The sequence below is a fragment of the Mesorhizobium sp. M7A.F.Ca.US.008.03.1.1 genome (assembly GCF_003997495.1).
In the GTDB taxonomy this organism is placed as follows: Bacteria; Pseudomonadota; Alphaproteobacteria; order Rhizobiales; family Rhizobiaceae; genus Mesorhizobium.
Genome location: NZ_RZRU01000012.1, coordinates 1 through 189,815, shown reverse-complemented (window position 1 = coordinate 189,815; position 189,815 = coordinate 1). Strand labels below are relative to the sequence as shown.

The 189,815-nt window shown below is 63.2% G+C and carries 178 protein-coding genes and 1 riboswitch; of the genes, 93 read left to right on the top strand and 85 right to left on the bottom strand.

Going from position 1 to position 189,815, the window contains the following annotated elements; all coding sequences use genetic code 11:
- The first annotated feature begins 331 nt into the window (after positions 1–331).
- Together cmk and rpsA are read left to right on the top strand one after the other, a co-directional pair.
- Positions 332–982 carry a (d)CMP kinase gene (cmk, locus tag EOA16_RS18625; RefSeq protein WP_127259582.1) on the top strand — a complete coding sequence of 217 codons (651 nt, stop codon included), beginning with the start codon at positions 332–334 and terminating at the stop codon, positions 980–982.
- Between the two features lie 206 nt (positions 983–1,188).
- Positions 1,189–2,886 (top strand): 30S ribosomal protein S1, encoded by a 1,698-nt coding sequence (gene rpsA, locus EOA16_RS18620; protein ID WP_127259581.1) that lies wholly within the window; start codon positions 1,189–1,191, stop codon positions 2,884–2,886.
- Between the two features lie 99 nt (positions 2,887–2,985).
- Here the strand turns inward: rpsA and EOA16_RS18615 are convergent, their stop codons facing one another.
- The 3 genes from EOA16_RS18615 to EOA16_RS18605 all read right to left on the bottom strand — a co-directional run bounded on the left by EOA16_RS18615 (position 2,986) and on the right by EOA16_RS18605 (position 6,314).
- Positions 2,986–3,693 (bottom strand): SDR family NAD(P)-dependent oxidoreductase, encoded by a 708-nt coding sequence (locus EOA16_RS18615; RefSeq protein ID WP_127259580.1) that lies wholly within the window; start codon positions 3,691–3,693, stop codon positions 2,986–2,988.
- A 186-nt stretch (positions 3,694–3,879) separates the two neighbouring features.
- Entirely contained in the window at positions 3,880–5,469 is a 1,590-nt protein-coding gene (locus EOA16_RS18610; RefSeq protein WP_127259579.1) for a 5-guanidino-2-oxopentanoate decarboxylase, read from the bottom strand.
- Positions 5,466–6,314 carry an arginine deiminase family protein gene (locus EOA16_RS18605; RefSeq protein ID WP_127259578.1) on the bottom strand — a complete coding sequence of 283 codons (849 nt, stop codon included), beginning with the start codon at positions 6,312–6,314 and terminating at the stop codon, positions 5,466–5,468. The genes EOA16_RS18610 and EOA16_RS18605 overlap by 4 nt, the downstream gene beginning before the upstream one ends.
- A 244-nt stretch (positions 6,315–6,558) precedes the next feature.
- On the opposite strand from EOA16_RS18605, the gene EOA16_RS18600 reads away from it, so the two are divergent.
- The 8 genes from EOA16_RS18600 to EOA16_RS18565 all read left to right on the top strand — a co-directional run bounded on the left by EOA16_RS18600 (position 6,559) and on the right by EOA16_RS18565 (position 13,244).
- A complete protein-coding gene (locus EOA16_RS18600) occupies positions 6,559–7,374 on the top strand; it encodes an ABC transporter ATP-binding protein (RefSeq protein ID WP_127259589.1) in 816 nt (271 codons plus the stop codon).
- Between the two features lie 54 nt (positions 7,375–7,428).
- Positions 7,429–8,229, top strand: a complete 801-nt coding sequence (locus EOA16_RS18595; protein ID WP_023811511.1) for a transporter substrate-binding domain-containing protein — start codon at positions 7,429–7,431, stop codon at positions 8,227–8,229.
- A 156-nt stretch (positions 8,230–8,385) separates the two neighbouring features.
- Entirely contained in the window at positions 8,386–9,099 is a 714-nt protein-coding gene (locus tag EOA16_RS18590) for an ABC transporter permease (protein ID WP_206517344.1), read from the top strand.
- Positions 9,099–9,908 (top strand): ABC transporter permease, encoded by an 810-nt coding sequence (locus EOA16_RS18585; protein WP_127259576.1) that lies wholly within the window; start codon positions 9,099–9,101, stop codon positions 9,906–9,908. The genes EOA16_RS18590 and EOA16_RS18585 overlap by 1 nt, the downstream gene beginning before the upstream one ends.
- A gap of 91 nt (positions 9,909–9,999) precedes the next feature.
- Positions 10,000–11,001 carry an Ldh family oxidoreductase gene (locus EOA16_RS18580; protein ID WP_164754314.1) on the top strand — a complete coding sequence of 334 codons (1,002 nt, stop codon included), beginning with the start codon at positions 10,000–10,002 and terminating at the stop codon, positions 10,999–11,001.
- Positions 11,002–11,242: 241 nt separating this feature from the next.
- The gene (locus tag EOA16_RS18575; protein ID WP_127259574.1) at positions 11,243–11,524 is read left to right on the top strand and encodes a hypothetical protein; all 282 of its coding nucleotides are present in this window, start codon (positions 11,243–11,245) and stop codon (positions 11,522–11,524) included.
- A gap of 196 nt (positions 11,525–11,720) precedes the next feature.
- Complete coding sequence (locus tag EOA16_RS18570; protein WP_127259573.1) at positions 11,721–12,173, top strand: DoxX family protein; 453 nt, start codon at positions 11,721–11,723, stop codon at positions 12,171–12,173.
- Positions 12,174–12,266: 93 nt separating this feature from the next.
- On the top strand, positions 12,267–13,244 hold the full coding sequence (locus tag EOA16_RS18565) for a complex I NDUFA9 subunit family protein (RefSeq protein ID WP_127259572.1): 978 nt from the start codon (positions 12,267–12,269) through the stop codon (positions 13,242–13,244).
- A gap of 21 nt (positions 13,245–13,265) precedes the next feature.
- Here EOA16_RS18565 and EOA16_RS18560 read toward each other — a convergent pair whose 3' ends face one another.
- Positions 13,266–14,639 carry a cytochrome P450 gene (locus EOA16_RS18560; RefSeq protein WP_127259571.1) on the bottom strand — a complete coding sequence of 458 codons (1,374 nt, stop codon included), beginning with the start codon at positions 14,637–14,639 and terminating at the stop codon, positions 13,266–13,268.
- 210 nt (positions 14,640–14,849) lie between these two features.
- On the opposite strand from EOA16_RS18560, the gene EOA16_RS18555 reads away from it, so the two are divergent.
- The 4 genes from EOA16_RS18555 to EOA16_RS18540 all read left to right on the top strand — a co-directional run bounded on the left by EOA16_RS18555 (position 14,850) and on the right by EOA16_RS18540 (position 21,907).
- Entirely contained in the window at positions 14,850–15,419 is a 570-nt protein-coding gene (locus EOA16_RS18555) for an NADPH-dependent FMN reductase (protein ID WP_127259570.1), read from the top strand.
- Between the two features lie 91 nt (positions 15,420–15,510).
- The gene (locus tag EOA16_RS18550; RefSeq protein ID WP_127259569.1) at positions 15,511–18,129 is read left to right on the top strand and encodes a caspase family protein; all 2,619 of its coding nucleotides are present in this window, start codon (positions 15,511–15,513) and stop codon (positions 18,127–18,129) included.
- Between the two features lie 161 nt (positions 18,130–18,290).
- A complete protein-coding gene (gene gyrB / locus EOA16_RS18545; RefSeq protein ID WP_127259568.1) occupies positions 18,291–20,762 on the top strand; it encodes a DNA topoisomerase (ATP-hydrolyzing) subunit B in 2,472 nt (823 codons plus the stop codon).
- 227 nt (positions 20,763–20,989) lie between these two features.
- Positions 20,990–21,907, top strand: a complete 918-nt coding sequence (locus tag EOA16_RS18540) for a hypothetical protein (protein WP_127259567.1) — start codon at positions 20,990–20,992, stop codon at positions 21,905–21,907.
- 101 nt (positions 21,908–22,008) lie between these two features.
- Here the strand turns inward: EOA16_RS18540 and EOA16_RS18535 are convergent, their stop codons facing one another.
- The 11 genes from EOA16_RS18535 to EOA16_RS18485 form a co-directional block, all read right to left on the bottom strand.
- Positions 22,009–23,484 (bottom strand): hypothetical protein, encoded by a 1,476-nt coding sequence (locus EOA16_RS18535; protein WP_127259566.1) that lies wholly within the window; start codon positions 23,482–23,484, stop codon positions 22,009–22,011.
- Between the two features lie 164 nt (positions 23,485–23,648).
- The gene (locus tag EOA16_RS18530) at positions 23,649–25,046 is read right to left on the bottom strand and encodes an NAD(P)(+) transhydrogenase (Re/Si-specific) subunit beta (protein ID WP_109665727.1); all 1,398 of its coding nucleotides are present in this window, start codon (positions 25,044–25,046) and stop codon (positions 23,649–23,651) included.
- 6 nt (positions 25,047–25,052) lie between these two features.
- On the bottom strand, positions 25,053–25,481 hold the full coding sequence (locus tag EOA16_RS18525; RefSeq protein WP_024501908.1) for an NAD(P) transhydrogenase subunit alpha: 429 nt from the start codon (positions 25,479–25,481) through the stop codon (positions 25,053–25,055).
- The gene (locus EOA16_RS18520) at positions 25,478–26,758 is read right to left on the bottom strand and encodes a Re/Si-specific NAD(P)(+) transhydrogenase subunit alpha (protein ID WP_127259565.1); all 1,281 of its coding nucleotides are present in this window, start codon (positions 26,756–26,758) and stop codon (positions 25,478–25,480) included. The genes EOA16_RS18525 and EOA16_RS18520 overlap by 4 nt, the downstream gene beginning before the upstream one ends.
- Before the next feature lie 84 nt (positions 26,759–26,842).
- The gene (locus EOA16_RS18515; RefSeq protein WP_013528204.1) at positions 26,843–27,067 is read right to left on the bottom strand and encodes an aa3-type cytochrome c oxidase subunit IV; all 225 of its coding nucleotides are present in this window, start codon (positions 27,065–27,067) and stop codon (positions 26,843–26,845) included.
- Between the two features lie 209 nt (positions 27,068–27,276).
- Entirely contained in the window at positions 27,277–27,426 is a 150-nt protein-coding gene (locus tag EOA16_RS18510; protein ID WP_013528205.1) for a DUF3096 domain-containing protein, read from the bottom strand.
- A gap of 114 nt (positions 27,427–27,540) precedes the next feature.
- Entirely contained in the window at positions 27,541–28,317 is a 777-nt protein-coding gene (locus tag EOA16_RS18505) for a hypothetical protein (protein ID WP_127259564.1), read from the bottom strand.
- Between the two features lie 406 nt (positions 28,318–28,723).
- Positions 28,724–31,039 carry an EAL domain-containing protein gene (locus EOA16_RS18500; protein WP_127259563.1) on the bottom strand — a complete coding sequence of 772 codons (2,316 nt, stop codon included), beginning with the start codon at positions 31,037–31,039 and terminating at the stop codon, positions 28,724–28,726.
- 134 nt (positions 31,040–31,173) lie between these two features.
- Positions 31,174–34,668 (bottom strand): indolepyruvate ferredoxin oxidoreductase family protein, encoded by a 3,495-nt coding sequence (locus EOA16_RS18495; protein WP_127259562.1) that lies wholly within the window; start codon positions 34,666–34,668, stop codon positions 31,174–31,176.
- A gap of 220 nt (positions 34,669–34,888) precedes the next feature.
- Positions 34,889–35,425 (bottom strand): hypothetical protein, encoded by a 537-nt coding sequence (locus tag EOA16_RS18490; protein WP_127259561.1) that lies wholly within the window; start codon positions 35,423–35,425, stop codon positions 34,889–34,891.
- Positions 35,418–36,026 carry a CGNR zinc finger domain-containing protein gene (locus tag EOA16_RS18485; protein ID WP_127259560.1) on the bottom strand — a complete coding sequence of 203 codons (609 nt, stop codon included), beginning with the start codon at positions 36,024–36,026 and terminating at the stop codon, positions 35,418–35,420. Before EOA16_RS18485 ends, EOA16_RS18490 begins: the two co-directional genes overlap by 8 nt.
- A gap of 147 nt (positions 36,027–36,173) precedes the next feature.
- Here EOA16_RS18485 and EOA16_RS18480 point away from each other — a divergent pair, with 147 nt between their 5' ends.
- From EOA16_RS18480 to EOA16_RS18465, 4 genes are all read left to right on the top strand, one after another.
- A complete protein-coding gene (locus tag EOA16_RS18480; protein WP_127259559.1) occupies positions 36,174–37,079 on the top strand; it encodes a branched-chain amino acid ABC transporter permease in 906 nt (301 codons plus the stop codon).
- Between the two features lie 189 nt (positions 37,080–37,268).
- Positions 37,269–37,853: a TRAP transporter small permease subunit gene (locus tag EOA16_RS18475; protein WP_127259558.1), complete on the top strand. Its 585-nt coding sequence runs from the start codon at positions 37,269–37,271 to the stop codon at positions 37,851–37,853.
- A complete protein-coding gene (locus EOA16_RS18470) occupies positions 37,853–39,634 on the top strand; it encodes a TRAP transporter large permease subunit (RefSeq protein WP_127259588.1) in 1,782 nt (593 codons plus the stop codon). The genes EOA16_RS18475 and EOA16_RS18470 overlap by 1 nt, the downstream gene beginning before the upstream one ends.
- Before the next feature lie 18 nt (positions 39,635–39,652).
- Positions 39,653–40,678, top strand: coding sequence for a zinc-dependent alcohol dehydrogenase family protein (locus tag EOA16_RS18465; protein WP_164754317.1), 1,026 nt, complete (start codon positions 39,653–39,655; stop codon positions 40,676–40,678).
- A gap of 85 nt (positions 40,679–40,763) precedes the next feature.
- Here the strand turns inward: EOA16_RS18465 and EOA16_RS18460 are convergent, their stop codons facing one another.
- Positions 40,764–41,873: a TRAP transporter substrate-binding protein gene (locus EOA16_RS18460; protein ID WP_127259556.1), complete on the bottom strand. Its 1,110-nt coding sequence runs from the start codon at positions 41,871–41,873 to the stop codon at positions 40,764–40,766.
- Positions 41,874–42,136: 263 nt separating this feature from the next.
- Between EOA16_RS18460 and EOA16_RS18455 the strand changes: the two genes are divergently transcribed.
- Positions 42,137–42,910, top strand: a complete 774-nt coding sequence (locus tag EOA16_RS18455; protein WP_127259555.1) for a gamma-glutamyl-gamma-aminobutyrate hydrolase family protein — start codon at positions 42,137–42,139, stop codon at positions 42,908–42,910.
- Here the strand turns inward: EOA16_RS18455 and EOA16_RS18450 are convergent, their stop codons facing one another.
- The 6 genes from EOA16_RS18450 to EOA16_RS18425 all read right to left on the bottom strand — a co-directional run bounded on the left by EOA16_RS18450 (position 42,911) and on the right by EOA16_RS18425 (position 47,845).
- Positions 42,911–43,315 carry a hypothetical protein gene (locus EOA16_RS18450; RefSeq protein WP_164754311.1) on the bottom strand — a complete coding sequence of 135 codons (405 nt, stop codon included), beginning with the start codon at positions 43,313–43,315 and terminating at the stop codon, positions 42,911–42,913.
- A 136-nt stretch (positions 43,316–43,451) separates the two neighbouring features.
- Positions 43,452–44,123: an outer membrane protein gene (locus EOA16_RS18445; RefSeq protein ID WP_127259553.1), complete on the bottom strand. Its 672-nt coding sequence runs from the start codon at positions 44,121–44,123 to the stop codon at positions 43,452–43,454.
- A 148-nt stretch (positions 44,124–44,271) separates the two neighbouring features.
- Complete coding sequence (locus EOA16_RS18440; protein ID WP_127259552.1) at positions 44,272–45,255, bottom strand: 2-hydroxyacid dehydrogenase; 984 nt, start codon at positions 45,253–45,255, stop codon at positions 44,272–44,274.
- A complete protein-coding gene (locus tag EOA16_RS18435; RefSeq protein ID WP_127259551.1) occupies positions 45,252–46,274 on the bottom strand; it encodes a LacI family DNA-binding transcriptional regulator in 1,023 nt (340 codons plus the stop codon). Before EOA16_RS18435 ends, EOA16_RS18440 begins: the two co-directional genes overlap by 4 nt.
- Before the next feature lie 77 nt (positions 46,275–46,351).
- Positions 46,352–47,236 (bottom strand): DMT family transporter, encoded by an 885-nt coding sequence (locus EOA16_RS18430; RefSeq protein WP_164754310.1) that lies wholly within the window; start codon positions 47,234–47,236, stop codon positions 46,352–46,354.
- A 201-nt stretch (positions 47,237–47,437) separates the two neighbouring features.
- The gene (locus tag EOA16_RS18425; protein ID WP_127259587.1) at positions 47,438–47,845 is read right to left on the bottom strand and encodes a DUF2000 family protein; all 408 of its coding nucleotides are present in this window, start codon (positions 47,843–47,845) and stop codon (positions 47,438–47,440) included.
- 52 nt (positions 47,846–47,897) lie between these two features.
- On the opposite strand from EOA16_RS18425, the gene EOA16_RS18420 reads away from it, so the two are divergent.
- Positions 47,898–48,770 (top strand): AraC family transcriptional regulator, encoded by an 873-nt coding sequence (locus tag EOA16_RS18420; protein WP_127259549.1) that lies wholly within the window; start codon positions 47,898–47,900, stop codon positions 48,768–48,770.
- 25 nt (positions 48,771–48,795) lie between these two features.
- Here EOA16_RS18420 and EOA16_RS18415 read toward each other — a convergent pair whose 3' ends face one another.
- Positions 48,796–49,266: a MarR family winged helix-turn-helix transcriptional regulator gene (locus EOA16_RS18415; RefSeq protein WP_013528223.1), complete on the bottom strand. Its 471-nt coding sequence runs from the start codon at positions 49,264–49,266 to the stop codon at positions 48,796–48,798.
- Positions 49,267–49,481: 215 nt separating this feature from the next.
- Positions 49,482–50,228, bottom strand: coding sequence for an intradiol ring-cleavage dioxygenase (locus EOA16_RS18410; protein ID WP_127259548.1), 747 nt, complete (start codon positions 50,226–50,228; stop codon positions 49,482–49,484).
- A gap of 198 nt (positions 50,229–50,426) precedes the next feature.
- Here EOA16_RS18410 and EOA16_RS18405 point away from each other — a divergent pair, with 198 nt between their 5' ends.
- Both EOA16_RS18405 and EOA16_RS18400 read left to right on the top strand, forming a co-directional pair.
- Positions 50,427–51,479 (top strand): GTP-binding protein, encoded by a 1,053-nt coding sequence (locus EOA16_RS18405; RefSeq protein WP_127259547.1) that lies wholly within the window; start codon positions 50,427–50,429, stop codon positions 51,477–51,479.
- 331 nt (positions 51,480–51,810) lie between these two features.
- On the top strand, positions 51,811–52,785 hold the full coding sequence (locus EOA16_RS18400) for a WD40 repeat domain-containing protein (RefSeq protein WP_127259546.1): 975 nt from the start codon (positions 51,811–51,813) through the stop codon (positions 52,783–52,785).
- 6 nt (positions 52,786–52,791) lie between these two features.
- Here the strand turns inward: EOA16_RS18400 and EOA16_RS18395 are convergent, their stop codons facing one another.
- Positions 52,792–53,244, bottom strand: a complete 453-nt coding sequence (locus EOA16_RS18395; protein WP_127259545.1) for a hypothetical protein — start codon at positions 53,242–53,244, stop codon at positions 52,792–52,794.
- 156 nt (positions 53,245–53,400) lie between these two features.
- On the opposite strand from EOA16_RS18395, the gene EOA16_RS18390 reads away from it, so the two are divergent.
- The 4 genes from EOA16_RS18390 (at position 53,401) to EOA16_RS18375 (ending at position 58,980) form a co-directional block, all read left to right on the top strand.
- Positions 53,401–54,780, top strand: a complete 1,380-nt coding sequence (locus EOA16_RS18390; protein ID WP_127259544.1) for an aspartate aminotransferase family protein — start codon at positions 53,401–53,403, stop codon at positions 54,778–54,780.
- A 32-nt stretch (positions 54,781–54,812) separates the two neighbouring features.
- Positions 54,813–56,198: a glutamine synthetase family protein gene (locus EOA16_RS18385; RefSeq protein WP_164754316.1), complete on the top strand. Its 1,386-nt coding sequence runs from the start codon at positions 54,813–54,815 to the stop codon at positions 56,196–56,198.
- Between the two features lie 86 nt (positions 56,199–56,284).
- Positions 56,285–57,520: a putative DNA modification/repair radical SAM protein gene (locus EOA16_RS18380; RefSeq protein ID WP_127259542.1), complete on the top strand. Its 1,236-nt coding sequence runs from the start codon at positions 56,285–56,287 to the stop codon at positions 57,518–57,520.
- 2 nt (positions 57,521–57,522) lie between these two features.
- Positions 57,523–58,980 (top strand): UdgX family uracil-DNA binding protein, encoded by a 1,458-nt coding sequence (locus tag EOA16_RS18375; protein WP_127259541.1) that lies wholly within the window; start codon positions 57,523–57,525, stop codon positions 58,978–58,980.
- Between the two features lie 63 nt (positions 58,981–59,043).
- On the opposite strand, the gene EOA16_RS18370 is transcribed toward EOA16_RS18375, so the two are convergent.
- The 4 genes from EOA16_RS18370 to EOA16_RS18355 all read right to left on the bottom strand — a co-directional run bounded on the left by EOA16_RS18370 (position 59,044) and on the right by EOA16_RS18355 (position 63,420).
- Positions 59,044–60,309 carry a glycerate kinase gene (locus EOA16_RS18370; protein WP_127259540.1) on the bottom strand — a complete coding sequence of 422 codons (1,266 nt, stop codon included), beginning with the start codon at positions 60,307–60,309 and terminating at the stop codon, positions 59,044–59,046.
- Positions 60,306–60,809, bottom strand: coding sequence for a heme-degrading domain-containing protein (locus EOA16_RS18365; RefSeq protein ID WP_127259539.1), 504 nt, complete (start codon positions 60,807–60,809; stop codon positions 60,306–60,308). The genes EOA16_RS18370 and EOA16_RS18365 overlap by 4 nt, the downstream gene beginning before the upstream one ends.
- A gap of 78 nt (positions 60,810–60,887) precedes the next feature.
- Positions 60,888–62,201 (bottom strand): guanine deaminase, encoded by a 1,314-nt coding sequence (guaD, locus tag EOA16_RS18360; protein WP_127259538.1) that lies wholly within the window; start codon positions 62,199–62,201, stop codon positions 60,888–60,890.
- A 1-nt stretch (position 62,202) separates the two neighbouring features.
- Positions 62,203–63,420, bottom strand: a complete 1,218-nt coding sequence (locus tag EOA16_RS18355) for a urate hydroxylase PuuD (RefSeq protein ID WP_127259537.1) — start codon at positions 63,418–63,420, stop codon at positions 62,203–62,205.
- Positions 63,421–63,582: 162 nt separating this feature from the next.
- On the opposite strand from EOA16_RS18355, the gene EOA16_RS18350 reads away from it, so the two are divergent.
- The 3 genes from EOA16_RS18350 (at position 63,583) to EOA16_RS18340 (ending at position 66,884) form a co-directional block, all read left to right on the top strand.
- Entirely contained in the window at positions 63,583–64,503 is a 921-nt protein-coding gene (locus tag EOA16_RS18350) for a LysR family transcriptional regulator (RefSeq protein ID WP_027039874.1), read from the top strand.
- A gap of 117 nt (positions 64,504–64,620) precedes the next feature.
- A complete protein-coding gene (locus EOA16_RS18345) occupies positions 64,621–65,634 on the top strand; it encodes an LLM class flavin-dependent oxidoreductase (RefSeq protein WP_127259536.1) in 1,014 nt (337 codons plus the stop codon).
- Positions 65,631–66,884: an LLM class flavin-dependent oxidoreductase gene (locus tag EOA16_RS18340; RefSeq protein WP_127259535.1), complete on the top strand. Its 1,254-nt coding sequence runs from the start codon at positions 65,631–65,633 to the stop codon at positions 66,882–66,884. The genes EOA16_RS18345 and EOA16_RS18340 overlap by 4 nt, the downstream gene beginning before the upstream one ends.
- A 12-nt stretch (positions 66,885–66,896) precedes the next feature.
- Here EOA16_RS18340 and xdhC read toward each other — a convergent pair whose 3' ends face one another.
- From xdhC to uraH, 4 genes are all read right to left on the bottom strand, one after another.
- Positions 66,897–67,778, bottom strand: a complete 882-nt coding sequence (xdhC, locus tag EOA16_RS18335) for a xanthine dehydrogenase accessory protein XdhC (RefSeq protein ID WP_127259534.1) — start codon at positions 67,776–67,778, stop codon at positions 66,897–66,899.
- 62 nt (positions 67,779–67,840) lie between these two features.
- On the bottom strand, positions 67,841–70,186 hold the full coding sequence (gene xdhB / locus EOA16_RS18330) for a xanthine dehydrogenase molybdopterin binding subunit (protein WP_127259586.1): 2,346 nt from the start codon (positions 70,184–70,186) through the stop codon (positions 67,841–67,843).
- Positions 70,186–71,667, bottom strand: coding sequence for a xanthine dehydrogenase small subunit (gene xdhA / locus EOA16_RS18325; protein ID WP_127259533.1), 1,482 nt, complete (start codon positions 71,665–71,667; stop codon positions 70,186–70,188). Before xdhA ends, xdhB begins: the two co-directional genes overlap by 1 nt.
- Positions 71,668–71,670: 3 nt before the next feature.
- Positions 71,671–72,045 (bottom strand): hydroxyisourate hydrolase, encoded by a 375-nt coding sequence (gene uraH, locus EOA16_RS18320; RefSeq protein ID WP_127259532.1) that lies wholly within the window; start codon positions 72,043–72,045, stop codon positions 71,671–71,673.
- 203 nt (positions 72,046–72,248) lie between these two features.
- On the opposite strand from uraH, the gene puuE reads away from it, so the two are divergent.
- The 16 genes from puuE to EOA16_RS18240 all read left to right on the top strand — a co-directional run bounded on the left by puuE (position 72,249) and on the right by EOA16_RS18240 (position 89,387).
- Positions 72,249–73,667 carry an allantoinase PuuE gene (gene puuE / locus EOA16_RS18315; RefSeq protein ID WP_127259531.1) on the top strand — a complete coding sequence of 473 codons (1,419 nt, stop codon included), beginning with the start codon at positions 72,249–72,251 and terminating at the stop codon, positions 73,665–73,667.
- 10 nt (positions 73,668–73,677) lie between these two features.
- Positions 73,678–74,541 carry a bifunctional allantoicase/(S)-ureidoglycine aminohydrolase gene (locus tag EOA16_RS18310; protein WP_127259530.1) on the top strand — a complete coding sequence of 288 codons (864 nt, stop codon included), beginning with the start codon at positions 73,678–73,680 and terminating at the stop codon, positions 74,539–74,541.
- Positions 74,538–75,029 carry an ureidoglycolate lyase gene (locus EOA16_RS18305; protein ID WP_127259529.1) on the top strand — a complete coding sequence of 164 codons (492 nt, stop codon included), beginning with the start codon at positions 74,538–74,540 and terminating at the stop codon, positions 75,027–75,029. Before EOA16_RS18310 ends, EOA16_RS18305 begins: the two co-directional genes overlap by 4 nt.
- 67 nt (positions 75,030–75,096) lie before the next feature.
- A complete protein-coding gene (locus EOA16_RS18300; RefSeq protein ID WP_127259528.1) occupies positions 75,097–75,690 on the top strand; it encodes a nucleoside deaminase in 594 nt (197 codons plus the stop codon).
- A 165-nt stretch (positions 75,691–75,855) separates the two neighbouring features.
- Complete coding sequence (locus EOA16_RS18295; protein ID WP_245455972.1) at positions 75,856–76,053, top strand: type II toxin-antitoxin system MqsR family toxin; 198 nt, start codon at positions 75,856–75,858, stop codon at positions 76,051–76,053.
- Between the two features lie 2 nt (positions 76,054–76,055).
- Entirely contained in the window at positions 76,056–76,469 is a 414-nt protein-coding gene (locus EOA16_RS18290; protein WP_127259527.1) for a type II toxin-antitoxin system MqsA family antitoxin, read from the top strand.
- 78 nt (positions 76,470–76,547) lie between these two features.
- Complete coding sequence (locus tag EOA16_RS18285) at positions 76,548–78,533, top strand: CocE/NonD family hydrolase (protein ID WP_127259526.1); 1,986 nt, start codon at positions 76,548–76,550, stop codon at positions 78,531–78,533.
- A gap of 154 nt (positions 78,534–78,687) precedes the next feature.
- Positions 78,688–80,274, top strand: coding sequence for an ABC transporter substrate-binding protein (locus EOA16_RS18280; protein ID WP_127259525.1), 1,587 nt, complete (start codon positions 78,688–78,690; stop codon positions 80,272–80,274).
- Positions 80,275–80,290: 16 nt separating this feature from the next.
- A complete protein-coding gene (locus EOA16_RS18275; protein ID WP_023813639.1) occupies positions 80,291–81,250 on the top strand; it encodes an ABC transporter permease in 960 nt (319 codons plus the stop codon).
- Positions 81,251–81,259: 9 nt separating this feature from the next.
- Positions 81,260–82,084, top strand: a complete 825-nt coding sequence (locus tag EOA16_RS18270) for an ABC transporter permease (protein WP_127259524.1) — start codon at positions 81,260–81,262, stop codon at positions 82,082–82,084.
- Positions 82,084–83,739 carry an ABC transporter ATP-binding protein gene (locus tag EOA16_RS18265; protein ID WP_127259523.1) on the top strand — a complete coding sequence of 552 codons (1,656 nt, stop codon included), beginning with the start codon at positions 82,084–82,086 and terminating at the stop codon, positions 83,737–83,739. Before EOA16_RS18270 ends, EOA16_RS18265 begins: the two co-directional genes overlap by 1 nt.
- Before the next feature lie 184 nt (positions 83,740–83,923).
- Positions 83,924–85,513 (top strand): ABC transporter substrate-binding protein, encoded by a 1,590-nt coding sequence (locus tag EOA16_RS18260; RefSeq protein ID WP_127259522.1) that lies wholly within the window; start codon positions 83,924–83,926, stop codon positions 85,511–85,513.
- A gap of 98 nt (positions 85,514–85,611) precedes the next feature.
- Positions 85,612–86,451, top strand: a complete 840-nt coding sequence (locus EOA16_RS18255; protein WP_127259521.1) for an alkaline phosphatase family protein — start codon at positions 85,612–85,614, stop codon at positions 86,449–86,451.
- A 275-nt stretch (positions 86,452–86,726) separates the two neighbouring features.
- Complete coding sequence (locus tag EOA16_RS18250; protein ID WP_127259520.1) at positions 86,727–87,293, top strand: sigma-70 family RNA polymerase sigma factor; 567 nt, start codon at positions 86,727–86,729, stop codon at positions 87,291–87,293.
- Complete coding sequence (locus EOA16_RS18245) at positions 87,290–87,958, top strand: anti-sigma factor (protein ID WP_127259519.1); 669 nt, start codon at positions 87,290–87,292, stop codon at positions 87,956–87,958. The genes EOA16_RS18250 and EOA16_RS18245 overlap by 4 nt, the downstream gene beginning before the upstream one ends.
- A complete protein-coding gene (locus EOA16_RS18240) occupies positions 87,948–89,387 on the top strand; it encodes a S8 family serine peptidase (protein WP_127259518.1) in 1,440 nt (479 codons plus the stop codon). The genes EOA16_RS18245 and EOA16_RS18240 overlap by 11 nt, the downstream gene beginning before the upstream one ends.
- A gap of 32 nt (positions 89,388–89,419) precedes the next feature.
- On the opposite strand, the gene EOA16_RS18235 is transcribed toward EOA16_RS18240, so the two are convergent.
- The gene (locus EOA16_RS18235; protein WP_127259517.1) at positions 89,420–90,442 is read right to left on the bottom strand and encodes a substrate-binding domain-containing protein; all 1,023 of its coding nucleotides are present in this window, start codon (positions 90,440–90,442) and stop codon (positions 89,420–89,422) included.
- A gap of 365 nt (positions 90,443–90,807) precedes the next feature.
- Here EOA16_RS18235 and EOA16_RS18230 point away from each other — a divergent pair, with 365 nt between their 5' ends.
- From EOA16_RS18230 to ugpC, 5 genes are all read left to right on the top strand, one after another.
- Positions 90,808–92,163: an ABC transporter substrate-binding protein gene (locus EOA16_RS18230; RefSeq protein ID WP_127259516.1), complete on the top strand. Its 1,356-nt coding sequence runs from the start codon at positions 90,808–90,810 to the stop codon at positions 92,161–92,163.
- A 228-nt stretch (positions 92,164–92,391) separates the two neighbouring features.
- Positions 92,392–93,405: a sugar ABC transporter permease gene (locus EOA16_RS18225; protein ID WP_127259515.1), complete on the top strand. Its 1,014-nt coding sequence runs from the start codon at positions 92,392–92,394 to the stop codon at positions 93,403–93,405.
- Position 93,406: 1 nt separating this feature from the next.
- Entirely contained in the window at positions 93,407–94,561 is a 1,155-nt protein-coding gene (locus EOA16_RS18220; RefSeq protein WP_127259514.1) for a carbohydrate ABC transporter permease, read from the top strand.
- A gap of 4 nt (positions 94,562–94,565) precedes the next feature.
- Positions 94,566–96,230: an alpha-glucosidase family protein gene (locus EOA16_RS18215; protein ID WP_127259513.1), complete on the top strand. Its 1,665-nt coding sequence runs from the start codon at positions 94,566–94,568 to the stop codon at positions 96,228–96,230.
- A gap of 24 nt (positions 96,231–96,254) precedes the next feature.
- Positions 96,255–97,367 carry a sn-glycerol-3-phosphate ABC transporter ATP-binding protein UgpC gene (gene ugpC / locus EOA16_RS18210; RefSeq protein ID WP_127259512.1) on the top strand — a complete coding sequence of 371 codons (1,113 nt, stop codon included), beginning with the start codon at positions 96,255–96,257 and terminating at the stop codon, positions 97,365–97,367.
- Between the two features lie 78 nt (positions 97,368–97,445).
- Here the strand turns inward: ugpC and EOA16_RS18205 are convergent, their stop codons facing one another.
- From EOA16_RS18205 to EOA16_RS18195, 3 genes are all read right to left on the bottom strand, one after another.
- Entirely contained in the window at positions 97,446–97,688 is a 243-nt protein-coding gene (locus EOA16_RS18205; protein WP_127259511.1) for a DUF680 domain-containing protein, read from the bottom strand.
- 69 nt (positions 97,689–97,757) lie between these two features.
- Positions 97,758–97,958 carry a DUF680 domain-containing protein gene (locus tag EOA16_RS18200; RefSeq protein ID WP_127259510.1) on the bottom strand — a complete coding sequence of 67 codons (201 nt, stop codon included), beginning with the start codon at positions 97,956–97,958 and terminating at the stop codon, positions 97,758–97,760.
- 71 nt (positions 97,959–98,029) lie between these two features.
- Positions 98,030–98,227 carry a DUF680 domain-containing protein gene (locus EOA16_RS18195; RefSeq protein ID WP_027039902.1) on the bottom strand — a complete coding sequence of 66 codons (198 nt, stop codon included), beginning with the start codon at positions 98,225–98,227 and terminating at the stop codon, positions 98,030–98,032.
- 513 nt (positions 98,228–98,740) lie between these two features.
- A riboswitch (cobalamin riboswitch) is annotated at positions 98,741–98,943 on the top strand.
- A 114-nt stretch (positions 98,944–99,057) separates the two neighbouring features.
- Between EOA16_RS18195 and EOA16_RS18190 the strand changes: the two genes are divergently transcribed.
- The 8 genes from EOA16_RS18190 to EOA16_RS18155 all read left to right on the top strand — a co-directional run bounded on the left by EOA16_RS18190 (position 99,058) and on the right by EOA16_RS18155 (position 106,837).
- The gene (locus EOA16_RS18190) at positions 99,058–100,305 is read left to right on the top strand and encodes an aromatic ring-hydroxylating dioxygenase subunit alpha (protein WP_127259509.1); all 1,248 of its coding nucleotides are present in this window, start codon (positions 99,058–99,060) and stop codon (positions 100,303–100,305) included.
- A 25-nt stretch (positions 100,306–100,330) separates the two neighbouring features.
- On the top strand, positions 100,331–101,431 hold the full coding sequence (locus EOA16_RS18185) for a hybrid-cluster NAD(P)-dependent oxidoreductase (protein ID WP_127259508.1): 1,101 nt from the start codon (positions 100,331–100,333) through the stop codon (positions 101,429–101,431).
- A 169-nt stretch (positions 101,432–101,600) separates the two neighbouring features.
- Positions 101,601–102,032: a PqqD family protein gene (locus EOA16_RS18180; RefSeq protein ID WP_023813656.1), complete on the top strand. Its 432-nt coding sequence runs from the start codon at positions 101,601–101,603 to the stop codon at positions 102,030–102,032.
- 49 nt (positions 102,033–102,081) lie between these two features.
- Complete coding sequence (locus EOA16_RS18175; protein WP_127259507.1) at positions 102,082–103,131, top strand: serine kinase; 1,050 nt, start codon at positions 102,082–102,084, stop codon at positions 103,129–103,131.
- Complete coding sequence (locus tag EOA16_RS18170; protein WP_164754307.1) at positions 103,128–103,880, top strand: glycosyltransferase family A protein; 753 nt, start codon at positions 103,128–103,130, stop codon at positions 103,878–103,880. Before EOA16_RS18175 ends, EOA16_RS18170 begins: the two co-directional genes overlap by 4 nt.
- Before the next feature lie 55 nt (positions 103,881–103,935).
- Entirely contained in the window at positions 103,936–104,688 is a 753-nt protein-coding gene (locus tag EOA16_RS18165; RefSeq protein WP_127259506.1) for a glycosyltransferase family A protein, read from the top strand.
- Positions 104,673–105,365, top strand: coding sequence for a glycosyltransferase family A protein (locus tag EOA16_RS18160; RefSeq protein WP_245455971.1), 693 nt, complete (start codon positions 104,673–104,675; stop codon positions 105,363–105,365). The genes EOA16_RS18165 and EOA16_RS18160 overlap by 16 nt, the downstream gene beginning before the upstream one ends.
- Positions 105,362–106,837, top strand: a complete 1,476-nt coding sequence (locus tag EOA16_RS18155; RefSeq protein ID WP_127259505.1) for a nucleotidyltransferase family protein — start codon at positions 105,362–105,364, stop codon at positions 106,835–106,837. Before EOA16_RS18160 ends, EOA16_RS18155 begins: the two co-directional genes overlap by 4 nt.
- A 36-nt stretch (positions 106,838–106,873) precedes the next feature.
- Here EOA16_RS18155 and EOA16_RS18150 read toward each other — a convergent pair whose 3' ends face one another.
- The 6 genes from EOA16_RS18150 to EOA16_RS18125 all read right to left on the bottom strand — a co-directional run bounded on the left by EOA16_RS18150 (position 106,874) and on the right by EOA16_RS18125 (position 112,940).
- A complete protein-coding gene (locus tag EOA16_RS18150) occupies positions 106,874–107,620 on the bottom strand; it encodes an FAD-binding oxidoreductase (protein WP_127259504.1) in 747 nt (248 codons plus the stop codon).
- Positions 107,617–108,228: a sulfite oxidase-like oxidoreductase gene (locus EOA16_RS18145; protein WP_127259503.1), complete on the bottom strand. Its 612-nt coding sequence runs from the start codon at positions 108,226–108,228 to the stop codon at positions 107,617–107,619. Before EOA16_RS18145 ends, EOA16_RS18150 begins: the two co-directional genes overlap by 4 nt.
- A gap of 151 nt (positions 108,229–108,379) precedes the next feature.
- A complete protein-coding gene (locus EOA16_RS18140; protein WP_127259502.1) occupies positions 108,380–109,900 on the bottom strand; it encodes a DegQ family serine endoprotease in 1,521 nt (506 codons plus the stop codon).
- A gap of 248 nt (positions 109,901–110,148) precedes the next feature.
- Complete coding sequence (locus EOA16_RS18135; RefSeq protein WP_127259501.1) at positions 110,149–110,868, bottom strand: MBL fold metallo-hydrolase; 720 nt, start codon at positions 110,866–110,868, stop codon at positions 110,149–110,151.
- 37 nt (positions 110,869–110,905) lie between these two features.
- A complete protein-coding gene (locus EOA16_RS18130; RefSeq protein WP_127259500.1) occupies positions 110,906–112,072 on the bottom strand; it encodes a diphosphate--fructose-6-phosphate 1-phosphotransferase in 1,167 nt (388 codons plus the stop codon).
- A 100-nt stretch (positions 112,073–112,172) separates the two neighbouring features.
- The gene (locus EOA16_RS18125; RefSeq protein WP_127259499.1) at positions 112,173–112,940 is read right to left on the bottom strand and encodes a L,D-transpeptidase; all 768 of its coding nucleotides are present in this window, start codon (positions 112,938–112,940) and stop codon (positions 112,173–112,175) included.
- Between the two features lie 238 nt (positions 112,941–113,178).
- Between EOA16_RS18125 and EOA16_RS33555 the strand changes: the two genes are divergently transcribed.
- Together EOA16_RS33555 and EOA16_RS18115 are read left to right on the top strand one after the other, a co-directional pair.
- The gene (locus EOA16_RS33555) at positions 113,179–113,301 is read left to right on the top strand and encodes a hypothetical protein (RefSeq protein WP_013528283.1); all 123 of its coding nucleotides are present in this window, start codon (positions 113,179–113,181) and stop codon (positions 113,299–113,301) included.
- 96 nt (positions 113,302–113,397) lie between these two features.
- A complete protein-coding gene (locus EOA16_RS18115) occupies positions 113,398–114,021 on the top strand; it encodes a LysE family translocator (protein WP_127259498.1) in 624 nt (207 codons plus the stop codon).
- Between the two features lie 262 nt (positions 114,022–114,283).
- Here the strand turns inward: EOA16_RS18115 and EOA16_RS18110 are convergent, their stop codons facing one another.
- From EOA16_RS18110 to EOA16_RS18095, 3 genes are all read right to left on the bottom strand, one after another.
- A complete protein-coding gene (locus tag EOA16_RS18110; protein ID WP_127259497.1) occupies positions 114,284–115,165 on the bottom strand; it encodes a DNA adenine methylase in 882 nt (293 codons plus the stop codon).
- 74 nt (positions 115,166–115,239) lie between these two features.
- Entirely contained in the window at positions 115,240–116,508 is a 1,269-nt protein-coding gene (locus tag EOA16_RS18105) for a hypothetical protein (protein WP_127259496.1), read from the bottom strand.
- Positions 116,509–116,840: 332 nt separating this feature from the next.
- On the bottom strand, positions 116,841–117,098 hold the full coding sequence (locus tag EOA16_RS18095; protein ID WP_127259495.1) for a hypothetical protein: 258 nt from the start codon (positions 117,096–117,098) through the stop codon (positions 116,841–116,843).
- Between the two features lie 243 nt (positions 117,099–117,341).
- On the opposite strand from EOA16_RS18095, the gene EOA16_RS18090 reads away from it, so the two are divergent.
- On the top strand, positions 117,342–118,664 hold the full coding sequence (locus tag EOA16_RS18090; RefSeq protein WP_127259494.1) for a tetratricopeptide repeat protein: 1,323 nt from the start codon (positions 117,342–117,344) through the stop codon (positions 118,662–118,664).
- An 82-nt stretch (positions 118,665–118,746) separates the two neighbouring features.
- On the top strand, positions 118,747–120,201 hold the full coding sequence (gene xylB, locus EOA16_RS18085; protein WP_127259493.1) for a xylulokinase: 1,455 nt from the start codon (positions 118,747–118,749) through the stop codon (positions 120,199–120,201).
- A 194-nt stretch (positions 120,202–120,395) separates the two neighbouring features.
- On the opposite strand, the gene EOA16_RS18075 is transcribed toward xylB, so the two are convergent.
- Positions 120,396–120,758 carry a nuclear transport factor 2 family protein gene (locus tag EOA16_RS18075; protein ID WP_127259492.1) on the bottom strand — a complete coding sequence of 121 codons (363 nt, stop codon included), beginning with the start codon at positions 120,756–120,758 and terminating at the stop codon, positions 120,396–120,398.
- Positions 120,759–120,866: 108 nt separating this feature from the next.
- Between EOA16_RS18075 and xylA the strand changes: the two genes are divergently transcribed.
- The 3 genes from xylA to EOA16_RS18060 all read left to right on the top strand — a co-directional run bounded on the left by xylA (position 120,867) and on the right by EOA16_RS18060 (position 123,303).
- Positions 120,867–122,192, top strand: coding sequence for a xylose isomerase (gene xylA, locus EOA16_RS18070; protein ID WP_127259491.1), 1,326 nt, complete (start codon positions 120,867–120,869; stop codon positions 122,190–122,192).
- A 253-nt stretch (positions 122,193–122,445) separates the two neighbouring features.
- The gene (locus EOA16_RS18065) at positions 122,446–122,922 is read left to right on the top strand and encodes a GNAT family N-acetyltransferase (RefSeq protein WP_127259490.1); all 477 of its coding nucleotides are present in this window, start codon (positions 122,446–122,448) and stop codon (positions 122,920–122,922) included.
- A 177-nt stretch (positions 122,923–123,099) separates the two neighbouring features.
- Positions 123,100–123,303 carry a hypothetical protein gene (locus EOA16_RS18060; RefSeq protein ID WP_127259489.1) on the top strand — a complete coding sequence of 68 codons (204 nt, stop codon included), beginning with the start codon at positions 123,100–123,102 and terminating at the stop codon, positions 123,301–123,303.
- Positions 123,304–123,317: 14 nt separating this feature from the next.
- Here EOA16_RS18060 and EOA16_RS18055 read toward each other — a convergent pair whose 3' ends face one another.
- Complete coding sequence (locus EOA16_RS18055) at positions 123,318–124,298, bottom strand: GlxA family transcriptional regulator (protein WP_127259488.1); 981 nt, start codon at positions 124,296–124,298, stop codon at positions 123,318–123,320.
- A gap of 133 nt (positions 124,299–124,431) precedes the next feature.
- Here EOA16_RS18055 and EOA16_RS18050 point away from each other — a divergent pair, with 133 nt between their 5' ends.
- From EOA16_RS18050 to EOA16_RS18010, 7 genes are all read left to right on the top strand, one after another.
- Positions 124,432–125,349, top strand: coding sequence for a 3-keto-5-aminohexanoate cleavage protein (locus EOA16_RS18050; protein ID WP_127259487.1), 918 nt, complete (start codon positions 124,432–124,434; stop codon positions 125,347–125,349).
- A 76-nt stretch (positions 125,350–125,425) separates the two neighbouring features.
- Entirely contained in the window at positions 125,426–126,055 is a 630-nt protein-coding gene (locus EOA16_RS18045) for an HD domain-containing protein (protein WP_127259486.1), read from the top strand.
- Complete coding sequence (locus EOA16_RS18040; protein ID WP_127259485.1) at positions 126,052–127,155, top strand: carnitine 3-dehydrogenase; 1,104 nt, start codon at positions 126,052–126,054, stop codon at positions 127,153–127,155. The genes EOA16_RS18045 and EOA16_RS18040 overlap by 4 nt, the downstream gene beginning before the upstream one ends.
- Before the next feature lie 4 nt (positions 127,156–127,159).
- The gene (locus EOA16_RS18035; RefSeq protein WP_127259484.1) at positions 127,160–128,323 is read left to right on the top strand and encodes an acyl-CoA dehydrogenase; all 1,164 of its coding nucleotides are present in this window, start codon (positions 127,160–127,162) and stop codon (positions 128,321–128,323) included.
- A gap of 186 nt (positions 128,324–128,509) precedes the next feature.
- Positions 128,510–130,588, top strand: a complete 2,079-nt coding sequence (locus tag EOA16_RS18025; protein WP_127259483.1) for an acetate--CoA ligase family protein — start codon at positions 128,510–128,512, stop codon at positions 130,586–130,588.
- Entirely contained in the window at positions 130,581–131,363 is a 783-nt protein-coding gene (locus EOA16_RS18020; RefSeq protein WP_127259482.1) for a carnitinyl-CoA dehydratase, read from the top strand. The genes EOA16_RS18025 and EOA16_RS18020 overlap by 8 nt, the downstream gene beginning before the upstream one ends.
- Before the next feature lie 214 nt (positions 131,364–131,577).
- Positions 131,578–132,516, top strand: coding sequence for an alpha/beta hydrolase (locus EOA16_RS18010; protein WP_127259481.1), 939 nt, complete (start codon positions 131,578–131,580; stop codon positions 132,514–132,516).
- Positions 132,517–132,551: 35 nt separating this feature from the next.
- Here EOA16_RS18010 and EOA16_RS18005 read toward each other — a convergent pair whose 3' ends face one another.
- From EOA16_RS18005 to EOA16_RS17985, 5 genes are all read right to left on the bottom strand, one after another.
- On the bottom strand, positions 132,552–134,210 hold the full coding sequence (locus EOA16_RS18005) for an FAD-binding dehydrogenase (protein ID WP_127259480.1): 1,659 nt from the start codon (positions 134,208–134,210) through the stop codon (positions 132,552–132,554).
- Between the two features lie 40 nt (positions 134,211–134,250).
- A complete protein-coding gene (locus EOA16_RS18000) occupies positions 134,251–135,237 on the bottom strand; it encodes a Gfo/Idh/MocA family oxidoreductase (protein ID WP_127259479.1) in 987 nt (328 codons plus the stop codon).
- 67 nt (positions 135,238–135,304) lie between these two features.
- The gene (locus EOA16_RS17995; RefSeq protein ID WP_127259478.1) at positions 135,305–135,880 is read right to left on the bottom strand and encodes a YceI family protein; all 576 of its coding nucleotides are present in this window, start codon (positions 135,878–135,880) and stop codon (positions 135,305–135,307) included.
- Between the two features lie 69 nt (positions 135,881–135,949).
- A complete protein-coding gene (locus EOA16_RS17990; RefSeq protein ID WP_127259477.1) occupies positions 135,950–136,522 on the bottom strand; it encodes a cytochrome b in 573 nt (190 codons plus the stop codon).
- 70 nt (positions 136,523–136,592) lie between these two features.
- Entirely contained in the window at positions 136,593–137,483 is an 891-nt protein-coding gene (locus EOA16_RS17985) for a LysR family transcriptional regulator (RefSeq protein ID WP_127259476.1), read from the bottom strand.
- Between the two features lie 96 nt (positions 137,484–137,579).
- Here EOA16_RS17985 and EOA16_RS17980 point away from each other — a divergent pair, with 96 nt between their 5' ends.
- Entirely contained in the window at positions 137,580–138,575 is a 996-nt protein-coding gene (locus EOA16_RS17980; protein ID WP_127259475.1) for an aldo/keto reductase, read from the top strand.
- A 258-nt stretch (positions 138,576–138,833) separates the two neighbouring features.
- Here EOA16_RS17980 and EOA16_RS17975 read toward each other — a convergent pair whose 3' ends face one another.
- From EOA16_RS17975 to infC, 8 genes are all read right to left on the bottom strand, one after another.
- Positions 138,834–139,436, bottom strand: coding sequence for a nucleotidyltransferase family protein (locus EOA16_RS17975; protein ID WP_127259474.1), 603 nt, complete (start codon positions 139,434–139,436; stop codon positions 138,834–138,836).
- A gap of 40 nt (positions 139,437–139,476) precedes the next feature.
- Positions 139,477–141,885: a phenylalanine--tRNA ligase subunit beta gene (gene pheT, locus EOA16_RS17970; RefSeq protein WP_127259473.1), complete on the bottom strand. Its 2,409-nt coding sequence runs from the start codon at positions 141,883–141,885 to the stop codon at positions 139,477–139,479.
- Positions 141,882–142,304, bottom strand: coding sequence for a GFA family protein (locus EOA16_RS17965; RefSeq protein WP_127259472.1), 423 nt, complete (start codon positions 142,302–142,304; stop codon positions 141,882–141,884). The genes pheT and EOA16_RS17965 overlap by 4 nt, the downstream gene beginning before the upstream one ends.
- Entirely contained in the window at positions 142,301–143,398 is a 1,098-nt protein-coding gene (gene pheS, locus EOA16_RS17960; protein ID WP_127259471.1) for a phenylalanine--tRNA ligase subunit alpha, read from the bottom strand. The genes EOA16_RS17965 and pheS overlap by 4 nt, the downstream gene beginning before the upstream one ends.
- Positions 143,399–143,540: 142 nt before the next feature.
- Positions 143,541–143,942 carry a 50S ribosomal protein L20 gene (gene rplT / locus EOA16_RS17955; protein ID WP_023672281.1) on the bottom strand — a complete coding sequence of 134 codons (402 nt, stop codon included), beginning with the start codon at positions 143,940–143,942 and terminating at the stop codon, positions 143,541–143,543.
- Positions 143,943–144,090: 148 nt separating this feature from the next.
- Positions 144,091–144,294 (bottom strand): 50S ribosomal protein L35, encoded by a 204-nt coding sequence (gene rpmI, locus EOA16_RS17950; RefSeq protein WP_006201248.1) that lies wholly within the window; start codon positions 144,292–144,294, stop codon positions 144,091–144,093.
- Positions 144,295–144,474: 180 nt separating this feature from the next.
- Positions 144,475–145,125 carry an isoprenylcysteine carboxylmethyltransferase family protein gene (locus EOA16_RS17945; RefSeq protein ID WP_127259470.1) on the bottom strand — a complete coding sequence of 217 codons (651 nt, stop codon included), beginning with the start codon at positions 145,123–145,125 and terminating at the stop codon, positions 144,475–144,477.
- Positions 145,126–145,288: 163 nt separating this feature from the next.
- Positions 145,289–145,825 carry a translation initiation factor IF-3 gene (gene infC, locus EOA16_RS17940; RefSeq protein ID WP_023810608.1) on the bottom strand — a complete coding sequence of 179 codons (537 nt, stop codon included), beginning with the start codon at positions 145,823–145,825 and terminating at the stop codon, positions 145,289–145,291.
- A 205-nt stretch (positions 145,826–146,030) separates the two neighbouring features.
- Between infC and EOA16_RS17935 the strand changes: the two genes are divergently transcribed.
- The 4 genes from EOA16_RS17935 to EOA16_RS17920 all read left to right on the top strand — a co-directional run bounded on the left by EOA16_RS17935 (position 146,031) and on the right by EOA16_RS17920 (position 149,401).
- Positions 146,031–146,801: an alpha/beta hydrolase gene (locus EOA16_RS17935; RefSeq protein WP_127259469.1), complete on the top strand. Its 771-nt coding sequence runs from the start codon at positions 146,031–146,033 to the stop codon at positions 146,799–146,801.
- Entirely contained in the window at positions 146,801–147,943 is a 1,143-nt protein-coding gene (locus tag EOA16_RS17930; RefSeq protein WP_127259468.1) for a benzoate/H(+) symporter BenE family transporter, read from the top strand. The genes EOA16_RS17935 and EOA16_RS17930 overlap by 1 nt, the downstream gene beginning before the upstream one ends.
- Before the next feature lie 117 nt (positions 147,944–148,060).
- On the top strand, positions 148,061–148,543 hold the full coding sequence (locus EOA16_RS17925) for a DUF2852 domain-containing protein (protein ID WP_023810611.1): 483 nt from the start codon (positions 148,061–148,063) through the stop codon (positions 148,541–148,543).
- Positions 148,544–148,642: 99 nt separating this feature from the next.
- Positions 148,643–149,401, top strand: coding sequence for a M48 family metallopeptidase (locus EOA16_RS17920; RefSeq protein WP_127259467.1), 759 nt, complete (start codon positions 148,643–148,645; stop codon positions 149,399–149,401).
- A 5-nt stretch (positions 149,402–149,406) separates the two neighbouring features.
- Here EOA16_RS17920 and EOA16_RS17915 read toward each other — a convergent pair whose 3' ends face one another.
- The gene (locus EOA16_RS17915) at positions 149,407–149,625 is read right to left on the bottom strand and encodes a hypothetical protein (RefSeq protein WP_127259466.1); all 219 of its coding nucleotides are present in this window, start codon (positions 149,623–149,625) and stop codon (positions 149,407–149,409) included.
- A 112-nt stretch (positions 149,626–149,737) separates the two neighbouring features.
- Here EOA16_RS17915 and EOA16_RS17910 point away from each other — a divergent pair, with 112 nt between their 5' ends.
- From EOA16_RS17910 to EOA16_RS17885, 6 genes are all read left to right on the top strand, one after another.
- The gene (locus EOA16_RS17910; protein WP_127259465.1) at positions 149,738–150,397 is read left to right on the top strand and encodes a phosphoribosylanthranilate isomerase; all 660 of its coding nucleotides are present in this window, start codon (positions 149,738–149,740) and stop codon (positions 150,395–150,397) included.
- Positions 150,398–150,430: 33 nt separating this feature from the next.
- A complete protein-coding gene (gene trpB, locus EOA16_RS17905) occupies positions 150,431–151,681 on the top strand; it encodes a tryptophan synthase subunit beta (protein ID WP_127259464.1) in 1,251 nt (416 codons plus the stop codon).
- Between the two features lie 2 nt (positions 151,682–151,683).
- On the top strand, positions 151,684–152,523 hold the full coding sequence (gene trpA / locus EOA16_RS17900) for a tryptophan synthase subunit alpha (RefSeq protein WP_127259463.1): 840 nt from the start codon (positions 151,684–151,686) through the stop codon (positions 152,521–152,523).
- Between the two features lie 47 nt (positions 152,524–152,570).
- Entirely contained in the window at positions 152,571–153,497 is a 927-nt protein-coding gene (gene accD / locus EOA16_RS17895) for an acetyl-CoA carboxylase, carboxyltransferase subunit beta (protein ID WP_127259462.1), read from the top strand.
- 124 nt (positions 153,498–153,621) lie between these two features.
- Positions 153,622–154,947 carry a folylpolyglutamate synthase/dihydrofolate synthase family protein gene (locus EOA16_RS17890; RefSeq protein WP_127259461.1) on the top strand — a complete coding sequence of 442 codons (1,326 nt, stop codon included), beginning with the start codon at positions 153,622–153,624 and terminating at the stop codon, positions 154,945–154,947.
- Between the two features lie 24 nt (positions 154,948–154,971).
- Entirely contained in the window at positions 154,972–155,391 is a 420-nt protein-coding gene (locus tag EOA16_RS17885; RefSeq protein ID WP_127259460.1) for a VOC family protein, read from the top strand.
- 23 nt (positions 155,392–155,414) lie between these two features.
- Here the strand turns inward: EOA16_RS17885 and EOA16_RS17880 are convergent, their stop codons facing one another.
- From EOA16_RS17880 to EOA16_RS17810, 13 genes are all read right to left on the bottom strand, one after another.
- The gene (locus EOA16_RS17880) at positions 155,415–155,696 is read right to left on the bottom strand and encodes a cupin domain-containing protein (RefSeq protein ID WP_013528325.1); all 282 of its coding nucleotides are present in this window, start codon (positions 155,694–155,696) and stop codon (positions 155,415–155,417) included.
- A 128-nt stretch (positions 155,697–155,824) separates the two neighbouring features.
- Positions 155,825–156,148, bottom strand: coding sequence for a thioredoxin (trxA, locus tag EOA16_RS17875; RefSeq protein WP_127259459.1), 324 nt, complete (start codon positions 156,146–156,148; stop codon positions 155,825–155,827).
- Between the two features lie 77 nt (positions 156,149–156,225).
- Entirely contained in the window at positions 156,226–159,744 is a 3,519-nt protein-coding gene (gene addA / locus EOA16_RS17870) for a double-strand break repair helicase AddA (RefSeq protein ID WP_127259458.1), read from the bottom strand.
- Positions 159,741–162,875, bottom strand: coding sequence for a double-strand break repair protein AddB (gene addB, locus EOA16_RS17865; protein ID WP_127259457.1), 3,135 nt, complete (start codon positions 162,873–162,875; stop codon positions 159,741–159,743). The genes addA and addB overlap by 4 nt, the downstream gene beginning before the upstream one ends.
- Positions 162,872–163,600, bottom strand: coding sequence for a nucleotidyltransferase family protein (locus tag EOA16_RS17860; protein WP_127259456.1), 729 nt, complete (start codon positions 163,598–163,600; stop codon positions 162,872–162,874). Before EOA16_RS17860 ends, addB begins: the two co-directional genes overlap by 4 nt.
- Positions 163,597–165,108, bottom strand: a complete 1,512-nt coding sequence (gene tsaE, locus EOA16_RS17855) for a tRNA (adenosine(37)-N6)-threonylcarbamoyltransferase complex ATPase subunit type 1 TsaE (protein ID WP_127259455.1) — start codon at positions 165,106–165,108, stop codon at positions 163,597–163,599. Before tsaE ends, EOA16_RS17860 begins: the two co-directional genes overlap by 4 nt.
- An 8-nt stretch (positions 165,109–165,116) precedes the next feature.
- Positions 165,117–167,672, bottom strand: coding sequence for a PAS domain-containing sensor histidine kinase (locus tag EOA16_RS17850; RefSeq protein ID WP_127259454.1), 2,556 nt, complete (start codon positions 167,670–167,672; stop codon positions 165,117–165,119).
- A gap of 199 nt (positions 167,673–167,871) precedes the next feature.
- Positions 167,872–169,272, bottom strand: a complete 1,401-nt coding sequence (ahcY, locus tag EOA16_RS17845; RefSeq protein ID WP_127259453.1) for an adenosylhomocysteinase — start codon at positions 169,270–169,272, stop codon at positions 167,872–167,874.
- Between the two features lie 181 nt (positions 169,273–169,453).
- Entirely contained in the window at positions 169,454–169,750 is a 297-nt protein-coding gene (locus EOA16_RS17840; RefSeq protein ID WP_023810630.1) for an HPr family phosphocarrier protein, read from the bottom strand.
- Positions 169,747–170,148, bottom strand: a complete 402-nt coding sequence (locus tag EOA16_RS17835) for a PTS sugar transporter subunit IIA (protein WP_010912939.1) — start codon at positions 170,146–170,148, stop codon at positions 169,747–169,749. The genes EOA16_RS17840 and EOA16_RS17835 overlap by 4 nt, the downstream gene beginning before the upstream one ends.
- A 164-nt stretch (positions 170,149–170,312) precedes the next feature.
- Positions 170,313–170,759, bottom strand: a complete 447-nt coding sequence (locus EOA16_RS17825) for an HPr kinase/phosphorylase (protein WP_164754306.1) — start codon at positions 170,757–170,759, stop codon at positions 170,313–170,315.
- A 32-nt stretch (positions 170,760–170,791) separates the two neighbouring features.
- The gene (locus EOA16_RS17820) at positions 170,792–172,576 is read right to left on the bottom strand and encodes a sensor histidine kinase (protein WP_013528336.1); all 1,785 of its coding nucleotides are present in this window, start codon (positions 172,574–172,576) and stop codon (positions 170,792–170,794) included.
- An 82-nt stretch (positions 172,577–172,658) separates the two neighbouring features.
- On the bottom strand, positions 172,659–173,360 hold the full coding sequence (locus EOA16_RS17810) for a response regulator transcription factor (protein ID WP_013528337.1): 702 nt from the start codon (positions 173,358–173,360) through the stop codon (positions 172,659–172,661).
- 343 nt (positions 173,361–173,703) lie between these two features.
- On the opposite strand from EOA16_RS17810, the gene EOA16_RS17805 reads away from it, so the two are divergent.
- The 4 genes from EOA16_RS17805 (at position 173,704) to EOA16_RS17790 (ending at position 177,148) form a co-directional block, all read left to right on the top strand.
- Entirely contained in the window at positions 173,704–175,329 is a 1,626-nt protein-coding gene (locus tag EOA16_RS17805; RefSeq protein ID WP_127259451.1) for a phosphoenolpyruvate carboxykinase, read from the top strand.
- A gap of 86 nt (positions 175,330–175,415) precedes the next feature.
- On the top strand, positions 175,416–175,853 hold the full coding sequence (gene arfB, locus EOA16_RS17800; protein ID WP_024501995.1) for an alternative ribosome rescue aminoacyl-tRNA hydrolase ArfB: 438 nt from the start codon (positions 175,416–175,418) through the stop codon (positions 175,851–175,853).
- Positions 175,854–175,942: 89 nt separating this feature from the next.
- A complete protein-coding gene (gene lysM / locus EOA16_RS17795) occupies positions 175,943–176,416 on the top strand; it encodes a peptidoglycan-binding protein LysM (protein WP_127259450.1) in 474 nt (157 codons plus the stop codon).
- 102 nt (positions 176,417–176,518) lie between these two features.
- On the top strand, positions 176,519–177,148 hold the full coding sequence (locus EOA16_RS17790) for an alpha-ketoglutarate-dependent dioxygenase AlkB (protein WP_127259449.1): 630 nt from the start codon (positions 176,519–176,521) through the stop codon (positions 177,146–177,148).
- Here EOA16_RS17790 and coaA read toward each other — a convergent pair.
- From coaA to hisB, 9 genes are all read right to left on the bottom strand, one after another.
- Positions 177,135–178,094 carry a type I pantothenate kinase gene (coaA, locus tag EOA16_RS17785; protein WP_127259448.1) on the bottom strand — a complete coding sequence of 320 codons (960 nt, stop codon included), beginning with the start codon at positions 178,092–178,094 and terminating at the stop codon, positions 177,135–177,137. The genes EOA16_RS17790 and coaA overlap by 14 nt on opposite strands.
- 23 nt (positions 178,095–178,117) lie before the next feature.
- Positions 178,118–178,441: a phosphoribosyl-ATP diphosphatase gene (locus EOA16_RS17780; protein ID WP_127259447.1), complete on the bottom strand. Its 324-nt coding sequence runs from the start codon at positions 178,439–178,441 to the stop codon at positions 178,118–178,120.
- 69 nt (positions 178,442–178,510) lie between these two features.
- Positions 178,511–179,305, bottom strand: coding sequence for an imidazole glycerol phosphate synthase subunit HisF (hisF, locus tag EOA16_RS17775; protein ID WP_164754315.1), 795 nt, complete (start codon positions 179,303–179,305; stop codon positions 178,511–178,513).
- Positions 179,302–180,138, bottom strand: coding sequence for an arginase family protein (locus tag EOA16_RS17770; protein WP_127259445.1), 837 nt, complete (start codon positions 180,136–180,138; stop codon positions 179,302–179,304). Before EOA16_RS17770 ends, hisF begins: the two co-directional genes overlap by 4 nt.
- Positions 180,135–180,884, bottom strand: a complete 750-nt coding sequence (gene hisA, locus EOA16_RS17765; protein ID WP_127259444.1) for a 1-(5-phosphoribosyl)-5-[(5-phosphoribosylamino)methylideneamino]imidazole-4-carboxamide isomerase — start codon at positions 180,882–180,884, stop codon at positions 180,135–180,137. The genes EOA16_RS17770 and hisA overlap by 4 nt, the downstream gene beginning before the upstream one ends.
- 4 nt (positions 180,885–180,888) lie before the next feature.
- A complete protein-coding gene (locus EOA16_RS17760; protein ID WP_013528347.1) occupies positions 180,889–181,179 on the bottom strand; it encodes a DUF1330 domain-containing protein in 291 nt (96 codons plus the stop codon).
- 5 nt (positions 181,180–181,184) lie between these two features.
- Entirely contained in the window at positions 181,185–181,835 is a 651-nt protein-coding gene (hisH, locus tag EOA16_RS17755; protein WP_127259443.1) for an imidazole glycerol phosphate synthase subunit HisH, read from the bottom strand.
- Between the two features lies 1 nt (position 181,836).
- Complete coding sequence (locus EOA16_RS17750) at positions 181,837–182,313, bottom strand: DUF2628 domain-containing protein (protein ID WP_127259442.1); 477 nt, start codon at positions 182,311–182,313, stop codon at positions 181,837–181,839.
- A 4-nt stretch (positions 182,314–182,317) separates the two neighbouring features.
- Positions 182,318–182,917, bottom strand: coding sequence for an imidazoleglycerol-phosphate dehydratase HisB (gene hisB / locus EOA16_RS17745; RefSeq protein ID WP_127259441.1), 600 nt, complete (start codon positions 182,915–182,917; stop codon positions 182,318–182,320).
- A gap of 242 nt (positions 182,918–183,159) precedes the next feature.
- On the opposite strand from hisB, the gene hslV reads away from it, so the two are divergent.
- The 6 genes from hslV to EOA16_RS17715 all read left to right on the top strand — a co-directional run bounded on the left by hslV (position 183,160) and on the right by EOA16_RS17715 (position 188,535).
- A complete protein-coding gene (gene hslV, locus EOA16_RS17740; RefSeq protein WP_127259440.1) occupies positions 183,160–183,711 on the top strand; it encodes an ATP-dependent protease subunit HslV in 552 nt (183 codons plus the stop codon).
- Complete coding sequence (locus EOA16_RS17735; protein ID WP_127259439.1) at positions 183,701–184,216, top strand: GNAT family N-acetyltransferase; 516 nt, start codon at positions 183,701–183,703, stop codon at positions 184,214–184,216. The genes hslV and EOA16_RS17735 overlap by 11 nt, the downstream gene beginning before the upstream one ends.
- Positions 184,213–185,373, top strand: a complete 1,161-nt coding sequence (locus tag EOA16_RS17730; protein ID WP_164754305.1) for a hypothetical protein — start codon at positions 184,213–184,215, stop codon at positions 185,371–185,373. The genes EOA16_RS17735 and EOA16_RS17730 overlap by 4 nt, the downstream gene beginning before the upstream one ends.
- A 106-nt stretch (positions 185,374–185,479) precedes the next feature.
- Positions 185,480–186,025, top strand: coding sequence for a DUF2585 domain-containing protein (locus tag EOA16_RS17725; RefSeq protein ID WP_245455973.1), 546 nt, complete (start codon positions 185,480–185,482; stop codon positions 186,023–186,025).
- A 4-nt stretch (positions 186,026–186,029) separates the two neighbouring features.
- Entirely contained in the window at positions 186,030–187,343 is a 1,314-nt protein-coding gene (gene hslU / locus EOA16_RS17720; protein ID WP_127259437.1) for an ATP-dependent protease ATPase subunit HslU, read from the top strand.
- A 232-nt stretch (positions 187,344–187,575) separates the two neighbouring features.
- Positions 187,576–188,535, top strand: coding sequence for a DUF1402 family protein (locus tag EOA16_RS17715; RefSeq protein ID WP_127259436.1), 960 nt, complete (start codon positions 187,576–187,578; stop codon positions 188,533–188,535).
- A gap of 120 nt (positions 188,536–188,655) precedes the next feature.
- Here the strand turns inward: EOA16_RS17715 and EOA16_RS17710 are convergent.
- On the bottom strand, positions 188,656–189,815 hold a 1,160-nt coding region (locus EOA16_RS17710; protein ID WP_127259435.1), incomplete at its 5' end, for an FAD-dependent oxidoreductase.

The following is a 189,815-nucleotide window of genomic DNA, read 5'->3' as shown; positions in this document are numbered from 1 at the left end:
AAGCCGGTGACCATTGATGATGCCGCGATGATCGCGACGAGTTTCCCGGAATTCATGGGCCTGATGAAGGGGCTTGGGGCGGAGATCGGGTGAGAGTCGTGGCAACCAATAGCCTTGGCACGCTGGCGGGACAGCGCCCCCCTCTGTCCTGCCGGACATCTCCCCCACGAGGGGGGAGATTGGCAGCTTTGGTGCTCCGCTCGATTCTGCAACGTGGACGATTGGCGAAGGTCGCAATGATGGCCGATCTCCCCCCTCGTGGGGGAGATGTCCGGCAGGACAGAGGGGGGCGCGAAGGATCGCCACGCCTGCTCTTTTCGTTGGCCTGTCAATGACTCACACCTTCACCATCGCCATCGACGGTCCGGCCGGCGCCGGCAAGGGCACGCTGGCGCGACGGCTGGCCGACCACTACCGGCTGAACCTGCTCGACACCGGCCTCACCTACCGCGCCGTGGCCTATGCGCTCATCCAGCACGCGCTGCCGCTCGACAATGTCTCGGCGGCCGAAACCGCTGCCCGACAGGTCGATCTGGCCAAGCTCGATCGGACGGTGCTGTCGGCGCATGCGGTCGGCGAGGCGGCCTCGAAGGTCGCCGTGTATCCGACCGTGCGACGCATCCTGGTCGAAAAGCAGCGTGACTTCGCCAAGACGCCGCCGGGTGCGGTGCTCGATGGGCGCGATATCGGCACCGTCGTCTGCCCCGATGCCGACATAAAACTCTATGTGACGGCGAGTGCCGAGGTGCGCGCGAGGCGCAGGCTCAACGAGATCGAAAGCATCGGCGGCAACGCCAACTTCGCCGAAATCCTCGCCGATATCCAACGCCGCGACGAGCGTGACATGGGCCGCGCGGACTCGCCGCTGAAGCCGGCCGCCGACGCGCACTTGCTTGATACCAGCGAAATGGCTATAGAAGCCGCGTTTCTTGCAGCCATGGCGATCATCGACGACGTCTTGGCCAAAAGAGACAAGGCCTGATCCGGGTTTTCCCTCGTGTTTCCGTTGTCGGAGGCGAAGAAAATACCCATATCGGGCACGAACCAGCCTGCCAGCATTCTTCATGCGCCGGAATTGCCGCTTAAAGAGCGGCCCAGGGCTTTTGTAGCCCGGAACGCCGGCAGGCTAACGCAACGCTAACCCACGGCGCCCGTCCCGCTTGAGATGCGGGGCATCCAGGAGAAAATATGTCAGCTGCAAATCCCACTCGCGATGATTTCGCGAGCCTGCTCGAAGAATCATTTACCGCCGGCCATTCCGGCGAAGGCCAGGTCGTCAAGGGCATCATCACCGCCATTGAAAAAGACATGGCCATCATCGACGTCGGCCTCAAGGTCGAAGGCCGCGTGCCGCTGAAGGAATTCGGCGTCAAGGGCAAGGACACCACCCTCAAGGTTGGTGACACCGTCGAAGTCTATGTCGAGCGCATCGAAAACGCACTTGGCGAAGCGATGCTTTCCCGTGAGAAGGCCCGCCGCGAAGAGAGCTGGGTTCGTCTCGAAGAGAAGTTCACCAAGGGTGAGCGCGTCGAAGGCGTCATCTTCAACCAGGTCAAGGGCGGCTTCACGGTCGACCTCGACGGCGCCGTGGCCTTCCTGCCGCGCAGCCAGGTCGATATCCGCCCGATCCGCGACGTCTCCCCGCTGATGCACAACCCGCAGCCCTTCGAGATCCTCAAGATGGATCGCCGCCGCGGCAACATCGTGGTGTCGCGCCGCACCGTGCTCGAAGAGAGCCGCGCCGAACAGCGTTCGGAAATCGTGCAGAACCTCGAAGAAGGCCAGGTTGTCGAAGGCGTCGTCAAGAACATCACCGATTACGGTGCGTTCGTCGACCTCGGCGGCATCGACGGCCTGCTGCATGTCACCGACATGGCATGGCGCCGCGTCAACCATCCGACCGAAATCCTCAACATCGGTCAGACGGTCAAGGTGCAGATCATCCGCATCAACCAGGAAACCCACCGCATCTCGCTCGGCATGAAGCAGCTCGAGAGCGATCCGTGGTCCGAGATCGGCACCAAGTTCCCGATCGGCAAGAAGATCAAGGGCACCGTCACCAACATCACCGACTACGGCGCGTTCGTCGAGCTGGAGCCGGGCATCGAGGGTCTCATCCACGTTTCGGAAATGTCGTGGACGAAGAAGAACGTGCATCCCGGCAAGATCCTGTCGACGACCCAGGAAGTCGACGTGGTGGTGCTCGAGGTCGATCCGGCCAAGCGCCGCATCTCGCTCGGCCTCAAGCAGACGCTTGAGAATCCGTGGCAGGCTTTCGCCTCGAGCCATCCGGTCGGCAGCCAGGTCGAGGGCGAGGTCAAGAACAAGACCGAGTTCGGCCTTTTCATCGGCCTCGAAGGCGACGTGGACGGCATGGTCCACCTTTCCGACCTCGACTGGACCCGTCCGGGCGAGCAGGTCATCGAAGAGTACAATCGCGGCGACATGGTCAAGGCGCAGGTTCTCGACGTCGACATCGACAAGGAGCGCATCTCGCTCGGCATCAAGCAGCTGGCCAAGGATACGGTCGGCGAAGCGGCGACTTCAGGCGAACTGCGCAAGAACGCGGTCGTCACCTGCGAAGTCACCGGCATCAAGGATGGCGGTCTGGAAGTGCGGCTGGTCGACAGCGGCATCGAGACCTTCATCAAGCGCAACGACCTCAGCCGTGACCGTGACGAGCAGCGCCCCGAGCGCTTCTCGGTCGGCCAGAAGCTCGATGCCCGCGTCATCGCCTTCGACAAGAAGACCCGCAAGCTGCAGGTCTCGATCAAGGCGCTGGAAATCGCCGAAGAGAAGGAAGCGGTCGCTCAGTACGGCTCGACCGACTCTGGCGCTTCGCTGGGCGATATCCTGGGTGCCGCGCTGAAGAAGCAGGGCAGCTAAGCCCTTCGCACCGCGAAGCCCTTCGCACAGGCTCGAAAACAAAACCCCGCCGGAGCGATCCGGCGGGGTTTTTCTTTGACCGAGCTAAAGGTTGGAAGGTTACGCCCTGCCGTAAAGCGGCACCAGCGTGCCGCTCATCGCCTGGTTGGCCGGCGAGGCAAAGTAGGCAATGGCTTCGGCGGCGGCTTCTAGGCTGACCCACTTGGTGACATCGGCATCCGGCATATCGGCGCGGTTTGCGGGCGTATCGAGCGTCGACGGCGCCACGGCATTGACCAGGATGCCCTTGTGCTTCAGCTCCTCGGCCATCGCCACCGTCATGGCTGCCACCGCCGCCTTACTGGCGGCGTAAGCGACCATGCCAGCGCCGCGCCGCGGATCGAGCCCGGCGCGCGCGGTGACGTTGACGATACGGCCCGCGGTATCCGACGACAGCATCGAGCGGATCGCGGCGCGGCAGCACAGGAAGGCGGTGCGCGCATTGGTGTCCATCATCTCGGCAAAGGACGCCGACTCGATCTTTTCAACAGGTGCCGAGGTGAAGCCGCCGGCCAGATGGATCGAGCCCCAGAGGCCCGGAACCTGGCTGTAGAACGCTTCGACCTTGGCGGGGTCCGAGAGATCGACGTTGTGCACCAGTTGGACACGGTCATGCGTGGTAAAGGGGAAATGCGTGGGGGCGGCAGCATGTGCGTTGGGCACATGGCAGATCGCGCCGTCGCTCAGCAGTTTGCCGACAACCGCACCGCCGAGCGCACCGGTCCCGCCGGTCACGACGATATGCTTGCCTTCAAGTGTTTCCGTCATCTTGGACGCTCCTGTCATTTTTTTATCGTTAGGTCGTTTCTGTGCCGCCGACGCGAAGCGTCGCGCCTTTTGCGCCATCACTCAATTGACATCTCGACATGGCAGTTGTCGCGTCTTTGCATGCGTCCGCCCACCGGTCAGCCGTGGGTCATGCCAGCCGGGACGGGAATCACGCGCCACTGATATTCAGTCAACCGTGATTTCGATGACGCGCGGCAGTCCGGTTGCCCGTGCGCGTTTCAGCGCGTCCGCCAGAGCGTCGATGTCGGCAAGCCGTTCGGCGCCGATGCCGTAGGCCTCGGCCAGCTTGCAGAAATCCGGCGGCGCCGGCGATACGCCAACGGGCTCGACGCCGACATCGAGCATCGAGGTTTCGATCTCGCGATAGCCTCTGTTATTCCAGACGACGAAGATGACCGGTGCCCGCGCGTCGAGTGCGGCGCCCAGTTCCGGCAGCGTGAACTGGAAGCCGCCGTCACCCGTGAGGCAGACGACCGGCGCATCGGGCACCGCAAGGGCGGCGCCGATCGCTGCCGGCGGGCCGTACCCAAGCGCGCCGAAGCCGGTAGCGGCATTGAACCAGCCGCCTGGCCGGTCATGGTCGTAGTAGAGGTTGGCGGCATAGATCGGCTGTGTCGAATCGCCGACGATGAGTGTCCCCGGCAAGGCGTCGCGGATCATCTCGACGGCGTGCACCTGCCCCTGCAGTGTCGGATTGAGTTCGGCAAAGGCTGCTATTCGTGTAGCAGCGGCGCGCGACGAACCGCCCTCGCTTGCCCGGACGTGGCCCGTTTCCAGAAGCAGCGCTTCGAGCGCCTCGGCGCAATCGGCCTGGATCGAAACCGTCGCCGGGCGGCGGGCAAGCTGGTCGGCGCCGATATCGATGCGGATCAGGTTGGCGGGCAAGACGAAGCCGCCATCGCTGTAGCCGTCATAGTCGGTCGGGCCGAATTCGGTACCGGCGGCAATCACCAGGTCGGCGTCGGCCATCAGCGCCCGCACCGCCTTCAGGCTGGGACTGGCCGGCACGCAAAGCGGATGACCATGCAGCAGGCCGCGCGCATTGGCGGTCTGGACGACCGGTGCTCCCAGACGTTCGGCCAGGCGCCGCAATGGCGCTTCGGCCCGTTTGGCGCCGCCGCCGACCAGGATCAGCGGGCGGCGCGCAGCGGCGATGAGTTTGGCAGCACTTGCAATTGCGACACCTTCCGGCGCGGGTGGCGTCACATTGCTCAGCATGGCAGCGATGCCCTCGGCCGGCTTTACCATGACGTCGGTCGGGATCTCGATATGCACCGGGCCGGGCCGCGCCGATGAAAACAGGGCGAAGGCCTGCGCCAGAGCTCCGGGCAATTCGCTGGCCTCGGTGACGCGCTGCGAAAACAGCGCCACCTTCTCCATCATGCCGCGCTGATCCGGCAGTTCATGCAGATGGCCCAGCCCCTTGCCCAGCGTCGACGTGGCGTTGACGCCTGATATGACCAGCATCGGCACCGAATCGGCGCGTGCCTGCCCCATGGCGGTGATGGTGTTGGTCAGCCCCGGTCCGGTGATGACGAAGGCGACGCCCGGCCTGCCGCTGGCGCGCGCGTAGCCATCGGCCATGAAGCCGGCGCCTTGTTCGTGGCGCGGCGTGACGTGGCGGATCTTCGAGCGCGCCAGCCCACGGTAGAGTTCGACCGTGTGCACGCCGGGAATGCCGAACACCGTGTCGACGCCATGGGCTTCGAGCAGCGAAATGAGCGCCTCGCCGACGGTGGATCCAATGACGGTCATTGGCGCAGCACCGGGCGCGTGAGGCAGGTCGGGCCGCCTTCGCAGGCGATACAGAGCGCATCCGCCTCGAAGGTGGAAACCACGCAGCCGGCCGCCTGCATGGCAGCCGCTGTCCTGGGAAAACCGGCAACGGCAATGACCTGGCGCGGCGCGGTCGGCAGCACGTTGAGGCTGAGCCCGTTGGAGGCGAAGAACTCGTCGGCATCGCCCTCGACCAGCTTGATGCCGCGCGCCCGCAGCATCTGGTAGAAGGCGGCCGGCAGCAGCGGCGCGTAGACCAGCGCCAGATCGTCGGCGAGCGGGCTGATCACCGACATCAGATGCAGGCAGGCTTCCTCGCCGTGCCAGAGCGGCAGGTCGAAACCGAAAACCGAAATGCCCTTGGGCGAGAGCAGGTTTGAAAGCTGCTGGATGCCGTCCTGGTTGGTGCGCACGCCACGGCCGACGGCCAGCGTGTTTGCATCGACCCAGACGCAGTCGCCGCCTTCCACCTGGCCCGGATCATCGATCCGGCCGAGAATGGGGATCCCCATGCGATTGTAAGCTGCCTCGTGCAGACCGGGCTCGGCCCGGCGCAGCGCCTTGCCCATCGAAAGGATAATCGCGCCATGATCGGTCATCAGCGACGGATCATGGGTGAAGACGGAATCGGCCAGCCCGTCATCAACGTCCGTCAACCATTCGATCTCGGCGCCGGAAGCCGCGACCATGCTGGTCAGCCGCTCATGCTGGGCCGCGGCCTTTTGTGGATCGAACCCCGGACCATAGTGCCATTCCTGTGCCCTGGCATGACGCATGGCGCTCGTGGCAGACCGCATCAGCACGCGTTTCAGGGGTCCGGCCATGGACTGCGACCCGTATGATTTGCCCACTAAATTCTCCCTGAACGTCGGTTGGCGCCACTAACCACTACAGCAAGCTGTGATCAATAGTCCAAAAACCATGGTTGACGGAGGCAAGCGGAACGGTCCATCCTGAGCATGGGAACTCTGTCCAGTGACGGGTAATGGGTAAAAGATACCAGCAGCGACGAGCTCGAACGCTCCGCGGAGCATCGAAGGAATGACGGCCACAAGCGCCGCATCAGGGATGACAGCGCAAAGCGCCGCACCCGCATTGAAGCATACGGCGCAGGACGGCGCCGCCGAAGCCATCCATGTCGAGAACCTGCACAAGAAGTTCGGTGAGCTGCATGTGCTGAAGGGCGTCTCTCTGTCGGCGCGCGACGGCGAGGTCATCGCCATCATCGGCGGCTCGGGCTCCGGCAAATCGACCCTGCTGCGCTGCATCAACTGCCTGGAAAACCCGACCAGCGGCATCATTCGCGTCAATGGCGAGGAGATCAAGCTCAAGGCCGACAGCCACGGTCACACCATTCCGGCCGACCGCAAGCAGATCGAGCGCATCCGCTCCAAGCTCGGCATGGTGTTCCAGAACTTCAACCTGTGGAGCCATATGACGCTGATCGAGAACGTCATCGAGGTTCCCGTGCATGTGCTTGGCGTCAAGCGCGATGTGGCGATCAGCGAGGCCGAGAAGCTGCTCGCCCGTGTCGGTCTGGCTGAAAAGCGCGACGTCTATCCGGCCTATCTGTCGGGCGGCCAGCAGCAGCGCGCCGCGATCGCGCGGGCGCTGGCCATCAATCCGCGCGTCATGCTGTTCGACGAGCCGACCTCGGCGCTCGATCCCGAGCTGGTCGGCGAGGTGCTGAAGGTGATCGGCGACCTGGCGCGCGAAGGCCGCACCATGGTGCTGGTCACCCACGAGATGAAGTTCGCCCGCGAGGTCGCGACGCATGTCGTCTATCTCTACAATGGATTGGTCGAGGAAGAAGGCCCGCCGGAGCAGATTTTCGGCACGCCCAAATCCGAAAGGCTGAAGCAGTTCATCCGCAACATCGGCTAGGACAGGCCGGGACGGAAGAAAACCGGGAACCAACAACAAACTGGGAGTCGTGACATGAAGACTGTTCTGAAGACATTCGCCGCAGCGCTGCTGCTGGGCGTCGCCGCGATGGGCGTGGCCAAGGCCGATCCGGTCAAGATCGGCGTCGCCGCCGAGCCTTATCCGCCCTTCACCTCGCCCGATGCTTCGGGCAAGTGGGTTGGCTGGGAGATCGACTTCATCGACGCCGTCTGCGCCGAGGAGAAGCTCGATTGCGTCATCACCCCGGTTGCCTGGGACGGTATCATCCCGGCACTGACGACCAAGAAGATCGACCTCATCGTCTCCTCGATGTCGATCACCGCCGAACGCGCGAAGACGATCGACTTCTCGGACAAGTACTATAACACGCCGACCGCGATCATCGGGCCGAAGGACCAGAAATTCGGCTCCGCTCCGGACGACCTCAAGGGCAAGATCGTCGGCGTGCAAGTGTCGACGGTGCACGCAGTCTACGCCAAGAAGCACTTTGGCAGCACAGCCTCCGAGATCAAGGAATACCAGACCCAGGACGAGGCCAACAACGATCTGGCCGCCGGCCGTCTCGACGCGGTGCAGGCCGATTCCATCGCGCTTGGCGAATTCCTCAAATCCGACCAAGGTAAAGCCTGCTGCGACCTGAAGGGCATGGTCGCTCCGGACGACGAGGTGCTCGGACCGGGCGTCGGGGCCGGTGTACGCAAGGAAGACACCGAACTGAAGGGCAAAATCAACGCCGGCATCAAGGCGATCCGCGCCAACGGCAAATATGACGAAATCTCGAAGAAGTATTTCGATTTCGACATTTACGGCGGCGGCGGCGCGCAGTCGAACTGACGATCCTCGCATGAGCTGTGGGGCATGGCGTCAGCGCCATGCCCCACCTGCTCGATCTTTCCCAGGCATGTTTGCCGTCGACGCAGCCGTCGGCGGTTAGCCAGCACTTCGGGGGCGACGCTGATCGACGCACTTCTTTCGGCCTCCGCGGCCGGCATCACCGAGCTTCTCTCGCCCTACCCGCCAGGCTGGGGCGGGGCGCTTCTGGTTGGGCTGCTGCATTCGATCGAGATCGCGCTGGGCGCCACGTGCCTCGGCCTTCTGATCGGCACCGGCGGGGCCTATGGCAAGCTTTATGGCGGGCCGGTGGTGCGCGATCTCCTGGCGGTCTACACCACCATCGTGCGCGCCGTGCCCGAACTGGTGCTGATCCTGCTGCTCTATTACGCCGGAACCGACCTGATCAATCAGGCGCTGACGGCCATGGGCTATCAGCGCGTCGACGTGAGCGGCCTTGCCGCCGGCATCGCCGTGCTCGGCTTCGTCCAGGGCGCCTATTCGACAGAGGTGATACGCGGCGCGATCCTGGCCATTCCGCAGGGCCAGATCGAAGCCGCCCGCGCCTATGGCATGTCTCCGGGCCTGATGTTGCGGCGCATCACCTTGCCGTCAATGCTGCCATTCGCCATACCGGGCCTCGCCAATCTCTGGCTGATCGCCACCAAGGACACCGCGCTACTGGCGGTCGTAGGCTTCTACGAGCTGGCGCTGGCAACGCGGCAGGCAGCGGGCGTCACCAAGGCCTATTTCACCTTCTTTTTCGCGGCGGGCGTGCTCTATCTGCTTTTGTCGCTGTTCTCCAACCTCATCATCGGCCGGGTCGAGACCTGGTCGCGGCGCGGCATGCCTTCGCTCAAGGAGGCGCGCTGATGGCCAACGAGGCGGCCATCATCAACGTCGTCGCGCGAACGTCGCTGTGGCTGCAGCCGCACCGCATCGTGCTGATCCTGATCGCACTGGGCCTTGTTCTGTCGGCGGCCTTTTTCATGCGCTGGGACTGGCTGCCGCAATACTATGAAATGGGCTTGATCGGCATCTGGCGCTCGCTGTGGATCTTGGCCGTCACCTGCGTGCTGGGCTTCCTGCTGGCCGTGCCGCTTGGCCTGGCGCAGGCCGCCGGCCCGTTCTGGTTCGCCGCGCCCGCCAAGGTGTTCTGCACGGTGATCCGGGGCACGCCGCTGCTGATCCAGCTCTGGCTGCTCTATTACGGCCTGGGCTCGCTGTTCCCGCAATATCCGTGGATCCGCGAATCCTGGATGTGGCCGTATCTCAGGCAAGCCTGGCCCTATGGCGTGCTGGCGCTGACCTTGTCGTTCGCCGGTTATGAGGGCGAGGTGATGCGCGGCGCCTTCGCCGGCGTGCCGAAGGGACAACTGGAGGCCGCCCGCGCCTTCGGCATGAGCCGCTGGAAGGCGTTCCGGCGCATCTGGCTGCCGCAAGCCATCTACCGGGCGCTGCCGACGCTGACCGGCGAGACCGTGCTGCAGTTGAAATCGACGCCGCTGGTGGCGACGATCAGCGTCATCGACATCTTCGCCGTCTCGTCCAAGGTGCGGCAGGACACCTACCTCACCTATGAACCCTTGCTGCTGCTGGCGCTGATCTACATGACGATCACCGGCATTCTGGTCTTCGCCCTCGGCAGGATCGAGGCGCGGATCCCCAACAAGATCGGCTAGCGAGGAGTGAGTAGCGAATAGAGAGTAGAAGCGGCTCGCCGCATCCTCTATTCACTACCCACTACCCCCTACTCACTTAAAGGCAGCCATGATGCAACTCAGTCTCGACCAGGCAAAAGGACTGTGCCGGATGGCGGCACTTGGCGCCGGCGCCAATGAGGAAGCGGCGCAATCGCTCACTGCTTCGATTATATCAGCCGAGGCCGAAGGGCTCTCCTCGGTCGGTCTGTCGCATTTCATCGACTATCTCGAGGCGCTGGAAGCCGGACGCATCGACGGTAATGCCGACCCGGTGATCACCCGGCCGGCGCTGGCGGTCTATCTCTCCGATGCACGCGGCGGGCTGGCGCATACCGGCTTCGACCGCACCATCGACGACCTCGCCAAGGCTGCAAAGCTGTTCGGTGTCGCCATCTTCTCGCAGAAGAACGCCTATACATGCGGCGCGCTCGGTTATTTCACCGGAAGGCTGGCAGCACTCGGGCTGGTGTCGTTCGCCGCCACCAACGGCCCGGCCGTGCTTGCCGGCTCGGGCTCGGTCAGGCCGGTCTACTGCACCAACCCGATGTCGTTTGCCGCGCCTGCCGCCGACGGGGCGCCGCTGGTCATCGACCAGTCGTCGAGCGCCACCGCTTTCGTCAACATCCGCAAAGCGGCCGAGGACGGCAAGACAATCCCGGAAGGCTGGGCGCTGGACGCCAGCGGCAATCCGACCACCGATCCGGCCGCCGCCATGAAAGGCGCCATGCTTGCCTTCGGCGGCCAGCGCGGCGCCAACATCGCGCTGATGGTCGAGGTGCTGGCGGCGGGCCTGTCGGGCGCCAACTGGTCGCTCGACGCGCCATGGTTCAGCGGCGGACCGGACAGCCCCGGCACCGGGCTGTTCGTGCTTGCCGTCGAGCCCAAGCTGCTCGACCCGGATTTCGAGCAACGAATGAGAGACCAGCTCGACCGGCTGCGGCGGCGCTTCGGCGTGCATGTGCCGGGCCGTGCCCGCGCAGAGGCCGCCGAGAAGGCGCAAGCGCGCGGCATCACCGCGTCCAAGGCGGTGGTGCAGCGCATTTCCGAATTCGCCGCACGCTATTCCTCCTGAATACCCGTTAAATATCAAATAGTTATCTGAAATTCGCCCGCTGCAGGCGCGGCGCGGTGCGATTTTTTTTGCGCGCCGCTGAACCTTTCCGCGCATCGCAGCGACACAGCTTTGTCCAGGGCAAGGCGAGCTTGCCCGATCCACACCGGGGGAAGCAGCAAACCGAAATCGAAAGCCTGCATCACGCGAAGGCCGGTCCTTCGCGCCTCGGAAAACTCAACCCAAATCAAAGGAAATTGTCATGACCAACACCAAGATCACCATGCTGACCGCCGTCCTCCTTCTCGGCTCGTTCATGGGTGCCACACAGGCAGCCAGTCTGAAGGCCGCGCCGGTCAAGCCGTCCAGCCCGGGTGTCATCACTGCCCCGAGCGGCGGCGCCACCGAAGATCACTACTGCAAGAACGGCCACGCAAAATTCGCCAATTGCAGCGCCGATTTCGTCGCCGCTTGCAAGAAGGTTGGTGGCACCATGTCGGATGTTCAGGGCTGGGGTGGGCGTACTTGCTTCACGCCCTCCTGATACCGTCTCAGGTCAGGCCGCTCCGTCGGCCCCTGACTTCGCATGGATGTGACCCGGAAAACCCCGCTTCGGCGGGGTTTTCTGCGTTTGATCGCACGATGGGTAAAACATTCTTATTCAGGTCAACTTTTGTTTATTTGACTTCGACCAACCCGATCGGCCGTTTGCGCTGATTGAGCAAAACAGAGGAGCTATAATGTCGGCAAGCACAGACAATCCCCGCAACGCCCTTGTCATCCCGGTCCTTGGCAGGTTTTACGCGGCTCTGCACGATGGTGCCGAAACCGCTCTTCGCATCGTCGCCGGTGGATTTCTCGCCATCCATGGTTCGCAGAAGATCACCAATCCTTTCGGCGCAGCCGAGATGGTCGAGGGTCTCGGCTTCTATCCGGGCGCGTTGTGGTCGTTGCTTCTGGCCTGCACTGAATTCTTCGGCGGCATCTTCATCGCCATCGGGTTTTTGACACGGCCTGCCGCCTTTGCCGGCCTGTTCGTGCTGCTGGTCACGGTCTGGTTCCACTGGGTCACGATGGGACAAGGTTATTCGGGCGCGGAAAAGTCGCTGCTGTGGGCGGCGATCCTGCTCTTCTTCGTCATTCGCGGCGGCAACCGCCATTCGGTCGACGCCCGTATCGGCAAAGCGTTCTGACAGGCTGATAGCGACGACGCGTCGCCCTTTGCCTTTGGCGCGAAACGGATTATGAAACGGCTTCAGCCAAGCTTGCGAGCGCCGGAGCCAGCCATGACCGAAATCCTGCAGACCCCAAAGCTCGTCGTCGTCTTTGGCGGGTCAGGCTTTGTCGGCCGCCATGTCGTGCGCGCGTTGGCCAAGCGCGGCTATCGCATTCGGGTCGCCTGCCGGCGGCCCGATCTCGCCGGCCATCTGCAGCCGCTCGGCAATGTCGGCCAGATCCAACCGGTGCAGGCCAATGTGCGCGTGCGCTGGTCGGTAGACCGCGCCGTTCAAGGCGCCGACCATGTCGTCAATCTGGTCGCCATCCTGCATGAGAGCGGGCGCCAAAAATTCTCCGCCGTGCACGAATTCGGCGCCCGCGCGGTGGCCGAAGCCGCGCGCTCGGTGGGCGCCGGCCTGACTCACATTTCTGCGCTTGGCGCCGATCTGGACTCCGAATCAGACTACGCGCGCACCAAGGCGCTTGGCGAAAAGGCCGTGCTGGAGACGATCAAGGACGCCGTGATCTTCCGGCCGTCGATCAATTTCGGACCCGAAGACGGCTTCTTCAACCGCTTCGCCAACATGGCGCGCTATTCGCCGGTGCTGCCGCTGATCGGCGGCGGCCAGACCAAATTCCAGCCGGTCTATGTCGGCGACGTCGCCGAAGCGGTGGCGCGCTCGGTCGACGGCAAGGTCGATGGCGGCCAGATCTATGAACTTGGTGGACCGAAGGTGCTCACCTTCAAGGAGTGCATGGAAGAGCTGCTCGAAGTGATCGAGCGCAAGCGCCTGCTGGTGCCGGTGCCGTGGTGGGTGGCCAACATCCAGGCATCGATCCTTGGCCTGTTGCCCAATCCGCTGCTGACCAAGGACCAGGTGATGCAGTTGCGCGAGCACAACGTCGTTTCGGACGCCGCCAACAAGACCAACAGGACGCTTGCGGGGCTCGGCATCCAGCCGCAATCGATCGCGACGATCCTACCCAGCTATCTCTGGCGCTACCGCGCCGCCGGCCAGTTCCAGCAACGCAAGCCGGTCGCGTAGTTTCCAGAGGGTCTTACCCCCTTAACGACGGCGCGGCGTGACCCGCATCGGCAAGCCGCCTTGCGGCTGCGTGGTGAGTTTCTGTACCGGCCAGGGTTTCGTTTCGGCGGTGGTGTCGAAGCGGAAGCGCGACAGCATGATCGCCAGCGCGATGATCGCCTCCTGCATGGCGAAGCTGGCGCCGATGCAGACGCGCGGGCCGGCGCCAAACGGCAGATACTGGAAGCGGTCGATCTTTTCGCGATTTCCCGGGTGGAAGCGCTCCGGCAGGAAGGCATCCGGCCGGTCCCACAGTTTCCTGTGGCGATGCACGACCCAGGGCATCACCAGCACCGCAGCGTGCTTGGGGATATGAAGATCCTTCCACATTTCCGGTTCGATCGGCTCGCGGTTGATCGACGGTGCCGGCGGATAGAGCCTGAGCGCTTCGTCGAAAGCCGCACGCGTGAACGGCATGGCATCGAGCCATTTCGTCGGATCGGGCTCGCGCGCCAGCACCTGGTCGATCTCCTGCTCGACCCGGTTGCGCTCCCACGGCGATTCCGCCAGGCAATAGAGCGTCCAACCCAGAGCCCGCGCGGTCGTCTCATGGCCGGCGCCGATAAAGGTGATGATGTTGTCCTCGACCTCGGCCCGCGTCAGTCCGTCGGGTCCCTCGGCCTTGAGCAGCAGCGTCAGGAAATCCTGCGGCACGGCATCTGGATTGCGCTTGATTTTCGCTTCGCGCATCTTGACCGTGTCGGTGACGATCTTGCGGAAATAGGCCATGGTCTTGCGGCCGCGGATGCGGGTCAGCCTCGGCAGCCAGTCGGGCGCGCGCAACAGATCGAGCGGATCGACGCGACCCATGGTCTCGAACAGGCGGTCGATCTCGTTGGCGAAACTGCCGGGCTCGCCTGATATCTCGCCGGAAAACAGCGTCTCGGCGAGGATGTCGTAGGTGAGCAGCGTCATGTCATGGGCGATGTCAGACGTGCCGCCGTCTTCGTAACGGGTGACGAAGTCCTGCGTGCGCCTCAGCATCGGCTGGGCGAAGCCGAAGATGTGGCGCGGCGTGAACACCGGCGCCATCGCCTTGCGCGACCGCTTCCAGACCTCGCCCTCGGCGGTCAGCAGGCCGTCGCGCAGGATCGGCCGCAGGATCTTCTGGCGCACCGTCGCCATCTTGTAGTTCCTGGCGTTGTCGACCAGCACGTGACGGATCAGACCGGGATCGTTGGCAACGATCAGATGTCCGCCAACGCCACTCGCCGAAATCCAGGGTTCGTTGTAGGTATGCTCACCCCACAATTCGAGCGGGTTGCGGTAGACGATGCGGATCATCTCCAGCGTCGAGGGCGGCGTCGTGCGCGGCTTCGGCGCCGGGGGAACGAAGGGGGCGGGCTGGATGTCCATGGGTTGCTCCGCTGATACCCCAATGTAGTGGCTGGTGATGCGGGCGTCTATGTGACCGAAAGGCAGGCGCATGTGTGCGGCCCGAGTGGTCACGGCAGACGACCCGTTCAGCCGATTGTGACCGCCTCCATGGCGCCGCCGCCTTGCCCGCGGCCGTGCTCTGCCATAGGTCACAGTCACCAACATATACCGCCAATAAAAGGGTCCGCCTTGAAGCACCAGTTGAACATCATCATCGGCAGCACGCGGCCAGGCCGCGCCGGACCGATTTTTGCCGAGTGGCTGGAGGGGTTCGCGCGTGAGCATGGAAAATTCGAGCCGGTGCTGACCGACATCGATACGTTCAAGCTTCCGGTGCTGGACGAACCGCATCATCCAAGGCTCGGCAACTATCAGAACGACCATACCAAAGCCTGGTCCAAGGCGATCGACGCCGCCGATGCCTTCGTCTTCGTGGCGCCGGAATACAATTATTTCGTGGCGCCGGCGATCGTCAACGCGATCGACTATCTCTCGCGCGAATGGAAGTACAAGCCAGCCGCCATTTTCAGCTACGGCGGCGTCTCCGGCGGCCTGCGCGCGGCGCAAGCGCTGAAGCCGCTGCTGACCTCGGTGGGCGTCATGCCGATCTCGGAAGGCGTCGCCCTGCCTATGTATCAGAAACTGCTCGACGAGAACGGCGCTTTCAACGCCAGCGAACAGGTGCAGGGCGGAGCCAAAACCATGCTCGAAGAGTTGTCGCGCTGGAGCGAGGCGTTGAAGCCGATGCGGGCTGCCTGAAAGCGCTGGTTTTCCGCAAAAAGCCCGGCTTGCTCATGCCATAATGAGGTGGAATGTTCGCGCAGATGGACAAGCCGGGGGGCGGTTCGACTTGCGTTTGCTTTTTGCCTTGCTGCTGATGCTCATGAGCACCGCCGCCGCGGTGGCTGAGCGGCGCGTGGCCTTGATCCTAGCCGACGACGACTACCGCCTGATCCGGCCGCTTGCCAATCCGGTCCATGACGGCGAGGCGATGGCAGCGGCGCTGAAGAAGCTCGGCTTCGAGGTCGTCCTCGAAACCAACCGCGCCTTGCGGCGCATGCGCCGCGCACTCGACGATTTTCGCCAGGATGCCAAAGGCGCCGATGTGGCCCTGGTCTATTTCTCCGGCCATGGTGTCGAAATCTCGGGCGACAACCGGCTGCTGCCGGTCGATGCCGACGCCTCCTCGCTCGATGCGCTGGAGAAGACCAGCTTGCCGCTGGAGGAGGTGCGCGATACCGTGGCCGCCACGGCCAAGGTCGGCCTGATCATGCTCGACGCCTGCCGCAGCGATCCGTTCTCGGGCCCGGTAGGCGACGGGCGCGGCGCGACCTCGCTGGTCAAGGATGTCGCGGAAAAAGTCCGGCCGGGTCTTGGGCGAATTGGCCGTGCGGAAAACATCCTGTTCGCCTTCTCGGCAGCACCCGGCGAGACGGCGGCCGACGGAACCGGCCAGAACTCGCCGTTCACGACAGCTCTGACCAAATATCTCGGCACCGACGGGCTTGAGATCCGCTCGGTGCTGACGCTGGTGCAGCAGGAGGTCTACGATTTGTCGCGGGGCAGGCAGCTGCCCTATGTCGAGAGCGGCCTGCCGAAGCTGTTCTTTGCGGCGGCCGCCAAGGAACAGTTGCCCGAGCGCGAACGTTTGCTGCTTGCCATGGCCGACGTGACGCCGGAAATGCGCGGTGAGGTCGAGCAGGTCGCCAGCGATGCCGACATGCCGCTGGCGCCGCTCTATGGCGCGCTGATCAGCTCGGACGCCAGCCACCTTTCGGCGGACAGCCTGAGTGCCAGGCTGCGAGAGGCGGCCGACGCCTTCGTCAAGGTGCGCGGCGAAATGAGGACGCTCGCCTCCGATGATCCGCAGGTGGCGGAGCTGCGCCGGCAGGCCGAGGAGCAGCTTTCGCTCGGTGCCTTCGATGGCGCCCGCGCCATCCTCGCAAAGGCCGCCGACATCGACAATGTTTCGCGCAACGCCTTGAAGGCCAACTTCGTCAACCGCACGCTGTCCGAGGCGGCGACGCGTTTCCTGTCCGGCGGTGCGGCGCGCGCCGACCTCGACTACGCCACGGCCATCAAGGATTATGAATCGGTCCTGGCCCTTTACGGTGAGGCCGGGCAGACCGGTCTGACCCTGGACCAGGCCGACCGCCAGATCCGCACGCTGGACGAACTCGGCAAGCTCTACACCCTTGTCGGCAACACCGATGCGGCAGGCCGCGCCTTTGCAGCGCTGGTATCCAATCTCGAGCTGCGTTCGGCCCGGGAAACCGACCCGAGCGTCAAGCGCGATTTTGCCGTCAGCCACATCAAGCTCGGCAACATCAAGCTGGCGCAAGGAGACCTGCCGGAAGCGCTGGAAAACTATCAGACCGCCAGAACCATGCTCAGGGATTTGACCGCTGCCGAACCCGATCGGCTGTCATGGCTCGGTGACTTCGCCATGGCCGACGACAAGATCGGCAATGTGCTTGTAACGCAAGGCGATCTGGCTGGGGCCTCGCAAATCTACCAGGAAGGCCTGTCGGTCAAGAAGCAGCTTGCCGACAACGAGCCCGAGCGCGCCGAACTGCAGCGCGACCTGACCATCAGCTATGACGAGATCGGTGCACTGGCGCGTACCGCTGGCCAGTTGGACAACGCCCAGCTGGCCTACGAGGAGAGCCTGAATATCCGATTGGCATTGGCCGAAAAGAAGCCGCAGGATGCCGAACGACAGCGCGATGTGTCGGTCAGCCATGATACGATCGGCGACCTCAAGCGCGAGCGCGGCGATGCGGCGGGCGCACTCGCGTCCTATAAAGCGGGCCATGCGATCGTCGAGCAGCTGGTGGGCCGCGACCCCGACAACAGCGAGCTGAAGCGCGACTTGTCTGTCGGCAACGCAAAAATCGGCAATGCGCTGAGCGACCAGGAGGACTGGCCGGCAGCCCTCGCCGCCTACGGGCAAGCGCTCTCGATAGCCCGCGTCCTGGCCGCCAGTGACCCCGCCAACACCGACTGGCAACGCGACCTTTCGGTCAGCCTGGAGAAGGTCGCCGGCATTCTGGCGATACAGGGCGACCGCGCCGGAGCGCTCAACGCCTATACAGACAGTTTCGCTATCGCCGACCGACTGGCCGAGCTCGATCCTGCCAATGCCGACTGGCAACGCGACCTGTCGATCACGCTGTCCGAGATCGGCATGCTCAAGGCCAGGCAGCGCGACGTCAAAGGCGCGCGGCAGGCTTTCCAGGACAGCCTCGACATCCGCCAGCGGCTTGCTGAGGCAGATCCGAACAACGCCACCTGGCAGCGCGACCTGGTGGTTGCCATGATCGACTACGCTCAGGTCGCCAAGAACCCAAGGACGGTGCTTTTGCAGGCGCTCGACATGACGCTGGAGCTCGACCGCAGCGGGCGGCTGGCGCCGCGATACAAGTTCATGATCAAGTTTCTCAAGGACCGTCTGGCCAAAGTGAAATAGGGCTTGGCGAGAGCCTGTCATGGACAGCCGGCTCATTCCCCGTGAAATGCCTGCAAACCTTGGAAAAACCGCCTTTTGCGCCTATATCTAGTCGATATCAGAGGCGCGATTCGGCGCGGATTTTTTGCGCTGTGCAAGCGGCATCCAGACAACAGGTTTTCATGAGCGATCAGATCGACAACAACAACGGCGCTGAAGCCGAATACGGCGCCGATTCCATCAAGGTTTTGAAGGGGTTGGATGCTGTCCGCAAACGCCCCGGAATGTATATCGGCGATACTGACGACGGCTCGGGCCTGCATCATATGGTCTATGAAGTGGTCGACAACGCCATCGACGAGGCGCTGGCCGGTCACGCCGACCTCGTCACCGTGACGCTCAACCCCGATGGTTCGGTCACTGTGATCGACAATGGCCGCGGAATTCCGACCGATATCCACACCGGAGAAGGCATTTCGGCGGCCGAAGTGATCATGACGCAGCTGCATGCCGGCGGCAAGTTCGACCAGAATTCCTACAAGGTCTCGGGCGGCCTGCATGGCGTCGGCGTCTCGGTGGTCAACGCGCTGTCGGCATGGCTAAAGCTGAAAATCCGCCGCAACGGCCAGATCTTCGAGATGAGTTTCACGCATGGCAATGCCGACGCACCGCTGAAGGCGACCGGCAGCTATGAGCAGGACAAGCAGCCGGGCACCTATGAGGGCCGCAGCGGCAGCCAGATCACCTTCTTCCCGTCGGCTGAGACCTTCACCATGGTCGAGTTCGACTTCGGCACGCTCGAACACCGGCTGCGCGAGCTTGCCTTCCTCAATTCCGGCGTGCGCATCATTTTGACCGATGCCCGTCACGCCGATGTCGTGCGCCATGAGCTGCACTATGATGGAGGCCTCGAAGAATTCGTCAAATATCTCGACCGGGTCAAGAAACCACTGATCGACAAGCCGATCGCCATCAAGGCCGAGCGCGACGGCATCACCGTCGAAGTGGCTATGTGGTGGAACGACAGCTACCACGAGAACGTGCTGGCTTTCACCAACAACATCCCGCAGCGCGATGGCGGCACGCATCTGGCCGGCTTTCGCGGCGCGCTGACGCGTCAGATCACCGGCTATGGCGAATCCTCTGGGCTGACCAAGAAGGAAAAGGTCTCGCTGATCGGCGACGATTGCCGCGAGGGCCTGACGGCGGTGCTGTCGGTCAAGGTTCCAGATCCGAAATTCTCCTCGCAGACCAAGGACAAGCTGGTCTCGTCGGAAGTCCGTCCTGTCGTCGAAGGCCTGGTCAACGAAGCGCTCGGCACCTGGCTTGAAGAACACCCGAGCGAAGGCAAGGTAGTCGTCGACAAGGTGATCCAGGCCGCGGCGGCGCGCGAAGCGGCGCGCAAGGCGCGCGATATCACCCGCAAGAGCTCGCTCGGCGTCACTTCCCTGCCCGGCAAACTGGCCGACTGCCAGGAACGCGACCCGGCGAAATCCGAAATCTTCATCGTCGAGGGTGATTCCGCCGGTGGCTCGGCCAAAGGTGGGCGTTCGCGCCAGAACCAGGCAATCCTGCCGTTGCGCGGCAAGATCCTCAATGTCGAGCGGGCGCGCTTTGACCGCATGCTCGGCTCCGACATGATCGGCACGTTGATCACGGCGCTCGGCACCTCAATCGGCAAGGATGAGTTCAACGCCGACAAGCTGCGCTACCACAAGATCATCCTGATGACCGACGCCGACGTCGACGGCGCCCACATCAGAACCTTGCTGCTGACCTTCTTCTTCCGGCAGATGCCGGAGCTGATCGAGCGCGGCCATCTCTACATCGCCCAGCCGCCGCTCTACAAGGTAACGCGCGGCAAGAGCTCGCAATACATCAAGGACGAGAGCGCGTTCGAGGAGTTCCTGATCGGCTCGGGGCTGGAGGAAGCATCGCTGACGCTCGGCTCGGGCGAGGTTCGCATCGGACAGGACCTGCGTGGAGCCATCGACGACGCCCTGGCGGTGCGCCAGCTGATCAACGGCCTGCACACGCGCTACAACAGAGGCGTCGTCGAGCAGGCGGCGATCGCCGGCGGGCTGAACCCGGACGTGTTCACCGATCTCGGCCGCGCCAACGCCATGGCGGAGCGGATTGCAAAGCGCCTCGACATCATCGCCGAGGACACCGAGCGCGGCTGGACCGGCCGCATGTCGACCTCGAACGAGGGTGTCGGCGGCTATGTGTTCGAGCGCACGGTGCGCAGCGTCAAGGAATACGCGCATCTCGACCTGGCGCTGATCAATTCGGCCGACGCACGCCAACTCGACCGCTACGCACAGCGCCTCAGCGAGGTCTACGGGTCGCCGCCGGTGCTGCGCCGCAAGGATGTCTCCGAAACCATCTCGGGGCCGCTGGCGATGCTCAATGCCGTCTTTGCAACCGGCCGCAAGGGCCTGACCATGCAGCGCTACAAGGGTCTCGGCGAGATGAACGCCGAACAGCTGTGGGAAACCACGCTCGATCCGAACGTGCGCTCGCTGCTGCAGGTCAAGGTCAATGACGCGACCGACGCGGACAGCCTGTTCTCGCGACTGATGGGCGACGAGGTCGAACCGAGGCGCGAGTTCATCCAGGACAACGCGCTGTCGGTCGCCAATCTGGATATCTGATCTGGACACTAATGTGAATTGGCGCGCTGCGGCGCCAATTGTTCCACCGGCGACAACAAAATCATTTTACAACGCGCCGGAACGGAAGTCCCTGCGGAACATTGTGACAACATCGATCACAATTCTGACAGGAGGCCTTCATGGGACGCGGCATTTTGCTCTGGTTGCTCGGCATACCGATCCCGATCATCATTCTGATCATGCTGTTCGTACGATAGGGGGCAGTTATGCAGTCCACCCTGTCGGCTGTCGACGTTTCCACTTCAACAGAATCCTCCTCCACCGCCGTCAGTTGGGGACCGATCATCGCCGGAGCCTTCGCGGCCTCGACGCTGACCTTCATCCTCATGCTGCTCGGTTCGGGGCTGGGACTGACCATGGTATCGCCATGGTCGGGATCCGGCGCATCTGTCACCACTTTCGCGGCGTCCACCGCGATCTGGCTTGTCATCGTGCAATGGCTCTCCTCGGGTGTCGGAGGCTATCTTGCCGGGCGCCTGCGTGCCAAATGGGTCGGCATCCACACCGATGAAGTCTATTTCCGGGACACCGCACACGGCTTTCTTGCCTGGGCGCTGGCCACCTTGCTCGTCGTCGGCGTGCTTGGCTCTGCCCTTTCCGCAGCGATCGGTTCAGGCGTGCAGGCGGTGTCCACCGTCGCGTCTGGCGCTGCCATGGGCGCATCGGCAGGGGCTTCGGCCAATGCCGGCAGCGCATCGGTGGACAATGCGACATCCTACCTGGTGGATTCACTGTTCCGCCCGGCTGACCCGGGCAAGCCTGCAGCCGCCAATCCGGACAGCGATGCGGCTGCGACCGGGCAGGCCTCGCGCATCCTGATCGCCGGTGCAGCGGCAGGCGAAGTTTCGGCCGACGACAAGACCTATCTGTCGCAACTCGTCGCCGCCCGCACCGGTCTTTCGGAAGCAGATGCCAAGGCGCGGGTGGATGCGATCATCGCCAGGGCGCAGGACGCCAAGGTCAAGGCGCAGGAGGCTGCCGACACCGCCAGGAAGGCTGGCGCTACCTTCGCGCTCCTTGGTGCGCTGTCACTGGTGATCGGCGCCTTCATCGCCAGTGCCGCCGCGGCCCTTGGAGGCAAGCAGCGCGACGATGAGGAAGCGGTTTTTATCACCAGCCGCTGAACTGCACTTGCGCCGACAAAGCCACTCCGGCCCGCCCGGAGTGGCTTTGCTTTGAAGTTGTCGCGCGGCGCTGCCTCGACCCCGTGCGCTGAAGTCCGTTCCTATTTTCGGGGAGGAATCGTCGGCGCTTCCGCTTGGCTCGGCTCCAGTTTGCGACCGAAGTCGACAGCGTTGCGCAGCACGGCGAGATGCGAGCGCGGCTGATCGCCGGCCTCGACACCGGTCGCCGTCAACGACCAGTACAGCGTGTGGGTGAAGACACGGCCGAGGGAACCGCGTAGCTCGACCTGGATGTTCTCCACGCCTGGGCCGAAATTCTCCGCCATCGGCCCGGAGATCGGATCGCCCGTCAGCCAACCATTGCCGCGGTCGAAGATATTGGTCCAGCGCGTCGCAGCAAACACCGCGCCATGATGCACCGCGCGCTGCGGCTTGCCCGAAGAACGGTTGCGCCCTTCCTGATAAAGCACGGTGCCACCGGCCGCCGCTCCCTCGGCGATCGGCGGACATGCCGAGAACAGGCGCTCGGCGATGCCGCGTCTGAATTCGGCGAGATTGTGCGTCACCAGAAATTCGCTGTGGGTCAGCGGGCTGCCAAGCGTGACGAAATCGCTGATCTTCCATGGCCTATGGTTGTCGTCCTTGGTGCGCAGTTGGCGATAGAGCGCCCACTGATCGCGCCGGAACCCGGCAAGATCGTCAAGCCTACCGGGCCATGCCGAGCCGTCGGCAACAAGCGTCGCCTTGTCGATGGCGTGGATCGCCTTCAGTTTCGCCTTGTCGCGGATGGCCTCCAGTTTTCGGGGCCTGAAATCGGCCCACAAGATCTGCAACAGGTCATAGGCGATCATCGACCCGAGGCTGTGCGAGACCAGCACGATGCGATCGTAGGTATCGTCCATCATCAGCCGCTTCAGCAGCTTCAGACCACGGCTGCGGATCAGAGCCCGCTTCTCGACGGTTGCAGCTTCAGCGCGCACATAGGCCGCGACATCGCCGAAATAGGGAAGGCCAAAACGGTCCACCGACCAGATGACGAGCGAGGCCAGGATGGTGACGAGCGCGCCGACGGTCCACGAAATTTGCTGCTGCCAAACCGACGTCGCAAGCGCGAGGGCTGCGGCCAGAACGATGATGACGGCAACCAGCGTGACCAGATAGAGCTTTCGGGCGTCGGGCGGTATGTCGGCGGGCTTGCGCCACAGCAGATTTGTCACCCAGGCGGCGAGCCGGCCCCGCGTCGTGCCCTGCGTGATGTCGGCCCAGTAAAGCTCGAAGAAATCGGTGCGGCGGCCATCGACATCGTAGGGCGTGGTGATGCGGCGAAGTTCGTACGAATTGGTCCGGCTGTCGGGCGTGATCCAGCTCTGGTTGATCTTCGCGCCGGCGGGGTCGGCCGGATCGGCGACACGGGCATAAAACGGCGCGCGGCTGGGGTCATGGCTCCAGACGGCCTGGACAAAGCGGCGCAACGTATCCATCGGCCGCTGTTCGCCCATGCCATGAACGATCACCACCGCCTGGCCAGGCTTGCGCGGCGCTTTTCCGGCGGGCGGCGATGCGATCGGGTCAGGCACCAACGTCTCCGTCGACGACAGTCCCGCCGTCGAGGCGGGAATTCGTCATCGTAGCGCCGAAATCGCCATCAAGCCAAGAAAGCACGGCCAAGAAAAAGCCCGGCGCGATGAACTGACCCCAAGAAGTTGGACGGTTCTTGGCGTGTCCCGGCGCTGACCCCGGATCAGTGATCCATGGCCTTGACGATCTCTTCGGTCATCTTCTTGGCGTCGCCAAGCAGCATCATGGTGCCGTCCTTGTAGAACAGCGTGTTGTCGATGCCGGCATAGCCGGAGCCGAGCGAGCGCTTGACGAACAGGCAGGTGCGGGCCTTGTCGACGTCGAGGATCGGCATGCCGTAGATCGGCGACGACTTGTCGTCGCGGGCCGAGGGATTGGTGACGTCGTTGGCGCCGATGACATAGGCGACGTCGGCCTGCGCGAACTCGGAGTTGATGTCCTCCAGTTCGAAGACTTCGTCATAAGGCACGTTGGCTTCGGCCAAGAGCACGTTCATGTGACCGGGCATGCGGCCGGCAACGGGATGGATGGCGTATTTGACGTCGACGCCGTTGGCCTTGAGCTTGTCTGCCATTTCGCGCAGCGCGTGCTGGGCCTGGGCGACGGCCATGCCGTAGCCCGGCACGATGATGACCTTCTGTGCGTTCATCATCAGGTAGGCGGCGTCGTCGGCCGAGCCCTGCTTGACCGTGCGTTCGATGCCATCGTCGGCCGCTGCCGCCGTCTCGCCGCCGAAGCCGCCGAGGATGACAGAGATGAACGATCGGTTCATGCCCTTGCACATGATGTAGGACAGGATCGCACCGGACGAGCCGACCAGCGCGCCGGTGATGATCAGCGCCAGATTGCCGAGCGTGAAGCCGAGGGCGGCCGCGGCCCAGCCCGAATAGGAATTGAGCATCGAGACGACGACCGGCATGTCGGCGCCGCCGATCGGGATGATCAGCAGGATACCGAGCACCAGCGAGGCGGCAACGATCAGCCAGAAGACCAGCTTGGACTCGGTGGTGACCAGCAGCACGATCAGCACGACGAGCGCGATGGCAAGTGCGGCGTTGATGAAGTGGCGGCCGCCGATCATGATCGGCTTGCCGGACATGCGGCCGTCAAGCTTCAAAAAGGCGATGACCGAGCCGGTGAAGGTGATGGCGCCGATGGCGACGCCAAGGCTCATTTCGATCAGGGCCTGGGCATGGATGTCGCCATCCGTGCCGATGCCAAAACTTTCCGGCGCATAGATGGCGGCAGCCGCCACCATGACGGCGGCAAGGCCGACCAGCGAGTGGAAGGCCGCAACCAGCTGCGGCATCGAGGTCATGGCGATGCGGCGCGCTGTGACGGCGCCGACACCACCACCAATGGCCAGGCCGAGCACGATCAGACCGAAGCGGCCGGCCGACGGGGTTGCCAGCGCCAGCGTGGTGGCAATGGCAATGCCCATGCCGATCATGCCGTAGAGATTGCCCTGGCGGCTGGTGGTCGGATGCGACAGGCCGCGCAGCGCCATGATGAACAGGACACCGGAGACGAGGTAGAGGAAGGACGCGAAGTTGGCGTTCATGGCGCTCTACTTGTCCTTCTTCTTGTACATGGCCAGCATGCGCTGGGTGACGAGGAAGCCGCCGAAAATGTTGACCGAGACCAGCATCAGCGCGACGAAGCCAAAGCCTGCGGCAATGCCGGAGGCGGCGATGCCGACGGCAAGCAGGGCGCCGACGACGATGACCGAGGAGATGGCGTTGGTGACAGCCATCAGCGGCGTGTGCAGTGCGGGGGTCACCGACCAGACGACGTAGTAGCCGACGAAGATCGCCAGGACGAAGATGGCGAAGCGGAAAACGAAGGGATCGATGGCGCCGCCGGAGAGCGCATGTGCGGCGTCACCGGCCGCGTCAGTGCCACCCGGCGCGGTCGCCAGATTGTGCACTGCCAGCCGAACGGCGGCGGACGCCTGATCTAGCTGGTCGAGGGCTTTCTGCAGGGTCTGGTCCATCACGCGATCCCTTTCGGCTTCGACGAGGGCGACTTGGGTGCGGCCGCCTTCTTGGGCGCGGCTTTCTTGGGCGAAGCGTCGGCGACCATGGTCTTGGCCGGGATCGCGGCCGGCTCGACATATTGGCCCTTTGGGGGCTGCTGGTCGGCTTTCACGAAAGCCGGATGAACCACCTTGCCGCCATCGGTCAGCATCGTTGCCTTGACCAGATCGTCGTCGCGATTGATGGCAAGCGTCTTCGTCGTCTTGTCGATCAGCGTCTCGAGAAAGGCGAACAGGTTCCTGGCATAAAGCAGCGAGGCCGACGCCGCGATGCGGCCTGGCACATTGAGATGGCCGACAATCTTGACGTTGTTGGCGGTGGTGACGACCTTTCCGGCTTCGGCGCCCTCGACATTACCGCCGCGCTCGACCGCCAGATCGACGAGAACCGAACCCGGCTTCATCGAAGCGACCATCGCCGCCGAGACCAGCTTCGGCGCCGGACGGCCTGGGATCAGCGCCGTGGTGATGACGATGTCCTGCTTGGCGATGTGCTCTGATGTGAGTGCCGCCTGCTTAGCCTGGTATTCCTTCGACATCTCCTTGGCGTAGCCGCCGGCCGTTTCCGCAGCCTTGAATTCCTCGTCCTCGACGGCAAGGAACTTTGCGCCGAGCGAGGCGACCTGCTCCTTGGCGGCAGGGCGCACGTCTGTTGCGGTGACGACCGCACCAAGGCGACGCGCGGTGGCGATCGCCTGCAGGCCGGCAACGCCGACGCCCATGATGAAGACCTTCGCCGCCGGCACCGTGCCGGCCGCCGTCATCATCATCGGCAAGGCACGATCATATTCCGAAGCCCCGTCGATCACCGCCTGATAGCCGGCCAAATTGGCCTGCGAGGACAAAACGTCCATCGACTGCGCCCGGGTGATGCGCGGCATGAATTCCATCGAGAAGGCGGTGACACCGGCCTTGGCCAGGGCCGCCACGGCGGCGTCATTGCCGTAGGGGTCCATGATGGCGATCACAGCCGCACCGGGCTTGTAGCTCTTCAGCTCGGCATCACTCGGCCGGCGCACCTTCAGCACCACATCGGCCTTGGCGACATCGGAAACCTTGCCGATGGCAGCGCCGGCGCTCGCATAGTCGGCATCGATGATGCGCGATTTCAGACCGGCACCGGCCTCGATGACGACGTCGAAGCCCAGCGCCGCCAGCCGTTTCACCGTATCGGGCGAAGCCGCGACGCGCGGCTCGTTGGCATCGAGCTCACGAGGGATGAAAACCGTCTGTCCCACCGCATGATCCTTTCGGCCGGAAGCTATTTCCCGCAAGACGCCGGCCGGCCTCGCGGCGGCGCCGTGGACAAGGTGTCGGAAAATCTATCGGAGGATAAAGGCGCCGACGGCCAGAATCAGCACGAACAGAATGGTCGCCGAGAAGAAGCCGCCCGCGAAGAAGCCGAAGGCCATCGCCAGGAGCAGGGCGCCGCAAAACAGCGAACCGTACTTGGCCAGCGCGAGGAAGCCCGCATAGGTGCGGTCATGCTCGGCATAGTCCATCTTCGCGCCCAGTTCGACAGGACCGGTCGGCGAGTGATCAGCCATAGGAATACCCCTTCGAAGACATCTTTCAGGCACATAGCGAAAAGCCGGGCCGAGAGCAATGGCGCTATTGCCGCACAACAACCGACAACTGCCTCAAAGAAAGGTTGAAGCCGGCTGCCGACGCGCGACGGAGTCCGATCGCTGGATTCTGGTGTTTGATGCGGAAAGATGCTCCGAAGGCGGACGTCTGCGTGGCTAAGCCGGCGCCCTCAGCCGGCTAGATGCGGAAATAGCCCGAGCAACCCGACGACGATCAGATAGAGCGCGACGATGTAGTTCAACAGCCTTGGCATGACCAGGATCAGCACGCCGGCGATCAGCGAGATGAGCGGGGTTAGCGCAAGTGTGGAAATGGTCATGGCAGGTTCCCTCAAAAGACTTCAGGTCGTGCCAGAGTGCGGCAGCGCCTTGGCATCATCCAGAACGCCGAAGCGGCCGAAAGGCTCCAGCCGCTTTGCAAAAATCGGGGTGCCTCAGGCGGCGTCGCGATAATATTTCGCTGTCGGCACGATGGACAAGGGCGTCAGTCGGTTGATGGCCGGATTGGCAAACATCAGTCGCTGTTCCATGGGCGTCGACCTAAAGAACGGGAACCGTTCGAGTGTCAGGCGCATATTTTCGCCGGCAGGGATTTCGAACAGCGCGATCCGGGTAAGAACGCCTGGAAATTCTTTAGCCTCGGTCCTCTGCACGGCATTGAAATAACGTGAATAAAAATTGGAATGCTCGACCTTGACCGGTGTAAGCACCGAGTTCTGGCCAAAATAGAGAGACGCCACCATGGCAAGCCTGAGTGTCAGGAACGGCAACACTCCGGGCGCCGGCGCGCCGTCGGGATCGGTTGCAAACCGGGTTCCGTCGATAAAGGTCTCTCCGCGGGCAAGTCGCTCGATCAGTATTTCCGGGTAGGCATCGACGGAGGGCGAATGCGGGTGCTCGCTGGAAATGTAATGGAAGCGGATCGTACTGACCAATTCGCCATAGCAATAGACACCGAACCGGTAGGAATTGGGTAGATTGTCCCAGCGATCCTCGAACATCCCGCTGGCGATCGGACCGCACATGCCTGAGCGCAAATAGGATTTATAGCGAAGTCGGTAAATCGCCTCCAAATCCTCGCCTCCGGTAATGAGACGATAATCGACATGCTCCAGCAATTGCATGATCGATCGGTTCAGCACAGAATCTCCGGCTGCGCTGACCGCACCAGAGGCAGCCCTTGCAGCCCTTGCAGCCCTTGCAGCATCCATTATCTGTCCTCGAAATTCCGCCTACGGATAGGCTATTCGAGTCAAAATGAGACACAAGCAGAAATTTAGATGTTGTTGATTTACCTTCTGTTAACCTTAACAGCTGAGCGCCAATTTGAGTTTGCCTTGGTGGGCAATGCGCCCGGAGAAGGGTGTGGATCACGGCCTCCGAGACATCGCACCTCCGTCGACAAAGGCCAACTTGGGTTGAGGATCATTTTGGCGCCCGCGCCAGCGTTCAATCCGTTCGAAAGCGAACTCTGGAAAAGATCGTTTTTAGCAGCATTGCGCAAAAGCAAAAACGCGGCGGGACAGATGTCCTGATTGAATTCGCATGAATTGGAGATCAAGGGCAGTCTTTGAATCGCAGCACGCCAGTAATCAAGCGAACTTCGAAATCACAGCTCTAAATGGCTGTCCGTTTGCCGGCGTGACGCAGGTCAGCGGCGAACGGCCAAGTGACATTTGACATCGTTTCGATACCCGACGCACTGAGCGCGGCACCGAACAGGAAGCCTTGCACGAGATCGGGTTTGACCTGCAGGGCCAAGATTTTGAGCTGTTCGAAGGTCTCGACGCCTTCGACAGTTACGGCAAGCCCCAGCGGCCGCGACAGGTTGACGATGCCCTTGAGCAGTTCGAGCGAGCGGGGGTTCTGAGTGACATCGATCAGGAACGAGCGGTCGATCTTGATCTTGTCAAGCGGCAGCTTGTGCAGGTAGCTCAGGCTCGAATAGCCGGTGCCGAAATCGTCGAGCGCGATGCGCACGCCGATCTGCTTCAGCTCCTCGATGTACTGGCGCGTCAGCGACTTGTCGTCGAGCAGCGCCGTTTCGGTGACCTCTATCTCCAGCCGGCTGGCGGCGAGGCCGGAGCTCGCCAGCGCATCGCGAACCTTCTGGATGACATCGCGGTTGCGGAAATCCTTGGCGGAGAGATTGACCGAGACGCTGGTCTGGTCCGGCCATTTGGCGCATTCGGCGCAGGCTGCCTGCAGCACAAAAGTGCTGATCTCGGAAATGATACCCATTTCCTCGGCCAGTGGAATGAAGATGCTGGGCGAGATCGGCCCGAGATCGGGATGATCCCACCGGCACAGCGCCTCGCAGCTGGCGATGCGCATGGTGCTCATCGCCACGATCGGCTGATAGACCACCCGCAGGCTCTTGCTTTCCACGGCGGTGCGCAGATCCGCCTTCATCAGCTGACGGTTGCGGAAGGCGGCATCCATCGAGGCTTCGAACAGCCGCCAGCCGTTCTTGCCGAGTTCCTTGGCCTTGTAGAGCGCCAGGTCCGCCTTGACGATCATGGCGTCGACATCGGTGTCCTTGACCCGAGACAGCACCGCGCCGCCGCTGGCCTGGATGCGCAGCCCGTGACCGGCGACGTCGACCTCCCCTTGCAGGCAGGCGAAAATCTCGTCGAGCTGGCTGGTCAGATGGCTCTCATCCTCGACGCGGTCGAAGAAGATCATGAACTCGTCGCCACCGAAACGGCTGACCGTGATGCCTTGCCTGGCAATGGCGGCAAGCCGTTCGGCAACGGCGTAGATCAAGCCGTCGCCGATTGGATGGCCAAGCGTGTCGTTGACGCTCTTGAAATCGTCGAGATCGAGCACCGCCAGGCCGCAGAGACGGTCGCGATCGCCTGATACCATGGCCTCGCCGACCAGTTCGTGGAAATAGGCGCGGTTGGGCAGGCCGGTGAGGTTGTCGTAGCGTGCCATGAAGCGGATCTTGTCTTCCGCCTCGACACGGGCGGTGACATCCTCGAAGGTGATGACGCCCAGCTCCTGGCTGCCTTCGCGAGCCGAGAATTCATAGTGCTGGCCGTTGGCGAGGGAAACCAGCACCTTGCGGTCGCGGCCCTCGCGCAGGGCGCGCGTCAGCTGAGCCTCGATGTAACGGCAATCCTTGGGCGCCAGCATGCCGCCGGCGACACCGCGCATCAACAGACCATGGATCGACCGCCCGAGCAGCGCATCCCCGGACTTGAGCGACATCAGATGGGCTGCTTCGGCATTGGCTACCGCCACGCGGCCGTTGGGGCCGAGCATGACGAGGCCGTGCGACATGGTGTTGAGCGCGCGATCGAATCTGAGCGCGAGCTTCCTCGCTTCCTTGTGGCCGATGACCGCCGAGAAAAGCACGTCGCGGACGTGGTCGGCGCTGTTGATCGTGACGAAAGTCAACGGAATGATCATCAGCCCAAGAATAACTGAAGGGGCATCCATGCGCAGCAAGAGTGCAAGTGCTGCAGGTCCAATGAAGGTCACGGAAAAAATCCGCACCATGAGCGGAGATCCGTAGTTCCGGCCAACAACCGTCACCAAGGTTGCGATGGCCAGCGACGTCGCGGCCAGTTCGGCAAAGGGATCGGGATAAACGTAGATCGATATGAAGCACAGCGCGCCCAACCCAAGGCCCTGCAGGCTGCCCTTGAGGATGTAGTTGCGCTCCCACCGCTGCGCCTCCTGGACGTCGGCTATCACACCGCCCGCCTTCCGGAAGCTGCGAATGCCGAAATAGCGGAAAAGGCAGATGGACAGCAGGACAAAAGAGAAAGCCAGGAACAACGGATTGTTCGTGCGCAAGTAGATCATGAATCCGAGGATCCAGTAGCACACGCCGCCAATCACCAGCATGTGGGCGTTGTCGAACAACGACCGCACAAACTGGATATAAACATCCGCCGGGATGTTTTCGGTCTTTGTTCTGCCCATATCGTCGGCCCAACGCTAAGCCTCGTCATCCCACATCCGCCTTAAGAAAGGCTTAGAACAGTGTTTTGGCTGGTTGCCGAAGGAGTGCAAAAGCAGGACAGACCGGGAAATCAGTCTTCAGTTAAACATCGCCCTCACTCGGCGGCCTGAAGTGCCGGCCCCGCCGGTGCGTTTGCGAGGCGCTGAAGCAGCCGGGAACGTTCGCCAGCCGCCTTTTCGGCGCTGGCTCGACGGACGTGGCCGTAGCCGCGAATGAGGGCAGGCACCGAAGCCAATGCAGCCGCCGCATCGACCCTGGCCGGGGCCAACGATCCGGCGATGAAATCCAGATCCGCCTCGTACCGCGCCAGCAGCTGTCGCTCCATGCGCCGTTCGGCGGTGTAGCCGAACAGGTCGAAGGCGGTGCCGCGCAGGCCCTTCATCGCCGCCAGAATCCGAAAACCCTTCATCATCCACGGGCCGAAGCTCGATTTCCTAGGGCTGCCGTCATTGCCACGACGGCCCATGATCGGCGGAGCGAGGTGGAATTCGAGCTTTTCGTAGCTCTGGAACTGTTTTCCAAGTTCGGCGGCGAAAGAGCCGTCCGTGTAAAGACGCGCCACCTCGTATTCGTCCTTGATCGCCATCAGCTTGAACAAGTTCCTGGCGGCGGCCTGCGACACCGCGGTAGAACCAGGCACGGCCTTCGCTTCGGCGGCGCGCAAAACGGCCAGTTTTTCGGCATAACGCCTGCCATAAGCGGCGTTCTGATAGGCGGTCAGGAAGGCGACGCGGCGGGCGATGATGTCGTCCAGTGTCTCGGCGATATCCGTGGCCTGGCCGGCCTTTCCAGCCACGGCTGGACCCGGCTGGGCAACGAGCCCGCGCACGAAATCCGGCTGATGGGCAGCGCGACGTCCCCAGCGGAAAGCGGCGATGTTCATCGCCACGGCTTCGCCATTGAGTTCGATCGCCTTCTCGACGGCCTCAGCCGACAATGGCAGGCCGCCGTGCTGGAAGGCAAAGCCGAGCATGAACATGTTGGCGCCGAGCGAATTGCCGAAAAGTGCCGTGGCGGTGCGGGTGGCGTCGAAGAAATGCGCCTTGTCGTCGCCCGCTGCCGCGCGGATCGCCTTTTTCAGCCGCTCTATCGGCAACGAAAAATCAGCCGAGCGGGCGAATTCGCCGGGCATGATCTCGGCGGTGTTGGCGACGAAGATGGTGTGGCCCTCGCGCACCGCGGTCAGCACCTTCTTCGCGCCCGACACGACGAGGTCGCAGCCAAGCACCAGATCGGCCTTGCCGGCCGAAACGCGGATGGCATGGATGTCGTCCGGGGTGCGGGCGATGCGGACATGCGTGAACACCGAGCCACCCTTCTGGGCGAGGCCGGCCATGTCGATCATGCCGCAGCCCTTGTCCTCAAGATGCGCCGCCATGCCAAGCACCGCACCGACGGTGACGACGCCGGTGCCGCCGACGCCGTCGATGATCGCCGCCCAGCCCTGCTGGCCAAGCGGGAATTGCACCGGCACGGGCACGCCTTCCAGCGGATCGGCTTTGCCGGCCAGGCCCTCGGCCTTGCGGATCTTGGCACCGTGCACGGTGACGAAGGACGGGCAGAAGCCGTTGACGCAGGAGAAATCCTTGTTGCAGCTCGACTGGTCGATCTTGCGCTTGCGGCCGAATTCGGTCTCGACCGGCTGGATCGAGACGCAGTTCGACTGCACGCCGCAATCGCCGCAGCCTTCGCAGACCAGCTCGTTGATGAAGACCCGCTTGTCGGGATCGGGGAAGGTGCCGCGCTTGCGGCGGCGACGCTTTTCGGCGGCGCAGGTCTGGTCGTAGAGCAGCACCGAAACGCCCTTGACGTCGCGCAGCTCGCGCTGGACGAGATCGAGGTCGTCGCGGTGATGGATGGTGGCGCCGGCCGGGAATTCGGCCTTCCCGGCATATTTGCTGGGCTCATCGGTGACGATGGCGATGCGGTCGACGCCTTCGGCGCGCACCTGCCTGGCGATCATGTCGACGGTCAGGCCGCCTTCGTGCGGCTGGCCGCCGGTCATGGCGACGGCGTCGTTGTAGAGGATCTTGTAGGTGATGTTGGCATCGCTCGACAGCGCGAAGCGGATCGCCAGCGTGCCGGAATGGTTGTAGGTGCCGTCGCCAAGATTCTGGAAGATGTGCTCCCGCTTGGAGAACGGCGCCTGGCCGACCCATTGCGCGCCCTCGCCGCCCATGGCCGTGAAGCCGACGGTGTTGCGGTCCATCCACAGCGCCATGAAGTGACAACCGATGCCGGCCGCGGCGATAGAGCCGTCCGGCACCTTGGTGGACGAATTGTGCGGGCAACCGGAACAGAAGAACGGCGTGCGCGAGCCGATGTCGGTGGCCTCGGTGAGCATTGCCTGGAACTGGCGCAGTTTTGCCACCCGCGCCGAAATCTCTTCGGACGGGCCGATGGTCCTGACGATCCTCTCGCCAAGCGCGATGGCGATCTCGTTGGGATCGAGCGCGCCCTTGGCCGGAAACAGCCAGTCGCCGCGCTCGTCCTTCTTGCCGACAATGACCGGTTGGGTGGCAGTGCCATAAAGGCTTTCGCGCAACTGCACCTCGATCAGCGAGCGCTTCTCCTCGACGACGACAATGGTGTCGAGGCCGCGGGCGAAATCGGCGATGTGATGCAGGTCAAGCGGCCAGGGGCAGCCGACCTTGAACAGCCGCACCCCGATGCGGTTGGCGGCCGCCTCGTCGATGCCGATATCCTCCAGCGCCTGGCGGACATCGAGGTAGCTCTTGCCCAGCGTGATGATGCCTATCTTCGGGTTGCGGCCGCCCGAATAGACAATGCGGTTCAGCCCGTTGGCAAGGATGAAGGCGGAGGCCGCGGCGCGCTTGTGCTCATGCAGCCGCTCCTCCTGGCCGAGCATGTCGATCTCGTGGCGGATGTTGAGACCGCCAGGCGGCATGTCGAACTCCGGCACGACAATGTTCAGCCGCTCGAGCGCGGCATCGACCGAGGCGGTCGATTCGATGTTGTCCTTGACGCATTTGATCGCCGCCCACGTGCCGGCAAAGCGCGACATGGCGAAGCCGTAGAGCCCATAGTCGATGATCTCCTGGACGCCGGCCGGGTTGAGGATCGGCACCATCGTGTCGACGAACAGGAATTCGGTGGCGTGCGCATTGGTCGAGGATTCGGCCATATGGTCGTCGCCCATCAAGGCGAGCACGCCGCCATGCTTCGACGATCCGGCGAGGTTAGCGTGGCGGAACACGTCGCCGGAACGATCGACGCCCGGTCCCTTGCCGTACCAGACCGAAAAGACGCCGTCATGAGTGCCCTCATCAAGCAGTTCCGTCTGCTGCGCCCCCCAGCAAGCGGTGGCGGCAAGCTCCTCGTTGAGACCCGGCTGGAAGACGATGTCAGCCTGGGCGAGCTGTTTCTTCGCCTTCCACAGCTGCATGTCGAGGCCGCCGAGCGGCGACCCGCGATAGCCGGAGACGAAGCCGGCCGTGTTCAAGCCGGCGCGACGGTCGCGCTCGCGCTGCATCAGCAGCATGCGAATGACCGCCTGCGCGCCAGACAGGAAGATGCGCTCCTTGGCGAGATCGAACTTGTCGTCGAGCGCGACGTCGTGCAGCGTCATCAGGAATTTCCTCTGCGGAGGCCACGCGGGGGCAGGCAGCCAACGTCGGGGTCGGATGACGCATCCTTTCTCCCCTTGCAAGGCAGGTCAAACAAAATCGCAGATGCCAGGCAACGCGCAACGAACAGTCCGCGGCCATCCTGAATCGGGTATGAAACCGATCCGCGGACATTGCCCGGCGCACGAAAATTTCAGCTGCGGCCCGGGCGGCCGCGACGCGTCAGCCGCCCTTCGAGCAATCCGGCTTCGGCTCGCCCGGCAGCTTGCCGTCGGGATGGCCGACCAGATCGGGATTGGCGGTGTAGAGCTGGTCGATGACCAGCGGCCGGTCGGGCAGGATCGACTGGTCTTCCGTCGACATCAGCGTGGTGTCGATCTTCTGCAGGACCGCGCCGTCGGCCCCCTTGATGCTGATGGCAATCGCATAGGGCTTGTTCTTGACGACGCAGGTCAGTGCCGGGCTCTCCAGCGTCACCTTGTCGAGCTTCGGCCACACCTTCTGCTCGACCACCAGAGGTGCGCCGCCGGCGGGATCCTGGAAGCTGGCCACCGCCACCTGGCCCTCTCCCATCGGCTTCAGCGGCCGCAGGGTCACCACATAAGTCGCCCTGGCGAGGCGGTAGTTGAAGACGAATATCTTGCCGGAAATCTCGAACAGCTTGCCTTCGTCATTGCCGGCATCGCGGCAGGCGCCGAGCGCAACGGCCACGATGAGCGCCGCGCCGACAACGACCGAACGGGAAAGACCGCTACGCATTCTTGACCTCATTTGCCGCCATGCGGCGGCGGTAGTGACGACTTGCCTTCTGCCTATTGCCGCACACCGCCATGTCGCACCAAAGGCGGCTGGAATTGCGGCTTCTGTCGACGAATAGCCAGGTGCAGTTGGGACAGATCCTCAGCCTTGCGAGAGTGTCGTCACGCAGAAGCGATAGCCCCGAAACCGCCAGCGCGGCCTCGAAGGCGATCGGCGTCACAGGATCGCCGAACGGCCTTCCCGGCGCACCGATCTCGGTCCGGCTGCCGGCAAGGCCATCGGCGCAGGCTCTCAGGAATCCGGGCAGATCGGTGGTGGCGACCGCGCCCTTCGACGTCGCTCCACGAAACAGCCGGTCCGTCGCCTCGCGGATCGACAGCACGACGGGCGCGATCGCCACCGCCGAGGATACCGCCAGCGGCCTGTCGCCAAGTTCGGCGGCGCGAAAGCGGCTCGCCGCGTCGGCGAAGCGGGCAATCTCGGCCGGATCGTCGAAGCGGTCGAAGGTTCGCTCCGGATCGCCGCGCAGCACGACGGTGTTGGCCGTGTCGAGCGCAAGCAGGCCGCCGGTGAAGCGGTGCGGGGTCCAGGATACCGTCATGCCGAAAATCTAACCGATAAATCGCATTTGACAAGTTAGATTCAGCGATGCAACCTCACTCCGGGATGCGGCGGTCTCCGCAGCCTTTTGAGCATGCCGTTGGCCAGGACCGCTTCGCACTTTGGGCGGCATGCTTCGAGGTTTTGCATGCTCTATTTCTTCCAGCAGGTGTTGAACGGGCTGCATTCGGGCGCGCTCTATGCGCTGCTCGCCTTTGGCTATGTGCTGACCAACGGCATCCTGCACCGCACCAATCTCGCCTATGGCGCGTTGTTCGCCTTTTGCGGCCAGACGATGATCCTGACCGCGGCCTTCGGCTACCAGGTGCTGTGGCTGACGCTGCTGGCGGCGGTGGCGCTGGGCGTCGTCGCTGCGTTCTTCTATGCCGCGCTGATCAGCCACGTGCTGTCGCGCAATGTCTTCGAACCTTTGGCCGATCGCACGCCCAATGCAATCGTGGTGACGACGCTCGGCATCTTGCTGCTGCTGTCCGAAGCGAGCCGCATCGCCGCCGACACGCATGATCTGTGGCTGCCGCCGATGCTGGCGCAGCCCATCGTTTTTGCGCAGGGCGCGACCTTCAAGGCAACGCTGACGCTCATCCAGCTCATCGACTGCGCCGTGGTGGTGGCTGCAATCGCGCTGGCCAGCCGGGCTTTTGCCCGGTCGAGCTTCGGACGGCGCTGGCGCGCCGTCTCCGACGACCCCAAGGCAGCCGCGATGTGCGGCGTCGACGTGCGTGCGGTGTTCCGGCACGCGGTGCTGTTCGGTGGTTTCTGCGCCGCGCTGGCCGGTGTCATGGCCGGCCTCTATTACGGTAATGTCAGCTTTGGGTCGGGCCTCGTCTACGGACTGAAAATCCTGTTCGTGACGGCGGTCGGCGGCTATCTCTCGCCGCCGCGCGCGGCGCTCGGCGCGGCTGCCTTCGGCATGGCCGAATCGCTGTGGGCCGGCTATTTCCCGGTCGAATGGCGCGACGCGTGGATGTATCTGTTCCTGGTCACGACGCTGATCCTGATCGGCGCTGGCCGCGACACCGGCAAAATTGCCTGAAAACGTCAGACTTTGGTTGCATGACGCAAAGGCAGATCGCCGGTATTGGGCACTGTCTGCCATGCGGTGATATTCGCTGCCTCTATCCTTGTTGACCCGTCAGTCCACGCGCGGCATACCGTTGGACCACGCGGCGTGACGGACAAAAAGGGGGGAAGCCGGCACGCCTCCGGTACAAGGGAGAAATGCATGGCAGGGCTTCTTGCTCTATCCAGGACTATTGATCGCGCCAACGAATTCATCGGCAAATGGATATCGTGGCTGATCCTGCTGGCGATCCTGGTGAGCGCCGCCAACGCCATTATCCGCAAGGTGTTCGACATATCCTCGAACGCCTGGCTCGAGCTGCAATGGTATCTGTTCGGCGCCGCCTTCATGCTGGCCGCCGCCTATACGCTGAAGCAGAACGAACATATCCGCATCGACGTCGTCTACGGCCTGTTTTCACGCCGCGTACAGCACTGGATCGACCTGCTCGGGCATCTCTTCTTCCTGATGCCGTTCGTGACGCTGATGGTCATCTATTTCGTGCCCTATGTGTCGCTGTCGTTTCGCAGCGGCGAGATGTCCAACAATTCCGGCGGCCTGATCATCTGGCCGGCCAAGGCCATCCTGCTCATCGGGTTTTTCCTGCTCGCGCTGCAGGGCATCTCCGAGATCATCAAGAAGATCGCCATCATGCGCGGAGACATGGACGACCCCAATCCCTTCATATCGGTGCATGAGCAGGCCGAACTCGAAGCCAAGGCGCTGGCCGACGAGGTGCGCTCGTGATGGAGTTCATCGCGCAGAACATGGCGCCGATCATGTTCGCCTCGCTGATCATCTTCCTGCTGATCGGCTACCCCGTCGCTTTTTCCTTGGCCGCCAACGGCTTGATGTTCTTCTTCATCGGCGTGCTGCTATCCCCCTATTCCGGAGGATCGATCAACCTCGCCTGGCCGCTCCTGCATGCATTGCCGGATAATTTCTACGGCAGCCGGGTGATGTCGAACGACACGCTGCTGGCCATCCCGTTCTTCACCTTCATGGGCATCGTGCTCGAGCGATCGGGTATGGCCGAAGACCTGCTCGACACGATCGGCCAGTTGTTCGGGCCCATCCGTGGCGGCCTTGCCTATGCGGTGATCTTCGTCGGCGCGCTTTTGGCGGCGACCACCGGCGTGGTGGCGGCTTCCGTCATCGCCATGGGCCTGATCTCGCTGCCGATCATGCTGCGCTATGGTTATGACCGCCGGCTCGCATCCGGTGTCATTGCCGCCTCCGGCACGCTTGCCCAGATCATCCCGCCGTCGCTGGTGCTTATCGTGCTTGCCGACCAGCTCGGCCGCTCGGTCGGCGATATGTACGCGGGCGCGTTGATCCCGGGCCTCGTGCTCACCGGCCTCTATATGTCCTACATCCTGATCATGTCGATCATCCGGCCGAACTCGATGCCGGCGCTGCCGCTCGAGGCCCGTACACTGGGCCATGGCGTGATGTCGCTGCTGGTGGCTTTGCTGGTCACATCAGCGGTTTCCTACGCGGCGTATCGGTATCTGGCGCCGGCACATGGCGACAATGCCGACATTCTCGGTGCGACTGCCGGAGTGCTGTTCATCTACATCGTCGCCATTGCCGACAAGCGCCTGAACTTCAACATGATGTCCAGGCTCGCGCAGCAGGTGATCATCGTGCTGATCCCGCCACTGGCGCTGATCTTCCTGGTGCTGGGCACCATCTTCCTGGGTATCGCCACGCCGACCGAAGGCGGCGCAATGGGCTCCGTCGGCGCCTTGTTCATGGCGGCGGCCAAGGGGCGCTTGTCGCTTGACGTCGTCAAGCAGGCACTGGCCTCGACGACAAGGCTGTCGTCATTCGTGCTGTTCATCCTGATCGGCGCACGGGTGTTCTCACTGACCTTCTACGGCGTCAACGGCCACATCTGGGTCGAGCACCTTTTGACGTCGCTGCCGGGCGGCGAGGTCGGCTTCCTGATCGGCGTCAACATGCTCGTCTTCTTCCTCGCCTTCTTCCTCGACTTCTTCGAATTGGCGTTCATCATCGTACCGCTGCTGGCGCCCGCCGCCGACAAGCTCGGCATCGACCTGATCTGGTTCGGCGTGCTCCTGGGCGTCAACATGCAGACCAGCTTCATGCACCCGCCCTTCGGCTTCGCGCTGTTCTACCTGCGTTCGGTGGCCGCGCGCGTGCCCTATCTCGATCGTCTCACCGGCAAACAAATCGCGCCGGTGACCACCGGACAGATCTATTGGGGCGCGGTGCCCTTTGTCTGCATCCAGGTGATCATGATCGGGTTGACCATCGCCTTCCCGCAAATGGTGATGCACTACAAGGGAACGACCGTCGATCCGGGCACCATCGACTACAAGGTACCGGAGGTGCCCGGCCTGTCGCCGCTCGGCACGCCGCCGGCGGATGGAGCGGCGCCAGTTGGTGGCGGCACGGCGCCGGCAGCTCCTGACCTTTCGCAACCGCCCAGTTTCGGCGATCCGACACCGGCAAAGCCGGCAGCGCCACAGCCTGACCTGTCGCAACCGCCAAGCTTCAACTGAACAGGCATGGTCAAAACCATGAAAGCGGTGCGGCTGGAAGCAGTGGGCGGCATCACGCTGCGCGACGTCGACATGCCTGACATCGGTGCGGATGAGCTACTGGTGCGCATCGAAGCCTGCGGCGTCTGCGGCACGGATCGGCATCTGTTTCACGGCGAATTTCCGTGCACGCCGCCGGTGACGCCCGGCCATGAGTTCTCCGGTACCGTCGAGGCGATCGGAAAATCGGTCTCGGGTTTTGCCATCGGCGATCGTGTCACCGGCGACCCCAACATCGCCTGCGGGCGCTGCGCGCGTTGTCACGCGGGACAAGTCAATCTCTGCAGCAATCTACGTGCCATCGGCATTCATCGCGACGGCGGCTTTGCCGAATATCTTGCCTTGCCGCAGAAGCAGGCTTTCGTCCTGCCTGCCGGCTTGAATCCCATGCACGGTGCCTTCTGCGAGCCGCTCGGCTGTTGCCTGCACGGCGTCGACCTTGCCGGTATCAAACCGGGCAGTTCGGTGGTCGTGCTTGGTGGCGGCGTGATCGGCCTGCTCACCGTGCAGCTGGCAAGATTGGCGGGAGCCACGACCATCATCCTGTCGACCAGGCAAGCCTCGCGGCGCGCGCTCGCCGAGGATCTCGGTGCGACAGTGACGATCGATCCAACCGCCGATGTCATCGATGCCATCGCCGGACCGGCGGGGCTGGTGCCAGGCGGTGTCGACGTCGTCTTCGAATGCGCGGGCGTGCGAGAGACCGTCGAGCAGTCGATGCAGCTGGCCCGCGCCGGCGGCACGGTCGTCATCGTCGGCGTAACGCCGCAAGGCATGAAAGTGGAATTCGAGCCGTTCGACCTGTTGTTCCGGGAACTGAAGGTGCTCGGTTCCTTCCTCAACCCCTACACCCATCGCCGCGCCGCCGAACTCATCGCTTCCGGTGCGATCGAGATCGACAGGCTGATCTCCAGGCAGGTATCGCTTGAACAAGTGCCAGCGGTGATCGCCAATCCGCCGGTGCCCGGCGAGGTCAAGGTTCTGGTGGTGCCGGGGCGAGGCTGAACCGTCGGCTTCGCCTCCCGGAATATACAGAAAAGCTCCCTGAGCGGGTTCCGCCCAGAGAGCTTTTGAGCAGAAGTCCGGCCGACTACAGCTTGCCGTTGCGCTGCTGGACCATCATGAAGGTGTCGTAATTGTATTCGGCCACCTGCGCCCAGAGATAATGCTCCTTGCGGAAGCCCTTGATCGATTCCCAGATCTTCTTGAACGGGGCGTTGGAGGCTTCCATTTCGGTATAGACCTCGTTGGCCTTTTCGAAGCAGGCAGCCATGATCTCCTGGCTGAACGGGCGCAGCTTCGCGCCGCCGGCTACCAGCCGCTTTACCGCCGCAGGGTTCAGATAATCGTATTTCTGCAGCATGTTGGCGTCGGCCGCCTGCGCGGCGGTGTGCAGCAGCGACTTGTACGTCGGCGAAAGTTCTTCGTACTTCGCCTTGTTGAACATCAGATGGACGGTCGGGCCGCCCTCCCACCAGCCGGGATAGTAATAATAGGGCGCGACCTTGTAGAAGCCGAGCTTCTCGTCGTCATAGGGACCAACCCATTCGGCCGCGTCGATGGTGCCTTTCTCCAGCGCGGGATAGATATCGCCGCCGGCGATCTGCTGCGGCACGACGCCGAGCTTCTGCACCACCTTGCCGGCAAAACCGCCGATTCGCATCTTGAGGCCGGAAAGGTCGGCCACCGTGTTGATTTCCTTGCGGAACCAGCCGCCCATCTGCACGCCGGTGTTGCCGCCCGGCAGGCCGAAAAGGCCCTGCGTGGCGAGAAACTCGTTGAACAAGTCGATGCCGCCGCCATGGTAATGCCAGGCATTCATGCCGCGTGCGTTGAGCGAAAAGGGAACCGCCGCACCGAGCGCCCATGTCGGATCCTTGCCCCAATAATAATATGCCACCGTGTGGCAGGCCTCGACCGTGCCGGCCGTGGTGGCGTCGGCGGCCTGCAGGCCAGGCACCAGCTCCCCGGCAGCAAAAACCTGGATCTGGAAATTGCCGTCGGTGGCTTCCGACAGCATCTTGGAAAACACCTCGGCGCCGCCGTAGATGGTGTCGAGCGACTTCGGGAAGGACGACGCCAGCCGCCACGTCACCTTGGGATTGGACTGGGCGATTGCAGGCGCCGCCAGCGCGGCCGCCGCCGCCGCGGCACCGACGCCGGTGACACCGGCCCTGCGAATGAATGAACGACGATCCATGAACTTCCTCCCTTTTGGATCAACAGGCCGACGTCAGGAAATCCTCGGTTTCCCTGTCGGTTCGTTGGAGACAATACACAGGCAAGAAGTCGAGTCCAGCAGGCCGACCCGATTTGAGGGCGAAGCCCGGCTGCCCTGCAACTATAGTCTAACAGGCCGTTTCGTGGCCCATGCGACACGTTGAAACTTGGCATGGAAAAATGCCCGGCGATGGCCTATTTTGCAGGCAGGACATCCTTGCCCAGATGGAACACAGAGCCAAAATGCACCAGCCGCTCGTCGCCATATCGACAGACGTCCGTCAGTTCGACAACTACACCTGGCATGCCGCCCCACAACAATATCTGGAAGCGGCGATCACAGGCGCCGGCGTGTTTCCGGTGCTGGTGCCATCGTTCGGCGACCGGCTCGATTTCGACGAACTTCTGTCGTCGGTCGACGGCGTCATGGTCACCGGCTCGAAATCCAATGTGCATCCCTCGCTCTATGGCGGCGACGCCAGCGAAGCCAATGGCCCCTATGATCCGGCGCGCGACGCCACGACGCTGCCGCTGATCCGGCGGGCGATCGAACGCGGCGTGCCGCTGCTCGCCATCTGCCGCGGCATCCAGGAATTGAACGTGGCGCTGGGCGGCACGCTCGGCACCGAGATCCAGGAGCGCGAGGGCTCGCTCGACCACCGCGCGCCGGTGAGCGACAAGCAGGACGAACGCTTCGCCATCCACCAGACCATTTCGATCAAACCTGACAGTTGCCTGGCCGGCGTGTTCGGTGCCGGCGACATCAAGGTCAATTCGTTGCACCGCCAGGCGATCGACCGGCTGGGCTCGAAGCTGCAGGTCGAGGCCGTCGCCACCGACGGGACGGTCGAGGCGGTTTCGGTGCGCGACGCCCGCGCCTTCGCCGTCGGCGTGCAATGGCACCCGGAATACTGGGTCAAGTCGGACAGCAATTCGGTGAAGATATTCCGTGCCTTCGGCGATGCGGTTCGGCTGCACGCCGCAGCGAAGGCTGGCGCGCGGGCCGCAGCGGAATAATCAGTCGCCAGATTTCTTGTTACCGGTGGCCGCCAGCGACAGCAGCGGCAGCGCCGGGGCATAGGATTCGTAGCCGTCGCCATCGGCAGCCGCGAAGGTGACGATTGGATCGGTGCCATTGGCGCTGAAGGCGACCGTGCCGTCGTTTTGCTCGCGCCAGAACTTCGCCCGCTCGATGCCGGGCAGCAGCCGGCGGCAGTTCGCTGCCACTGTCAACAGTGACAGGCCATCCGAGATCGAAGCGCCACGCCTCACCGCGCAATCCCCCTCGTCGCCATTGGCAACCAGCCTGTACGTGTTGGACGGCGCGGCTTCATTGGCGACGCTTTCCCCATTGCCGTCATGAAACAGTTGAACGCCGCCAACCAGGGCTGCGGCTGCGATTAATGCGGAAAGCACTTTCATCATTCTCATCCATGCACGAGGACAGGATGAAGAATGATTTCAAAGGGTTAAGCCGGCGTTAATAAATGTGGCAAACTGCCGTCGGCACCGCGAACAAGGCTTACATTCCGTAGTCAGGGACCGCGACTAGTTTATATCAAAACTTGTAGCTGAAGCCGACGCGGACAGCCTGGGTCTTTACATCGGTCGGATAATTGAAGCCGCTATCGGTCGCCGGATTGTCGGTGAAGGTGCCGAAATCACTGTAGCGATACTCGACGCGCGTCGTCCAGTTTTGCGTGAAGGCATATTCGAGACCGGCGCCCAAGGTCCACCCGGCCTTGGTATTGGACGAGTCGTCGGTCGTTCCACCATCGTCGTACTTGGTATCGAAGTGAGCAACCGCGAGACCGCCAGTCGCGTACAACAGGGCCGGTCCCATCGCGTAGCCAAGGCGTGCTCGTAAAGAACCCTGGACGTCGATTTTGGTTTTGATGGTGCCAGCAAACTCGGAATCTACTGAGCCGCTCGCTCCTGAGCCCTCGATATCGCCTTCGACGCCGAGAACATATGAACCGAATGCCTGATTGTAGCCGAGGTGAATGCCGCCGAGCACGCCGTTGGATTTCCACGAATCGGACCAATCGGAAACGCCATTTCCTATCTCTGAATCATGGCTGTCGACATCTCCCCAGCCATACCCGATCTGAGCGCCGACATAGGCGCCGGTCCAGTCGTAGGCGACGGGAGCAGAGACGAGCGCATCGGCAGCGAAAGCGCTGCCTGAAACGACGACAAGCATTGCCGATGCAAGAAGAAGAGTTTTCACGTAGCGCCCCGCTCGTTGGTTGTCGGCAAAATACCTTGCTTCAGCCGCGTATCAAGCGCGGATCAGGGTGCCGAGGTGTCAGAAGCGCCGATTTCCGACCTATGGTTGCAGATCAGCCACGTTTCGCCGCCTATTGCGGCCTACCTTGCTAGATCCTGGCCTTCACATTCACCGTCTCGGGCACCGGGGTCAGCGGACGGCGCTCGGTGAACCAGGACACCAGATTGTCGACGCACAGATCCGCCATGGCGCGGCGAGTGTGGTCCGAGGCCGAGCCGACATGCGGCAGCAGCGAGGTGTTGGGCGCATCGAGCAGCGCCTTGGGCACGTTCGGTTCGTCGGCAAAGACGTCGAGGCCGGCGGCGGCGATGCTGCCGGTGGCGAGGGCTGCCGCAAGCGCTGCCTCGTCGACCGTGCTGCCGCGACCGATGTTGACGAAGACGCCATTGGCGCCAAGCGCCGACAGGATTTCGGCATTGACCGCCTTCTCCGTCGAGGCGCCCCCCGGCGCGACCGAAATCAGCGTATCGACGGCTTCGGCAAGCCCTTTCAGGGTCGCATGGTACTGGTAGGAAAGACCTTCGACACGGCGCCGGTTGTGGTAGGCGACCGGCAAGCCAAAAGCTTCCAGACGCCGGGCGATGGCCTGCCCGATGCGGCCCATGCCAAAAATACCCACACTGCGCCCGCGCAAGGTCAGCCGGCTCAGCGGATAGTTGCCCTTGCGCACCCAGCTGCCGTCGCGCAGCCAGGTTTCGGCGCGCGGCAGGTCGCGGATGGTGTTGATCAATAGGCCGATGGCGGTGTCGGCGACCTCCTCGGTCAACACGTCGGGCGTGTTGGTGACCATGATGTTCTTCGCTCGGGCATGGCCGACATCGACCGAATCATAGCCGACGCCGAAGGAGGCGATGAGCTCGAGGTTGGGCAGTGCATCCATCATCGCCGCGTTGATGCCGGCGAACGAAGCGATGCCGCGCACATCACTGCGCATCTCGTCGGTGACGAGCGCCGGATCGGCGCGTTCGATTCTGACACGCCTGAACGTGCGGTTGATGCGGTCGACCGCATGGTCGTTGAAATCACCCGGCACCAGGATGGCGACGGATTGCAGCTGTTCGGCCTTGGTCATGCACGCTCCACCGGCTTGCCGGTCGACTGACGCACATGCAGTTCCGGCTTGATCAATTCCTGAGAGGGCCGCACCGTCTGGCCGTTGAGCTTGTCGAGCAGCGCGCTGGCGGCGCGGCGGCCAACCTCGCGCTGGCCGTTCCAGACGGTGGTCAGCGCCGGCGTCGCGATCGCCGCCTCTTCGAGGTCGTCATAGCCGGTGACGGAGATGTCGACGCCGGGCACAAGGCCGGCACGGGCAATGCCGTTCATCAGGCCGATGGCGACAAGGTCGTTCCAGCAGCAGGCAGCCGTCGGTCTGTCCTTCAGCGCCAGGAACTGTCCGGCGGCCTCGAAGCCGGCCTGCTTGGTGCGCGGGCCGGCGATGCGCCATGACGGCCTGACTTCCAGGCCGGCCGCCTCCATCGCGTTGACATAGCCCTGGTAGCGGTCACGGCCGGTCGAGGTCTGGTCGGTGCCGCCGATCATGGCGATGCGCTTGTGGCCGAGCGAGATCAGGTGGTTGGTGGCAAGGCCTGTCCCATAAGAGTCGTCGCCGCGAAAGACCGGCACATCGGCACCCTCGACGGTGCGCGCGATCAGCACCGCGGGGAGGCCGTTCTCCTCGGCCATCACGATGTCGGAAGCCGGCGTGCCAATGGCCGGCGACATGATCACGCCGTCGGCGCCGAGCTGCAAAAGCGTATCGATGAAGGTGCGCTGCTTTTCGAGCTGATCATAGTGATTGGACAGGATGAAGGTCTGCCGGCTGCGGTCGAGCTCGCTTTCGATCGAGCGCAGTATCTCGGCGAAGAACGGGTTCATGATGTCGTGGACGACGACGCCGACAATACCGGAACGCGAGGTGCGCAGGCTGGCGGCGCGACGGTTGTAGATATAGCCGATGGCGCGGGCATGTTCCTTGATGCGGTCGCGGGTGGTGCCGGCAACTAGAGGGCTGTCGCGCAGCGCCAGCGAGACCGTGGCCGTGGACACGCCGAGCGCATCCGCGATCGTCGAAAGCTTGATTTTTTGTGCCAGCGACGTGTGCTCCCCGGATCTGAATTTCCAGACCTAAACTGTTTAAAGGCGGCGTTATGCCATCGATCGGGGGCAAATCAAAGTTTTTTTGCCAGCGCTTCGGCCTCGACATCCGAGGCCGCGCGGCTCCGCAGCCGAAGCCGATGCTCGCGATGGACGATGTAGAGGCCGCTGGCGACGATGATGGCGGCGCCGACCAATGTCCAGCGATCGGGAAACTGCTTGAAGACGATCCATCCCGAAATGATCATCCACACCATCTGCGAATAGGGATAAGGCGCCAATGCTGTGGTTGTCGCCAGCCGGTAGGCCTGGACCAGCAGCCAGTGGCCGACGCCGCCGAACACGCCGAGCATAAGCAGCACGAACCAGTGCCAGCCGTCATGCGGCAGGGAAAACGAAAACGGCAGCAAGGGCAACAGCAGCAGCGCCGGCGCCAGCGCCGAAAACAGGATAAGGCTTTCCGACGTCTCGGTCGCCGACATGCGGCGCGTCATGATGACGTAGAAGCAGTTCGACAGCATCGAGCCGAGCGCAAAGAGGTGTCCGACGCCGAAAACGCCGACGCCCGGCCGGGTGATGATGAGGACGCCGGCAAAGGCCGTCAGAATGGCCAGCCAGCGCCGCCAGCCTGCCCACTCGCCAAGCAGCGGACCGGCCAGCGCCGTGATCACCATCGGCCCGAAGAAATAGATCGAGGTTGTCTCGGCCAGTTGCAGGGATTTAAGCGCCAGGACATTGAATATGGTCGATCCGAACAGGAACGCCCCTCGCAAGATATGCGCCGGCAGGTTGACCGGACGAAACCGCACCGGTTCGCGCCAGCCGCGCAGCAGCGTGCCGACCAGCACGACATGCACGGCAAAGCGCACCCAAGCAACGATCAGCACGGAGACGCCGGCGAGGACGAGGTATTTGCTTGATGTGTCGAGGAAGGTGAAGCAGACATAGGTGGAAAGCATGCACAGGATCGCCACCGGCGGTGTCGCGCTTTCTACATGTCTTTGGGGAGCACTCACTTGCAGGCCGGGTGGGAAGCTGGGCTGGAGCCCACCTTTGCGGGAATTGCCGGCTCCCGGCAAGCCAATTGTCGGCTATCGCCACGCCAAAGCCGGCTGGCATAACAAAGTGTCGGCGGTAGGCTTAGTCGATACCTTTGAAAGCTACGGGTGCATACGGGCGCCCTTGGTGATCTTGTCGACCAGCTTCTTGTCGGCGCGAAGTGCAATGCCGACCACCTTGGCGTCTTCAGGCGCGAATTCGGCGAAGACGGCGCGGTTGGCCGCGTCAAAGCCGGTCGCGAACATCTCCTCGACATAGAGCGAGGTGGTCACGCCGCGCTCCAGCGTGCGCCGGTGGATGGTGCCCAGCGTCGCCTGGTCGGCCGACAAAACGATGACCGGCTGGATCGACAGCGGGTTGTAGAGATTGCCGGCGCGGTCGCGATAGGGTTCGCCGATGATGTCGGGAAACTGGGCGACGATGCCGCTGGTCAGGAAGGCGGTGACGTTGAGTTTCTGCCAGACAGGCAGATCCTCCCGGAGCACGATTGCAAATTTCGTATCGAACATGAGAAAATAGGCCATTCGAGGTTGCGCCCCGGTTTCGGGACTGAAGGAGACGATGTCGCACGATCTAGACAGCCAGGCCCTCAGGGGTCTTGGACGTTTGTGCGTCGATGCGGCGGAAAACTGCATCATCTCCGCCCCCGATCCCGCCGGCATGGAGCGGATCGAGGCGCGCTTCCATGGCAGCGCTTTCGACCTGCATCGCCACGACACCTACTCGATCGGGGTGACGCTGCACGGAGTGCAGACGTTTCGCTATCTCGGCGCTGCGCGCCACAGCCTGCCCGGCCAGATCATCGTGCTGCATCCAGACGAGTTGCACGACGGCGGTGCCGGCACCGAGGACGGCCTGCGCTACCGAATGCTCTATCTGGAGCCGTCGCTGATGCTCGATTGCCTTGGCGGCGCTTCGCTGCCTTTTGTCAGGGATGGCGTGGTGACGGACGCGGCCTTTTGCGCAACGCTGCTTTCGGCGCTGGGGCCGCTGGAGCAGGAACTCGACGAGTTGTTCGTCGACGACTTCCTGCCCCAACTGATGCAAAGCCTGACCCGGCATGGCGGCCAGCCGGCGAAGCCGATGACCAGGACGGCATGGCGGGCGGCTGCACTGGCGCGCGACTATCTCACGGAAAACCTGACCCGGCCGGTCCGTTCCGGCGAACTGGAAGCGATAACCGGGCTCGACCGCTATGCCTTGTCACGGCATTTCCGCGCCGCTTTCTCCACCAGTCCGCATCGCTTCCTGGTGATGCGCCGGCTTCAGCGCGCGCGGCGGATGATCGCCGCCGGCGAACCGTTGGCGCAGATCGCGGTCGAAGCCGGCTTCAGCGACCAGAGCCATTTCATCAGGCAATTCAAGAAGGCGTTCGGCATGACACCGGGACGCTGGTCGTCGCTGATCCAGGGCTCTGCCGCGGCGGCGGCTTGATCGCCTGCCGCGACAATCTGCCGGGTCAGTCGTCCGACTCGGCGTCGTCGTCGATGAGCACCAGTTCCTCGTTCGAGAGGTTGGCCTCGATGCGGGCAAGCAGTTTGAACAGCGACTTCTGGTCCTTCTTGTCGAGGCCCTTCAGCGCCTGCTTTTCGGTCTTCTTCACCGATTTCTCGATGGCGTGGATGATGTCGCGGCCTGTATCGGTGAGGAAGATATGGGCCTGGCGGGCATCGGCCTCAGAGGCGCGCTTCTCCAGGAAACCCTGGGCCTGCAGCCGGTTGATGGTCTTGGTGATCGTCGGCGGGCGCACGCCGAGACGTCCGGCAAGATTGCCCGGCGTCTGGCCGTCCTCACGGTCGAGCGCCAGCATGATCTGGTCCTGGCCGGCATAGAAGCCGTGCGCCAGAAGCCGGGCAGCCAGCGCCGTTCTTGCCAGCCTTGCCGCGGAATGCAGCCGGCTCATTGTCGCAGTCTTGTCCGCCTTGGCCATGGTCTTCCCTCTTCGGCCGTACCGGTGGGGGCAGCATAGAGGCAGCCGGCCGGTTGGCAATCGACGATCAAAAAGATTCCGGTGCTTCAAACAGCTTTGCCGGCAAGCATTGTGGTGTCCGCCGTGGCTAATGCCAGATGTTTATTTCAGTTAGATGACAAACGAATTCCCAGCCTGAGTTTTCGTCGCGAGCAGGGTGAGCGAGGGAATGTCGCTCAGCCGGACTTCACCGCGATGATCATCAGCGCCTGATAGGCATCCTCCATTTCGCGCAGTGCGGCCTGCGACTGCGGCCCGGCCTGCCTGGCGATGCCGTCCGCGGCATTCGAGGTGTCGCGCTTGCCTGGCCGGTCGTTGTAGGGCGCGACAGCGGTGAATATTTGCTCGCTGAGGCTGTCGGGGAAGAACAACTGGCCTGTCATCACCGAACTGTCGCCAGGGAAGACCTTGAAATGGACATGGGTGGTGCGGCCGCGATACCAGCCGGGATAGATGGTGGCGAAGGAAACGATGCCGTTTGCATCGGTCTTCTGCCAGCCGCGCAGGAAGGTCTGGCCCGACGTGTCGACGTCGCGGCCGTCACCCTGTCTGGGATAGCCGGAATAGGCGCCCTGCGCGTCGCAATGCCAGATGTCGACTCGAGCGCCGGCCAGCGGGCGGCAGGCCGCGTCGACGACCTGCAGCCGGACGTTGAGGTCTATGCCCTTCTTGCCTTCGGTGACATCGGCACGTTCGAGTTTGGGGTCGAAATAGAACGGCCCCTCGGTCACTTCAGGCGTAATGGCGCAGACGCCGGCGCCGGTTTCGAACAGAGCCAGTCCGGCATAGGGTGAAGCCTGGGCAGCCGAAGATTGGGCGGCCATTGCCGAGGCGGGCAGGAAGGTACCACCGCCGGCGGTGACGGCGATCAAGCCGAGCGCCTGGCGCCGGCTCAATGAGAAGGAGGATGGCTTGCCGGACATATCTTGCCTCTCGAATTGGCTCCCGCATCCCGCTCTAGGCAATCGCGGCGGCTCTCGCCAGTCAAAATCCGATCATGTCGCAAGCCGGTTTGGCCCATCGGTTTGCCCCGTGCAAAAATCCGGCACACATCCTATATGGAACCAACAATCCCTTTTCGAGGCCGGATTTTTCGCGGCCCAGCACCTTCGAGGCAAGCCATGAGCGACGCACAGACGCAGATCCCCGTAACCGTTCTCACCGGCTATCTCGGCGCCGGCAAGACGACACTGCTCAACCGCATCCTGTCGGAAAACCACGGCAAGCGCTACGCTGTCATCGTCAACGAGTTTGGCGAAATCGGCATCGACAACGACCTGATCGTGGAATCCGACGAGGAAATCTACGAGATGAACAATGGCTGCGTCTGCTGCACGGTGCGCGGCGACCTGATCCGCGTCGTGGAGGGCCTGATGCGCCGCCCCGGCCGCTTCGACGCCATCGTCGTCGAGACCACCGGGCTCGCCGATCCGGTGCCGGTGGCGCAAACCTTCTTCATGGACGACGACGTGCGCTCCAAGACCAGGCTTGACGCGGTGGTGGCGCTGGTCGACGCCAAGCCCCTGCCGCTGCGGCTCAAGGATTCCAGGGAGGCCGAGGACCAGATCGCCTTTGCCGACGTCGTCGTGCTCAACAAGACCGACCTCGTCACATCAGAAGAGCTCGCCAAGGTCGAGGCGACGATCCGCGCCATCAATCCGGCGGCAAAGATCCACCGCACGACGCGAGCCGGCGTCGACCTGACCGAAGTGCTCGACCGCGGCGCCTTCGACCTGTCAAGGGCACTGGAAAACGATCCGCACTTCCTCGAGGCGCATGAGGATCACCACCATCACGACCACGATCATGACGGCCACGATCATCACCATCATGATCATGACGGGCACCACCATCACGACCATGCGTCCGACATCCATGACGTGACGGTACAGTCGGTGTCGCTGCGCGGCGGCGAGATGGACCCGAAGAAGTTCTTCCCGTGGATCGAGAAAATCACCCAGATGGAAGGCCCCAACATCCTGCGGCTGAAGGGCATCATCGCGCTCAAGGGCGATGATGAGCGCTATGTCATACAAGGCGTGCACATGATCATCGAGGGCGACCACCAGCGCGCCTGGAAAGACGGCGAAAAGCACGAGAGCCGGCTGGTGTTCATCGGCAGGGAACTCGACGCCGAGCGGCTGAGAAAGAGTTTTGACGCCTGTCAGGCCTGATTGTTTCAGCGGGGAAACAGGTGATGCCTAGGTCTACACATAGCAACGTTGAGCACGATACGTCGGAGGCAGTGGAGGTGTCTGCTCTCGTTTTTGCGCGTGTCCTCGATCTGGTGCAGCGTCCACCCATGCCCAACGCCAAGCTGCGCAAAGTGATAGCGGCGTTGCCAAACACGCTGTGAGGTTGCACCCATAGCGTGTTGAGTCGATCGCGGAACGGCGCGATCGGATATCCATCGATGACAGTTCTTACGATTGCCAGCACGCTTGCCGGAGTGGGAAACGTCGAGTAAGCCCTCAGCCAACTTCAAATCTCATCCAATTGAACAACATGCCCACAGTCGCTCCGCTTGATCTCGAAGGCCACTGCATCGCCGCCGTCTTTCTCGGCGACGTGCCGCATTTCGCGTTGGCCGACGGCACTGTTCATCGGCTCGACCATGGCCACAAGATGGTTCAGGCCAATGACGGGCTGCTCGCCGCCTTCCACGATGCGGCCAATGACCGGCTGATCACCGGCGGCGAGGACGGCAAGGTTTTCGCCGTCACTGCGGGCGGTAATGCCAGCGAATTGGCAAGCGCGGCCAAGAAGTGGATCACCAGCGTTGCCGCCGGGCCGCAAGGCGCCATCGCCTATGCCTCAGGCAAGACCGCCTTCGTGCGCTTTGCCGACGGCAAGACCAGGGAGTTCGTCCATCCGCGCTCGGTCGAGGGGCTGGCCTTCTCGCCCAAGGGCATGCGCTTCGGCGTTGCCCGCTACAATGGCGCGACGCTGCATTTCCCGGCCGCCGAGGGCAAGCCGGTGGAACTCGAATGGGCCGGCGCCCACACCGGCATCACCTTCTCGCCGGATGGGGCCTTCCTCGTCACCACCATGCAGGAAAACGCGCTGCACGGTTGGAAGCTCGCCGACGGCAAGCACATGCGCATGACCGGCTATCCCGGCAAGGTGAAAAGCCTGTCGTGGAGCGTGAAGGGCAAGTGGCTGGCGAGTTCCGGCGCTCCGGCGGCGATCGTCTGGCCGTTTTCAGGCAAGGATGGCCCAATGGGCAAGGCGCCGCTGGAACTCGGCACGCGCGGCAACGCCATGGTGACGGCTGTCGCCTGCCATCCGAGCCAGGATGTCGTCGCCGTCGGCTATGATGACGGCATGGTGATGGCGGTGCGTTTTGCCGACGCCAAGGAAGTGCTGTTGCGGCGACCAGGCAAGGGCGCCGTCACCTCGATGATGTGGGACAAGGAAGAACGCCGCGTCGCCTTCGGCAGCGCGGCCGGCGATTGCGGCGTCATCGACATCACGGCCTGACCCCGCTCACTCCGCTCCGCACGACACTTTGCCGCTGATTTCGACCGGTTTGCCGTCCTGGTCCGTATCCGCCGCAGCGTCGTAGATGGAGAGCGTATAGCTCCCGTCGTAGACGCCTTCGTCGCTGGTCTTGGTCAGGATCGTCAGTTCGACCGAGTTGATCTTTTGCGCGGCCTCGTGCTCACGATAGATGTTCAGCCGCAATTCCTTGCCGTCGAGCCAGTACTGCGTCAGGTTGGAATCCTCGAACACGGTCTTGCGCAGGCTGTCGCCGGCAGGCCGGCTCAGAATTTCGAGGTTGCCGCGAAAGTTGAAAGTCGGCCCGCCCATGCCTCTGGTGACGCCGGCTTCGACCTCGAATGTCGCCGCGGCGTCCTCGGTGGAGCACCAGATGCCACCCGACGCGAAGGCGGCGCCAGCCGACGACAGCAGCACTCCCACACACATGATCGTTCGCATTTCGCCCCTCCACCTCAACTCCCGCTCATATTGGCGCTGACTTCGGCAGCACGGTCAAGCGCCGCTGCCAAAGGCTGAGCCAACGCAGGACAGATGCGCGGCCAATTGCGGATGCGGACACGGATTGGCTAAGAGGGATCGACCAGAGGGGTTTTCATGCACAGCGATATGTCCAAGACGTCCATCGGCGGCATCGGCCGCGACCGCATTGCCGAGTTGCGCGAGACCGAGGGGGCAGCTTTCCGCAAGGCGCGGCCGCAATCGCAGGCAAAGGTCGGCAACGGCCTGCCCGGCTTCTTCGGCGGCGTGCCCATGCACTGGATGAACGACTGGCCGACGCCGTTCCCGATCCTGGTCGACAGCGCCAGGGGCGCGACGATCACCGATATCGACGGAAACAAACTCGACGATTTCTGCCTTGGAGACACCGGCTCGATGTTCGGTCATTCGCCGCCGCCGGTGGCACGCGCCATCCGCCGCCAGGCCGGGCGCGGCCTTACCTATATGCTGCCTTCGGAAGATGCGCTCGCCATCGGGCCGCTGCTGCAACAGCGTTTCGGCCTGCCTTTCTGGCAGATCGCGACGACGGCGACCGATGCCAACCGCTTTGCGCTGCGTGTTGCCCGCGCCGTCACCGGCCGGGAAAAGATCCTTGTCTTCAACGGCTGCTATCACGGCTCGGTCGACGAGACGATGGTACGGCTGATCGACGGCAAGCCCGTCAACCGGCCGGGATTGGCCGGAGAGTTCCGCGACCTGACCCGCACGGCCAAGGTCATCGAGTTCAACGATATCTCAGCACTCGAAGCCGCGCTTAGGGATAAGGACGTCGCCTGCGTCATCGCCGAGCCGGTGCTGACCAACTCCTGCATGGTGCTTGCCGACCCGGGTTACCATGACGCGCTGCGCAAACTGACGCGCCAAGCCGGCACACTGCTTCTGATCGACGAAACGCATACGATCTCGACCGGCCCTGGCGGCTACACCAGGAAGTATGGGCTGGAGCCGGACTTCTTCGTGCTGGGCAAGCCGATCGCCGGCGGCGTGCCGGCCAGTGTCTGGGGCATGAGCGACGACGTTGCCTCACGCTACGCGGACTACAACAGGACCAAGGAGCCGGGCTATTCCGGCATGGGCACGACGCTCTCGGCCAACCCGCTGCAGTTCGCGGCGATGCGCGCCACGCTCGAAGAGGTGATGACGCAGGAAAACTACGACCGCATGGATCATCTGGCGCGGCGGCTCGATGCCGGGCTGACCGGCGTGATCGATCGCTACCGCTTGCCCTGGCATGTTTCGCGCGTCGGCGCTCGTGTCGAGTTTATCTGCGCGCCCGGCCCGTTGAGGAATGGCGCCGAGGCGGAAACAGCGCATGCACCGGAACTGGAGGCCGCCATCCATGTCGCGCTGGTCAATCGCGGCGTGCTGATCGCACCCTTCCACAACATGATGCTGATCTCGCCGGCGACGTCAGGTGCCCAGGTCAACCGGCTGATCAGCGCTTTTGGCGCGGTTGCGGCAAAGCTTGCGGCATGAGACAAGCGGCGATGGAACACCCTAATGCCATGATGACCTCACCTTCGGGCTCGACATCAGCCGAGGCGCAAGCCTTTCTCGACGCCCATCCCGAAATCGAGGCCTTCGATATCGTGCTGACCGATGCCAATGGCGTCGGCCGTGGCAAGATCGTGCGCCGGCATGAGCTGAAGAGCATCTTCGAGGGCGGCCGCCACATGCCGATCTCGATCCTCGGCCTCGACATCACCGGCGAGGATGTGCACGAGACCGGGCTGATCTGGACGACCGGGGACGGCGACCTCAGGGCCTGGCCGATCCCCGGCACGCTGGTGCCGCTCTATGGCACGAGCCCGCCGCGCGGCCAGTTGCTGATGGCGATGTACATGCTCGACGGCCGGCCGATGTCGTCGGATCCGCGGCTTGCGCTTGCGCGGCAAGTCGACATCCTCGCGGCCAAGGGTCTCTATCCGGCCGGCGCCTTCGAACTCGAATTTTTTCTGCTGGCCAACGAGCGCGACGCCGACGGCAAGGTGCAGCCGGCGCGCGCTGTGCTCGACGGCCGTATCTCGGGCAAGACGGAAGTCTATTCCGTCGACCATCTGCACGGCATGGAGCCGCTGTTTTCCGACATCTATGCGGCGGCCAAGGCACAAGGCATTCCCGCCGAAACGGTGATTTCCGAATATGCGCCCGGCCAGTACGAATTGACGCTGAACTACCGCAAGGACGTGATGCGGGCGGCCGACGATCTGGTCATGCTGAAGCGCCTGGTACGGGCGCAGGCGCGCCGCCACGGCGTCACCGCCTGTTTCATGGCCAAGCCGATCGAGAAATATGCCGGCTCGGGCATGCATTTCCACGTTTCGCTGCAGGACAAGGCCGGCCGAAACGTGTTTGCAGAAGCCGGCGGCGAGAGCTGGTCGCTGCCGCTGCTGCAAGGGCTCGGCGGCTTGATCCAGACTATGGCGGAATCGATGCTGGTGTTTGCACCGCACGCCAATTCGTGGCGGCGCTTCGTTTCGCAATCCTATGCGCCGGTGGCGCCGACCTGGGGCGTCAACAACCGCTCGGTGGCGCTGCGCGTGCCGGCCGGCGACGCCAAGAACCGGCGCATCGAGCACCGGCCGTCCGGCGTCGACGCCAACCCTTATCTGATCGCCGCGACCGTGCTCGCCGGTATCATCAAGGGCATGGATGAAGGCCTCGATCCGGGACCCGAAACGACCGGCAACGGCTATGAGGCCGCGGTCACGCGCACCACCATGCCTGTCGACTGGCGCGCCGCGATCGAAGCGGCGCGGACGTCCAGCTTCCTGAAGAAGGCGCTCGGCGAAGACCTGCACCGCACCTTCGTGGCGATCAAGCAGTCCGAGTACCTGCGTGTGGCACGCACGGTCAGCGAACTGGATTACCACCTCTATCTGCACGAGGTTTGATGGATTCATGATGGGCGGCGATCACTTTTTCGCCGCGTCCATCAAATGAGGTGGCGCAGCTCCTCACAAGAACATATCATGAACTAATGAGCGCACTCACCGTCCGTGAAAAACTGGCGATCCTCTCCGATGCCGCCAAATACGATGCGTCCTGCGCCTCATCGGGTGCGGCGAAAAAGGATTCGCTGAGATCCGGCGGCATCGGTTCCACCGAGGGCATGGGCATCTGCCATTCCTATGCGCCCGACGGCCGCTGCATTTCGCTGCTCAAGATCCTTCTCACCAATTTCTGCATCTACGATTGCAGCTATTGCGTCAACCGATCGTCGTCCAATGTGCGGCGCGCACGCTTCAGCATCGACGAGGTGGTGAAGGTGACCATGGATTTCTACAGGCGCAACTATATCGAAGGCCTGTTCCTGTCCTCCGGCGTCGTCCGCTCACCGGACGAGACCATGGGCGAGATGGTCGAGGTGGCGCGCCGGCTGCGGCTGGAGGAGAAATTCTCCGGCTATATCCATCTGAAGACCATACCTGAAAGCTCGGCAGAGCTGGTCGAGAAGGCCGGTCTCTATGCCGACCGGCTGTCGATCAACGTCGAACTGCCGACCGACGAGGGTGTGAAGCGGCTGGCGCCCGAGAAGAAGCCGGAGACAATCCGGCTTTCCATGGCCAGGCTGCGCCAGAAGATGGAGGAGAAGGCCGAGCCGACTTTGAAGACCAAGAAGCGCGAACGCTTTGCGCCGGGTGGGCAGTCGACGCAGATGATCATCGGCGCCGACAAGACATCCGACGACGGCATCCTTCACACCAGCGCGCGGCTCTATGGCAGCTATCATCTGCGGCGGGTCTATTACTCGGCCTTCAGCCCGATTCCGGATTCGTCATCGTCGCTGCCCCTGCAGAAGCCGCCGCTGATGCGCGAGCACCGGCTTTATCAGGCCGACTGGCTGATGCGCTTCTATGGGTTCTCGCAGCCGGAAATCCTGGCCGGCAGCAGCGACGGCATGCTCGACCTTGCCATCGACCCGAAACTCGCCTGGGCGCTGCGCAACCGGGGGCAGTTTCCGGTCGACATCAACCGCGCCGACCGCGAGGCGCTGCTGCGGGTGCCGGGTCTCGGCACCAAGGTGGTGGCGAAGATTTTGGAGACGCGCCGGCACCGGCGCATGCGGCTCGAGGACGTCGGACGGATCTGCCTGTCGGTCGCCAAGCTCAGGCCCTTCATCATCGCCGAAGGCTGGTCACCTGGTGCGCTGACCGACAAGGCCGGCCTGCGCGACAAGATCGCCCACTCCTGCGAACAATTGTCGTTGTTCTGATCATGCGGCCGGCGGAACTCCATCTCGCCAGATACAGAGTTCGGCTCGACGGCGAGACGGATTTTGCCGGCTGGCGTGACGCGGCACGGCGGCTCGCCCTGAATGAGGTCAGGCCCGAGGACGTCGACTGGCATGTCGCGCCGGGCTCTGATCAGGCAGAATTGCCTGAAGTGCCTGCGGGCGCGCAGCTCGTCGTGCCGCGCGACTTCGTCGGGCATGCCGAAACGGCGTTCTGCCATTCCGATCCCGGCCGGTTTGCCTTTCTCTACCGAATGCTTTGGCGATTGCGCGACGAGCCTAAACTGCTGGAAATCGCGTCCGATCCCGACACCAGGCGGCTCGAGGCCATGGAAAAGGCGGTGCGGCGCGACAGCCACAAGATGCACGCCTTCGTACGCTTCCGGAAAATCGGCGACGGTGCCGATGAGCGATATGTCGCCTGGTTCGAGCCGGATCATTTCATCGTCGAGCGAAACGCCGATTTCTTCGTCAGACGCTTCACCGGCATGCGCTGGACGATCCTGACGCCCCATGCCTCTGCCGACTGGGATGGGGAAAGGCTGGCTATCGGGCCGGGCGCGGCCAAGGGCGATGCGCCTGATCAAGACGACACCGAGGCGCTCTGGCGCACCTATTTCGAGAACATCTTCAATCCGGCGCGATTGAAGGTGAAGGCCATGCAAAAGGAGATGCCAAAGAAATATTGGCGGAACCTTCCCGAGGCCTCGCTCATTCCAGACATGATCGCAGGAGCGGACAAGGCCGCCAAGGACATGATTGCGAAGATGCCGACAACACCCGCGCCGCACCACGCAAAGGTGCAGGCACGGCATTGGCCGAAGCAGCCCGCCGAAGCACCGGAAGATGATGCAAGCACGATTGCCGAATTGCGCGAGGCAGCGAAAGGCTGCCGCCGCTGCCCGCTGTGGCGCGACGCGACGCAGACCGTCTTCGGTGAAGGCCCTGACAATGCCAAGGTGATCTTCGTCGGCGAACAGCCGGGGGATCAGGAGGACCTCGCCGGCAAACCTTTCATTGGTCCGGCCGGCAAGGTGTTCGATGCGATCCTGGACGATGCCGGTGTCGATCGGCAAAAGGTCTATGTCACCAACGCGGTCAAGCACTTCAAGTTCGAGCCGCGCGGCAAGCGCCGCATCCACTCCAAGCCGAATTCCGGTGAGATTCAGGCCTGCCGCTGGTGGATCGACCAAGAATTCGAGCTGATCAAGCCGAACCTGGCCGTGGCACTCGGCGCGACAGCGGCGATGTCGCTGCTCGGCAAGGCGATCCCGGTGACAAAGATGCGGGGCCAAGTGATCGAGCGCGAGGATGGATTGCGCGTGTTCATCACCATCCATCCCTCCTTCATCCTGCGCATCCGCGAACCCGCGGACAAGGAGGCTGAACGCGAACGGTTCCTGCAGGATATGAAGCTGGTGAAGCGGCTGATGGCCGCGTGATCAGTCTGTTTTGCGCAATTCCGGACGGAAAACCGCTTCACACTTTTCCTGGAGTTGCTTCAGCTACCTGATCAGGATCGCCCTGAGATCGTTGACATTCGTACCGGTCGGGCCGGGTACGAAGAGATCGCCAACCGCGTTGAAGGCCGTCCAGGCATTGTTGCCGGCAAGCATAGCCTTGGCGTCAACCCCGGCTGTGCGCATGCGTGATACGGTCGAGCCATCTGCAAAGGCGCCGGCATTGTCTTCCGAACCGTCTATGCCATCGGTGTCGGCGGCCAGTGCGTGGATGCCGTCGACGCCATTGATGCCGATGGCGAAGGCGAGCAGGAACTCCGAGTTGCGGCCGCCCTTGCCTTTTGCGCGCAGCGTCACGGTTGTCTCGCCGCCCGACAGGATCAGCACCGGCTTTTGAAATGGCCGGTTGCGGGTCGCCACTTCGCGCGCGATCGCGGCATGGACGCCGCCAACCTCGCGCGCCTCGCCTTCGATGGCATCGGAGAGGATGATGGCTTCGACGCCTTGCCGTTTCGCTTCCGCAGCAGCCGCTTCGAGCGACACGCCGGCAGAGGCGATCAGATGCACTTCGTTGCGCGAAAAGCGCTCGTCATCCGGGCTTGGCGCATCGGCGGCCGGCGAATTGATATGCGCCATCACCGAGGCCGGCAGTTTCATGCCATAGGCCGATATCGAGCCCAGCGCGTCGGCGCGGCTGCCCGTATCCGGTACGGTTGGGCCGGAGGCGACCATTGCCGGATTGTCGCCGGGAATGTCGGAGACGATCAGCGACACCACCCTGGCCGGCCATGCGGCCGCTGCCAGCCTGCCGCCCTTGATGGTGGAAAGGTGCTTGCGGATGGTGTTCATCGCCGCGATCGGCGCACCCGAGGCGAGCAGCGCCTCATTGACGGCGATCTCGTCGGCCAGCGTCAAGCCGCCGGCGGGCGACGGCAACAGCGCCGAGCCACCGCCGGAAATGAGCGCCACGACCAGATCGTCCGCCGTCAACCCCTGGACCTTGGCGAGCAGACGCCGCGAGGCTTCGAGCCCGGCGGCGTCCGGCACCGGATGCGCCGCCTCGATGATCTCGATGCGCTCGCAGGTCGCGCCATAGCCATAGCGGGTGACGACCAGCCCTTCGATGGGGCCGTCCCACACCTTCTCGAACGCCGCCGCCATCTGCGCAGAGCCTTTTCCCGCGCCGATGACTATGGTGCGGCCCTTGGGCTTGGCCGGCAGATGATCCCTGATGGTTCTTTCCGGATCGGCGGCGGCGACGGCGGCGTTGAAGATAGAAGTGAGGAAGGCCTTGGGGTCGAGCACGGTCATTCGGTTTCCCGAGGCAATGCCAGCCCGCGCTTGTCGACGCCCAAATGATCGCACAGCGCATCGACCACGACGCCATGATCCTCGCGCTCCGGCAGTCCGGAGACGGCGATCACACCAATGACGCCGGCGCCCTTGACCGTCACCGGAAAGCCGCCGCCAGCCAGCACGTAGTCCAAAATGTCGAGGCCCTCGCCAACCTTGAAGGTGCGATCGGAGCGCTGCTGTTCCAGAACCATGCGATAGGTGCTTTTCAGAAACCGTTTGACGACATTGATCTTGCGCCGTGCCCAGTCCGGATTGGAAGCGTTCGAACCGGGCATCGCGGCGTAGAAGAGCGGCCGGTCGAAGGTCCTGATGTCGACGATAACAGGCAGGTTCTCGGCGAGCGCACGGTCGCGGATGGCTGAACCGATCTTGAAAGCAACGGCCTCGTCGAAGGCTGGAAAGACAAGGGTCTCTTCCTGTCTCTTGATCAGAGCGATGTCGTCAGCAACGGCCATGTCGTTCCCCCTGTCAACTTCGCCGCACGCTTTGACCGATGGCTGCCGCCGGGTCAAGCAAGGAACACGTCCGAGCGTCTAAACTGCCATGTCAGCCTTGGCTGGCCGCCCCGCCACATAAACCTCGCGGACAGTGCGGTCGTCACCCAGCGTTTGCAGGAGAAACAGTTCCTGCGCCAGCGTCTCGACCGTTTCCATCCTGAGCCGCATCGCCGGCGTTGCCCTGGCGTCCAGCACGACGATGTCGGCATCGCTGCCTTCATCCAGCGTGCCGATCTTTTCCGCCACCGACAGCGCCTCGGCATTGCCACGCGTCATCTGCCAGAAGGACTGGAACGGGTTGAGCTTCTCGCCGTTCAGCGCGATCACCTTGTAACCTTCGTCCATGGTGCGCAGCATCGAATAATTGGTGCCGCCGCCGACATCGGTGGCGGCGGCGATGCGGATCGGCTTTTCGCGGCGACGAAAGCGCTGATAGTCGAACAGGCCGGAACCGAGGAACAGGTTCGAGGTCGGGCAGAACACCGCCACCGAGCCACTGTCGGAAAGCGCATCCGCTTCGCGCTCCGACAAATGGATGCAGTGCCCGAACAGGCTCTTTTTCCCCAACAGCCCGTAGCGCTCGTAAACGTCGGTATAGTCGCGCGACCACGGATAGAGTTGCTGCGTGAAGGCGATCTCGGCGAAGTTTTCCGACAGATGCGTCTGCATGTGCAGGTCGGGATGTTCGCGGCACAGCGTCCCGGCCATCTCCATCTGCTCCGGCGACGAGGTGATGGCGAAGCGCGGCGTGACGGCATAAAGCTGCCGCCCCTTGCCGTGCCATTCCTTGATCAGCGCCTTTGTGTCGTCATAACCGGATTGCGGTGTGTCGAGCACGCCGTCGGGCGCATTGCGATCCATCATCACCTTGCCGGCGATGTTGAGCATGTTGCGGTCATGCGACTCGGCAAAGAAGGCCTCGGCCGAAGCCTTGTGCACCGAGCAGTAGGCGGCAACCGTCGTGGTGCCATGGCGCACCATTTCGTCGAGGAACAGCCGCGCGATGCGGCGGCCGTGCTGGGCGTTGGCGAACTTCGTTTCTTCCGGAAAAGTGTAGGTGTTGAGCCAGTCGAGCAGTTCGGCGCCATAGGAGGCGATGATCTGCATCTGCGGGAAATGCACATGCGCGTCGATGAAGCCGGGCAGCAAAAGATGCGGCCGATGGTCGATTCTCGTCACCGCCTCGCCGGCCTGCTTTTCAACATCGGCATAGGTGCCGGCGGCGACGATCCGGCCGTCGCGGATCAGCAGGCCGCCATCCTCTTCGTAGCGCCAGGCGGAATGGTCGTCGATGGTTTGCGGCCAGCGCACAAAGGACAGCGTGCGGCCGCGCAGAAGTGTCGAGGTCATGCTATTTCCCTGCGCCTTCGAACCAGGCCACCAGCAGCGCCCGCTCCTTGTCCGTAATCTGGCTAACGTTTGCGGGCGGCATGGCGTGGCTGCGCCCGGCCTGCAGATAGATTTCGCGGGCGTGGTTGGCGATATCGGCATCGGTATCGAGCATCACGCCCTTGGGCGCATGGTAGATTCCCTCGTAGACCGGCTCCGCCGCATGGCACATGGAGCAGCGGCCGAGCACGGTGTCGCGCACCGCCGGGAAATGTGCCGAGGCGATATAGACCTGCGCCGCGGCCGACTCCCTGGGCTCGCCGGTCAGCACTTTCGGCGCGGTCGACAGCCAGATGATGATGATGAACAGGACAAGCGCCGCCATCCAGGTCCAGGTCGGGTTGCCCTTGCGGGCATGGATGGAGTTGAAATAATGCCGGATCAGCACGCCGATGATGAACACCAGCGAGGCGATGACCCAGTTGAACTCAGTGCCGAACGCCAGCGGATAGTGGTTCGACAGCATCAAGAACAGCACCGGCAGCGTCAGATAATTGTTGTGCAGGGAGCGCTGCTTGGCGATCTTGCCGTATTTCGGATCGGGCTTGCGGCCCGCGATGAGGTCGGCGACGACGATCTTCTGGTTGGGGATGATGACCATGAAGACATTGGCCGACATGATCGTGGCGGTGATGGCGCCCAGATGCAGGAAGGCGGCACGCCCGGTGAACAGGTGCGTCAGCCCCCAGGCGATGAACACCAGCACGCAGTAGAGCACCAGCATCAGCCCGGTGTCGCTCTTGCCCAGCGGCGAGCGGCACAGAAGATCATAGACCACCCAGCCGACGCCGATGGTTGCCAGCGACAGCAGGATGCCTGTAGGCACCGACATCGGCAGCACGTTGGGATCGATCAGGAACAGATCGGCTCCGGCATAATAGACGACGCACAGCATGGCGAAACCGGACAGCCAGGTGGCGTAGGATTCCCATTTGAACCAGGTCAGGTGCTCGGGCATCTCGGCTGGCGCCACCAGATATTTCTGGATGTGGTAGAAGCCGCCGCCATGCACCTGCCATTCCTCGCCGAAGGCGCCGACGGGCATGCCGGGGCGCTGGCGCAGGCCGAGATCGAGCGCGACGAAATAGAACGACGAGCCGATCCAGGCGATGCCGGTGACGACGTGCAGCCAGCGCACGGCGAAGCTCAGCCAGTCCCAGAAAATCGCGAAATCCATCATTGACGTCGTCCCTGCCGATGACGCGACTTTACGGTGTCGTGCGCAAACGAAAAGAGGCGAGGTGTACGATGACTTTCAAAAAAAAATGGAAAATACTAGTGTAGTCACACACAGCAGGATGGGAGCCGCCCGAAGGCGGCCTCAGGAAAGCCACAGAGCCGCATGGCCTATCTCGACAACATTGCCGTCTTCGTTCGCGTCGTCGAACTCGGCAATCTGTCGGCGGCCGGGCGCGACATGCGCATTTCGCCGGCGGTCGCTTCCAACCGCATCAAGGAACTGGAGAAGCACCTTGGCGTGCGGCTGTTCAACCGCACCACACGGCAGTTGATGCCGACCGAGCATGGCACGGTTTTCTACGGCGGCGCCAAGCAGGTCCTGGAGGCGATCACCGAGGCCGAAGCCGCGGTCTCGGCGCTTTCCGGCCAGCCGCGCGGCACCATCCGCGTCACCGCCCCCTTGGGGCTCGGGCGACGGCTGGTGGCTTCGGGCATTCCCGATTTTCACGACAAATACCCTGACATCGAGGTGCGGCTGAGGCTCTCGGACCACAATGTCGACATCATGAAAGAAGGCATCGATGTCGCCTTCCGGCTCGGCATCATCGAGGATTCCAGCCTCAGGATGCGCGGCATCATGGAATGCGAGCGCGTGCTGGTGGCGGCGCCGAAATACCTGGAGGCGCGCGGCGAACCGATTGAGCCGCAGGAGCTGATTGGCAAGAAGCACGACTGCCTGATGCTGCGTTATTCCGGCGCGCGCGAATATGTGTGGACGCTGCAGACCCCCACAGGCCCGCAGAAATTCGAGGTGCACGGGCCCTACGACACCGACGATGGCGACGTGCTGACCGGCTGGGCGCTTTCGGGGCGCGGTATCATCAACAAGCCGCGCTTCGAGGTCGAGCCGTTCATCCGCGACCGGCGGCTAAAGGTGATTCTAAGCAGCACGCCGCCGACACCGGTGCAGTTCGCCGCCGTCTATCCACACAAGAAGCTGCAGGATCCAAAAGTGCGGCTGCTGCTCGACTTCATGGCCGAACGCTGCCAGCGGCTGATCAACGATCTGCTTGCTGGCAAATAATGCTGGCCGAATAATGCTGGCCGGCAAGTGACCGGCGTTTGGCACAGCGCCAACGGTTGCCATCCCTGGATGTGATGAACATAGTTCCAGTGGTATTTCGTCTCGCAGGGACCATCGATGGACAACGGCGCCACAATGCATCTTGCCGTTTCGCTGCTTGCGGGGATCGCCGATCCATCACCGGGGCCGGAATTCAGCCGCCTGGCCGGTTCAGTGCAAAAGGCCGAAGCAGCCGGGCTGGACATGGTGCTGCTTGCCGATTCAGCGCCAGCTTCCGGCGGCGGTACCGCGAACAGTCCGATGCCCTTCGAAGCGACCACTTTGCTGGCCGCATTGGCGACTGTCACAAGCAGGATCGGCCTGGTTGCCGCTGCCTCGACAATTGCCCACCAACCTTACAATCTGGCGCGCCGTTTCGCTTCGCTCGACATCATCAGCCATGGCCGCGCCGGCTGGCACGCGACGATGGCGCAGGCGCCACGGGAAGCAGCCAATTTCAGCCGGCCCGAAGGATTTTCGCCTGACGATTTCCGCCGTCGCAGCAAGGAATATATCGGCATCGTGCAAGGTCTGTGGCAGGGTTGGGATGCGGACGCGCTGCTGTTCGATCAGAGCGGCGGCCGCTTCCACGATCCCGAAAAAATGCATCTGCTCGAGCACAAGGGCGCGTTCTTTTCGGTGCGCGGACCGCTGAACGTCGCCCGGTCGCCGCAGGATACGCCAGTGCTCGTCTTGTCGGGCCTGAGCGAAGCCGACCTGGATATTGCCGCCCGCACCGCCGATGTCATCCTGCTGGACGGCGGGCCGGTGGAGGGCGCGACAGCACGCTATGACGATATCAGGCGTCGTGTCGCTGCGTGCGGACGCGACCCGGATGCTGTGAAAGTGCTGACGAACGTCGCGCCTATCGCCGATGATAAGCCGGCTGCCCTCGCCGAAAGGCTGGAAGAGGAATTCCGGGCGAGAGGCTGCGACGGGTTCAACATCCTGATGCCGGCACAGCTTTCAGCGCTCGACGATTTCGTCGATCTAGTTTTGCCAGAGCTGGGGCAGCGTGGCCTGTTTCGAGAGAACTATCGCGGCACGACGTTGCGCTCGCATCTCGGGCCTGCCGGCGGAGGTGATCAATGACCGCTCGCCAGATGAAGCTCGGCGCCTTTCTGTGGGCGACGGGCCACCACATCGCCGCCTGGCGCCACCCCAAGGCTCATGTAACGGCCGGTATCGACATCGACCATTATATCCAGCTGGCACGCACGGCGGAGGCGGCGAAATTCGACATGATCTTCTGCGAGGACGCCGCCGGCCTGCGCGAAGCCAATACCGGCATTGCCAGCCAGACGTCGCGCTCGATCGGTTTCGAGCCGATCAGCCTGCTTTCGGCGCTTGCCGCCCAGACCAGCCGCATCGGCCTCGTCTCGACAGCCTCGACAAGCTACAACGAGCCCTATGGCCTGGCACGAACCTTCCTGTCGCTCGACCATCTGAGTGGCGGCAGGGCCGGCTGGAACCTGGTCACCTCGGCCAGCCCCATCGAGGCTGCCAATTTCGGCTCGACGGGCCTCAAGCCCCATGCCGACCGCTATGAGCGGGCGCGCGAATTCGCCGAGGCCGTCACGGGGCTTTGGCAGGACAAGCAGGCTTCCGGCCACGACGGCCAAAGCTTTTCGGTTCGCGACCCGCTCGACCTGCCACGCTCGCCGCAAGGCGCCCCGGTCATGGTTCAGGCCGGCGCCTCGGATGTCGGCCGCGACCTCGCCGCTCGCACCGCCGATGTGGTGTTCACGGCGGCGCAGACCTTCGAGGAAGCCAAGGCCTTCTACGACGATCTCAAGAGACGTCTGGCGGCCTATGGGCGCGAGCCCGACGACATCAAGATCATGCCGGGCGTCGCACCGGTGGTGGCGGAAACCGAGGCTGAGGCCCGCGAGAAACATGAGGAATTGCAGGCGCTGATCCCCGACGATGTCGGCGTAGCGCTTTTATCCAGCTATCTCAGCATCTCCGATCTGTGGCGCTATCCGATCGACGGGCCGCTGCCCGAACTGCCGGAGAGCGAGGGGATGAAGAGCCGGCAAGCGCTGGTCATCGAGCAGTCGCGCCGCGACGGCCTCTCGATTCGCCAGCTTGCCCGGCATTTCGCCGGCGCGCGTGGCCATTGGCGCATCGTCGGCACAGCGGCCCAGGTGGCCGACGAGTTGCAGGCGCGGTTCGAGGGCGGTGCGGCCGACGGTTTTAACGTCATGCCCTCTTATTTCCCCGGCGAACTCGATGCTTTTGCGACGCTCGTCGTGCCGGAACTGCAGCGGCGTGGCCTGTTTCGCACGGAATACGAGGGCCGCACACTGCGCGACCATCTGGGTCTGAAACGGCCGGTTTAGCTGCGGCGCAGCTTAGCCTGCCAGCACCTTGTCATGCAGGGCATGATGATCGGCATTTGACGCGGCGGCGCGGGCGACCAGCGCTGTCATGATCTCCGCTGCGGCCAGCGCCGCAATGACTTGCGGGCGCTTGTCCTTGACGGTGTCGCCGCCAATTGGCGAGACGAGGCGGGCAAACTCGGCTTCGCTGCCGTCCGCCGATTTCAGGAACCAGCTCCTGAACGTCGCTTTCTTGGTCTTCGAACCAATCATGCCGACATAGGCGGTGTCGCCGCGTTTCAGCGCCTCGGCGACGATCAGGAAATCCAGCGCATGGTCGTGGGTGAGGATGGCGAAGGCGGTGCCGGCAGGGGCATTTCGCACTTCGGCCTCGGGCATCGGCGTCAGCCGTGTCTCCACGGTTTCCGGCATGCCTTCCAGTGCTTCGGCGCGCGTCTCGATGACGATGCCGTGCACGGGAAGAAGTGCGATCGTCGACGCCAGCGCCTGGCCGACATGGCCGCCGCCGAAGATGTAGACATGCGGCAGGTGCGCCTCCTCGGCTTCCGCAGCCGCAACCAGCTCAGCGGCGAGCGTGGCATCCACGAGCCGGATCAGCACTTCGACGCGCCCGCCGCAGCATTGCCCGATTTCCGGCCCGAGCGGGACGTCGAGGGTTGCGCAGATCTCGCCGACCTCGATGCGGGCTTCTTCACCCACCATCTGCCGGGCCTTGTCGATCGCCATGTATTCGAGCTGGCCGCCGCCGATCGTGCCAAAGATCGCCGCCTGCGAGACGAGCATGAAGGCGCCCTTCTCGCGTGGCGTCGAGCCTTTGGTGCCAGCCACTTCGACCAGGGCAACCCGGCCGGCGCTGGCGAGAAAGGCTTTCAGGCTTTGCACATTTGAGTTCATATCTTGCATTCCCGTACGGGAAACATAGCGTTTTTCGGCCTGAATTGCACCTCTTGCAAGATTCAGGCTTTGGCCTCTTTCTTCAGCCACTCGATCGCCATCAGAACCCGCTCCGGGGTCGCCGGAGCATCGAGGCGCGGACAGATCTTGTGATCAGCCACACTCGCCACCGCATCCGACAGCGCGTGCAGCACCGACATGCCGAGCGGGAATGGCGGCTCGCCGACCGCCTTGGAGCGGTGGATGGTCGGCTCGCCGGCTTCCGGCCAGTCGGCCAAGGTGACGTTGAATATCTTCGGGCGGTCGGAGGCGAGCGGGATCTTGTAGGTCGACGGCGCGTGCGTGCGCAGCCGGCCCTTGGCATCCCACCACAGTTCTTCCGTCGTCAGCCAGCCCATGCCCTGGATGAAGCCGCCCTCGATCTGACCGATGTCGATGGCGCGGTTCAGAGAGCGGCCGCAGTCATGGAGAATATCGGTGCGCTCGACCATGTATTCGCCGGTCAACGTATCGACAGAGACTTCCGAACACGAGGCGCCATAGGCGAAATAGTAGAAGGGGCGGCCCTCGCCCTTGTCGCGGTTCCAGTGGATTTTCGGGGTCTTGTAGAAACCCGCCGCCGACAGCTGGATGCGGGCCATATAGGCCTGCTTGACGAGGTCGGCGAAGGCGATTTCCTGGTTGCCGATGCGCACCCGGTTGGGCAGGAACAGCACCTGATCGCGCGGCACCTGGTATTTTTCGGCGGCGAAATCGACCAGCCGATCCTTGATCTGACGAGCGCCATTCTGCGCCGCCATGCCGTTGAGGTCGGAACCGGAGGACGCTGCCGTAGCCGAGGTGTTCGGTACCTTGCCGGTGGTGGTCGCGGTGATCTTCACCTGGTCGAGGTCGATCTGGAACTCTTCCGCCACCACCTGCGCCACCTTGACGTAGAGGCCCTGCCCCATCTCGGTGCCGCCATGGTTCAGATGCACCGAACCGTCGGTATAGACATGCACCAGCGCGCCGGCCTGGTTGTAGTGGGTGGCGGTGAACGAGATGCCGAACTTGACCGGCGTCAGCGCCAGGCCGCGCTTGATGAAACGGCTGTTGGCATTGAAGGCCGATATTTCGCGACGCCGCCGCGCATAGCTGGCGCTTTGCTCCAGCTCGGCGACGATGCGCTGGATGATGTTGTCCTCGACCGTCTGGTGGTAGGGCGTGATATTGCGATCTGATGTGCCGTAGAAATTCTTCTTGCGGATTTCCAGCGGATCCTTGCCGACGGCAAAGGCCACCTCGTCGATGACGCGTTCGGCGCCGACCATGCCTTGCGGGCCGCCGAAACCACGAAAGGCGGTGTTCGACACGGTGTTGGTGTAAAGCGGCGCCGATTGCGCGTGCACCGCTGGCCAGAAATAAGTGTTGTCGCAGTGGAACAGCGCGCGATCGGTCACCGGGCCGGAAAGGTCCGACGAAAAACCGCAGCGCGCCGCGAACATGAAGTCGACGCCGAGGATATTGCCCTCGTCATCGAAGCCGACCTCATAGTCGACGAGGAAATCATGACGCTTGCCGGTGGCGATCATGTCGTCGTCGCGGTCCGGCCGGATCTTCACGGCGCGGTGGTGCTTCTTCGCGGCGATCGCGGCCAATGCGGCAAACTGGTTGCCTTGCGTTTCCTTGCCGCCGAAGCCACCGCCCATGCGGCGGATTTCCACCGTGATGGCATTGCTCGGCACGCCGAGTGCATGGCTGACCATGTGCTGGACTTCGCTCGGATGCTGGGTCGAGGAATAGATGGTGACGTCCTGGTCCTCGCCCGGAATGGCCATGGCGATATGGCCTTCGAGGTAGAAGTGTTCCTGGCCGCCGATGCGCATTTTTCCGTTCAGCCGGCGCGGCGCCTGACGGATCGCTGTGGCGGCATCTCCGCGCTTCAGCGTGAGAGGCGGCGTGACGAGCTTGTCCCTCTTCGGATCGAGCGCACCAATGTCGGTGACGAAAGGCAATTCCTTGTATTCGACCTTGGCCAGCCGCGTGGCGCGGCGCGCCTGCTCGCGCGTCTCGGCGATGACGCAGAAGATCGGCTGGCCGTAGAACTGCACCTTGCCGTCAGCAAGCACCGGCTCGTCGTGGCGGCCGGTTGGCGAAATGTCGTTCTCGCCGGGCACGTCATTGGCCGTCAGCACGTCGACAACGCCTGGCGCTGTACGCACCGCCGAGAGATCGATGCTGGTGATCGTGGCATGCGTGGCGGCAGAAAGCCCGAGGCAGCCATGCAGCGTGCCGGCCGGTTCCGGCATGTCGTCGATATAGACGGCCGTGCCGCTGACATGCTTGTGGGCGGAGTCATGGTGCTGATCGGTGGCAACGCCGCCGGCGATCTTTTCGGCTTTGAGGTTGGGGGCAGCGTGCTTGTTCATCATGCCGCCTCGTGCCTTGAAACCTGAAGCGGCTCCCTGGTGCCGCTGGTCTCGGCAAAGAAGCGCAGCAGCAGGTTCTTCGCCGCCAGCGCCCGGTATTCGGCCGAGGCCCGCATGTCGGTGAGCGGAGTGAAATCCCTGGCATATTCGGCCATCGCTGCCTCAACCGTCTGTTCAGTCCATGGCTTGCCGAGCAGCGCTTTTTCGACGGAAGACGCCCGCTTCGGCGTCGCCGCCATGCCGCCATAGGCGATGCGCACCTCCGCGACCGTGCCGTCCTTGGCCAGCCTCAGGAAGAAGGCGCCGAGGGCCGCGGTGATGTCCTCATCGCGGCGCTTGGTGATCTTGTGGACGGCGAATTTTGTATCCTTGGCTGGAACAGGAACGTGCACGGCCTCGACGAACTCGCCCGGCTGCCGGTCCTGCTTGCCGTAGGCGATGAAGAAGGTTTCCAGCGGGATCGTCCGCCGCATGTTGCCCTTGCGCAGGGTGAGACTTGCGCCAAGCGCGATCAAGGGTGGCGGCGTGTCGCCGATCGGCGAGCCGTTGGCGATGTTGCCGCCGATGGTGCCCATGTTGCGTACCTGTTCGCCGCCGATGCGATCGAACAACGGCCCCAGCGCCGGGATGCGCTTCGCCAATGTCGCGAAGGCGTCAGTGTAGGTGACGCCGGCGCCGATCGAAATGACGCCCTTGTCTTCCGAAATGGTGCAAAGTCCGTCGAGATTGCCGATGAAAATGGCCGGCGAAATATCGCGCATATGCTTGGTCACCCATAGGCCGACATCGGTCGAGCCGGCAACGATGGTGGCACCGGGTTCCTTGTCCAGCACGGCGGCGAAATCGTCAACATCGGCCGGCACAACCAGCAGCGCCTTGCCGGTTCCGATCTCGACCCGGGCGCCGTCATGCATGGCCTCGAGCCTCGCCGTGATCGCCTTGCGCTCCGTGGCCAGCGGGTCCTTTGCCGCCTTGCCGTAGCTCGAGATGGCCTTGGCCGCGCGCATGATCGCCTCGTAGCCGGTGCAGCGGCAGAGATTGCCTTGCAAAGCCTTTTCGATATCCGCGTTCGAAGGGTCAGGCGACTTCATCCATAGGCCATAGAGCGACATGACGAAGCCCGGCGTGCAGAAGCCGCATTGCGAGCCGTGGAAATCGACCATCGCCTGCTGCACCGGGTGCAATTGGCCTGGCCCGCCACGCAGATGCTCGACCGTCACGACGTGTGTGCCGTCGAGCGAGCCGAGGAAGCGGATGCAGGCATTGACGCTTTCATAGACCAGACCGCCAGCGAAGAGCTTGCCGACCAGCACCGTGCAGGCGCCGCAGTCGCCCTCGGCGCAGCCTTCCTTGATGCCACGCAGCGACCGGTCGAGTCGCAGCCAGTCGAGCAGGGTCGCATCGGGTGCCACCGACGAAAGCGCCACATCCCTGCCATTGAGGATGAAGCGGATCTCGTTGCGGATGTTAACTTTGGCCATGTCTCAGCTCCCCCTGTAGGTCGAATAGCCGTAAGGCGAGACCAGCAGTGGCACATGATAGTGCACCGGTTCGGCCATGCCGAAGCGGATCGGTATCACGTCGAGAAAGGCCGGTTTCGGCAGGCTCACCCCCTGCTGGCGCAAATAGTCGCCCGCGGCGAAGACCAGTTCGTATTCGCCGGTGCGGAACTCCGCGCCGGCAAGCAGCGGCTTGTCGCAACGGCCGTCGGCATTCGTGACAACGGTCTTCAGATGTGTCCGCGCCGTGCCCCCAAGGTGATAAAGCGTGATCGACAGTCCTGCTGCCGGCTTGCCGGTCGCCGTGTCGAGGACATGGGTCGTTAGACGCCCGCCATCGGCTTTCGACGTTTCTGCCATTGGCCGCCTCCCATTTCCGATACGAGCGAATTGACCCGGTACGATCAAGTATCAACAGTGAATTGTGCGCCAATTAAAGGCGATGCATAAGTCCCGGTCGAGCGGAGTGCGACAAAAACACTTTCAAAAATTTTCGGGGGAATGCCTAGGCAGCCCTTTCGATATCCTGATCATACTTCGGGCCATGCCCGGCGGGAGGGACGATGCGTTACGTCAGAGACATGCGCGGCTACGGAGCCAATCCACCGGACCCGAAATGGCCTGGCGGCGCGCATGTCGCCGTGCAGTTCGTCGTCAATTACGAGGAGGGCGGCGAGAACTGCGTGCTGCATGGCGATAAGGCCTCTGAGGCCTTCCTGTCGGAAATCGTCGGCGCGGCGCCCTGGGTGGGCCAGCGCCACTGGAACATGGAATCCATCTACGAATATGGGGCGCGGGCCGGCTTCTGGCGGCTGCTCCGGCTGTTCACAGAGTCGCAAGTGCCGATCACCTGCTACGGCGTCGCCACAGCGCTCGCCCGTTCGCCCGATCAGGTGACGGCCATGCAGGAAGCCGGCTGGGAAATCGCTTCGCACGGGCTGAGATGGATCGACTACCGCGACCACAGCGCCGAGGATGAGCGCCGCGACCTCGAAGCGGCGATCAAACTGCATTACGAAGTGACCGGCGAGCGCCCGACCGGCTGGTATACGGGCCGCACGTCGGTCAACACAGTGCGGATTGTCGCGGAAGAAGGCGGCTTCGACTATGTGTCGGACACCTATGACGACGAACTGCCGTACTGGTTCGAGCATGAGGGTGGCACGCAGCTCATCATCCCCTATACGCTCGACGCCAACGACATGCGCTTCGCCACGCCGCAGGGCTTCAACTCGGGCGACCAGTTCTTTGCCTATTTGAAGGACAGCTTCGACACGCTCTATGCCGAGGGGCAGGCAGGGCGGCCGCGCATGATGAACATCGGCCTGCATTGCCGCCTCGTCGGGCGGCCGGGCCGGGTGGCGGCGCTGAAGCGTTTCGTCGACTATGTGAAGTCGCACGACAAGGTCTGGCTGGCGCGGCGCGTCGACATCGCCCGCCACTGGCAGGAGAATCATCCTTACAAGCCGGCGGCACTGCGTCCATCCAAGATGGAGTTCGAGACCTTCGTCCACACCTTCGGTGGCGTCTTCGAGCATTCGCCCTGGATCGCAGAACGCGCCTACGAGCTGGAGCTGGGGCCGGCGCATGACACGGCCGGCGGCTTGCACAATGCGCTCTGCCGTATCTTCCGTTCCGCCAGCGAGGCCGAGCGGCTTTCGGTGCTCAACGCCCATCCCGACCTTGCCGGCAAGCTGGCCAAGGCCAGGCGGCTGACGGCGGAATCGACCAGGGAGCAGGCCTCGGCCGGCCTCGACGCGCTGACCGACAAGGAGCGCGAACTGTTTTCCAAGCTCAACGCCGCCTACGTCACCACCTTCGGCTTCCCCTTCATCATCGCGGTGAAGGGCAAGACGAAGGAGGAAATCCTGGCGGAATTCGAGGCGCGCATCGGCAACAGCCGCGGCGTCGAATTCGAGACCGCCTGCAAACAGGTCGAGCGCATCGCGCTGCTCCGCCTCAAGGACATGCTTCCGCAATAGGTTTGAACCCATGGATACGATCAGGATGCCCGAGCGAACCTATTACGCCCCGCATGGCGGCCACCCCGGCCAGAGCGAGCTTCTGACCGGCCGCGCCGTCTTCACCGAGGCCTATGCCGTCATTCCCCGGGGTGTCATGCAGGACATCGTGACCAGTGCGTTGCCGTTCTGGGACAAGACCCGCGTCTGGATCTTGTCGCGACCGCTGTCCGGCTTTGCCGAAACGTTCTCGCAATACATTGTCGAGGTCGCGCCCGGCGGCGGCAGCGACCGGCCGGAACCCGATGCCGGCGCCGAGGGCGCGCTGTTCGTGGTCGAGGGCGAGCTGACGGTTCTGCTGGCCGGCAAGGAGCATGTCCTGCGGCCCGGCGGCTTTGCCTTCCTGCCGCCGACCAGCGGCTGGACAGTTCGCAACGAAAGCAAGGCCGACGTGCGCTTCCACTGGATTCGCAAGGCTTACGAGGCGGTCGACGGTCTCGATGTGCCGGAAGCCTTCTTCACAAACGAACAGGAGATCGCGCCGACGCCGATGCTCGGCACCGAAGGCCGCTGGGCGACGACGCGGTTCGTCGATCCGGCCGATTTGCGCCACGACATGCACATGACCATTGTCACGCTGGAACCCGGCGCGGTCATTCCCTTCGCCGAGACCCATGTCATGGAGCACGGTCTCTATGTGCTGGAAGGCAAGGCGGTCTATCGCCTCAACCAAGACTGGGTGGAGGTCGAGGCCGGCGACTATATGTGGCTGCGCGCCTTCTGCCCGCAGGCCTGCTATGCCGGCGGCCCAGGAAAATTCCGCTATCTGCTCTACAAGGACGTCAACCGGCACGCCAAGCTCGGCGGCGCCGGCATAGCAAAGCGCGCCCCATGACCCGCATCGTCGCGCGGCCGCTGACCCGCGAGAGCTTTGCCCCCTTCGGCAACGTCATCGACATGGGCGGCGACAACCATTACCCGATCAATGGCGGCAGGGCCGAGCGCTATCACGATCTCGCCACCGCCGAAGCAACCGGACCGAACGCCCGTGTGCTGATCTCGATGGTGCGCGGCACACCCTACGAACTGCCGCTGAAGCTGAGCATGGTCGAGCGCCACCCCTTCGGCAGCCAGGCCTTCATTCCGCTGTCGCCGCGCCCTTTCCTGGTCGTTGTCTGCCATGACGGCGATCAGGGACCGGGCGAGCCGCATGCCTTCATCACCGCGCCCGGCCAAGGCATCAACTACCGACGCAATCTCTGGCATGGCGTGCTGACGCCGCTCGGCGAGGCCCAGGATTTCCTGATCGTTGACCGTGGCGGCGACGGCTCCAACCTCGTGGAATTCCATTTCTCGCACGCCTACGAGATCCATCTCCCTTAATTTTTGTGCATGTCGTTACCCCAAAACCGGGGGCACTTTTGGGCGACATGCAGCAGGAGACGCTGTAATGACCGACATTTCGCTGATCGACCGCCTGCTCGACGTCATCGAGCATGATATCGTGCCGAAGACGGCCGAAGGCGTCGCCCATGGCAACAAGCTGTTCGGCGCGGCGATCCTGCGCAAGAGGGACCGTTCGCTGGTGCTGGCCGAGACCAACAACGAGATCGAAAACCCGCTCTGGCATGGCGAGGTGCATTGCCTGAAGCGTTTCTACGAAATGCCCAGGGCCGAGCGCGTCGACACCAAGGACGCCATCTTCGTCGCCACGCATGAGCCATGCTCGCTGTGCCTGTCGGCGATCACCTGGACCGGCTTCGACAATTTCTACTATCTGTTCAGTCACGAGGATTCGCGCGACAGCTTCGCCATCCCGCACGACCTGAAAATCCTGAAAGAGGTCTTCACCCTCGACCCCGGCGGCTACAACACTGAAAATGCCTATTGGAAGAGCTTTTCGATCCGCAGGCTGGTGCGGGCGTTGCCCGAGGCAGAGCGGCAACGGCTGGAAACACGCATCGGCGCGATTTCGGCGCGCTACGACGAGTTGTCCGGCGCCTATCAGGCAAACAAAGCCGACAACGACATTCCGCTAAACTAGGTTCTTAGGCTGCCGGGGGACACTCTTGAATTGCCACCTTTATGGTGGCATATTGTGTTATGGAGAAACGCAGGCCCACCTACGATCTTGATGCCATCAAGACGACGTTCGGGTCTGTCAATACGCTGGCGATCACGACGTCCGCTCTGCGGGATGCCACCGGTCTTGGCTTCGACCGGCGGTGTCGTCGAGGTGATCGGCGGCATGACACGAAGAATGTTCGTGAAGTCTATGACGACCTTTGCGGATCATCGGGTCTGGCAGGATGTCTATCACGTGCCGGTGCGCAATCTGATCCTCTACGTGAAATTCCAAGCGGATGTCGTGACCGAGTTCACGGTCATGTCGTTCAAGGAGAAATGACCATGGCGACAAGAGAAGAAAATCGGACCATGACTTCCCCCGAAACTGGGGAAACGCTCACGCGTGAAGTGCGTCCGTTCACCGTTGCGTACAAGGGCGAGAGCATAATTGTCGACCTTCCGGGTTACTATCCAGCATCCGGTGACGAGGGTGTGCATGTCGGAGATGACATGGCTGCCGTCGATGCCGCGCTTCGCGTTCTCAAGGAGAAGATCGATGGTGTGCCTGCCCCGGCAACCATCCGCCGCATGCGCACAAAGCTCAATCTGTCGCAGCGCGAGGCAGGATCTCTGTTCAAGGTCGGCGAGAATGCCTTTGACAAGTATGAAAGGGGCCTGATCGAACCGAGTGGCCCGACTATTCAATTGATGACGCTGCTGGAAAAGCATCCCGAACTGCTGGATGAACTGCGGTAGCGGCACAGGTCGCATTTTTCGCTGCTCCAGTCGCGAATGGCGATTGAAAGTCGGCGCGCCGCGGGGCGTTATGCGGCCATGAAAACCGTCACCGAATTTCCCCGCAAGGTCGTTGAATTCCCTGATATGGCCATCGTCATGCCGGATGGCTGCCGGCTGTCGGCACGGGTGTGGATGCCGGAAGATGCCGGCGATGATCCGGTGCCGGCGATCCTCGAGCATCTGCCTTACCGCAAGCGTGACGGCACCATCTTTCGCGATCAGCTGACGCATCCCTATTTCGCCGGGCACGGCTATGCCTCGATCCGCGTCGACATGCGCGGCAATGGCGATTCCGAAGGGCTGATGGACGACGAATATTCCGAGCAGGAATTGCAGGATGCCTGCAACGTCATCGCCTGGGCGGCAAGCCAGCCCTGGTGCAACGGGAATGTCGGCATGATGGGCATTTCCTGGGGCGGCTTCAACTGCCTGCAGGTGGCGGCCAAGCAGCCGCCGGCGCTGAAGGCGGTGATCAGCCTGTGCTCGACCGTCGACCGCTATGCCGACGACATCCACTACAAGGGCGGCTGCCTGCTGATTGAGAATTTCGGCTGGGCCTCGACGATGCTGTCCTACTCGTCGCGGCCGCCGGACCCGCTGCTGGCCGGCGACAACAGATGGCGCGATCTGTGGCTGACCCGGCTGGAGAACCAGTCCTTCCTGGCGCCGCTGTGGCTGAAGCACCAGCACCGCGATGCCTACTGGAAGCGCGGCTCGATCTGCGAGGATTTTTCCGCCGTCAAAGCGGCAGTGCTGTCGATCGGCGGCTGGCATGACGGCTACCGCAACACGGTCTCGCATCTGGCCAGCAATATCGAAGCCCCGGTCAAGGGCATTATCGGGCCATGGATCCACAAATACCCGCATTACGCAGGACCAAAACCCGCCATCGGCTTCCTGCAGGAGGCTTTGCGCTGGTGGGACCGCTGGCTGAAGGGTGTCGACACCGGTGTCGAGTCCGACCCGGCCTACCGCGCCTATGTCATGGACAGCGTGCGTCCGGCGCGCTGGCATCCCGAACGTCCGGGCCGCTGGGTGGCGGAGCAGGAATGGCCCTCGCCAGCCATCAAGACGCAAACGGTCGATCTGATCCCCGCAGGCGAAAAGCCCGCCATCGTCGCCTCACCGCAAAGCTGCGGCCTGGCCGGCGGCGAGTATTTTCCCTTCACCTTCGGCCCCGAATTGCCCGGAGACCAACGCCCTGATGATGCCCTGTCGGTGTGTTTCGACCAGCCGGAACTCGGCGAGCCGATCGACATCGTCGGAGCGCCGGAGGTCGAGCTGCAGCTATCCTCTGATCGTCCGCAGGCCAACATCGCCGTCCGGCTTTGCGATGTGCATCCCGACGGCGCCTCGGAGTTGATCTCCTATGGCGTACTCAATCTGACGCACCGCAATTCGCACGAATTTCCCGAGGCGCTGGTGCCGGGCGAAACCGTCTCGGTGCGCGTCGTGCTCGATCAATGCGCCTATCGCGTGCCGGCCGGCCACCGGCTGCGTGTTGCCGTTTCGAATGCCTATTGGCCTGCTATCTGGCCGTCGCCGGAGCGGGTACAGCTCACCTTGTCGGCGGCGACGCTCAGTTTGCCGCTGCGGCCGCTGGCGACAGGCGACGAAGTAACGTTCGCCGAGCCAGAAGGGGCCACCCCCTGGGCAACGGAGACGATCCGCGCCACCAGTTCCGAACGTCATGTCGATCGTGATGAAAAGACCGGAATAGTGACGCTTTCCATCGTTGATGACTTCGGCGAGGTGCGCGATCTCGCCCATGGCCTCGCCAATGGCAGCATCGCCCGCGAGACCTGGACGATCCATCCCGACGATCCGCTGTCGGCCTCCGGGAAGACGCACTGGACGCAGACCTTGTCGCGAAACGGATGGTCGGTACGCACCGAGACATCCGCCGAAATGCGGTCGGACGCGCAAAACTTCATCGTCAGCGCCAGAATCGAGGCCTATGAGGACGAAACCCTCGTCTTCGAGCGCAATTTCGAAGAGAAGGTGCCGCGGGCGCTTCTTTGAGCGCCGAGTTCATTGGTCCAATTGCGACGTACGATTTACGCCACGGCATGTCGCATTCGGTCTTGCTTACCGCTTTCCCTTGCGGTCATTATTCTCCTCACAAGAAGCAAGAAAAACGACCGCAGAGTCGAACCAACAGAGTGAGGAACTCAAAATGTCGAACGAACTGGAATTTCTTAGCCGGCGTGTCGCGTCGGGCAAACTGAGCCGTCGTGATTTTCTCGGCCGGGCGGCAGCGCTCGGTATCTCCGCACCCTTCGCCAACTCAATGCTTTCAAGCGCGGCACGCGCGGCTGGCCCGGTCAAGGGCGGCACACTGAAGGCCGGACTTGTCGGCGGCGAGTCCACCAACAGCCTTGATCCGGCACTGTTCATGACCCAGGTGCCGTTCGCCTTCGGCAAGATGTGGGGCGAATTGATTGTCGAGCTTTCGCCGGAAGGCAAGCTCGAGAACCGCATCGCCGAGGAGATCGGCTCGTCGGACGACGCCAAGGTGTGGACGCTGAAGATCCGCGACGGCGTCGAATTCCACAACGGCAAGACCGTGACCGCCGAGGACGTGGCCGCCACACTTGAGCGCCATTCCGACGAGAAGTCGAAATCCGGCGCGCTCGGCTACATGAAGGGCATCGAGACCATCAAGGCCAGCGGCAAGGAAGTCGTGCTGACCCTGAAAGAAGCCAATGCCGATCTGCCCTATCTGCTCAGCGACTATCACCTGATCGTCCAACCGAATGGCGGCAAGGACAAGGCCGACGCAGGCATCTCGGCCGGCCCTTACAAGGTCACGACCAATGAGCCCGGCGTGCGCCATGGCGGCGAGCGTTTCGCCAATTACTGGCAGGGCGACAAGATGGGCCATGCCGACCAGATCGAGCTCATCGTCATCAACGATGCGACGGCGCGCACGGCCGCCCTGCAGGGCGGCCAGGTCAACATGATCAACCGCGTCGAGCCGAAGATCGTCGACCTGATCAAGCGCCTGCCGGGCGTCACCATCCGCAACCATGCGGGTCCCGGCCACTACGTGTTCATCATGCATTGCAACACGGCGCCGTTCGACAACGCCGATCTGCGCATGGCACTCAAGCTGGCCATCGACCGCGAGGAAATGCTGGACAAGATCCTGCGCGGCTACGGCTCGCTCGGCAACGACTTCCCGATCAATGCGTCCTATCCACTGTTTACCGAGATCGAGCAGCGCAAGTACGATCCCGACAAGGCCAAGTTCCACTTCAAGAAATCGGGCCACGATGGCGCCGTTCTGCTGCGGACCTCGGACGTCGCTTTCCCGGGCGCCGTCGATGCATCGCAGTTGTTCCAGCAGAGCGCGGCCAAGGCCGGCATCCAGATCGAGCTGAAGCGTGAGCCCGGCGACGGCTATTGGAACGAGGTCTGGAACAAGCAACCCTTCTGCGCTTCCTACTGGGGCGGCCGCTCTACCCAGGACCAGATGTACTCCACCGCTTATCTGTCGACCGCCGACTGGAACGACACGCGTTTCAAGCGCCCGGACTTCGACAAGATGGTGCTGGCCGCGCGCGCCGAGCTCGACGAGACCAAGCGCAAGCAGATGTACCATGACATGGCTGTCCTGGTACGAGACGATGGCGGCCTGATCCTGCCGATGTTCAACCAGTTCATCGACGCTACCGGCGCCAAGGTCGGCGGCTGGGTCGACGATCCGCATCAGGAGCTGATGAACGGCTACGCGCTGGCGAAGTGCTGGCTCGAAGCCTGAGCCTGGCCTTGCGGATATGTCCTCACCCATCTTGAAACTGGTGGCCCAGCGCGTTGCGCTGGGCATTCTCCTCTTGTTGGCCGTTTCGGTCCTGATCTTCGCCGGCACCCAGATCTTGCCCGGCGACGTCGCGCAAGCCATTCTCGGACAATCGGCGACGCCGGAGTCGCTTGCCAATCTGCGCGAGCAACTCGGGCTCAACCAGCCAGCCTATCTCAGGTATTTTCATTGGCTGGGCGGCGTGCTGACCGGCGATCTCGGCACTGCCATGTCGAGCGGCCAGGATATCGCCACGTCGATCAAGGGACGACTGTGGAACACGCTGTTCCTCGCCTTCTGGGCGGCGATCGTCGCCGTGCCGCTGGCGATCATCCTCGGCCTGATCGCGGTGCGCTACCGCAATGGCTGGGTCGACAAGCTAATCTCCGGGCTAGCGCTGGCCTCGACCTCGTTTCCCGAATTCTTCATCGGCTATGTGCTGGTCTATTTCTTCGCCGTGAAATGGCAAATCTTCCCGGGCATCTCGACCGTCTATGACGGCATGCCTTTTGGCGAGCGCATGCAGGCGATCGCTCTGCCGGCGGCCGCGCTGACGCTGGTCGTGCTCGCCCACATGATGCGCATGACACGCGCGGCGATCCTCAATGTCATGCAATCGGCCTATGTCGAGACGGCGGAACTGAAGGGCCTGTCGGCTTTCAACGTCATCCGCAAGCACGCCTTCCCCAATGCCATCGCGCCGATCATCAACGTCGTCATGCTCAACCTCGCCTACCTCATCGTCGGCGTCGTCGTGGTCGAGGTGATCTTCGTCTATCCGGGCATGGGACAGTATCTGGTCGACCACGTCACCAAGCGAGACGTGCCGGTGGTGCAGGCGGTCGGCCTGATCTTCGCCGCCGTCTATATCAGCCTGAACATCATTGCGGACATAGCGGCGATCGTCGCCAATCCGCGTCTCAGACATCCGAAATAGGGGGCGGATATGCTCGATATCAAACGCATCCCCATCCCCGCGCTGATCGGCATCGTGCTGACGGCACTGTTCGTGCTGGCGGCGGTCTTCGCCCCCTGGATCGCGCCGCACGGCAACGGCGAAATCGTCGGCGATGTCTGGGAACCGATGTCGGCCGCCCATTTGCTGGGCACCGACAATCTCGGCCGCGACCTGCTTTCGCGCATGATCTACGGCGCCCGTATCACTTTGTTTATCGCGGTGCTGGCCACCGCGCTGTCATTCTCGCTCGGCGCCATCCTCGGCTTCTCGGCGGCCGTCTTCGGCGGCTGGTTCGATACGCTGCTGTCGCGCCTCGTCGATCTGTTGATGTCGATCCCGACGCTGATCATGGGTCTCGTCGTGCTGTCCGTGCTGCCGACCAATCTGGTGACGCTGATCCTGGTGATGGGCATTCTGGATTCGACCCGCGTCTATCGCCTGTCGCGCGCGGTCGCCGTCGACATCAACGTCATGGACTATGTCGAGGCGGCTAAACTGCGTGGTGAGGGCAACGGTTGGATCATCTTCCGCGAAATACTGCCCAACGCATTGTCGCCGCTGGTTTCCGAACTCGGCCTGCGCTTCATCTACGCGGTGCTGTTCCTGTCGACGCTGTCGTTCCTCGGCCTTGGCGTGCAGCCACCGGACGCCGACTGGGGCGGAATGGTCAAGGAAAACAAGGACGGCATCGTCTTCGGCATCGCGGCCGCACTCATCCCGGCGGCGGCGATCGCCCTGCTGGCGATTTCCGTCAACCTGGTTGCCGACTGGGTGCTCAACCGGACGACAAGCCTCAAGGGAGGACGCGGGTGATGGCCGACAGCAAAGCGAAACCCGGCCTGCTGCTCGACATCCGCAATCTGCGCATCGAGGCCACCGTCTTCCCGCCCGGGGAGCCGCCGAAGAACATCGTGCTGGTGCACGATGTCTCGCTGACGCTCGAGAAGGGCAAGGTGCTCGGCCTGATCGGCGAATCCGGGGCCGGCAAGTCGACCATCGGCCTGTCGTCGATGGGCTATGGCCGCGGTGGCGTGCGCATCACCGGCGGTGAGGTCATCCTGAACGGCCGCGACATCCTCAAGGGCGGCAAGGACGGCTTCCGCAAATTACGCGGTCGCGAGGTCTGCTATGTCGCGCAGTCGGCAGCAGCGGCCTTCAACCCGGCGCACCGGCTGATGGATCAGGTGGTGGAAGCCACGCTGCTGCACGGCACCGCGACGCGCGCCGAGGCCGAGAAGCGCGCGGTTGCGCTGTTCAAGAAGCTCAGCCTGCCCAACCCCGAAACCATCGGCGAGCGCTTCCCGCACCAGGTCTCGGGCGGCCAGCTGCAGCGTGTGATGACGGCGATGGCACTCTGCTCCGAGCCGGACCTGATCGTCTTCGACGAGCCGACAACGGCGCTCGACGTGACGACGCAGATCGACGTGCTGGCGGCGATCAAGGACGCCATCCGCGACACCCATGTCGCTGCGCTCTACATCACGCACGACCTTGCCGTCGTTGCCCAGGTTTCAGACGAGATCATGGTGCTGCGCCATGGAAGGCTGGTCGAATGGGGCGGCACACGGCAGATCATCAAGGAGCCGCGCCAGGAGTATACCAACGCGCTTGTTTCGGTGCATGAGATCGAACACCAGGAGCAGAAGCCCGGCACGACGCCGTTCCTGTCGGTGAAGAACGTCACCGCCGCCTATGGCCGCAGCGACATCAAGGTGCTGAAGAACGTCTCGGTCGACATCTATCCGGGTCAGACTCTGGCCGTCGTCGGCGAGTCAGGCTCCGGCAAATCGACGCTGGCACGCGCCATCACCGGGCTTTTGCCACCCGAAGCGGGTACGGTAACCTTCGACGGACGTCCGCTGGCCAACCGGCTGGCCGACCGGCCGAAGGAGGATTTGCGCCAGTTGCAGATGATCTACCAGATGGCCGACGTGGCGATGAATCCCCGCCAGACCGTCGCCACCATCATCGGGCGGCCGCTGGAGTTCTATTTCGGCATGCGCGGCCGCGAACGCGACAGACGCGTCGCCGAACTGCTCGACAAGATCGAGATGGGCAAGGGCTTTTCCGATCGCTACCCGGCCGAGCTTTCCGGCGGTCAGAAACAGCGTGTCTGCATTGCCCGATCGCTTGCCGCCAAGCCGAAGCTGATCATCTGCGACGAGGTGACCTCGGCGCTCGATCCGCTGGTCGCCAACGGCATCCTCAAGCTGCTGCTGGAGCTGCAGAAGGAGGAGAACGTCGCCTATCTGTTCATCACGCATGACCTCGCCACTGTGAAGTCGATCGCCGATTCGATCGCGGTTATGTATCGCGGCGAGGTGGTGCGCTACGGCCCCAAGAGCAAGGTGCTGAGCCCGCCCTTCGACGCCTACACCGACCTGCTGCTCTCCTCGGTTCCAGAGATGGAAATCGGCTGGCTGGAAAAGGCAATCAAGGGGCGGCGCATGGCCAGCGCGGGGAACTAAAGCAATTCCGGGAAAACTGGGAACCGGTACTCCCGGAAGAAATGCACGGCGCTTCCCCCCGGAAATTGCGTCAGGCCAGCCCGCCACATGGGGCGCCGGCGACCGTCATCGGGATGCAACACTAGAACGCCACATGTCTTTCGGGACGAGCGCCGCTCGCACGACTTTTAAACAGGGGTAGGACATGAAGACTGAACTCGATTATCTCGCCGAACTTGCCGGTCAAGGCCGGATATCGCGCCGCGCCTTTCTCGGGCGCGCCGCCGCGCTTGGCGTGTCAGCAGCCCTGATACCGGCGCTGGCCGGCAAGGCTTTCGCCCAGACGGCAGTTAAGGGCGGCACCATCAAGGCAGGCCTGCAGGGCGGTGAATCGACCAACAGCCTCGATCCGGCGCTGAACCTCAGCCAGGTCACCTTCAGCTTCGGCAAGCTCTGGGGCGAGTATCTTGTGCGGCTTACCCCCGACAACAAGCTGGTCAACCTGATTGCCGAAGAAATCGGCGCCTCGGCCGACGCCAAGACATGGACGATCAAGATCCGCGACGGCATCGAGTTCCACAATGGCAAGACGGTCGGCGCCGAGGATGTTGCCGCCACCATCGAACGCCATGCCGACGAGAAGTCCAAGTCGGGAGCACTTGGCATCCTCAAGAACATCAAGGGCGTCAAGGCGAGCGGCAAGGAAGTCATCGTCACGCTCGGCGACGCCGATGCCGACTTCCCCTATCTGATGGCCGACTACCATCTCGTCATCCAGCCGAATGGCGGCAAGGACGATCCGAACGCCGGCATCAGCGCCGGTCCCTACAAGGTCTCCGTCAACCAGCCAGGCGTTCGCCATGGCGGCGAACGTTTCGCCAATTACTGGCTGGGCGACAAGGCCGGCCATGCCCACCAAGTCGAGATCATCGTCATCAACGATGCAACGGCGCGGTTGGCTGCCTTGCAGGGTGGTCAGGTGCACATGATCAACCGCGTCGAGCCCAAGGTGGTCGACCTCGTCAAGCGTATTCCCGGCGTCAGCATTGAGAACGCATCGGGCAAGGGCTATTACCCGTTCAACATGTTCTGCGACACCGCACCCTTCGAGAGCAACGACCTGCGCATGGCGCTGAAGCTTGCCATGGACCGTGACGAGATGCTGGAAAAGATCCTGCGCGGCTATGGCTCGGTGGGTAACGACTTCCCGATCAACGAGGCCTATCCGCTGTTTTCCGCCGACATCGAACAGCGCAAGTTCGATCCGGACAAGGCGGCCGCAGCCTACAAGAAATCAGGCCACAGCGGCTCGATCGTGCTGCGCACCTCGGACGTCGCCTTCCCGGGCGCCGTCGATGCCGCACAGCTCTATCAGCAGTCCTGCGCCAAAGCCGGCATCAAGATCGAGATCAAGCGCGAACCCGGCGACGGCTACTGGTCGGAGGTCTGGAATAAGCAGCCTTTCTCGCTCTCCTACTGGGGCGGACGCGCCACGCAGGACCAGATGTATTCCACCGGCTATGTCTCGACAGCCGACTGGAACGACACGCGCTTCAAGCGGCCGGAATTCGACAAGATGCTGTTTACCGCGCGCGGCGAGCTCGACCAGGCCAAGCGCCAGGCGATCTACCACGATATGGCAGTGATGATGCGTGACGAAGGCGGGCTGATCGTGCCCTTCTTCAACCAGTTCATCGACGCGGCCGCCACCAACAAGATCGGTGGCTATGCCAAGAGCCCTATCGGCGAAATGATGGACGGCTACGCGCTTGCCGAGTGCTGGCTCAACGCTTGAGCGGACTCTGATCGTCCGATTTCATCTATCAAGAACGCCGTGTGCCCGGGACGGCACACGGCGTTCCCGTTTCAACCGCCAACCGCATGGAGCAGCCCATGGCGCTCAAATCCAAGCTTTTGCTGATCATCCTCGATGGCGTGCCTTACAGGAACTGGCGCCGGCTGATGGGCAATCTCGAAGGTTGGGTGCAATCGGGCGAGGCGCGCGTCTGGAAGATGCGCTCGGTGCTGCCGTCGACTTCAGCCTGCTGCTATGCGTCGATCCACACCGGGGTTTCACCGCAGGTGCATGGCATTCTCTCCAACGAGAACCGGTTCCGCGTCGGGCAGCCCGATATCTTCTCCGAGATCCGCAAGGCAGGCGGCAAGACGGGGGCGGTGACCCATTCCTACTGGTCGGAATTCTTCCGCGCCTATCCGTTCGACCTGGTCGAGGACATGGAATTCGACGAGCCAAGCGGGCCGATCACGCATGGCCGCTTCCACACCATGACCGGTTACAATCTCCGCAACCAGATGACGCCGAGCGATGTCGACCTGTTCGCGACGCTGACGATGCTGACGAAACGCCATGGCATCGACTACGGCATCCTGCACACCTGCACGTTGGACTCGATGGGACACCGCTTCGGCCACGACTGCCACGAAATGGACCATGCCGTCTATGCGATGGACGGCATGCTGGCCGCCTTCCTGCCGCGCTGGATCGAAGCCGGCTATGAGGTCATGGTTACTGCCGACCACGGCCAGACCGACCGGGGTCATCATGGCGGTCATGACGACGAGATGCAGGATTTCGCGCTGTATTATTTCGGGCCCGGCAAGGGGCCGCAGGCTGAGACGCTGCTCGACCAGCTGCAGCTGGCGCCAACGGTGCTGAGCCGGCTGGGTGTGGCAATACCGGCCACGATGAAAGCGAAGCCGTTCTTGAGCTGAGCGCGACCCTGCCTTCTCCCCTTGCGGGAGAAGGTGTCGCCGAAGGCGACGGATGAGGGATGTTCCAGCTTGGCAGGGACGGCGATCCTTGGCGCACCCCTCAACCGTCTCGGCGCTGCGCCGATCGACCTTCTCCCACAAGGAGAGAAGGGAAGCCCCTGCCTCTGGCAACACCCAATGACTTCGGCTAGCCTCCCAAAATTCCTTGGCGGAGGATGAACCTTTTTGGACCGATCAGCGACAGAGCAGACAGGAGCCAGGCGGCTCGACCGGCCATGACGGCAGCGACGGAGACCGATCGCGCGCTTGTCGACCGGGTCGCGAAGGGCGACCGTGCCGCCGTGCGGCTCCTGTTCATGCGTCACCACGCGCGGGTCTACCGCTTCGTGGCACGCCAGACGGGATCGGAAATGATGGCCGATGATATCGCCAACGAAGTGTTTCTCGAGCTGTGGCGCCAGGCGCCAGGTTTCGAAGGACGCTCAGAAGTCTCGACATGGCTGCTCGGCATCGCCCGTTTCAAGGCGCTGTCCTTGCTGCGCAAGAAGAAGGAAGACTGGATCGACGACGAGGCCGCCGCGGCGGTGCCCGACAGCGCCGACACCCCGGAAGTCGTCACCATGAAGGAAGACAAGGCGGCCGCCTTGCGGCGCTTCGTCAACGCCTTGCCCGAAGAGCACCGCGTGGTGATCGATCTTGCCTATTATCACGGACAGTCGGTGAGCGAAATCGGCGAGGTGCTCGACATTCCGGTCGCCACCGTCAAGACCCGGATGTTCTACGCCCGCAAGAAACTCGGCGAGGCCCTCAAGGCCGCCGGTTACGATAGGGGGTGGCCATGAGCGCCGCTGAAAAGATGTCGCGCCGCGACGAAATGGAAACGCTCCTGCCGTTCTACCTGAACGGCTCGCTGGAAGGTTCCGACCTGGAAGCAGTCGAGGAATGGCTGGCCAGCGATCCGGCCGCACTTGCCGCCCTTGGCGAGGCTGAAGCCGAGTTCTCCGGCGCCACGGCCGCCAACGAAGCAATCCGGCCGCCGGCCGATGCGCTCAGCCGCTTCGCCAAGGCACTCGACGCCGAGGCCGGGCCTGCGCGCAAGCCGGCGGGATCGTCCTGGCTGGCGCAGGCCTGGGGCCGCTTCATGGCGGTGCCGGTCGGTGTCGCCTGGGCAGCAGCCGCGGTTCTGCTGGCCCTGGTCATGGTGCAGTCGTTTGTCGAGCCTGGCGGCAAGGGCAATGATTTCGAGATTGCCGGCGCGCAAGACGATCTGGCGAAAATGCCGTTCGCCCTGGTCAAGTTCAAGCCGGATGCCAAGATGTCGGACATATCCGCCTTCCTTGGCAGCAACGGGCTGAAGATCATCGGTGGACCGACCGCCGACGGCGTGTTCCGGCTTGGCATCCCGGCTGCCAACGCAGCCGACTACACCAAGCAAATCGGCCTTATTGCCGCCCAGCCCTTCACGGAGACCGTGATCGAGGGAAGGAAACCGGCTGATGGCGGCTGAGGCAGTCATTCGATTTGCGGCAATGCTTGCGGCGGCGATGACAATCGCCGCCGTGCCCGCGTCGGCGCAGACCAACGACCCCAATCCAGACCAGACGAAAATCGACTGCCGCGACGGGACCAACGCGGCGGGCGCCAACTGCGCCAAGGATGGCAATGACACAAAGAGCGGAGCGGACGCAGGCCAATCCGGCGCCGTCTTCCTGCCGGCGCTGATCGTCGACCTGTTTCCCAACCCGGCGGCGCCTCCAACCCCTGTGCCGACGCCACGGCCGGCGCCTGCGACGCCGCCTGCCGACACTCAAGCCGGCCCCCCGCCCGGCGGCCCGATCGTCTCGCCGACCGATCTCATCGCCGTTCAGCCGCGGCGCGCGGTGGTTGGCGATTTCGTGCCCGACGAGGTGCTGGTGACCATCGACGGCGATGCCGGCGCTGTCCAGCAGATCGCCGCCTCCTTCGGCCTGCAGGTGCGCTCGCAGCGCCAGTCGCGGCTGCTTGGCACCACGCTGGTGCGCTTCGGCATTCCCGACGGCCGGCCCGTCGGCGTCGTTTTGGCGCAACTGGCCGCCGACGGCCGCACCCAGCGGCGCGAGCCCAACCATGTCTATTCGCTGCAGCAGGCCGCCGGCATCGTCAACTATGCGTTCGATCGTATCGCGCTAGATGCCAAGCAGGCCAGCGGCGAAAACGTCCGCATTGCGGTGATCGACACCGGCATCGACGACACCAACCCGGCGCTGTCGGGCGTCATTGCCGGGCAGTTCGACGCCATGCCCGACGTGCCGATCGAAAAGCGCGATCACGGCACGTCGATCGACGGGCTGATCGCCGGCGTCGGTACGCTGGAAGGCATGGCGCCGGGCGCAAAAATCTACCACGCACGTGCCTTCGAGGGCGGCAAATCGACCATGGACGTCATCCTGTCGGCGCTCGACTGGGCGGCGGAGCAGGACGTGCGCATCATCAACATGAGCTTCGTCGGGCCGAAGAACGACCTGCTCGGCGTCGCCTGCCGCAATGCCCGCGCGCTCGGCATGGTGCTGGTCGCCGCAGCCGGCAACAACGGGCCGAAGGCGCCCTATGGCTATCCGGCCGCCTTCGACGGCGTCATCGCGGTGACTGCCACCGACGCCAAGGACGGGCTGATGCCGCAGGCCAATCGCGGCGCCTATGTCTTCATCTCGGCGCCCGGCGTCGAGATGGTGGCGCCGAGCGGCGCCGGCTCGGATGTGGTCACCGGCACCTCGTTCGCGGCGGCGATCGTAAGTGGCGCCATCGCCAATCTTATCCATGCCGCGCCCGATCGTTCGGTCGACGACATCGAAAAGGCGCTCGCGGCAACGGCGAAAGACCTCGGCCCAACGGGACGCGACAATGACTTCGGCTATGGGCTGCTGGACATCAAGGCGGCGGCGGTGGTGAAGGAGTGAGGTCGGCGCTTGCAGCCTTTCGGGAGACCGTTCTAAACAGGCGCCCCCGCCACCGATCCCCTGACCACCAGGTCGACCGGCCAGACCTCGCCGCGGGCGCCCTCCTCCAGTCCCGAGATCCGTGCCGCCAGCCGCTCGGCGACGCGGGCGCCGGCAAGACGGATCGATGAACGCGTCGTCGACAGCGGCACCGAGAAATTCTCCGGCCTCAGCCAGGGGAAGACGTCATCATGGGCAATCAGCGACACGTCGCCCGGAATGCTCAGGCCGAGGTCGCGCACGGCGCGCACGACGCCCAGCGCCATGATCAGGCTGGAGCAGGCGATCGCCGTCGGCGCGTCGCCTTCTTCCAGCAAACGCCTGGTGGCGCGATAGCCGTTCTCCTCGGTCATATCAACCGAGCAGACATGGCGTTCGCTCAATGTCAGTCCGCTCGCGGCGAGCGCCCGGCGCACGCCGCGTTCGCGATGAATGGCGAAGGTCTCGCGGTCGTCGCCATTGATCAGCGCCAGCCGCCGATGACCGAGCTGGATCAGCAGCCTGGCCGCCTCGTGGAAGGCGCCCTCATTGTCGATGTCGGTAAAGGCATAGTCGAAATCAAAGCCTTCGCTGCGGCCATGGACGATGAAGGGAATGCCGAGCGTGTTGACCAGCGCCACGCGCCGGTCAACGGGCCTCGGCGAGGAGATATAAACAGCGTCGACCTGCCGGTTGGCGACGATGCGCCGGTAAGTGGTTTCCTGGTCGTCGGCGTCGGCCGGCGACAGCACAAGGTCGAGCTCGTGCGAGCGGGCATAGTCGCCAAGGCCGGACAGGAACTCGACGAAATGCGGGTCGATGTCGACAGACGCACCGGTCGGCAGGACATAGCCGATCATGCCGGTCTTGCCGGTCGCCAGCCGGCGCGCGCTCGGGTTGGGGCGATAGCCATGGCGCTTGGCGGCATCCATGACACGCCTGCGCGTCTCCTCGTTGACCTCGGGATAGCCGTTCAGCGCACGGCTTACCGTGGTTTGCGAAAGCGCCAACATGTGGGCGAGCTGCTTGAGGTTCACGAAAGGTCTCCATTTCCCTCAAAGCGCTTTTAAATTGAATCGACCCAAGTGCCACCGGGGCCGAGCCATACGAAGCCGAACCATAGACGCGGTTTGCGCGTGTTTGAAACAAAAATTGCTGCTGCATCGCCATAATAGTATGTTGCAGCGCACTTTCAGGGGGGCAAATGCACGAACCTAAATCGATTAATTGGCCAGCCTCTTGACTTCCTAGCAATTCAATGGCGTGATCGAAAAAGCCAAAGCGCTTTGGAAGACTCTTCGAAAGGTTGCGGTTCCTTTCCGACTGAGTCACAGTCCTGCGGCGTCGGCGGGCGGAATGGAGGTTCCGTCCGGTGTGTGAGACCCACTGGGAGGGAATACCGATGAAGAAAATGCTTTTGCTGGGTGCTGCGTTTGCCACGTTCGCCCTGAACGCGCCCGCGCAGGCCGAACTGAAGTTCAAGCCCGGCGAAGACAAGCGCTTCAACTGGGCGAACTACGAAGAGCTCAAGAAAGTCGACCTCAAGGGTGAGACGCTGTCGATCTTCGGACCGTGGCGCGGCGAGGACGAAGGCCTGGTGCGCGGCGTTCTCGACTATTTCTCGGAAGCCACCGGCGTCGAGATCAAATACTCCTCCTCGGAGAATTACGAGCAGCAGATCGTCATCGACACGCAGGCCGGCAGCCCGCCGAACATCGCCGTGCTGCCGCAGCCGGGCCTCATCCAGGACCTGGCGTCGAAGGGCCTTTTGACGCCGCTCGGTGACGACACCGCCAAATGGGTCAAGGACAATTACGGTGCCGGCCAGTCATGGGTCGATCTCGGCACCTTCAAGGACAAGGAGGGCAAGCCGGGCTTCTTCGCCTTCCCATACAAGGCCGACGTGAAGTCGCTGGTCTGGTACTCGCCGGATAATTTCGAGGAAGCCGGCTACAAGGTGCCGAAGACGCAGGAAGAACTCGCCGATCTCGAAAAGAAGATCATCGCCGATGGCGGCAAGCCGTGGTGCATCGGCCTCGGCTCCGGCGGCGCCACCGGCTGGCCGGCGACCGACTGGGTCGAAGACCTGATGCTGCGCACCCAGCCTCCGGAAGTCTACGACAAATGGGTGAAGAACGAGATCCCGTTCAACGACCCCGCGGTGGTCAACGCCATCGACATTTTCGGCAAGATCGCGACCGACGACAAGATGGTCGACGGCGGCGCCAAGGCGGTTGCGGCGACCGATTTCCGCGACAGCCCGAAGGGTCTCTTTTCGGTGCCGCCGAAATGCTACCTGCACCACCAGGCATCTTTCATCCCGACCTTCTTCCCGGAAGGCACCAAGGTCGGCCAGGACGCGGACTTCTTCTACTTCCCACCCTATGCCTCCAAGCCTGAACTCGGCACGCCGGTGCTCGGCGCAGGTACGCTGGCGATGATCACCAAGGACAGCAAGAGTGCGCGCGCGTTCATCGAATTCCTGAAGATGCCGCTCGCCCACGAGATCTGGATGGCCGAAGGCGGCTTCGTGACGCCGCTCAAGTCGGTCAACAAGGATGCCTATGCCAGCGACGCGCTGAAGAAGCAGGGCGAAATCCTCGCCAATGCCTCGACCTTCCGCTTCGACGGTTCCGACCTGATGCCGGGCAAGATCGGCGCCGGCGCCTTCTGGACCGGCATGATCGACCTGGTCGGCGGCAAGTCCGCACAGGACGTCGCCACCGACATCCAGAAGAGCTGGGACGCCATCAAGTAGGCGGCTGGCACTTAGACGACCAACCATTCTCGCACTGGATCCGGGCCGTACTGGCCCGGATCCAGCGGCGGCCCGTGCCGCAGCCTTTCGTCATGAGCGCATTGACATGAAGCGCGATCGGCAATGTGCGCAAGCCGCCGATGACGCGCTCCAAACAACTGAATCGGCGCCTGGTCCCCGTCACCAAGGTCATTCCTTGTCGGGTCATGCGCAGGGGGAGAGGGACCCATGGCGGCTCAGATTTTCTCGGCCATTTTCGTCATCATCGTCGGCGTCGGCGGTTGCGTCGCTTATTTCTGGGGCGCTAACAAACTGGTCGACCTGATATTCCCGTCACGCGGCGTCGCGGGTGCTGCGGCCATCGACAATCTGCGCCGGCAAGGGCTGGTACGGCCATGGCTGTTCGTCGGTCCGGCGATGATCATCCTGACCATCTACCTGATCTATCCGGTGGTCGAGACGCTGCGGCTGTCGTTCCTCGATCGCAGCGGCATCAATTTCGTCGGCCTGGCGAACTATGAATGGGCGTTCGGCGATCGCGAATTCCGCAACTCGATCCTCAACAACATCATCTGGCTGGCGGTGGTGCCGGCCGCCTGCACCTTCCTTGGGCTGATCATCGCCGTGCTCACCGACAAGATCTGGTGGGGCACGATCGCCAAGAGCCTGATCTTCCTGCCGCTGGCGATCTCCTTCGTCGGCGCCAGCGTGATCTGGAAATTCATCTACGAGTATCGGGGCGAGGGTCAGACGCAGATCGGCATCCTCAACGCCATCATCCAGCATTTCGGCGGGCAGCCGCAGGTCTGGATATCGCTGCCGTTCTGGAACAATTTCTTCCTGATGATCATCCTGATCTGGATTCAGACCGGCTTTGCCATGGTCATCCTGTCTTCCGCCCTGCGCGGCATCCCCGAGGAAACGCTGGAAGCCGCCGTCATCGACGGCGCCAATCCGTTCCAGATCTTCTGGAAGATCATGGTGCCGCAGATCTGGGGCACCATCGCCGTGGTCTGGACCACGATCACCATTCTGGTGCTCAAAGTGTTCGACATCGTGCTGACCATGACCAATGGCCAGTGGAACAGCCAGGTGCTGGCCAATCTGATGTTCGACTGGATGTTCCGCGGCGGCGGCGATTTCGGCCGCGGCGCCACCATCGCCATCATCATCATGATCGCGGTCATTCCGATCATGGTCTGGAACATCCGCCAGGCGAACAAAGAGACGGGAGGACATTGAGATGGCCGTCGCGACCGGAAATTCCTTCGCCAGCCGCTTTGGCGTCCACATCGCCGTGCTCGTCTTCGTCGCGATCTGGACCATCCCGACGCTCGGCATCCTGGTTTCATCGCTGCGCGACAAGAACCAGATCATCGCCTCGGGCTGGTGGAACTCGTTCGCCAGTTCCACGCAGACGGAAGCCGGCCGGCTCCCGCCCGCCTCGACGCAGGTCGAAAAGGACGGCAAGTTCGTCCTCGAGGGCAATATCTTCGGCGATGGCGCCAAGCGTGACATCAGCGCCTTCGGCGTCAAATCGGCGGCACCGACACAATATCCCGCCGGCACGTCAGCCGATCTCGGCGACGGCGTAGCCTTGCAGCTCAATGCCGACGGCAGCTTCGTCATGCAGTCCCCGAAAGCGTTCGAAGGCGATCGCGGCCAGCGCGTCTATTATGCTTCGTCGGCGCCGCCGAAATTCACCACCGACAACTACAGAACCGTGCTGTTCTCCGAAGGCATCGGACGGTCATTCATGAATTCTCTGACCGTCACCATTCCGGCTACCGTCATCCCGATCCTGATCGCCGCCTTTGCCGCCTATGCACTGGCCTGGATGCGGTTTCCCGGCCGGGCTCTGCTGATCGCGGTCATCATCGGCCTGCTGGTGGTGCCATTGCAGATGTCGCTGATCCCGCTGTTGAAACTCTACAATGGCGTCGGCGCTTTTTTCGGCATGCCGTCGAAGACCTATCTCGGCATCTGGCTGGCGCATACCGGGTTCGGGCTGCCCTTCGCCATCTACCTGCTGCGCAGCTACATTGCCGGCCTGCCGCGCGAAATCATGGAATCGGCGCGCATCGACGGCGCCAGCGATTTCGAGATCTTCGTCAAGATCGTCTTGCCGCTGTCGTTCCCGGTGCTGGCTTCGTTTGCCATCTTCCAATTCCTGTGGGTATGGAACGATCTGCTGGTGGCGATGGTTTTCCTCGGTACAGAGGCAGACCAGATCGTGCTGACCGCCAAGCTCAACGCGCTGTTGGGCTCACGCGGCGGCGACTGGGAGATCCTGACGACATCGGCTTTCGTGACCATCATTGTGCCGCTGATCGTGTTTTTCTCGCTGCAGCGCTATTTTGTCCGCGGGCTGCTAGCCGGCTCGGTGAAAGGAGGCTGAGACGATGCAATCCGCTTTGAAGGCCAGCTCGAAGCCTGACCTCGCCATCGATCGCGACTGGTGGCGGGGCGCGGTGATCTACCAGATCTATCCGCGCAGCTACCAGGACTCGAACGGCGACGGCATCGGTGATCTCAAGGGCATCATAGGGCGCCTCCCCTACATCGCCGCACTCGGCGCGGATGCCATCTGGATTTCGCCGTTCTTCAAGTCGCCGATGAAGGATTTCGGCTATGACGTATCGGATTACTGCGATGTCGATCCGATGTTCGGCACGCTGGCCGATTTCGACGCACTGACCGCCGAGGCACACAGGCTGGGCTTGAAGGTGATGATCGACGAGGTGCTGTCGCACACCGCCGACAACCACCCATGGTTCAAGGAAAGCCGGTCGAGCCGCAGCAACCCGAAAGCCGACTGGTACGTCTGGGCAGACGCCAGGCCGGACGGCACGCCGCCGAACAACTGGCTGTCGATCTTCGGCGGCTCGGCGTGGCAATGGGACACCAGCCGCCAGCAATATTACATGCACAATTTCCTGGCCGAACAGCCCGACCTCAACTTCCACAACCACGAAGTCCAAGACGCATTGCTCGACGTCACCCGCTTCTGGCTGGAGCGCGGCGTCGATGGTTTCCGGCTCGACACCATCAATTTCTACTTCCACAGCCAGGGCCTGGAAAACAATCCGCCGCTGCCGCCGGAAGAGCGCAACGACCAGACCGCGCCGGCGGTCAACCCCTACAACTACCAGGACCATCTCTATGACAAGAGCCGGCCCGAGAACCTCGGCTTCCTCGAACGGTTCCGCGCCCTGCTCGATGAATATCCGGCAACCGCCGCGGTCGGCGAGGTCGGCGATTCGCAGCGCGGTCTGGAAGTGGTGGCGGCCTACACCGCCGGCGGCAAGCGCGTGCATATGTGCTATTCCTTCGATTTCCTGGCGCCGGAAAAGATCAGCGCGGGCAAGGTCCGCTCGGTGCTGGAATCCTTCGGCAAAGTCGCCAGCGACGGCTGGTCGTGCTGGGCCTTCTCCAACCATGATGTGATGCGCCCAGCCTCGCGCTGGGCGGCCAATGAGGCCGACCCCACCGCCTACCTCAAGGTCATCTCGGCGCTACTGATGTCCCTGCGCGGTTCGGTCTGCATCTATCAGGGGGAGGAACTTGGGCTCGGTGAAGCGGAGCTGCGGTTCGAGGATTTGCAGGACCCCTACGGCATCCGCTTCTGGCCGGAATTCAAGGGCCGAGACGGCTGCCGCACACCGATGGTATGGGACGGCGGAGCCAAAAACGGGGGTTTCTCCCCGGCAAAGCCCTGGTTGCCGGTGCCGGCCAAGCATCTGGCGCAAGCGGTCAATGTCCAGCAGGGCGACGAGGCTTCCCTGCTCGAGCACTACCGGCGCTTCCTCACGTTCCGGCGTGCCCATCCGGCGCTGGCCAAGGGCGACATCACCTTCATCGAAAGTGAGGGCGACACCGTCGCCTTCACGCGCCGCGCGGGCAACGAGCAGATCGTCTGCGTCTTCAATCTGGGAGCCGCGCCAGCCACGGTTGACCTTGGCGGCCGATCGCTGCAACCTCTGCCCGGGCACGGTTTTGCGGGGCTGGCGAGCAGCGGTTCCATCGAGCTTGGCGGCTACGGCGCCTGGTTCGGGCGTCTCGACTGAATTTCCAATCACTGGAGGAAACCAATGGCCGATGTCACGCTAAGACAAGTGAAGAAGTCCTACGGCAATCTGAACATTCTCCACGGCATCGATCTCGATATCAAGTCGGGCGAGTTCATCGTCTTCGTCGGCCCGTCGGGCTGCGGCAAGTCGACATTGCTGAGGTCGATCGCCGGGCTCGAGGAAATCACCTCCGGCGAGCTCAGAATAGCCGGCGAGGTGGTGAACGACGTGCCGCCGTCAAAGCGGGGCATCGCCATGGTGTTCCAGTCCTACGCACTCTACCCGCACATGACCGTCTACGACAACATGGCGTTCTCGATGAAGATCGGCAAAGAGAACAAGGCCGAGATCGACCGCCGCGTGCGTCAGGCCGCCGAGATCCTGCAGCTGACCAAATATCTCGACCGCCTGCCCAAGGCGATGTCGGGCGGCCAGCGCCAACGCGTCGCCATCGGCCGCGCCATCGTGCGCAATCCAAAGGTGTTCCTGTTCGACGAGCCGCTTTCGAACCTTGATGCGGCGCTGCGCGTCGCGACCCGCATCGAGATCGCCAAGCTCAAGGAATCCATGCCCAACACGACCATGATCTACGTCACCCACGATCAGGTCGAGGCGATGACGCTGGCCGACCGCATCGTGGTGCTCAAGGACGGCCATATCGAACAGGTCGGCACGCCGATGGATCTCTACAAGAAACCCGGCAATCTGTTCGTTGCCCAGTTCATCGGCTCGCCGGCCATGAACATCCTGCCCGCGACCATCGACAAGACCGGCAACCCGACCGTCGTCAGCCATGTCGGCGGCCGCAAGGCGACCGTACCGATCGCGACGCCGGCTTCGGCAAAGGGCGCTGCGGTGAGCTTTGGAGTGCGGCCGGAGGACCTGATCATCGCCAGCGGCGCGGACTATCTGTTCGAGGGGACGGTCGACTATGTGGAGCAACTCGGCGAGGTGCAGCTTGTCTATGTCGACATCGGCCGCGCCGACCTGCCGCTGGTGACCAAGCTGCCCGGCAATGTCGAGGTCAAGCGCGGCTCGACATTGCGGCTGAGCGCCAATGGCGAGGACCTGCATATCTTCGACGCGGATGGACGTTCTTTCGCGTTGCATGAAGTGGAAGCAAAGGCGGCTTAACCGCAACTACCGTGTCAGGCACAAAAAGAGCGGCGGGCTGGGCCCGCCGCTCTTGGACCTGGAGATCGACTTCGGCTGTTAGTTGTTGCCGAAGAGGTTGCGGTCGGCACCTTGCGGAGCAGACTTCTGGGTGGTGTCGCCCGACGAATTAAGCAGCTTCTCCACGAGGCCACCGCTGTTGCGGACCGAGCTCGTATGCGCGCTGTCAACCGACGTAACCGCAGACTGGTTGGCGCCGTTGGAGCCAAAGTTGTCGCTGCCGGCGAAGGCACTGCCGGAGATGGCCAGAACGGCGGCGGCAGCAATAAGGATCTTGTCCATTTTAGTCTCCTGAATTCTGGATTTCGCCAGGACGGCAGACACAGCTGCCGTCGGTTGCGAAATTGGTAATTAGCGACCGAAGAGGTTACGGTCGCTGCCCTGAGCGGACGTCTGGGCAGCCGGTTCCGAGGTCTTGGTGGAAGCCGTGTACGACTGGTCCACAGCGGCGGTAGGCTGGTTGGAGCCGTTCGAACCGTAGTTGTCGCTGCCCGCGAAAGCGCTGCCGGAGATGGCCAGAACGGCGGCGGCAGCAATGAGGATCTTGTTCATCTTAAGTACTCCTGAATGTCTGAACTTCGCCAGGGCGGCGGGTGAGCCCGCCGTCGACTGGAAATCGGCTGTTAGTTGTTGCCGAAGAGGTTGTGGTCAGCACCCTGGGCAGGCGCCTGAGCAGCCGGTTCCGACTTCTTGGTCGAAGCGGTGTACGAGCTGTCGACAGCAGTGGCTGCCGCGGCGTTCGAACCGTAGTGGTCGCTACCAGCGAAGGCGCTGCCGGAAATGGCCAGAAGGGCTGCGGCAGTGAGAATGATCTTTTTCATTTTTTTGGTACTCCAGTATCGTCTTTTTTCCGTCCGTCTAGCGGCGTGTCTTGGAAATGAAATCGCGTCGTTCGGACAGCCCCGATGTGGGAGGGCAGCCCCGTCTTTTCCAATCACGAAGTTGTTCCGTGTGGACCATGAATCCACACCTTGAAATTGTGCCAAGGGAATCTATGGATACATTTTTCTTCTTTATATCAGTGTGTTAGGTTTAACCACCTGATGGATCACTGACTGTTTCAAAGGCCCACCGTTCACACCGTCCTGCACGCACCGTCAACAGAAACGAACCGTTCGGTTCGATTTTAGGACAAGCTAATAGTCACTTTTCGAAACCGTTAGCCTTATTTGACCTCTGCCAAAGGTCGGATTCGGGAAGATCGCAGCCGGCAATGGGCCGCCCCGGAGATGGGCTTTCGGGCCCACGACGATCTGCGGTAACGTTTCGCATGCCGTGTCGCGCCGCATGGATACGATGTCGTTTTCATGCCGACGGCGCGTCCGCGATCGTGGTTAGATCATATCATCTCAGGTGCCGCTTCGTGACGACGAGGCGGAGAATTGGGAAGCCGGTCAGAATCCGGCGCTGCCCCCGCAACGGTGGTGGAGTTCAAGTCGCAACGGGAGACCACTGGGCAACGGCCTGGGAAGGTGTCGCGATGGTCCGCAAGGACAACTCCAGAGCCCGGAAACCAGCCCGAGATTTTTAGACTCGACTGATCGCGGTGGGCGGTCAAGAGGTGGATAACGCATGTCCGGCACACAGCCGGCCTGCGTTTCAATCCTTCCTCCATCACCACCAGTTCAGTCCTTAGAAACGAGGACAGGACATGGATATCCGCAACGACATGCTGAGGCTCCTGAAGGGGCGCCGGCAAGGCTTTTCGCTGGAGCAGCCCTTCTACACCGATCCAGACTACTTCAAGCTCGACATGGAGCTGATCTGGTATCGCGACTGGCTGTTCATCGGCCATGATTGCGAACTGCCGAAGCCAGGCAGCTACATCACCGTGCAGATCGGCGACTATCCGGTCGTCCTTGTCCGCGACCAGCACAGCAAGATCAACGCCTTTCACAATTCCTGCCGCCATCGCGGCAGCCGCGTGTGCAACGCGGAGAAGGGCACGGCGGCAAAGCTCGTCTGCCCGTATCATCAGTGGACCTATGAGTTGGACGGCCGCCTGCTGTTTGCCCGCCAGATGGCCGATGGTTTCGACAAGAGTGATTTCGGCTTGAAGCCGGTCGCCTGCGAGAGCGTCGGCGGCTACATCTTCATCTGCCTGGCCAAGGAACCGGCGGATTTCGCGCCGATGCGGGCGATGATCGAACCCTATCTTTTGCCGCACCGGTTGCGTGAAGCAAAGATCGCCTTCGAGAGCACGATCATCGAGAAGGGCAACTGGAAGCTGGTCTGGGAAAACAACCGCGAGTGCTACCACTGCGCCGCCAATCACCCCGAGCTGTGCAAGACCTTCCCCGAGGCTCCGACCGTGACCGGCGTCCATGGCGCCGACAGCGACCCTGAAATGATCGCGCACTGGGCCAAATGCGAGGCATCAGGCTTGCCGAGCAAATTCCGCATCGATCCGGCAGGGCAGTACCGCGCCACCCGCGCGCCGCTGCTGCGCGATGCCGTCAGCTACACCATGACGGGAAAACGAGCGGTCCAAAAGAACCTGTCCGACAGCGTTTCAACCGACCGCATCGGTTCCTTGCTGCTGTATCACTATCCGGCGACCTGGAACCATATCCTCGGCGACCACGCCGTCACCTTCCGCGTGCTGCCGATCAGTGCCACGGAAACCGCGGTGACGACGAAATGGCTCGTCCACAAGGATGCGGTCGAAGGCGTCGACTACGACCTCGCTGAGCTCACCCATGTCTGGACCGAGACCAACGACCAGGACCGCCGCATCGTCGAGGAAAACGCCTTCGGCATCCTGTCGCCGGCCTATGAACCAGGCCCCTATTCGGAGCTGCATGAGGGCGGCGTGATCCAGTTCGTCGAGTGGTACGCGTCGTTCATCGGGCCGCGCCTTGCCGAAGGCGACCGGCCGGCCTTGCGCAGCGTCGCCTAGCCCAGGGGACAAGAGGATGAATGCGATGACGGACCTTGGCCTCTATCGCCATCTGGACCAGATGACGCCCTGGAACGACAGGCTGCAGGTGCTGGAAGTGATCGGCGTCAGCGACGAAGCGCCTGACGTGAAGACCTTCACCTTTCGCTCCGACAACCAGACCTGGTTCCGCTACAAACCGGGCCAGTTCGTGACGCTGGAACTGCCGACATCGGACGGGCCGCTGATGCGCACCTACACGCTGTCGTCCTCGCCGTCCCGGCCGTTCTCGATCGCGGTGACCGTCAAGGCGCAGGCGGGCAGCATCGGCACACGCTGGATGTTCGATCATCTGACGGCCGGTTCGCACGTCAAGGCCTACGGGCCGACCGGCGATTTTTCGCTGCATAGCCACCCGGCGGCCAAATATCTGTTCATTTCGGCCGGCTCCGGCGTGACGCCGATGATGTCGATGCTGCGCTGGCTGAACGACTGCGCGCCATGGACCGATGTCGGCTTCGTCAACTGCGCGCGCCGCCCGGAAGAGATCATTTTCCGCAAGGAGCTCGAGCTGCTCGGCAGCCGCATGCCTGGCCTGTCGCTCGGCTTCATGATCGAGGAGCGGTCGAGCCGCGAGGGCTGGTTCGGCCATATGGGCCGCATCGACGCGATCCGGCTGCCATTGCTGGCGCCCGATTTCCGCGAGCGCGAGATCTTCTGCTGCGGCCCCGACCCCTTCATGCGCGCCGTGCGCGGCATGCTGGACGCCGCCGGCTTCGACATGGCGAAATACCATCAGGAAAGCTTTGCTGCGCCTGCCGTGGAGGAGATCCCGGCGCCGTTCTCTCCGCCGGCGGAAGACGGCGCCGCTGCTGCCGTCGAGGCCGTGACACCGATCCGGTTCTCGCTTTCCGATGTCGATGCCGAATGCGTCGTCGGCCAGACCGTGCTGCAGACGGCACGCGCCTCGGGGGTGCGGATTCCCGCCGCCTGCGAATTCGGCCTGTGCGGCACCTGTAAGGTGAGGAAGGTCGCGGGCGACGTCGAGATGAGCCACAATGGCGGCATCCTCGATCACGAAATCGAGGATGGCTTTATCCTCGCCTGTTGCTCGAAGCCGCTTTCGGCGCTTGAAATCGAGGCGTGACCTCTAGGCACGGTCGGAGACTGTCCATGCCCGCGCAGCCTGCAGCTGCGCTCGCCCGGGCCTGCGCCATCTTGCCAAAAACCCTGCAAATGGTTAGACGCCTGCAACGGTGGGGTTGACCGTAAGGCCCGAAGATCATTTCCGCGGCCTGCTTCGGCGGGGAGCAAACATGCGACAATCCGGCATCTATGCCATTGCCAGCAAGGATATCGTCTTTGAATCCTTCGATGGCGAAGCCGTCGTTCTTGACCTGACCACCGGTAAATATTTCGGCTTCTCTGATTCAGGCAGCAGGCTTTGGGATGCACTGTCGTCCGGCGTGCCTGCCTCCGAACTGGTCGGCGCCGCGACCGGAATTGGCGCCCTCGATGCCGCCGCGATTGACGGCTTTGTTTCACAATTGCTCGAATTCGGCTTGCTGGCGGCCGTAACCGATGGCGTCGCAAGACCGGTTTCCAGCGAGTTTCTGGCTCAGCTCGCCGCTGCCAGAGAGCCCCTCAAGGTCGATATCCATGACGATCTCGCCGATCTCATCGTCGTCGATCCCATCCACGAGGTCGAGGAGCCCCTGGGCTGGCCCGCGGTGAAGCAGGCCAACTGAGGCGCCCATCAGGTTCTCGTTGCCGGACATCTCCGGAACAGGCAGACCCATGCCGAACGTCACTCTCGAAAACCTGACTGACTACGCCCGTCATGTCCTGGCGCAAGCGGAGGGCAGCGCCGCGCATTATCCACTGACCTGCAAGGTGGGCTTGCCGCATCTGGGGCTGATCGCACATGTGAGCGCCGGCGCGTTGGCGGATGCCTTCGCTCATGGCTTTGTCACGGCTCCGGACAACCGGGCGCCTGCCGACATCTGCCGCATCTTCGTCGCGCATCCCGGCATTGACGGCATCGCGGCACCGGCCAGTTGGGGCCAGGGACCCTTCACGCAGCATGGCTTCGCCACCCGGCTGGCGGAAGCCGGATTGCGCGGCAACCATTTTCACGACCTGGATTTCTGGCAGTTCTATGATCCGCAACGTCGCGTCGGCGTGCAATTGATGGCCTCGGCCGATGCCTTTCCACCGTGGGAGCCGGGAGCGCCGCTGCGCCCCTTCCTCCATTGGGAATATGCGGCACGTGGCATGCGGCTGGCCCATGCGGGGACGCTCGGCACCAAGGGCAAAGGCGTGCTGCTGGCCGGCGCAGGCGGCGCGGGGAAATCCGGGACCGTCGCCGCAGGCCTCCTCCACGGGCTGGACAGCGTCGGCGACGACTATGTGCTGGTCGACCTCTCCAACGGCGTGACTGCCCGCCCGTTGTTTTCAACACTCAAGCAGGATCCCCAGGGGTTCGCGCGGCTTGGGCTGAAGCACCGGCTAAAGGCGCATGGTCCGCTCAACTGGCAAGGCAAGCATGCTTTTCACATTGACGACATTGCGCCTCGGCCGGTGCCCGAAGCTCTGGACATCGTTGCGCTGGTGGTGCCACATATCGGCGGAGGCGTGGCAAGTTCGATCGTGCCGGTGTCGCGCAGGGATGCCATGATTGCCTTGGCGCCGTCCGGCATAGCGCAGATGCCGGGCGAGCGGGAGAGCGGCTTCCGCTTCTTCAGCGACCTGACCCGCCTGCTGCCGTGCTATCGTCTGTCGCTGGGGACGCAGCCCCAGGAGATAGCCGGCACGATCGCGGACTTTCTCGCGCGGGGCGCTTCGTGAAACTGAGCGTGATAATGCCCGTCTACAACCGTGAGCGCTATGTCGTTTCGGCATTGCGCTCGCTGGTGCGGCAGCGGGACGCCGCCGATCTCGACATCATCGTCATCGACGACGGCTCGACCGACGGCTCCGCTGAGGCCGTGCGCTCGATGATGCGCGGAAACCCCTGCATCCGACTGTTCCAGCAATCCAACATGGGCGTACCCAGGGCGCGCAACGCCGGGCTGCGGCAACTGCCGCCGGATGCGGAATTCGTGTCATTCCTGGATTCGGACGATATCTCGCCGGACGGGCGCTTCAAGAAGGACCTTGCGCGCTTCAGAGCAAACCCGGGACTCGAGCTGACCTATTCGCTGATGACGCTGGTCGAGCGGATTGACGATGAGCGGCTGGAACCGGCAGTCGACAGCCCCACGATGACGCTTCGGGGAATTTCGCTGAGCGCTGCCGTGTTCAGCAGAGGGCTTGTCGACCGGACGGGCCAGTTCGATGAGGATTTCGAGCAGGCTGAGGATACCGACTATCTGCTGCGCGTCTTCGAGGCGGGACCGAACTACGAATTGTTGGACGCCGTCGCGCTCTACTACCGACGCCACGCCGGAAATGTCACCAAGGAACATAGCGGCAGGGTCCGCAACCACTTGCGTGCAATCCACAAGTCGATGCGGCGGCGCAAAGCCGATCCGTCACGACGAGAGGTCCAGGGCATCTTCGAATTGAAGAGTCCCGCCGATTGGCGAATGCTATGATGCTCGACACAATCGGGTCGGATCGGCCAAGCCCGGAACGCTGCTGGAGACACCGATGCGGCTGAGCGTCATCATGCCGGTCTACAATCGCGAACAATTCGTTGGCCTGGCGCTGCGCTCGCTGCTCAGGCAGCGCGAAGACATCGATCTCGACATCATCGTCATCGACGATGGGTCGACCGATGGCTCGGCAGCCGTCGTACGGTCGTTGATCGAAGAGGCCCCGTGCATTCGTCTTTTCCGGCAGATGAATGGCGGGGTCACCAAAGCGCGCAATGCCGGGCTGAAACAGTTGCTGCCGCAGACCCGGCTGGTGTCGTTTCTCGATTCGGACGACATCTCCCCGATAGGGCGTTTCAAGGCGGATCTCGCCTGCTTCGAAGAGGATCCTGGCCTCGACCTGACCTATTCGCGCATGACGCTGGTGGACAAGATAGATGGCGAGACGCTGGAACCAGCCGCCGACAGCCACTCCATCACCGTGCGAGGGATCCACCTGTCCGCCGGGATCTTTGCGCGAGACCTCATCGAGCGCACCGGTGGTTTCGACGAAGATTTCAAACAGGCCGAGGACACCGACTACCTGTTGCGTATCTTTGAGAGCCAGGCAAAATACGTTATGCCCGATACGGTGGCTCTCTACTACAGGCGTCATCCCGGCAACATGACCAAGGAAGCCGATGTGCCCTTTCGCGAGTTCATGCGCGCCATTCACAAGTCGATGAAGCGTCGCAAGGCCGATCCCAACTTGCGCCGGGTGGAGGGGATCTTCGACTTCAAGGATCTCGCGCAGTGGCGGTTCCTGTAATGGCAGGCTACGGCGTCGTCATTCCGGCTTTCAACGCAGCCGACACCATCGGCGCCGCCTTGAACTCCGTTCTGGCCCAGACGGCAAAGGCGGAGGCCATCGTCGTGGTCGATGACGGTTCGACCGACGATACGGCTGCGGTGATCGATGCGATGAACCTGCCGGTGACGGTGCTGCGACAGGACAATGCCGGACCTGGCAGCGCTACGACCCGTGGCATTGCGGCACTCTCGACGCCGCTCATCGCGACGCTTGATGCCGACGATTTGTGGCTGCCGGACAAGATCGAACAGCAACTGGCCTATCTCGGCCGTCATCCCGGGACAGCAGGCGTCTTTACGCACTGGCGGACGTTTCGCGGAGACAGGCCCGATTTGCCCGAAGCGACCAGTGGAGCGGGCTGGTCGCGCACGACGATGATGATCCGCCAGCAGGTGGTGCCGAGCATCGGTCCCATCATCGACCCACCAGGCGGTCGCGGCGAGATGATCGACTGGATCGCCCGGGTTCGTGAGGCAGGCCTTGCCCTTGCCATGCTCGACAACGTGCTTGCGTTGCGCCGCATCCGCCCAGGCAGCCTTTCCTACGGCCGCGATCCGGCACGCGACAGGGGCTATCTCCAGGTCGCAAGGCTCGCCATGCAGCGGCGAGCCCAGAACAAGGCGGGCTCCAGTTGAACGCCAGGCCCGTTCGCCGCATCGGCCGCCGCTTCCCGGACTATGGCTGGTCGTGGCCCACCGGCCAGTTGGACCTGTTGCTAAAGGCGGCGCTGCTCTCCGACGAGGACGCAGCCGCTGCCTGCGCCGCGCGCTGGCTGGACGAGAACGACATCGATCTCGTCTCGTTTCGAGAACATCGCCTGCTCGCCGCCATCTCCGACAGGTTCGGCAGGAAGCTGGCCGGGCATACCGCGCACCCGCGCCTCGTCGGCCTGCAGAAGATGCTGTGGACGAAGTCGCGCATGGCGATGCGCGAGGCCGAGCCGGCGCTGAAGGCAATGGCCGACGGCGGCGCCGACATCATGCTGATCAAGGGCGCCAGCCGCATTGCCTTGAACGCGTCGGCGCAGCGTGGCCGGGTGGCGCATGATATCGACATACTGGTGCGCCCGCGTGACATGGCTGCCGTCTTCGACATCTTGCGCGATCGCGACTGGCAGATCGCCTCGGGCGTCAGCGCGCAATATCTGCGAACCCGGTTGGCGTCGCTGCGGTCGATGAACTTCTTCAAAGGCCGTTTCGGTGACATTGACCTGCACCAGCTCGGCTATGACGGGTCGCAGACGAGCGCGGAAGACGATCTGGCGATCTGGCAACGGGCAATACCGGCACAATTCAGCGGCGTCGCGGTCTTCGTGCCGTCGCCGGCCGATCGCATGGCCCTGGCCATCGCCCATGGCGGCCTCGACGCCCACACCCATAGCGACTGGCTTGTCGATTGCGCGATCGCCATCCATGGCGGAGACGTCGACTGGCATGTGTTCCTGGACATCGTCGACAGACGCGGCCTGGCCGTTCCAGCGGCGGTGGCGTTATCCTATCTGGCGTTCGAGATCGGCATTCCGGTGCCGGAACCGACAATGGCCAGAATCTTCGAGATGGCCGACCGGGCTGGCCTGTCGCGTTGGTCGTCGGTTCTGCAAGCCAAGCCGCGCACGGATTTTGGCGGCCTGGTCTGGCTGTCGCGCGGGCTTGCCAAGCAGTTGCGCCTGAAGCGGAAAAAGGGCCGGTTGCAGCAGGAGCCGCCCGCCAGACCTTGGCGCGGCAGACCGGCCGCGCGCAAGCCGCAAGCCGCATCGGCGCCTCTGGTGTTTTCGCAGGCCATCGCCTGTCCGCAAACGACCGGCGACATGATGCTCGATATCACCGTCAGGATCGGGGTTCCGCCGGTCCGGCGCCGCATCGAAATGGAGATCAATGACGGCGGCGAGCATATTGCTCGCCTGCGCGCCATCGCCATCAGCCGATCCGGCAGGGAACGCGTGCTGCATTTTCGCGGCAAGGTGACGCTCGACGGCGCGCGAGTTGCCTTGACGCTCGAGGCGCGACCATCGCGACAGTTTCGCGAGTGGAACGACGCGGCCACGGTGGCCGCCTATGGCGCCTTGCCTTTCCAGTTGTTGTCGGCGGATTTCTCACCGGTCGGCTGAAGGCGAATCCGACGAACCTTTCTCGAGAGGCTCGGTTCAAACTCCGTAGCGTTCGGTGCGAATGATTCCGGCTGCAACGCCGGCATCGATCAGCGCCTGGGCGGCCGCGGAAACGAAGGCGTTGGAGCCGCAGACGAAGGCGATGCCAGGCGGCTCCGGCAGCCGCGTCATGGCTTGAACCATCATCGCGACGTCCACCCGCCGCGCATAGTCGACTGGACGGCGTGCAGCTTCGCGGGTCAGTGTCAGCACCAGGTCGAAGCCGTCCCGGCGCTCATCGAGAACGATCAGCTCGTCACGAAAGATCACTTCGTCCCAGACCCGGACCGAAAAGACCAGGACGACGGGCACCGCTGAATTACGTGCGGCGCGATGGCGGAGCATCGACATCAAGGGCACGACGCCCGAACCGCCGCCGACCAGAACAAGCGGCCCACTCTCATCCTCAGGCCAGACGAAATGCCCGCCAAGCGGCCCGCGCAGTTCGATTTCATCGCCCACTGCCGCGACCTCGTGGAAGAAGGGCGAGACCTCGCCATCGTCGAGTTTTTCGATCGCCAGTTCGATTGCGCCGCTCGTTTCGGGCGCGGAGGCGATGGAATAGGAGCGGCGCGCCTGATAGCCGTCCGGCGCCGTCAGCCTGACATCGACATGCTGCCCGGCGCGATAGGCGAAGGGCCGAGACGGCTGCAGAAAGAAGCTGGTGACACGCGGCGTGCGCTTTTCGATGCGGACGATGCTGGCTGTTTGCCAGGGCGAATGCACTGACGCCGCATCGCTCATGGATCGTCCGTGTAGCGCTGCTCGCGCCATGGGTCGCCGTAGATGTGGTAGCCGCGCAATTCCCAGAAACCGGGCTCGTCGCGCGTGGTGAATTGCAGGCCGTTCAACCATTTGGCCGACTTCCAGAAATAAAGATGCGGCACCAGCAGCCTTGCCGGGCCGCCATGGTCCGGTGTGATCGGCTTGCCTTCGTAGAGCAGCGCCACCATGGCCTTGCCGGCGGTGAGATCCGTGACCGGTACGTTGGTGGTGTAACCGTCGAACGCGTGCGCCAGCGTGAAACCGGTCGGTGGCTCCACACCCGCATCGGCAAGGATATCGTCGACCAGCACGCCTTGCCACGGCGTGTCGAACTTGGTCCATGCTGTCACGCAATGGATATCGCGTGTCATCTTGGTCAACGGCAGCGCGTTGAACTCGGCCCAGTTCCATTTCTTGATCGGGCGTGGCCCGTGTTTCAGCGTGAAAGACCAATCCTCGGTACGCACGCGCGGCGTCGGACCGGCCGACAGCACCGGAAAACCCCGTTCCAGATATTGGCCTGGCGGGATGCGGGCATCGCCATCGGTTGGCGGGCGCCGTCCTGAAGAGAAACCTCGGGTGACCATAGCGGCAATCCCCATGCAATCAGGCCACTATCGGCCTGACGCAATGTTCTCGAAGATGTCGTGACGGGCAACCGAAATCTTGACGGGCGGAGACCGGCGGGATCGTCACCGATGGACCTGCCGGTCCCATGTTCACGTCAACGCTCATTTCTCAGCCGTTGGCAAAAGGCACCGCGATGTAGATTTGAGCGTCGCCACGCTCGACCAGCAACAGCACCGATTTCCTGCCGGACTTGCCGGCTACGGCGATCGCCTGGGTTACCTGCCTGGCGTTCTTCACCGGCACCTGATTGACGGCAACGATGATGTCGCCGGCCTGTATTCCGGAAGCGGCGGCAGCTTTGTCGGGATTGACGCTGGCAACCACCGCGCCGTGCTGCTTGTCGGCAAGGTTCATCTGCTGGCGAATGTCGGGCGTTATGTCCATCAAGCCGAGCCCTATCGCCGGAGCGCGCCCGGCGCTGGGCGCGTCGGTGCCGCCGTCCCGCGACGCGGTCTTCACATCCTCGCTGTTGTTGCCGACATCGACGGAAATCTGCATCGGCTTGCCCTTGCGCCAGACATCGACCGTTTCCCTGGCGCCCGGCGCGACATCGGCGACCGCCCGCGACAGGTCCTTGGGGTCCTTCACGTCCTGCCCGGCAAAGCTGGTGATGACGTCACCCGTCTCGATACCGGCCTTGGCCGCCGGCGAACCGTCGTTGACCTCTGAAACCAGCGCACCGCCGGAATGGTCGAGCCCAATGGCGCTCGCGACATCCGGTGTCACCTCCTGGATCTGAACGCCGAGATAGCCGTACTGGATGGAGCCGCCCTTCATCAGCTTGGCGACCACCTTCTGAGCCTGGTCCGACGGTATGGCAAAACCGACGCCGACGCTGCCGCCATTGGGCGAATAGATCGCCGTGTTGATGCCGACGACATTGCCGGCGACATCCACCAGCGGGCCGCCGGAATTGCCGTGGTTGATCGGCGCGTCGATCTGGATGAAATCGTCGAACGGGCCACTATGCAGGTCACGGCCGCGCGCCGAGACGATACCTGCCGTGACGGTGGTGCCGATGCCGAACGGGTTGCCGAAGGCCAGCACCTGGTCGCCTGGCATGAGCTTGTCGGAATCACCCCATTTGACGGTCGGCAGGGGCTTGTCCGACTTGATCTTGAGTACGGCGAGATCGTTCTTGGCATCGCGGCCGACAAGCTTGGCCGGAAGTTCGGTGCCGTCGTCGAGCGTCACCTTGATCGAAGAGGCCCCATCGATGACGTGATTGTTGGTGACGACGGTGCCATCCGCGCCGACGATGAAGCCGGAACCCAGCGCTTCGGCGCGCTGCGGTTGCTGTTGTGGCGGCGTCCTGGGCGTCGGCATGCCCTGGTCACCGAAGAACTGGCGGAAATAGTCATCGAAAGGCGAGCCGCCTTCGAAGGGAGAGGCATCGCTCATCGTTTCAGGCTGTGCCTTCATGACGGTGGTGACCGTCACCACCGCCGGCTTGTCGGCGGCAACGATGGGTGCGAACGAGCCATTGGGCGCGGTGATGCCGGCGACAGGTGTCTGGGTCGTCGGAATGGTGTTGCCCTCGCCTTGGGCGAAAGACATGACGAAGGGGGATATGATCAGCGCAGCGCCCAGCAAGGCCGCGACGCGATGCCTACGAAGGATATCTGACATGGTCGTTTGTCCGGGCGAGAGTTGATCCAGCGCCGTGGCCTCTCCCGTGCGGGGAAATCGGTCATCGGCGTGTCGAGGTCGCAATTGCCCGTCTCGCCTACATGGCAGCCAACCGGATCGACGGCCTTGCATCTAGGGCGCGGATTGGCCCGATTTAGGGTTTTCGGGCGACCTTACGAAGATTTAATATCCGCACGGCGGCAGGGTCACAAAGTCGTCGGGCCGCGCCTTGCTGCCTCGCTGGAGCCTCAGCCACCGGCGGTTCGTCCGAGATAGGCCGTGGCAATCTCGCGCATGCGCTTGCCGTCGAAGCTCGGTCCGTGTCCACCATGACCGATGCGGATCGGCAGGTCGAACAGACGCCGCATCGTGCTGATATAGGCGGCTCGGTCGGAATCCGGCAGGTCGTCGATCAGCATGGCGTCGTAGATGGCATCGCCGCTGAAGAACAGTCCGTCGGCCTCGTCGAACAGCGCGATCGAATCCGGTGAATGGCCCGGCAGATGCAGCACCCGGAACAGCCGGTCGCCAAGATCGATGACATCGCCCTCGTCCAGGGTTCGCGTCAACGGCGCGGGCGGGATCCTGTAGTCGGCCGACTTCCATCCGGGCGCCGGCAGTTTCGAGACGGCACCCTCGAGGTCATGAAACATGTAGGCGTAGGTCGCGGCCTCATCCATGCTCCCGAACTGCGCCGCGCTCATCCTTGGTCCTGCGCGCAACGGGAATTCATGCAGCGAGCCGACATGGTCGAGATGGATGTGGGTGGCAACCACCAGCAGCGGCTTGCCCTCCGTCGTTTCGATCTGCGGCGCCAGCGGACAGATGCCCATACCGGTGTCGACGAGCAGGTCGGCATCGCGACCGCGCAGATGCCAGATATTGGCCCGCACATAGGCATGCACGAAGGGCTCGGTCAGCATCGTCGTCTTGTCGTCGACAACGCTCCTGCTGAACCAGCCGGGCATTACCTGTGAGCCGGGCATCACAAGGGTGAGCCCGGCATCAGACGAAGGGCTTCCCGACCTTGTATTTTTCCGGCACCAGCCGCTTGAGATAGGCCATGCCGGCATCCGACAGCTGATTGACATCGGGCTTCATGAAATCGTCCGGCATGTGGCGTGTCTTGCCGGCAACATTCTTGAGCGGCACTTTCTTCAGCACCGTTCCGGTGCCGTCATATTGCAGCGCCACCGAGCCGCCGCCCTGTTCGGCGACGGTGACGGCGAAAGCGCCGGCATCGAAAGCCTCCTGCGCGTCGACCGCGCTGATGGCGCCGATATAACCGCGCGGCATGTAGCCGAGGGCATCGACGCGCGCACGCTTGCCTGGCAGGCCTTCCGCCAACGCGCGCTCAAGTGCGGCCGGCAGATCGCTGCCCGACAGCTTGACGTTGCCGTGCGCGTCGCGCTCAAGCTTATCCGGCGGCACCAGGCTTTCGACCAGTGCCTTGCCGTCAGCGGTGCTGACGCCTTCCGAAACGGCGACGATGCAGCGCTTGTGACGATCGAGCGTGGCACGGACGTCGTCGATGAAGCCGGCGGCGGAGAATGGGCGCTCGGGCACGTAGACGAGGTGCGGACCGCTGTCGGGGTCGAGCTGCCAGGCGGCGGCGGCGGCGGTCAGGAAGCCGGCATGCCGGCCCATGACGATGCCGACATAGATGCCGGGCAGCGCACGGAAATCGAGATCGACGGACAGGAAGGCGCCGGCGGCGAACTCGGCCGCCGAAATGAAGCCCGGCGTGTGATCGTTTTCCTCGAGATCATTGTCGATGGTTTTTGGCGCATGGACGAAGGCAATTGAGCCGCCGGCGGCATCGGTCAGGATCTGCTGGGTACCCGACGTGTCGTTGCCGCCGATATAGATGAAGGCGTCGGCGCCGGCCTTCTTCAGGCCGTCGAGGATGATATCGCAATAGGCGGCGTCGGGCTTGTCGCGGGTCGAGCCGAGGGCGGCGCTCGGCGTGCCGGCAATCAGCCGCAGCCGGTCCTCGGGGATGGCGGAAAGGTCGACATAATTGCCGTCACGGATGCCACGCACGCCATGGATCGAGCCCAGCACCTTGGCACCGGGATGCCGCTTGCGGATCTCCAGCGTCGCCCCGACAACCGTCTGGTTGATGACGGCGGTCGGGCCGCCGCCCTGCGCGATGACAAACGTTCCAGCCATGCTTGATTTCTCCCGGCGCGATGGTTTTCAAGGCACCTTGGCCTGTCTTGTCGCATCGCGCAACGGGAGTTTCGAGCGGCGCCAGCACGCCGCATAAGCGTCAGACGACGACGACCGGATTTTTCTTGGAGACGCGGCTGTAGAGGTCGATGATGTCCTGGTTGATCAGGCGTACGCAGCCCGACGACATCGCTTGCCCGATGCTCCACCATTCGGGCGAGCCGTGGATGCGGTAGCCGGTGTCCTTGCCGTCCTGGTAGATGTAGAGGGCGCGCGCGCCGAGCGGATTGGTGAGGCCGCCGGGCTGTCCGGCTTGCCATTTCACCAGTTCAGGCTTGCGGGCAATCATCTCCGGCGGCGGCGTCCAGGTCGGCCATTCCCTGCCGTACTGGATGTTGGCGCGGCCGGACCAGCGGAAACCATCCTTGCCGATGCCGACGCCGTAGCGAATGGCGTCGCCACCCGGCTGGACGAGATAGAGCATGCGCTCCTTGAGATGGACGACGATGGTGCCGGGTGCCTCGCCTGTCGTGTCGACGACGATCTGGCGGCGGAATTCCGGCTTGACCTTCAGATATGGCACTTCCGGCACGTTGAAGCCGCCGTCGGTCAGCCCGGCATACATGACGCCGGGGCTGGTGATGTTCTTGTCGACGCTGATGCTTGGCCGGATCGGCCGCACGGAACCCGTCGTGACGTCGTCGAGCTCGAGCGCCGGCAGACCTCCGCCCGAGGTCGAGCAACCGGCGGCGCTGAGCAGCGCGAGCGCCCCAGCCCCGGACAGGATGGCGCGGCGGGAAAGATGATGATCGGTTTCGATTGCGTCGCCATTTCGCGGCGGCGTCAGACCTTGCGGCAACTCACGCATATACCCAGACCCTACGCTGTCGGCGGGGAGCACGGTCCGGCCGGATAGCGGGCATTTTCATCATTCATGGTTGATAAAGCGTGAAGACTTTGCACAGCCTGCATTTGCGCATGGCCCTGTCGACGTTCGAGCTTCTTGCCTGAACTTGAACAAAAGCTGCCGCACGAAAAGACCTCGGTCGGGTCATATTCCCGGCGCCGGCGTTTCCTACTCCTCGAACCATCAGCGAGGGGCCTCCATGTGCAAGACCTTAAAAACCGACATCAAGCTTTTTGCCGCTGCCATTGTCGCGGCGGCAACCGTTCTCGGTGCCAATGTCAGTCTGGCCGATATCGTGAGCACGCTGAGCGGCGCGAACTGACACCGATCTGCCGCTGGCGCAGTTAAGGAAATCGCCTCTTTACATTCTCCCGGGCCTAAGGATTTATCCTCTTCTTTAAGCTCAAAGGAGACGAGCATGTCCTTCGAAAACTGGGCCGCCTTCGCTGCCGCATCGACGATCCTTCTCATCATTCCGGGACCGACCATCCTTCTCGTCGTGTCCTATGCGCTGGGCCAGGGCTGGCGTACCGCCTTGCCGATGGCCGTCGGCGTGGCGCTGGGGGATTTCACCGCGATGACATTGTCGATGCTGGGCATCGGCGCGCTGCTGGCCGCGTCGGCGACCGTCTTCACCATCCTGAAGTTGATCGGCGCCGGCTATCTGATCTATCTCGGCGTGAAACTGTTTCGCGCCGGCGGCGCGCTGAAGGCCGAACCGCGCACCGACGCGGTCTCCTCGGCCAAGATGATGGCGCACGCCTGGCTGGTCACCGCGCTCAACCCGAAAAGCATCACCTTCTTCGTCGCCTTCCTGCCGCAGTTCCTCGACCGGCACGCCGATTTCTGGACGCAGATGCTGATCTTCGAGACGACCTTCCTGGTGCTCGCCTTCGCCAATGCGTTCGGCTATGCGCTGATCGCGGCACGCGCACGCAACGTGGTGCGCAATCCCAAGGCGATCCGCATCTTCAACCGTACCGGCGGCACGCTGCTGGTCGGCGCGGGCATCGCCACGGTGGCGATGCGTTCCAGCAATTGAAGACCTTGGGTTCAGGGCCCGAGGTGTGTTGAGGTTCAGGTCAGGCCGAGCCGAAAATGGCTGATGTCGAGAACCGGAGCGGAGCGGACTTTCGGGTCCGTGTTCGCTCATTGCCTTGAAGGGCGCCAAGGGCAAGCGCCTCACTTACCGCAGACCTGTTGAAATCTAAGCAGGAGCATTATCGCAAGCCAGTGCAGCTTAAGTTGCCGTTTTGGCGATATGAGAAGCGGCGAAAGGGCCGGCCTTCCGAGTGAGGCCCGGCCTACGCGGCGCGGTATTGCGGACGGTTTACTTGCCGTTCTCGAACCTGCGATGGCAGCTTCAGGCCCTTGGAGGCAACTAATAGCTCCGTTCCCACTCGCTTCGTTTCCAACGAGTAATTGATATCGAACTCGAATTGGCGGCGGTCCCGGTACAATTTCGAAACCTCTGGCGCGTTGTCATAGGTGACAACCCAAGGATCTTCCAGCTCAAGAACTGCTGATGCCAAGATGGCATGGTCCGACGGATTGTAGTAACTCGTGTAAAGGCTAGAGCCTTTGCTAAAGTACGGTGGGTCAATACAAAAAAACATGCAGCCGAGTTTCTGGCTTCTGATGTCTGAAATGAAGGCGAGTGCATCTCGCCGGGAAAGATGAATTCGATTTCTATATTTGGCTACACGCTTGATGCGGCGTATCAGATCGTCGCGATTAAAACGGCAATCGATCTTGTACGGACCGGTTTGTGCTAGGCCGCCAATCACACCTGCGTCTTTGATAATTCCAGACCGGTTTGTGCGGTTTAAGAAGAAAGCCGAAAACCCTAGAGACAGGGGATCGCCCTCATCTTGGTTGAGATGTATCTGCCGTTGGCATCGCCATTCTTCAACGGTTATGGGTGTTTTGGCTACTCGATAACAAAGCTCTTCAGTTCGATTTAGGACGCTATGCCAGAAGGACCAGATTGAAGGGTCAACATCATTGATATGGATGTCGCTGACGTGACCGCCATAAAGAAGAGACAGGGCTAGGCCACATCCCCCGGCATACGGTTCAGCATAATGACCGAACTCAAGTTTGTTGATCCGCAGCAACTCTGACACCAACGGAAGGAGGCAGGTTTTGCCGCCCGGATATCGCAGTGGTGAGGCTGTAACCGACATTGGTGGGATGCCCTTTGAATTGATTTCTAAGGGATTCTAGCATCCGGCGATTTACACGGCCATAGCTGGCTGAGCTATATTTTTGAAACAGCTTCCTCGACACATTTGAGGATGAGTTTGCGCATTTTTTCCATGTCGTTAGCGAGTTGTGTCCCGTTAAAATTCGCTGCATCCTCATCGTGTTTTGTCGTGTTCCCATACTTGGAAACCCGATCTATCGCTTGACGAAGCCCCTTGGTCTTCTCCTTGTCACCCAAGCCGTAACCAGACAGGCGCTGCACACTCAGGAAGGACGGGAAGTCGGTAGTAGAACCTATCTTCGCACACAATGATTCCAGAAAGGCCCAAAAGCCAATAGCCACCAAAGGCGTATGGGAGCCCAAAGGGATGTCGCAGATTGAAAAATAGAGGTTGGCAAGTTTGTAATTGCCCAATTTCTTCAACTCTTCCGCGATAGCCTCGTCATACGGTAACCTCTTTGGTGTACCTGGGTGCTTTGGCTTTGTTTTGGCCTTAGTTTTTCCCCCAGTTGGCTGGAGGGGTTCGGGCTCAATGGTTTCCCCTGAAAGGCCGCCAGTCCGACTAAGCTTCCGGGCGTATTCGTCAATTTGAGACTTGTCCTTACGCGATGTCACCTCACTGTTGTCCGCCAGCAGGTCCGCAATGAACTTCTTCAACAAGAGGTCGAAGTCCTCTTTCGGACGATTGAACCTGACATCAGTGGGATCAGTCTGGTCGACACCTAACGCCTCCCGGACAAGAGTATTCCCAAGGAACCGTTGCGCCGTCGTGAGTCTTCCTTTGCGCTGCTCCGGTGTGATCATTTTCGTTTTTTGTGCATAGTCTAGAACAGCTAGCGCCGTGCTATTTTTTCTTTGCCCGCTATTCCTTTGCTTTTGGTCCGCATTCCAACTTTTGCGGCCAACACCTCCCGCTAGCCCGTCGTGAAGGCGGTCAAGCCAGATCTTGGCATCAGCTCTGTTTTTGAACTCGACGCCCGCAATCTCTGAGATTGGAGTCCAGCCGACTGCAAGTTTTTCAAAGTCTTTTCGGAGATGTGGTGGTGCCAAATCAGGGTCGTTTAGCAGCTTAAGCGCACACATTCGGCGGTTGCCTTCGGCGGCCGCGTATGTGCCGGAGACTTTCCCCGGAAGAATAGCGAATAATTCCAACGGGCTTAGCCCGTGCCGAACGATATCTCTCGCTAGCGGAAGAACCATTTCGTCTTTGCAGAGATAGGAGATAACCTCTGCTTGGGTCTCATAAGGCTCGTGTCTCGGATTATCGTGGTCAAGAAAAATGCGGCCGACATCAATGAATTTTGCGACTGAACGAGTTGCCATGGTATAAATTCCCCCCAACAGGATCGTGACAACTTTAACGGATAAAGCAACCCCCGCATGCCTGACAACAAAACACAAATCGACAAGTTTCGCGATCTGGCACGGCAGATTGGCACGGCCGATTCCGAGAGCCGTTGAATGCAGCACTTAGGAAGGTGGCGAAGCCAAGCCATGGGCTGAAAGTTTGTCCTGAGTGCCAGCATGTCTTTCAGGGCAACGGCTGGGACGGGATAGATGCTCATTGGAAGGCCAAGCACGAAAGCGTCATGCCCTATGCGGAGGCATGGCCGCTCATCAAGGCCGGGAAATACCCGAAGGCTTGAAGCCATTCCCTACGATTGGATAGCGCCAGCTAAAGCCTGCTCGAACGCCTTACTGGCGCGCTCGGCGTCGGCCTTGACCATTGCCGCAGCCAATTCGGCGAAGTCTGTTGAATCAATAGAAATGCGCCACGCTGACGCCTTCAGAGGGCCGCCAGTCGCAAACCTTACGGCGATCTCTTCAACGTTTGCGTGCGCCCGTATTGTTCCGTCGCTGACCCAAACGCTGGTGTTGGCCGATGCGGCGCCACGATAAACCTTAATCGTCATCCACACCCCCCCTCGGTGTCTGCCGGCCTTCAGGGCCAGACTCCTATGATTTGGCCGGGTCTGTCAAATATATAATCGCCTCGAATTTACAATGCCTAATCTGTCCCGCATGGTTGCTAAACTGCAAAGAATACTTGACTAGACCGACGCAGTGTGTGGTTGGCGTGTCCGTGGCCTATGCTTTAGGATCGCCTTGGGCCGAGGGATCGAGGGGCCTGTCATTAGTCGATCGAAGGACATCGCATGGCAATCAGGGACGTATCCGGCCTGGCATTTTCGGGCGCAACAGAGGCGGGATTCACGCCCTACAGCCAGGCGGTGCGTGAACTGCAGTGCTTCATCGGCGATCCCGTCGCGTCGATCGACCGCGCCATCGCGGAAGATCCCGGCTTCGTCATGGCGCATGTCTTCAAGGGTTATCTGTTCGGCCTCGCCACCGAGCGGGAGGCGACGGCCGTGGCCAAAGCCTGCCATGAGGCCGCACTGCCGCTTGCCGCGACCACGCGCGAGCAGGCACATGTTTCTGCCCTTGGTCATCTCGCCAACGGGCACTGGCATCAGGCTAGCCGCATTCTTGAAGATATCACCATCGAGACTCCGCGCGACGGGCTGGCGCTGCAGGTCGGCCACCAGATCGATTTCTTCACCGGCAATGCCCGCATGCTGCGCGACCGTATCGCCCGCGCCCTGCCGTCCTGGCAGAGCGGCATGCCCGGCTACCACGCCATGCTCGGCATGCAGGCCTTCGGGCTGGAGGAAATGGGCGACTATGTCAGGGCCGAGCAGCTTGGCCGCGCGGCGGTCGACATCGAGCCGCGCGACGGCTGGGCGCAGCACGCCGTCGCCCACGTCATGGAAATGCAAAGCCGGCAAAGGGATGGCATTGCCTGGATGCAGGCCAACCCGGAAGCGTGGACAAGGGAGAGCTTCCTGCAGGTCCACAATTGGTGGCACCTGGCGCTGTTCCACTATGATCTCGGCGAGACCGACGCGGTCCTGGCCCTCTATGACGGCCCTATCTACAGCGTGCAATCAACGATGGCGCTCAACATGGTCGATGCCTCGGCAGTCCTGTGGCGGCTCGCCCTGGGCGGCGTCGATGTCGGCGACCGGTGGGCGGCGCTCGCCGCGAATTGGCGCAAGGCCGGAGCCGGAAATTATGCCTTCAACGATGCCCACGCGATGATGGCCTTTGTCGGTGCAGGGTTCGATGCGCCGGCCCTCGCTTTGCTCGAGGCTCAGCGCGACGCCATGCGTGTCAGCGACGACAATGCGGCTTTCACGCGGGATGTCGGCCATCCGCTGACGCTCGCCATCAAGGCATTCGGTGAGGGCAGCTACGCCGAGGCCGTACGCCTGATCCGGCCGATCCGCTCGATCGCTCATCGTTTCGGCGGCAGCCACGCCCAGCGCGATGTTATCGACCTGACGCTGATCGAGGCAGCGTTGCGCGCCGGTGACGGTGCGCTGGCCAGGGCGCTTACGGCGGAGCGTTCGATGGCGCGGCCCGACAGTCCGATGTCAGCGCTGTTTGTGCGACGCGCCGCCGATTTGTCGGAGAATTGACCCGAAGCGGATCTTGTTTTAAAAACTGGCCAAGCCAGATTTTTTCGAGACCCGAAAAAATTAACTGGCGTGGGAGGAAGACATGTATCTGGGCCTCGATCTCGGGACGTCGGGCGTCAAGGCGCTGCTGATCGATGCCGGGCAAACCGTCATCGGTTCCGGCCACGGTTCGCTTGACGTTTCACGGCCGCATCCCGGCTGGTCGGAACAGAATCCCGAGCACTGGATCCGGGCCTGCGAAGACGCAATCGCCGAGCTCAAATCCTCCCATCCGGATGAACTCGCGGCAGTCAAGGGCATTGGCCTGTCCGGGCAGATGCATGGCGCCACGCTGCTCGACGCCGCCGACAAGGTGCTGCGTCCCTGCATCCTGTGGAACGACACGCGCAGCCATGCCGAGGCGGCCCTCCTCGATGCCGATCCGCGCTTCCGAGCCCTGACCGGCAACATCGTCTTTCCCGGGTTCACCGCGCCGAAGCTGGCCTGGGTGAAAAACAACGAACCCGCTGTCTTCGCCAAAGTGGCAAAAGTGCTGCTGCCCAAGGATTTCCTGCGGCTCTGGCTTTCGGGCGAGCACATTTCGGAAATGTCGGATTCTGCCGGCACGTCCTGGCTCGATGTCGGCAAGCGCCGCTGGAGTGCGGACCTGCTCGCAGCGACATCGCTCGATGAAAAGCAGATGCCGTCGCTGGTCGAGGGTACGCACAAGGCAGGCGCGCTGCGCAGCGAATTGGCCTCGAAATGGGGCGTCCAGGCCGGCATTCCGATCGCCGGCGGCGCCGGCGACAACGCGGCCTCGGCCTGCGGCATGGGCACGGTCGGCGCCGGCCACGCTTTTGTTTCGCTCGGCACGTCGGGCGTGCTGTTTGCCGCCAATGCTTCCTACCTGCCCAACCCGGCTAGCGCGGTTCACACCTTCTGCCACGCCCTGCCGAACACCTGGCATCAGATGGGGGTCATCCTGTCGGCGACGGATTCGCTCAACTGGCTGTCCGAAATCACCGGGAAGAGCGCCGGCGAATTGACCACTGAGCTCGGCGACACATTGAAGGCGCCCAGCGGCGTGTCCTTCCTGCCTTATCTCTCGGGTGAGCGCACACCCTACAATGATGCCGCCATTCGCGGCGCGTTCGCCGGGCTGGCGCATGAATCGAGCCGTGCCGTGCTGACCCAGGCCGTACTGGAGGGTGTAGCCTTTGCCTTCCGCGACAGCCTCGAAGCCCTGGCCATGGCCGGCACGAGTTTGACGCGGGTGACGGCGATCGGCGGCGGCTCGCGCTCGCGTTACTGGCTGAAGGCGATTGCCACCGCGCTTCAACTGCCTGTCGACATTCCCGCCGACGGCGATTTCGGCGCCGCCTTTGGTGCCGCACGGCTCGGCCTGATTGCGGCGACGGGTGCCGATCCGCTTGAAATCTGTACGGCACCGAAGACCGATGCCACGATCGAACCGGACGCCGCGCTCGGCGGCGCCTATGCCGATGCCTATCAGCGCTACCGGGCGCTGTACCCGGCGATCAAGGTCGCCACGGCGTGAACTGGCGCTTACCCCCCGCTGGCCTGCCGGCCATCTCCCCCTCAAGGAGGGAGATCAGCAGCGTCGGTGGCTATGCCAGTCTTGCGAGGCCGGTGATTGGCGAAGGCGGAAAAGTCAGCCCATCTCCCCCCTTGAGGGGGAGATGGCCGGCAGGCCAGAGGGGGGTGCCTGGCGCCCACCCTAACAGCAAAGCCTCACTGCGCCGGCACCTTGTCGAGGAAGCCGGTGATGCTCTTCAGGCGGCCGTTCTCGATGAGGCCGATGTCGGTGCCTTCGATGACGGAAGGCGTTCCCTCAGGTCCGAGATTCCACGAGAAGCGGATCTTGTCGGCAAAACCGTCCGGCGTGCCCTTCAGCGAAAAACGAAACCCGGCAAAGCGCTGCTGCACGCCGTCGATCAGAGCCGCGACGCCTTCATGGCCATCGCCCTGCATGAGCGGATCACGGTAGCTGACGTCTTCCGTGAAGGTCGCCTTGAGCAATTCGGCCCGGCGGCCGGCATCGCTTTCGTTCCAGGCGGCGATGTAGTTCTGGGCGATCTCGTTGAGGTCGGTCATGGTCTGTCTCCTTTACTGAGTGGCTTTGACACCAGCTTTTTCGACCAGCGGAAGAACGAAACCAATTACGCCTGAGGTAATCGGGCGAACACTTCGAGAGGAAAAAACATGAGCAGCGGATTTTTCGGCGACATCAAAGAGATCAAGTATGAGGGGCCGGATTCGACCAATCCGCTGGCCTACAGGTTCTACAATCCCGATGAGGTTGTCGCCGGCAAGCGGCTGGAAGATCATCTGCGCTTCGCCGTCGCCTACTGGCACTCCTTTGCCTGGCCGGGCGGCGATCCGTTCGGCGGCCAGACCTTCGACCGGCCTTGGTTCCCCAAGGCCGGCGGCACCGACACGATGGAGCTGGCAAAGCTGAAAGCAGACGTCGCCTTCGAGATGCTCTCGCTGCTCGGTGCGCCTTACTTCTGCTTCCACGACGCCGATGTGCGGCCGGAAGGCAAGGATTTTTCCGAGAGTGCGGCGCGCCTCGATGAGATCGCCGATTACTTTGCGGGCAAGATGAAGCAGACCGGCGTCAAGCTGCTTTGGGGCACCGCCAATCTGTTCTCCAACCGCCGCTTCATGTCGGGCGCGGCCACCAATCCCGATCCGGATGTGTTTGCCTACGCGGCGGCGACGGTGAAAAGCTGTATCGACGTCACCAAGCGGCTGAAGGGCGAAAACTACGTGCTGTGGGGCGGGCGCGAAGGCTATGAGACCCTGCTCAACACCGACCTTGCGCGCGAGCAGGAACAGGCCGGCCGGTTCCTCAGCATGGTCGTCGACTACAAGCACAAGATCGGCTTCAAGGGCACGATCCTGATCGAGCCGAAGCCGCAGGAGCCGACCAAGCATCAGTACGATTACGATGTCGCCACCGTCTACGGTTTCCTCAAGCGCTTCGGGCTGGAGAAGGAGGTCAAGCTTAATATCGAGCAAGGCCACGCCATCCTGGCCGGCCATTCCTTCGAGCACGAACTGGCGCTGGCCAATGCGCTCGGCGTCTTCGGCTCGATCGACATGAACCGCAACGACTACCAATCCGGCTGGGACACCGACCAGTTCCCCAACAACGTGCCGGAAATGGCGCTGGCCTACTACCAGGTCCTGCAGGCCGGCGGGTTTAAGACCGGCGGCACCAATTTCGACGCCAAGCTGCGCCGCCAATCGCTCGATCCGCAGGACCTGCTGATCGGCCATATCGGCGGCATGGATTCCTGCGCACGCGGCCTGAAAGCCGCGGCCCGCATGGTCGAGGACAAGGCGCTGTCGGCGCCGCTGGCCGAACGCTATGCCGGCTGGAACACGGCCGAGGGCAAGGCGATGCTTTCCGGCAAACGCACGCTTGAGGATATCGCCGAGCGCGTCGTCAAGAAGAAGATCGAGCCGCAGCCAAGGTCCGGCCGCCAGGAACTGCTGGAAAATATCGTCAACCGGTACGTGTAAGGCGAGCGCCGCTCCATCTCTGGACCGACATCCGGCACCACTGGCTGAAAGCCGCCGCCATCGCCATCTGCTAGTCAGCCCACTTCGCGCGAGGCTGCCGAGGATCGCACAGATCTTCGGCAGCCAGCGTGAGATCAAGATGCCACGCGTGTCGCCGAAAGAGGACCCGTGCGGCAGCCATTATTTTTATGCATGTCGTCATCTCAAAACCGCTGTGCACTTTTGGGCGACATGCATTGGCGGGAGACGGAAAATGGCACAGGATCGAATCATCGTGCGCCCAGCGCTGGCGAGCGATATTCCGGCGCTGAAGCAGGTGCTGCATCAAACATTCGAAGGCACCTGGCTGCCGAACATCACCGAAGCAGCGGCGCAGCGCTATGTCGAGACGGATATTGGCGGGCGCTATGTCGACCAGAGCTGGTCTGAATTCGCCGTTGCCGAGATCGATGGCGAGGTCGCCGGCCTGATCCATTGGCGCGCGGATTTCATCGAGGCCCTGCACGTGATGGCATCCCGTCAAGGCCAAGGTGTCGGCCGCAAGCTGCTTTCCCATGCCGAACAGGCGATCGGCGCCGCCGGATTGGCGCAGGCGCGGCTGGAAACCGACACGTTCAACCTGCCCGCACAAGCACTCTACAAGGCGGTCGGTTATGTCGAGAAAAGTCGCTATCCCGATGACGAATGGGACAGTGGCTTCACCACGGTGCTGTTCGAAAAGCGGGTGTAGATTTCTCCTTGAACTGACCTGCCGGGGCGCAGGAACAGCTTTGCGCATGGCCCGGTCCCGCGACATGGTTTTGCCCTTCGACGCCCTTCAATGACCTCGCTCTTGCCTTCAAACTGCCGTCACGTATCTCGTATAAAAGCGGTTCGTGGCGGGAGAGGAAGAAGGAGGCGAACCGATATGCAGAACGAACGTGAAATCGACGCCCTGCTCTCACCTGGCGAGGCTGGATCGATCATCGACCGGCTGATGGCGATGCCAAGGAAAACGGACGACGCCAAGGTTTCGAACGAGTGGGATCGCGCCGTTGCCAGCCGCTTCGAAGCCCATTTGGCCAGACAGATGCGCTCGCAGATCGACGGCGACCGCCAGAACGCGGCCTGATCGTCCGTTGAAACCTACCCCCTCCGCAGCCTGACCGGCGCTTCGCCGAAAGCCCTTGAAAATGCTCTCGAAAACGCCGCGGCTGACGAAAATCCGGTCCGCCCGGCAATATCGGCCATGGCAACCCTTGTATCGACCACCAGCCGTCGTGCGGCGCCGAGGCGCAGCCTGAGGTAATAGGCTCCCGGCGTCTCACCGATCGATTTGCGAAAGATGCTTTCCAGCGTCCGTGCCGTCACCCCGGCGCGCTTGGCCACCGCTTCGATGGTCAGCGGCTGGTCGACATGCGCTTCCATCAGCCGGATGGCTTGCGCTAGGCGCGGGTCGTAGCCGTCCAGGCGGCCGAGCGAGACCAGCGGCTGTGCATCGGTCGCGGCGCGCGCCTGGTCGTAGATGAAGACGCTGGCGACATCGAGCGCGACGGCCATGCCGAGCCGCGTGCGGATGAGATGCAGCATCAGGTCGAAGGTCGGCGACGCGCCGCCCGACGTGAACACCGGCCCGTCGATGACATAGCGGTCAGGGCGGACATCGACGCCGGGGAACGCCGAGGAAAAGTCTTCCATGTCCTCCCAGTGGGTGGTGGCGCTACGCCCTTCAAGCAGGCCGGCGCGCGCCACCAGCCAGGTACCGGCCTCGACACCGCCGCACGCGCGGGCTGTCCGGGCCGCCCGGCGCAGTCCGGACAACAGAGCCGAGGTTGCATAGTTCTGGGTGCCGAAGCCGGCGACGACGACAAGAACGTCGGTCGGCTCGGCCGCGTCGAAACGGCCGCTGACCGCCACCGGCAGGCCGCATGTGGTGACCGGAGCCTCCCCGGTCACCGAGACCAGCCGAAAATCGAACAGGGTCTCGCCGGAGATGCGGTTGGCGGCGCGCAGCGGATCGACGGCCGAGGCCACGCACATGATGGACGAGCCGGAAAACACCAGCAGCGTCACCTTAAGCGGCGAGCGCTCGACGCGAAAGATCGTCGGTTTTTCGCTTTTCGTCATGGAAGCTTCGTAAAACGCAAAACAGTTTCCGGCAAGTCGGGCATTGTTGGTTGGTCTTTGTGCATGTCGTTATCCCAAAACCGGTTCCCACTTTTGGGCGACATGCATAGTGTGTCTATGGGAGGAGAATTCCATGCCGCTTGCGATGAACCGTGAGGTCTTCATTACCTGTGCCGTCACCGGGTCCGGCGGCTCGCAGGACCGCAGCCCGCATGTGCCACGCTCGCCAAAGCAGATCGCGGATTCCGCCATCGATGCGGCCAAGGCGGGTGCAGCCATCGTCCATTGCCATGTGCGCGATCCGGAGACCGGCAAGCCCAGGCGCGACGTGTATCTCTACCGCGAAGTGACCGAGCGCATCCGCGAGGCCAATGTCGACGTCATCCTGAACCTGACCGCCGGCATGGGCGGCGACATGGTGTTCGGCTCGCCGGAAGCGCCGCTGCCGCTCAACGAAAAAGGCACCGACATGGGCGGCGCCACCAACCGCATGGAACATGTGCGCCAGTGCCTGCCGGAAATCTGCACGCTCGACTGCGGCACCATGAATTTCGCCGAGGCCGACTATGTCATGACCAACACGCCCGGCATGCTGCGCGCCATGGGCGGCATGATGACGGCGCTCGGCGTCAAGCCGGAGATCGAGGCCTTCGACACCGGTCATCTGTGGTTCGCCAAGCAGTTGGTCGAGGAAAAGGTGCTGAACCCGGATGCGCTGGTGCAGCTCTGCATGGGCGTGCCATGGGGCGCGCCTGACGACCTCAACACCTTCATGGCCATGGTCAACAATGTGCCGTCGACCTGGAACTGGTCGGCCTTCGCCATCGGCCGCAACCAGATGGCCTATGCCGCGGCCGCGGTGCTGGCCGGCGGCAATGTCCGCGTCGGGCTGGAAGACAATCTGTGGCTCGACAAGGGCGTCCTGGCGACCAATGCGCAGTTGGTCGAGCGCGCCGCCAGCATCGTTACCAATCTCGGCGCCAGGATTCTTGGACCGGAAGAGGTGCGGCAGAAGCTCAACCTCACCAAGCGGGCGCCGATCGCGGCATAAATTAGAGCATGATCCCGAAAAGTGGGAATCGGTTTTCGGAAAAGATCATGTTCCAGGAAGAAACCGGAGGGTCAGCATGACTACCGTAAAATTCACCGCGATGAAGGATGGCGACCGGGACGATTACGAGTTCCTGACCGCGCATGAAATCGATTATGCGGCGAGGACCGGCGAGCGGCTGCTCGATGCGCTGGTGCAGCTCGACGAAGGCCTGTCCGGCTACAAGATCACAAGACTCGGCCATTCGCTGCAGGCGGCGACGCGTGCCTGGCGCGACGGCGCCGATACCGACTGGATCGCTTGCGCGCTGCTGCACGACATCGGCGACATTTACGCGCCTTACAATCACGACGAATATGCCGCGTCGATTCTGAAGCCTTTCGTGCGCGAGCAATGCACCTGGGTCGTGGAGAAGCATGGCGACTTCCAGCGGCTCTACTATGCCCATCATCTCGGCGGCAACCGCCACGCGCGCGACCGCTTTGCCGGCCACGCCTATTTCGACGATTGCGACCAGTTTTGCGAGCGCTGGGACCAGTCCAGCTTCGACCCCGACTACGACACGCTGCCGATCGAATTCTTCCGGCCCTTCGTGCTCGAGGTCTTTGCCCGCACGGCCTACGACGCGACCGTGATCCGCGCCGGCGAGCGCGTGCCGCTCATCGATCCCACGACAGCCATGACAAGAACCGGAGCCTCAGCATGAGCATCATCAACAAGGCAGCCGCCATCGGTGGCGGCGTCATCGGCGCCGGCTGGGTGGCGCGGCTGCTGCTCAACGGCATCGACGTGTCGATCTTCGATCCCGACCCCGAGGCATCGCGCAAGGTCGGCGAAGTGATGAAGGGCGCGCGCCGCGCCTACAAGCAGATGGTGCCCGGCGGCCTGCCGAAAGAGGGCAAGCTGATCTTCGCCAAGACCATCGCCGAGGCGGTCGCCGATGCCGATTTCATCCAGGAGAGTGTGCCGGAACGGCTCGACCTGAAACACCGCGTGCTGGCCGAGATCGATGCCCACGCACCGGCTAACGCGATTGTCGGCTCCTCGACCTCCGGCATCAAGCCGACCGATATGCAGGTGGCGATGAAGAAGCATCCGGAGCGGCTGGTCGTCGGCCATCCGTTCAACCCGGTCTATCTCCTGCCGCTGGTCGAGATCGTCGGCGGCGAGCAGACCTTTCCCGAGGCGATCGAGGTCGCCAAGGAAATGTATGCCTCGATCGGCATGAAGCCGGTGGTGATCCGCAAGGAGATCGAGGCCTTCGTCGGCGACCGCCTGCTCGAAGCGGCATGGCGCGAGGCACTGTGGTTGATCAAGGACGGCATCTGCACGGTCGAGGAACTCGATGACATCATGCGCTACGGCTTCGGCTTGCGCTGGGCGCAGATGGGCATGTTCCAGGTCTATCGTGTCGCCGGCGGCGAGGCCGGCATGCGCCACTTCATGGCGCAGTTCGGGCCGTGCCTGAAATGGCCATGGACCAAGCTGATGGATGTGCCGGAGTTCAACGATGAGTTGGTCGACCTGATCGCCACGCAATCGGACGACCAGGCGCATGGCCTGTCCATTCGCGAATTGGAAAAGATCCGCGACGACAATCTGGTCGCCATCATGGATGCGCTGTCGAAGCAGAACAAAGGCAAGGGCTGGGGCGCCGGCGCCCTGCACAAGGACTACACCAGGCAGTTGGCCAAGCTGGCGGCGAAGAAGCCAACGGCCTCCAAGGCTGCCGAGAAAGCCAAAGCGTTGAAGCCGGTGAAGAAAGCCGAAAAGCCGAAGAAAAAGACCGGCAAGAAGAAAGGCTGAGAGCATGGATTTCGGGCTGTCGGAGGAACAGAGGCTCATCGTCGAGACGACGCGTGCGTTCGTCGAGAACGAGCTTTACCCGCATGAGCGCGAGGTCGAGCGCACCGGCGTGCTGCGCCGCGACCTGATCGAGGAGATCAAGATCAAGGCGATCGAGGCCGGGCTCTATGCCGCCAACATGCCGGCGGATGTCGGCGGTGCAGGCCTCGATACGGTGACCTGGCTGCTCTACGAAAAGGAACTCGGCCGCGCCAACTATGCGCTGCATTGGACCTGCGTGGCGCGGCCCTCCAACATCCTCCTGGCCGGCACGCCGGAGCAGCGCGAGAAATACCTGTTCCCCAGCATCCGCGGCGAGAAGTGGGACTGCCTGGCGATGACCGAGCCGGGCGCCGGCTCCGACCTGCGCGGCATGAAGGCGACCGCCGTGCAAGATGGCGACGACTGGGTGCTGAACGGCACCAAGCATTTTATCTCCCACGCCGACCTCGCCGACTTTGCCATCGTCTTCATGGCTTCCGGCGAAGAGGATTCGCCGCGCGGCAAGCGCAAGAAGATCACCGCCTTTTTTGTCGACAAGGGCACCAAAGGCTTCACCGTCCGCGATGGCTACCGCAATGTCTCGCATCGCGGCTACACCAACGCCATTCTCGAATTCGACGACTGCCGCTTGCCAGGAGCCCAAGTGCTCGGCGAAGTCCACAAAGGGTTCGACGTCGCCAATTCCTGGCTCGGCGCCACGCGCCTGCAGGTCGGCGCCACCTGCCTCGGCCGTGCCGAGCGGGCGCTTGGCCATGCCGTCGAATATGCCGCGCAGCGCCAGCAGTTCGGCCAGCAGATCGGCAAGTTCCAGGGCATATCGTTCAAGCTTGCCGACATGGCGACCGAATTGAAGGCTGCCGACCTGATGGTGTTCGAAGCCGGCTGGAAGTACGATCAGGGCACCGTCACCGACCAGGACATGGCCATGGCCAAGCTGAAGGCCACCGAAATGCTTGCATACGTTGCCGACGAAGCGATCCAGATCCATGGCGGCATGGGGCTGATGGACGATTTGCCGCTGGAGCGCATCTGGCGCGACGCGCGTGTCGAGCGCATCTGGGAAGGCACATCCGAGATCCAGCGCCACATCATTTCAAGGGCGCTGCTGCGCCCGTTCGGGGCCTGAAAAAAGATATGTTTGCGTTCCTTGGCGCCCCCCTCTGTCCTGCCGGACATCTCCCCCTCAAGGGGGGAGATCGGATGGCATTTTCGATTTCGCCAATTATCACCGTTGTAGGTCTTGAGCCGACGACGAAGCTGCCAATCTCCCCCCTTGAGGGGGAGATGCCCGGCAGGGCAGAGGGGGGTGCTCGTGCACAAGCTTGAACGTCTTCTGCGCCCCAAATCGATCGCAGTGTTCGGCGGGGCGCAGGCCGCGGCCGTCGTCGCGCAATCGATCAAGATGGGCTTTGCCGGCGAGATCTGGCCGGTGCACCCGACCAAGGACGAGGTCGCCGGCCGCAAGGCCTATCGTTCGGTGGCTGACCTGCCTGGCGCGCCGGACGCCGCCTTTGTCGGCGTCAACCGGCATTTGACCATCGAGGTGGTCAAGGCGCTGGCCGAGCGCGGCGCCGGCGGCGCCGTCTGCTTTGCCGCCGGCTTCCTCGAAACCGAAGCCTATGACGATGATGGCGAGCGGCTGCAGGCCGAGCTGGTCGCGGCAGCCGGCTCGATGCCGATCATCGGGCCGAATTGCTACGGCCTGATCAATTATGCCGACGGCGCGCTTCTGTGGCCCGACCAGCACGGCGGCATAAGACTGGCCGAGGGCGGCAAGGGCGTCGCCATCATCACCCAGTCCTCCAACATCGCCATCAATATGACGATGCAGAGGCGCGGCCTGCCGATCGCCTTCCTGATGACCGCCGGCAATCAGGCGCAGACCGGCCTGTCCGAAATGGCGCTTGGCCTGATCGAGGACGAGCGGGTCACGTCGCTCGGCCTGCACATCGAGGCCTTCGATTCGGTAGCGGGCTTCGAGCGGCTGGCGGCACGGGCGCGCGAGCTGAAAAAACCGATCATCGCCATGAAGGTCGGCCGTTCCGAACAGGCCAGGCAGGCGACCGTCTCGCATACCGCTTCGCTGGCCGGCTCCGACGCCGCCTCGGGTGCGTTCCTGCGGCGGCTTGGCATTGCGCGTGTCGATTCGATCCCTGCCTTCATCGAGGCGCTGAAGCTGCTGCACATCACCGGACCTTTGCCAGGCTATAGGCTGTCGTCGATGAGCTGCTCCGGCGGCGAGGCCTCCGTCATGGCTGACAGCGCCGAAGGGCGCTGGGTCAATTTCCCTGTGCTGATCGACAGCCACCGCGCCCATGTCAAATCGACGCTCGGGCCGCTGGTCGCGGTCGCCAATCCCTTGGACTATCACACCTTCATCTGGAACAACGAGCCGGCGATGACCGCCACCTTCACCGCCATGGTGTCGGGCGGTTTCGACCTCAACATGCTGGTGCTCGACTTTCCGCGCCCCGACCGCTGCTCGGTCACCGACTGGTGGGCGACGCTGCGCGCCTTCGAATCGGCGCTGAAGACCAACAAGGCGCATGGCGCGATCGTCTCTTCGCTGCCGGAGAACCTGCCGGAGGAATACACGGCCGAGTTGATGGCGCGCGGCATGGTGCCGTTGTTCGGCATTTCGGAAGCCATGGATGCAGCCGGGGCGGCTGCCTTCATCGGCTGGGCTTGGGCTGAACCTCAGGCGCAGCCGATCGACACGTCCGCCTCCGGTGCCCCCGGCGGCGACCACGTCACGCCTGACGAGGCCGAAGCAAAATCGCGGCTGATCAAGGCTGGCCTGCCGGTGCCGAAGGGCGAACGCGCCGGCAATGCCGTCGAGGCGGTGATCTCGTCCATGGCGCTCGGTTTCCCGGTGGCGTTGAAGGCGCTCGGCGTCACCCACAAATCCGAAGTTGGCGCTGTCAGGCTCAATCTCAGGGATGCCGAATCCGTCAGCACCGCAGCGCATGACCTGTTGCCGCTCGGCACCGGGCTCTATGTCGAGCGCATGGTGCGCGACGGTGTTGCCGAACTCATCGTCGGCTTCACCCGCGATCCGATGTTCGGCGCGGTGATGACGCTCGGCACCGGCGGCGTACTGGTCGAGCTGTTGCGCGACAGCGTCACCCTGATGCTGCCGGCGACCCGCGACGATATCGAGGCGGCGCTGCGCGGCCTGAAACTGTTCCCGCTGCTCGAAGGCTATCGCGGCCGGCCGAAAGCCGATGTCGCGGCTGCCATCGATGCCATCTCTGGCATTGCCGCCTTCGTGCAACAGAATGCCGGCGAGATCGAGGAACTCGACATCAACCCGCTGATCGTCTGCAGCGAGGGCAAGGGCGCCTGGATCGCCGACGCGCTGCTGGTGCTGGGAGAGAACAAGAATGTCTGACGTCATTTCGACCCGCCGCGAGGGCACCATCCTCGAAGTCACCCTCGACCGGCCCAAGGCCAACGCCATCGACCTGAAGACCTCGCGGCTGATGGGCGAGACCTTCAAGGCATTCCGAGACGATCCGGAGCTTCGCGTCGCCATCGTCAAGACCGCCGGCGGCAAGTTCTTCTGCGCCGGCTGGGACCTCAAGGCCGCTGCCGGCGGCGACGCGGTCGACGGCGACTATGGCGTCGGCGGCTTTGCCGGGCTGCAGGAACTGCGCGACCTCAACAAGCCGGTGATCGCTTGCGTCAACGGCATGGCGGTCGGCGGCGGCTTCGAACTGGCACTGTCCTGCGACCTCATCTACGCCTCCGACCATTCCTCCTTCGCGCTGCCCGAAATCCGCGCCGGCACGCTGGCCGACGCGGCAACGATCAAACTGCCGAAGCGCATCCCCTACCATGTCGCCATGGACCTTTTGCTGACCGGCCGCTGGATGGATGTCGCCGAGGCGCATCGCTGGGGCCTGGTCAACGAAGTGCTGCCCAAGGAGAAGCTCGAGGACCGTGTCTGGGAGATCGCCCGGCTGCTGGCCGGTGGCCCGCCGCTGGTGTTTGCTGCGATCAAGGAGACGGCGCGCGTGGCCGAGGCGCTGACCTTCCAGGACGCGATGAACAAGGTGACGCGGCGGCAATTGCCGACGGTCGATGCGCTCTACGGCTCCGAGGACGGCATGGAGGGTTTTCGGGCTTTTGCGGAAAAGCGTGAGCCGGTTTGGAAGGGGAAGTAGTGGGAACGATGGCGTTCCGTGACACCCCCCTCTGCCCTGCCGGGCATCTCCCCCGCAAGGAGGGAGATCGGATGTCGCGTCGCTCTTCGCCAATCTCCGAGGTTCCAGGAAAGGCGCCGAGGCCGAAGCTGCCAATCTCCCCCCTTGCGGGGGAGATGTCCGGCAGGACAGTGGGGGGTGTTCAAGCTCAGCCATCCCAGACCGCCTACCACCCATGACCGACTACAAAACCCTCATCGACGCCGAAACCTGGGCGTTCATAGAGCGGACCAATTCCTACTATCCGCCCGACACGATCGACTACACGATCGCGCAGCAGCGCGAGATCTACGACCGCATGTGCCGCGAATTCTTTGCCGGCTATCCCGAAGGTATCGCTGTCGAAACCTCAGCCATTGCGACGCCCACGCACGATATCCCGATCCGTATCTACCGGAGTCCATTCCGGGCAGCCGTGACGGTGCTCTATGTCCATGGCGGCGGCTTCATCCTTGGTGGGCTGGACAGCCACGACGATGTTTGCGCGGAGCTTTGCGCGCGCACAGGCTATGAGGTGGTCTCGGTCGACTATCGGCTGGCGCCGGAACATCTGCATCCGGCCGCCTTCGACGATGCGATGAGCGCCTTCGAATGGGCCGCCGCCAATCGCGATCATCCTGTCGTGCTCTGCGGCGACAGTGCCGGCGGCAATCTCTGCGCCGCCATCAGTCACGCCACGCGCGGCCATGCAAAAAGGCCGGTTGGCCAAGTGCTGATCTATCCCGGCCTCGGCGGCGGTCGGTCGAAGGGATCCTATGTAAGGCACGCCGAAGCGCCGATGCTGACCATGCGCGATCTCGAATTCTACAAACACATCCGCACTGGGGGGCAGGACCGCAGCGGCGATGCGACGCTGGCCCCGCTTGCCGACACCGACTTCTCCAACCTGCCGCCGACGGTGCTGATCACCGCGCAATGCGATCCGCTGTCGTCGGATGGTGAGACCTATCGCGACCTGGTCGTTGCGGCAGGCGGCCGCGCCACCTGGTTCGAGGAACCGGGATTGGTGCACGGCTATCTCAGAGCCCGGCACACGGTCGGCCGCGCTCGCGCGAGCTTCACCCGGATTGCGGACGCGGTAGCCGCCCTTGGGCAGGGCGATTGGCGCTGGTGATCGCGGCTGGACTCTGAGGACCGACCGGCGCCGCTTCATCCCACCGTAGCGGCCGCTGCCCGGCCGGCGCTGCGGCCGGAAAAGATGCAGCCGCCGAGGAAAGTGCCTTCCAGCGCCGCATAACCATGCACGCCGCCGCCGCCAAACCCAGCGGCTTCGCCGACCGCATAAAGCCCGGCGACCGGCAGGCCATCGGCACCCAGCACGCGGCTGTCGAGATTGGTCTGCAGGCCGCCCAGTGTCTTGCGGGTCAGGATGTTGAGGCGCACCGCGATCAGCGGGCCATTTGCCGGGTCGAGCATCTTGTGCGGCTTGGCCGTGCGGATCAGGCGGTCGCCGAGATAGGCCCGCGCCCCGCGCAGGGCGGTGATCTGCATATCCTTGGAGAACGGGTTGTCGAGCTGCCTGTCGCGGGCGCGGATCTCGCGCTCGACCTGGGCTAACTCAAGCAGCGGTTCGCCGCCGGCCAGCGCGTTCATGCGGGCGACCAGATCAGGCAAGTCGGCCTCGACGATGAAGTCCTCGCCCTTTTCCATGAACGCCTTCACCGGACCCGGAATGCCCGACGTGGCGCGGCCGAGCACCTGGCGCCAGCTCTTGCCGGTCAAATCGGGGTTCTGCTCGGAGCCCGACAGCGCGAACTCCTTCTGGATGATCTTTTTGGTCAGGATGAACCAGGAATAGTCGAAGCCGGTGCTCATGATGTGGGAGAGCGTGCCCAGCGTGTCGAAGCCGGGATAGAGCGGCACCGGCAGGCGCTTGCCGCGTGCGTCGAGCCACAGCGATGACGGGCCGGGCAGGATGCGTATCGCATGGTCGGTCCAGATCGGCGCCCAGTTCTTGATGCCCTCGACATAGTGCCACATGCGGTCGCGGTTGATGATCGAGCCGCCGGCCTGTTCCGTGATCGCCAGCATGCGACCGTCGACGTGATCGGGCACGCCGGTGATCATGCGCTTCGGTGCCGCGCCCAGCCGTTTGGGCCAATTCTCCCGCACCAGTTGATGGTTGGCGCCGATGCCGCCGGAGGCGACGATCACCGCTTGCGCGTGAAGCTCGAAATCGCCTGATATGTCGCGCGAACTCTTCTGGCCGCGCTCGACGGTGCTCGGCTGCAGGATGTCGCCGCGCACGCCGTCGACAGTCGCACCCGTGCGGGTCAATTCATTGACGCGGTGGCGGAATTTGAAGCTGATCAGCCCTTGCTTCTGGGCTTCGCGTACGCGCAGGACAAAAGGTTCGAGCACGCCGGGGCCGGTGCCCCAGGTGATGTGGAAGCGCGGCACCGAATTGCCGTGGCCAATGGCGTTGCCACCGCCGCGCTCGGCCCAGCCGACGACGGGAAAGAATTTCAGGCCGCGCTGTATCAGCCAGGAGCGTTTTTCGCCGGCGGCAAAGCCGACATAGGCTTCCGCCCATTTGCGCGGCCAGAAATCCTCGGGCCGATCGAAAGCCGCGGTGCCCAGCCAGTCTGCCAGCGCCAAGTCATGCGAATCGCGGATGCGCATGCGCCGCTGCTCCAGTGAATCGACGAGGAAAAGGCCGCCGAACGACCAGAACGCCTGGCCGCCGAGCGACTGCTCCGGCTCCTGGTCGATGACGACGATTTTCCTGCCCGCCTCGGCAAGCTCGGCGGCGGCAACAAGCCCTGCAAGGCCAGCGCCGACAATGATCACGTCCGCATCGTCAGCCATCTTTCCTCCCAGAATTAGCCGGCTACTTCAATGCAAGGGATCAGACGGTCTCCCAGCCGTCCGTGCCGCCGGCGCGGAAGATGGCATCGATGACTTTCTGGTTGAGCACGGATTCCTCCAGCGTGAAGACGCGCTCCTTGCCGCCCTGTGCCGCCCGCGCGAAGGTCTCGACCTCCAGCCGGTACTGCTGCGTGCCGGGAAAGCGGAACACTTGCGCCTCGGTGTGGTTCTGGTTGTGCAGTTCGACGCGGTGGTGGTCGTAGAGCCCGGCGTTGAAGGGCGAGAACAGCTCGATGAAACCCTTCTCACCGTGGAACACCATGACCTGGCGCGCCGCCATCTGCGTCGACAGATAGAACGAGAGCTCGAAGTCACCGAAATCGGCGCGGATCGAGGAATAAATGTCGGTGCCGAATGTCTTGTCGCGCTCGATCGTCGCCTGCACGCGCAGCGGCTCCTTGCCGGTCGAAAAGCGCGTCGACACGGTCGGGTAGACACCGATGTCGGGCAGCGCGCCGCCACCGAGGTCGAGCTGGTTGCGCATGTTGCTGGGGTCGACGTTGTAGTAGGAGAAGGCGCCCTGCACATGGCGCAGCCGGCCGATTGCGCCGCTGGCGATGAGATCGCGCACCTTGATCCATTGCGGATGGTAGATGACCATGAAGGCTTCGCAGACCAGCACCTTCTTCTGGTCGCGCAGCTTGATCAGCGGGAGAATGTCCTTGGCGTCGAGCGCCAGCGGCTTTTCGACCAGCACATGCTTGCCAGCTTCGATGGCCTTGGCCGCCCACTCGACATGCTGCGAGGTCGGCAGCGGGATGTAGACGCCGTCGACCTCGTTGGAGGCAAGCAGTTCCTCATAGGAGCCGAAGGCATGCCGCGCGCCGAAGCGGTCGGCCAGCGCCTTGGCCTTCGACAGGTCGCGGCTGGCGATCGCCGACAGCACGCCATTCTCCGCCTCGACCATGGCCGGCAACAAATGCTCGCGGCCGATCTTGGCCGTCGACAACACACCCCATCGGAACATGAAGCTTCTCCTCTCGATTACAGGCGACGAGGTTTGCCCGAAATCGCCGGAAAAGCCAATGACAAGGTCAGCCCCTTTTGCCGGTCAGCGTCATGTCGAAGTCGACGATGTTGGAATAGATCGGCGTGCCGACATCCATGCCGTAGCGCGACCTCAGCACCTTGCCGGTGACATGGAATTTGATCGTGCCGGCCTTGAGACCGCCAAGCTCGGCCGAGAACTTTTCCGTAGATGTCTTGCCGCGCGCCGTCAGCCGGCCGCTGACGAGGGCCGTGGTGTCGCTGGTTCGGGTCACGCTGGTCGAGCGGAACTGGATTTCCGGGCTGTTGGCGGCATCGAACACCGCGTCGGAGCGCAGGAAGGCATCGATACGGCCTTGGCCGGTGCCGACGCTTTCGGGAAAGATGGTGAAATTGACCTGCGAGCGCCCGACATCGCTGTTGTCGATGCGGATCGAGCCCTTGAAGCGCGCGAAGGCGCCGCTGAGGCCGCCGCCGCCGACCTTGCCGATGGAAAAGCGGATGCTGGAGCTGGCCGGGCTGATCGAATAGCTGCCGGCGGCGTCGCCAAGCGCGACGGCCGCTGAAACAGGCATGGCAAGGCAGGCGGCGACCGCCGCAAATCCGAGGATGCGCGTGTACATGGGGGTGTTCCTTGTTGGAGGCAGCGCATTTTCTGCGCCCTCCCCCCATGAACGAATGAACCGCCCGCTCTATTCCTGATCTGACGAAGGCGTGATCATGCGCGTGAGCACGCCATCCCTGAGCTGGAAATGATGACGCAGTGCCGCAGCTATATGGAGAGCCACAATCGCCATGCCGGCATAGGCGAGATACCAATGCGTTGCCGCCCAGAAGCTTTCGGCGCCATCCGATTCGGCCAGCGGCAGGTTCGGCATGATGAACAGATTGAAAGGCAGGCTGGGGATCTCCAGCATCGAGACCGACACCAGCGCCCAGCCGGACAAAGGCAAGGCAAGCTGAAACGCATAGAGCGCAAGATGGGCCAACGGTGCGGCCCGACGCTCCAGAGTCCCGACCGAATGCGGCAGCGCCGGCGTTGCATTCCCAAGGCGCCAGGCGATGCGCAGGATGATCAGGCCGAGCAGCATAAAACCGAAAGATTTGTGCAGTTGGATCAGTTCGAAGGCGGTGCGCTGGCTGGTCAGCCGCACCATGACGAAACCGAGCCCGAACTGGCCGATGAAGATCAGCGCAATCAGCCAGTGGAGAATGATCGCGCCCCAGCCATAGCGGGTCGTGCTGTTGGTGATCGATGTTTGCATGCGAGGCGAACGAATGCCGGGACGGCTTTCTTCCAGCGCCCTTCACCCTCCCCCTTGTGGGGAGGGTGAGCTATCCGCTCACCTTGAAGAAATCGACAAACGCCCTGAGCGCCGGGCGCATCTGGCGGCGGCTCGGATAATAGACAAAGAAGCCGTCGAAGGACGGACACCAGTCCTCCAGCACGCGGATCAGCCTGCCGTCGGCGAGCTGCGCGCGGACATAGTCCTCGAAGACGAAGGCGAGCCCGGCGCCGTCGACCGCCGCCTGGGCAATCAGATGGTCCTCGTCGAGGATCAGCGGTCCCTCCACCGCCATCTCGATCGCCTCGCGGCCCTTCTCGAACTCCCAGCGGTAGAGGATGCCGCTGGAGAACCGGAAGCGGATGCAGCGGTGATCGGTCAGGTCGCGCGGGTGGTGCGGCTTGGGGCTCGCCTCGAAATAGACCGGGGCGCCGACCACAGCGCCGCGAAGGTCCGGCCCGATGCGCACCGCGATCATGTCGCGCTGCAGGCTCTCGCCCAGCCTGACGCCAGCATCGAAGCCCCCTTCCACCACGTCGGTGAAGCGGTCCTCGATGACGATCTCCAGCACGATGTCGGGATAGGCCGACGCAAAGGCGCCCAGCCGTGGCGTCAGCGCCAAATGGGCTGCGGTGCGCGGCACGGTCAGGCGCAGATTGCCGGCCGGCCGGTCGCGCGTCTCGATTGCCGTCTCCAGCGCCAGATCGATCTCGGACAGCGCCGGCCGCAGCCGCTCCAACAACTGCGCACCTTCTTCGGTCGGCGCGACGCTGCGTGTGCTGCGCGCCAGCAGGCGCACGCCAAGCCGCGCTTCGAGGCTGGACACCGCGTGGCTGACCGCCGAAGGCGCGATGGCCAATTCCCTGGCGGCGCCGCGAAAGCTGCCGCATTGGGCAACGGTTGCCAGCACGGCCAATTGGGAAAGATGCGCGCGATTCATTGATCTATCTTTTAGAACAGCCCGTACAAATGAGATCCGATTATCGAACACAAGGCAAGGCGCTATTTCTCCCACATCGCAACAAGGAGACGCGTTATGCAAACCCGCAAGCTAGGAACTGAATTGAACGTCTATCCCGTCGGCCTGGGCTGCATGGGCATGAGCTTCGCCTATGGCGGCCAGGCGGAAGCCGATGCGATCGCCACGCTGCACCGCGCCGTCGATATTGGTGTCAACTTCTTCGACACCGCGGAAGTCTATGGCCCTTACGAGAATGAGATCCTGCTCGGCAAGGCGCTGAAGTCCGTTCGTGACAAAGTGACCATCGCGACCAAATTCGGCTTCAGGATTCTGGAGGAAGGCAGAGGCCTCGACCGCATGGCCGGCGTCAACAGCCGCCCCGGCCATGTCAAGGCGGTGGCCGAGGCCTCGCTGAAGCGGCTGGGCACCGATGTGATCGACCTCTACTACCAGCACCGCGTCGACCCCAACGTGCCGATCGAGGACACGGTCGGCGCCATGGCCGAGCTGGTGCGCGAGGGCAAGGTGCGCGCGCTTGGCCTGTCGGAAGCGAGTGCCGCGACCATCCGCCGGGCCCATGCCGTGCATCCAATTGCAGCCGTGCAGAGCGAATACTCGCTGTGGAGCCGCGACCCGGAAGACGAGGTGTTCGCCGTCTGCCGCGAACTCGGCATCGGCTTCGTTCCCTACAGCCCGCTCGGCCGTGGCCTTTTGACCGGCACGATCGCCAAGCCCGAGGCGCTGAGCGACGACGACTGGCGCCGGACCTTGCCACGCTTCCAGACCGACGCCATGGCCGCCAATGCCGCCGTTGTCGCCACGCTGGAAAAGATGGCGGCCGAGAAAGGTGTGACCTCGGCGCAGCTGGCGCTGGCCTGGGTGCTGCACCAGGGCGATTTCATCGTGCCGATCCCCGGCGCGCGCAAAATCCGCCATCTCGAGCAGAACACGGCGGCGGCCGGGATCGCGCTGAGCGCTGCCGAGGTGCAGGCGATTGGTGACGCGCTCTCGCCGAACAAGGTTGTGGGCAAGCGCTATACGGAGGAGTTGCTGGCGCTGGTGAATGGGTGAAAACTGGTGAGTAATCGAAAGGGGCGCTTCAGCGTCCCTTTTTCGTACGCCGCGATTTAGATCTGGGAGACGTTGGCACGAGGCACCCCCCTCTGTCCTGCCGGACATCTCCCCCTCAAGGGGGGAGATTGGGCAGCTTCGTCGCCGCGCACATTTTGCGGCGCTGGCGAATGGCGAAAGCCGAGCTGACATCCAATCTCCCCCCTTGAGGGGGAGATGTCCGGCAGGACAGAGGGGGGTGCCTCGTGCCGGCTTTTCCTACCAAGGCACAACACTGATCTCCGGCCAGTTCTCCCTCGCCCGCGCCCCCTTCGTCTCATGCGTCCGTTGGTTGTCCATCACCCGGTTCGGCACGATGCAAAACGAGAAGACATCGTCGAGTCCGAACGGCGCAACCAGATCGAGCTGCCCATCCGCATCGTATCGCACACCGACCGCGTGGGTCTTCGACGCGAAATGGCTGACGGATTCGCTGGAACTCAAATAGCGCGGGCACGGCTGTCCGAACTTCTGCGGATACCAAAGATGCACCCGCGCTTGGTTGCGCACCTCGACCGGCAGCGGCAGTCCTTCGAAATGCACCGCCGCCCGGCGGATCACCGCGTCCTCCGCCTCGTAGGACAGGTCGGCGTCATCGAAATAGAACAGGTCGACATCCCTAATGCCGTAACCTGACGGCTTTCCCGTCAGATGGTTCCAGACAGTATTGTAAAGTGCGCCTGAAACCACCAGCCAGTCCGGCAGGTCGAGCGTGTGGGCACGCGCCAGCGCTTCGCGGACGAGCGCATCCGCCAACAGGATGTCGAGAAACACCACACGCTGTGCTTCGAACGGCAGCCCAGAATAGCGAAGATGGTCCATCGCCCCTTTTGAGGGCGATTCGCCATAACTCCGCAATCCTCTAGCCGCGCAGAACGCCGCCGGTCTGCTTGCCGACATTCTCGACGATGCGCTTGGCCAGCGCTTCGAAATCCTCGTCGGTCAGCGTCTTTTCGACCGGCTGGATCGACACTTCGATGGCGATCGATTTCTTGCCCTCGCCCAGCGAAGCGCCTTCGAAGATGTCGAAGACCGAAACAGCAGTGATCAGCTTCTTGTCGGCTGCGAGCGCTGCGCGGACCAGCGTGCCGGCCTCGACCGACTTGTCGACGACGAAGGCGAAATCGCGCTTGACCGCCTGGAAAGGGGACAGTTCCAGTTTCGGCTTGGTTTTCGTCGGCTTGGCCTTCGGTTCGGGCACCGCATCGACGAACACCTCGAAGCCGCACAGCGGCCCGGAAACATCGAGCCCCTCCAGCGTCTTCGGGTGGAATTCGCCGAAACTGCCGAGCACGGTTTTCGGGCCGAGCTTGATCGTGCCGGAACGGCCGGGATGATACCAGGCCGGACCGCCGGCCTCGATCTGCAGCCGCTCGACCGGCGCACCGCAGGCTTCCAGCGCGGCGATCGCATCGGCCTTGGCGTCGAACACGCCTACCGGACCTGAATTGCCGGCCCAGTTGCGGCCGGGACCATCGAGCTTGGCGGTGCCGCGACGCACGCCGGCGGCCACGCGCCGCTGCTGGTCGGCGCCGTCGCCTTCATAGGTGCCCGACACTTCGAACAGCGCCACGTCGCCAATGCCCTTGTCGGCATTGCGCTGGGCAGCGGCGATCAGCCCCGGCAACAGCGAGGGCCGCATGTCGGACATATCGGCGGCGATCGGGTTGGCGAGCTTCAGAGCGGTCTGGCCGCCGCCGAACAGTTCGGCGTGTTTGGCCGGAATGAATGACCAGGTGACGGCTTCCATCATGCCGCGCACGGCAAGCGCGCGCTTGGCGGTGCGGGTACGGACCTGCAACGTGGTGAGTATCTTTGCGTTGACCGCATCATGCGCACCGAGCGGCTGCGGTGCGATGTTGTCGACACCGTGGATGCGCATGACCTCCTCGACCAGGTCTGCCTTGCCATCGACGTCAGGGCGCCAGGACGGCACGGCGACATCGACGACATCTCCCGAGCCCTCCGGCTTGAAGCCAAGGCGCGACAGGATGTCGAGGCTTTCCGTCCTGGGAACCTCGATGCCGGTCAGCCGCTTCACTTCCGAAAGCGGGAAGGAAACGATCTTCGGCTTGTGTTCGGTATAGCCGGCCACTTCGATCTCCGTCGGCGTACCGCCGCAGAAATCGAGCACCAGTTTCGTTGCCAGCTCGACGCCGGGAACCATGAATTCGGGGTCCACCCCGCGCTCGAAGCGGTAGCGCGCGTCGGTGATGATGCCGAGCGTGCGGCCGGTGCGCGCCGTGGTGATCGGATCCCAAAGGGCCGATTCGATCAGCACGTCTGATGTGTTCTCGTCGCAGCCCGAATGCTCGCCGCCCATGATACCGGCGATGGACTCGACGCCGTTGTCATCTGCGATGACGCACATTTCCGGCGTCAGCGTGTATTCGCGGCCGTCGAGCGCCTGCACCTTTTCACCATCGCGCGCGCGGCGCACGACGAGATTGCCGGCAACCTTGCTGGCGTCGAACACATGCAGCGGGCGGCCGCGGTCGAAGGTGACATAGTTGGTGATGTCGACCAGCGCGCTGATGGGTCTCAGCCCAATGGCGATCAGCCGCTGCTGCAGCCATTTTGGCGACGGCCCATTCTTGACGCCCTTGACCAAGTTGAGCGCGAAGCCGGGGCAAAGCTCCGGCGCTTCGATCGTTACCTTGACCGGACACATGCCATTGCCGACATGCGGCATGATAGCGCCGCCGACGAGGCGGCCAAGCCCGCTCGCCGCCAGATCCCTGGCGATGCCGTAGACGCTGGTGGCATCCGGCCGGTTCGGCGTCAGATTGATCTCGATGACCGGATCGTCGATATGCGCATAGGCGGCGAAGCTGGTGCCGACCGGCGCATCCTCGGGCAAGTCGATGATGCCGTTGTGTTCGTCGGACAGTTCCAGTTCGCGCTCGGAACACATCATGCCGTGGCTTTCGACGCCCCTGATCTTGCCGACCGTCAGCGTCACGTCGATGCCCGGAACATAGGTGCCGGGTGCGGCAAAGGCGCCGATCAGGCCCGCGCGGGCGTTTGGCGCGCCGCAGACGACCTGCACGGGTGGCTTGCCGTCGCCGGTGTCGACGGTCAGCACGCGCAGCCGGTCGGCATCTGGGTGCTGAACCGCCGTCAGCACCCTGGCGATGACGAAGGGCTTCAGGCTCGACTTGTCGTCGACATGCTCGACTTCGAGGCCGATCGAGGTCAGCCGCTCGACGATCTCGTCGAGCGTGGCGTCGGTCTCTAGGTGGTCCTTGAGCCAGGAGAGGGTGAATTTCATGGGACTGTTCCGTCTGGTCTTTTGACGCTTGATTTCAGATGTCTCGGCAGGTCGTCGGACATATGCAAATAGGGCAGCTGCTCGCCGATATAGGCATGCAGCGTCGGCTCAAGATCGGCCGGCATGTCCATGGCGCCGAGCACGAAGTAGATGTCGTCCTCCAGCCGCTCGTCGACATAGGCGATGGGTGAGCCGCAGGTGCCGCAGAAAGAGCGCGTTACCGGGCCGTTCTCATACATCTTCAGCGCCTTGCCGGTGAACGCGACCTGATCGACCAGGAAGCCGACAAAGGCCGACACCGGCGCGCCGCTCGCGCGCCGGCAATCGCCGCAATGGCAATAGCTGACGTGGTGCGGCTCGGCCAACGCCTCGAACCGCACGGCGCCGCAGCGGCAGCCGCCGGTGTACGGCGCTGTCATGTGCTCAGGCCTCCGAACAGCGTCGGCATGTCGAGCGGCCGGAAGCCATAATGCGACAGCCAGCGGACGTCTGCATCGAAGAAGGCGCGCAGGTCCGGCATGCCGTATTTCAGCATGGCGATGCGGTCGATGCCCATGCCCCAGGCAAAGCCCTGATATTCGTCCGGATCGAGGCCGCCATGGCGCAGCACATTGGGATGCACCATGCCGCAGCCTAGGATTTCCATCCAGTCGGAGCCTTCGCCGAAGCGCACTTCGCCGGGCCTTGAGCGGTCGCACTGGATGTCGACCTCGAGGCTCGGCTCGGTGAACGGGAAGAAGGACGGCCGGAAGCGCATCTTGACCTGCGGCACCTCGAAGAAGGCCTTGCAGAACTCCTCCAGCACCCACTTCATGTTGGCGACGTTGGCTGTCTTGTCGATCACCAGTCCCTCGACCTGATGGAACATCGGCGAATGGGTGGCGTCCGAATCCTGCCGGTACGTCTTGCCCGGAATGACGATGCGGATCGGCGGCTTCTTCGTCTCCATGGTGCGGATCTGCACCGGCGAGGTGTGCGTGCGCAGAAGCTTGCGCTCGCCCTTCTCGTCCGACTGGAAGAAGAAGGTGTCGTGCATCTCGCGTGCCGGATGGCCTTCGGGGAAATTCAGCGCGGTGAAATTGTAGTAGTCGGTCTCGATATCGGGACCTTCCGCGATGGAGAAACCGAGGTCGCCGAAGATCGCAGCAATCTCGTCGATGACCTGGCTGATCGGATGGATACGGCCGCGCTCGGCCGGCGACTGCCGCACCGGCAGCGTCACGTCGACCTTTTCGGCGGCCAGGCGGGCGGTGATCGCCACATCCTTGAGCTCGGTCTTGCGGGCGGTAAGCGCATCGGTGACGCGGTTCTTGAGGCCGTTGATGGCCGGGCCTTTGATCTGGCGCTCCTCGGCGGTCATGGCGCCAAGTGTCTTCAGCATCTCGGACACGCTGCCCTTCTTGCCGAAAGCAGCGATGCGCACGGCCTCGATGGCCGGCTCATCGGCGGCCGAGGCGATCTCGGCCAGAAGTGAGTTTTCAAGCGTATCCAGGCCAGTGGTTGCGTCGTTCACGGTCAAACTCGCTACGTTGGAAATCAGCTTCAAAGTCAAAGTCACTTTTAAGTTGAAAGTTCAGGCATAAAAAGAACCCGCGCCAGCCGTGCCAGCGCGGGTTCCCCAAATCAGAAATGCGAATGCTTGGGAAGCGCTGGTCTTAGGCGACAGCGCTTTCAAAAGCGTTCGGCGTGGTGTTCTTCAGATATTCGAGCGCCACCTTGGCCTTGGCGACCAGGGCCGCGAAAGCCTGCGGCTCGTGGATGGCCATGTCCGACAGGATCTTGCGATCGATCTCGATGCCCGACTTGTTGAGGCCGTCGATGAAGCGGCCATAGGTCAGGCCATGCTCGTGCGTCGCGGCGTTGATGCGCTGGATCCACAGCGCGCGGAACGAGCGCTTGCGGTTCTTGCGGTCGCGATACGCGTACTGCATCGACTTTTCCACCGCCTGCTTGGCGATGCGGATGGTGTTCTTGCGGCGGCCGTAGAAGCCTTTGGCGGCTTTCAGGACCTTCTTGTGCTTGGCGTGCGAGGTGACGCCTCTCTTTACGCGTGCCATGTCATGATCTCCTTAATAGCAATTCCAGGAAAAGTGCTTAGCGGTTTTCCGTTCGGAATTGCGTCAAACTAATGCGTGTCCGGACCGAATGATCTTATTTTGGCGAATGATGTTTTCCAAAAAGTCTGCAACTTTTTGGCATCGTTCCCTAGAGACCGTTCGGCAGAAAATTCTTGATGACCTTCTTGCCATCCGGTTCAGCCAGAACCATCGTGCCGCGGGCATTTCGAATGAACTTGTTGGAACGCTTGATCATGCCGTGACGCTTGCCGGCCGCAGCCGACAGGACTTTACCCGTACCTGTAATCTTGAACCGCTTTTTGGCGGCGGACTTGGTCTTCATCTTGGGCATTTTGCTACTCCGTATTGTGGGCGCACTATCGCGCTTCTTGTTCGCTTCGGGCCGACCAAAGCCCGAAAAGCAAATGAAACCGCCACGGCATGCCCTGCCGGGCGGTTTTCTTGAACGGCGGTGCTATACGTCAAAGACGGCCCACGCGCAACACCTGTCGAGATGCGGCGCTGTGTCTCGTCAGGGCAGCGTGAACCACACCGGCAATATGCCTGACTGCTGGGCGCCGTCGATCAATTCAAAGGCCGGCAGCGCGACGAGGAAGACCAGGCCGTCGAGCAGCGTGGTCAACAGCAGGCGCGGCTTGAAGTTTCCGGTATCGCCCTCCTGGTAGAGCGACAGTTTCGGGAAGAAGCGCGGCACCCGCGCCAGATAGGCCTGATACGGCGCGCCGAGCGCTTCCTTGAGGAACTTCTCCTCGCGCAGAATGACGATATGAAACGCCCCCGCGCACAAAAGCCCGAAGAGGATGATGCCGGAGAACGAACCGATCTGCGCGCCGACGCCGGCCGCGGCTACGGTCGAGAACACATAGAGCGGGTTGCGGGTGATCGAGTAAGGTCCTCCAGTCACCACTTCGGACGATTTGCGCCCGCCTATGTAGAGTGTCGACCAAAGGCGGCCGACGATGCCGAGGAAAATCAGCAGCACGCCGAACATTTCGATCGTCTCGTGCACGGCTGTGTCGGGCGGAAACGTCGATTGGCCAAATAGCAATGCGGCGAACAGCACGACCACGAGAACGGCAAGCACTATCCGGCGCGTATGCTGGTAGTTGCCCAGCCCGTGTTTGAAATCCTTGACGTCCGAAACCTTGACTTCATCGAGCATGGTAAATCCGATCGTCAGGAATTTTGCCGGCGATCGCAGCGTCTGAACAAGAAGAAGGCGTCCCGCCGATCGCCGGGACGCCTTGCGATGTGATTCAGGCGGATTTAAGCGCGATGGCCAAGCCTGACGTCATCGTGATCCTAGATACGCGCCGATGCAGATCTTAGCGCGGCGACAGCACCATCATCATCTGGCGGCCTTCGAGCTTCGGTTCCGCTTCGACCTTGGCAATGGTCGCCACTTCCTCGCGGACCTTGTTCAGAAGCTGCATGCCAAGTTCCATATGCGCCATCTCGCGGCCACGGAACCGCAGCGTCAGCTTGACCTTGTCGCCTTCCTCGAAGAAGCGGCGAACCGCCTTCATCTTGGTCTCGTAGTCATGGCTGTCGATGTTCGGGCGCATCTTGATCTCCTTGATCTCGATGACCTTCTGGTTCTTGCGCGCCTCGGCCGCCTTCTTCTGGTTGGCGTATTTCAACTTGCCGAGATCGAGGATCTTGACGACGGGGGGCACGGCATTGGGCGATATCTCGACGAGATCGAGCCCAGCCTCTTCGGCGAGCAGCAACGCGTCGTTGATGGAAATATCGCCGCGGTTCTGGCCATCGGCGTCGATAAGCTGGACCCGGGGAACCCGGATGTCACGGTTGGAGCGCGGGCCATCCTTGGTCGGCGCCGCTGCTTTGAAAGGTCTGCGAATGGTCGTGGTCTCCTTGGCCGTTTCGTTCAGGTTCGTCAGTCTTAATGCGTGGACGCGCAATGTGGTGAGCGCGCGGGCGGAGTCAATAGCACAGCATTGACAGAAAATCACCCTGATCGCTGCCCTGCACCAAACAAAGAAACATCGCGAGCACTTTTCGCCACGCCACCGGCTGTGCCACAAGACCGACGTTGAGGAAAAAGCCATGACTGTCACGCCCCCACTCTTTCTGGATGTCGACGGATCGCGCATTGCGGTGCGCCACGCTGCTGGCTCCGCGCCCGGCATCGTCTGGCTCGGCGGCTACAAGTCCGACATGCTGGGCACGAAGGCACAGACGCTGTCGGACTGGGCGGCAAGAGAAGGCCGCGCCTTCCTGCGCCATGATTATTCCGGCCATGGCGAATCCGGTGGCGCTTTTGCCGATGGCACGATTTCGACATGGCTTGCGCAGAGCCTTGCCGTGTTCCGGCATTTCACCAAGGGCAGGCAGATCCTTGTCGGCTCCTCGATGGGCGCCTGGATCGCGCTGCGCATGGTGCAGGAATTGCGTAAGGCAGGCGATAGCAACGTCGCCGGTCTGGTGCTGCTGGCGCCGGCTCCGGATTTTACCGCCGAACTGGTCGAACCGGTGCTGACGCAGGCGCAGAAGCACGACCTCGCCGAAAAAGGTTTCTTCGAAGAGCCGTCGGACTATTCCACGGAACCCTACATCTACACCCGCGCCCTGATCGAAGATGGGCGCGACAACCGGGTTATGACAGGTCCGATCGACACCCATTGCCCGGTGCATATCCTGCAGGGCCTGGCCGACGCGGATGTGCCGGCAAGCCATGCGCTGAAGCTGGTCAGCCTGCTGCCGGCGGACGACGTGACACTGTCGCTGATCCCTGACGGCGACCATCGCTTGTCGCGACCGCAGGATCTCGACATGCTGGTGGGGGCCGTCGATGCGATGGCGCAGAGGGGAGACTGATGCGCCTTTCCATTCCGATATCCGCCTTCGTCGCGGCGATCGTCGGCTTCGGCGGCACGCTGGCCATCGTCATCGCAGCCGCCAACGCAGTCGGCGCGACGCAGATCGAGACGGCAAGCTGGGTGACGACGATCTGCCTGGCCATGGCGATCGAGAGCCTGTGGCTGTCATGGCGCACGAAAATGCCTGTCATCACCGCTTGGTCGACGCCGGGCCTGGCGCTGATCGCGGCATCGAGCGGCTTTTCGATGGGTGAGGCCGTCGCCGCCTTCATCGTCACCGGCGTCCTTCTGATCGCCACCGGGCTGTTTCGGCCCCTGACGAAGCTGATCTCGAGGATACCGCCCTCCGTCGCCTCGGGCATGCTGGCCGGCATCGTCGTCACCTTCGCGCTCAATGCGGTGAAGACCATCCCTGTCGACCCGTGGCTGATCCTGCCGCTGATTGCCGCCTTCTTCGTCATCAGGCTGTTCAACCCAGCGCTGTCAGTGCTGGCGGTTTTGATCGGCGGTGGCCTCGCCGCTTTCCTCACCGGACGTGTCGGTGGCCTGCCGACACCGGAACTGTCGACGCTGACGCTGATTGCGCCTGATTTCACCGCCAAGGCGATGATTGGCCTGGCACTGCCGCTCTATCTGGTCACCATGGCCTCACAGAACCTGTCCGGGCTCGCCGTGCTGCGCGCCGCCGGCTACCATCCGGAGCCCGGCCCGCTGATCGGCGTCACCGGCCTGTTTTCGCTGCTGTCGGCGCCGTTCGGCGGCTCGACCACCAATCTGGCCGCGATCTCGGCGGCGATCTGCACCGGGCCGGACGTCCACCCCGATCCCGCCGAGCGCTGGAAGACCGGGCCGTTCTATGCGCTCGCCTACCTCATCTTTGCGATTTTCGGCGCTTCGCTGGTGGCGATCTTCGCCGTCCTGCCGCAGAGCCTGATCGTGCTGGTGGCGGGCCTGGCGCTGATGGCGTCGCTCGCCAACGCACTGTCGATTGCACTCAAGGAAGAGGGCGACCGCATGGCCGCCACCGTCACCTTTGTCGTCACCGCGTCGGGTCTGACGCTGTTCGGCGTTGGCGCTGCATTCTGGGGCCTGATTGCCGGGCTGGTCGTGCTTTTCCTCGATATGATCAAAAAGCGATAATCATTTCAGATGCTTGTCCGGATTTGGCGGACATTGTCTTGAATCGCCGTTTTTCTCTTCCCATTTCGATTCCACGCAGCCGGGTTTGGCTGTCTCCAACCGAAGGAATGGGAGAAAATGAACACATCCGCATTGATCCGTCCGGCCTGGACGCCGGCAACCATCGCGTTGATGGTTGTGGGTTTCATGGTGTTCTGGCCACTCGGCTTCGCCATGCTCGCCTACATCATCTGGGGCGACCGCCTCGATGGCTTCAAGCGTGACGTCAACCGCGCGACCGACGGCATCTTCGCCGGCTGCCGCCGCGGTTCCGACAAGGCTGCGCGCTGGGGCAATGGTTCCGCCCGCACCGGCAACGTCGCTTTCGACGACTGGCGCGAAAAGGAACTTGAGCGGCTGAACGAAGAGCGCCGGAAGCTCGACGAGATGCTGACCCAGTTCGACGAGTATGCCCGCGAATTGCGCCGCGCCAAGGACCAGGACGAGTTCGACCGGTTCATGGCCAACCGCAACAAGTCGACGGCTCCGACGAAGACCGATCCGGGCGCCGGAACGACGACCACCAAGCGTGGCAAGGGTTCGAACCTGCTTGACGACTGAGGCCTTGCGACAGTGCCAAGGTATGACGACGGCGTCGCGCGAGCGGCGCCGTTTCTTTTTTGTTCTAGTCGTTTTTCTCGAATCGCGTATCGTCCCGCCATGACTCTCGGCTTCTTCCGCAATCTGACAAAGCCCAAGCCCACGCCTGTCGTGGAGCGCGAATATTGCGTCGCCGGCCGCACGCTGCCGCTCAAGATCGTCGAGAGCGCCAGGGCGCGCCGGATGACGCTGCGCATCGATTCAGGCGGCCAGGGTCTGCGCATCACCGTGCCGCCAGGCCTGCGCCGCGGCGAGGTGGACAGGTTCCTCGAGCGGCACCAGGACTGGCTGGAGCAGCGACTGGCCAAGGTGCCGACCCGGCCACAGGTGCGGCCCGGCATCAAGATCCCGGTGCGCGGCGTGCCGCATCGCATCGTCCATGAACCGTCAAAGCGCGGCACCGTCACCGTGTCGCGCGACGAACGTGGCCCGCTCTTGATCGTGCATGGCGAGCGCATACATCTGCCGCGCCGCATCGCCGATTTCCTCAAGCGCGAGGCCAAGAAGGAGATCGAAAAGCTGGTGGCCAAACACACCGAGGCGCTCGGCAAGCGCGCCAAGGCTATCCGCTACAAGGACACGTCGAGCCGCTGGGGTTCATGCACCTCCGAAGGCAATCTGTCCTTTTCCTGGCGCATCATGATGGCGCCGCAGCCGGTCATCAACTACCTCGTCGCGCATGAAGTGGCGCATCTCAAGGAGATGAACCACGGTCCGAAATTCTGGAAACTGTGCGAAAAACTCTGCCCCGACACCGACCGCTGCAAGGACTGGCTGAAGCGCAATGGCGGTGCGCTGCAGGCGATCATGTTCGAGTAGATCGCTCAGTCGTCGTTGGCGGCGTTCAATTCCTCAGGCCGCAGTCCCTCATCGCCGTGATGCGGCCACGGCAGGAAATTGCGTTCGAATTCATCGCCGTCGAAATAGTCGAGCGCCCGGTGCGCTTCGGCGCCGTTGAAGGCGGCCTTGTCGATCAGGTGCGCGATCACCTCGCGCGCCTGCGCGATCTTCTGCCTGAGTTCGGCAATTGTCCTGTCGGCCATGATCGTACTCCCGCCGTGTGTCCTGTTCATCCATAGGTAGCGCCTTTGGCCGTGCGGGCAAACAGCATGCTTTTTCTCGACTCTTATCGCTTTTCATGGCAATTCCCGCGCCATGGCACTCGACATCAAGATCTGCGGCTTGAAGACCGACGGGGCAATGGCCGCGGCGCTGGCCGGCGGCGCCAGCCATGTCGGGTTTATCTTCTTCGCCAAAAGCCCGCGCTATGTCGAACCTGGCGAGGCTGGCCGTCTGCGCGACGCGGCGCGCGGCAAGGCGATGGCGGTTGCCGTCACCGTCGATGCCAGCGACGCCTTCCTTGATGAAATCGTTGCCAAAATGCAGCCCGACATGCTGCAGCTGCATGGCGCGGAAACGCCCGACCGGGTCGCTGGGGTCAAAGCCCGCTATGGCCTGCCGGTGATGAAGGCGCTGCCGCTCAGCGAGGCTGCCGATCTCGAGCGGATAAAGCCATTCATCGGCATAGCAGACCGGTTCCTGTTCGACGCCAAGCCGCCGAAAGACTCCGAACTGCCGGGCGGCAACGGCGTGGCCTTCGACTGGCACATCCTCGCCGGCCTTGACGGCAGCGTCGATTACATGCTTTCCGGTGGGCTCAACGCCGCCAATATCGGCGATGCCCTTCGGCTTGCCGACCCGCCCGGAATAGACATTTCCTCAGGCGTGGAAAGCGCACCGGGCGTCAAGTATCCGGCGCTGATCGAACAGTTTTTCCGGGCCGTCAGGGCCGCGCGGAAGACCCGCGCAGCCTGAGCGTGCTGTAAACGACAAGCCAGGAGATCGGCGATGAACAAGCCGGCGACACCCAATTCCTTCCGCACCGGACCCGACGAACAGGGCATGTTCGGCATTTTCGGCGGTCGTTTCGTTGCCGAAACGCTGATGCCGCTGATTCTCGACCTGGAGCGTCACTGGAACGAGGTCAAGAACGATGCGGATTTCAGGGCCGAGCTGACTGACCTTTCGACCCATTATGCCGGGCGGCCGTCGAAGCTTTACTTCGCCGAGGGGCTGACCAGGCATCTTCGTGAGGTTTCCTCGGCGAAGGGCCTCGGGGGCGGCGCAAAGGTCTATTTCAAGCGCGAGGATCTGAACCACACCGGTTCGCACAAGATCAACAACTGCCTCGGCCAGATCCTGCTGGCCAAGCGCATGGGCAAGAAGCGCATCATCGCCGAGACCGGCGCCGGCCAGCACGGCGTGGCGGCGGCCACGGTAGCGGCCCGCTTCGGCTTTCCCTGCGTCGTCTATATGGGCGCCACCGACGTCGCCCGGCAAAGCCCCAATGTTTTCCGCATGAAGCTGCTCGGCGCCGAAGTGCGGCCGGTGACCGCAGGCCACGGCACGCTGAAGGACGCCATGAACGAGGCGTTGCGCGACTGGGTGACCAATGTCGAGGATACTTATTACCTGATCGGCACCGCCGCCGGCCCGCATCCCTATCCGGAGCTGGTGCGCGACTTCCAGTCGGTGATCGGTATCGAGGCGCGGGCGCAGATCCTCGAGCAGGAAGGCCGGCTGCCGGACACCATCATCGCCGCTGTCGGCGGCGGTTCGAACGCCATCGGCCTGTTCCATCCCTTCCTCGACGACAAAGAGGTTCGCATCATCGGCATCGAAGCCGGCGGGCGCGGCCTCGACGGCATCGAGCATTGCGCCTCGATGAATGCCGGCGCGCCGGGCGTGCTGCACGGCAACCGCACCTATCTCCTGCAGAATGCCGACGGCCAGATCATGGACGGACATTCGATCTCGGCCGGCCTCGATTATCCCGGCGTCGGCCCGGAGCATTCTTGGCTGCGTGATTCGGGCCGCGTCGACTACGTGCCGATCCTCGACGACGAGGCGCTGGAGGCTTTCAAGCTGACTACGCGGGTCGAAGGCATCATCCCAGCGCTGGAATCGGCGCATGCCATCGCGCATGCGGTGAAGATCGTGCCTGCCATGGACAAGGACCAGATCGTCATCGTCAACCTGTCCGGCCGCGGCGACAAGGACGTGCATACGGTGGCTTCGATGCTGGGCATGGAGATCTGATCATGGCCACCCGCATCGATCGCCGCATGGCGAAGCTGAAGACCGAAGGCCGCCCGGCGCTCGTCACCTATTTCATGGGCGGCGACCCCGACTACGACACCTCTTTGTCGATCATGAAGGCATTGCCCAAGGCTGGCGCTGACATCATCGAGCTCGGCATGCCGTTTTCCGATCCGATGGCCGACGGCCCGGCGATCCAGGCGGCGGGCCTGCGGGCGCTGAAGGGCGGCCAGACGCTGGTCAAGACGCTGAAGATGGCGTCCGACTTCCGCGCCGGCGACAATGAGACGCCGATCGTGCTGATGGGCTATTACAATCCGATCTACATCTATGGCGTCGACCGCTTCCTCAAGGACGCGATCGCCAGCGGCATCGACGGGCTGATCGTCGTCGACCTGCCGCCGGAGATGGACGAGGAACTGTGCATTCCGGCGCTGAAAGCCGGCATCAACTTCATTCGGCTGGCGACGCCGACGACCGACGACAAGCGCCTGCCCAAGGTGCTGCAGAACACGTCGGGCTTCGTCTATTACGTGTCGATGACCGGCATCACCGGCTCGGCACTTGCCGACACCGGCAAGGTGGCGGCGGCGGTCAAGCGCATCAAGGGCCATACCGATCTGCCGGTCTGCGTCGGCTTCGGCGTCAAGACAGCCGAGCAGGCCCGGGTGATCGGCGCCAATGCCGATGGCGTCGTCGTCGGCACCGCGATCGTCAATGCGGTGGCCAATGTGCTGGGACCGAAGGGCGAGAAGACCGCCGACCCGGCCGAGGCCGTCGCCACGCTGGTCGGCGGCCTTGCGCAAGGTGTGCGCTCGGCCCGCCTTGCTGCTGCCGAATAGTTTCCCTACGTCTTTAGCCAATCTTCGTCAGGACAGGAGCCGAAGCGATGAACTGGATCACCAATTACGTTCGCCCGAAGATCAATTCGATGCTCGGCCGGCGCACCGACATGCCCGAGAATCTCTGGATCAAGGATCCGGAGACCGGCGAAATGGTGTTCCACAAGGACCTGGAATCCAATCAGTTCGTCATTCCGTCCTCCGGCCATCACATGAAGATCTCGGCCAAGGAGCGGCTGAGATTCTTCTTCGACGACGGCAAATACGAGACCCTCGACAACCCCAAGGTCATGCAGGATCCGCTGAAGTTCCGCGACGAGAAGCGCTATGTCGATCGGTTGAAGGACGCCAAGGCCAAGACCGGTCTTGAAGACGCGATCATCAATGCGCTGGGCACCGTCGAGGGCCTGCCTGTTGTGGTCACGGTGCAGGACTTCGCCTTCATGGGCGGCTCGCTCGGCATGGCCGCCGGCGACGCCATCGTGCACGGCTTTGAAGCAGCCCTGCAGCGCAAGCGGCCGCTGATCCTGTTTGCCGCCTCCGGTGGCGCCCGCATGCAGGAAGGTATTTTGTCCCTCATGCAATTGCCGAGGACCACGGTCGGCGTCGACCGGCTGAAGGAAGCCGGCCTTCCCTACATCGTCGTTTTGACCAACCCGACCACCGGCGGCGTGACGGCCTCCTATGCCATGCTGGGCGACGTGCACATAGCCGAGCCCGGCGCGCTGATCGGCTTTGCCGGGCCGCGCGTCATCGAACAAACCATCCGGGAAAAGCTGCCCGACGGCTTCCAGCGCTCCGAATATCTGATGGAGCACGGCATGGTCGACATGGTGGTGTCGCGGCTGGAACTGCGCGAAACCATCACGCGGCTGCTGAAGATGCTGCTCAAGCTGCCGGAGGAGCAAAAGCCGCTCGAGCCGGAAATCCTGCCGCCGGCAACAATACCGGCCGAGGCACGTCCGCAGGCCTGACGCGACAAGAAGCGCCGCGAACAGCGATTGCGCCTTGTCCCCGGCGCGCTGTAGCTTTTTGAATTGGCATGGCCCTTTGTGAAACCGATTCTGGTTTTTCCTGGTCATGCGCAAGGATTGCGCCATGACAACGCTTGCCGCCGACCGCGAAATCGAAGCCCTGATGGCGCTTCACCCGAAAGGCTTCGACCTTTCGCTCGACCGCATTTCGCGGCTCCTGGAGCGGCTCGACAATCCGCAGGACCGGCTGCCGCCGGTCATCCACATTGCCGGCACCAATGGCAAGGGTTCGTGCGCCGCCTTTTCGCGCGCCCTGCTCGAGGCGGCGGACTACCGCGTCCATGTCCATACCTCGCCGCATCTGGTCAACTGGCACGAGCGCTACCGGCTGGCCGCCGATGGCGGCGGCAGGCTGGTCGAGGACAGGGTTTTCGCCGATGCCATCGCCCGCGTCGCCAGGGCCAATGAAGGCGAGACGATCACCGTCTTCGAGATCCTCACTGCGGTCACCTTCCTCTTGTTTTCCGAACACCAGGCTGACGCCGCCATCATCGAGGTCGGGCTCGGTGGCCGCTTCGACGCGACCAATGTCGTCAAGGAGCCGGCCGTATCGGTGATAATGCCGGTGTCGCTCGACCACGAGGCCTATCTCGGCGACCGTGTCGAACTGATCGCGGCCGAAAAGGCCGGCATCATCAAGCCCGGCTGTCCGGTGGTCATCGGCGCGCAGGAGAGCGAAACGGCACTGCAGGTGCTGATTGAAACCGCCGAGCGGCTTGAATGCCCCACCTTCGTCTACGGCCAGGATTTCCTTGCCTTCGAGGAAAACGGCCGCATGGTCTACCAGGACGAAGACGGCTTGATGGACCTGCCGCCGCCCAGGCTGCCCGGCCGCCACCAGTTCGCCAATGCGGCGGCGGCGATCGCCGCGGTCAAAGCGGCCGGTTTCGAGATCAGCCATCGCGCCGCCGAAAAGGCGATGATCAATGTCGCCTGGCCCGGCCGCATGCAGAAGCTAATGCAGGGCCGGCTGGCCGAACTGGCGCCCAAGGGCGCCGATATCTGGCTCGACGGTGGCCACAATCCGGGCGCCGGCGTGGTGGTCGCCGAAGCGTTGGCCGAGCAGGAAGAGAAGAACCCGCGTCCGCTGTTCCTCATTTCGGGCATGATCAACACCAAGGACCAGAGCGGCTATTTCCGTGCCTTCAAGGGCCTCGCCCGGCATGTCTACACGGTGCCGGTGAGCCTCAGCGAGGCCGGCGTGCCTAACGACGAACTGGCGATCCGCGCGACGGAAGCCGGGCTGACCGCCGAGCCGGTGAGTTCCGTCGCCAGCGCGCTGATGCTGCTGCGCGACACCTGGGACGGCCCGTCGCCACGCATCCTGATCAGCGGTTCGTTGTATCTGACCGGCGCGGTGCTGGCCGAGAACGGCACGCCGCCGACCTGAGGTCGGATTTGCGAGGAACCCGTCATGATCACGGTCAAGCAGCTCGCTCACGTCTGCATCTTCGCGCATGATCTGGAAGCAACGCGAAGCTTCTATCGCGACGTGCTCGGCCTCGACACGCAGTTCAATTTTCTGCGCGATAGCAAGATCTTCGGCTTCTACCTAAATTGCGGCGGCAGCAGCCATGTCGAGGTGTTTCAGAAGGACGGCACTGCATACAGTGAGCAGAACCAGATCAACCACTTTTGCCTTGAGGTTGAAAACATCGACGCGGCGATCGCCCATATCAAATCGAAAGGCGTCGATGTCACGGACAAGAAGCACGCCTGCGACGACACGTTTCAGGCCTGGATACGCGATCCCAATGGCGTGAAGATCGAGCTGTTCGAATACACCGAAAAAAGCGCGCAATTCGTCGGAGGCGATCGTATCGCCGACTGGTAACCGAGCCTGCCGGCCCTGACGGCTTACTTCAACTCGATCTCGATAAAGGCGTATTCGCCCTCATTGGCATTGATGACGTCGTGTTCGACGCCTTCCTTGCGGAAATAAGGCGCGCCCTTCTTCATCTCGGCAAAGGATTCGCCGTCCTTGGTCAACAGCTTCACCTTGCCGTCCATCAGCGGCACGACGACGTAGTCGTGGCCATGGCGGTGCCAACCGGTGTTCTCGCCCGGCGCGAAGCGGTACTCGGTGACGATGACGCGCTCATTGTCGATGAAGACGGTGGCCTTGGCGGATCCGGTCATGGGGTTCTCCTGTCTCGCTCAAGCAGATGACATGGAGTGCCCGGACGCGAGAGCCAGAGCCACGCACCGATGACGCCAACAAAAAGCCCGGCGCGAGGCCGGGCTTGATATCAGGAATTTCAGATCGATCAGGCGAGGTTGCCATTGATCCAGTGCGACAGCGCGGTCTTGGGCGCGGCACCGACCTTGATGTCGGCCATTTCACCGCCCTTGAAGATCATCAGCGTCGGGATCGAGCGCACGCCGAACTGGGCGGCAAGCTCCGGATTCTCGTCGATGTTGAGCTTGGCGATCTTCACCTTGGCGCCGAGTTCGGTGGCGATGTCTTCGAGCGCCGGCGCGATCTGCTTGCAGGGGCCGCACCATTCCGCCCAGAAATCGACGACGACCGGTACGTTGGCGTCAAGCACGTCAGCCTGGAAGTTGCTCTTGTCGACCTTCACGGTTGCCATATGGAAAAATCCTTCTGAAAGTTTTTTGTCCCACCAAATGTGGTGGTGATCGCGCCCTTCTTCAAGCAGGTGTTGTGTCACGCTCCCGTGAGTCGAGCAAGGGCGTCGTCCATGGCGCTGGCCGGCAGTTCGATCAGCCGCGGCGCCTCGGTGAACAGCAAGGCCGCCTTGACCGTGCGACCGGGATAGAGCGGCTGCAGCAAGGCGCGATAGAGGGCGAGTTGGAGCAGGTAGGCCGGCGGCACCTCGGCCAGGGAGGCTGGCGCCGGCCGGTTGGTCTTGTAGTCGACGATCGACACACTGTCGGATGTCACCGCCAACCGGTCGATCTTGCCGGAAATCGAGCGCTTCTTGCCCTTTACGTCCAGGCTGCCCATGACCGCGACCTCGGCACGCGACGATGGCGCAAACAGCTGACCGAAGCTGACGTCGGCCAGGATTGATGTGACCGAAGCCAATGCCTTTTCACGCTCTGATGGAGGCCAGCCCGCGCCCGTCCGTGCGAGATAGCGCTCCGCCGCGCCCTGGCGCTCGGGCTCGGCAATGCCGGGCAGCATCTGCAGTAGTTTGTGGAGAGCCAACCCGCGCAGCACCGCAAAGCCCGGCTCGGCATCGGCGTCGAGCACCGGCGACGCCTTGTCGACCACGGCTTCCTTGCCCTCGTCGATCAGCGCCGAGGCGCCGGATGGCGACAGCGGACGCGGCAGGTCCTCGAAAGGCGGCAAGGGGCGAAACAAGGTTGCCGGCAATGGCCCGAAACCCTCGGCCTGCCGTATCTGCTCAGCGGAACTTGGCGCGACGGGCGGCAGCTTCGTCACACAGAAACGATGCACAGGCTCACCGCCGGCGGGATGCGGACGTTGTTCGCTCTCCGGAGCGCCGAGCAGCGCACGGCTGACGATCGAGTGCCAGGTGCCGGCGTTCGGCGCCCGCTTGCCGTGATAGCCGCAGACGATCAGCCGGTCCTCGGCACGGGTCATGCCGACATAAAGCAGCCGTCGGTATTCATCATCGGCGAGTTCTCGTGCCCGCGCTGCCGCTGCTTTGGAAAAGCCGTTGGCGACATCGCTGGCCGAGCGCCAAAGATAGCCCTTGCCGTCCCAGTTTGCGCCGGAGCCGTCGAAGGGCATCAGGCGTGGCAGATGCTGGTCGCTGAACGGAGCAGAGCCGCCATCGACCAGGAACACGACCGGCGCTTCCAGACCCTTGGCGGCGTGCACGGTCATGACCCGGACCTCGTCGCGGGTCTGATCCATCTCGCGCTTGATTTCGGGACCGGCATTTTCCAGCGTCGACAGGAAGGCTTCCAGCCCCGGCAGGCCGGTTCGCTCCTCGGCCAGGCAGAAGCTCAGGAACTCGTCGAGAATGTCGCCGGCTTCGGGCCCAAGCCGCGCGATCATCTTGCGGCGCATGCCATCGCGCGCCAGCAGGCCAGCGTAAAACTCGAACACCGGTTTGAAGGCGGCCTCGTTCGTCCATATGTCGAGTTGCGCGAGGATCTTCGCCAGTCTCTCGCTTTCGCCGGCGTGCTGGCGCAGCGATGCGATCAACGACAGGCCAGCCGGCCTCTCCGCCGCGAGCGCGAAAAGCGTCTCTTCCGGCAGATCGAAGATCGGGCTGCGCAGCACGGCAGCGAGCGACAAATCATCCTGCGGCTGGATGAGGAGGTGACCGAGCGCGATCAGGTCCTTGACCGCGATATGGCCGGGCAGGCTCAGCCGGTCGGCGCCGGCAACCGGAATGTCGCGGCGTTTGAGCGCCCGGGTCAGCGCATGGACGAAGCGATCGCGCTTGCGCACCAGCACCAGCACATCGCCCGGCCGCAGCCGCTTGCCGCGGCCTTCGATGATTTCGCCACTGCCGATCCAGCCGGCGATGGTGGCGGCGACGTTCTCAGCCAAGCGCACCGCCGGCGCGTGCGCATGGTCGATGGCTTGCGTCCAGTCGTCGGGCTCATCGACGACATCGGCGCCGACTGACGGCCACACCTCGACATAGCCCGGTGCGTCGGTGCGGATCGCCTGGTGGCGCAGCGGATCGGGATCATGGCTGATGCCGCGCCTCACGCTTGCGTCGGCGAAGACGCGATCGACCGCGGTCAGAACGTCGTCGGTCGAGCGAAACGACCAGGTCAGCTTGAGGTCGGCAAAAGACGCCTCGGCGTCACGCACTCGTCCGGCGAACAACAGCCGGCTGTCGGCGAAGGAGTCCGGGGCAGCCCCCTGGAACGAATAGATCGACTGCTTCTCGTCGCCGACGGCGAAGACCGTGCGATGGACCCTATCGCGCGCGCCAAGGCCGGCAAAGAATTCTTCCGCCAGCCGTTTCACCACTTCCCATTGGTCCGGACTGGTGTCCTGCGCTTCATCGAGCAGGATATGGTCGATGCCCTGGTCGAGCTTGTACTGCACCCAGGGGCCGGCGTCTGGCCGCGCCAGCAGGTTGACGGTGCGGGTGATCAGGTCGTTGAAATCGAGAAAGCCGCGGCTGCGCTTCAGCATTTCGTAGCGGGCGATCAGCCAGTCGGCGATGGTCAGCGCGGCAGCCGTGCCTTCCAGCATCCGGAACAGGGCGAGCCGATCGGTGGTTTCGACGATGGCGCTGGCGGCCGAGAGATAGCGCTCCGCCAGATCCGGCAACCGGTCGACCAGGGCCTTCTTGAAGGCCTTTGCCGGGTCGTAGGCGTCGCCATCGGTCTTGAGGAAGGCTCGCGCGAGCAGTTGCAGGCGGCGAATGGGATCGCCCTCGGCAAAAGCCTGCCGCGCATAGGGCAGGATGTTGTTCAGCACCGATCTGGCGTCGGCGGCCTCGGCGGCGTGGGCAAAGCCGGCAAAATAGTCGGGCAGGAAGCCCGGCAACGGCCATACCGAAGCGGCTATGCCTTCGGCCGTCTGGCCTGGATGGAAATGGAATTCGTCGAACAGGGCCTGGAAGCGCGCGCCATCACGCCCGACGGCGTCGATGAAATTGCGCAAGCCGTCGCGCTTGCGCACGATCTCACCCAGCAAGGCGTCGAGCCCGGCTTCGCCGCCCCAATCGAGAATGGCGGCAAAAGCCTCGGCCAGATCCCTGTCACCGGCGGATGTGCCGGAAATCATGTCGCGGCGCGCCGCGGCAAACAGCGACGCTTCCATCTGGCCGTCGAGCATCTCGAAATGAGCCGGGATGTTGGCCTCCAGCGGAAACTGGTGCAGCACCGATTCGCAGAAGGCATGGATGGTCTGGATCTTCAGCCCACCGGGCGTTTCCAGCGCCTCGGCGAACAGGCGCCGCGCCCGGCGCATGGTCTCGAGATCGGGCCGGCGCCCCTCCAGAGCCTCGACCTTTGCCGCAAGGTCGGCGTCACCGAGCGTCGTCCATTCCGACAGCGTCGAGAACACACGGTTCGACATGTTGGCGGCAGCGGCGCGCGTATAGGTCAGGCACAGGATCTTCGACGGATCGGTGCCGCGCAGCAGCAGCCGGATGACGCGCTGAGCCAGCACATGGGTCTTGCCGGAGCCGGCGTTCGCCGACACCCAGGCGGAATTGCCGGGATCGGCGGCGCGGGCCTGACTAGAGGCGGTGTCGCTGGGGATGGGATAGGCCTTCTTCATGCCTCCCCTCCCTCGTCGCCGGCATCGCCGCCCGCCGACCATTCGAGCACGCGCGCAAGATGGTCGTAGTCGCCGTCGGTCTCGCCCTCGCGGAACGGCAGCGCGCGCGACAAATAACCGGTCGCCGGGTCGGCATAGTGGATCAAAAGCTTTTCCAGCCGCGCCCAAGCCTCTTCGGCAAGATCGGTCGCGGTCCGCGGCTGGCGGTTGTGTTCGAGGATGGATTCCTCGAACACCTCGCCATTCGGCTTCAGCCTGATGAAGGCCAGTTGCGAGGGCTCGCGTGAGCCCAGATCCTTGAAGGCGCCGCGTCTGAGCAGCGCGCCCTCCAGCGCCAGCTGCGGCGCCAGCAGTGTGTGCGCCTGTGCCTTGGACGGCGAGGAACCGGTCTTGTAATCCAGTATGTCGGCCATGCCGCCGGCCAGCAAGTCGACCCGGTCGGCGTAGCCGGACAGCGTCACGCCGGACTGGCCGACCACGGTCTTGCCGGCGCGCTCCTCGGCATGCCGCCGGATCACCGCGTCGGCGCGCGTGCGCTCCCACTCGATGATGTTGGCGGCGAGTTTTTCGAAACGTGGCCACCACACGGCCTCGACATCGGCCGGAAGTGCGGCTTCGGCGAAACAGGCGCGGCCGGCGGCGATGAGGCCGGTGAGCGCATCGGGCGCGCGCGGATCGGCGACACGCGCCGAGAACAGGTGCAGGATGGCGTGAAACAGCGTGCCGCGCTCGGCGGCTCCGGGGTCGCGAATAACCGGATCGAGCGGCATCAGGCGGAGGATCCGTCTTGCATAGACGGCATAGGGGTCGCGACGCAGGGTCTCGATTTCAGTGACCGAGAAATGCGTCGGGCGCACCGACAAGGGCGGCTTCGGCTGCGGCCGTGGCGCGAAATCCTGTTTTGGACCCGTATCGAGGGCGCGCGCCCAGGCGAGCAGTTCGTCGCCACGCCGGCGCAATTCCGCTGCCTGGTCGCTGCCGATGAAGGTCAGCAGCCGCTGCAGCCAGCGCGACGGCACGGCGGGTGCGTCGCCGGCCCGCGCCGAGCGGGAAAGCACCACCTTCCTGGCGCCCATGGCCATCTGGAAATCATGCGCGGCAAGGCCGATGCGCCGCTCGGGCGGTTCGAGGTCGATGCCGGTCTTCATCAGCCGCGACATGAAGCGGTCGCTCTCGGGCTTGCGCGGCCATACGCCCTCATTGAGCCCGCCGATGACCAGCGTATCTACCGTCTGCAAGCGCGCTTCCAGCGCGCCCCAGATGGCGATGTTCCGGTCGGTGCCTTGTGCCGGCTTGACCGTTTCAGGCGCGATCAGCGCCGCCATGATATCGGGCCATTCGGTCGCCGCGAAGGACAGCGAAGCCGAAGCCGCGACCAGCCCGCGCAGCAGTTCGGCAAGCTTCTCGCCGGCGTCACCGGCATAGAGTTCGCCAAGGCCGCCGTCGGCGGTTCGGCCGAGATTTTCGAGTGTGACGACACTGGCCCTGACCAGCGCGGCAAGGTCGGCGTCAGCCTGGCCGCGAAACGCCGCGAGCGGCGCCAGCGCCTGCTTGAGACGTTCGAGCAAATTCCGCGCAATTTCGATAGAGCGCACGGTCAGCCGGGAAAACCAGAAGGGCTGCCGGCTGCCGGCACCCAGGCCGGTGAGGCGGGCTTCGAACAGTTCCGGCAGCGAAACGATGTCTGGGCGACCAGTTCCGCCGCGCAGCGCCACCAATTCGATCAGCTCCGCCGCGTGGCGCACATCGGCCCGTTCCAGGCCGAGGCCAAGCAGCGGATGCTTGAGCAGCGACAACAGGCCAACCGGATCGCCTGGCCTGAATAATGCCTCGAGCGCCAGCCTGAGCAGACTGGCCGCCGGGGTGTTGGCGAGCGGCGTGCCACCGGAATCGTCGGCGACGACGCCGAAGCGCTGGAGCTCGATCGAGACGCGCCGCGCGAGCGCGCGGTCGCCGGTGACGAGAGCCGCCCTTTGGCCCGGGTCCTCGACGGCTCGCTTGAGCGCGACGGCTATGGCAACGGCTTCATCGCGTTCGCTGGCGGCTTCGAGCAAGGTCACCTCGGCGAAGGCGCCGGCAATGTCGGACGCCGGGAAACCGGCACGTGTCTCGGCCCAGAGTTCGGTGGTTTCGGCCGGCCGCAGCGCTTCGCCGACAAGGGCAGCGCGAAGCGCAAGTCGCGGTTCGGCCACGCCAATCTCCTCGACGTCGCCGCGCAATACGCCGATCTTGCCGATCAGCCTGGCCAGGCCATATTGCGGGTGGCCGAGTACGGCTGGACGCGCGCCAGGCGCGGCAATCGCCTGGAACGACGCTTCGTCCAGCGTCCGGTCGAGGCCGGGCAGCACGATGGCGCCGCCGGGCAAGCGCGCGATCGCGGCAAGCAGTTCGGCCGTGGCGGGGGTCGAGCCGGTCGAGCCTGCGGCTATCACAGGCCCCGCAGGCGGATTGCGCTGCAGCCGGACCGCCTCGGCGCGGATCAGCGCGCTGCGATGCGCGGCCGGATTGGAGCGATCGCTCTCTTCAAGGAATTTCGGCCAGGCTTCGGTGACGATGCCGAGGAATTCGAGCGTCACCTGCCACCATCCGGCAAGGTTGCCGGTCACCAGATCGGTGAGCTTGGCCCAGTCGGTGCCTTCCGTCTCGATCTCGTCCATCAGCCGGGCGAGATCGCGCGCCAGCCAGATCGCGTCGGCGGTGGAAGCCGGAATGACGATCTCCTCGGCGAAAAGCGCGGCGACATGCGCCGGCAGCCGGCGTTTCCAGGCCCGAACGAGCGGCGTCAGCAGCAACAGGCGTTCGCTCGCCGCGATCGGCGGCGCGAGATCGATGGCTGCCGATGCCTCGGTCTCGAATGCGGCCTCATCCTCGTCGAACTCGCCGAGCGGACGGATGACCGGCAGGATCGCCGAGCCGCCGCCGCCACGTGCCCCCAGACTGTCGACGAAGACACCCCGCAAGGCACGTGCGGCGCGGCGCGTCGGCACGTAGATGGTGACATCGGCCAAAGCGAGCGGGTCGCCGTCAAATCGAAACCCCGGAACAAGACGGCCGGCAAGCAGCGCCTCGGCAAGCGTCGGCAGAAACGGCGCTCCGGGCGGGATCGAGAAAACGCGGCTGGAGCCGCTCATTGCGACTCGATTAGCGCACCGGCGACCGCCGCTTCCGCGAGCGGTACGGCATCGGGCGTGCCGACGGTGATCCAGTGGCCATGCATCGGCATGCCGAACAGGCGCCCTGCGGCGGTGGCGGAATCGAAATAGGCGTTGAGCGAGTGCGGCCCGGCCGGTGCGCCCTTGAACAGGCGCGGATGGACGATCGCCGCCCCGGCATAGATCAGCCCCGCCGGGTCCCCCTTTGAACGCCGCAAGCCGCCGTCCGGCGCCACCAGGAAATCGGTGCTGCCGCAGTGTCCGGTCGCCTGTTGGAGATCCGCCAGCATCAACAGAATATCCATTTTCGCCGCGTCCCATGCAAGGGCGAGGCGCTGGAGATTGTGAGGACCGTCATCGATCCAGAAGGTGTCGGCGTTGAGGATGTAGAAGGGCTGATCGCCCAGTTCCGGCAACGCCTTGACGATGCCGCCGGCGGAATCGAGCAGTTGTTCGCTCTCATCGGAAATGACGATTTTTGGCGCGGCGCGCGCGGCGACATGGGCGACGATCTGTTCGGGAAAGTAGTGAACGTTGACGACCGCCTTGCCGACGCCGGCGGCTGCCAGGCTGTCGAGGCTCCAGTCGAGCAACGTCTTGCCGGCAATCCTGACCAGCGGCTTGGGAATGGTGTCGGTGATCGGCCGCATGCGTTTGCCAAGGCCGGCGGCAAGTACGATGGCGGTGTCCGGTCCTGCTGTCACAGCGCTCGCTCCTCCAGCAAACCGTGAGCGTCGTAGAATTCGCGCAGGCTTGCCAACGCCGGATGAGACAGGGCCCGGCGCAGATAATCGCGGATGCGCGGCAGGTGCTTCAGATAATAGGGCTTGCCGTCGCGTTTTTCGAGGCGGACGAAGATGCCGAGGATCTTGGAATTTCGCTGCGCCGCCATGATGGCGTATGATTCCAGGAAGCTTGCCTCGTCGAAAGCGCCGGCTGCGTGGCGCGCCGCGACGTAGGCATCCAGCGTCTTTTTCTCGATCTCGGGCGACATCGTAACACGCGCGTCCATGGCGAGCGAGGCGACGTCATAGGCGGACGGGCCGATCAGCGCATCCTGGAAATCGACGATGCCCAGCCGATCATGCCCTGAACGGTCGCCGCGCCAGATGATGTTGGGCGAATGGAAGTCACGCAGCATCAGCGTGACCTCGCGGCCATGCAGCCGGTCGAGCAGCATGTTCCATTGCTTGTGGTAACCGGCGCGCAAACTGTCGCTTGCCGGAGCGCCAGTGATTGCCGGCACATACCAATCGACCAGCAGATCGGCTTCGATCATCATGGCTTCGCGGTCGAAAGGCGGCACCTCGTGGAAGCCGCCTAACCCTGTTTCCAGGCGCCGGGGCCAGATCCTGCCATGCATCATGGCCAGCAGCTCGGCCGCCGCCGCGCAGCGCGCGGGCAGCGGCTGGCCATCACTGCCGAGAAACCCTTCCGAACCAAGATGTTCGAGCAAAAGAAAGCCTTGCTCCTGATCCTCGGCATGGATTTGCGGAACGCTGACGCCGCCTGCCTTCAAGACGCGGTCAATGGCGACGAAGGCGGAGACCGATTGGGCGGTGTGCGCGATCTCGGCATAGGGCTTGCCGTCGCGCACAGGGGGACCGAGAACCAGCCGTGGCGAGTTCATCAGGACCCGCGGCTTCTGGTCCGGCAGCGAAACAATCTCGTAGGAGCGGGCCGAAGCATCGCCAATGAAATGGCGGCGCTGCGCTTCCGCCCAGCCGGCGCTCACGAGAAAGTCGCGCATGGCCAGCGACCGTGCGGCCCGATCGAAGGCAGGTCCCTGCCCCGACAATCGCGCCAACCGACCGTCGCCATGCTGGATGAGCTCGATAAGGACCGTGGATTTCGGCAGATGGACTTCCGCGCGTTCCGGCCATTCGACCAAAGCAGCACCCTGCGTCAGGGCTTCGTCGAAACCAAGTTCATCGAGCTCCTCCGCCGAGGACAGGCGGTAGAGATCGAAATGATGGACCGGAATGCGGGTGTCGTAGCTCTGCACCAGCGTGAAGGTCGGACTCGGAACGTCGAGGCCGGCATCGTCGGCCAAGGTCCTGATCAAGGCCCGCGCCAGCGTCGACTTGCCGGCGCCCAGATCGCCCTTGAGGGCAAGCACGTCGCCTGGGCGCAGCGACAGCGCCAGATCTTCGCCCAGCCGCGCTGTGTGGGTCTCGTCGGCGAGTATTCGCTCCAGCACCAGTCCGGTCATCGAACGCGCTACTCGGCCGCGGCGCGGATGCCCGGCATGTCGGGAAAGGTGCAGATGACGGTCGTGCCCTTGTCCTTGCCGGTTTCGATGCGAACGCTGCCGCCATGCAGCTCGACGAAGCTCTTGACGATCGACAGGCCGAGGCCGGCACCGCGCCGGCGGCCGCCATTGGCGCGCGGCTCGAAACGGCGGAACACCGAATCGAGCACATCGGGCGGCATGCCGGGACCATCGTCATGAACCGAGAATTCCACCCCGTCCGCCAGATGGCGGCAGGTGAGCCGGATGATGCTGGCTTCCGGGGCGTAATTGGCGGCGTTGCTGAGCAGATTGTAGAGGATCTGGCGGACGCGGACCTCATCGCCATGAAACGTCTTCGGCGCTGCAATGGCGTCGACCTGGAGACTGATCGAATGCTCTTCCAGCCGGTCGGCCACCAGCTCGGCCGCAGCGGCGATGGTGCGATCGACCTGCACTTCGGAGATGTCGAGCTGCATGATGCCGGCGTCGACCGTCGCCAGGTCGAGGATGTCGTTGACGATGGTGAGCAGGACCGAGGAGGACGAGCTGACATGCTCGACATATTCGCGCTGCTTCTGCGTCAGCGGACCGGTCGTGGGCAGCGACAGCAGTTCGGTGAAGCCTATGATGTTGGTCAGCGGCGAGCGCAGTTCATAGGAAACGTGCTGGACGAATTCGTTCTTGAGCTGATCGGATTTTTGCAGCGCCTCGTTCTTGTCCTTCAGCGCCCGTTCGACGTTGACGCTGTCGGTGACATCGACGAAGGTCATCATCACTTGCCCGTTGGGCAGCGGGATCATGGCGTAACTCAAGACATTGCCGTTGTTGAGCTCGGTCTGCCCGTGGCGGTCGCGGCGCTCGTCGTCGAAGCCGGTGATGGCGGCAACGAAGCCGGGCCAGGGGCTGTCCGCGGCCTGCCGGTCGCAAAGGTCGCGTATCGTGGACACGTGGACACTGGGCTTGGCCGCTTCGCCGCTCAAACCCCAAAGCGTGGCAAAGGCAGGATTCGACAGCCGGAGCCTGCCGTCGGGTCCGAACACCGCCACGCCTTCGGCAAGATTGTCGAGCGTCTCGCCCTGGACCCGCACCGCGGTCTGGTAGCGGCTCTCGAGGTCCATCTTCTCGGTCAGGTTCTCGAACACCCAGGTCACGCCGCCCTTGGGCTGCGGGTTGGCGACGACGCGGATGGTCTTGCCGTCCGGCAGATGCCACCAATGTTCCTGGGATTCGACGGCGCGATAGGCGCCGAGCAGGCCTTCCTTCCAGCGGCGCCATTCAGGCTGTTCGGCGATCTTGCCTTCGCTGCGCAGCCGGTCGAGCAGCAAGGCATTGTCGGGAGCGCTGTGCAGGAAGCCTGCGTCGAGGCCCCAAAGCTTCTGGAAGGCCTGGTTGAAGAACCGCAGCTTCTCGTCGGTGTCGAAAATGGCGACCGCCGTGTTGAGCTGGTCGAGCGTGTCGGCGTGGCTTCGCACCGTCCGTTCGTATTCGCCCCGAACCGCCTCGATGGCACTGGTGTCGCAGGCAAGGCCGGCCGAGCCATCGCTGCCGGCAAAATCGGTGACCGCGAACACACGTCGGTCCCCTTCGATCACGGTGGACAGCGACTGCTCGAAAACCGGATGCGTCTTGTGCTGGGCGGCAATCGCATCGCGCGCCTGGCCGCCGAGGAACTCTTTTTTCTCCCGAACCGCGGCTTCGGCATTTTCGGCTTCGACGGCATCGGCATAGGCGCGGTTGACCCACTTCAGTCCGCCATCCTCGCCGCGGAGCCATGTCGGCATGTTCAGCGCGTCGAGCAGGCCGATCATCGTGTCGTGGTCGGCGGCCAGCCGCTGGTTCTCGATCTTCAGCCTGGCCTGGCTGCGCTGCGTCTCCGAGAGCGAGACAAAACGCACGAGCACATGCGCGGCACTCTTGCGGCCATGCACTTCGAGCGGGGCGCCGGCCTGCGATTCGATGACGAGGTCGAAGGGTTTGGCCTTCTCGCGCAATCCCGCGACGGCATGTTCGAGTGCCGCCGCCGAACGCGGCATCAGCCAGCGGCCGAAAGCAAGAAAAGCGGCCCTGTCCTCGGGAGCGCCGCTTTCGACGGGCAATGTGCCGATGAGTTCGGGCTTCTTGTTTTCCGCGGCCCAGACGACCACGCGCTGGTCGCGCAGATTGAGCAGCGCCTCGGAGCGGCGGAGCGCCGCGTTGATGTCGGCGAGGCGGCTCCTGAGTTCGACATTCTCCGCCGAGGTGCGGGCTCTTTCGCGGATGAGAACGATGGCCGATATCAGTGCGGCACCCGTCACGCCGACGAACACGGCAAGCTGCATGACCTCGATGGCGCTCAGCGACAGTCCAGCCACGCTGGCAGCAGCGGTTTCGGCATGCGCGACGGCGCCAGCCAAGGGGGCCGAGAGCGCGGAGGTGGCAAGGAATGTCGACGCGCGGGCGCGCCAGGACAGGCTCCCGCCTTCCAGGGCGGAGCCAGCAATCCCCGAATCGTTATGGCCGCCGGAAACGGCCCGTCCCGCTCTGTGCGGGTGTTGCCCCGGCATGTCTTGGTCCTCTCCGCCGCCTGAATGCAAGACCGCCCTGATGCGTGCCTCTCTTGACCCTCTCGGGCTGGAAGCATCGCCGAATCACCCGACAATAACCCCTCGCCGAATCGCCGTGAAGGCTGATGGCGCGCAAAAATATGGCCGGGCGAAAAGTCAATCGCCCGGCCTCAATATCTGGTAGTAATTTTAGCTTTGGTTAATAGCGGTAGTGTTCCGGCTTGAACGGACCCTGCGGCGTGACGCCGATATAGGCAGCTTGTTCACCCGACAGTTCGGTCAGGCGGGCGCCGAGCTTGTCGAGATGCAGGCGCGCGACCTTTTCGTCGAGATGCTTGGGCAGGACATAGACCTGGTTCTCGTACTGGCCGGGCTTGGTGTAGAGCTCGATCTGCGCCAGCACCTGGTTGGTGAAGGATGCCGACATGACGAAGCTCGGGTGGCCGGTGGCGTTGCCGAGATTGAGCAGCCGCCCTTCCGACAAAAGGATCATCCGCTTGCCGTCCGCGAAGGTGATCATGTCGACCTGCGGCTTGACGTTGGTCCATTTCAAATTGCGCAGCGCGGCAACCTGGATCTCATTGTCGAAGTGGCCGATGTTGCCGACGATGACCATGTCCTTCATCGAGCGCATATGGTCGAGGGTGACGACATCCTTGTTGCCGGTGGTGGTGATGACGATGTCGGCGGTGGGGGCCGCATCTTCCAGCGTGACGACTTCAAAACCGTCCATTGCCGCCTGCAGGGCGCAGATCGGATCGACCTCGGTGACCTTGACGCGGGCGCCGGCGCCCTTGAGCGAGGCCGACGAGCCCTTGCCGACGTCGCCATAGCCGCACACGACAGCGACCTTGCCGGCCATCATCGTGTCGGTGCCGCGGCGGATGCCGTCGACCAGCGATTCCTTGCAGCCATATTTGTTGTCGAACTTCGACTTGGTGACCGAGTCGTTGACGTTGATGGCGGGGAAGGGCAGCAGGCCCTTCTTCTGCAGCTGGTAGAGGCGGTTGACGCCGGTGGTCGTCTCTTCGGTGACGCCGCGGATCGCCGCCTTCTGCTTGGTGAAGAAGCCGGGCGAAGCCTTCAGGCGCTTCTTGACCTGGGCGTAGAAGTATTCCTCTTCCTCGCTCTGCGGGTTGGACAGGACGTCCTCGCCGGCCTCGGCGCGGGCGCCGATCAGGATGTACATGGTAGCGTCGCCACCGTCATCGAGGATCATGTTGGAAAGGCCGCCATCGGTCCACTGGAAGATCTTGTCGGTGTAGTCCCAATACTCCTCGAGCGACTCGCCCTTGACGGCAAACACCGGGATGCCGGCTTCGGCGATGGCCGCGGCCGCGTGATCCTGGGTCGAAAAGATGTTGCAGGAGGCCCAGCGGATATCGGCGCCCAGCACCTTCAGCGTCTCGATCAGCACCGCCGTCTGGATCGTCATGTGCAGCGAACCGGTGATGCGCGCGCCCTTGAGCGGCTGCTTGGGACCGAATTCCTCACGGCAGGCCATCAGGCCCGGCATTTCGGTTTCGGCGATCTCGAGTTCCTTGCGGCCCCAGCCGGCAAGCGAGATGTCGGCGACCACATAGTCCTTGCTACCCGTCATGGCAGTACTCCGATGCGAATGTTGTGCTTGCGAATTTGTTGCGGATGCGCCCGCGCCGGTCGGCGCGTCGAAGGGCGCGAATTGCCGGCCTGACTAGCAGATCGGAGCAAGGACGACAATGGGATATAAAGAAATCTTTATTCGTGCATGTCTCTCGGACATGCATCGGCGCTCTACCAGATCAGCATTCCTCGCCGAAGCGGGACGCCACCAGTTGCTCCAGGGCGTCGATGACCTGGCGGGCCTCCGGCCCGCTGGCGGTGACGCGGATCGAATAGCCGGGGCTTGCCGCCAGCATCATCAGGCCCATGATCGAGGTGCCGCCGACCTTGACGCCATCCTTCTCGACATGCACCGAGGCATCGAAGCCGCTGGCCAGCTGGACGAACTTCGCCGAGGCGCGGGCATGAAGGCCACGCTGGTTGATGATGGGAAAATCCCGGACAATCTGATCTTTTTCCGGGGACAGGGCGTTCATTTGCTGCTCAGGAGCTGGCTGGCGACGTTGATGTATTTGCGGCCGGCGGCCTGCGCCTCGTCGAGCGCGGCGGCCATGTTGTCGCCCTTGCGGATCGAGGAGAGCTTGATCAGCATCGGCAGGTTCATGCCGGCGATCACTTCGGTGCGGCCGGACTCCATCACCGAAATGGCAAGGTTGGAGGGCGTGCCGCCGAACATGTCGGTCAGCACGATGACGCCCGCCCCGGTGTCGACACGGGCAACCGCATCGACGATGTCGCGGCGACGCTGCTCCATATCGTCGTCGGCACCGATCGCCACGGTTTCGAAATTGTCTTGTGGCCCGACGACATGTTCGACGGCATGTCGGAACTCGGTGGCCAGTTGACCGTGCGTTACAAGCACGAGTCCGATCATTCTTTGGTGGCTCCCGTCATCGCCGCTTCACAGGCGCATTTTATGCTCGCCAGCCAATCCAGGTGGCGGGAGCGCTATCTTGTCGACGCGCGGCCCGTTGACAAGCCCAAAATTGCGCAGGCGCATGCCATTTTGACGCATTGCAGCAAAAAACCCGGAGCGGATCATAGAAAAGGCGCGATCGACAGCCGCGCCATCACGACTGGCAAGACCGCTGGGACATTGCGTTCGACCACCTCGACCCGCGGCACCAGACAACCGGCGATGCTGGTTGCGGCATCCTCCTGGAAGCGCACCGCTTCGCCGGCCGGCACCAGGCGGACATGCAGGTCGACGAGGCCGACCGGCTCGAATGGCAGAGGTCGGGGGCCGAGCCCGGGCACCTCGACGAGCCCTTCTATGGCGGCGGGAGCGCGGCACAGCAGCCGGCCGGCATGCGCCTCGACAAAGAGCTGATCGTCACCGACGAGCCGCGAGAACAGGCCGCGCTGGCGACAATGGTCGATGAGCGCCAGCGCCAGCGTCGTCTTGCCCGAACCGGAGGCTCCGGTGACGAGAATGCCGCGCTCGCCGATCAAAACCATTGTCGCGTGAATGTTGTCAGGCTGCACGGCTGGACCAGGCGTGGTTGGGATTCATGCTCTCAGCCTTCGGCCGGCAACGTCACGACAAAACGCGCGCCCTTGATCTCGCCGGGTTTGGTGCCGGGGATGTTCTCGGCGGTAAGCGTGCCGCCATGGGCCTCGACGATTTGCCTGGATATCGACAGGCCAAGGCCCGAATTCTGGCCGAATGCCTCTCCGGCCGGCCGATCCGTGTAGAAGCGCTCGAAGATGCGGTCGATGTTGTCGGCGCGGATGCCGGGGCCATTGTCGTCGACGGTGACGATGTTGAACTTGCCGGCACGCGCCAGCGACAGGCTGATGTGGCCATGATCCTCGGGAACGAAGGACCGGGCGTTCTCGATCAGATTGGTGATGACCTGGCCGATGCGCAGATCATGGCCGACGACGACATAGCCTTTGACGCCCTGCGGCAGTTTGGCGGCCTTGAACTCGATCTCGACCGCCTTCTTGTTGCGCGTCGCTTCGCGCGAGACGGCGACCAGATCGGTGATGAATTTCTTCAAATCGACGGTTCCCGCATCTTCACGCGCGAGCTCCGCGTCCAGGCGCGATGCGTCGGAAATATCGGTGATGAGCCGGTCCAGCCGCCTGACATCGTGCTGGATGATATCCATCAGCCGGCCGCGCGAATCGTCGTTCTTGGCCAGCGGCAAGGTTTCCACCGCGCTGCGCAGCGAGGTCAGCGGGTTCTTCAGCTCGTGCGAGACATCGGCCGCGAAGCTTTCGATCGCCTCGATGCGGGCGTAGAGCGCGTTGGTCATGTCGCGTATGGCGATCGACAGATTGCCGATCTCGTCCTGACGGTCGGAAAAGTCGGGGATCTCCTCACGGCTCTTGACGCCGCGCCGCACCCGCACCGCCGCCGCCGACAGCCGGCGCAGAGGGTTGGCGATGGTGGAGGCGAGCAGCATCGACAGGATGGCGGTGACAAGGGCCGCGATGCCGAAGACGCGCAGGATCGCCTTGCGCTCGGCGGCGACGATCTTGTCGATGTCGCCGCCTTCGGTCGACAGCATCAGCACGCCCAGAACGGCGCGAAAGCGCTGGATCGGCACCGCCACCGAAACGATCTGCTCGCCCTGCTCGCTGACGCGCACGATGGTCGACGGGCTGCCGGTGAGCGCCTTGACCACTTCCGGGAAAGCGGCGCCATTGCCGCCCGGCTGCTCGTGATAGACCGGCAGCTCTGTGTTGCGGAAGAAGTCGAAGACGAATTTCTGGATGCGCTCGACCAGATCGGGCTCTTCCTCCTCGACCGGCGGCAGGTCGTAGCGCAGGATCTGGCCACGCGAATAGAGGTGGCGCGAATCGAGCAGCAGGTTGGCGTCGCGGTCATAGATGCGGGCGCGGGTCCTGGTCGGCGAGATCAGCCTTCGCAGCACCGGGGCGACCCGCTCCGGGTTGATCGGGAAATCGAGATTGTCGAGTTGGTCGGAGCCCGGTCCCAGGCTTTCGCCGGCCTGCAGTTCAAGCAGCTTTTCCGGGTCGATGCTGATCGAATCCGTCTCGACCGTCGCCGACGCGGCGATCGCACCGGCGATGATCTCGCCCTGGGTCATCAGGCTTTCGACGCGGGCGTCGATCAGTCCGTCCCGGAAGGTGTTGAGATAGAGGATGCCGGTCACCAGGACGGCGAGGCCGGCAAGGTTGAGGAACAGGATACGCCGCGTCAGGCTGGAAAAGATATGATGGCCAAGGAAGCGGCGCATCGGCACCGTGATCTTCGACACGAAGGACGGCATGATCCGCGACGGCCGCCTGGAGGCGCCCGCCGGTCTTGTTCGCTGTGCTTCCACTGCCATCGAATAGCAGCTCCCGCCTAGTCCTTGGCCTGGTGCATGTCGTGGTCCCAAAACCGGGGCCACTTTTGGGCGACATGCATCATTACGCTTCGCGGAACCGGTATCCGACTCCGTAAAGGGTTTCGATCATCTCGAAGTCGTCGTCGACGGCCTTGAACTTCTTGCGCAGCCGCTTGATGTGGCTGTCGATGGTGCGATCGTCGACATAGACCTGTTCATCATAAGCCGAATCCATCAGCGCATCACGGCTTTTTACGACACCGGGACGCTGCGCCAGCGAATGCAGGATCAGGAACTCGGTGACGGTGAGCGTCACCGGCTCGCCTTTCCAGGTGCAGGTGTGGCGCTCCTGGTCCATGACGAGCTGGCCGCGCTCGAGCGAGCGGGCCTGCTGGCTTGGCGTCTTGGCGGCGGCCTCGCGGGCACTGGCGCGGCGCAGCACGGCGCGCACCCGCTCGACCAGCAGGCGCTGCGAGAAGGGTTTGCGGATAAAATCGTCGGCGCCCATCTTGAGGCCGAACAATTCGTCAATCTCGTCGTCCTTGGAGGTAAGGAAGATCACCGGAAGATCGGACTTCTGACGCATGCGGCGCAGCAGTTCCATGCCGTCCATGCGCGGCATCTTGATGTCGAGGATGGCAAGATTCGGCGGGCGTGCCGCCAGGCCTTCCAGCGCCGACGCACCATCCGTGTAGGTCTCGACGCGATACCCCTCGGATTCGAGGGCGATCGACACCGATGTCAGAATGTTGCGGTCGTCATCGACAAGCGCGATTGTTGCCATTTCAAGCGGCTCCCTCATGAGCTGTCCCTTCTGTCGTAGAGAAGGGGCTTTTGCAGGACAAATTAGGTACAAAATGTGGCATAGGCCTTGTCCGCTGTCACGCGCGGCATGCCGGCGGCCACAATCCTACCTCGATATGGATTGGACGAACGTACATCGCCAATCCTTTGGGCAACCGCGAAACTTTTTGCACATATAAACGATTTAAACAACTTTCAAAATATTTAAATCGATTAATGATTTGATATCATTTGGCTTTTCTGGTTCTGACCATCTCAGCCTGCGTAGTGGGCGTGCCGGAAACGTGCCGGCAAAGATGCGGCAAATCCAAGAGGGACACTCGATGTCGGAAGTCGGCAAACGCAATTCCGCCTGCGCGATCGATCATATCGGCCTGAAAACCACCGGCGTGGTGCGCTATAATTTCGGTGCGGCAGCCCTTTATGAGGAATCGATCCGGCGCGGCGAAGCCCGCTTGACCGCACATGGCGCGCTGGTCGCCGAGACCGGACAGCACACCGGCCGCTCCCCCAGGGACAAGTTCGTCGTCCGCAACGGTGACACCGAACCGCATGTCTGGTGGGACAACAACAAGGCGATCTCGCCGGCCCAGTTCGACACGCTGCTCGCCGATTTCCAGGCGCATGCCGCGGACAAGGATCTATATGTCCAGGATCTGGTCGGCGGCGCCGATGCGGAACTGAAGCTGCCGACCAGGGTGGTCACCGAATTTGCCTGGCACTCGCTGTTCATCCGCAATCTGCTGATCCGCCCGGATGCCGCCGAACTCGAACAGTTCGTGCCTGACATGACGATCGTCGATCTGCCGTCCTTCCGCGCCGATCCCCTCCGCCACGGCAGCCGCACCGAAACGGTGATCGCCGTGGATCTCACCCGCAAGATCGTGCTGATCGGCGGCACCTCCTATGCCGGCGAGATGAAGAAGTCGGTGTTCACCATGCTCAACTATCTGCTGCCGGCGAAAGGCGTGATGCCCATGCATTGCTCGGCCAACGAGGGTGCGGCCGGCGATGCCGCCATCTTCTTCGGCCTGTCGGGCACCGGCAAGACGACACTCTCGGCCGATCCCGCGCGCACGCTTATCGGCGACGACGAGCATGGCTGGGGACCACATGGCATCTTCAATTTCGAAGGCGGCTGCTACGCCAAGACGATCAAGCTGTCGGCGGAAGCCGAGCCGGAAATCTTCGCCACCACGCAGCGCTTCGGCACGGTGCTGGAAAATGTCGTGCTCGACGCCGGTGGCGTGCCGGATTTCAACGACGGAAGGCTGACCGAGAACACACGCTGCGCCTACCCGCTGGACTTCATCCCGAACGCCAGCAAGACCGGACGCGCCAGTCATCCGAAGAACATCATCATGCTGACCGCCGATGCGTTCGGCGTGATGCCGCCGATCGCGCGGCTGAGCCCGGCGCAGGCGATGTATCATTTCCTGTCCGGCTACACCGCCAAGGTGGCCGGAACCGAAAAGGGCGTGACCGAACCCGAAGCGACGTTTTCGACCTGTTTCGGCGCGCCGTTCATGCCGCGCCATCCATCGGAATACGGCAATCTGCTGCGCGAGCTGATCGCCCGCCACGGCTCCGATTGCTGGCTGGTCAACACCGGCTGGACCGGCGGCGCCTACGGCACCGGCAAGCGCATGCCGATCAAGGCGACGCGCGCCTTGCTTGCCGCCGCACTCGACGGCTCGCTGAAGACAGCCGAGTTCCGCACCGACCCTCATTTCGGTTTCGAGGTGCCGGTGGCTGTCCCGGGCGTCGACAGCGCCATTCTCGACCCGATGATTCTGGACCCCCGGGCGACCTGGGCGGACAAGGCCGGCTATGACCGGCAGGCGGCAAGGCTGGTCGGCATGTTCGCCGTCAACTTCGAGAAATTCGAAAGCCATGTCGACGCCGTGGTGCTGGGCGCGGCGCCGCGCATGCAGGAAGCGGCGGAGTAATCGCGCCATCGGGCTCAGCCCGCCGTTGAAAGGTCCGGTTTCGATCGGGCCTTTTCTTTTTCGAGCCGCCGCGCCATGACTGCGGCATGGCGAGCGACGACAACATCTTCATATCAGGCGATGCGGTGATCCATCCGGGCGACCTGCACGAGGATTTCATCCGCTCGTCCGGTCCCGGCGGCCAGAACGTCAACAAGGTGGCGACGGCGGTGCAGCTGCGCTTCGACGCGGCCAACGCAACGGGTCTTTCGGAGCGCGTGCGCGAGCGGACGATCAAACTTGCCGGCCAGCGCGCCACCAAGGACGGTGTGATCGTCATCGAGGCGGGCCGCTTCCGCACCCAGGAACAGAACCGGGCGGACGCCCGGGCACGGCTGACGGCACTGGTCGCCAAGGCCGCCGAACCGCCGCCGCCGCCGCGCAAGAAGACGCGGCCGTCGAAAGGCGCCGTGGAGCGGCGGCTGAAGAGCAAGGCCGGGCGCGGCACGATCAAGAAATTGCGCGGCCGGGTCGAGAACGACTAGGCACCGCGAAGCTGCAACGCGCGGGTGGCTTCCAATTCTGGGTTGCAGATGGCAAGCTGCGATCACCACCACAGCAATGGAGACCAGCGATGGGCATGTTCGATTTCGTCAAGAGCGTCGGCAAGAAACTGGGCATCGGCGGTGACGACGAAGCCGCACCCACAGCCGACACACTCAAGAAGGAACTCGATTCGCACAAGCTGGGCACCGATGGTGTCGAGGTCGTCGTCAAGGGCGATACGGCGGTGCTGAAGGGTGTGGTCAAGGACCAGTCGATCTTCGAGAAGGCGGTCATCGCCGTCGGCAACACGCTCGGCGTCTCCAAGGTGCAGGCGGACGAATTGCAGGTCGCGCCAGCACCTGGCACGGCCGCCGCCCCCGCCAAGGAGCCCACCTTTTACACCGTGAAGAAGGGCGACAATCTCTGGAAGATCGCCGAGAAAAGCTACGGCAAGGGCCAAGGCGTCAAGAACACGGTCATATTCGAGGCCAACAAGCCGATGCTGACCCATCCCGACAAGATCTATCCGGGCCAGGTGCTGCGCATCCCCGACCTCGCCTGATCGGCGGCTGCCAATTCGACAAGAGCGGCGGCTTTCGGGTCGCCGTTTTCATTTGATCGTGACATTTTACGGTTCCGAACCATCCAGGAGGTGACCTAACTCGTGCTCGTTTTGCCCAAAGGCGTCCGCCACATGCCGGCCTACCTGTCACGCAGCGTGCAGGAAGCGCTGGTCGAGGAGGTGAGAAGCATCGTCCAGCAGGCGCCGCTGTACGTGCCGGCCATGCCGCGCACCGGCAAGGAGATGAGCGTGCGCATGACCAATTGCGGCCCGCTCGGCTGGGTCACCGACAAGGAGCATGGCTATCGCTACCAGCCGACGCACCCGGTGACCGGCTCGCCATGGCCGCCAATCCCGGAGGCGCTGCTTGAGCTGTGGCGGCAGGTATCCGCCTATCCGCACCCGCCGGAAGCCTGCCTCATCAATTTCTACACCGCGGATGCGAAGATGGGCCTGCATCAGGACCGCGACGAAACCGATTTTTCGGCGCCGGTCGTCTCCGTCTCACTCGGCGACGATTGCCTGTTCAGGGTCGGCCAGACGACACGCGAGGGCGGCACAAAATCGTTCAGGCTGCAAAGCGGTGACGTCGTGGTACTCGGCGGCGAGGGGCGGCTGTGCTTTCACGGCGTCGACCGGATTTACCCGTCGACCTCGGCACTGCTGAAAAACGGTGGGCGGATCAATCTGACATTGCGACGGGTGACGAAGCCGGCCGTCACAGCTTCCTGAGCGCCACTTCCTCGATCAGGTGATCGGCGCCCTTGCGCAGGATCAAGTCGGCGCGGGCTCGTGTCGGCAGGATATTCTCGCGCAGATTCTTCAAATTGATGTTGGTCCACAGGCCTTCCGCGATGGCGCGCGCCGAACCCTCCGACAGCTGCGAGTAGCGGTGAAAGAAGGAGTCCGGGTTGCGGAAAGCGGTCTCACGCAGCCGCATGAAGCGGGAAATGTACCAGTTGTGGATCAGCTTCTCGTCGGCATCGATGTAGATGGCGAAGTCGAAGAAGTCGGACAGGAAAGGCACGATCTTGCCGTCCTGCGGCAGCTTGCCGGGCTGCAGGACATTGATGCCTTCGAAGATCAATATGTCGGGCCGGTCGATGGTGACGAACTCGCCGGGAATGACGTCATAGGTCAGGTGCGAATAGACCGGCGCGCGGACATCGGGCAGCGCCGACTTGATGCCCGACAGGAAGCGCAGCAGCGCACCGACATCGTAACTGTCGGGAAAACCCTTGCGTTCCATCAGGTTCTCGCGCCGCAGGACCTCGTTGGGCAGCAGGAAGCCGTCGGTGGTGATGAGATCGACCTTGGGGCTCGACGGCCAGCGCGCCAACAGCTCCTTCAGCACGCGTGCGGTGGTCGATTTGCCGACCGCGACGGAACCGGCAATGCCGATGATGAAAGGCGTCTTGACGATGTCGACCGCGTTGAAGAAGGCCTGGCGTTGCCGAAACAGCAGCTGGCTCGCTTCGACATGCGCGGACAAGAGCCGCGACAGCGACAGATAGATACGCGTGACCTCTTCGAGATCGACCGGATCGTTGAGCGAGCGCAGGCGGCGGAATTCGTCCGCGCTCAGCGTCAGCGGCGTGTCGGCGCGGAATTGCGACCATTGATCGGCGGAGAAGAAACGAAAGGGGGAATATTTCTCGGTTGGCGCGAGCTGATCCATCGAGATACCTGCCCTCCTCGCGATCAGCCCTTGGGCCGTGACGCCTTCTCGGCGATGCCCGAACGCCCGGTGCGGCCTTCGAGTTCCCTAACCACGTCGCTCAGCGGAACCCCGGAGAGGCCGAGAACGACGAGCCAATGATATATAAGATCCGCACTTTCCGAAACGAGGGCCTGTTTGTCGCCCTTGACGGCGGCAATCACTGTCTCGACCGCCTCTTCGCCGAGCTTCTGCGCGGCCTTGTCGATGCCGCGCGCAAACAGTTTTGCTGTCCACGAGTCCGGATCACCGGAGTGGGCGCGTTCCCTGATGGTTTCTTCAAGATCTGACAGCGAAAACTCAGCCATGGCGTCATCTATCTGCTTGTTTAAGCATGATCTTTCCGGAAACCGCTTCCCACTTTTCGGGATCATGCTTTAGGGCCGATTGTTCACAGAGTCCAGCCGCATCGGCAGCCCCGCGGCGGCCATATGCGCCTTGGCCTGCGCTATCGTGTAGGTGCCGAAATGGAAGATGGACGCCGCCAGCACCGCGCCGGCATGGCCGTCGCGAATGCCTTCGACCATGTGATCGAGCGTGCCGACGCCGCCGGAAGCGATGACCGGCGCGCGCACCGCGTCTGATATCGCGCGGGTCAGCGCGATATCGTAGCCGGCCTTGGTGCCGTCACGATCCATCGAGGTCAGCAGTATCTCGCCGGCGCCGCGATCGACCATTTGGCGCGCGAATTCGACCGCGTCGATGCCGGTCTTCTCGCGCCCGCCATGGGTGAAGATCTCCCAGCGATCGGCCTCACTGGTGCCCGACACTTTCTTGGCGTCGATGGCGACGACGATGCACTGGTTGCCGAACTTGTCGGCGGCCTCAGTGACGAAATCCGGGTTCTTCACCGCGGCCGTGTTGATCGACACCTTGTCGGCGCCGGCCAGCAGCAGCTTCCTGATGTCGGCGACCCGGCGCACGCCGCCACCAACGGTCAGCGGCATGAAACATTGTTCGGCGGTGCGGGCGATGACGTCGAAGATGGTCTCGCGATTGTCCGACGAAGCCGTGATGTCGAGGAAGCAGAGTTCGTCGGCGCCGGCCGCGTCATAGGCCTTGGCCGCCTCGACCGGATCGCCGGCGTCGACGAGATCGACGAAGTTGACGCCCTTGACGACACGGCCGTTCTTGACGTCGAGACAGGGGATGACACGGGCTTTCAGCATCAGCGGCCCTCTATCGTGGCAATGAGATCGTTGAGCAACTGGCCGACCAGTGGCGGAATATCGGCCTGGGCGTCGAAGGCCGGATCGTAGGCGGAAACGGTGATGCCGACGACCGGCACCGCAAGCGCCATCGCACAAGCCGCGTCGCGCAACTGTTCCGGGCTTGGCCCGCCTGATGTGACGTAGCGGTTGGCCTGCAACTCCCGGGGATCGTGCACGTCCATGTCGAGATGCATGTGCACGCGTTTGGCGCCGGCGGCCTTCAGTCTTTCGGTCGCCTGGGCCACTCCGGGACATTCCGTCCGGATGATCGGCAATGTCTCGAGGACTTGCTTTTCCGCCGGGTCTAGATCGCGGGCGTTGACGAGCACGCAGCGTGACGGATCGATCGGCTTGAAGCCGGGAATGGCCGACGCCATCGGCCGCCAGCACAGGCCAAGCACCGTCGCCAGCGCCATGCCGTCGAGAAAGCCATAGATGGATGTCTCGGGCGTGTTGAGATCGCCATGCTGGTCGGCCCAGATGATCGCATCGGCGGCTTCGCCGGCGACAGCACCGGCTGATGTCAGGCAGTTTCCGGCAAGGACGATGGGAAACCGGCCAGCGCCAAGGGCAAGGCGAACCTCGACCGCAACCGCGTTGCAGACGGCAAAGCCGGTGGCAATCTCGCGCTCCTGGATGTCTCCTACCTTGCCGATGTCTTCCACCGTAACGTCGTGGCCGGCCATGGTCAGGGCGTCGACGAGGCCGCCCGATATCAGCGCGTCCGGACCCTGGCCCATGCCGCCATGGTAGTGGCCGCTGTCGTAGGAGGCCAGGATGATGGAGATTTTCACGGTCGCGTCTCCGCCGTCGCCCTGCCTTGCAGGATCGCCAGGGCCTCGGCCGGATCGATGCGGCCGTCATAGAGCGCGCGGCCAGAGATGGCGCCTTCGAGCTTTTGCGCATCGGGCATGGTCATGCGCACGATGTCGGCGATCGAGGCGAGCCCGCCCGACGCGATGACCGGGATCGACACGGCATCTGCGAGGTCGATGGTGGCGTCCCAATTGATGCCTGTCAAAACGCCGTCGCGGTCGATGTCGGTGTAGATGATGGCGGCGACGCCGGCGCCCTCGAATTTCCTTGCCAGTTCGATGACGCCGAGGCTCGACGCCTCGGCCCACCCCTCAACGGCGACCTTGCCGCCCTTGGCGTCGATGCCGACGGCCACCTTGCCCGGAAACGCCTTGCAGGCCTGTTTGACCAGATCGGGGTCACGCACCGCCACCGTGCCGAGGATGACGCGGGCCAACCCGCGATCGAGCCAGTCCTCGATCTGCGCCAGCGTGCGGATGCCGCCGCCGAGCTGAACCGGGCTCTTCGTCGCCTTGAGGATGGCGCCGACCGCCGCGCTGTTGACGCTCTGGCCCTGGAAGGCGCCGTTGAGGTCGACGACATGCAGCCATTCGAAGCCCTGCTGCTCGAAGGCCTTGGCCTGCGCCGCCGGGTCGTCATTGTAGATGGTGGCGGTGGCCATGTCGCCGTGCCTGAGGCGCACGCACTGGCCATCCTTGAGGTCGATGGCGGGGAAAAGGATCATCCGTTCAGGCGCCTTCCACAATGGCGAAATGCGACGTCGAATAGAGGCGTCGGAACTTCAGCGCCGCCTGGTATTCGGGCGAATGGAAGCAGGCGAGTGCGACCGCGTAGCTCTCGAACTCGATGATGACATGGCGATTGCCCGACGACCCTTCCGGGCTCGAAGACTGACCGCCGCGGGTCAGGAATTTTGCGCCATATTTGTCGAAAGCCGCTTTGTTGGCGGCAATGTATAGCGGGTAGTTTTCCGGATCGGTCACCTCGACCATCGCCATCCAGTAGCCCTTCTTGCTCATGGGTTTCAGGGCCTCCAGCGCAGGAAATTGGTGATCAGCGCCAGGCCGAGCGCCTGGCTCTTTTCCGGGTGGAACTGCGTGCCGACGAGATTGTCGCGAGCGACGGCCGCCGTCACCGGGCCGCCATAATCGGCGACCGCCAGAACCTCTTCCGCCTTGCCCGCATCGAGATGGTAGGAATGGACGAAATAGGCGTGCAGCCCGCTTGCGCCGGTCGGAATGCCGGCAAACAGCGGATGCTGGCGCTTGAGCTCGATCGTGTTCCAGCCGATCTGCGGAATCTTCAGCGCCGGATCCGCCGGCGTGATCTCCTTGACGTCGCCCGATATCCAGCCGAAGCCGTTGGCAATTGTCTTTTCGAGGCCGCGCTCAGACATCAGCTGCATGCCGACGCAGATGCCGAGGAACGGCCTGCCCTTGTCGATAGCCACCTCCTCGACGGCTTCCCACATGCCTTCGACGGCCTGCAGGCCGGCCGCGCAGTCGGCATAGGCGCCGACACCGGGCAGCACGATGCGGTCGGCCGTGCGCACCCGTTCGGCATCCGATGTCAGGTCGATGTCCGCTGACATACCGGCTTCACGCGCGGCGCGCTCGAAAGCCTTGGTGGCCGAGCGCAGATTGCCCGAGCCGTAGTCGATGATCGCAACCCGCATGTCAGCTTCTTCCCGGAATGTGGGGCAGCCCCAGCGCCATGCCGGGCTGCGCTGGCCGCGCGAGGGCAGCATCGGGGATCATGCGCGGCGCCGGCACAACCTCATCGGCAAGCGCTTCCACCTCCAGCGCATATCGTGTGTCGGCATCGTCGAGCCAACCGGCTTCGACCGCGCCCCATTCGTGCCAGCCGCGCCGGCGAAGTGCCGCGATGCGCAGGCCTTGCCCTTCCAGTCCGACATAGAGCGAAACCAGCAACGACAGCAACGACCCGGCCAGACCAAGGCCGAGCTTCTGGCCCAGCATCGAAAGCAGACCCATGACGACGAAGGCAAGCGCTGCCTCGATCCACAGCCGATGCCAGGCGAACCATAGCGGCGGCACCAGGAGACCCAGCCAGGTGAAGCCATCGCGGACAAAGGCCGTGGCATCGGCCTTTTCGCTGCGGCCTGGCGGTTCCATCACGACATAGGTGGCCATTGCCTTATCCCTTCAACGATCCCTTGGTGGAGGGAACCGCATCCGGCTGGCGCGGATCGCGTTCGAGAGCCGCACGCAGCGCGCGCGCCACCGCCTTGAAGCAAGTCTCGGCGATGTGATGGTTGTTGGCGCCGTAGTGGTTGGCGACATGCAGCGTGATGCCGGCATTCTGTGCCAGCGCCTGGAAGAATTCGCGCACCAGCTCGGTGTCGAAGGTGCCGATCTTCGGCGACGAGAAGGAAACGTTCCAGACCAGGAAGGGACGGCCGGACACGTCGATCGCGGCGCGCGTCAGCGTCTCGTCCATGGCAAGGTCGATCGAGGCATAACGCATGATGCCGCGCCGCTCGCCCAGTGCCTTGGCCAGCGCCTGGCCAAGCGCGATGCCGGTGTCCTCGACCGTGTGGTGATCGTCGATGTGCAGGTCGCCCTTGGCCCTGACCGTCATGTCGATCAGGGAATGGCGCGAGAGCTGGTCCAGCATATGGTCGAAGAAGCCGACCCCCGTGGCGATATCCGACTTGCCGGAGCCGTCGACATGGACCGACACGGAGATCTCGGTTTCCTTGGTCTTGCGGCTTGCTTCGGCGGAACGGGGCGGCATCACTCTATCCTTGTCCCAGAGGTCCACATCGTGACCGGCTCAGAGGCTTCAAGCGCTCGCAGGCTTGAAAACGAAAGCCTTCTAGCAGCATGATCCGGCGATTGCCAGTTGCCTCCGACAGCGGTATCGGCCTTGCCAGAGAGCGATTTGCAATCACCGGCCCCATGCATACATATGGCCGATCAAAGTTACTCGTACCGCGCCAATCGCCTTATCGGGATGGCGCTGCTCGGAGCCAGGAAATGTCCAATGAACTGACCATGCACGCCACGACCATCGTGACGGTGCGCAAGGGCAACAAGGTGGTGATCGCCGGCGACGGCCAGGTCAGCCTTGGCCAGACCATCATGAAGGGCAACGCCAAGAAGGTGCGCCGCATCGGCAAGGGCGGCAATGTGATCGCCGGCTTCGCCGGCGCCACCGCCGACGCCTTCACGCTGCTGGAGCGGCTCGAAGCCAAGCTCGAACAATATCCCGACCAGTTGACGCGCGCCTGCGTCGAGCTCGCCAAGGACTGGCGCACCGATCGCTATCTGCGCCGGCTGGAAGCGATGATGCTGGTGGCCGACAAGTCGGTCTCGCTGGCGCTGACCGGCACCGGCGACGTGCTCGAACCCGAATTCGGCGTCATGGCCATCGGTTCGGGCGGCAATTACGCGCTGGCGGCGGCACGGGCGCTGATGGACAGCGACAAGGATGCCGAGGAGATCGCCCGCAAGGCGATGCAGATCGCGTCCGACATCTGCGTCTACACCAACAACAGTTTCGTCATCGAAACGCTCGATGCCGCCTGAAGAGGTGGTGACCTATGATTTTCGGCCGGTGACCGAGAAAGACCTGCCGATGATCGCCGGCTGGCTCGCCGAGCCGCATGTTGCAGAGTGGTGGGACGATCCGGAGACGGAAATCGCCGGCATTCGCGAGCACATCGACAGCATTTCCGTCGAGCCGCTGATCGTCGAGCTCGGCGGCAAGCCGATCGCCTATCTGCAGAGCTACGACCCGCATCTGGAAGACGACCATCCCTATGCCGACCAACCGTTCGGCACGCTCGGCATCGACGTGTCGATCGGCGTGCCGGAGCTGGTCGGGCGCGGCCATGGCTCGGCAATCGTGCGCCAGTTCGTCGAACAACTGTTCGAGGAAGGCGTGCCGCGCGTCATCATCGATCCGGATCCGGGCAATGCTCGGGCCATCCGCGCCTACGAAAAGGCCGGCTTTGTTGCCTTTGACACCCGAACATCGGAGTACGGCCCGGCCTTGATGATGGCGCGCGACGCGACGCAGGAGCCCAATTGATCAGCGCCGAAACCCTCGATAAGGCAATCGCGAAAGGTTTGATCTCGCAGACCCTGCGCGATCAGTTGGAGGCCATGGAACGTGCGGTCGCTCTCGCCCCCGAGGCCAGGCGCCCCGATGACGAGGATGACGAGGAAAACCTGCGGCTGGTGGGCGGCGGCAACGATCTCTTTGTCACAGTGGGAACCGTTCTGCTCAGCGCCGGCTTCTTCTTTGTGCTCACCACCTTGCTTCCAGGCCAGACATTCTGGATCGCCGGCATCCTCGCGGTTTTCGCCTGGGGGCTCGCCGAAATCGTCACGCGTCAGCACCGGATGAAATTATCGTCGTCCGTGCTTGCCCTGATTTTCATGGCCGCCATTCTGGCCGCTCTGGCGCTGCAGGTGGAGGCCAGCTTCGGCATACGCAAGCCGGAGACTATCTGGCAGCTATTGGCGTTGCGCCAGACGGCGTCCCGGGCCGGATATCTGTTCCTGGGCGGAGCAATAATTGCGGCGGCGATCTATTTCTGGCGCTTTCGCGTCCCCATCATTGCCGGGGTTATCGCCATCGCCTTCACACTGCTTGCCTTCCTGCAAACGGCGATAATCCTGTATGACAGGGTGACAACGGGCGCGATTGCGCCGCCGCGCCTCGAGGATGTCCCCGAATTGCTTCGCGCGGCACTTTACATGCCGCTGATCTGCGGCCTGATCGTGTTCGCGACGGGTGTGGCTTTTGACATCTACGATAGGGATCGACGCAAGATCTGGTCCGATTGCGCCTTCTGGCTGCATGTCGTCTCGGCGCCCATGCTGGTGCATCCGCTCTTTATCATGGCAACCGGCCAGAACGTCGTATTCGGACATATCGCGCCGGATGCCAATGCAACCATCATGCTGACGATTCTGATCCTTGGCTTCCTCTATGTCGCGCTTGCCATAGACCGCCGTTCGCTTCTGGTTCCTACATTGGCTTACTTCGGCTCGCTGGGCATCTATTATCTGGTGAATTCCGCCTCCGATTCGACGGGTATCCCGCCTTTTGCCTTGATCCTGGTCGTTGTTGGCGCGCTGATTATTCTGTTCGGGGCTGGCTGGCAGCGTATCCGGCGGATTGTGGTCAAACCCACCCTGCCGGCTGCCGTGATCCGCCGGCTACCGCCGCTGAAGGCGTGACAAGGCTTTGTGATGATCGACACGGCGACGCGAAACGAGGGGGAATGAACCGATGACGACACCGGCCACGGAGAACAGCTATTCGGCCTATGAAGACAGCTGGCGGATGGGGCTTCTGCTCGTCCTCGCCCTGATCATCTTCCAGGCCGGGGCGCTCTACGGCATGGGACGAACGCCGATCTGCACCTGCGGCTACGTCAAGCTCTGGCATGGCGTGGTGAACAGTTCGGAAAATTCCCAGCATATTTCGGACTGGTACACGTTCTCGCACATCATCCACGGCTTCCTGTTCTATGCGCTGGCGCGGTTCCTGTTCCCGCGTTCGCCGATCGGACTGAGGCTGGCATTCGCCGTTCTCATCGAGGGCAGCTGGGAGTTGCTGGAAAACAGTCCGTTCATCATCGAGCGCTACCGCGCCGGCACCATCTCGCTCGACTATTACGGCGACAGCATCATCAATTCGGTGTCCGACACACTGGCCATGGTGCTGGGATTTGTGATGGCGCGAAGGCTACCTATATGGGTGATCGTCAGCCTCGCCATCATCTTCGAACTCGGTACCGGCTATCTCATCCGGGACAATCTGACACTCAACGTGATCATGCTGCTGCATCCGTTCGAGGCCATCAAGCAGTGGCAAAGTGGAATTTAGTGATATGAGCACATTTTCTCCCCGCGAAATCGTTTCGGAACTCGACCGCTTCATCATCGGCCAGAAGGACGCCAAGCGCGCCGTGGCCATCGCCTTGCGCAACCGCTGGCGCCGCCAGCAGCTGGAAGGCCAGATGCGCGAAGAGGTGATGCCGAAGAACATCCTGATGATCGGGCCGACCGGCGTCGGCAAGACCGAGATTTCGCGCCGCCTGGCACGTCTCGCCGGCGCGCCTTTCGTCAAGGTCGAGGCGACCAAGTTCACCGAGGTCGGCTATGTCGGCCGCGATGTCGAACAGATCATCCGCGATCTGGTCGAGATCGCCATCGGCCTCGTGCGCGAGAAGATGCGCGAGGACGTCAAGGCGCGCGCCCACGTCAACGCCGAGGAACGCGTGCTGGAAGCGCTGGTCGGCAAGACGGCGAGCCCGGCCACCCGCGATAGTTTCCGCAAGAAGCTGCGCGACGGCGAACTCGACGACAAGGAGATCGAGGTCGAGGTCGCCGACACCGGCGCTGGCGGCATGCCCGGTTTCGATATCCCCGGCATGCCGGGCGCCAATATCGGCGTGCTGAACATCAACGACATGCTGTCGAAGGCGATGGGCGGCAAGAAGACCAAGATGCGCAAGACGACGGTGAAGGAATCCTACGACCTGCTGGTCAATGACGAGTCCGACAAGCTGCTCGACCAGGACGAGGTGGTACGCCGGGCGCTGGATGCGACGGAGAATGACGGCATCGTCTTCCTCGACGAGATCGACAAGATCGCGTCGCGTGAAGGCGGCATGGGCGCCGGCGTTTCCCGCGAAGGCGTGCAGCGCGACCTGCTGCCGCTGATCGAAGGCACCACGGTGGCGACCAAATACGGACCGCTGAAGACCGACCACATCCTGTTCATCGCCTCCGGCGCCTTTCACGTCTCGAAGCCGTCAGACCTGTTGCCGGAATTGCAGGGCCGCCTGCCGATCCGCGTCGAACTGCGGGCGCTGGAGAAGGACGATTTCGTCCGCATCCTGACCGAGACAGAGGCCAGCTTGATCAAGCAGTATATCGCGCTGATGAAGACCGAAGGCGTCGACCTGACCTTCACCGACGACGCCATCGATTCGCTGGCAGGCATCGCCGTCGACCTCAACGCCAGCGTCGAGAATATCGGCGCAAGGCGGCTGCAGACGGTGATGGAACGGGTGCTGGACGAAATCTCCTACGACGCCCCCGACCGCAACGGAACGAGCGTCACCATAGACGCCGCCTATGTGGAAAAGCATGTCGGCGATCTGTCCAGGAATACCGACCTGTCGCGGTTCATCCTTTGAACGACGGCGCCGGAACGTTCCGGCGCCGGTCCAGGCAACATCTTCAGGCAAGCAAAATCATGTGTGGCCAGATGGTACCATCTGGCCACCTTTCGTAGTGCCGGGTGAAGGGGCGCTCTCGACTCGACCAAGAGCTTTACCTAGTTTGCGCGGCAATTCTCGATCTCTTGGTTTGACGCAATTCCGGAAAATCGTTTCACACTTTTCCTGGAATTGCTTGGGCGGCGGGTGCATGAAAAAACTTATCCTGGTCATTCTCGGCTTGACGCTGGCGGCGACGCTGTTCGCCGCCGAGGCAGCGACATTGGTGCCGCCGGGAAATCGCAATGCCGTGCAGCCCGACATTCCGGGCGCCTCCAGCCGGCGCACGCAGGCGACCAACACCAGCTTCCAGGCGAAGTATCGCAAGGTCTACGCCCTGCTGCAGAACGACGCCGATCTGCGCGGCAAGATCAAGAAGGCAGCCGCCACCTACGGCATCGATCCCTTGCACATCGTCGGCGCCATCGTCGGCGAGCACACCTACAATGTCGATGCCTATGACCGGCTGCAGACCTACTACGTCAAGGCGATCTCCTATCTCTCCAGCAAGCTGTCCTTCGCCTATGACGGCGAGGACATCACCGATTTCGTGCAGCGGCCGGAATTCAAGAAATGCGCTGGGATGTCCGACAGCTATGATCTGTGGGAATGCCGCGAGCAGGTGTGGAACCGTTCGTTTCGCGGCAAGAGCGTCGGCGGGACGAGCTTTCCCGACGACCGTTTCGGCGCCACCTTCTTCCAGCCCTATTATGCCGGCCAGACCTTTGGCCTCGGCCAGCTCAATCCGCTGACCGCCCTGCAGATGAGCGATCTCGTACACAAGGTTTCCGGCCTGCCGAAGCTCGACGTCGGCGATCCCAATTCGGTCTACAAGACCATCATGGATCCCGATTTGACGCTGCCTTACGTCGCCGCGACGATCAGGAAATCGATCGATGCCTACAAAAGCATTGCCGGCTTCGACATTTCGGGCAATCCGGGAGTCACGGCCACCCTCTACAATGTCGGCAATCCAGAGCAGCGCGCCTATGCCTTGAAGGTGGAGAACGACAGGCGCCGCGCCGCCGGCGAGCCAGAAAAGCTGCCGGAAGAGAATTACTATGGCTGGCTGGTGAATGACAAATTGGCGGAGCTGAAGGCGCTGTTTTAGGCGCAGGGGCCTTCACCTCCCCCTTGTGGGGAGGTCGGACCGAAGGTCCGGGTGGGGGTCGGTGCCGCACCCCCACCCCGCTGCTTCGCAGCGACCCTCCCCACAAGGGGGAGGGTAGGCTCAAGCCAGCAGCGACTTCAGCTTCACATCCTGCGACCCCAACGCTTCCCGTGACGGCTTCGCGCGCTTGCCGATCAGCATTTCGGCCAGCCTGATGTCGCGGGCGACCGCATTGCCGGGGCCGATGCCGCTGGCCGCCACCAGCCTGCCGTCTTGCGCCAAATGGAAGAGGATGAAAGCGCCGTCGCCGAGGTCGCGGCGCACAGTGCTGCTGCCTTCGTCGGAGAGCCCGGCGATCTGCAGGGACAGACCATATTGATCCGACCAGAACCACGGCACAGCCGCATGCGCCTCGCCGGCACCGAGCATGTTCCTGGCCGCCAGCGCGCCCTGTTCCTGGGCGTTGCGCCAGGCTTCCAGCCGTACGCGGCGGCCGCCATAGACGGCGAGCGGAAACGAGCAGCAATCGCCGGCGGCAAAGATGTCGGGATCGCTGCTGCGCAGCTCGGCATCGACAGCAATGCCGTTGTCGATCGCCAGGCCGGCTTCCCCCGCAAGCCCGGTCACCGGCACGGCGCCGATGCCGATGATCGCGAGGTCGGCGATGATTTCCCGGCCGCCGGCAAGTGTGGTGCGCACCTGTTTGCCGTCGTCGGCGATGGACGCGATGCCATCCCCGCACAGGATATCGACGCCCTCGGCGACATGCGCATCATGGATGATTTCTGCGATCTCCGCCGGCACGCCGCGCATCAGGATGCGCGGCTGCGCCTCGATGACCGTGACCGCGGCACCAAGTTTGCGCGCCGCGGCGGCGAGTTCGAGGCCGATGAAGCCGCCGCCGATGATGGCGATACGGTTGCCGGCAGTCAGATGCGCGCGAATGGCGAGCGCATCGGCAAAGGTGCGGAGATAGACGCAGCGCGGACCCAACCCCGGCATCGGCAATTTGCGCGGCGTCGAACCGGTTGCCAGCAGGAGCTTGTCGTAGGGCAGGACCGATCCGTCCGACAGGCGCACCGCATGCGCCGCGCGATCGATCGCCACGGCCTGGACGGAATGGACATGCTGGATCGATTTCTCGGCCAGAATTGCGTCGCTGGCGATCGCCTTGATCTCGGGCGCATCGCTGGCCATCGCCTCCTTGGACAGAGGCGGGCGCTCATAAGGCAGATGCGGCTCGTCGCCGACCAGCGTCACCGGCCCCTGATAATCGAGGT

What these genes read in the sequence shown, in the direction of transcription:
- cmk (WP_127259582.1), top strand. Translation starts at nt 332, where the DNA reads ATGACTCACACCTTCACCATCGCCATCGACGGTCCGGCCGGCGCCGGC.
- rpsA (WP_127259581.1), top strand. Translation starts at nt 1,189, where the DNA reads ATGTCAGCTGCAAATCCCACTCGCGATGATTTCGCGAGCCTGCTCGAA.
- EOA16_RS18615 (WP_127259580.1), bottom strand. Translation starts at nt 3,693, where the DNA reads ATGACGGAAACACTTGAAGGCAAGCATATCGTCGTGACCGGCGGGACC.
- EOA16_RS18610 (WP_127259579.1), bottom strand. Translation starts at nt 5,469, where the DNA reads ATGACCGTCATTGGATCCACCGTCGGCGAGGCGCTCATTTCGCTGCTC.
- EOA16_RS18605 (WP_127259578.1), bottom strand. Translation starts at nt 6,314, where the DNA reads ATGGCCGGACCCCTGAAACGCGTGCTGATGCGGTCTGCCACGAGCGCC.
- EOA16_RS18600 (WP_127259589.1), top strand. Translation starts at nt 6,559, where the DNA reads ATGACAGCGCAAAGCGCCGCACCCGCATTGAAGCATACGGCGCAGGAC.
- EOA16_RS18595 (WP_023811511.1), top strand. Translation starts at nt 7,429, where the DNA reads ATGAAGACTGTTCTGAAGACATTCGCCGCAGCGCTGCTGCTGGGCGTC.
- EOA16_RS18585 (WP_127259576.1), top strand. Translation starts at nt 9,099, where the DNA reads ATGGCCAACGAGGCGGCCATCATCAACGTCGTCGCGCGAACGTCGCTG.
- EOA16_RS18580 (WP_164754314.1), top strand. Translation starts at nt 10,000, where the DNA reads ATGCAACTCAGTCTCGACCAGGCAAAAGGACTGTGCCGGATGGCGGCA.
- EOA16_RS18575 (WP_127259574.1), top strand. Translation starts at nt 11,243, where the DNA reads ATGACCAACACCAAGATCACCATGCTGACCGCCGTCCTCCTTCTCGGC.
- EOA16_RS18570 (WP_127259573.1), top strand. Translation starts at nt 11,721, where the DNA reads ATGTCGGCAAGCACAGACAATCCCCGCAACGCCCTTGTCATCCCGGTC.
- EOA16_RS18565 (WP_127259572.1), top strand. Translation starts at nt 12,267, where the DNA reads ATGACCGAAATCCTGCAGACCCCAAAGCTCGTCGTCGTCTTTGGCGGG.
- EOA16_RS18560 (WP_127259571.1), bottom strand. Translation starts at nt 14,639, where the DNA reads ATGGACATCCAGCCCGCCCCCTTCGTTCCCCCGGCGCCGAAGCCGCGC.
- gyrB (WP_127259568.1), top strand. Translation starts at nt 18,291, where the DNA reads ATGAGCGATCAGATCGACAACAACAACGGCGCTGAAGCCGAATACGGC.
- EOA16_RS18540 (WP_127259567.1), top strand. Translation starts at nt 20,990, where the DNA reads ATGCAGTCCACCCTGTCGGCTGTCGACGTTTCCACTTCAACAGAATCC.
- EOA16_RS18530 (WP_109665727.1), bottom strand. Translation starts at nt 25,046, where the DNA reads ATGAACGCCAACTTCGCGTCCTTCCTCTACCTCGTCTCCGGTGTCCTG.
- EOA16_RS18515 (WP_013528204.1), bottom strand. Translation starts at nt 27,067, where the DNA reads ATGGCTGATCACTCGCCGACCGGTCCTGTCGAACTGGGCGCGAAGATG.
- EOA16_RS18510 (WP_013528205.1), bottom strand. Translation starts at nt 27,426, where the DNA reads ATGACCATTTCCACACTTGCGCTAACCCCGCTCATCTCGCTGATCGCC.
- EOA16_RS18505 (WP_127259564.1), bottom strand. Translation starts at nt 28,317, where the DNA reads ATGGATGCTGCAAGGGCTGCAAGGGCTGCAAGGGCTGCCTCTGGTGCG.
- EOA16_RS18500 (WP_127259563.1), bottom strand. Translation starts at nt 31,039, where the DNA reads ATGGGCAGAACAAAGACCGAAAACATCCCGGCGGATGTTTATATCCAG.
- EOA16_RS18495 (WP_127259562.1), bottom strand. Translation starts at nt 34,668, where the DNA reads ATGACGCTGCACGACGTCGCGCTCGACGACAAGTTCGATCTCGCCAAG.
- EOA16_RS18490 (WP_127259561.1), bottom strand. Translation starts at nt 35,425, where the DNA reads ATGCGTAGCGGTCTTTCCCGTTCGGTCGTTGTCGGCGCGGCGCTCATC.
- EOA16_RS18485 (WP_127259560.1), bottom strand. Translation starts at nt 36,026, where the DNA reads ATGACGGTATCCTGGACCCCGCACCGCTTCACCGGCGGCCTGCTTGCG.
- EOA16_RS18480 (WP_127259559.1), top strand. Translation starts at nt 36,174, where the DNA reads ATGCTCTATTTCTTCCAGCAGGTGTTGAACGGGCTGCATTCGGGCGCG.
- EOA16_RS18475 (WP_127259558.1), top strand. Translation starts at nt 37,269, where the DNA reads ATGGCAGGGCTTCTTGCTCTATCCAGGACTATTGATCGCGCCAACGAA.
- EOA16_RS18470 (WP_127259588.1), top strand. Translation starts at nt 37,853, where the DNA reads ATGGAGTTCATCGCGCAGAACATGGCGCCGATCATGTTCGCCTCGCTG.
- EOA16_RS18465 (WP_164754317.1), top strand. Translation starts at nt 39,653, where the DNA reads ATGAAAGCGGTGCGGCTGGAAGCAGTGGGCGGCATCACGCTGCGCGAC.
- EOA16_RS18460 (WP_127259556.1), bottom strand. Translation starts at nt 41,873, where the DNA reads ATGGATCGTCGTTCATTCATTCGCAGGGCCGGTGTCACCGGCGTCGGT.
- EOA16_RS18455 (WP_127259555.1), top strand. Translation starts at nt 42,137, where the DNA reads ATGCACCAGCCGCTCGTCGCCATATCGACAGACGTCCGTCAGTTCGAC.
- EOA16_RS18450 (WP_164754311.1), bottom strand. Translation starts at nt 43,315, where the DNA reads ATGAAAGTGCTTTCCGCATTAATCGCAGCCGCAGCCCTGGTTGGCGGC.
- EOA16_RS18440 (WP_127259552.1), bottom strand. Translation starts at nt 45,255, where the DNA reads ATGACCAAGGCCGAACAGCTGCAATCCGTCGCCATCCTGGTGCCGGGT.
- EOA16_RS18430 (WP_164754310.1), bottom strand. Translation starts at nt 47,236, where the DNA reads ATGCTTTCCACCTATGTCTGCTTCACCTTCCTCGACACATCAAGCAAA.
- EOA16_RS18425 (WP_127259587.1), bottom strand. Translation starts at nt 47,845, where the DNA reads ATGTTCGATACGAAATTTGCAATCGTGCTCCGGGAGGATCTGCCTGTC.
- EOA16_RS18420 (WP_127259549.1), top strand. Translation starts at nt 47,898, where the DNA reads ATGTCGCACGATCTAGACAGCCAGGCCCTCAGGGGTCTTGGACGTTTG.
- EOA16_RS18415 (WP_013528223.1), bottom strand. Translation starts at nt 49,266, where the DNA reads ATGGCCAAGGCGGACAAGACTGCGACAATGAGCCGGCTGCATTCCGCG.
- EOA16_RS18410 (WP_127259548.1), bottom strand. Translation starts at nt 50,228, where the DNA reads ATGTCCGGCAAGCCATCCTCCTTCTCATTGAGCCGGCGCCAGGCGCTC.
- EOA16_RS18405 (WP_127259547.1), top strand. Translation starts at nt 50,427, where the DNA reads ATGAGCGACGCACAGACGCAGATCCCCGTAACCGTTCTCACCGGCTAT.
- EOA16_RS18400 (WP_127259546.1), top strand. Translation starts at nt 51,811, where the DNA reads ATGCCCACAGTCGCTCCGCTTGATCTCGAAGGCCACTGCATCGCCGCC.
- EOA16_RS18395 (WP_127259545.1), bottom strand. Translation starts at nt 53,244, where the DNA reads ATGCGAACGATCATGTGTGTGGGAGTGCTGCTGTCGTCGGCTGGCGCC.
- EOA16_RS18390 (WP_127259544.1), top strand. Translation starts at nt 53,401, where the DNA reads ATGCACAGCGATATGTCCAAGACGTCCATCGGCGGCATCGGCCGCGAC.
- EOA16_RS18385 (WP_164754316.1), top strand. Translation starts at nt 54,813, where the DNA reads ATGACCTCACCTTCGGGCTCGACATCAGCCGAGGCGCAAGCCTTTCTC.
- EOA16_RS18380 (WP_127259542.1), top strand. Translation starts at nt 56,285, where the DNA reads ATGAGCGCACTCACCGTCCGTGAAAAACTGGCGATCCTCTCCGATGCC.
- EOA16_RS18375 (WP_127259541.1), top strand. Translation starts at nt 57,523, where the DNA reads ATGCGGCCGGCGGAACTCCATCTCGCCAGATACAGAGTTCGGCTCGAC.
- EOA16_RS18370 (WP_127259540.1), bottom strand. Translation starts at nt 60,309, where the DNA reads ATGACCGTGCTCGACCCCAAGGCCTTCCTCACTTCTATCTTCAACGCC.
- EOA16_RS18365 (WP_127259539.1), bottom strand. Translation starts at nt 60,809, where the DNA reads ATGGCCGTTGCTGACGACATCGCTCTGATCAAGAGACAGGAAGAGACC.
- guaD (WP_127259538.1), bottom strand. Translation starts at nt 62,201, where the DNA reads ATGACCTCGACACTTCTGCGCGGCCGCACGCTGTCCTTTGTGCGCTGG.
- EOA16_RS18355 (WP_127259537.1), bottom strand. Translation starts at nt 63,420, where the DNA reads ATGATGGATTTCGCGATTTTCTGGGACTGGCTGAGCTTCGCCGTGCGC.
- EOA16_RS18350 (WP_027039874.1), top strand. Translation starts at nt 63,583, where the DNA reads ATGGCCTATCTCGACAACATTGCCGTCTTCGTTCGCGTCGTCGAACTC.
- EOA16_RS18345 (WP_127259536.1), top strand. Translation starts at nt 64,621, where the DNA reads ATGGACAACGGCGCCACAATGCATCTTGCCGTTTCGCTGCTTGCGGGG.
- EOA16_RS18340 (WP_127259535.1), top strand. Translation starts at nt 65,631, where the DNA reads ATGACCGCTCGCCAGATGAAGCTCGGCGCCTTTCTGTGGGCGACGGGC.
- xdhC (WP_127259534.1), bottom strand. Translation starts at nt 67,778, where the DNA reads ATGAACTCAAATGTGCAAAGCCTGAAAGCCTTTCTCGCCAGCGCCGGC.
- xdhB (WP_127259586.1), bottom strand. Translation starts at nt 70,186, where the DNA reads ATGAACAAGCACGCTGCCCCCAACCTCAAAGCCGAAAAGATCGCCGGC.
- xdhA (WP_127259533.1), bottom strand. Translation starts at nt 71,667, where the DNA reads ATGGCCAAAGTTAACATCCGCAACGAGATCCGCTTCATCCTCAATGGC.
- uraH (WP_127259532.1), bottom strand. Translation starts at nt 72,045, where the DNA reads ATGGCAGAAACGTCGAAAGCCGATGGCGGGCGTCTAACGACCCATGTC.
- puuE (WP_127259531.1), top strand. Translation starts at nt 72,249, where the DNA reads ATGCGTTACGTCAGAGACATGCGCGGCTACGGAGCCAATCCACCGGAC.
- EOA16_RS18310 (WP_127259530.1), top strand. Translation starts at nt 73,678, where the DNA reads ATGGATACGATCAGGATGCCCGAGCGAACCTATTACGCCCCGCATGGC.
- EOA16_RS18305 (WP_127259529.1), top strand. Translation starts at nt 74,538, where the DNA reads ATGACCCGCATCGTCGCGCGGCCGCTGACCCGCGAGAGCTTTGCCCCC.
- EOA16_RS18300 (WP_127259528.1), top strand. Translation starts at nt 75,097, where the DNA reads ATGACCGACATTTCGCTGATCGACCGCCTGCTCGACGTCATCGAGCAT.
- EOA16_RS18290 (WP_127259527.1), top strand. Translation starts at nt 76,056, where the DNA reads ATGGCGACAAGAGAAGAAAATCGGACCATGACTTCCCCCGAAACTGGG.
- EOA16_RS18285 (WP_127259526.1), top strand. Translation starts at nt 76,548, where the DNA reads ATGAAAACCGTCACCGAATTTCCCCGCAAGGTCGTTGAATTCCCTGAT.
- EOA16_RS18280 (WP_127259525.1), top strand. Translation starts at nt 78,688, where the DNA reads ATGTCGAACGAACTGGAATTTCTTAGCCGGCGTGTCGCGTCGGGCAAA.
- EOA16_RS18275 (WP_023813639.1), top strand. Translation starts at nt 80,291, where the DNA reads ATGTCCTCACCCATCTTGAAACTGGTGGCCCAGCGCGTTGCGCTGGGC.
- EOA16_RS18270 (WP_127259524.1), top strand. Translation starts at nt 81,260, where the DNA reads ATGCTCGATATCAAACGCATCCCCATCCCCGCGCTGATCGGCATCGTG.
- EOA16_RS18265 (WP_127259523.1), top strand. Translation starts at nt 82,084, where the DNA reads ATGGCCGACAGCAAAGCGAAACCCGGCCTGCTGCTCGACATCCGCAAT.
- EOA16_RS18260 (WP_127259522.1), top strand. Translation starts at nt 83,924, where the DNA reads ATGAAGACTGAACTCGATTATCTCGCCGAACTTGCCGGTCAAGGCCGG.
- EOA16_RS18255 (WP_127259521.1), top strand. Translation starts at nt 85,612, where the DNA reads ATGGCGCTCAAATCCAAGCTTTTGCTGATCATCCTCGATGGCGTGCCT.
- EOA16_RS18250 (WP_127259520.1), top strand. Translation starts at nt 86,727, where the DNA reads ATGACGGCAGCGACGGAGACCGATCGCGCGCTTGTCGACCGGGTCGCG.
- EOA16_RS18245 (WP_127259519.1), top strand. Translation starts at nt 87,290, where the DNA reads ATGAGCGCCGCTGAAAAGATGTCGCGCCGCGACGAAATGGAAACGCTC.
- EOA16_RS18240 (WP_127259518.1), top strand. Translation starts at nt 87,948, where the DNA reads ATGGCGGCTGAGGCAGTCATTCGATTTGCGGCAATGCTTGCGGCGGCG.
- EOA16_RS18230 (WP_127259516.1), top strand. Translation starts at nt 90,808, where the DNA reads ATGAAGAAAATGCTTTTGCTGGGTGCTGCGTTTGCCACGTTCGCCCTG.
- EOA16_RS18225 (WP_127259515.1), top strand. Translation starts at nt 92,392, where the DNA reads ATGGCGGCTCAGATTTTCTCGGCCATTTTCGTCATCATCGTCGGCGTC.
- EOA16_RS18220 (WP_127259514.1), top strand. Translation starts at nt 93,407, where the DNA reads ATGGCCGTCGCGACCGGAAATTCCTTCGCCAGCCGCTTTGGCGTCCAC.
- EOA16_RS18215 (WP_127259513.1), top strand. Translation starts at nt 94,566, where the DNA reads ATGCAATCCGCTTTGAAGGCCAGCTCGAAGCCTGACCTCGCCATCGAT.
- ugpC (WP_127259512.1), top strand. Translation starts at nt 96,255, where the DNA reads ATGGCCGATGTCACGCTAAGACAAGTGAAGAAGTCCTACGGCAATCTG.
- EOA16_RS18205 (WP_127259511.1), bottom strand. Translation starts at nt 97,688, where the DNA reads ATGGACAAGATCCTTATTGCTGCCGCCGCCGTTCTGGCCATCTCCGGC.
- EOA16_RS18200 (WP_127259510.1), bottom strand. Translation starts at nt 97,958, where the DNA reads ATGAACAAGATCCTCATTGCTGCCGCCGCCGTTCTGGCCATCTCCGGC.
- EOA16_RS18195 (WP_027039902.1), bottom strand. Translation starts at nt 98,227, where the DNA reads ATGAAAAAGATCATTCTCACTGCCGCAGCCCTTCTGGCCATTTCCGGC.
- EOA16_RS18190 (WP_127259509.1), top strand. Translation starts at nt 99,058, where the DNA reads ATGGATATCCGCAACGACATGCTGAGGCTCCTGAAGGGGCGCCGGCAA.
- EOA16_RS18185 (WP_127259508.1), top strand. Translation starts at nt 100,331, where the DNA reads ATGACGGACCTTGGCCTCTATCGCCATCTGGACCAGATGACGCCCTGG.
- EOA16_RS18180 (WP_023813656.1), top strand. Translation starts at nt 101,601, where the DNA reads ATGCGACAATCCGGCATCTATGCCATTGCCAGCAAGGATATCGTCTTT.
- EOA16_RS18175 (WP_127259507.1), top strand. Translation starts at nt 102,082, where the DNA reads ATGCCGAACGTCACTCTCGAAAACCTGACTGACTACGCCCGTCATGTC.
- EOA16_RS18165 (WP_127259506.1), top strand. Translation starts at nt 103,936, where the DNA reads ATGCGGCTGAGCGTCATCATGCCGGTCTACAATCGCGAACAATTCGTT.
- EOA16_RS18150 (WP_127259504.1), bottom strand. Translation starts at nt 107,620, where the DNA reads ATGAGCGATGCGGCGTCAGTGCATTCGCCCTGGCAAACAGCCAGCATC.
- EOA16_RS18145 (WP_127259503.1), bottom strand. Translation starts at nt 108,228, where the DNA reads ATGGTCACCCGAGGTTTCTCTTCAGGACGGCGCCCGCCAACCGATGGC.
- EOA16_RS18140 (WP_127259502.1), bottom strand. Translation starts at nt 109,900, where the DNA reads ATGTCAGATATCCTTCGTAGGCATCGCGTCGCGGCCTTGCTGGGCGCT.
- EOA16_RS18135 (WP_127259501.1), bottom strand. Translation starts at nt 110,868, where the DNA reads ATGCCCGGCTGGTTCAGCAGGAGCGTTGTCGACGACAAGACGACGATG.
- EOA16_RS18130 (WP_127259500.1), bottom strand. Translation starts at nt 112,072, where the DNA reads ATGGCTGGAACGTTTGTCATCGCGCAGGGCGGCGGCCCGACCGCCGTC.
- EOA16_RS18125 (WP_127259499.1), bottom strand. Translation starts at nt 112,940, where the DNA reads ATGCGTGAGTTGCCGCAAGGTCTGACGCCGCCGCGAAATGGCGACGCA.
- EOA16_RS33555 (WP_013528283.1), top strand. Translation starts at nt 113,179, where the DNA reads ATGTGCAAGACCTTAAAAACCGACATCAAGCTTTTTGCCGCTGCCATT.
- EOA16_RS18115 (WP_127259498.1), top strand. Translation starts at nt 113,398, where the DNA reads ATGTCCTTCGAAAACTGGGCCGCCTTCGCTGCCGCATCGACGATCCTT.
- EOA16_RS18110 (WP_127259497.1), bottom strand. Translation starts at nt 115,165, where the DNA reads ATGTCGGTTACAGCCTCACCACTGCGATATCCGGGCGGCAAAACCTGC.
- EOA16_RS18105 (WP_127259496.1), bottom strand. Translation starts at nt 116,508, where the DNA reads ATGGCAACTCGTTCAGTCGCAAAATTCATTGATGTCGGCCGCATTTTT.
- EOA16_RS18095 (WP_127259495.1), bottom strand. Translation starts at nt 117,098, where the DNA reads ATGACGATTAAGGTTTATCGTGGCGCCGCATCGGCCAACACCAGCGTT.
- EOA16_RS18090 (WP_127259494.1), top strand. Translation starts at nt 117,342, where the DNA reads ATGGCAATCAGGGACGTATCCGGCCTGGCATTTTCGGGCGCAACAGAG.
- xylB (WP_127259493.1), top strand. Translation starts at nt 118,747, where the DNA reads ATGTATCTGGGCCTCGATCTCGGGACGTCGGGCGTCAAGGCGCTGCTG.
- EOA16_RS18075 (WP_127259492.1), bottom strand. Translation starts at nt 120,758, where the DNA reads ATGACCGACCTCAACGAGATCGCCCAGAACTACATCGCCGCCTGGAAC.
- xylA (WP_127259491.1), top strand. Translation starts at nt 120,867, where the DNA reads ATGAGCAGCGGATTTTTCGGCGACATCAAAGAGATCAAGTATGAGGGG.
- EOA16_RS18065 (WP_127259490.1), top strand. Translation starts at nt 122,446, where the DNA reads ATGGCACAGGATCGAATCATCGTGCGCCCAGCGCTGGCGAGCGATATT.
- EOA16_RS18060 (WP_127259489.1), top strand. Translation starts at nt 123,100, where the DNA reads ATGCAGAACGAACGTGAAATCGACGCCCTGCTCTCACCTGGCGAGGCT.
- EOA16_RS18055 (WP_127259488.1), bottom strand. Translation starts at nt 124,298, where the DNA reads ATGACGAAAAGCGAAAAACCGACGATCTTTCGCGTCGAGCGCTCGCCG.
- EOA16_RS18050 (WP_127259487.1), top strand. Translation starts at nt 124,432, where the DNA reads ATGCCGCTTGCGATGAACCGTGAGGTCTTCATTACCTGTGCCGTCACC.
- EOA16_RS18045 (WP_127259486.1), top strand. Translation starts at nt 125,426, where the DNA reads ATGACTACCGTAAAATTCACCGCGATGAAGGATGGCGACCGGGACGAT.
- EOA16_RS18040 (WP_127259485.1), top strand. Translation starts at nt 126,052, where the DNA reads ATGAGCATCATCAACAAGGCAGCCGCCATCGGTGGCGGCGTCATCGGC.
- EOA16_RS18035 (WP_127259484.1), top strand. Translation starts at nt 127,160, where the DNA reads ATGGATTTCGGGCTGTCGGAGGAACAGAGGCTCATCGTCGAGACGACG.
- EOA16_RS18020 (WP_127259482.1), top strand. Translation starts at nt 130,581, where the DNA reads ATGTCTGACGTCATTTCGACCCGCCGCGAGGGCACCATCCTCGAAGTC.
- EOA16_RS18010 (WP_127259481.1), top strand. Translation starts at nt 131,578, where the DNA reads ATGACCGACTACAAAACCCTCATCGACGCCGAAACCTGGGCGTTCATA.
- EOA16_RS18005 (WP_127259480.1), bottom strand. Translation starts at nt 134,210, where the DNA reads ATGGCTGACGATGCGGACGTGATCATTGTCGGCGCTGGCCTTGCAGGG.
- EOA16_RS18000 (WP_127259479.1), bottom strand. Translation starts at nt 135,237, where the DNA reads ATGTTCCGATGGGGTGTGTTGTCGACGGCCAAGATCGGCCGCGAGCAT.
- EOA16_RS17995 (WP_127259478.1), bottom strand. Translation starts at nt 135,880, where the DNA reads ATGTACACGCGCATCCTCGGATTTGCGGCGGTCGCCGCCTGCCTTGCC.
- EOA16_RS17990 (WP_127259477.1), bottom strand. Translation starts at nt 136,522, where the DNA reads ATGCAAACATCGATCACCAACAGCACGACCCGCTATGGCTGGGGCGCG.
- EOA16_RS17985 (WP_127259476.1), bottom strand. Translation starts at nt 137,483, where the DNA reads ATGAATCGCGCGCATCTTTCCCAATTGGCCGTGCTGGCAACCGTTGCC.
- EOA16_RS17980 (WP_127259475.1), top strand. Translation starts at nt 137,580, where the DNA reads ATGCAAACCCGCAAGCTAGGAACTGAATTGAACGTCTATCCCGTCGGC.
- EOA16_RS17975 (WP_127259474.1), bottom strand. Translation starts at nt 139,436, where the DNA reads ATGGACCATCTTCGCTATTCTGGGCTGCCGTTCGAAGCACAGCGTGTG.
- pheT (WP_127259473.1), bottom strand. Translation starts at nt 141,885, where the DNA reads ATGAAATTCACCCTCTCCTGGCTCAAGGACCACCTAGAGACCGACGCC.
- EOA16_RS17965 (WP_127259472.1), bottom strand. Translation starts at nt 142,304, where the DNA reads ATGACAGCGCCGTACACCGGCGGCTGCCGCTGCGGCGCCGTGCGGTTC.
- rplT (WP_023672281.1), bottom strand. Translation starts at nt 143,942, where the DNA reads ATGGCACGCGTAAAGAGAGGCGTCACCTCGCACGCCAAGCACAAGAAG.
- rpmI (WP_006201248.1), bottom strand. Translation starts at nt 144,294, where the DNA reads ATGCCCAAGATGAAGACCAAGTCCGCCGCCAAAAAGCGGTTCAAGATT.
- EOA16_RS17945 (WP_127259470.1), bottom strand. Translation starts at nt 145,125, where the DNA reads ATGCTCGATGAAGTCAAGGTTTCGGACGTCAAGGATTTCAAACACGGG.
- EOA16_RS17935 (WP_127259469.1), top strand. Translation starts at nt 146,031, where the DNA reads ATGACTGTCACGCCCCCACTCTTTCTGGATGTCGACGGATCGCGCATT.
- EOA16_RS17930 (WP_127259468.1), top strand. Translation starts at nt 146,801, where the DNA reads ATGCGCCTTTCCATTCCGATATCCGCCTTCGTCGCGGCGATCGTCGGC.
- EOA16_RS17925 (WP_023810611.1), top strand. Translation starts at nt 148,061, where the DNA reads ATGAACACATCCGCATTGATCCGTCCGGCCTGGACGCCGGCAACCATC.
- EOA16_RS17920 (WP_127259467.1), top strand. Translation starts at nt 148,643, where the DNA reads ATGACTCTCGGCTTCTTCCGCAATCTGACAAAGCCCAAGCCCACGCCT.
- EOA16_RS17915 (WP_127259466.1), bottom strand. Translation starts at nt 149,625, where the DNA reads ATGGCCGACAGGACAATTGCCGAACTCAGGCAGAAGATCGCGCAGGCG.
- EOA16_RS17910 (WP_127259465.1), top strand. Translation starts at nt 149,738, where the DNA reads ATGGCACTCGACATCAAGATCTGCGGCTTGAAGACCGACGGGGCAATG.
- trpB (WP_127259464.1), top strand. Translation starts at nt 150,431, where the DNA reads ATGAACAAGCCGGCGACACCCAATTCCTTCCGCACCGGACCCGACGAA.
- trpA (WP_127259463.1), top strand. Translation starts at nt 151,684, where the DNA reads ATGGCCACCCGCATCGATCGCCGCATGGCGAAGCTGAAGACCGAAGGC.
- accD (WP_127259462.1), top strand. Translation starts at nt 152,571, where the DNA reads ATGAACTGGATCACCAATTACGTTCGCCCGAAGATCAATTCGATGCTC.
- EOA16_RS17890 (WP_127259461.1), top strand. Translation starts at nt 153,622, where the DNA reads ATGACAACGCTTGCCGCCGACCGCGAAATCGAAGCCCTGATGGCGCTT.
- EOA16_RS17885 (WP_127259460.1), top strand. Translation starts at nt 154,972, where the DNA reads ATGATCACGGTCAAGCAGCTCGCTCACGTCTGCATCTTCGCGCATGAT.
- EOA16_RS17880 (WP_013528325.1), bottom strand. Translation starts at nt 155,696, where the DNA reads ATGACCGGATCCGCCAAGGCCACCGTCTTCATCGACAATGAGCGCGTC.
- trxA (WP_127259459.1), bottom strand. Translation starts at nt 156,148, where the DNA reads ATGGCAACCGTGAAGGTCGACAAGAGCAACTTCCAGGCTGACGTGCTT.
- addA (WP_127259458.1), bottom strand. Translation starts at nt 159,744, where the DNA reads ATGAAGAAGGCCTATCCCATCCCCAGCGACACCGCCTCTAGTCAGGCC.
- addB (WP_127259457.1), bottom strand. Translation starts at nt 162,875, where the DNA reads ATGAGCGGCTCCAGCCGCGTTTTCTCGATCCCGCCCGGAGCGCCGTTT.
- tsaE (WP_127259455.1), bottom strand. Translation starts at nt 165,108, where the DNA reads ATGACCGGACTGGTGCTGGAGCGAATACTCGCCGACGAGACCCACACA.
- EOA16_RS17850 (WP_127259454.1), bottom strand. Translation starts at nt 167,672, where the DNA reads ATGCCGGGGCAACACCCGCACAGAGCGGGACGGGCCGTTTCCGGCGGC.
- ahcY (WP_127259453.1), bottom strand. Translation starts at nt 169,272, where the DNA reads ATGACGGGTAGCAAGGACTATGTGGTCGCCGACATCTCGCTTGCCGGC.
- EOA16_RS17840 (WP_023810630.1), bottom strand. Translation starts at nt 169,750, where the DNA reads ATGAACGCCCTGTCCCCGGAAAAAGATCAGATTGTCCGGGATTTTCCC.
- EOA16_RS17835 (WP_010912939.1), bottom strand. Translation starts at nt 170,148, where the DNA reads ATGATCGGACTCGTGCTTGTAACGCACGGTCAACTGGCCACCGAGTTC.
- EOA16_RS17820 (WP_013528336.1), bottom strand. Translation starts at nt 172,576, where the DNA reads ATGGCAGTGGAAGCACAGCGAACAAGACCGGCGGGCGCCTCCAGGCGG.
- EOA16_RS17810 (WP_013528337.1), bottom strand. Translation starts at nt 173,360, where the DNA reads ATGGCAACAATCGCGCTTGTCGATGACGACCGCAACATTCTGACATCG.
- EOA16_RS17805 (WP_127259451.1), top strand. Translation starts at nt 173,704, where the DNA reads ATGTCGGAAGTCGGCAAACGCAATTCCGCCTGCGCGATCGATCATATC.
- arfB (WP_024501995.1), top strand. Translation starts at nt 175,416, where the DNA reads ATGGCGAGCGACGACAACATCTTCATATCAGGCGATGCGGTGATCCAT.
- lysM (WP_127259450.1), top strand. Translation starts at nt 175,943, where the DNA reads ATGGGCATGTTCGATTTCGTCAAGAGCGTCGGCAAGAAACTGGGCATC.
- coaA (WP_127259448.1), bottom strand. Translation starts at nt 178,094, where the DNA reads ATGGATCAGCTCGCGCCAACCGAGAAATATTCCCCCTTTCGTTTCTTC.
- EOA16_RS17780 (WP_127259447.1), bottom strand. Translation starts at nt 178,441, where the DNA reads ATGGCTGAGTTTTCGCTGTCAGATCTTGAAGAAACCATCAGGGAACGC.
- hisA (WP_127259444.1), bottom strand. Translation starts at nt 180,884, where the DNA reads ATGATCCTTTTCCCCGCCATCGACCTCAAGGATGGCCAGTGCGTGCGC.
- EOA16_RS17760 (WP_013528347.1), bottom strand. Translation starts at nt 181,179, where the DNA reads ATGAGCAAGAAGGGCTACTGGATGGCGATGGTCGAGGTGACCGATCCG.
- hisH (WP_127259443.1), bottom strand. Translation starts at nt 181,835, where the DNA reads ATGCGGGTTGCGATCATCGACTACGGCTCGGGCAATCTGCGCTCGGCC.
- EOA16_RS17750 (WP_127259442.1), bottom strand. Translation starts at nt 182,313, where the DNA reads ATGGCCACCTATGTCGTGATGGAACCGCCAGGCCGCAGCGAAAAGGCC.
- hisB (WP_127259441.1), bottom strand. Translation starts at nt 182,917, where the DNA reads ATGCCGCCCCGTTCCGCCGAAGCAAGCCGCAAGACCAAGGAAACCGAG.
- hslV (WP_127259440.1), top strand. Translation starts at nt 183,160, where the DNA reads ATGTCCAATGAACTGACCATGCACGCCACGACCATCGTGACGGTGCGC.
- EOA16_RS17735 (WP_127259439.1), top strand. Translation starts at nt 183,701, where the DNA reads ATGCCGCCTGAAGAGGTGGTGACCTATGATTTTCGGCCGGTGACCGAG.
- EOA16_RS17725 (WP_245455973.1), top strand. Translation starts at nt 185,480, where the DNA reads ATGGGGCTTCTGCTCGTCCTCGCCCTGATCATCTTCCAGGCCGGGGCG.
- hslU (WP_127259437.1), top strand. Translation starts at nt 186,030, where the DNA reads ATGAGCACATTTTCTCCCCGCGAAATCGTTTCGGAACTCGACCGCTTC.
- EOA16_RS17715 (WP_127259436.1), top strand. Translation starts at nt 187,576, where the DNA reads ATGAAAAAACTTATCCTGGTCATTCTCGGCTTGACGCTGGCGGCGACG.